217 protein-coding genes and 5 tRNA genes (2 of these 222 running past the window's edge) are annotated in these 230,152 nt (G+C 53.3%); 153 read left to right on the top strand and 69 right to left on the bottom strand.

The window, feature by feature from the left end; all coding sequences use genetic code 11:
- The 8 genes from ACTU44_RS14400 to ACTU44_RS14365 form a co-directional block, all read right to left on the bottom strand.
- Nucleotides 1-149: the start of an NAD(P)/FAD-dependent oxidoreductase gene (locus tag ACTU44_RS14400; RefSeq protein WP_462095737.1), read on the bottom strand. 997 nt of this gene lie to the left of the window's left edge; only the first 149 of its 1,146 coding nucleotides appear in the window; the start codon lies at nucleotides 147-149; its stop codon lies off the left edge, out of view.
- On the bottom strand, nucleotides 146-1,204 hold the full coding sequence (locus ACTU44_RS14395) for a histone deacetylase family protein (RefSeq protein ID WP_462095736.1): 1,059 nt from the start codon (nucleotides 1,202-1,204) through the stop codon (nucleotides 146-148). The genes ACTU44_RS14400 and ACTU44_RS14395 overlap by 4 nt, the downstream gene beginning before the upstream one ends.
- A 67-nt stretch (nucleotides 1,205-1,271) precedes the next feature.
- Nucleotides 1,272-2,201: a 3,5-dioxohexanoate:acetyl-CoA acetone transferase gene (gene kce / locus ACTU44_RS14390; RefSeq protein ID WP_462095735.1), complete on the bottom strand. Its 930-nt coding sequence runs from the start codon at nucleotides 2,199-2,201 to the stop codon at nucleotides 1,272-1,274.
- Nucleotides 2,198-3,574: an aminotransferase family protein gene (locus ACTU44_RS14385; protein WP_462095734.1), complete on the bottom strand. Its 1,377-nt coding sequence runs from the start codon at nucleotides 3,572-3,574 to the stop codon at nucleotides 2,198-2,200. Before ACTU44_RS14385 ends, kce begins: the two co-directional genes overlap by 4 nt.
- Before the next feature lie 35 nt (nucleotides 3,575-3,609).
- A complete protein-coding gene (locus ACTU44_RS14380) occupies nucleotides 3,610-4,707 on the bottom strand; it encodes an ABC transporter ATP-binding protein (protein WP_462095733.1) in 1,098 nt (365 codons plus the stop codon).
- Between the two features lie 110 nt (nucleotides 4,708-4,817).
- Nucleotides 4,818-5,972, bottom strand: coding sequence for an ABC transporter substrate-binding protein (locus tag ACTU44_RS14375; RefSeq protein WP_462095732.1), 1,155 nt, complete (start codon nucleotides 5,970-5,972; stop codon nucleotides 4,818-4,820).
- Between the two features lie 111 nt (nucleotides 5,973-6,083).
- On the bottom strand, nucleotides 6,084-6,899 hold the full coding sequence (locus ACTU44_RS14370; protein WP_114097518.1) for an ABC transporter permease: 816 nt from the start codon (nucleotides 6,897-6,899) through the stop codon (nucleotides 6,084-6,086).
- Nucleotides 6,900-6,914: 15 nt separating this feature from the next.
- Complete coding sequence (locus ACTU44_RS14365; protein WP_462095731.1) at nucleotides 6,915-7,787, bottom strand: ABC transporter permease; 873 nt, start codon at nucleotides 7,785-7,787, stop codon at nucleotides 6,915-6,917.
- 175 nt (nucleotides 7,788-7,962) lie between these two features.
- Here ACTU44_RS14365 and ACTU44_RS14360 point away from each other — a divergent pair, with 175 nt between their 5' ends.
- Together ACTU44_RS14360 and ACTU44_RS14355 are read left to right on the top strand one after the other, a co-directional pair.
- Nucleotides 7,963-8,907, top strand: a complete 945-nt coding sequence (locus tag ACTU44_RS14360; protein WP_462095730.1) for a LysR family transcriptional regulator — start codon at nucleotides 7,963-7,965, stop codon at nucleotides 8,905-8,907.
- 185 nt (nucleotides 8,908-9,092) lie between these two features.
- Entirely contained in the window at nucleotides 9,093-9,779 is a 687-nt protein-coding gene (locus tag ACTU44_RS14355; protein ID WP_114097305.1) for a GntR family transcriptional regulator, read from the top strand.
- Here the strand turns inward: ACTU44_RS14355 and ACTU44_RS14350 are convergent.
- From ACTU44_RS14350 to ACTU44_RS14335, 4 genes are all read right to left on the bottom strand, one after another.
- Nucleotides 9,776-10,228: a type II 3-dehydroquinate dehydratase gene (locus tag ACTU44_RS14350; protein WP_462095729.1), complete on the bottom strand. Its 453-nt coding sequence runs from the start codon at nucleotides 10,226-10,228 to the stop codon at nucleotides 9,776-9,778. The genes ACTU44_RS14355 and ACTU44_RS14350 overlap by 4 nt on opposite strands.
- A 10-nt stretch (nucleotides 10,229-10,238) precedes the next feature.
- A complete protein-coding gene (locus ACTU44_RS14345; RefSeq protein WP_114097307.1) occupies nucleotides 10,239-11,540 on the bottom strand; it encodes a TRAP transporter large permease in 1,302 nt (433 codons plus the stop codon).
- Nucleotides 11,537-12,061 carry a TRAP transporter small permease gene (locus tag ACTU44_RS14340; protein WP_114097308.1) on the bottom strand — a complete coding sequence of 175 codons (525 nt, stop codon included), beginning with the start codon at nucleotides 12,059-12,061 and terminating at the stop codon, nucleotides 11,537-11,539. Before ACTU44_RS14340 ends, ACTU44_RS14345 begins: the two co-directional genes overlap by 4 nt.
- 77 nt (nucleotides 12,062-12,138) lie before the next feature.
- Nucleotides 12,139-13,140, bottom strand: coding sequence for a sialic acid TRAP transporter substrate-binding protein SiaP (locus ACTU44_RS14335; RefSeq protein WP_114097309.1), 1,002 nt, complete (start codon nucleotides 13,138-13,140; stop codon nucleotides 12,139-12,141).
- Between the two features lie 237 nt (nucleotides 13,141-13,377).
- On the opposite strand from ACTU44_RS14335, the gene moaD reads away from it, so the two are divergent.
- The 3 genes from moaD (at nucleotide 13,378) to ACTU44_RS14320 (ending at nucleotide 16,968) form a co-directional block, all read left to right on the top strand.
- Complete coding sequence (moaD, locus tag ACTU44_RS14330) at nucleotides 13,378-13,629, top strand: molybdopterin converting factor subunit 1 (protein WP_114097310.1); 252 nt, start codon at nucleotides 13,378-13,380, stop codon at nucleotides 13,627-13,629.
- A gap of 220 nt (nucleotides 13,630-13,849) precedes the next feature.
- Nucleotides 13,850-15,442, top strand: coding sequence for an L-serine ammonia-lyase, iron-sulfur-dependent, subunit alpha (locus ACTU44_RS14325; RefSeq protein WP_462095728.1), 1,593 nt, complete (start codon nucleotides 13,850-13,852; stop codon nucleotides 15,440-15,442).
- A gap of 209 nt (nucleotides 15,443-15,651) precedes the next feature.
- Nucleotides 15,652-16,968 carry an NAD(P)/FAD-dependent oxidoreductase gene (locus tag ACTU44_RS14320; protein ID WP_462095727.1) on the top strand — a complete coding sequence of 439 codons (1,317 nt, stop codon included), beginning with the start codon at nucleotides 15,652-15,654 and terminating at the stop codon, nucleotides 16,966-16,968.
- A 5-nt stretch (nucleotides 16,969-16,973) separates the two neighbouring features.
- Here the strand turns inward: ACTU44_RS14320 and ACTU44_RS14315 are convergent, their stop codons facing one another.
- The 3 genes from ACTU44_RS14315 to ACTU44_RS14305 all read right to left on the bottom strand — a co-directional run bounded on the left by ACTU44_RS14315 (nucleotide 16,974) and on the right by ACTU44_RS14305 (nucleotide 20,405).
- Complete coding sequence (locus tag ACTU44_RS14315; protein WP_462095726.1) at nucleotides 16,974-17,468, bottom strand: group III truncated hemoglobin; 495 nt, start codon at nucleotides 17,466-17,468, stop codon at nucleotides 16,974-16,976.
- 90 nt (nucleotides 17,469-17,558) lie between these two features.
- Nucleotides 17,559-18,908, bottom strand: a complete 1,350-nt coding sequence (locus ACTU44_RS14310) for an NAD(P)/FAD-dependent oxidoreductase (RefSeq protein ID WP_462095725.1) — start codon at nucleotides 18,906-18,908, stop codon at nucleotides 17,559-17,561.
- A gap of 126 nt (nucleotides 18,909-19,034) precedes the next feature.
- Nucleotides 19,035-20,405, bottom strand: a complete 1,371-nt coding sequence (locus ACTU44_RS14305) for an aspartate aminotransferase family protein (RefSeq protein WP_462095724.1) — start codon at nucleotides 20,403-20,405, stop codon at nucleotides 19,035-19,037.
- Between the two features lie 316 nt (nucleotides 20,406-20,721).
- On the opposite strand from ACTU44_RS14305, the gene ACTU44_RS14300 reads away from it, so the two are divergent.
- The 7 genes from ACTU44_RS14300 to pgi all read left to right on the top strand — a co-directional run bounded on the left by ACTU44_RS14300 (nucleotide 20,722) and on the right by pgi (nucleotide 29,005).
- Nucleotides 20,722-22,104: a glutamine synthetase family protein gene (locus tag ACTU44_RS14300; RefSeq protein WP_114097318.1), complete on the top strand. Its 1,383-nt coding sequence runs from the start codon at nucleotides 20,722-20,724 to the stop codon at nucleotides 22,102-22,104.
- A 44-nt stretch (nucleotides 22,105-22,148) separates the two neighbouring features.
- Entirely contained in the window at nucleotides 22,149-22,697 is a 549-nt protein-coding gene (locus ACTU44_RS14295; protein WP_114097319.1) for a cupin domain-containing protein, read from the top strand.
- Nucleotides 22,698-22,798: 101 nt separating this feature from the next.
- A complete protein-coding gene (locus ACTU44_RS14290; protein ID WP_462095723.1) occupies nucleotides 22,799-24,304 on the top strand; it encodes an aldehyde dehydrogenase in 1,506 nt (501 codons plus the stop codon).
- Between the two features lie 70 nt (nucleotides 24,305-24,374).
- A complete protein-coding gene (gene speB / locus ACTU44_RS14285; protein ID WP_114097321.1) occupies nucleotides 24,375-25,346 on the top strand; it encodes an agmatinase in 972 nt (323 codons plus the stop codon).
- Nucleotides 25,347-25,500: 154 nt separating this feature from the next.
- Nucleotides 25,501-26,106: a tyrosine phosphatase family protein gene (locus ACTU44_RS14280; RefSeq protein ID WP_114097322.1), complete on the top strand. Its 606-nt coding sequence runs from the start codon at nucleotides 25,501-25,503 to the stop codon at nucleotides 26,104-26,106.
- Between the two features lie 140 nt (nucleotides 26,107-26,246).
- Entirely contained in the window at nucleotides 26,247-27,206 is a 960-nt protein-coding gene (locus tag ACTU44_RS14275; protein ID WP_114097323.1) for a PfkB family carbohydrate kinase, read from the top strand.
- A 152-nt stretch (nucleotides 27,207-27,358) separates the two neighbouring features.
- Nucleotides 27,359-29,005 (top strand): glucose-6-phosphate isomerase, encoded by a 1,647-nt coding sequence (gene pgi / locus ACTU44_RS14270; protein WP_462095722.1) that lies wholly within the window; start codon nucleotides 27,359-27,361, stop codon nucleotides 29,003-29,005.
- A gap of 3 nt (nucleotides 29,006-29,008) precedes the next feature.
- Here pgi and ACTU44_RS14265 read toward each other — a convergent pair whose 3' ends face one another.
- Genes ACTU44_RS14265 through ACTU44_RS14255 form a run of 3 tightly spaced genes read right to left on the bottom strand, consistent with a single transcriptional unit; the run spans nucleotide 29,009 to nucleotide 30,516 of the window.
- On the bottom strand, nucleotides 29,009-29,305 hold the full coding sequence (locus ACTU44_RS14265; RefSeq protein WP_462095721.1) for a DUF3253 domain-containing protein: 297 nt from the start codon (nucleotides 29,303-29,305) through the stop codon (nucleotides 29,009-29,011).
- Complete coding sequence (locus tag ACTU44_RS14260; protein WP_462095720.1) at nucleotides 29,290-29,484, bottom strand: DUF2256 domain-containing protein; 195 nt, start codon at nucleotides 29,482-29,484, stop codon at nucleotides 29,290-29,292. The genes ACTU44_RS14265 and ACTU44_RS14260 overlap by 16 nt, the downstream gene beginning before the upstream one ends.
- Nucleotides 29,485-29,508: 24 nt before the next feature.
- Nucleotides 29,509-30,516 carry an NAD(P)/FAD-dependent oxidoreductase gene (locus ACTU44_RS14255; RefSeq protein ID WP_462095719.1) on the bottom strand — a complete coding sequence of 336 codons (1,008 nt, stop codon included), beginning with the start codon at nucleotides 30,514-30,516 and terminating at the stop codon, nucleotides 29,509-29,511.
- A 185-nt stretch (nucleotides 30,517-30,701) separates the two neighbouring features.
- On the opposite strand from ACTU44_RS14255, the gene ACTU44_RS14250 reads away from it, so the two are divergent.
- The 3 genes from ACTU44_RS14250 to ACTU44_RS14240 all read left to right on the top strand — a co-directional run bounded on the left by ACTU44_RS14250 (nucleotide 30,702) and on the right by ACTU44_RS14240 (nucleotide 34,706).
- Nucleotides 30,702-32,297, top strand: coding sequence for a choice-of-anchor I family protein (locus ACTU44_RS14250; protein ID WP_336081300.1), 1,596 nt, complete (start codon nucleotides 30,702-30,704; stop codon nucleotides 32,295-32,297).
- Between the two features lie 165 nt (nucleotides 32,298-32,462).
- Nucleotides 32,463-33,197, top strand: a complete 735-nt coding sequence (locus ACTU44_RS14245) for a response regulator (RefSeq protein ID WP_114097329.1) — start codon at nucleotides 32,463-32,465, stop codon at nucleotides 33,195-33,197.
- 9 nt (nucleotides 33,198-33,206) lie between these two features.
- Nucleotides 33,207-34,706, top strand: a complete 1,500-nt coding sequence (locus ACTU44_RS14240) for a sensor histidine kinase (protein ID WP_462095718.1) — start codon at nucleotides 33,207-33,209, stop codon at nucleotides 34,704-34,706.
- Between the two features lie 56 nt (nucleotides 34,707-34,762).
- On the opposite strand, the gene ACTU44_RS14235 is transcribed toward ACTU44_RS14240, so the two are convergent.
- The 5 genes from ACTU44_RS14235 to ACTU44_RS14215 form a co-directional block, all read right to left on the bottom strand.
- Nucleotides 34,763-37,645, bottom strand: a complete 2,883-nt coding sequence (locus ACTU44_RS14235) for a methyl-accepting chemotaxis protein (protein ID WP_462095717.1) — start codon at nucleotides 37,643-37,645, stop codon at nucleotides 34,763-34,765.
- Nucleotides 37,646-37,848: 203 nt separating this feature from the next.
- The gene (locus tag ACTU44_RS14230) at nucleotides 37,849-38,961 is read right to left on the bottom strand and encodes an ABC transporter ATP-binding protein (RefSeq protein ID WP_114097332.1); all 1,113 of its coding nucleotides are present in this window, start codon (nucleotides 38,959-38,961) and stop codon (nucleotides 37,849-37,851) included.
- A 4-nt stretch (nucleotides 38,962-38,965) separates the two neighbouring features.
- Entirely contained in the window at nucleotides 38,966-39,853 is an 888-nt protein-coding gene (locus ACTU44_RS14225) for a carbohydrate ABC transporter permease (protein ID WP_114097333.1), read from the bottom strand.
- Nucleotides 39,846-40,754: a carbohydrate ABC transporter permease gene (locus ACTU44_RS14220; protein ID WP_114097334.1), complete on the bottom strand. Its 909-nt coding sequence runs from the start codon at nucleotides 40,752-40,754 to the stop codon at nucleotides 39,846-39,848. The genes ACTU44_RS14225 and ACTU44_RS14220 overlap by 8 nt, the downstream gene beginning before the upstream one ends.
- Nucleotides 40,755-40,851: 97 nt before the next feature.
- Nucleotides 40,852-42,114 carry an ABC transporter substrate-binding protein gene (locus ACTU44_RS14215; RefSeq protein WP_336081294.1) on the bottom strand — a complete coding sequence of 421 codons (1,263 nt, stop codon included), beginning with the start codon at nucleotides 42,112-42,114 and terminating at the stop codon, nucleotides 40,852-40,854.
- A gap of 671 nt (nucleotides 42,115-42,785) precedes the next feature.
- On the opposite strand from ACTU44_RS14215, the gene ACTU44_RS14210 reads away from it, so the two are divergent.
- Nucleotides 42,786-42,950, top strand: coding sequence for a DUF1127 domain-containing protein (locus ACTU44_RS14210; RefSeq protein WP_114097336.1), 165 nt, complete (start codon nucleotides 42,786-42,788; stop codon nucleotides 42,948-42,950).
- Between the two features lie 116 nt (nucleotides 42,951-43,066).
- On the opposite strand, the gene ACTU44_RS14205 is transcribed toward ACTU44_RS14210, so the two are convergent.
- Complete coding sequence (locus ACTU44_RS14205) at nucleotides 43,067-44,641, bottom strand: cryptochrome/photolyase family protein (RefSeq protein ID WP_462095716.1); 1,575 nt, start codon at nucleotides 44,639-44,641, stop codon at nucleotides 43,067-43,069.
- 267 nt (nucleotides 44,642-44,908) lie between these two features.
- On the opposite strand from ACTU44_RS14205, the gene bfr (ACTU44_RS14200) reads away from it, so the two are divergent.
- From bfr (ACTU44_RS14200) to ACTU44_RS14180, 5 genes are all read left to right on the top strand, one after another.
- Nucleotides 44,909-45,385 (top strand): bacterioferritin, encoded by a 477-nt coding sequence (gene bfr / locus ACTU44_RS14200; protein ID WP_114097520.1) that lies wholly within the window; start codon nucleotides 44,909-44,911, stop codon nucleotides 45,383-45,385.
- Between the two features lie 21 nt (nucleotides 45,386-45,406).
- Nucleotides 45,407-45,898, top strand: coding sequence for a bacterioferritin (gene bfr, locus ACTU44_RS14195; RefSeq protein ID WP_114097338.1), 492 nt, complete (start codon nucleotides 45,407-45,409; stop codon nucleotides 45,896-45,898).
- 201 nt (nucleotides 45,899-46,099) lie between these two features.
- Entirely contained in the window at nucleotides 46,100-48,595 is a 2,496-nt protein-coding gene (locus tag ACTU44_RS14190; protein WP_462095715.1) for a heavy metal translocating P-type ATPase, read from the top strand.
- Between the two features lies 1 nt (nucleotide 48,596).
- Nucleotides 48,597-48,980, top strand: coding sequence for a Cu(I)-responsive transcriptional regulator (cueR, locus tag ACTU44_RS14185; protein WP_114097340.1), 384 nt, complete (start codon nucleotides 48,597-48,599; stop codon nucleotides 48,978-48,980).
- A 38-nt stretch (nucleotides 48,981-49,018) separates the two neighbouring features.
- Entirely contained in the window at nucleotides 49,019-49,501 is a 483-nt protein-coding gene (locus tag ACTU44_RS14180; protein WP_462095714.1) for a c-type cytochrome, read from the top strand.
- 85 nt (nucleotides 49,502-49,586) lie between these two features.
- On the opposite strand, the gene ACTU44_RS14175 is transcribed toward ACTU44_RS14180, so the two are convergent.
- Nucleotides 49,587-50,699 carry a PAS domain-containing sensor histidine kinase gene (locus ACTU44_RS14175; RefSeq protein ID WP_462095713.1) on the bottom strand — a complete coding sequence of 371 codons (1,113 nt, stop codon included), beginning with the start codon at nucleotides 50,697-50,699 and terminating at the stop codon, nucleotides 49,587-49,589.
- A 22-nt stretch (nucleotides 50,700-50,721) separates the two neighbouring features.
- The gene (locus ACTU44_RS14170) at nucleotides 50,722-51,987 is read right to left on the bottom strand and encodes a D-amino acid dehydrogenase (RefSeq protein ID WP_462095712.1); all 1,266 of its coding nucleotides are present in this window, start codon (nucleotides 51,985-51,987) and stop codon (nucleotides 50,722-50,724) included.
- 200 nt (nucleotides 51,988-52,187) lie between these two features.
- Between ACTU44_RS14170 and ACTU44_RS14165 the strand changes: the two genes are divergently transcribed.
- The 11 genes from ACTU44_RS14165 to ACTU44_RS14115 all read left to right on the top strand — a co-directional run bounded on the left by ACTU44_RS14165 (nucleotide 52,188) and on the right by ACTU44_RS14115 (nucleotide 63,897).
- A complete protein-coding gene (locus ACTU44_RS14165; protein ID WP_462095711.1) occupies nucleotides 52,188-53,651 on the top strand; it encodes an NAD(P)H-hydrate dehydratase in 1,464 nt (487 codons plus the stop codon).
- Nucleotides 53,652-53,800: 149 nt separating this feature from the next.
- On the top strand, nucleotides 53,801-55,192 hold the full coding sequence (locus tag ACTU44_RS14160; protein WP_462095710.1) for a malonyl-CoA decarboxylase: 1,392 nt from the start codon (nucleotides 53,801-53,803) through the stop codon (nucleotides 55,190-55,192).
- A gap of 168 nt (nucleotides 55,193-55,360) precedes the next feature.
- A tRNA-Leu gene (locus tag ACTU44_RS14155) sits at nucleotides 55,361-55,445 on the top strand.
- Nucleotides 55,446-55,558: 113 nt separating this feature from the next.
- Nucleotides 55,559-57,004 carry a trigger factor gene (gene tig / locus ACTU44_RS14150; RefSeq protein WP_462095709.1) on the top strand — a complete coding sequence of 482 codons (1,446 nt, stop codon included), beginning with the start codon at nucleotides 55,559-55,561 and terminating at the stop codon, nucleotides 57,002-57,004.
- 58 nt (nucleotides 57,005-57,062) lie between these two features.
- Nucleotides 57,063-57,692 carry an ATP-dependent Clp endopeptidase proteolytic subunit ClpP gene (gene clpP, locus ACTU44_RS14145; RefSeq protein ID WP_114097345.1) on the top strand — a complete coding sequence of 210 codons (630 nt, stop codon included), beginning with the start codon at nucleotides 57,063-57,065 and terminating at the stop codon, nucleotides 57,690-57,692.
- Between the two features lie 300 nt (nucleotides 57,693-57,992).
- Nucleotides 57,993-59,258 (top strand): ATP-dependent Clp protease ATP-binding subunit ClpX, encoded by a 1,266-nt coding sequence (gene clpX / locus ACTU44_RS14140; protein WP_114097346.1) that lies wholly within the window; start codon nucleotides 57,993-57,995, stop codon nucleotides 59,256-59,258.
- Nucleotides 59,259-59,387: 129 nt separating this feature from the next.
- Nucleotides 59,388-61,799 carry an endopeptidase La gene (gene lon / locus ACTU44_RS14135; RefSeq protein WP_114097347.1) on the top strand — a complete coding sequence of 804 codons (2,412 nt, stop codon included), beginning with the start codon at nucleotides 59,388-59,390 and terminating at the stop codon, nucleotides 61,797-61,799.
- A 263-nt stretch (nucleotides 61,800-62,062) separates the two neighbouring features.
- Nucleotides 62,063-62,335, top strand: coding sequence for an HU family DNA-binding protein (locus tag ACTU44_RS14130; RefSeq protein WP_114097348.1), 273 nt, complete (start codon nucleotides 62,063-62,065; stop codon nucleotides 62,333-62,335).
- A 114-nt stretch (nucleotides 62,336-62,449) separates the two neighbouring features.
- A tRNA-Val gene (locus tag ACTU44_RS14125) sits at nucleotides 62,450-62,526 on the top strand.
- Between the two features lie 276 nt (nucleotides 62,527-62,802).
- Nucleotides 62,803-62,879: transfer RNA gene (locus ACTU44_RS14120), tRNA-Val, on the top strand.
- Between the two features lie 385 nt (nucleotides 62,880-63,264).
- Entirely contained in the window at nucleotides 63,265-63,897 is a 633-nt protein-coding gene (locus ACTU44_RS14115) for a hypothetical protein (protein WP_462095708.1), read from the top strand.
- 92 nt (nucleotides 63,898-63,989) lie between these two features.
- Here ACTU44_RS14115 and fliG read toward each other — a convergent pair whose 3' ends face one another.
- The gene (gene fliG / locus ACTU44_RS14110) at nucleotides 63,990-65,009 is read right to left on the bottom strand and encodes a flagellar motor switch protein FliG (RefSeq protein ID WP_114097349.1); all 1,020 of its coding nucleotides are present in this window, start codon (nucleotides 65,007-65,009) and stop codon (nucleotides 63,990-63,992) included.
- Nucleotides 65,010-65,321: 312 nt separating this feature from the next.
- Between fliG and ACTU44_RS14105 the strand changes: the two genes are divergently transcribed.
- From ACTU44_RS14105 to ACTU44_RS13905, 41 genes are all read left to right on the top strand, one after another.
- Nucleotides 65,322-65,398 (top strand) — tRNA-Asp (locus ACTU44_RS14105).
- Between the two features lie 284 nt (nucleotides 65,399-65,682).
- Complete coding sequence (locus ACTU44_RS14100; RefSeq protein ID WP_008891231.1) at nucleotides 65,683-66,048, top strand: NADH-quinone oxidoreductase subunit A; 366 nt, start codon at nucleotides 65,683-65,685, stop codon at nucleotides 66,046-66,048.
- Nucleotides 66,039-66,581: a NuoB/complex I 20 kDa subunit family protein gene (locus ACTU44_RS14095; protein WP_114097350.1), complete on the top strand. Its 543-nt coding sequence runs from the start codon at nucleotides 66,039-66,041 to the stop codon at nucleotides 66,579-66,581. The genes ACTU44_RS14100 and ACTU44_RS14095 overlap by 10 nt, the downstream gene beginning before the upstream one ends.
- A gap of 19 nt (nucleotides 66,582-66,600) precedes the next feature.
- Nucleotides 66,601-67,230: an NADH-quinone oxidoreductase subunit C gene (locus ACTU44_RS14090; protein WP_181850171.1), complete on the top strand. Its 630-nt coding sequence runs from the start codon at nucleotides 66,601-66,603 to the stop codon at nucleotides 67,228-67,230.
- Nucleotides 67,230-68,408, top strand: a complete 1,179-nt coding sequence (locus tag ACTU44_RS14085; RefSeq protein WP_114097351.1) for an NADH-quinone oxidoreductase subunit D — start codon at nucleotides 67,230-67,232, stop codon at nucleotides 68,406-68,408. The genes ACTU44_RS14090 and ACTU44_RS14085 overlap by 1 nt, the downstream gene beginning before the upstream one ends.
- Nucleotides 68,405-69,067, top strand: a complete 663-nt coding sequence (nuoE, locus tag ACTU44_RS14080) for an NADH-quinone oxidoreductase subunit NuoE (RefSeq protein WP_462095707.1) — start codon at nucleotides 68,405-68,407, stop codon at nucleotides 69,065-69,067. Before ACTU44_RS14085 ends, nuoE begins: the two co-directional genes overlap by 4 nt.
- Nucleotide 69,068: 1 nt before the next feature.
- Nucleotides 69,069-70,349 carry an NADH-quinone oxidoreductase subunit NuoF gene (gene nuoF, locus ACTU44_RS14075; protein WP_114097353.1) on the top strand — a complete coding sequence of 427 codons (1,281 nt, stop codon included), beginning with the start codon at nucleotides 69,069-69,071 and terminating at the stop codon, nucleotides 70,347-70,349.
- Between the two features lie 27 nt (nucleotides 70,350-70,376).
- Entirely contained in the window at nucleotides 70,377-72,437 is a 2,061-nt protein-coding gene (gene nuoG, locus ACTU44_RS14070; protein ID WP_462095706.1) for an NADH-quinone oxidoreductase subunit NuoG, read from the top strand.
- An 86-nt stretch (nucleotides 72,438-72,523) separates the two neighbouring features.
- Complete coding sequence (gene nuoH, locus ACTU44_RS14065) at nucleotides 72,524-73,537, top strand: NADH-quinone oxidoreductase subunit NuoH (protein ID WP_114097355.1); 1,014 nt, start codon at nucleotides 72,524-72,526, stop codon at nucleotides 73,535-73,537.
- A gap of 31 nt (nucleotides 73,538-73,568) precedes the next feature.
- Nucleotides 73,569-74,057, top strand: coding sequence for an NADH-quinone oxidoreductase subunit NuoI (nuoI, locus tag ACTU44_RS14060; protein ID WP_068518918.1), 489 nt, complete (start codon nucleotides 73,569-73,571; stop codon nucleotides 74,055-74,057).
- An 83-nt stretch (nucleotides 74,058-74,140) separates the two neighbouring features.
- Complete coding sequence (locus tag ACTU44_RS14055) at nucleotides 74,141-74,749, top strand: NADH-quinone oxidoreductase subunit J (RefSeq protein ID WP_114097356.1); 609 nt, start codon at nucleotides 74,141-74,143, stop codon at nucleotides 74,747-74,749.
- Nucleotides 74,749-75,057 carry an NADH-quinone oxidoreductase subunit NuoK gene (gene nuoK, locus ACTU44_RS14050; protein WP_007089416.1) on the top strand — a complete coding sequence of 103 codons (309 nt, stop codon included), beginning with the start codon at nucleotides 74,749-74,751 and terminating at the stop codon, nucleotides 75,055-75,057. The genes ACTU44_RS14055 and nuoK overlap by 1 nt, the downstream gene beginning before the upstream one ends.
- 7 nt (nucleotides 75,058-75,064) lie before the next feature.
- A complete protein-coding gene (gene nuoL / locus ACTU44_RS14045; RefSeq protein ID WP_114097357.1) occupies nucleotides 75,065-77,068 on the top strand; it encodes an NADH-quinone oxidoreductase subunit L in 2,004 nt (667 codons plus the stop codon).
- A 6-nt stretch (nucleotides 77,069-77,074) separates the two neighbouring features.
- The gene (locus tag ACTU44_RS14040) at nucleotides 77,075-78,592 is read left to right on the top strand and encodes an NADH-quinone oxidoreductase subunit M (protein ID WP_114097358.1); all 1,518 of its coding nucleotides are present in this window, start codon (nucleotides 77,075-77,077) and stop codon (nucleotides 78,590-78,592) included.
- Nucleotides 78,593-78,603: 11 nt separating this feature from the next.
- The gene (nuoN, locus tag ACTU44_RS14035) at nucleotides 78,604-80,043 is read left to right on the top strand and encodes an NADH-quinone oxidoreductase subunit NuoN (protein ID WP_258548643.1); all 1,440 of its coding nucleotides are present in this window, start codon (nucleotides 78,604-78,606) and stop codon (nucleotides 80,041-80,043) included.
- 2 nt (nucleotides 80,044-80,045) lie between these two features.
- Nucleotides 80,046-80,804: a biotin--[acetyl-CoA-carboxylase] ligase gene (locus tag ACTU44_RS14030; RefSeq protein WP_336081238.1), complete on the top strand. Its 759-nt coding sequence runs from the start codon at nucleotides 80,046-80,048 to the stop codon at nucleotides 80,802-80,804.
- Between the two features lie 42 nt (nucleotides 80,805-80,846).
- A complete protein-coding gene (locus ACTU44_RS14025; RefSeq protein WP_114097361.1) occupies nucleotides 80,847-81,638 on the top strand; it encodes a type III pantothenate kinase in 792 nt (263 codons plus the stop codon).
- Between the two features lie 73 nt (nucleotides 81,639-81,711).
- Complete coding sequence (locus tag ACTU44_RS14020; protein ID WP_181850172.1) at nucleotides 81,712-83,388, top strand: ribonuclease J; 1,677 nt, start codon at nucleotides 81,712-81,714, stop codon at nucleotides 83,386-83,388.
- A 145-nt stretch (nucleotides 83,389-83,533) separates the two neighbouring features.
- On the top strand, nucleotides 83,534-83,938 hold the full coding sequence (gene mce / locus ACTU44_RS14015) for a methylmalonyl-CoA epimerase (protein ID WP_044826779.1): 405 nt from the start codon (nucleotides 83,534-83,536) through the stop codon (nucleotides 83,936-83,938).
- A gap of 104 nt (nucleotides 83,939-84,042) precedes the next feature.
- A complete protein-coding gene (locus tag ACTU44_RS14010) occupies nucleotides 84,043-84,282 on the top strand; it encodes a DUF1467 family protein (protein WP_114097525.1) in 240 nt (79 codons plus the stop codon).
- Between the two features lie 416 nt (nucleotides 84,283-84,698).
- The gene (locus tag ACTU44_RS14005) at nucleotides 84,699-85,256 is read left to right on the top strand and encodes a hypothetical protein (RefSeq protein ID WP_336081230.1); all 558 of its coding nucleotides are present in this window, start codon (nucleotides 84,699-84,701) and stop codon (nucleotides 85,254-85,256) included.
- Between the two features lie 167 nt (nucleotides 85,257-85,423).
- A complete protein-coding gene (proS, locus tag ACTU44_RS14000; protein WP_114097363.1) occupies nucleotides 85,424-86,743 on the top strand; it encodes a proline--tRNA ligase in 1,320 nt (439 codons plus the stop codon).
- A 112-nt stretch (nucleotides 86,744-86,855) separates the two neighbouring features.
- Nucleotides 86,856-88,106 (top strand): lipoprotein-releasing ABC transporter permease subunit, encoded by a 1,251-nt coding sequence (locus tag ACTU44_RS13995; RefSeq protein ID WP_462095705.1) that lies wholly within the window; start codon nucleotides 86,856-86,858, stop codon nucleotides 88,104-88,106.
- Entirely contained in the window at nucleotides 88,099-88,833 is a 735-nt protein-coding gene (locus ACTU44_RS13990; RefSeq protein WP_462095704.1) for an ABC transporter ATP-binding protein, read from the top strand. The genes ACTU44_RS13995 and ACTU44_RS13990 overlap by 8 nt, the downstream gene beginning before the upstream one ends.
- 99 nt (nucleotides 88,834-88,932) lie before the next feature.
- Nucleotides 88,933-92,418, top strand: a complete 3,486-nt coding sequence (gene dnaE, locus ACTU44_RS13985; protein WP_114097366.1) for a DNA polymerase III subunit alpha — start codon at nucleotides 88,933-88,935, stop codon at nucleotides 92,416-92,418.
- A gap of 231 nt (nucleotides 92,419-92,649) precedes the next feature.
- A complete protein-coding gene (gene rpsB, locus ACTU44_RS13980) occupies nucleotides 92,650-93,429 on the top strand; it encodes a 30S ribosomal protein S2 (RefSeq protein ID WP_336081220.1) in 780 nt (259 codons plus the stop codon).
- Between the two features lie 86 nt (nucleotides 93,430-93,515).
- Nucleotides 93,516-94,439 (top strand): translation elongation factor Ts, encoded by a 924-nt coding sequence (gene tsf / locus ACTU44_RS13975; protein ID WP_114097368.1) that lies wholly within the window; start codon nucleotides 93,516-93,518, stop codon nucleotides 94,437-94,439.
- A gap of 165 nt (nucleotides 94,440-94,604) precedes the next feature.
- Nucleotides 94,605-95,336 carry a UMP kinase gene (gene pyrH, locus ACTU44_RS13970; protein WP_068518933.1) on the top strand — a complete coding sequence of 244 codons (732 nt, stop codon included), beginning with the start codon at nucleotides 94,605-94,607 and terminating at the stop codon, nucleotides 95,334-95,336.
- Between the two features lie 2 nt (nucleotides 95,337-95,338).
- On the top strand, nucleotides 95,339-95,902 hold the full coding sequence (gene frr, locus ACTU44_RS13965; RefSeq protein ID WP_114097369.1) for a ribosome recycling factor: 564 nt from the start codon (nucleotides 95,339-95,341) through the stop codon (nucleotides 95,900-95,902).
- A gap of 2 nt (nucleotides 95,903-95,904) precedes the next feature.
- Nucleotides 95,905-96,645 (top strand): isoprenyl transferase, encoded by a 741-nt coding sequence (locus tag ACTU44_RS13960; protein ID WP_114097370.1) that lies wholly within the window; start codon nucleotides 95,905-95,907, stop codon nucleotides 96,643-96,645.
- Entirely contained in the window at nucleotides 96,632-97,450 is an 819-nt protein-coding gene (locus tag ACTU44_RS13955; protein ID WP_258548644.1) for a phosphatidate cytidylyltransferase, read from the top strand. Before ACTU44_RS13960 ends, ACTU44_RS13955 begins: the two co-directional genes overlap by 14 nt.
- 38 nt (nucleotides 97,451-97,488) lie before the next feature.
- Nucleotides 97,489-98,649, top strand: a complete 1,161-nt coding sequence (locus ACTU44_RS13950; protein ID WP_114097372.1) for a 1-deoxy-D-xylulose-5-phosphate reductoisomerase — start codon at nucleotides 97,489-97,491, stop codon at nucleotides 98,647-98,649.
- A 38-nt stretch (nucleotides 98,650-98,687) separates the two neighbouring features.
- The gene (gene rseP, locus ACTU44_RS13945; RefSeq protein ID WP_114097373.1) at nucleotides 98,688-99,791 is read left to right on the top strand and encodes an RIP metalloprotease RseP; all 1,104 of its coding nucleotides are present in this window, start codon (nucleotides 98,688-98,690) and stop codon (nucleotides 99,789-99,791) included.
- Between the two features lie 26 nt (nucleotides 99,792-99,817).
- Nucleotides 99,818-102,118, top strand: a complete 2,301-nt coding sequence (bamA, locus tag ACTU44_RS13940; RefSeq protein ID WP_462095703.1) for an outer membrane protein assembly factor BamA — start codon at nucleotides 99,818-99,820, stop codon at nucleotides 102,116-102,118.
- Nucleotides 102,118-102,699: an OmpH/Skp family outer membrane protein gene (locus tag ACTU44_RS13935; RefSeq protein WP_114097375.1), complete on the top strand. Its 582-nt coding sequence runs from the start codon at nucleotides 102,118-102,120 to the stop codon at nucleotides 102,697-102,699. Before bamA ends, ACTU44_RS13935 begins: the two co-directional genes overlap by 1 nt.
- A complete protein-coding gene (lpxD, locus tag ACTU44_RS13930; RefSeq protein WP_462095702.1) occupies nucleotides 102,699-103,718 on the top strand; it encodes a UDP-3-O-(3-hydroxymyristoyl)glucosamine N-acyltransferase in 1,020 nt (339 codons plus the stop codon). The genes ACTU44_RS13935 and lpxD overlap by 1 nt, the downstream gene beginning before the upstream one ends.
- Nucleotides 103,719-103,729: 11 nt before the next feature.
- On the top strand, nucleotides 103,730-104,179 hold the full coding sequence (gene fabZ, locus ACTU44_RS13925; protein ID WP_114097377.1) for a 3-hydroxyacyl-ACP dehydratase FabZ: 450 nt from the start codon (nucleotides 103,730-103,732) through the stop codon (nucleotides 104,177-104,179).
- A gap of 2 nt (nucleotides 104,180-104,181) precedes the next feature.
- Nucleotides 104,182-104,985 carry an acyl-ACP--UDP-N-acetylglucosamine O-acyltransferase gene (lpxA, locus tag ACTU44_RS13920; protein ID WP_114097378.1) on the top strand — a complete coding sequence of 268 codons (804 nt, stop codon included), beginning with the start codon at nucleotides 104,182-104,184 and terminating at the stop codon, nucleotides 104,983-104,985.
- Nucleotides 104,966-105,829, top strand: coding sequence for an LpxI family protein (locus ACTU44_RS13915; RefSeq protein WP_462095701.1), 864 nt, complete (start codon nucleotides 104,966-104,968; stop codon nucleotides 105,827-105,829). The genes lpxA and ACTU44_RS13915 overlap by 20 nt, the downstream gene beginning before the upstream one ends.
- Nucleotides 105,819-106,985 carry a lipid-A-disaccharide synthase gene (gene lpxB / locus ACTU44_RS13910; RefSeq protein WP_462095700.1) on the top strand — a complete coding sequence of 389 codons (1,167 nt, stop codon included), beginning with the start codon at nucleotides 105,819-105,821 and terminating at the stop codon, nucleotides 106,983-106,985. The genes ACTU44_RS13915 and lpxB overlap by 11 nt, the downstream gene beginning before the upstream one ends.
- A 75-nt stretch (nucleotides 106,986-107,060) precedes the next feature.
- Complete coding sequence (locus tag ACTU44_RS13905; protein WP_114097381.1) at nucleotides 107,061-107,501, top strand: VOC family protein; 441 nt, start codon at nucleotides 107,061-107,063, stop codon at nucleotides 107,499-107,501.
- 107 nt (nucleotides 107,502-107,608) lie between these two features.
- Here the strand turns inward: ACTU44_RS13905 and ACTU44_RS13900 are convergent, their stop codons facing one another.
- Nucleotides 107,609-108,916 carry a citrate synthase gene (locus tag ACTU44_RS13900; RefSeq protein WP_114097382.1) on the bottom strand — a complete coding sequence of 436 codons (1,308 nt, stop codon included), beginning with the start codon at nucleotides 108,914-108,916 and terminating at the stop codon, nucleotides 107,609-107,611.
- Nucleotides 108,917-109,027: 111 nt separating this feature from the next.
- Nucleotides 109,028-110,434 (bottom strand): glutamate--tRNA ligase, encoded by a 1,407-nt coding sequence (gene gltX, locus ACTU44_RS13895; RefSeq protein WP_462095699.1) that lies wholly within the window; start codon nucleotides 110,432-110,434, stop codon nucleotides 109,028-109,030.
- 159 nt (nucleotides 110,435-110,593) lie between these two features.
- Between gltX and ACTU44_RS13890 the strand changes: the two genes are divergently transcribed.
- On the top strand, nucleotides 110,594-112,726 hold the full coding sequence (locus ACTU44_RS13890; protein WP_462095698.1) for a ComEC/Rec2 family competence protein: 2,133 nt from the start codon (nucleotides 110,594-110,596) through the stop codon (nucleotides 112,724-112,726).
- Nucleotides 112,727-112,811: 85 nt separating this feature from the next.
- Here the strand turns inward: ACTU44_RS13890 and lexA are convergent, their stop codons facing one another.
- The 5 genes from lexA to ACTU44_RS13865 form a co-directional block, all read right to left on the bottom strand.
- Nucleotides 112,812-113,519, bottom strand: coding sequence for a transcriptional repressor LexA (gene lexA, locus ACTU44_RS13885; protein ID WP_114097385.1), 708 nt, complete (start codon nucleotides 113,517-113,519; stop codon nucleotides 112,812-112,814).
- Between the two features lie 155 nt (nucleotides 113,520-113,674).
- Complete coding sequence (moaC, locus tag ACTU44_RS13880) at nucleotides 113,675-114,154, bottom strand: cyclic pyranopterin monophosphate synthase MoaC (protein WP_114097386.1); 480 nt, start codon at nucleotides 114,152-114,154, stop codon at nucleotides 113,675-113,677.
- A gap of 18 nt (nucleotides 114,155-114,172) precedes the next feature.
- A complete protein-coding gene (gene trpC, locus ACTU44_RS13875) occupies nucleotides 114,173-114,970 on the bottom strand; it encodes an indole-3-glycerol phosphate synthase TrpC (RefSeq protein ID WP_462095697.1) in 798 nt (265 codons plus the stop codon).
- Nucleotides 114,967-116,001, bottom strand: coding sequence for an anthranilate phosphoribosyltransferase (gene trpD, locus ACTU44_RS13870; RefSeq protein ID WP_462095696.1), 1,035 nt, complete (start codon nucleotides 115,999-116,001; stop codon nucleotides 114,967-114,969). The genes trpC and trpD overlap by 4 nt, the downstream gene beginning before the upstream one ends.
- A gap of 34 nt (nucleotides 116,002-116,035) precedes the next feature.
- Nucleotides 116,036-116,608, bottom strand: coding sequence for an anthranilate synthase component II (locus ACTU44_RS13865; RefSeq protein ID WP_462095695.1), 573 nt, complete (start codon nucleotides 116,606-116,608; stop codon nucleotides 116,036-116,038).
- A gap of 271 nt (nucleotides 116,609-116,879) precedes the next feature.
- Between ACTU44_RS13865 and ACTU44_RS13860 the strand changes: the two genes are divergently transcribed.
- On the top strand, nucleotides 116,880-118,091 hold the full coding sequence (locus ACTU44_RS13860; protein ID WP_462095694.1) for a divergent polysaccharide deacetylase family protein: 1,212 nt from the start codon (nucleotides 116,880-116,882) through the stop codon (nucleotides 118,089-118,091).
- Nucleotides 118,092-118,159: 68 nt separating this feature from the next.
- Here ACTU44_RS13860 and trpE read toward each other — a convergent pair whose 3' ends face one another.
- Both trpE and ACTU44_RS13850 read right to left on the bottom strand, forming a co-directional pair.
- Complete coding sequence (trpE, locus tag ACTU44_RS13855) at nucleotides 118,160-119,656, bottom strand: anthranilate synthase component I (protein ID WP_462095693.1); 1,497 nt, start codon at nucleotides 119,654-119,656, stop codon at nucleotides 118,160-118,162.
- An 86-nt stretch (nucleotides 119,657-119,742) separates the two neighbouring features.
- The gene (locus ACTU44_RS13850) at nucleotides 119,743-121,635 is read right to left on the bottom strand and encodes a peptidyl-prolyl cis-trans isomerase (protein WP_462095692.1); all 1,893 of its coding nucleotides are present in this window, start codon (nucleotides 121,633-121,635) and stop codon (nucleotides 119,743-119,745) included.
- 330 nt (nucleotides 121,636-121,965) lie between these two features.
- On the opposite strand from ACTU44_RS13850, the gene tpiA reads away from it, so the two are divergent.
- The 12 genes from tpiA (at nucleotide 121,966) to ACTU44_RS13790 (ending at nucleotide 135,454) form a co-directional block, all read left to right on the top strand.
- Entirely contained in the window at nucleotides 121,966-122,721 is a 756-nt protein-coding gene (gene tpiA, locus ACTU44_RS13845) for a triose-phosphate isomerase (RefSeq protein WP_336081179.1), read from the top strand.
- A 97-nt stretch (nucleotides 122,722-122,818) separates the two neighbouring features.
- A complete protein-coding gene (secG, locus tag ACTU44_RS13840; RefSeq protein WP_114097394.1) occupies nucleotides 122,819-123,154 on the top strand; it encodes a preprotein translocase subunit SecG in 336 nt (111 codons plus the stop codon).
- Nucleotides 123,155-123,279: 125 nt separating this feature from the next.
- Nucleotides 123,280-124,908: a CTP synthase gene (locus tag ACTU44_RS13835; RefSeq protein ID WP_114097395.1), complete on the top strand. Its 1,629-nt coding sequence runs from the start codon at nucleotides 123,280-123,282 to the stop codon at nucleotides 124,906-124,908.
- A gap of 78 nt (nucleotides 124,909-124,986) precedes the next feature.
- Nucleotides 124,987-125,844, top strand: a complete 858-nt coding sequence (kdsA, locus tag ACTU44_RS13830; protein WP_114097526.1) for a 3-deoxy-8-phosphooctulonate synthase — start codon at nucleotides 124,987-124,989, stop codon at nucleotides 125,842-125,844.
- A gap of 103 nt (nucleotides 125,845-125,947) precedes the next feature.
- Nucleotides 125,948-127,219 carry a phosphopyruvate hydratase gene (eno, locus tag ACTU44_RS13825; protein WP_462095691.1) on the top strand — a complete coding sequence of 424 codons (1,272 nt, stop codon included), beginning with the start codon at nucleotides 125,948-125,950 and terminating at the stop codon, nucleotides 127,217-127,219.
- Nucleotides 127,220-127,558: 339 nt separating this feature from the next.
- Nucleotides 127,559-127,915, top strand: coding sequence for an FtsB family cell division protein (locus ACTU44_RS13820; protein ID WP_114097397.1), 357 nt, complete (start codon nucleotides 127,559-127,561; stop codon nucleotides 127,913-127,915).
- Between the two features lie 551 nt (nucleotides 127,916-128,466).
- Nucleotides 128,467-129,477, top strand: a complete 1,011-nt coding sequence (gene pdhA, locus ACTU44_RS13815) for a pyruvate dehydrogenase (acetyl-transferring) E1 component subunit alpha (RefSeq protein WP_114097398.1) — start codon at nucleotides 128,467-128,469, stop codon at nucleotides 129,475-129,477.
- 54 nt (nucleotides 129,478-129,531) lie between these two features.
- Nucleotides 129,532-130,974, top strand: coding sequence for a pyruvate dehydrogenase complex E1 component subunit beta (locus tag ACTU44_RS13810; RefSeq protein ID WP_462095690.1), 1,443 nt, complete (start codon nucleotides 129,532-129,534; stop codon nucleotides 130,972-130,974).
- Nucleotides 130,975-131,038: 64 nt separating this feature from the next.
- Entirely contained in the window at nucleotides 131,039-132,349 is a 1,311-nt protein-coding gene (locus ACTU44_RS13805) for a pyruvate dehydrogenase complex dihydrolipoamide acetyltransferase (RefSeq protein ID WP_462095689.1), read from the top strand.
- Nucleotides 132,350-132,444: 95 nt separating this feature from the next.
- Nucleotides 132,445-133,842, top strand: coding sequence for a dihydrolipoyl dehydrogenase (lpdA, locus tag ACTU44_RS13800; protein ID WP_114097401.1), 1,398 nt, complete (start codon nucleotides 132,445-132,447; stop codon nucleotides 133,840-133,842).
- 118 nt (nucleotides 133,843-133,960) lie between these two features.
- Nucleotides 133,961-134,959 carry a lipoyl synthase gene (gene lipA / locus ACTU44_RS13795; protein ID WP_462095688.1) on the top strand — a complete coding sequence of 333 codons (999 nt, stop codon included), beginning with the start codon at nucleotides 133,961-133,963 and terminating at the stop codon, nucleotides 134,957-134,959.
- A 36-nt stretch (nucleotides 134,960-134,995) separates the two neighbouring features.
- Nucleotides 134,996-135,454, top strand: a complete 459-nt coding sequence (locus tag ACTU44_RS13790; RefSeq protein ID WP_114097403.1) for a type II toxin-antitoxin system RatA family toxin — start codon at nucleotides 134,996-134,998, stop codon at nucleotides 135,452-135,454.
- A gap of 74 nt (nucleotides 135,455-135,528) precedes the next feature.
- Here ACTU44_RS13790 and ACTU44_RS13785 read toward each other — a convergent pair whose 3' ends face one another.
- Both ACTU44_RS13785 and ACTU44_RS13780 read right to left on the bottom strand, forming a co-directional pair.
- Complete coding sequence (locus ACTU44_RS13785; protein WP_462095687.1) at nucleotides 135,529-136,026, bottom strand: CinA family protein; 498 nt, start codon at nucleotides 136,024-136,026, stop codon at nucleotides 135,529-135,531.
- Between the two features lie 4 nt (nucleotides 136,027-136,030).
- Nucleotides 136,031-136,513, bottom strand: a complete 483-nt coding sequence (locus ACTU44_RS13780; RefSeq protein WP_181850173.1) for a phosphatidylglycerophosphatase A family protein — start codon at nucleotides 136,511-136,513, stop codon at nucleotides 136,031-136,033.
- Between the two features lie 226 nt (nucleotides 136,514-136,739).
- Between ACTU44_RS13780 and ACTU44_RS13775 the strand changes: the two genes are divergently transcribed.
- Complete coding sequence (locus ACTU44_RS13775) at nucleotides 136,740-138,068, top strand: M23 family metallopeptidase (RefSeq protein ID WP_114097404.1); 1,329 nt, start codon at nucleotides 136,740-136,742, stop codon at nucleotides 138,066-138,068.
- The gene (locus tag ACTU44_RS13770) at nucleotides 138,025-138,483 is read left to right on the top strand and encodes a bactofilin family protein (RefSeq protein WP_114097405.1); all 459 of its coding nucleotides are present in this window, start codon (nucleotides 138,025-138,027) and stop codon (nucleotides 138,481-138,483) included. Before ACTU44_RS13775 ends, ACTU44_RS13770 begins: the two co-directional genes overlap by 44 nt.
- Nucleotides 138,484-138,625: 142 nt before the next feature.
- Here the strand turns inward: ACTU44_RS13770 and ACTU44_RS13765 are convergent, their stop codons facing one another.
- Both ACTU44_RS13765 and ACTU44_RS13760 read right to left on the bottom strand, forming a co-directional pair.
- Nucleotides 138,626-139,324, bottom strand: coding sequence for a haloacid dehalogenase type II (locus ACTU44_RS13765; RefSeq protein WP_114097529.1), 699 nt, complete (start codon nucleotides 139,322-139,324; stop codon nucleotides 138,626-138,628).
- A gap of 77 nt (nucleotides 139,325-139,401) precedes the next feature.
- Nucleotides 139,402-141,435: a lytic transglycosylase domain-containing protein gene (locus ACTU44_RS13760; protein ID WP_462095686.1), complete on the bottom strand. Its 2,034-nt coding sequence runs from the start codon at nucleotides 141,433-141,435 to the stop codon at nucleotides 139,402-139,404.
- Between the two features lie 207 nt (nucleotides 141,436-141,642).
- Between ACTU44_RS13760 and dapA the strand changes: the two genes are divergently transcribed.
- The 4 genes from dapA (at nucleotide 141,643) to ACTU44_RS13740 (ending at nucleotide 144,399) form a co-directional block, all read left to right on the top strand.
- Nucleotides 141,643-142,524 (top strand): 4-hydroxy-tetrahydrodipicolinate synthase, encoded by an 882-nt coding sequence (dapA, locus tag ACTU44_RS13755; RefSeq protein WP_114097531.1) that lies wholly within the window; start codon nucleotides 141,643-141,645, stop codon nucleotides 142,522-142,524.
- Between the two features lie 17 nt (nucleotides 142,525-142,541).
- Nucleotides 142,542-143,018: an SsrA-binding protein SmpB gene (gene smpB / locus ACTU44_RS13750; RefSeq protein WP_462095685.1), complete on the top strand. Its 477-nt coding sequence runs from the start codon at nucleotides 142,542-142,544 to the stop codon at nucleotides 143,016-143,018.
- Between the two features lie 132 nt (nucleotides 143,019-143,150).
- Complete coding sequence (locus ACTU44_RS13745) at nucleotides 143,151-143,810, top strand: sulfite oxidase-like oxidoreductase (RefSeq protein WP_462095684.1); 660 nt, start codon at nucleotides 143,151-143,153, stop codon at nucleotides 143,808-143,810.
- Between the two features lie 88 nt (nucleotides 143,811-143,898).
- Nucleotides 143,899-144,399: a glutathione peroxidase gene (locus tag ACTU44_RS13740; protein ID WP_462095683.1), complete on the top strand. Its 501-nt coding sequence runs from the start codon at nucleotides 143,899-143,901 to the stop codon at nucleotides 144,397-144,399.
- A 25-nt stretch (nucleotides 144,400-144,424) separates the two neighbouring features.
- On the opposite strand, the gene recQ is transcribed toward ACTU44_RS13740, so the two are convergent.
- The 3 genes from recQ to ACTU44_RS13725 form a co-directional block, all read right to left on the bottom strand.
- Nucleotides 144,425-146,257: a DNA helicase RecQ gene (gene recQ / locus ACTU44_RS13735; RefSeq protein WP_462095682.1), complete on the bottom strand. Its 1,833-nt coding sequence runs from the start codon at nucleotides 146,255-146,257 to the stop codon at nucleotides 144,425-144,427.
- Nucleotides 146,258-146,276: 19 nt separating this feature from the next.
- Nucleotides 146,277-146,918, bottom strand: coding sequence for a uracil-DNA glycosylase (locus ACTU44_RS13730; RefSeq protein ID WP_462095681.1), 642 nt, complete (start codon nucleotides 146,916-146,918; stop codon nucleotides 146,277-146,279).
- 77 nt (nucleotides 146,919-146,995) lie between these two features.
- Entirely contained in the window at nucleotides 146,996-147,604 is a 609-nt protein-coding gene (locus ACTU44_RS13725; protein ID WP_114097411.1) for a LabA-like NYN domain-containing protein, read from the bottom strand.
- Nucleotides 147,605-147,813: 209 nt separating this feature from the next.
- Here ACTU44_RS13725 and folK point away from each other — a divergent pair, with 209 nt between their 5' ends.
- The 15 genes from folK (at nucleotide 147,814) to ACTU44_RS13650 (ending at nucleotide 161,201) form a co-directional block, all read left to right on the top strand.
- The gene (folK, locus tag ACTU44_RS13720) at nucleotides 147,814-148,362 is read left to right on the top strand and encodes a 2-amino-4-hydroxy-6-hydroxymethyldihydropteridine diphosphokinase (protein ID WP_462095680.1); all 549 of its coding nucleotides are present in this window, start codon (nucleotides 147,814-147,816) and stop codon (nucleotides 148,360-148,362) included.
- Nucleotides 148,363-148,473: 111 nt separating this feature from the next.
- Nucleotides 148,474-148,806: a DNA-directed RNA polymerase subunit omega gene (gene rpoZ / locus ACTU44_RS13715; protein ID WP_114097412.1), complete on the top strand. Its 333-nt coding sequence runs from the start codon at nucleotides 148,474-148,476 to the stop codon at nucleotides 148,804-148,806.
- Nucleotides 148,807-148,950: 144 nt separating this feature from the next.
- Nucleotides 148,951-151,095 carry a RelA/SpoT family protein gene (locus ACTU44_RS13710; protein ID WP_114097413.1) on the top strand — a complete coding sequence of 715 codons (2,145 nt, stop codon included), beginning with the start codon at nucleotides 148,951-148,953 and terminating at the stop codon, nucleotides 151,093-151,095.
- 130 nt (nucleotides 151,096-151,225) lie between these two features.
- A complete protein-coding gene (locus ACTU44_RS13705; protein ID WP_114097414.1) occupies nucleotides 151,226-151,936 on the top strand; it encodes a DUF2062 domain-containing protein in 711 nt (236 codons plus the stop codon).
- Nucleotides 151,933-152,685, top strand: coding sequence for a pyridoxine 5'-phosphate synthase (locus ACTU44_RS13700; protein WP_462095679.1), 753 nt, complete (start codon nucleotides 151,933-151,935; stop codon nucleotides 152,683-152,685). The genes ACTU44_RS13705 and ACTU44_RS13700 overlap by 4 nt, the downstream gene beginning before the upstream one ends.
- Nucleotides 152,682-153,077, top strand: a complete 396-nt coding sequence (acpS, locus tag ACTU44_RS13695) for a holo-ACP synthase (protein WP_114097416.1) — start codon at nucleotides 152,682-152,684, stop codon at nucleotides 153,075-153,077. The genes ACTU44_RS13700 and acpS overlap by 4 nt, the downstream gene beginning before the upstream one ends.
- A 27-nt stretch (nucleotides 153,078-153,104) precedes the next feature.
- The gene (gene lepB, locus ACTU44_RS13690; RefSeq protein ID WP_336081135.1) at nucleotides 153,105-153,851 is read left to right on the top strand and encodes a signal peptidase I; all 747 of its coding nucleotides are present in this window, start codon (nucleotides 153,105-153,107) and stop codon (nucleotides 153,849-153,851) included.
- On the top strand, nucleotides 153,851-154,534 hold the full coding sequence (rnc, locus tag ACTU44_RS13685) for a ribonuclease III (protein WP_114097418.1): 684 nt from the start codon (nucleotides 153,851-153,853) through the stop codon (nucleotides 154,532-154,534). The genes lepB and rnc overlap by 1 nt, the downstream gene beginning before the upstream one ends.
- Complete coding sequence (gene era, locus ACTU44_RS13680) at nucleotides 154,527-155,465, top strand: GTPase Era (protein ID WP_114097419.1); 939 nt, start codon at nucleotides 154,527-154,529, stop codon at nucleotides 155,463-155,465. The genes rnc and era overlap by 8 nt, the downstream gene beginning before the upstream one ends.
- A 43-nt stretch (nucleotides 155,466-155,508) precedes the next feature.
- A complete protein-coding gene (locus tag ACTU44_RS13675) occupies nucleotides 155,509-155,739 on the top strand; it encodes a hypothetical protein (protein ID WP_114097420.1) in 231 nt (76 codons plus the stop codon).
- Nucleotides 155,739-155,906, top strand: a complete 168-nt coding sequence (locus ACTU44_RS13670; protein ID WP_462095678.1) for a hypothetical protein — start codon at nucleotides 155,739-155,741, stop codon at nucleotides 155,904-155,906. Before ACTU44_RS13675 ends, ACTU44_RS13670 begins: the two co-directional genes overlap by 1 nt.
- A gap of 9 nt (nucleotides 155,907-155,915) precedes the next feature.
- Complete coding sequence (recO, locus tag ACTU44_RS13665; RefSeq protein WP_462095677.1) at nucleotides 155,916-156,671, top strand: DNA repair protein RecO; 756 nt, start codon at nucleotides 155,916-155,918, stop codon at nucleotides 156,669-156,671.
- Between the two features lie 131 nt (nucleotides 156,672-156,802).
- Nucleotides 156,803-159,046, top strand: coding sequence for a DNA topoisomerase IV subunit A (gene parC / locus ACTU44_RS13660; protein ID WP_462095676.1), 2,244 nt, complete (start codon nucleotides 156,803-156,805; stop codon nucleotides 159,044-159,046).
- A gap of 236 nt (nucleotides 159,047-159,282) precedes the next feature.
- Nucleotides 159,283-159,828 carry a TRAP transporter small permease subunit gene (locus ACTU44_RS13655; RefSeq protein WP_336081124.1) on the top strand — a complete coding sequence of 182 codons (546 nt, stop codon included), beginning with the start codon at nucleotides 159,283-159,285 and terminating at the stop codon, nucleotides 159,826-159,828.
- Entirely contained in the window at nucleotides 159,828-161,201 is a 1,374-nt protein-coding gene (locus ACTU44_RS13650) for a TRAP transporter large permease (RefSeq protein WP_462095675.1), read from the top strand. Before ACTU44_RS13655 ends, ACTU44_RS13650 begins: the two co-directional genes overlap by 1 nt.
- Before the next feature lie 179 nt (nucleotides 161,202-161,380).
- On the opposite strand, the gene ACTU44_RS13645 is transcribed toward ACTU44_RS13650, so the two are convergent.
- The 4 genes from ACTU44_RS13645 to motA form a co-directional block, all read right to left on the bottom strand.
- The gene (locus ACTU44_RS13645; protein WP_114097424.1) at nucleotides 161,381-162,472 is read right to left on the bottom strand and encodes a TRAP transporter substrate-binding protein; all 1,092 of its coding nucleotides are present in this window, start codon (nucleotides 162,470-162,472) and stop codon (nucleotides 161,381-161,383) included.
- A 163-nt stretch (nucleotides 162,473-162,635) separates the two neighbouring features.
- Entirely contained in the window at nucleotides 162,636-163,379 is a 744-nt protein-coding gene (locus ACTU44_RS13640) for an arginyltransferase (RefSeq protein WP_114097425.1), read from the bottom strand.
- 123 nt (nucleotides 163,380-163,502) lie between these two features.
- Nucleotides 163,503-164,471 (bottom strand): flagellar motor protein MotB, encoded by a 969-nt coding sequence (locus ACTU44_RS13635; RefSeq protein WP_114097426.1) that lies wholly within the window; start codon nucleotides 164,469-164,471, stop codon nucleotides 163,503-163,505.
- Between the two features lie 54 nt (nucleotides 164,472-164,525).
- A complete protein-coding gene (motA, locus tag ACTU44_RS13630) occupies nucleotides 164,526-165,380 on the bottom strand; it encodes a flagellar motor stator protein MotA (protein ID WP_114097427.1) in 855 nt (284 codons plus the stop codon).
- A 254-nt stretch (nucleotides 165,381-165,634) separates the two neighbouring features.
- Here motA and ACTU44_RS13625 point away from each other — a divergent pair, with 254 nt between their 5' ends.
- Entirely contained in the window at nucleotides 165,635-166,120 is a 486-nt protein-coding gene (locus ACTU44_RS13625; protein WP_114097428.1) for a flavin reductase family protein, read from the top strand.
- Between the two features lie 77 nt (nucleotides 166,121-166,197).
- Here ACTU44_RS13625 and ACTU44_RS13620 read toward each other — a convergent pair whose 3' ends face one another.
- Nucleotides 166,198-167,418, bottom strand: coding sequence for a threonine ammonia-lyase (locus tag ACTU44_RS13620; protein ID WP_114097534.1), 1,221 nt, complete (start codon nucleotides 167,416-167,418; stop codon nucleotides 166,198-166,200).
- A 351-nt stretch (nucleotides 167,419-167,769) separates the two neighbouring features.
- A complete protein-coding gene (locus ACTU44_RS13615) occupies nucleotides 167,770-169,257 on the bottom strand; it encodes an aldehyde dehydrogenase family protein (protein ID WP_114097429.1) in 1,488 nt (495 codons plus the stop codon).
- 231 nt (nucleotides 169,258-169,488) lie between these two features.
- Here ACTU44_RS13615 and ACTU44_RS13610 point away from each other — a divergent pair, with 231 nt between their 5' ends.
- Together ACTU44_RS13610 and ACTU44_RS13605 are read left to right on the top strand one after the other, a co-directional pair.
- Complete coding sequence (locus tag ACTU44_RS13610) at nucleotides 169,489-170,655, top strand: type III PLP-dependent enzyme (protein WP_114097430.1); 1,167 nt, start codon at nucleotides 169,489-169,491, stop codon at nucleotides 170,653-170,655.
- A 194-nt stretch (nucleotides 170,656-170,849) separates the two neighbouring features.
- Nucleotides 170,850-172,367, top strand: a complete 1,518-nt coding sequence (locus ACTU44_RS13605; protein ID WP_462095674.1) for a malonate--CoA ligase — start codon at nucleotides 170,850-170,852, stop codon at nucleotides 172,365-172,367.
- 106 nt (nucleotides 172,368-172,473) lie between these two features.
- Here the strand turns inward: ACTU44_RS13605 and ACTU44_RS13600 are convergent, their stop codons facing one another.
- Entirely contained in the window at nucleotides 172,474-172,632 is a 159-nt protein-coding gene (locus ACTU44_RS13600; protein WP_114097432.1) for a DUF1127 domain-containing protein, read from the bottom strand.
- A 479-nt stretch (nucleotides 172,633-173,111) separates the two neighbouring features.
- Between ACTU44_RS13600 and ACTU44_RS13595 the strand changes: the two genes are divergently transcribed.
- On the top strand, nucleotides 173,112-174,080 hold the full coding sequence (locus tag ACTU44_RS13595; protein WP_462095673.1) for an HAD-IIA family hydrolase: 969 nt from the start codon (nucleotides 173,112-173,114) through the stop codon (nucleotides 174,078-174,080).
- Nucleotides 174,081-174,154: 74 nt separating this feature from the next.
- On the opposite strand, the gene hemB is transcribed toward ACTU44_RS13595, so the two are convergent.
- From hemB to ACTU44_RS13575, 4 genes are all read right to left on the bottom strand, one after another.
- Nucleotides 174,155-175,162: a porphobilinogen synthase gene (hemB, locus tag ACTU44_RS13590; protein ID WP_114097434.1), complete on the bottom strand. Its 1,008-nt coding sequence runs from the start codon at nucleotides 175,160-175,162 to the stop codon at nucleotides 174,155-174,157.
- Nucleotides 175,163-175,238: 76 nt separating this feature from the next.
- Complete coding sequence (locus ACTU44_RS13585; protein WP_462095672.1) at nucleotides 175,239-176,435, bottom strand: MFS transporter; 1,197 nt, start codon at nucleotides 176,433-176,435, stop codon at nucleotides 175,239-175,241.
- A gap of 41 nt (nucleotides 176,436-176,476) precedes the next feature.
- The gene (locus ACTU44_RS13580; protein ID WP_336081099.1) at nucleotides 176,477-177,238 is read right to left on the bottom strand and encodes a DeoR/GlpR family DNA-binding transcription regulator; all 762 of its coding nucleotides are present in this window, start codon (nucleotides 177,236-177,238) and stop codon (nucleotides 176,477-176,479) included.
- A gap of 131 nt (nucleotides 177,239-177,369) precedes the next feature.
- Nucleotides 177,370-178,656, bottom strand: a complete 1,287-nt coding sequence (locus ACTU44_RS13575) for an O-acetylhomoserine aminocarboxypropyltransferase/cysteine synthase family protein (protein ID WP_336081097.1) — start codon at nucleotides 178,654-178,656, stop codon at nucleotides 177,370-177,372.
- A 225-nt stretch (nucleotides 178,657-178,881) separates the two neighbouring features.
- Between ACTU44_RS13575 and ACTU44_RS13570 the strand changes: the two genes are divergently transcribed.
- The 10 genes from ACTU44_RS13570 (at nucleotide 178,882) to ACTU44_RS13525 (ending at nucleotide 188,453) form a co-directional block, all read left to right on the top strand.
- On the top strand, nucleotides 178,882-180,021 hold the full coding sequence (locus ACTU44_RS13570) for an acyl-CoA dehydrogenase family protein (protein WP_462095671.1): 1,140 nt from the start codon (nucleotides 178,882-178,884) through the stop codon (nucleotides 180,019-180,021).
- A 3-nt stretch (nucleotides 180,022-180,024) separates the two neighbouring features.
- Complete coding sequence (locus tag ACTU44_RS13565; protein WP_462095670.1) at nucleotides 180,025-181,110, top strand: enoyl-CoA hydratase/isomerase family protein; 1,086 nt, start codon at nucleotides 180,025-180,027, stop codon at nucleotides 181,108-181,110.
- Nucleotides 181,111-181,184: 74 nt separating this feature from the next.
- On the top strand, nucleotides 181,185-182,075 hold the full coding sequence (gene mmsB / locus ACTU44_RS13560) for a 3-hydroxyisobutyrate dehydrogenase (protein WP_462095669.1): 891 nt from the start codon (nucleotides 181,185-181,187) through the stop codon (nucleotides 182,073-182,075).
- Between the two features lie 126 nt (nucleotides 182,076-182,201).
- The gene (locus tag ACTU44_RS13555) at nucleotides 182,202-182,393 is read left to right on the top strand and encodes a DUF6898 family protein (RefSeq protein WP_114097535.1); all 192 of its coding nucleotides are present in this window, start codon (nucleotides 182,202-182,204) and stop codon (nucleotides 182,391-182,393) included.
- Between the two features lie 353 nt (nucleotides 182,394-182,746).
- The gene (locus ACTU44_RS13550; protein WP_068519011.1) at nucleotides 182,747-183,670 is read left to right on the top strand and encodes an ABC transporter permease subunit; all 924 of its coding nucleotides are present in this window, start codon (nucleotides 182,747-182,749) and stop codon (nucleotides 183,668-183,670) included.
- Nucleotides 183,670-185,190 (top strand): high-affinity branched-chain amino acid ABC transporter permease LivM, encoded by a 1,521-nt coding sequence (livM, locus tag ACTU44_RS13545; protein WP_336081088.1) that lies wholly within the window; start codon nucleotides 183,670-183,672, stop codon nucleotides 185,188-185,190. Before ACTU44_RS13550 ends, livM begins: the two co-directional genes overlap by 1 nt.
- Complete coding sequence (locus ACTU44_RS13540; protein ID WP_114097442.1) at nucleotides 185,187-186,041, top strand: ABC transporter ATP-binding protein; 855 nt, start codon at nucleotides 185,187-185,189, stop codon at nucleotides 186,039-186,041. The genes livM and ACTU44_RS13540 overlap by 4 nt, the downstream gene beginning before the upstream one ends.
- Before the next feature lie 20 nt (nucleotides 186,042-186,061).
- The gene (locus ACTU44_RS13535; RefSeq protein ID WP_114097536.1) at nucleotides 186,062-186,772 is read left to right on the top strand and encodes an ABC transporter ATP-binding protein; all 711 of its coding nucleotides are present in this window, start codon (nucleotides 186,062-186,064) and stop codon (nucleotides 186,770-186,772) included.
- A gap of 11 nt (nucleotides 186,773-186,783) precedes the next feature.
- Nucleotides 186,784-187,140, top strand: a complete 357-nt coding sequence (locus ACTU44_RS13530; RefSeq protein WP_114097443.1) for a DUF6867 family protein — start codon at nucleotides 186,784-186,786, stop codon at nucleotides 187,138-187,140.
- Between the two features lie 206 nt (nucleotides 187,141-187,346).
- Nucleotides 187,347-188,453 (top strand): branched-chain amino acid ABC transporter substrate-binding protein, encoded by a 1,107-nt coding sequence (locus ACTU44_RS13525; RefSeq protein ID WP_114097444.1) that lies wholly within the window; start codon nucleotides 187,347-187,349, stop codon nucleotides 188,451-188,453.
- Here ACTU44_RS13525 and ACTU44_RS13520 read toward each other — a convergent pair whose 3' ends face one another.
- A complete protein-coding gene (locus ACTU44_RS13520) occupies nucleotides 188,454-188,585 on the bottom strand; it encodes a hypothetical protein (RefSeq protein WP_462095668.1) in 132 nt (43 codons plus the stop codon).
- A gap of 8 nt (nucleotides 188,586-188,593) precedes the next feature.
- Nucleotides 188,594-189,013: a Ros/MucR family transcriptional regulator gene (locus ACTU44_RS13515; protein ID WP_114097445.1), complete on the bottom strand. Its 420-nt coding sequence runs from the start codon at nucleotides 189,011-189,013 to the stop codon at nucleotides 188,594-188,596.
- 466 nt (nucleotides 189,014-189,479) lie between these two features.
- On the opposite strand from ACTU44_RS13515, the gene rpiB reads away from it, so the two are divergent.
- The 9 genes from rpiB to thiL all read left to right on the top strand — a co-directional run bounded on the left by rpiB (nucleotide 189,480) and on the right by thiL (nucleotide 196,609).
- On the top strand, nucleotides 189,480-189,914 hold the full coding sequence (gene rpiB / locus ACTU44_RS13510) for a ribose 5-phosphate isomerase B (RefSeq protein WP_114097447.1): 435 nt from the start codon (nucleotides 189,480-189,482) through the stop codon (nucleotides 189,912-189,914).
- A gap of 108 nt (nucleotides 189,915-190,022) precedes the next feature.
- Nucleotides 190,023-191,297: a serine hydroxymethyltransferase gene (glyA, locus tag ACTU44_RS13505; protein ID WP_114097448.1), complete on the top strand. Its 1,275-nt coding sequence runs from the start codon at nucleotides 190,023-190,025 to the stop codon at nucleotides 191,295-191,297.
- Between the two features lie 22 nt (nucleotides 191,298-191,319).
- Nucleotides 191,320-191,793 (top strand): transcriptional regulator NrdR, encoded by a 474-nt coding sequence (gene nrdR / locus ACTU44_RS13500; RefSeq protein ID WP_114097449.1) that lies wholly within the window; start codon nucleotides 191,320-191,322, stop codon nucleotides 191,791-191,793.
- Nucleotides 191,793-192,914, top strand: coding sequence for a bifunctional diaminohydroxyphosphoribosylaminopyrimidine deaminase/5-amino-6-(5-phosphoribosylamino)uracil reductase RibD (gene ribD / locus ACTU44_RS13495; RefSeq protein WP_114097450.1), 1,122 nt, complete (start codon nucleotides 191,793-191,795; stop codon nucleotides 192,912-192,914). Before nrdR ends, ribD begins: the two co-directional genes overlap by 1 nt.
- A gap of 4 nt (nucleotides 192,915-192,918) precedes the next feature.
- Nucleotides 192,919-193,506, top strand: coding sequence for a riboflavin synthase (locus ACTU44_RS13490; protein ID WP_114097451.1), 588 nt, complete (start codon nucleotides 192,919-192,921; stop codon nucleotides 193,504-193,506).
- Between the two features lie 6 nt (nucleotides 193,507-193,512).
- Nucleotides 193,513-194,667, top strand: coding sequence for a 3,4-dihydroxy-2-butanone-4-phosphate synthase (gene ribB / locus ACTU44_RS13485; RefSeq protein ID WP_462095667.1), 1,155 nt, complete (start codon nucleotides 193,513-193,515; stop codon nucleotides 194,665-194,667).
- A gap of 4 nt (nucleotides 194,668-194,671) precedes the next feature.
- Nucleotides 194,672-195,136, top strand: a complete 465-nt coding sequence (gene ribH, locus ACTU44_RS13480) for a 6,7-dimethyl-8-ribityllumazine synthase (RefSeq protein ID WP_114097453.1) — start codon at nucleotides 194,672-194,674, stop codon at nucleotides 195,134-195,136.
- On the top strand, nucleotides 195,136-195,633 hold the full coding sequence (gene nusB, locus ACTU44_RS13475; protein WP_114097454.1) for a transcription antitermination factor NusB: 498 nt from the start codon (nucleotides 195,136-195,138) through the stop codon (nucleotides 195,631-195,633). Before ribH ends, nusB begins: the two co-directional genes overlap by 1 nt.
- 1 nt (nucleotide 195,634) lies before the next feature.
- Entirely contained in the window at nucleotides 195,635-196,609 is a 975-nt protein-coding gene (gene thiL / locus ACTU44_RS13470) for a thiamine-phosphate kinase (protein ID WP_462095666.1), read from the top strand.
- A 34-nt stretch (nucleotides 196,610-196,643) separates the two neighbouring features.
- On the opposite strand, the gene ACTU44_RS13465 is transcribed toward thiL, so the two are convergent.
- On the bottom strand, nucleotides 196,644-197,093 hold the full coding sequence (locus ACTU44_RS13465) for an outer membrane protein assembly factor BamE (protein WP_114097456.1): 450 nt from the start codon (nucleotides 197,091-197,093) through the stop codon (nucleotides 196,644-196,646).
- A 156-nt stretch (nucleotides 197,094-197,249) separates the two neighbouring features.
- Between ACTU44_RS13465 and ACTU44_RS13460 the strand changes: the two genes are divergently transcribed.
- From ACTU44_RS13460 to ACTU44_RS13430, 7 genes are all read left to right on the top strand, one after another.
- Entirely contained in the window at nucleotides 197,250-197,810 is a 561-nt protein-coding gene (locus tag ACTU44_RS13460) for a ubiquinol-cytochrome C chaperone family protein (protein WP_462095665.1), read from the top strand.
- A 13-nt stretch (nucleotides 197,811-197,823) separates the two neighbouring features.
- Nucleotides 197,824-198,405, top strand: a complete 582-nt coding sequence (locus tag ACTU44_RS13455; protein ID WP_462095664.1) for a YceD family protein — start codon at nucleotides 197,824-197,826, stop codon at nucleotides 198,403-198,405.
- Nucleotides 198,406-198,661: 256 nt separating this feature from the next.
- Nucleotides 198,662-199,738 carry a phosphate acyltransferase PlsX gene (gene plsX, locus ACTU44_RS13450; RefSeq protein WP_336081064.1) on the top strand — a complete coding sequence of 359 codons (1,077 nt, stop codon included), beginning with the start codon at nucleotides 198,662-198,664 and terminating at the stop codon, nucleotides 199,736-199,738.
- Nucleotides 199,739-199,780: 42 nt separating this feature from the next.
- Nucleotides 199,781-200,752 (top strand): beta-ketoacyl-ACP synthase III, encoded by a 972-nt coding sequence (locus ACTU44_RS13445; RefSeq protein WP_114097459.1) that lies wholly within the window; start codon nucleotides 199,781-199,783, stop codon nucleotides 200,750-200,752.
- Between the two features lie 159 nt (nucleotides 200,753-200,911).
- The gene (locus ACTU44_RS13440; protein ID WP_033069712.1) at nucleotides 200,912-201,202 is read left to right on the top strand and encodes an integration host factor subunit alpha; all 291 of its coding nucleotides are present in this window, start codon (nucleotides 200,912-200,914) and stop codon (nucleotides 201,200-201,202) included.
- An 11-nt stretch (nucleotides 201,203-201,213) separates the two neighbouring features.
- Entirely contained in the window at nucleotides 201,214-201,696 is a 483-nt protein-coding gene (locus tag ACTU44_RS13435; RefSeq protein WP_462095663.1) for a MerR family transcriptional regulator, read from the top strand.
- 68 nt (nucleotides 201,697-201,764) lie between these two features.
- Nucleotides 201,765-201,841, top strand: a tRNA-Pro gene (locus ACTU44_RS13430).
- Nucleotides 201,842-201,887: 46 nt separating this feature from the next.
- On the opposite strand, the gene ACTU44_RS13425 is transcribed toward ACTU44_RS13430, so the two are convergent.
- Together ACTU44_RS13425 and ACTU44_RS13420 are read right to left on the bottom strand one after the other, a co-directional pair.
- Nucleotides 201,888-202,460 carry a histidine phosphatase family protein gene (locus tag ACTU44_RS13425; protein ID WP_462095662.1) on the bottom strand — a complete coding sequence of 191 codons (573 nt, stop codon included), beginning with the start codon at nucleotides 202,458-202,460 and terminating at the stop codon, nucleotides 201,888-201,890.
- Nucleotides 202,461-202,574: 114 nt separating this feature from the next.
- A complete protein-coding gene (locus ACTU44_RS13420) occupies nucleotides 202,575-202,820 on the bottom strand; it encodes a hypothetical protein (protein WP_114097461.1) in 246 nt (81 codons plus the stop codon).
- Between the two features lie 89 nt (nucleotides 202,821-202,909).
- Between ACTU44_RS13420 and cutA the strand changes: the two genes are divergently transcribed.
- Both cutA and ACTU44_RS13410 read left to right on the top strand, forming a co-directional pair.
- Complete coding sequence (gene cutA, locus ACTU44_RS13415; RefSeq protein WP_114097462.1) at nucleotides 202,910-203,251, top strand: divalent-cation tolerance protein CutA; 342 nt, start codon at nucleotides 202,910-202,912, stop codon at nucleotides 203,249-203,251.
- A gap of 78 nt (nucleotides 203,252-203,329) precedes the next feature.
- Nucleotides 203,330-203,893 (top strand): septation protein A, encoded by a 564-nt coding sequence (locus tag ACTU44_RS13410; RefSeq protein ID WP_114097463.1) that lies wholly within the window; start codon nucleotides 203,330-203,332, stop codon nucleotides 203,891-203,893.
- A gap of 85 nt (nucleotides 203,894-203,978) precedes the next feature.
- On the opposite strand, the gene ACTU44_RS13405 is transcribed toward ACTU44_RS13410, so the two are convergent.
- Nucleotides 203,979-205,175 (bottom strand): bifunctional 2-C-methyl-D-erythritol 4-phosphate cytidylyltransferase/2-C-methyl-D-erythritol 2,4-cyclodiphosphate synthase, encoded by a 1,197-nt coding sequence (locus ACTU44_RS13405; protein ID WP_462095661.1) that lies wholly within the window; start codon nucleotides 205,173-205,175, stop codon nucleotides 203,979-203,981.
- A gap of 121 nt (nucleotides 205,176-205,296) precedes the next feature.
- Between ACTU44_RS13405 and ccsA the strand changes: the two genes are divergently transcribed.
- The 12 genes from ccsA (at nucleotide 205,297) to ACTU44_RS13345 (ending at nucleotide 219,426) form a co-directional block, all read left to right on the top strand.
- Nucleotides 205,297-206,103 carry a cytochrome c biogenesis protein CcsA gene (gene ccsA / locus ACTU44_RS13400; RefSeq protein ID WP_114097465.1) on the top strand — a complete coding sequence of 269 codons (807 nt, stop codon included), beginning with the start codon at nucleotides 205,297-205,299 and terminating at the stop codon, nucleotides 206,101-206,103.
- 257 nt (nucleotides 206,104-206,360) lie between these two features.
- Nucleotides 206,361-207,371, top strand: a complete 1,011-nt coding sequence (dusB, locus tag ACTU44_RS13395) for a tRNA dihydrouridine synthase DusB (RefSeq protein WP_462095660.1) — start codon at nucleotides 206,361-206,363, stop codon at nucleotides 207,369-207,371.
- 57 nt (nucleotides 207,372-207,428) lie between these two features.
- Nucleotides 207,429-208,577, top strand: coding sequence for a two-component system sensor histidine kinase NtrB (locus ACTU44_RS13390; protein ID WP_336081045.1), 1,149 nt, complete (start codon nucleotides 207,429-207,431; stop codon nucleotides 208,575-208,577).
- Entirely contained in the window at nucleotides 208,574-210,022 is a 1,449-nt protein-coding gene (ntrC, locus tag ACTU44_RS13385; RefSeq protein WP_114097468.1) for a nitrogen regulation protein NR(I), read from the top strand. Before ACTU44_RS13390 ends, ntrC begins: the two co-directional genes overlap by 4 nt.
- Complete coding sequence (locus tag ACTU44_RS13380; RefSeq protein WP_114097469.1) at nucleotides 210,019-212,295, top strand: sensor histidine kinase NtrY-like; 2,277 nt, start codon at nucleotides 210,019-210,021, stop codon at nucleotides 212,293-212,295. Before ntrC ends, ACTU44_RS13380 begins: the two co-directional genes overlap by 4 nt.
- 48 nt (nucleotides 212,296-212,343) lie before the next feature.
- The gene (gene ntrX / locus ACTU44_RS13375; RefSeq protein ID WP_114097470.1) at nucleotides 212,344-213,717 is read left to right on the top strand and encodes a nitrogen assimilation response regulator NtrX; all 1,374 of its coding nucleotides are present in this window, start codon (nucleotides 212,344-212,346) and stop codon (nucleotides 213,715-213,717) included.
- Nucleotides 213,718-213,762: 45 nt separating this feature from the next.
- The gene (gene trkA, locus ACTU44_RS13370) at nucleotides 213,763-215,142 is read left to right on the top strand and encodes a Trk system potassium transporter TrkA (RefSeq protein WP_114097471.1); all 1,380 of its coding nucleotides are present in this window, start codon (nucleotides 213,763-213,765) and stop codon (nucleotides 215,140-215,142) included.
- Between the two features lie 62 nt (nucleotides 215,143-215,204).
- Nucleotides 215,205-215,891, top strand: coding sequence for an HAD family hydrolase (locus ACTU44_RS13365; protein WP_462095659.1), 687 nt, complete (start codon nucleotides 215,205-215,207; stop codon nucleotides 215,889-215,891).
- 122 nt (nucleotides 215,892-216,013) lie between these two features.
- Nucleotides 216,014-216,271 (top strand): RNA chaperone Hfq, encoded by a 258-nt coding sequence (gene hfq, locus ACTU44_RS13360; RefSeq protein ID WP_007089557.1) that lies wholly within the window; start codon nucleotides 216,014-216,016, stop codon nucleotides 216,269-216,271.
- Between the two features lie 7 nt (nucleotides 216,272-216,278).
- On the top strand, nucleotides 216,279-217,610 hold the full coding sequence (hflX, locus tag ACTU44_RS13355; RefSeq protein WP_404969461.1) for a GTPase HflX: 1,332 nt from the start codon (nucleotides 216,279-216,281) through the stop codon (nucleotides 217,608-217,610).
- A gap of 34 nt (nucleotides 217,611-217,644) precedes the next feature.
- A complete protein-coding gene (locus ACTU44_RS13350; RefSeq protein WP_462095658.1) occupies nucleotides 217,645-218,469 on the top strand; it encodes an inositol monophosphatase family protein in 825 nt (274 codons plus the stop codon).
- Between the two features lie 84 nt (nucleotides 218,470-218,553).
- Nucleotides 218,554-219,426: an AraC family transcriptional regulator gene (locus ACTU44_RS13345; RefSeq protein ID WP_462095657.1), complete on the top strand. Its 873-nt coding sequence runs from the start codon at nucleotides 218,554-218,556 to the stop codon at nucleotides 219,424-219,426.
- A gap of 25 nt (nucleotides 219,427-219,451) precedes the next feature.
- Here the strand turns inward: ACTU44_RS13345 and mazG are convergent, their stop codons facing one another.
- From mazG to ectA, 5 genes are all read right to left on the bottom strand, one after another.
- Nucleotides 219,452-220,276, bottom strand: a complete 825-nt coding sequence (gene mazG, locus ACTU44_RS13340; protein WP_462095656.1) for a nucleoside triphosphate pyrophosphohydrolase — start codon at nucleotides 220,274-220,276, stop codon at nucleotides 219,452-219,454.
- A 152-nt stretch (nucleotides 220,277-220,428) separates the two neighbouring features.
- Nucleotides 220,429-221,934, bottom strand: coding sequence for an aspartate kinase (locus ACTU44_RS13335; protein WP_336081012.1), 1,506 nt, complete (start codon nucleotides 221,932-221,934; stop codon nucleotides 220,429-220,431).
- Between the two features lie 86 nt (nucleotides 221,935-222,020).
- Entirely contained in the window at nucleotides 222,021-222,422 is a 402-nt protein-coding gene (locus ACTU44_RS13330) for an ectoine synthase (RefSeq protein ID WP_068519046.1), read from the bottom strand.
- 66 nt (nucleotides 222,423-222,488) lie between these two features.
- Nucleotides 222,489-223,772, bottom strand: coding sequence for a diaminobutyrate--2-oxoglutarate transaminase (ectB, locus tag ACTU44_RS13325; protein ID WP_462095655.1), 1,284 nt, complete (start codon nucleotides 223,770-223,772; stop codon nucleotides 222,489-222,491).
- 124 nt (nucleotides 223,773-223,896) lie between these two features.
- Nucleotides 223,897-224,445, bottom strand: a complete 549-nt coding sequence (gene ectA, locus ACTU44_RS13320; protein WP_336081006.1) for a diaminobutyrate acetyltransferase — start codon at nucleotides 224,443-224,445, stop codon at nucleotides 223,897-223,899.
- Between the two features lie 324 nt (nucleotides 224,446-224,769).
- Between ectA and ACTU44_RS13315 the strand changes: the two genes are divergently transcribed.
- Nucleotides 224,770-225,249: a MarR family winged helix-turn-helix transcriptional regulator gene (locus ACTU44_RS13315; RefSeq protein ID WP_114097479.1), complete on the top strand. Its 480-nt coding sequence runs from the start codon at nucleotides 224,770-224,772 to the stop codon at nucleotides 225,247-225,249.
- Between the two features lie 100 nt (nucleotides 225,250-225,349).
- Here ACTU44_RS13315 and ACTU44_RS13310 read toward each other — a convergent pair whose 3' ends face one another.
- The 4 genes in view from ACTU44_RS13310 to ACTU44_RS13295 are tightly spaced (at most 35 nt apart) and all read right to left on the bottom strand, a layout consistent with a single transcriptional unit that may run on beyond the window.
- Complete coding sequence (locus tag ACTU44_RS13310) at nucleotides 225,350-226,471, bottom strand: AbrB family transcriptional regulator (protein WP_462095654.1); 1,122 nt, start codon at nucleotides 226,469-226,471, stop codon at nucleotides 225,350-225,352.
- The gene (locus ACTU44_RS13305) at nucleotides 226,471-228,153 is read right to left on the bottom strand and encodes a methyl-accepting chemotaxis protein (protein WP_462095653.1); all 1,683 of its coding nucleotides are present in this window, start codon (nucleotides 228,151-228,153) and stop codon (nucleotides 226,471-226,473) included. The genes ACTU44_RS13310 and ACTU44_RS13305 overlap by 1 nt, the downstream gene beginning before the upstream one ends.
- 35 nt (nucleotides 228,154-228,188) lie before the next feature.
- Complete coding sequence (locus ACTU44_RS13300) at nucleotides 228,189-229,724, bottom strand: tripartite tricarboxylate transporter permease (RefSeq protein WP_114097482.1); 1,536 nt, start codon at nucleotides 229,722-229,724, stop codon at nucleotides 228,189-228,191.
- Nucleotides 229,717-230,152, bottom strand: partial view of a tripartite tricarboxylate transporter TctB family protein gene (locus ACTU44_RS13295; protein ID WP_114097483.1) — the 3' portion only. The gene runs 53 nt beyond the window's last position; 436 of the gene's 489 nt are visible here — the last part of the coding sequence; the start codon falls outside the window, past its right edge; its stop codon occupies nucleotides 229,717-229,719. Before ACTU44_RS13295 ends, ACTU44_RS13300 begins: the two co-directional genes overlap by 8 nt.

Below are 230,152 nucleotides of genomic sequence, written 5' to 3'. Positions count from 1 at the left end.
TAAAGGGCGGCGGAACGACCGGTGCTGTGATAGCCCGGCTGATCTTCGCGTTCGAGAACCGTGACGGATTTTCCCGCCTTTGCCAGAAAATATGCAGCCGACATTCCGGCAATGCCGCCGCCAATAATCAGGATGTCTGAATGGGTCATTTGGGGCCTTCTGATAACGTGGTGTTCTTGTTGGTGACGCCAAAGGCGCTGAGGAATTGATACAGGTTTTCTGCCAGCGTGGAACTGACATAACCACCTTCCTGCACTATCACGGTTGGGCAGGTAAGGGTGCCAATTTTTTCGCCGATTTTCGAAAAACCATCGGGGCTGACAGCAAGCCCGCCGAACGGATCATCACGTGACGCATCAAGACCAAGCGCAACCACAACCGCGTCCGCCCCGAAATCGTCAATCGCTGCCATGGCGCGATCAAGTGCTTCGAGAAATACCGCATCGCCGCTGCCCAGTGGCAGGGGATAGTTTTTGTTAAATCCATGACCTTCCTGTGCACCGGTTTCCTCTGCGTGGCCCCAGAAAAACGGATAGAAATCCATGGGATCAGCATGGATCGAAAGGGTCATGACATCGGCGCGGTCATAGAAGATATGCTGCGTACCATTGCCGTGATGCAGATCGACATCAAGGATCGCCACCCGGTCATATTTCGCACGCAGCTCCTGTGCGGCAATTGCGCTGTTGTTCAGATAGCAAAATCCGCCGGCGATATTGCCACTCGCGTGATGGCCGGGTGGGCGACACAGGGCATAGGCCGCATGCGCGCCCTTGTCGCGGACGTGGCGGGCGGCTGAAATCGCGGTCTGGGCACTGGCATAGGCCGAATGCCAGGTGGTTTCCGAGACCGGACAGGACGTATCGCCCAGATGAAAACCGGCCTTGCCCGTATGGTGGCGCGGGTAGGGGCCATTGCGGTCAAACGGATGGATATTGGGGATCACCAGTTCCGATCCGCCCGCCTCACGCCATTCCCGATAGATGGTTTGCAGAAAGTCCAGATATTGCTCATCGTGAATGGCGGCAATCGGTGCCATACCGGCATCATCGGGCGCGCGAAGTTCAAGGCCCAGCCGCGATACCGCCGTGCGCAGAATATCGGCGCGTTCGGGGACTTCGGGGATCGGCTTTTTCTCACCTGCGACAATGAATGTCTTGCCGTGATGACGTAACTGATCGTCTGAGAAATAGGCATGCATCATCGCTGCCGCCTTTCACTTTGTGCGTGGTCAAACGGTTGTGGCTTTGTGTCTTCAGTTGTATGTCGAACTAAAAGGCGACCTTGTCGGCACCTTTCAGTCCCAAAATCGCGCGCGCCTCGTCGGGGGTTGCGATTTCAAGTGACAACCCGTCCAGAACTTCGCGAATTTTGCGAACCTGGGATGCGTTGTCGGGCGCAAGTTCGCCCTTGCGCAGATAAAGATTGTCTTCAAGGCCGACCCGGACATTGCCACCCATGGCGGCTGCCATGCTGGCAAGCGGCATCTGATGACGACCAGCCCCCAGAACCGAGAAATGGTACTGGTCGCCAAACAGCTTGTCGGCAGTGCGTTTCAGATGTGCAAGGTTGTCGGGATCAGCCCCGATGCCGCCCAGAACGCCCAGCACAAACTGGATAAAGATCGGCCCCTTGATCAGACCCCGGTCGACAAAATGGGCAAGGGTATAAAGATGGCCAACGTCATAGCATTCAAACTCGAACCGCGTTCCGTTGACTTCGCCCAGATCGGCCAGAATGGTCTCAATGTCCGAAAACGTGTTCTTGAAAACAAAGTCGCGGCTGTTTTCAAGAAACTCCGGTTCCCAGTCATGTTTCCATTCTGTACGGCTGGCAAGCGCCGGGAACAGGCCGAAATTCATCGTGCCCATATTCAGCGATGCCATTTCCGGCGCAGCATGACTGGCCGCACGAATGCGGTCCTTGACTGTCATGGTCATGCCGCCGCCGGTCGATATGTTGATTACTGCATCGGTTGCGGCCTTGATCCTGGGCAGGAATTCCATGAACAGATCCGGTTCGGGACTTGGAAATCCGGTCTGCGGGTCACGGGCATGCAGATGCAGGATCGAGGCCCCGGCATTGGCCGCATCAATGGCCTGCTGTGCGATCTCGTCCGGGGTGATGGGCAGATGCGGGCTCATGGATGGTGTATGCACCGATCCGGTCACCGCGCAGGTGATGATAACTTTGCGGCTCATGAAAACGCTCCGGCGGTGGCAAGTTCGTCCTGAAGTTCGACAAGGGCGGCACGCAGGGGCACCAGAATGTCGTCGAACTGTTCGGGCTTGATCGTCATGGGCGGGCAGACCATGACATGGTCGCCGCGATATCCGCCGCGTGTGCGACGCCAGTAAATGATCAGCCCCTTGTCATAGGCAATGTCGACCAGACGGGCAGCCGCCATATGTTTGGGGTCAATCGGCTCCATGGATGTGCGATCCTTGACCAGCTCGACCGCCAGCAACAACCCCTTGCCGCGCACATCACCGATCATGGTGAATTCGTCCGACAGCTTGGAAAGTTCGGCCTTCAATGCCGCACCGCTGGCGGCTGCATTTTCAAGCAGGCCGTCTTCGTCAATCACATCAAGAACCGCATTGCCCGCCGCACAGGCCAGCGGATTACCGGCATAGGTGTAACCATGGATAAACCCGCCATGATCCAGAACCGGGCCGACAATGCGATCAGGCGCAATCATCGCACCCAGCGGGGCATAACCTGCTGCCAGTCCCTTTGACACGGCAAGGATATCAGGCGTGATGCCCCAATGTTCGCAGGCAAAATATTTACCGGTACGACCGGCCCCGGTCATGACCTCGTCATAGATCAGAAGAATGCCGTATTGATCGCAAATCTCGCTAATGCGGCCATAGTAACTATCAGGGGCAACAAGTGCCCCGGTCGCAGCCCCGCCCACCGGTTCCATGATGAAACCAAGAACAGTTTCCGGGCCCTGTTTGATGATCTCGGCTTCGAGCATATTGGCATATTTGATGCCGCGATCATGATCGGACAGATCATCACGATCCAGATAACAGGTCGGTGCGGGGATTTTCGGTTGATCCACCATCATCGGGGCGAATGGCGCATGCATCGGCGTATAACCGGTCAGGGCCAGTGCGCCAAGGGTCGATCCATGGTAGCTCGGGAACCGCGAGATGATCTTGGTACGCTGTGCCTGACCTTTGGCCAGTGCATATTGGCGGGCAAGCTTGATGCAGCTTTCAACCGCCTCGGACCCACCCGAAACAAAGAATACCCGTTCAAGATCGCCCGGTGCCCGTTCTGCCAGCCGCCAGGCAAGGTTTTCGGCCGCATCATTTTCGAAATGCAGGCGATAGGCGAAGCTTGCCTTTTCAAGCTGGGCATTCATTGCGGTAATCACGCGCGGGTCGCTATGGCCGATATTGCTGACCATCGCCCCGCTGGATGCATCGATATAGCGTTTGCCATCGACGTCCCACATGTAAACGCCTTCGGCACGGTCGATCAGCGGACGACGCGACCGGCTTTGATAGAACAGACGGGACTCCCGGTTATGACCGACCGGGCTTTTGATATCATGCGTCATTTATGGTGGCTCTCCTGAACCGGTATCAGTGATCCTTAGTCCTGATGACCGGGCAACAACACACAATTACGTGCCGCGATATGCATATAGATATCGGCACCTTCCTGATGGGGCCGGGCATCAATCGGGTTGATGACCTGCCAGTCGCGGCCATTGGCCTCGACGAAATAACGGGCCTGCTGGCCAAGATAATCGACTGTTTTGATCTTGCCGGGAATAGTGATAACGCCTTCACCGGAGCCATTTTGATCAGACAGTTCAATTTTTTCCGCGCGCACGACGGCACGCACATCTTTGGACCCATTGGCCTTGGCGGTTTGCTCGGTCGTGGTCAGAAGTGTCTCGCCACTTTTAAGACTGACACGTGTGAAACCTGCATCCGGGCTGCCAAGGTTTGCCGGGATAATGTTGGAATGACCAAGGAAGTCGGCAACAAATGCTGATGCGGGATTGTTGTAAACATCCTGCGGTGCGCCTTCCTGCTCGACAATGCCGTTATTCATGACAACCAGCTTGTCAGACATCGCCAATGCTTCGGACTGATCATGGGTAACAAATACGGTGGCAATGCCCAGTTCACGCTGAATGCGTTTGAGCTCGACCCGCATTTCTTCGCGCAGGTTGGCATCAAGGGCCGAAAGGGGTTCATCAAGCAGCAAAACATCGGGTTCGATCACAATGGCACGCGCCAGCGCAATGCGCTGTTGCTGACCACCGGAAAGCTGATTGGGATAACGTTCCGCAACATGGGGAAGCTGCACCAGATCAAGCGCCTGATTGACCTTCTTTGCGATGTCGGCCTTGGCGACTTTGCGATATTTCAGGCCAAAGGCGATATTGTCAAAAATCGTCTTGTGCGGGAACAGGGCATAGTTCTGAAACACAAGACCAAGATTGCGCTTGTGGATCGGCAGGCTGTTGACCCGTTTGCCCCGGATCATCAAATCGCCTTCGGTAATATCGGTCAGACCCGCGATCATGCGCAATGTCGTGGTTTTGCCACAGCCCGACGGGCCGAGAAAGGTGACAAAGCTGTTATCTGGCACGGTTAGGTCCATGCGTTTGACCGCCGTGAATTCCCCGTACCGCTTGACGACATTTTGAAGTTCAACGGCGTTGGATGTGTCTGCCATTGTGTTTAATACCCTGTCAGAATAAAGGTGCCCGCCCAAAAAGGTTGGGCAAATGTGTCCTGGCCGGTTGTGCGAAGGCCAGGACACAGGATCAGGTGCGCAAGGCGGGATTAGTAACCGCGCTGCACACGTGAGAAGGTTTTCGACCAGTCGGCTTCGTTCTCGTTCCAGTAGGCCGGATCAAAGAAGCTGAGTGATGCGAGCGTGCCCTTTGGATCGAACGCCGGCAGCGTCGGGATGACTTTGCCAAGTTCAACCTTCTGCGGGTCAAGGGCCGGCGGATAGCTCTGGCCTTCGGCAACTGCAATCGCGACTTCCGGCTCCAGCATGAAGTTCAGAAGCTCTTCACAGGCTGCCATCGGGCTGCCACGCAGAACAAACAGACATTCCTGCCAGCCAAGACCACCAGCCGGATCAAGATAGCCAATGTCATGGCCCTGATCCTGAAGTGCCTTGATGCGCCCTGACCAGCCTTCGGTGACATAGATTTCTTCTTCGGCCAGAAGGCTCATCAGTTCCGCGCCTGAGCTCCAATATTTAAGCGCCAGATCACGGTGCGAACGGATCATGTCCCAAACCGCATCAATGTCCTTGATATTGTTCGGGTCCTGATCGGACTGAAGGGCGCCGTACCAGATACGGGTTTTCCATTCACCCCAACCGCCGATCTTGCCTTTATAGGCTTCATCGACCATCAGCTTGGCGCCCTTGGCCTTGGCTTCGTCGTCGCTGATATATTTGCGGTTATAGGCAATGCCGGTGGTGCCGTAATCATATGGCACGGCCGAAATCGTGCCGCCGGTGATTTTACGAAGCGGCTCGATCAGGCTTGGAATCACGTTTTGAAGGTTCGGAATATTGGCTTCGTTGAGTTCCGAAGTCAGTTCGAGACCATGATAACGGGCATAGTCAAACACGCCCGAAAGGTGGGCAAGGTTGAATTCGCCCGGCTGGCCTGCCTTGACGCGTGCGATATATTCGTCAGCCCCGCCAAAGGTGCCCGAAACAACCTTGATGCCGGTTTTCTGGGTATATGGTGCAAAGGCGTATTTTTCGAATGCCTCGGAAACAACACCACCCCAACCGTCAAAGCGAACCTGTTCCGGGGTGGCAGCATGCGCCTTGCGTGCGAGCATCCCCATCGGGCCGCCGGTGACACCGGCAACAACACCGGCAGCGCCAAGTGCGGTCAGAAAAGTACGGCGGCTGATATCACCATCGCGGTAGCGATTAAGCAGGCGTTCATAGCGTTTCGTCTCGTCCATTTAAGGCCTCCTGATAAAACAATTTATTCCGTGATCGGTTTTGTTCTTGGTCGTTGGTCTTTTGGTCTTGTTGTTGGTTTTGGCGGTTTCCCGCGATATTCAAAGCTTGGTCTAGGCAATCTGTGTCTTGCGGTTTGATGCGCGCAATTTGCGCATTGCCATCACGCGCGCAATTGATGCCGCGACAAGGGGCAGGGCGACGGTGAAGATCACCATCACAGCGCCAAGGGCATTGATTTCCGGGCTGATGGAATTGCGCAGCATGGCAAAAATCTGGGTTGGCACGGTTTCAACACCGCCCGGTTTCCAGAACAGGGTGCCGGTGATGTCATCAAAAGAAATCGTGAAGGAAAACAGCATCCCGGCCATCACCGCTGGCATCATCAGCGGCAGGGTGATTTCAAAGAATGTCTGAATTGGCGTTGCGCCAAGGCTCATGGCGGCTTCTTCGACATCGCGCCGGATGGACACCAGTCGCGCCTGTACCACAAGCACCACGAAGGGCAGGGTAAAGACAACATGCCCCATCAGAAGCAGGCCAAAGCTTTTGGGCATCGACAATGCCTGCAGGAAAAGCAGCAAGGCAACAGCCAGAACAACTTCGGGGATCAGGATCGGCGCAACCAGAAGGGTCGAAATCGTCCGTTTTCCCGGGAAGTCATAGCGGACCATCGCAAGGGCGGCCAGCGTGCCAAGCGTCGTTGACACTGCACTGGTGAGAAAACCCAGTAACAGGGACGTTTTAAACGCGCGCACAATGGCGTCATTGTTCCAAAGTGCTTCGAACCAGCGCAGAGAAAATCCTTCGATGGGAAATCCGCCAAACTGATTGGCGTTGAATGCCAGAAGGATCACTACGGCAACCGGCGCAAACAGGAACAGATAAACAAGGATGGTGGCAATTCGGATCATCGACCAGCCGGACATTGTCATATACCTCCCTTATTTGAAGCTCTTGGCGATCTGATCGATGCCGAGATAGCGGGTGTAAATGACGACCAGCGCCCCCAGAAGGGCCAGAAGGACGAGTGAAAGTGCCGATCCAAGCGGCCAGTTCAACTGGGTGACGATGGCCTCGAACACCAGATTGGCAAACATCGCATCACGCGGACCGCCCAGAACAATCGGGGTGATATAGGTGCCTGCCGCCAGCACGAAGCACAGAAGCGATCCCGCTGCCAGGCCGGGCAGCGACAGTGGCAAGGTCACTTCGCGGAAGGCCTGAAAACCTGTGCAGCCAAGACTTTGGGCCGCTTCCGTCAGGTTCTTGTCGATACCATCAAGGCTGACATAGACATTCAGGATCATGAAAGGCAGCAGATAATGCACAAGCCCCAGCACAACCGTGGTCTGGTTATAAAGCATCTGGATCGGCTCATCGATGATACCAAGCGACAGCATCACGGTATTAAGCGCGCCCGATGTGCCCAGAATGTTGATCCATGACATGGTGCGGATGATGTAGCTGATCCAGAAGGGCAGCATCAGCATCAAAAGCAGAAATGCCTTGGATTTCATTGGCGTATTGGCAACGAAATAGGCCGGGATATACCCCACCAGTGCACAGATCACTGTGGTGTAAAAGGCAATGGCAAAGGTCTGAAACAGGATATCGCGATAGAACCGGTCGCCGAGAACCTCGATCCAGTTATCAAGATAAAAGCCGACCTGATCCGCCCCGGTCGCTGTGCGTAACCAGAACGAATAGACGACAATAAACAGCATCGGGATGATCAAAAGCAGCCCGACTGTTGCCAGCGATGGCGATAACAGTATCCAGGGCGCGCGACGCGTCCCGGCGATATCTGCGGCCATTTATGCCTCCCGTTATTGTGCTCCGGCGATGCCGTGCGCGGTTATTTGGCCGTTGAAATATTTGCAGGCACCATTCCACCCCAGACTTGCACATAGCGCAAATAGATAAGTAGAATAGATCCCATAGCTAATAACTATGGGATAGGTTGAACATGGCAGCAGCCGGGGGATTGTGATGAATGAACTGATGCGTCGCCAGTTTGACTGGAACCTGTTGCATACCTTTACCGTGATTGTCGAAGAACGCTCGATCACAGGGGCTGCCAACCGGCTTTTGCTGCGACAGCCAAGTGTCAGCAATGCGCTTAAACGGCTTGAAGACCAGATTGGCGCGCGTTTGATTGACCGGGAACGTGGCCGGTTCGAAGTCACCGAACAGGGACTGGCACTCTATCACGAATGTCGTGAAATCTGCGGGGCGATTGGCCGTTTGTCTGATGTAATGTCTGATAGCGGCAGTCAGCTGACCGGTCACTTGCATCTCTGGCTGGCCAGTCACGTGGTGTTTCCGCCGCTTGACGATGCGCTGTTTGATTTCAACCGTGCGCACCCCGAGGTAACCTATGAAATCAATGTTGCAACCTCGATGCATGTTGTTGATCAGGTTCTCTCACAGCAGGCGAGCTTTGGCATCTGTCTGGTCAAGGAACAGCATCCGCGACTGGAATATCGCAAGCTTTACCGCGAACATTTTGGCTTCTTCTGTGGGCCCAGCCATCATTTGTTTGGCAAGGAGAACCTGACACTTGCCGATCTGCGCAGCGAGGCTTTTGTTTCATTTTCCACCGATCAGCTTACCGATGCATTGGCCCCTGTCGCCATCTTGCGCGCACAGGAGGGCATGCGCGGCAAGGTCGTTGCTGTCAGCCCGCACCTTGAAGAGGTCCGTCGTCTGATCAATGCTGGACTGGGCATCGGGCCGCTGCCGATCCATGTGGTGCAGAACGCGACCGAACGCGGACAGCTGTGGCGCTTGCCGCCCTATGATGCGCCACCGGCAATTGACATCTATCTGGTCACCAATCCGCGCATGTCGCTGAGCCGGGCAGAACGGTTCTTCATCGATAACCTGACCGCACGCCTGTCACAGGCCCCTTATGGATATTTTGTCTATCCATAAGGGGCCTGCCGTGGATTTTCCTCATACAATGGCATCTCGAGGGCATCTCGAGACATAAAATAATAATGTATAACAGAAGGTTATCGTCAAAAAATGCATTTTGATAAATTTATCTTATATTTTTATGATTGTCTGGTAAAAGATTAAAGAGCTAAGTTAATAAGCAGTCTGAGAAACTTGCATCTATGAAACAAAAATCATTTTTCGTCGCACGCGAAAACGAAACCGTTGGTGAAGTCGCTTTTCGTAACATCCGATCCGATATCATCCGGGGGAGATTGGCCCCGGGGCAAAAGCTTAAACTTGAAAAGCTCAAGGCGGAGTACGGAGTAGCGGTTCCAACCCTTCGCGAAATTTTGAACCGGCTCGCGGCCGAGGAATTTGTAATTGCCGAGGGCCAGCGCGGATTTGAGGTGACAGGCGTTTCCGAGGCGGGGCTTCGTGATATTGCGGGACTGCGTCTGTTGCTCGAAACCCATGCCTTGCGACAGTCTATTGCAACAGGAGACCTGCAATGGGAAGCGCGCGTTGTTTCTTCGCATCATATGCTTAAAGTGGTTGAAACCAAGCTGATCGAAGGTGATCTCAGTCAGGTGGAACAATGGGTTCAGCAGGATTGGGAGTTTCACCATGCGACCATTTCGGCATGCCAGTCACCTGCGATGATGGCGGCCCATTCAACGGCCTTTGACCGGTTTCTGCGCTATCATATGCTGGTTCTGGACTTCCGTGGCAAGCCAGCCGCTGATGAACATGCAAAGTTGCGTGATCTTGTCATCGAACGCGATGTCGAAGCTGCGGTAAAGCTTCTGACCAGCCATGTTGAAAGTGGTCTTAATCACGTTCTTGGCACAGGAAAAATCCCCGCCTAGGCGGGGATTGCTTCCTGTTCTGAGATCATTTCCTTGAGCGCGCCGATAGCAGTCGGATAGCCCTTGGCACCAAGTCCGGCGATCACTGCTGTGACAACGCCCGACATCAGCGAATGGTGATACATCTCTTCGCGACGGTGAATATTGGTAATGTGGAATTCAATTACCGGACCGGAAAACATCTTCAACGCATCCATGATCGCCATCGACGTGAACGTATAGGCGGCTGGGTTGAAAACCAGGCCCGATGCCGTGTCGGTTGCCTCATGTATCCACTCGATAAGCTGGGTTTCGGAGTTGCTTTGGCGAAACTCAAGCGGTGTATCGCCAGCCGCAGCGCGGCACATTTTTTCCACGTCGGCCAGGGTCGTGTAACCATAAACTTCCGGTTCACGACGACCAAGCCGGTTAAGATTGGGGCCGTTTAAAACAAAAATGGGCTTAGACATGGTGGTCCTCTTAACCTTTGTAGCCAAATGCTCTGGGAAGCCAGAGCGCAATCTCGGGCACCAGAGTAAACAACAGCAATGCGCCGAGCATTGCGATCAGGAACGGGAATATTTCGCGGGAAATTTCACGCAGCGGACGATTTGAAATTGCCGTCATCACGAACAGCAGCAATCCATACGGCGGGGTGATCAGGCCAATCATGATGTTGATCACGCAGATCACACCGAAATGAACCAGATCAACACCAAGCATGTTTGCAGTTGGAATGAAGACAGGGACAATCACAAGAAGAATGGTCGTCCCTTCCAGCAGACAGCCAAGGACAAGCAGGATGGCATTCACCATCAAAAGGAATGCCATTGGTGAAAGGTCAAAGCCGCCCAGCCATGTGCTGAGGCTTGATGGGATATTTTCAACAGTCACGACATAGTTAAACACCATCGCCCCGGCGATCAGCATGCCGATTGATGTCGTTGTGCGCGCACTTGAAAGAAGCGAATGATAAAGGGCGCTCAGGTTTACGCTGCGATAAAGGATTGTCGAAACCAGCAATGCGTAAAGAGCTGCAATCGCGGCGGCTTCTGTCGGGGTGGTAATGCCGCCGTAAATCCCGCCCAGCAGAACAACCGGCATCAACAAGGCCGGAAAGGCATTTAGCGTAACCTTGGGTAACTCTTTTAGCGGGACAGGAGATTCGATCGGGAACTTGCGCCGACGGGCGGATGTTACGATGTAACCGGCCTGAAAAAGCCCCATAATAACGCCGGGAATGACACCCGCCAGAAACAGATATCCAATCGATGCATCGGAAACGAGCGCATAGACAACCATCGGAATGGATGGCGGAATAATCGGACCGATGACAGCAGATGCGGCTGTCAGTGCGGCGGCAAATGCTGGCGGATACTTGTTATCCTCGGTCATCATGCGTTGCATCATTTTACCCGTGCCAGCAGCATCCGCGATGGCAGAGCCGGACATGCCGGCGAAAATGATGCTTTGAACGACGTTGACCAACGCCAGACCACCCGGGAAACGACCAACGACAGCGTTACAAAAAGCAAGCAGGCGAACAGTCATGCTGCCCGAATTCATCAGCTCGGCGGCAAGAATGAACAAAGGCACAGCTAGCAGAATATAGCTCGAAAACATGCCATTGAGCAGTTGCTCTGATGCTGTCCCCATATCCAGTCCGGAGACCATCAGATACAGAATAGAAGAGGCAATCATCGCATGCCCGATGGGCAGGCCCAGAAGACAAAGGCACACAATCGAAATGACGCAAAGCGCAAAGGGATCAACGAAACTCATGAATGGGTATCCGTATCGGAAAGGTGTGCCGGGTTTTCAGAGGTGTTTTGCCCGCGTAACGCAGTAATCAAAATCCACACATACCGAACCAGAATGGCAACGGCGAAAATCAGGTAGATCGAGAATAGCCAATCGAAACGGATATCAAGATATGACGTGTCCTGAATTTTCATGAAGGTCACGAAATCCCACGTCGCAGGGAAAGACACCCCATAAAGAAACAGCAAGGCCAGTGCCGACAAAACGGTCATCACACGGCGAACTTTTGCGGGCACTGCGCTATAGACTATGTCAAAGCGTATCTCGTCTCTTTCACGCAGAACAAAGGCAGCACCCCAGAGAACAATCCAGAGCCACATGATGATGGTGAGTTCGGATGCGCCACCAATCGGAAAGTTCAGCAAGTATCGAAAGGCGACCTGGACAATGAAGGCGCCAAACATGATGGCAAGCATCAAGGCGGCAATGTTCTCTGCTCGACGATGGAGCCAGGCGCCGATCATTCTGATCCTGTCAGACATGTCTTGACTTCCGGTTTGCGTGCACAGGGAAAGCTTCCCTGCGCACGGTTTTGGAGTGGATAAACGGTTAGTAAAACTTACATCGCGTTGATGCGATCAAGCATGCCTTCCGGCCAATCTTTGGAAAGATCGGAATCCAGATACATTTTCTGTGCGTGGGCACGGAATGCAGCAACGTCCGGAGTATAAATTTCGAGGCCCTGTTCCTTGAAGAAGTCCGCAAGTTTCTGCTCGCGGGCAAGGTGCTGTTCCTGACTCCAGTTGATGGCGTCATCCGCTGCTTTCTGGAAGGCCGCCTGTTCGTCGGCACTTAATCCATCCCAAACCTTGGATGACACGACGAGCAAGTCATAAGCAACCAGATGCGAAGTCAGGGCGATTTGCTTCATGACTTCATAGAACTTCATGTTTTCAACGTTTGGCAGCGGGTTGTCCTGACCGTCAATGGCACCGGTCTGAAGGCCGGTGTAAACCTCTGCATAGGCCATCGGGGTCGGGTTGGCGCCCAGTGCCTTGCCCAGAAACTGCCATGCATCACCGCCGGGCATGCGCAGTTTGATGTCGCCCATATCTGCCGGGGTGTTGATTTTCTGATCTGTCCGCAGGCCGACCTGACGTGTGCCAAAATAGGTCGGGCCAAGGATGTGAATACCCAGTTGATCTTCGGCCATCTTCTTCATTTCAGTGCCAGCATCGCTGGCAAAGAATTTCCGCATATGATCCGCATCACGGAACAGATATGCCGAGCTGAGGATGGAAAATGCCGGAACCTGCGTTGCGATGTCCTGCGGGGATACGTTCCCCATTTCAAGGTTCCCGCGCTGGATCGCAAGAATCTCGGTGGTCTGCTTGAACAGGTTACCGCCGTAATACAGTTCAACATTATACTTGTCACCAAGTGCTGACGAAAACTGCTTCATCATGTCAGCGCGAATGTCTTGTTCCGAGAAAACGGCAGAAAAACGCAGCTGTGTCTTGTCTTGGGCAACCGCCGGATTTCCAAATCCAAGCAGTGCCACAGTTCCGATTGCGGCCAGACCTGTTGCCAGCGCCCAACGACGGGTGATCTTACGTGTCATCTCTTGCCTCCCTAGATGCATTAATTATAAGACACTATCACTTTTGTAAGGTGATTCTTATTATATATGTGAAAAATTAGAACCTATCAAGATGCAAGCTGCCGCATGCCCCCCTAAGGGCTTTTGGCGATGTGGATAGATAGCGTTGCGGTGGATTGATCTGGGTTTTGGGGACTTGCGTCTTGGCAGTGATTGCGCAAGCATGGGCCAAACTCAAATCAGTCATCAGGATTGCAAATGAAACTGGTCTATTTTTCGTGGGTCAAGGACCGCATCGGTTTTGGCGAGGAAGACATTGATCTTCCCGATGATGTTAAAACCGTCGAAGACCTTCTTGTCTGGCTTCCGGGGCGGGGGGCGAACTTTGCGGATGCGCTTGCCGATCCCGCCATCATCCGCGTCGCGGTGGATCAGGAATATTCAACGCCTGATGCCGATGTCACCAAAGCCAGCGAGATTGCCCTGTTCCCGCCCGTGACCGGTGGCTGATTTTATTTGTCATACAAATAAAGATACCGCGCATCGCGATGCGGTTAATCGGCAGAAGATTTCACGATAATCGAATTTCGATCCCGGTCAGTGTTTGTTCACCGACCGGGATTTTGTTTTGGGTGATTGCATTCGCATCAAAGGCGGGTGATGATCATGGCATATTGTATGCAATTATCCCGCAAAATCCGACATACAGCGCCAATCAAGAAGTACCGCCATGCAAGAAATCAGCCTGCTTAATTCCGTCATCGGTCCCGTCATGCGCGGACCGTCCAGTTCGCACTGTGCAGCACCCTATATGATGGCAAAGCTTGTCCGCGAACTTTCGTGCTCGAACGGCGAGGTTCTTGAAAAGGCGGTGGTGCGGTTTGATCCGCGCGGGTCTTTTGCCCCGTGCTACAAGGCGCAAAGCTCGGATGAAAACTTTGCTGCCGGGCTTTACGGGGCCAAGCTGACCGATGCCGATTACCGCGAAATTCTGGGTCGGGTGGAGCGCGGCGAAGGATTTCATTTCGCGGTCGAGGTCACCGAACTTGATAACAATAACCATCCCAACCGGGTGGACCTTGAGCTGATCCTGCGTGGTCGGGACGGGGATGCACGGACAGATATCTATACCGGTGCCTCGGTTGGTGGCGGGATGTATTACATCGACAGGATGAATGGCGAAGCCCTGTTTATGACCGGTAAAACAGCGACTGTTTTTGTCTGGGGCGAGGGCGCGGTATCTGATGCCGACCAAATTGCAAGCCTTCTTGCAACTGGTGAGAACAGGCTTTTGGGGATGTCGGTCGATCAGAAGCACAACCGCGTCGAGATTTCCCTGCAATCCGTGCCGTCCGCCGACTGTCTGGCCGGGATTGCGGCACGTGATGACGTTCGTGATGTACGGTTCGCCGATGCGTCACAATACCCGGTCTGCGCAATGGATGATCTGTTTTCAACCAGTGACGCGGTGATTGCGGTTGCCGATCAGGACGAAGGCGGATCAATTGCTGATGCGGCCTTGGCCCTTGAGGCCAGGCGTCTTGGCCTTTCGCGTGAGGCAACACGCATTCTGTTCCGTGAACGCTGTGAATTGATGTTGCGTGTCGTGGCCGAGGGATTTGATGCCAAACCCGAAGACAACGTGATGCGGTTCCTCACCTTGCGGGCCCGCAAGGTGCGTGACGCCAATTTGCCCGGCGGTCTTGGCGGGCCAGTACTTCAGGATGCAATTGCCGGTGCGCTTTCGGCGATGGAACGTGATTCAAATCGCGGTCTGGTCTGTGCTGCCCCGACGGCGGGAAGTGCGGGTGTGGTGCCCGGAACGCTTTATGGCTTGATCCGTCACTGCATTGATATCGAAGGGGCGACGGATGCCCTTCAGGTCATGGCTCTGATCGGCGCGGTGTTTGCCGCACGCGGAACCTTTGCCGCAGAATGTGGCGGCTGTTCGGTGGAAACCGGGGCGTCGGCGGCAATGGCGGCTGCCGGTGTCGCGCAGGCCTATGGTGGGTCGGCAAGGCAATGCTTTGATGCGGCAAGCATGTGTCTGATGAATACGCTGGGCCTTGTCTGTGACCCGGTCGGCGGAGATGTTGAAATCCCGTGCCATGCCCGTAATGTTGCAGGTGTTTCGCACGCCTTTTCATCGGCAATGGCGGTTCTTGCCGGGTTTGATGCGGTGCTGGGATATGACGAACTGGTCGATCAGACCGTCAAGATCGGCGCGATGATGCATCCGGATTTGCGCTGTACGGCGCGCGGCGGCTGTGCGGCAACCAAAACCGCGTTGCGCATGGTCGAGGCGGTTACGCAAGGTGCCTAGGGATGTGGCATCTGACTTTGCTTAAAACCGACTGGCATTTATCGCGTTTTGGGTGCGGGTTGGCGCAATCCTTTTCCCTTTGGGTTGTCTGTTTTGGCATAATTGGCGAAATGCGCCAGACCATGCCGAAAACGGGCAGTTTTCCCTTGATAGATGGGCCTGTTCGGGCAGGATAGGGCGACGATAAACAACGAAAATGAGGATTCCTCGTGTTTACCCCCAATCTGCTGACGGCCAATGACAAGGACGGCATCTATCCGGCGTCCTATTATGCAGCCACCGCAAATCCTACCGAAAAATTTGCAAAGCTTGAGGGGGATCAAACCTGCGACATTGTCGTGATCGGCGGGGGCTTTACCGGTTTGTCTTCGGCCCTGCATCTTGCGGAACGCGGCTTTGACGTTGTCCTGCTTGAAGCGCACCGGGTTGGCTGGGGCGCTTCGGGCCGCAATGGTGGTCAGGTCGGATCGGGCCAGCGCCGCGAACAGGACGATCTGGAAAAGATGGTCGGGCGCGCGGATGCCAAGAAACTCTGGGACATTGCCGAACAGTCAAAGGACATCGTCAAGTCGCTGATCGCCAAGCACGACATCAAGTGTGACTGGAAACCGGGCATTCTACATGCCGATCATCGTGCGCGCTTTGTCCCTGAAACCCATGAATATGCCCACAAGCTTCAGACCGAATATGGTTATGACCAGATCCGGGCCGTTGATCGCGATGAGATGCGCGAGATGCTCGGATCCGAGTTCTATCACGGTGGGTCGCTTGATATGGGAGCGGGCCATATTCATCCGCTGAATTTCGCACTCGGGATTGCTGACGCGGCCCGTCGTGCCGGTGCCCGGATATTTGAGGGGGCCTTTGTCACGTCCTATGAAAATCAGGCAGGCAAGGTTACGGTCAAAACGCGGGATGGCGCGGTTGTTCGCGCAAACAAGCTGATCCTTGGTTGTAACGGATATCTGGATGCGCTCGATGACCGGGTGGCCAGGCGCGTCATGCCGATCAACAATTTCATCATCGCTACCGAACCGCTGGGCGATGATCTGGCGCGCGAGCTGATCCGTGATGATGTGGCGGTCGCCGATTCAAAGTTTGTTATCAACTATTACCGGCTAAGTGCCGATAAACGCATGTTGTTTGGCGGCGGGGAGACATATGGCTATACCTTCCCGCGCGATATCAAATCTTTTGTGTCGCCGCATATGCTGGAAGTCTATCCGCAGCTTAAAGACGTGAAGATTGATTATGGCTGGGGTGGGACATTGGCGATTACGATGAACCGCATGCCGTTCTTCCGCAAGATCGACGACAACACTTTCACCGCATCGGGTTATTCCGGACATGGTGTTGCCATGGCGACCCTGGCCGGACAGATCATGGCCGATGCGGTGGCGGGCACCATGGACCGGTTTGATGTGATGTCGAACATCAAAATCCCGGTCTTCCCGGGCGGAAAGTCATTGCGCTTTCCGCTGCTGGTCGCGGCGATGTTGTGGTACTCGATCCGCGACAAGCTTTGACGGGCTCAGGTGTTGCTGTCTTCCGGATCCCAGCTTGACACCGGATCATAGCGTTCGCCTTTGCCAAGGATCACGCCATTATGGGCGGCGATGCCGATCTCGAAACTTGATGCGATGCGCAGGGCGCGTTCCATGAAATGGCGGGCGGCGGGTTCTTCGCAATATTCCGACAGGGTCTGGGCAAAAAGTTCGAGCCAGCGGTCAAAATGATGACGGGTGATCTTAAGCGACAGGTGTTTTTGCATCGGACGGCCATCATAATTGCCCGTGGCAAGGGCCACCGATGACCAGAACATCACCATGCGATCCAGATGATGATCCCAGTTTTCGACCTTTTCATCAAAGACAGGGCCCAGCATCGCGTCATCGCGGACCTTGGCGTAAAAGCCATGAACGATATTTTTGATCATGTCCTGATCGATCCCGGTATCTTCCTTGATACGACGGGTGGCGATTTCGCGGCGCTCCTTGATTTCGGCAAGGGTCGGTTGGTCTGACATCTGAATGCGGGCTCGTTCCGGGTTGTGATGTGATCGCGGCAATAGCCCGAAAGCATATCGCCGCGACATGACATAGGTCAGTTTGGGCCATTACGCAAATCTGTCGCGTAATCCGTAATAGCGATAGGCAAGGCTGCGTCCAAGGCGGCGGAACCGCGAAAGCGGGAACCGGTCTGGCGGGGTGCCAAGAATGGTTCCGATATCGGACGGTTTTCCGGTGCCAAGGATTTGTTTGCCCAACATCTGCCCGGCAAGGCTGCCAAGGGCGACGCCATTGCCATGCCAGCCAAGCCCGGTCCAGACCTCGCGATGGCCCGGTACGCGACCAATATAGGGCCGGAAGGATTGTGACAGACAGGCAAGCCCGTTCCAGTGATGGGTGATGTCAACATCCCGCCATGCCGGGAACATGCGATCGAAATGATGCAAAAGATCCCTTTTGCCAGCATCAAAGGCCGATTGCGTCGCGGTAATGCCGCCCCGACCACCAAACATGAAGCGGTTATCAGGCAATTTGCGGAAATAATGCAAAAGGATGCGACTGTCATAGGCCATCAGATCGCTGGTCCAGCCCTGTTCGGCAAGTTCATCATCGGAAAGCGGTCGGGTTACCAGAATCCCGGAAAAGACCGGCATCAAACGCCCGCCAATCCAGTCGGGAAGGTTTTCCGCACTGTAACCGTTGGTCGCGATGACAACCTTTTGTGCCGAAATACGGGTATTTCCGGACCGAAGGTCATAGCCTGTGCCAGTATCTATCAGGTCTTCGATCATCGCCTGTTCGAATATCCGAACACCTTTGGCAAGGCATTGCTGATGCAGACCGGCAAGGTATTTAAGCGGATGCAGTCCGAACCCGGTTTTGACATGCAAACCGCCATAGGTGTCAGCCGCAACAAGGCCACGTTCATGCAATTGTTCGCGGGTCAGAAATTGACAATCGATATCGGAGAAATGCGCATGTTGCGCATCTTCTTCATGAAGCTCTGCGATACGGTTTGGTTTATGGGCCAGAACGACTTCACCATCGGAATGGCGATCCGCATCAATGCCCCAGTCATCAAGGCGGGATGCGACAAGTTCGATGGATTGACGTTGAAGCCGCGCGTAATGGCGTGTTTCGTCCTCGCCAAAGCGTAAGCCCAGTTCGGCATAGCTAAGCGGGCTGCCACCGATGCAGCAAAATCCGCCATTACGGCCCGAAGCGCCCCAGCCACTGCGCCCGGCATCGAAAACAGCAACCTCGACCCCGTTCTCGGCAAGCTCCAACGCGGTCGAAAGCCCGGTATAGCCACCGCCAATAATCGCAACACCGGTTTTAAACGTGCCTTCAGCGAGAAGCGTTTCACATCGGGGCAAAGGACCGGCACTTGCCGCCCAGTAACTGTCGGGCATGGTTTGGGTCTGATAGGCAAGCGGCTGATAAAGACGTTTGAGCATGTCGCACTCTGTCAGGTAATGGGGCTGGTATTTGGGCAAGGAACACGGGCGTAAACCGAAAACACCCGGCGATCATGATACCGCCGGGTGTTTGTGTCATTTACTCAATTCAGATCAAGCCGGTTTTTACATTTTACCGATTTTCCTTGCCGTCTCGTCAAAGGCAGCACGGGCGCGTTTGACCAGCTCGTCGACTTCATCACGTGTGATGCAAAGCGGCGGCGAAAGAACCATGCGATCCCCACAGGCGCGCATGATCACCCCGTTGGCCACACAGGCATCACGGCAAATGGTGCCAACCGTGCCCGGCTTGTCAAAAGCTTTGCGGGTTTTTTTGTCATCAACCAGCGGCATCCCGGCAATGAGGCCAACAGTTTCAACCGCACCGACCAGCGGGTGGTCTTCAAGGGTCTTGAGTGCGTTGGCGAAATACGGGCCGATATCATCCCTGACACGTTCGACCATTTTTTCGTCGCGCAGGATGCGGATGTTTTCCAGTGCGACTGCGGCACATGCAGGGTGACCGGAGTAGGTGAAGCCGTGGGTGAATTCACCACATTCATTGATCAGAACATCGGCAACGCGATCACCAACCATGACGGCCGAAATCGGAAGGTAACCTGACGACATGCCTTTTGCCATCGGCATCAGGTCGGGTTTGATGTCAAAGGTATCAGAACCAAACCAGTTCCCGGTACGGCCAAAGCCGCAAATGACTTCATCGGCAATCAGAAGAATGTCGTATTTCTTGCAGATACGCTGAATTTCCGGCCAGTAGGTCGACGGCGGAATGATCACGCCACCCGCACCCTGGATCGGTTCGCCGATAAAGGCACCAACGCGATCTGCGCCAAGTTCCTCGATTTTCTCTTCAAGCTTGCGGGCCGCAATCAGGCCGAATTCCTCGGGCGTGTAATCGCCACCTTCGCCATACCAGTAGGGCTGATCAATATGAACAACATCGGGAAGCATCGGGCCGCCTTGCGCATGCATGCCCGACATGCCGCCAAGCGACGCACCGGCCACGGTCGAACCGTGATAGGCGTTCTTGCGGCTGATGATATAGGTGCGTTCGGCCTTGCCTTTGAGTTTCCAGTACTGGCGCACCATACGAACGACCGTGTCATTGGCTTCCGACCCGGAATTGGCGTAAAATACGTGGTTGAGGCCTTCTGGCGTGATTTCGGCAAGAACTTTGGAAAGCTCGATCGCCGGGGTATTCGCGCACTGGAAGAAGTTGTTATAGTAGGGCAGTTCCTGCATCTGGGCATAGGCCGCATCCGCAAGTTCCTTGCGACCATAGCCGATATTGACGCACCACAGACCCGCCATGCCATCAAGATAGCGTTTGCCAGTGGAATCTTCGATAAATACGCCCTGGGCACGTGTGATAACCCGGGTGCCACGATTATTCAGGTCCGCCGTATCGGTGAACGGATGAAGGTGGTGTGCCTGGTCAATGTCCTGCCAATAGGCGGTTTTGTCGAAATTATTCATAACGTCTCCTGACAGCGATGCTGGTCTGCTTTTGTGCGATATGTTGAACATCTGCATTTAGTGTTCGTTTTTTTGAACACCTTTGCAAGAGGATTTTTCGACAAATTTTTTCAGTATTCTGTGTTGGTTTTGGCGCTATGTGGTCGATGTACCTCATGCCGGGGGCAAGAGATGTTTGAGGGTCTTGCGTCTTTTTGCACTGCATGATTTGCACGATATATCGAACGAAGGGGCTTGACCGGCGCATTCCGGCACGGCACGATGGCAGACAGGCGCAATTGCTTTAATAATAGGCCTTTTCTGGGAGTATAAGACGATGAACAAGTCGTTCGTCGAAGACAGTAGGGCAGAAGCCCAACGATTCTTTGAAGAAAATCCTGATGTCGAACTTGTTGAGTTGCTCATTCCCGACATTAACGGCGTGTTTCGCGGCAAGCGAATCAGCAAACAAAAGTTTCTTAAAAGTTTTACCGAAGGCGTGACTTTACCCGGTTCGATGTGTCTGGTGGATATCACCGGTGACAACCCGGAAGGTACGGGACTTCTTTGGTCGAGCGGTGACCAGGACAATCTGGCAAAACCGATCCCGGGAACCCTGTGTCTTGTCCCTTATGGTGAATTGCCGCTCGCCCAGGTGATGATGAGCCTGCACAATCTTGACGGCACCCGGTTCTTTGCCGATCCGCGCAACGTTCTTCAGGGCGTTGTTGACCGGATGGCCGCAGACGGTCTGTACCCGACTGTCGCACTTGAACTTGAATTCTATCTTGCCGACCAGAATGAAAAAACCGCCGAACCGCTGCCGCCACAACCGCTTGGCGGCGGGATTGCGTCGGACGGTGTTCAGGTTTACGGCCTGCAACAGATCGAGGATTTTGAAAAAGTCCTTCATGATGCGGTGGCCGAACTCAACCGTCAGGGCATCCCGGCCGATACCATCGTGGCCGAAGCCGGCCCCGGCCAGTTCGAGATCAATCTTGGTCATGTGACTGATCCGATGCTGGCAGCAGATCATGCCATGCAGCTCAAACGCGTGGTCAAGGGCATTGCCTGGGATCATGGGGTCACCGCGACCTTTATGGCCAAGCCATATTCCGATCAGGCCGGTAACGGTCTTCATGTTCACGTATCGTTGCGTGACAAGGACGACAACAATGTATTGTCGCCGGTCGGGGATGAAGAAGTTTCGGACAATCTGCGCTTTGCAATTGGTGGCCTGCAGGAAGCCATGTTTGAAAGCATGGCGATCTTTGCGCCGAACCCGAACTCTTTCCGCCGGTTCCAGAACAAGGCCTATGCGCCGATGTCGCCGAATTGGGGACTTAACAACCGTACTGTTGCACTTCGTATTCCCGCAGGCAGCCCGAAAGCCGCCCGTGTTGAACATCGTGTATCAGGGGCAGATGCCAACCCGTATCTGGTTTTGGCCTGTGTTCTTGCGGGCATGCATCACGGCATCAAAAACCAACTTGATCCGGGTGAACCGACCGTTGGCAATGGCTATGAACAGCATGGCGGGCGGATTGTTCCGCGCAGCATGATTTCAGCACTCGACCGGTTTGTTGAAGGCGATATCGTCAAGGACTATCTGGGTGAACGGTTTGTCGAAGTCTTCGATATCTGCCGTCGCGCGGAATATGACGAATTCTTTGCCGAAGTTACCCAGCTTGAATATCGCTGGTACCTTGACGCTGTCTGATCGCACATAAACATAAGAAAACGTTCGATAGGGAAACGACGGGAATGTCACAAAAGGTAGGAGATCGGTTGAAGGCCGTGCGCAGCATGTATGGGCTGTCGCAACGTGAGCTGGCACGACGTGCCGGTGTCACCAACAGCACGATTTCAACCATCGAACAAAACCGGGTCAGCCCGTCTGTTGACAGCCTTGCCAAGGTATTGGCAGGCATCCCGATGAGCCTGATTGATTTCTTCACCATTGATCTCGACAATGGTGAAGAAATTTTCTTTAAAAAAGAAGAGCTTGTCGAACTTTCCGACGGGACGATGTCAATGCGTCTTGTCGGCGCATCACGCAAGGATCGTAAATTGCGTGTGCTGCATGAAACCTATCCGGCAGGCGGGGATACCGGCGATAACCTGATCGTTCAGAAGGGCGAGGAAGCCGGTGTTGTCGTTCGCGGCAAACTTGAAGTCACGGTGGGTGAAAGGGTCAAGGTTCTTGGTCCCGGTGATGCTTATTACTTCAATGCCGAAATACCGCACCGTTTCCGCAATGTCGGGGACGGGGAATGCGAAATCGTCAGTGCTGCGACACCGCCGTCATATTGATCACATGATCACATGATCAAATGATTATCCGGGCAGAATGCCCGACCAGATTACCGAAATTGAACAAGGCCCCATAAGCGCCATCCGTCAGGAGACTTCCGATGACCAATCCGTTGAATTTTGAACAACTGACCGCACAGGCTGCCGCCCTTGATATCCGCAACAAGGCGTTCATCAACGGTGCCTATGTCGATGCGGCATCGGGCAAAACCTTTGACTGTATCAGCCCGCGTGACGGGTCGGTGCTGACCAAGGTTGCCGAATGCGATGTCGAGGACGTCAATCGTGCCGTGGCATCGGCCCGTGCCGTGTTTGAAAAAGGCAGCTGGTCCGAAGCCGCCCCGGCCAAGCGCAAGGCAATCCTGCTTCATTTTGCAGACCTTCTGGAAAAGAATGCGGCCGAACTGGCCTTGCTTGAAAGCCTTGATATGGGCAAGCCGATCACGCTTGCCGCGCGCGATGACATTCCGCTGTCTTACAAATGCATCCGCTGGTACGCCGAGGCGATTGACAAGATTTATGACGAAATCTCGCCGTCCGGCACCAACGAGATCGGCATGATCACCCGCGAACCGCTTGGTGTTATTGCCGCTGTGGTACCGTGGAACTTCCCGCTGATGATGGCCGTATGGAAACTGGGCCCGGCATTGGCGATGGGGAACTCGATCATCCTCAAGCCAGCCGAACAGTCGCCCCTGACAGCTCTTCGTGTTGCGGAAATCGCGGTCGAGGCAGGCATCCCCGAAGGTGTCCTGAACGTTGTTCCGGGCTTTGGCCCGACGGCGGGCAAGGCGCTTGGCCTTCATGAAGATGTGGATTGCGTGACCTTTACCGGTTCGGGCGAGGTCGGCAAGCTGTTCTTGCAGTATTCCGGTCAGTCCAACATGAAGCGTGTCTGGCTTGAATGCGGTGGCAAAAGCCCGAATATTGTCTTGGCTGATTGCCCGGATATGGATGCAGCTGCGGCGGCCGCTGCTGGTGGCATCTTCTATAATCAGGGTGAAGTCTGCACGGCCGGTTCGCGTTTGATCGTTGAAGAAACCATCAAGGACGAATTCATCGAAAAGGTCATCGCAGCGGGTGCAAAAATGCAGCCGGGTGACCCGCTTGACCCGAAAAGCCAGATGGGCGCAATTGTTGATGAAAGCCAGATGAACCGTGTTCTGGGTTACATCGAAAAGGGCTCTGCCGAAGGCGGCGTTCTGCGCACCGGTGGCAAGCGTGTCCGTACCGAATCTGGTGGCTATTATGTTGAGCCGACCGTGTTTGACGGTATCAAAAACGACATGACGATTGCCAAGGAAGAAATCTTTGGCCCGGTTCTGTCGGTTATTTCGGTCAAGGACTGGAAAGAGGCTGTTCAGACCGCAAATGATACGCCATATGGTCTGGCAGCAGCAGTCTGGACGCGCGACATCAACAAGGCACATATGACCGCAAAGAAACTGCGTTCCGGTCTTGTCTGGGTCAATTGCTGGGACGGTGGGTCAATCACCATGCCGTTTGGTGGTTACAAACAGTCTGGCACCGGTCGCGACCGTTCGCTGCATGCGCTTGATAAATATTGTGAAATCAAGTCGACCTGGATTGCACTGGGCGACGCGTAAGGTTCTCCGTCGACCCCTGAAGGGCAGGCGGTCCGGAGAACGATACCGGGAAGTGAGAAGGACAAGTTAAATGAGCAGCACCGGGGTCATTGACACCAAGGGCGGTGATAACGCCTTTACTGCAAAATCCGTGCATCAGAACACCAGCGAACCGATGTATTCCGGTGCGCTGTCATTCATGCGCCGCCGTTATTCGCGCGACCTGAATGGCATTGATGTTGCTGTAACAGGCATCCCCTATGATCTGGCGACCTCAAGCCGTCCGGGCACGCGTCTTGGCCCGCAAGGCGTGCGTCGTGCATCGACCAACCTTGCATGGGCACCGCATTTCCCGTCCGGTCGCGATATCTTTGCCGAACTCGCCGTCATTGATTACGGCGATATGGTGATTGATCCGGGCCATCCGGAGAAACTGCCCGACATGATCGAGGATCATGCGCGTGATATCGTGCAGTCGGGCGCCAAGATGCTGACGATTGGGGGCGATCACTTCATCACTTATCCGATCCTCAAGGCCCATGCCGAAAAATATGGTGATGGCATTTCCCTGATTCAGTTCGATGCCCATTCCGATACCTGGGAAGATGATGGCGACCGCATCGATCATGGCACCATGTTCTGGCATGCGGCGAAAAAGGGCATCGTCAATCCGTCGAAATCCATTCAGGTCGGTATCCGAACCCACAATGAATCGACGCACGGCTATAACATCATCTATGGACCGGAAGTTCAGTCGATGTCGATTGACGCCATTGTCGAGCAGATCAAAGCCACGGTTGGCAACAACCCGGCCTATATCACCTTTGACATTGATGGCCTTGATCCGTGCTATGCACCGGGGACTGGAACGCCTGTTCTGGGCGGCCTTACCAGCCATCAGGCGGTGTCGATCCTGCGCGGTCTTGCCGGTCATGTGAACCTGATCGGCAGTGACGTGGTTGAAGTTTCCCCGCCATTTGATGTCTCGGACATCACGTCTCTGGCCGGGGCAACCATGGCGTGGGAAATGCTGAACATTCATGCGGTAAATCGCGCGAAATAACGGTTCTGATCATAAGGACAAGGCGACGCAAATCGTGGTGTCGCTTTGGAAAAATTCAGGGGCTGGCACTTTTAACGGGTGTCGGCCCTTGTTTTTTCATTTTCTTGTGCTCTGATAGGGCCGAATAAGAAATGAAATATGACAGGAAACGAAAATGAAGCCGATTGCGATTACCCGTTTGACCATCTGTGGCATTGATGAATTACCAACCCACCGTAATCACGGGGTTTCCCACGTCCTGTCCGTGCTTGATCCCGACCGTGAAGACCCGACCATCTTTGGCGATTTCGACCCGCATGAACGCACCATTTTACGCTTCCATGACGTGATTGACGACAAGGAAGGCCGCCCGGCACCGACGCGTGCGGATGTCGAGGCCATTCTCGCCTTTGGCGAAGAACTGAAAGCCAGTCATCAGGACCGCCGGGATGGTCACTTGCTGGTGCATTGTCATATGGGTGTGTCGCGCTCAACCGCAGCCATGATTGCCCTGATGGCACAGGTCGAACCCGACCGGGATGAAGACAGCATATTCACCACCATTCGCGAGATGCGGCCGATCGCATGGCCAAATTCGGTGATGATTGCCTTTGCCGACGAAATGCTGGGTCGTGAAGGGCGCCTTACCGCGGCCCTTCAGCGTCACTATGCCATTCAGCTTGAACGGGATGACATGTTTGAACGTTGGATGACCGAGCTGGAACGTGTGCGCGAAATCGAATTCGGTCGGGCACTGTCCAAACAAAAGGCATCGGTTTAAGGACGCGATGCTGATCGGCCAGATTTTAATTTGCACGCCAAATTGAATCGATTTAAAAAGCCTTCGGTCCCACAGATCGCAACATTGAATTTGATAACGGGCCTGCGTGAATGCGCAGGCAATCCGAACGGAGAAACGTCATGACAGCCAAAGCTGTTTGTCTTGGGGAACTGCTGATTGATTTTGTTCCGACTGTGACCGGTACCGGCCTTGCCGATGCGCCTGCCTTTGCCAAGGCCGCAGGGGGCGCACCGGGAAATGCGGCTGTGGGATTGAAGCGTCTGGGGATTGATACCGGATTTATCGGCAAGCTTGGCGATGATGCCTTTGGGCATTTCCTTGTGGATACGCTTAAGGCCGATGATGTTGATACATCGGGCATTGTCCTGACAAAGGAAGCGCTTACCGGGCTTGCATTCGTATCATTGCGTGCTGACGGTGAACGGGAGTTTTCATTTTATCGCAGCCCGTCTGCCGACATGCTGCTGTGTCCGGCCGATCTTGATCAGGACATGCTGACATCCACCGATCTGTTCCATTACGGAACCCTTTGCATGATCGATGATGATCCGCGTGCCGCCACCCTTGAAGCCATCCGCATTGCGCGTGAAAACGGTGCGATCATTTCGTGTGATCCGAACCTTCGCCTGCCATTGTGGCCGAGCGAGCAAAAGGCGCGCGAAATCCTGCGTCTTGCCATCAGTCAGGCTGATGTCGTCAAGATGTCGGACGAGGAAATCATCTTTGTGTCGGGCAAGGAAGACCTTGAAGACGGCATCAAGGACCTTTGGTGTGATCAGTGGCGTGCCCTGATTGTGACCTATGGCCCTAAGGGATCGCGCTTTATTACCCCGAAATTTGATGGCTTTGTGCCGTCCTTTGAAGTGACGGCGGTTGATGCCACCGGGGCTGGCGACGGCTGCACGGCGGGTTTCCTGTCGCGGTTGCTTAAGGACCCGGAACTTCTGAACTCGGAAGAAAAACTGATCTCGGCATGCCGTTTTGCCAATGCGGTGGGGGCGATCACCGCAACCAAGCGCGGTGCGATTAATGCGCTTCCGACCGAAAAGGAAGTCGAAGACTTTCTTTCAGCGCGTTGAGACGCTAGGAATAGGGATGTCGTGGTGACAGCATAATCTTGCCACGACATTCTGCAAACTGTCCCACACATGGTTTGAACAAGATGCTAGTCTGCGTGATCGCGACGGCACTGTTTTGGTGTGTAACGAGTTGAACAAGCCCGAGGGTGGTGATGTCCGCTGATAAACTGACTGCAAGCTGGGAAGAACTGGATCAACTGGGTGCTGAGGTTTCCGGGAAACTGAACCTGCGCCGCGCATTTGCTGATGATCCGGCACGGTTTGAACGCTATGGCGCGGCCCTGAATGACCTGTTTGTCGACTATTCCAAAAACCTGATCACCGATGACGTGATGGCCGCCCTTGGCCGGTTGGCAAAGGCGGCCAATGTTGAAGAATGGCGCGACCGGATGTTTGCCGGTGACAAGATCAATGTCACCGAAAACCGCGCAGTCCTGCACACCGCCCTTCGTAATCTGGATGGCGGCGCGATTGAGGTTGACGGCGAAGACGTCATGCCAGCCGTCAAGGAAGTGCTGGCAAGGCTTAAGGCATTTGCGGCACGCGTGCATTCCGGCGCATGGAAAGGCCATACCGGCAAGAAAATCACCGATGTCGTCAATATCGGGATTGGTGGTTCCGATCTTGGCCCGGTGATGGTCAACGAGGCCCTGCGCCCGTTCCATATTGATGGCATTCGCTGCCACTTCGTTTCGAACGTTGATGGCGCGCACATTGTTGATACGCTCAAAGACCTGAACGCGGAAACCACACTTTTCATCATTGCGTCGAAGACCTTCACGACGGACGAGACGCTCACCAATGCCTATTCGGCCCGTGACTGGCTGATCAAGGCACTTGGTGATGAAAGTGCCGTTGCCAAGCATTTCGTCGCGGTTTCAACCGCCCTTGATAAGGTTGCGGCATTTGGCATTGATACCGACAATGCGTTTGGCTTCTGGGATTGGGTCGGCGGGCGCTACAGCCTGTGGTCGGCGATTGGTTTGCCGATCATTCTCGCGGTCGGCTATGACAAGTTCGAAGAACTGCTGCGCGGTGCGCAGTCGATGGATAACCATTTCAAAACCGCACCGGTTGAAACCAACATTCCGATGATCCTTGCCTTGATCGGGGTGTGGTATCGCAATGTTCTGGGCGCATCCAGCCAGGCAATCCTGCCCTATGATCAGCATCTTTCTCGCCTGCCAGCCTATTTGCAGCAGGCGGATATGGAAAGTAACGGCAAGTCGGTGACCCGTGATGGCAAGGCGATTGCCTATGAAACCGGGCCGATCATCTGGGGTGAACCAGGTACGAACGGGCAGCATGCATTCTATCAACTGATCCATCAGGGCACCGAACTGATCCCGGTTGATTTCATTGTTGCGGCCAATGCGCTGCATCCGCTGACCAACCATCACGACAAGCTGGTATCGAACTGCCTTGCGCAGGCCGAGGCGCTTATGCGTGGCAAGACCGAGGATGAAGTGCGTGCCGAGCTTGCCGGTAGCGATCTTTCACCCGCCGAGATTGATGTTCTAGCCCCGCAAAAGGTCTTTGCCGGGAACAAGCCGAGCACCATGATCCTCTATAAACAGCTTGATCCGTTCACCCTTGGACGACTGGTTGCGATGTATGAACATAAAATCTTTGTTCAGGGCATCATCTGGAACGTCAATTCCTATGACCAGTGGGGGGTTGAGCTTGGCAAACAGCTTGCCAAGGAACTGCTTCCGATGGTCGAGGGCAGGGAAGACGCCGGATCGCGGGATGCATCGACCGCAGGCCTGATTAAACGGCTGCATGGTCTGCGCGGCTAGGCTCTAGTCTTCATTGACGGGAATGAGACGCAAACGATAAGCACCAGAAGGGCGGTTTTGGCCATGGCTGACACCGCCCTTGTTATATTCAAGAAGGCCTTCGGCACAAAGCTGTTCGGCAACCTGATGAACACGTGGCATCAGATCACGCCAATAGCTTCCAAATGTCATGGCAACTTCAGACGGACAGAAGGTACTTTCCGCACCGCGTTCGGTTGCCAGACTGACAAGTCGCTGGCGCAAGATGGCATAGGTCGGAAGATCTTCGTCAGTTTGATCAAGCATCATGACAGGCTGCATTGTTTGTCCCGAGATGTGGGTATATTCCGGTTCTGTCGGCAGCGATCAGAGCAATAGCGCACCTCGTCCCAGCAATCCTTCCATTTGCGCCGCCATGAAAACGGACGGCTACAGGTGACACAGATTTTCTCGGGCAGATGTGATTTTCCGTGAAATTTGCCATTGGCGTTACGCGGCATGATTTTTCACCCGATATCGCAAGATCAGCCGATCAGGGTTTCGATCATGGCATGTGCGGCGGACTGGCCGCTGCGCCATGCTGCTTCGACCCGTGCGCCAAGGCACCAGTCGCCCGCTGCAATGACGCGCCCATTCATACCGTTCAGATGGCTTGATCCCAACGGTGTTTCGGTGCGTGCATAGCGCCAGCGATGGGCCTGAACACTGTGCAGATCAGGCAGTTTCACCCCGCTGACGTCACGAAGGGCGCCAAGAAGCTTTTCGATTACACGTTCCTGGTCATCTTCAAGGTGATCACGCGACCAATGTGGTGAGGCATGCAAAACCCAGGGATCAGGACAGCGACGATGGAACAGATGATCCGACTGTTTGCTGCGGGCGGCCCAGCTGATCGCGGGGGACGGATGAAGCATTGCGTCAAAAGCGGTGGGAAGTGGCGTTTCAAACGCCGCCATCACCGCCCAGCATGGTGCCATGACAACATCACCAATCGGATAATAGCGTTGTGACAATGGTTGCAACAATTGGGCGGTTTGCGGGGCAGGGGCGGTAACGATCACGCCGTCAAACGGACCGAATTTCCCATCCAGATCATCATGAAGGGCAAAGCTGCGTGTGTTGAGCTGTTCGATCCGGGTGATCTGGTGCTGTTTGAGAATTTCAAAGGGTTCGACCAGCGGGCCGATCAGCTTGTTCATCTGCGGTGCGCCCTGATACCAGTGATCAAGGGCAAGGTTGCCAAGCTGCTGCGGGCTGGTTTCCTGTCCATGATGAAGGTTCGGTTTCCAGTTTTGTGCAGCGTTGAATGATTTTGCCTGTTCAAGATAGGCCGCAAAACCGGGATGGCGGGCCGTGACATATTGTGCGCCATGATTGAAATGACCGAACTCGGTCCGGCGTGATGCCAGCCGTCCACCAAGGCCCCGGCTTTTTTCAAACACCGTCACGTTCATACCGGTTTTGTGCAGCGTGCTGGCAGCCTTGAGCCCGGCCATGCCTGCACCGATGATGGCGATCCTGATCGAAGTCATGTGGCGATCCCGAAAAGTTGGTTCTGCGACAATTCAAAGGCTTGTCTTCTGATACGGATCGAAAACGCGTTTGGAGCAGTCTGTGCCACAAGATATTTATGAAACTGTCACCGCCTGGTCATTAAACGGTTACAACAAATCAGCAGGTTGTCAGCTTTGACGAACCATTTACCAAGGGGGGAATTATGCGTTCATCACTGTTGGCAACTGCTGCCGTTTCCGTGCTTCTGAGTGCCTGTGCCGGTACCGCTGAAAACCATTCAATGATGGCAAATACGGTTGCCAATGCAGGTGCGCATCCATTGACAATCGTGCCGATGGGTGAATATCGCACCGGTATGCTTGATGAAAGCGCGGCTGAAATTCCGGCATTTGACCCGGTGTCAAAGCGCATCTTTGTGGTGAATGGTGCCGACAAAACCGTTGATATCCTTGATATGTCAAACCCCGACAAGCTTGTGAAGCTTGGAGCGTTGGAGCTTGCAACCTGGGGCAAGGCCGCCAACAGTGTGGCGGTTAAAAACGGTGTTGTGGCCGTTGCCGTTGAAAACACCGACAAGCAGGCCCCAGGGCAGGCCGTGTTTTTTGACTCTGATGGCAATTTCATCTCGGCTGTGACCGTCGGCGCGCTTCCCGACATGATCAAGTTTTCACCGGACGGGAAATATGTTCTTGTCGCCAACGAGGGTGAACCGAACGACGCTTTCACCAATGATCCGGAAGGCAGCGTTTCCATCATCCCGATCGCGGGTGGTGTCGAAGGTCTTTCGGATGCGGATGTTCGGACGGTTGATTTCAAATTCCTCAATGACGGCGAACTGCCCTATGGCATGCGCATGTCCAACCCGGGAACCTCAAGCGTCGCGCAGGATGTCGAGCCGGAATATATAGCCGTGACCAACGACAGCAAGACCGCCTATGTTTCGCTTCAGGAAAACAATGCGGTTGCGATCATCGATATCGAAACGGCAACGGTCACCCGTGTTGCCGGTCTTGGTTTCAAGGATCATTCGGTTCATGCCTTTGATGCCAGCGACAAGGACGGCAAGATCAATATTCGCACCTGGCCGGTAATGGGCATGTATATGCCTGATACCATTGATGCGATTGAAATCGGAGGCAAGGAATGGGTCCTGATCGCCAACGAGGGTGATTCACGTGACTATGACGGTTACAGCGAAGAAACCCGTGTCGGCAAACTAACCCTTGATCCGGTCAGGTTCCCGACGGCAAGCACCCTGCAGAAAGACGAAAATCTTGGTCGCCTGAAAACGACGACTGCACAGGGTGATATTGATGGCGACGGTGATGTCGATGTTATCTACAGCTATGGCGCACGGTCATTCTCGGTTCTGAATGCAGATGGCGAGATGGTCTTTGACAGCGGTGATGCGTTTGAACAGCTGCTGGCATCGAAATATGCCAATGTCTTTAACGCGTCGGACACCGAAAATTACAGCCGTGACAACCGTTCCGATGACAAGGGCCCCGAGCCCGAAGGCATCGCCGCAGGTTACGTCAACGGCACGCCATACGCGTTTATCGGTCTGGAACGTCAGGGCGGCTTCATGGTCTATGACCTGACCAATCCGGCCAACCCGCAATTTGTCACCTATCACAGTGATCGTCGTTTCTCGGGCAGCCCGGAGGCTGATACCGCAGGTGAACTTGCCCCTGAAGGCATGCAATTCATCGATGCCAAGGACAGCCCGACTGGCAATGCGATGCTGGTTGTTGCATCTGAAGTTTCGGGCAGTACCAAGGTCTATGATCTGAAATAAATGCCGATCGCAGCGACTGGATTGACATTGGAGAAGCCGGGTTTTGCCCGGCTTTTTCTTTTATGACCAAGTCATGGTAAAATGTTTCAATCCGAAGGCAATATGGACTAAACTCCGCGCACGGTCAGGAACATGATCGACTGATAAATAGGGGAGTTCGGGACTCTGACTACGCGACGTGAACCTCATATTCTGGTTGTCGATGATGATCAGGAAATCCAGAAGCTTTTGAAGAAATTCCTGCTGCAGCACGGTTTTCGCATCACGACCGTTTCGGACGGTAATGAAATGCATCGTGCCTTGCGCGACTGGAAGATCGATCTTGTCATTCTTGATATCATGCTTCCGGGCGAGGACGGATTTGCGCTATGCCGCGATGTAAGGCGGACATCCAAAGTCCCGATTGTCATGTTGACTGCAGTTGGCGAGGATACCGACCGTATCCTTGGGCTTGAACTGGGGGCGGATGATTATCTGACCAAACCGTTCAATCCGCGTGAATTGCTCGCACGTATTCGTGCGGTTTTCAGGCGGTTTGAAACCGGTGCAGTGGGGCCGACCGACAATGAAGTTGCCCCGACCAAGAAGATCATTTTTGGCGAATGGACGCTTGATATCGGATCACGTGAATTGCGTGATGCCGACAATGTCGCGGTACATCTTTCGACCGGTGAGTTTTCGCTGCTTCTGGCTTTGGTCAAAAACAACAAGCGCGCTTTGTCGCGTGAGCAACTGGTTGATATCGTCCGGGGTCAAAGTTCGCTTCCATTTGATCGCAGCATCGATATCCAGATCAGCCGCCTGCGCCGCAAGATCGAAAAGGATGCCAAGAACCCCAAGCTGATCAAAACCGTTCGGGGCATCGGTTATCAGTTCTGCGCTGACACCCAGATGCTTTAGGGCAGCGTAATGGCGGACATGTTCGCAGAGTTCAGCAATTATCTCAGGCGCTACAAGCCCCGCACATTGGGCGGCCGCATCTTTTTGCTGATGATGCTGGGCGGTGTGATCATCGCAGCCTTGAGTGCGCTGGCATCCTATTACGTTATTGAACGCGATGAACGGATCGGGCGGGCCTATACATTGGGCTTTACCATTCGCGAACTGGTCCGTATTGCCGATAATCCGGAATTCGAACCCAATATCGTCGATATCGCTGCGCGCGACGGGATGGCATTGCGTATTTTGCCTGCCGACGATATCGGAACGCTTTTGCTGTTTTCGCGACCAGCACAGCATATTGCCATGCCCGTGCGCCTTGCCAATACCGGATGGCCGACATCGGTAAAGGTCCATCTCATGCGTGGGCGGCTAAGCTCCGAGCAAAGGGCAACCATCGAGGCAACCGAAAACCCCAGCCTGTTCTTTGCCGAACTGTCGCGTGAAATTGCCCGTCTTGGCCTTGTCGCCCAGATCGAGATCATGATGCCAACAGGGAAGCGTATTCTGGTCAGTCATGATGAATTATGGGCCAACTATTCATCGCCATCGCTTGTGTTTTTGATGTTCCTGTTGGGGGTTGTTGCGGTTCTGGCGGTTTTTGCAGCCCTTGCCGATCTGTTGGCAGGACCGTTCAAAAACCTGACTGCCGCAATCATTGCCCATGGTGACGAGGTCGATGGTCCACCTGTCGAGGAACGCGGTCCGACCGAAGCCCGATCCATGGCAGCCGCCTATAATGATCTGCGCGAACGTATTTCGCGCATGCTGGGCGACCGGACCCGCATGCTGGCCGCCATTTCCCATGACTTGCGAACACCAAGCACGCGGTTGCGATTACGGGCCGAGTTCATCGAAAATGATGAATTGCGCGAGACCGTTTTGCGTGACCTTGACGAGATGGACGGGCTTTTGAACGATGCGCTCGATTTTCTGGGTGACTGGATTCAGAAAGAAGAAGAACGCACGGTCGACTTTGTCTCGGTTCTTGAGGCGATTTGTGATGATTATGCCGATCTTGGCCGTCCGGTTTCATTTGACGGGCCGCAACCCTTGCAATTCAGTTCGGTCCATACCGTGTTTGGCGGTGGGGATGAACCCCATTCGTTTGAGGGCAAACGCAGTATCCGGATCACCTGTCGTCCCGGTACATTAAAGCGCGCCTTTACCAACCTGATCGAAAATGCCCTGAAATATGGATATCGGGCAAAGGTCAGTCTGGAAGCCACAGCTGACAATGTTCTGGTGACCATTCGCGACGAGGGGCCGGGCATACCGGTAGAGCATCAGGACAAGGTGTTCCTGCCATTCTATCGGGTCGAAGGATCACGCGCGCGCAGTACCGGCGGCAGCGGTCTTGGCCTGTCGATTGTGAAGACCGTGATTGATGCCCATGATGGCAAGATCAGTTTGCGCAACATGCCGGGCAAGGGGCTTGAAGTAATTATTTCCTTGCCGCGTCGGGTGTGAGACCCAAACGAAAACAGCCCGCCAGAAGCGGGCCGTTTTGCATTCAGGGTGGTTAATCACCCTTTGCGAATGTCGCTCAGGAAATTGTCGACTTCGCGCTGGATGTTGGTGGCCTGATGGCTCAGATCCTTGGCAGAAATCAGGACATTGTTTGAAATCTCGCCAGTTTCGATTACCACGGACTTGGCAGCCATCACGTCATCGGCGGCCCGACGGGTGGTGTCATTGGCGGCCTGCGCGTTCTGGGTGATTTCATGCGTTGCAGATGCCTGCTGTTCAACCGCACTTGAAAGGGCCGTTGTGATGTCATCAAGCTCGTTGATCGAGGTGGTGATGGCACCAATTTCATCACTGGCACTTTGGGTGGCGTTCTGAACAGCCTTGATGCGCGCACCAATATCGGCCGTGGCCTTGGCCGTTTGATCGGCAAGGTGCTTGACCTCGTTGGCGACCACGGCAAAGCCCTTGCCGGCATCACCGGCACGGGCTGCTTCAATCGTTGCATTGAGGGCCAGCATGTTGGTTTGCTCGGCAATATCGGAAATCAGGGTCACCACATCACCAATTTCATCGGCAAGCTTGTTTAAGGCCTGAACGCTTTCGGCACTTTGAACAGCCCGTTCCGATGTTGTACGGGAGATACGGGTTGAATCTTCCATCTGACGACGGATTTCACTGATTGAGGCCGCAAGTTCCTCGGCGGCGGCGGCAACCGTTTCAACGCTGTGCGCAGTGGCCTGTGTGGCCTCCGCAGCACTTGCTGAGCGATCCGCACTGGTTGTGCTGCGCTCCGAAAGAGTTTGGGCAGATGCGTGCATGCCTTCGGACGCATGGGCGATGTCCTCGGCGAGTGATTTGATCCGGCTTTCGAAATCATCGGCAAGTGCATTCAGGGCCGCCTGTCTTTCCTGTGCTGCGGCTTCGCGTTGTTGCGTTTCACGCTGCTGGGCTTCGACCACTTCGGCGGCATTGGCCCGGAATACTTCGAGCGTCTTGCTCATTTCCGTTAATTCATCCCGACCATTGTCATTGATCGCGACATTGGTGTTGCCTGCGGCAATTTCGGCCATCGCAAACCGTATGCGTTCAAGGCGGTTAATCAGGCCGCGACCAACATAGATCCATGCCAGAAGCCCCGCCAGAACAAGTGATCCAATGCCAAGGGCGCTCAGAATGATGCGTCCCTGTGTTATTGCCTCAGCGGATTCAACCGTGACGGCGGCCGATTGTTTGCTTGCCGCTCCGGCAACGCCCTGCACCCCCATTTTTTCGACAGCAACCCGAACATGATCGAGGGCATCGGTTGCGGATTTCCATGCTTCGATGGCCTTGCGTTTGGGTTCGAGAACCGACAACCCGGTCAGGGTTTCAGCCGTTTTGGTGATGTCTGTGGCTTCGGGGGCGTTTGTGGCGATGGCTTTGCTTGCCTTGCCAACATCGGAAAGACGGTTTTCAAGCTGGCTCAGAGTATCAAGGTCGCTGGCGGAGGCTGCCTGATTTTGATAGCCGATGGCAAGGTTGCCCGCCGCTTCAAGGCGTACCATCGTAATCAGTGCAGCCAGTTCTTTTTCCATCAAACCGCTGATGGCCGAACGGCTTTGATCCTGAATGGCGACGGCCCGGTCACGAAGCCCCGTATCAGCAGCCTCAACTACCGGTGCAATTGCGTCCCGGAATGCCTGATGGGCGACAAAAAGCTGTTCCTTTCGTTCGGTGGCGAGCCGCGACCAGGTTTCGGTTGCACGCTGGATGGCTTCGAGTTCCTGCTTGCGCAGGTCAAACAATGCGCCGCGGGTAATGCCAAGGCGGAAAAAATCACCAGCGGGCTTTTTGAAGTCGGCGCTGATGGTTTCTGGAACCTTGCGGTTTTCCTTGTAGAATTCCTTGAACTGATCCTTGATCTTTTCGACGGTTTCGATGTCGTTTGCTGCGATCCCCGATACCATCATTGCATAAGCCTGCGAAATGATGGCTTTCATCTGAAAACCGTCAGAAGCGGGCAGGGCGGCGCCATCAATCTGTGCAATCAGTTCGCCAAAGGCCTCATGAAGGCGGCCTTCAAGTCCCAGGCGTGCCTTGCGAAAAACTTCGCTGGATTGCGTGGTGGCGGTAAGTTCGTTTTTGCGGATGGCAAAGATATTATTGTCACCCACACCAAATCCCAGAAGATTTTCCGTGATTTGTGCAAGATCATCAGAACCGGACGCAGAACCAAGTTCGGACAAGGTCGCGCTGGTGGCGTCAAAACGGGTTTTCAGGGCTTCGATAGTGTCGGCATCGTTGGCGTTGGCGGCTTCGATCAGGATGCTGACCAGAAGATTACCCTCAGCCTGCAAAGTCAGGGCTGAACGCAATGTGCCGACCTGATCGGTGATCAGGGTATTAAGGTTGTCAGCAGCCGAATTGATGACATCATTGCTGCCATCGACCAGTTCGCGGTTGGCGGCATTGACCTTGCCTGCGATGGTTTTCAGAAACCCGTCATGCTGGCTGCGAAGATCATTGATAGCTGCATCAACGCCGGTATCGAATTCCTTGCGGTTCGCCGATGCGGTGATCAGTGCATTCAGATCGGGATCAAGCGATTGGGCTATGTCGGAGAACGGCGAGTTCTGCGTTGCTTCACGCAGGTCCTTCATGCGGCTTTGCGCCGTTGCAGACAGGGTGTCCATATCGGCATTCGGATTTGTCGCCATTTCAGAGGCAAGAACAGCAATCGCACTGCTTTCTTCTGCGGCACGCAATGCCTGTGCAACAGATGAGGTCTTGGTGACTGTATCAAGTGCCGAGCTGATCCGTTCGATGGAGACGATACCGACGATGGCTGCGATGGCGGTCATTGCCGCGATCGCGCCAAAAGAAGCACCCAGTTTGAAACGGATTCCGAGCCCTTTGGTTTCATTGACCTGTTTTTCGGTCGCTTTTTTTCTGGTCGTCATAGACCTTTCTCCCTAACTACGTGAATTTATTGTTGTTTTCACGTGGATTTGTGATCGACCGACTTCTTTGGTCCGGTTCGATTAACTTGGCATCTGAACGTTTTGAAAAAGCGTGGGTATGTAAAATATCAGGGCAGTGGCAACGCAAGAGCTGCCCAAAAAGAAGAATGGCGGGTGGCCCCCAGAACCACCCGCCAATCAGATCAGATCCGCAACTCGGTATCCGGGTCAAACAGACTGATCTGAGACATGTCGGCCGAGAATGTCATGCTCTCGCCCGGTGTCGGTGCGCGGTCCGGGCGGACGCGTGCGACGATTTCTTTACCCGCAATTTCAATCACGGTCATGGTGTCGGCACCGGTTGGTTCGATCACTTCGACCTTGCTGTCAAAGTTCACATACTGGCTGCCCGGTTCATCCGAACCCGTACGTTTATGGGTCAGGGCTTCCGGACGGATGCCAAAGACAACCTTCTTGCCTGCATATGCCTTGTAGCTTTCCGGTGCTTCGAAAAGCGGAAGGGTGATCGGGTTGCCTTCGCGTTCGATGGAAACGGCAAGCTGACCGTTATTATCGATCAGGGTCGCATTCACGAAGTTCATGGACGGAGAGCCGATGAAGCCAGCAACAAACATGTTGTTCGGGCGCTCATAGATGTTCTGCGGCGTATCGAACTGCTGAAGGATACCGTCTTTCATGACTGCGATACGCGAAGCCAGGGTCATGGCTTCGATCTGATCGTGGGTCACGTAGACGATGGTCGATCCAAGACGCTGATGCAGCTTTTTGATCTCGGTGCGCATATCAACGCGCAGCTTGGCATCAAGGTTGGAAAGCGGTTCGTCGAACAGGAAGATGTCCGGATCACGAACAAGCGCACGGCCCATGGCAACACGCTGGCGCTGACCACCCGAAAGCTGGGAAGGTTTGCGATCAAGAAGCGCCTCGATCTGAAGCAGTTTGGCAACGTCGGCAACTGCCTTGTCGCGTTCCTGCGCAGATACACCGCGGATTTCCAGACCAAAGGTGATGTTCTTGCGAACAGTCATGTTCGGGTAAAGCGCATAGGACTGGAACACCATGGCGATGTTACGGTCTTTGGGATGCACGTCGTTGATAACGCGGTCCCCGATGCGGATTTCCCCGTCGGTTGAGCTTTCCAGACCTGCAATCAGGTTCAAAAGGGTCGATTTACCGCAACCTGACGGACCGACAAGGACGAGAAACTCGCCATCTTCAATCGCCAGATTGATTTCCTTGAGAACTTCAACAGGGCCAAAGGCCTTGCGAACTTTATCGAGGGTGAGTGATGCCATTTGCTTATCCCTTCACCGAACCGGCGGTCAGGCCGCGGACGAAGTATTTGCCTGCCAGGACATAAACCAGCAACGTCGGAAGACCGGTCAGCAGGGCTGCTGCCATGTCAACGTTGTACTGTTTCACGCCGGTAGTGGTGTTGACGATATTGTTGAGTGCGACTGTCATCGGTGCATTTTCGCCAGAGGCAAAAGACGCGCCGAACAGGAAGTCGTTCCAGATCTGGGTGAACTGCCAGATGACCGAAACCACGATGATCGGGGTCGAGATCGGCAGAATGATGCGCCAGAAAATGGTGAAGAAACCCGCCCCATCAATGGTGGCTGCCTTGACCAGTTCATCCGGGATCGAAACATAGTAGTTCCGGAAGAACAGGGTGGTGAAGCACAGGCCATACACGACGTGGACCATAACAAGCCCCGGGGTCGAGCTGGCAAGACCAAGCTTGCCAAGAACCTGTGACATCGGCAGCAGAACGACCTGGAACGGAATGAAGCAACCGAACAGCAGCAGGGCAAACACAATGTTCGCGCCCTTGAAACGCCATTTGGTCAGTGCATAACCGTTGATCGCACCAAGGAAGGTCGAAATCAGAACAGCGGGGATCGCCATTTTGACCGAGTTCCAGAAATAGATTTTGATACCTGTGCATTCAACACCGACGCAGGCTTCGTTCCATGCATAATTCCATGCATCGAACGTCACAACGCGCGGCAGCGAAATCAGCGACCCTTCGCGGATCTCGTCAAGCGACTTCAGGGAAGTCGAAACCATGACGATCAACGGGAACAGATAATAAGCTGCAAACAGGATCAGTACGAGATAGAGCAACCCGCGCAGCACTGTGTTTTTCCAGCCTGCGTCGTGGCTATAGGTCTGAAGATCAGCCATTTTTCTTGCCTCCGCGCAGTTCGGAATACAGATACGGCACGATGATTGCCATAACGGTTGCCAGCATCATCATGGCACTGGCCGCGCCAATACCAAGCTGGTTGCGCTGGAAGGCCATGGTGTACATGAAGGTTGCCGGAAGATCCGATGCGTAACCCGGACCACCGCCGGTAAGCGCAATGACAAGGTCAAAGCTTTTAACAGCAAGGTGGGCCAGAACGACGATCGCACTCAGGAAGACCGGGCGGATCGACGGAATGATAATACCGAAATAGATGCGGGGCAGGCTGGCACCGTCCATGTAGGCTGCGCGAATAATGTCCTGATCGACGCCGCGCAATGCTGCAAGGAACATTGCCATGACAAAACCCGATGCCTGCCAGACAGCAGCAATCACAACGGTGTAGATTGCCATGTCGGAATTGACCAGCCAGTCGAACTTGAAGCTCGTCCAGCCAAGATCATGCATCATGCTTTCCAGGCCAAGCCCCGGATTGAGAAGCCATTTCCAGACGGTACCGGTCACAATGAAGGACAGGGCCATCGGATAAAGGAAGATCGTGCGAAGTACGCCTTCGGCGCGAATGCGCTGATCAAGAAGAACTGCCAAAAGGCACCCGATGATCAGGCAGGTCACGATAAACAGACCACCAAAGACCAAAAGGTTTTCAATGGCAACATGCCAGCGTTCCATTTGCCACAGGCGTTCATACTGTCGCAGGCCTGCCCAATCCCAGACGGGAAGCATGCGCGACTTGGAAAACGCCATATAGCCGGTCCACAGGATGAACCCGTAGACGAAAAACAGGGACGCAGCAAAGGACGGTGCAACAACGATCTTTGAAAGATGACGCTGAATACTGGCCGTCAGGTTGCTTTCGGTGCTTTGAGAAGCCCCCATACCCTTTGCCTCAAAAGTTAGATGTAGCGGGAAGCAGGCCCCGGAAACCGGGGCCTGCACACTAATCAGTCGATCAGACTGTTCAGATCAGATGAGATTAGTCTTTTGCCAGTTCAACGGCTTCGACCAGACGCGAGACGGCTTCGTCAGACGACATGTCGGAGTTGAAGTGGGCAGTGACAACGTCAACGATCGCACCCGAAAGGTGACCACGAAGCGCCATACCATGTGCCATGGACGGCAGGAAGCCGCCAGCGTCCTGGGCTGCCAGAAGGTCAGCTTCGGATTTCTTCGCGCAATCGTCGAACTTGTCGAGCGGAACGCCAAGACGTGCCGGGATCGAACCTTTGAGAAGGTTGAAGGTTTCCTGGAACTTCTGACCAACGATCAGCTCGGCTAGAAGTTTCTGGCCAGCAACCTTGTCGTCGCCAGAAACGTTGAACATTGCAAAGCTGTCAACGTTGAACAGGTAACCGTTATCCGACGGAGCAGCCGAGCAGATGAAGTCTTTGCCCGGTACTTTGCCAGCAGCAAGGAATTCGCCCTTTGCCCAGTCACCCATGATCTGCATGGCGGCTTCACCATTCATGACCATTGCGGTTGCAAGGTTCCAGTCACGACCCGGGAAGTCGGCATCGACATAACCACGGATTTTGCGCATCTGGTCGAACACCGCTTTCATGGTGTCGGATTTCAGAGCGTCTTCGTCGAGGTCAACCATTGCTTTCTGGAAGAATTCCGGACCGCCAAGGCCAAGAACGACGGTTTCAAAGATTGTCGCATCCTGCCAGGGCTGACCACCATGGGCGATCGGCGTGATGCCGGCTGCTTTGAGTTTGTCAGCAAGAGCGTTGAACTCGTCCCAGCTTTTCGGAACGTCGGTTGCGCCAACTTTTGCCAGAAGGGTCGGGTTTGCCCAGATCCAGTCAATACGGTGAATGTTCACCGGAACAGCAACATAGTCGCCTTCATATTTCATGACGTTCTGAATTGCCGGCGGGATAACCTTGTCCCAGCCTTCTGCTTCGGCAACGTCATTGAGATCAGCAAGTGCGCCCTGTTCGGCCCAATCCTGAATCGCCGGACCTTTAAGCTGAACAGCTGCAGGTGCGTCGCCAGAAAGAACGCGCGAACGCAGAACGGTCATGGCTGCGTCACCGCCGCCACCAGCAACCGGGCTATCAACCCATTTGCCACCATTTGCTTCGAAATCTTCTTTGAGGGCTGCAACAGCTTTTGCTTCGCCGCCCGAAGTCCACCAGTGCAGAACTTCAGCGGTCGGCTCGGCATGAGCAAAGCTAGCAGTTGCGAGTGCAGAAATCGCCACACCGGTGGCGAGGATGGTTTTGCGCAGATACATTTAGGTTTCCTCCCTGGCTTTGAACCATTTGCAGCGACAACATGCTTTGAGAGGGCATTCAATGCATCCACAAAACTGTAACAGGGCGTTTCCAGAACGCGAACTGAAACAATCTGTTACAAAAATAATTTGGCGTATCGTAAATATATTGCAGGGCAGCAAAAACAATTAGGGCGTTTGTTTGCATGACAGATGTGATGTGTGTTCACAAATGATGTCAATTCGATCCGGAATTCAATCTTTTGAATGGCTACTGGGCACAAATAAAGGGGGTCGGAGTCTACCGGAGTTGCTCAAGGCTTGTGTGCCAACTTGTCAATAAACGGCCTCACCATCATGGTTGCTTTAACAGCGGGCCTGATTGATCGGTTTTCTGGTGAAAAACAGATCAATCGGGTGTGGGAATGTTGCGGTGCAACTTTTGGTGATGCGGAAGATGCGCTGGGTATCGGCATGACCAAACTGCATAGCTGTAAACTTTTGTGGCCTATGTCGGAGGTGTGAGGGGATATATGTGACAAAATGGAATAGATGATGTGCAAACTTTGGTAATTGAGGATTGAATGCTGTTTGGGCATATTGCATTGCGAAACTACTGAGGCGAATGCGCCAGACAGTTGGAGGTCTCCTCCAAGGCGGCATTCAAAATTTGTAACCCAAGGAGGTTCAACATGTTCCTGTCCAGTATTCTTGTTGCTGTTCGCCGTTGGGCCTATGCACGTTCGGTTGCGAATGAACTTTACGGCCTTGATAAGCGCGATCTTGATGATGTCGGGATTTCCCACTGGCAGATCAAAGACGTTGCTCGTAAAGCCGCTCGTGACGCGATTGCATAACGCCAGCGCAATTTAGGCTCCCGACCTTCGGGAAAGCCAATGCGGAAGCCGGACATCAGTCCGGCTTTTTGTGTATCCGGGCTGTGGTTTCCCGCAGCTTTGCTGAGGCCGTTTGGTTAAAGCAATTGTCTTTGACGGCTACGTAAACCCGTCTCGTTGCTGTCGAGCTTGTTCAGGAACGCATTTGCCTGGGCAATAAGGCTTTCTTTATCGGCATCCTTCATACGTGCCCAGTTCCGGTAAGCCATGCGCAAGCGAGCATTGTTGCCAAGTTTATCGACATTGCGATCAAGAAAGTGCCAGTAAAGCGCATTAAAGGGGCAGGCGTCTGAACCGATATTTTTGCGCGGATTGAACGGGCAGCCCTGACAGTAATCAGACATCCGGTCGATATATTTGCCACTCGCGGCATAGGGTTTGGAGGCCATGGTGCCACCATCGGCATAAAGCGCCATACCAAGTGTGTTGGGCAGTTCAACCCATTCAAGTGCGTCAATATAAACTGCGAGATACCATTCGCAGACCTCCTGAACAGAAAGGCCGGTCAGGAGCGAAAAATTACCAATCACCATCAGGCGCTGTATGTGATGGGCATAGGCATTTTCAAGCGTTTCGCCAATCGCTTGCTTCAAACAATTCAGCGATACATCCCCGTCCCAGAAAAACGCGGGCAGGGGGCGTTTTGCTTCAAAATGATTGCGGGTGACGTAATCCGGTCCCATGAACCAGTAAAGCCCGCGAACATATTCTCGCCAGCCAAGGATTTGGCGAATGAATCCCTCAACCGCATTAAGGGGGGCCTTGCCGTCGTGATAGGCACGTTCGGCCGCACGACAGACTTCATCAGGCAACAGCAAGCCGATATTGATATGGGGACTGATCAGTGAGTGATAGACCGTCGCACTTTTGACAGTCATGGCATCCTGATAATCACCAAAGCACGCCAGACGATGGTCAATGAAATGATCCAGTGCCATCAGGGCATCCTGTCGTGTCACTGCCCACCCAAAGGATTCAACCGAACCAAGCCCGTCGGGAAAGTCATCATAGGCCAGATCAAGCAGGTCACGGGTAACGGGATCGGGGGCAAAGGATTTCGGGGGAAGTGGTGTAAGGTCATCGGGCAGAGCTTTGCGATTATCGTGATCAAAGTTCCATTGCCCGCCAGCCGGTTTGCCATCGGGTTCCATCAGAATCCCGGTGTTCCGGCGCAAGCCGCGATAGAAATATTCCATGCGCAGTTCTTTGCGACCCTTTGCGAACTCTTCGAATTCCGAAAGCGGGGCAAAGAAACGATCATCGGACCGGATTTCAAGTTCCACATCAGGAAGAGACGACCAATTCTCTATTTCCTGACGAACCCGCCATTCGCCGGGTTCGGTGATGATAACCTTTGAAACGTCATGCTGATCAATCGTGGTCCGCAACGCGTCGGTAAAGCTTTTGGTCGGGCGGGTTTTGTAGTCATAATAATCAACAACAAACCCTTCCTCCCTGAGCGCTTTGGCGAAGTGACGCATGGCAGACAGAATCAGAACGATCTTTTGCCGGTGATGGGGAACATAGGTTGCTTCGGCCTGCGGTTCCGCCATGACAATCAGATCTGTGTCGGGATTGGCATCGGCAAGACTTGAGACGTCGCGGGTCAGTTGATCACCAAGCACAAAGCGGATGGTTTGATAAGTCGTCATCGGGATTGCATGCAGCCTGATTGGGGAACGGATACGAGTCGTACGAGGCCGTTGGGTCAAAAGATCGCAGGCAGGTGATTTTTTGCAGAACCGATTTTCATTCGCAGGCAAAAAACTGCGAATGATTTTTACTCAAGCAGCATAAATGACCTATTTCCAGAAAAAGGCCTAAATTATTGATAATGGTAATCAAAGGCGCGCTTTTCTCTTGAAACGGGTGGGGGCTGTTCCCAATATCATGGAAGCCCAACCATCAGGAGAGCCATGATGAAAGGTGATCCCAAGATCATCACATACCTTAATCGCATTCTGACAAATCAGTTGACTGCGATTAACCAGTATTTCCTGCATGCCCGGATGCTGCGCGACTGGGGTGTCGAAGAAATGGGCGAATATGAATACAAGCTTTCCATCAAGGAAATGAAACGTGCAGATGATACTATCGAGCGCATTCTGTTCCTTGAAGGTCTGCCCAATCTTCAGAACCTCAACAAACTCATGATCGGCGAAAATGTTCAGGAGATCGTCAGTTGCGACATGAAGTTCGAACTGGCATCCCTGCCGCTGCTGCGCGAAGCAATTACTGCCTGCGAAAAGGCCGAGGATTTTGTCACCCGCGATCTGCTGGTGAAATTCCTTGAAGAGCAGGAAGAGCATGTCGACTGGCTTGAGACCGAAGAATGGCAACTCGAACATGTCGGTATTGCAAATTACATTCAGAGCCGTTCAGGCGACGGCGACTAATCAGATCAGGAGCTTAACGCCATGAAGGGTAGCAAGAAGGTTATTGCCGCACTCAACAAACAGCTCACAGCCGAGCTGTCCGCGGCGGACCAGTACAATACGCACGCAGAAATGTATGCCGACTGGGGCCTGCATTCGCTTTATGAGCGCATGCACCATGAAAAGGACGAAGAGCTTGAACACGCAAAGCGTTTGATCGAGCGTATCCTGTTCCTTGAAGGTGTGCCCGATACCGCGTCACGTGAACCGATCAAGATCGGCAAAACCGTTCCCGAGATGATGAAAAATGATCTCGAGCACGAATATCACGTCATCAATCTTCTGAAAAAAGCGATCAAGATTGCCGAAGCAGAGGACGATTTCCAGACCCGCCAGATGCTGGTCGGACTGCTTGATGACAGCGAAGAGGATCACGCATACTGGATCGAACAGCAGATCCGTCTGATCGATATGATGGGGCTTCAGAATTATATTCAGTTCCGTGCAGCAGGCGAACCAAGCCCGCACGGATAAGAATTATCAAGCCTGACCCGATAAGAACCCCGGACATGATCCGGGGTTTTTTCTTGCTTTTTTCAATGCGCATCTCGACTTCGTCCATTCCGATTTTTTTGTCTTGACCTTCCAGTTGCTGGAAGGTCTATCTTCGCCCATATCAAGAATAGGGTCAGCTACGGCATAGCGACAAAATATGCGGAGACCCTCCAAACCAGATTGAGGTTACGTGATATGGATGGCCGGATCGAAACAGACGAACGCGATGCAGCGGCAAGTGCGCCAGCGTCGCCGTCCCATCAGGATGAAGTCACCTTGCCTGTCGACGGCATGACCTGTGCCAATTGCGCCGGACGGGTTGAAAAGGCGATTGCCGGACTGGATGGCGTTGCCGAGGTAGATGTCAATCTTGCGCTGAATTCAGCACATATCCGCTTTGATACAGACAAGCTCGATACCGCACGGATTGCGGCCACCATCAAGGATGCCGGTTACAGTGTGCCGCAGCAGCAGCTGTCCTTTGATGTTGATGGCATGACCTGTGCGAACTGTGCCCTTCGCGTTGAAAAGGCACTGGCAGCGATGCCCGGTGTTACATCGGCGAGTGTGAATTTTGCCCTTGAGCGCGCAGACATAGAAGTACTGCCGGGCAAGGCAAACGATGCCGCCGTGATCAAGGCGATCGAAGATGCAGGGTATCACGCAACATCGCGCAATAAATCTTCCGGTGCCGATCAGGATGTCGATGGCAAATCAGCATCAGGCAAGGTGGACAAATCCCTTGTGTTTCTTGCAGTGTCAGCGCTTCTGACCGCGCCGCTGGTGTTGCAGATGGTCTGGATGAACCTTGGTGTGACTTACCATTTGTCTGCCTGGGTCGAACTTGCCCTGGCAACGCCGGTTCAGTTCGTGATCGGTCACCGTTTCTACAAGGGGGCGTGGGCCGCGCTGCGTCATCGCAGCGCCAATATGGACGTTCTTGTCGCGCTCGGAACGTCAGCCGCCTATTTCCTGAGTGTCTATAACATGGCGGTCGGCCAACCCGGGGAAATGCATCTGTATTTCGAGGCATCGGCTGCCATTATCACCCTTATCCTTGCTGGCAAGATCATGGAAGAACGCGCCAAGCGTGGCGCATCCGCCGCCATTCGTGAATTGATGGCGTTGCGTCCGCGTCGTGCGCGCAAGCTGGTAGAGGGTGAAGGTGAACAGGATGTCGCCATCGAAAGCCTTACGGTCGGCGATATCGTTCGTGTACTGCCGGGCGAACGTTTGCCCGTCGATGGTACTGTGGTTGCAGGTGAAAGTGAACTGGATGAAAGCCTGATTACCGGCGAAACACGTCCGGTTGCCCGCGTCGCGGGAGACGGGGTTGTTGGTGGTGCTGTAAATGGCACCGGTCGCCTTGATATCGAAGTGCGTGCCGTTGGCGATGACACCACGCTATCGCGGATTATTCGTCTGGTTGAAAAGGCCCAGACGGGCAAGGCCCCGGTTCAGAAGCTGGTTGATCGTGTATCATCTGTTTTCGTGCCGATTGTTGTCGTCATTGCCCTTGCGACGCTTATTGTCTGGTTGCTGATGGGCTATGGGGCAGAGGCATCAATTGTGGCTGCTGTGTCGGTGCTTGTGATCGCATGTCCCTGTGCGCTTGGTCTTGCAACCCCGACGGCACTTGTCGCCGGAACAGGCAGTGCGGCACGGAACGGCATTCTGATCCGTAATTTTGAGGCGCTCGAACAGGCCCATAATGTTGATACGGTGATTTTTGACAAAACCGGCACCTTGACCGAGGGCACGCCGACGGTGCGTGACGTTTGCGCCGGGGATGGCATGGATCGCAATGAAATGTTGCGTCTCGTGGCCGGGGTTCAGGCTGCAAGCGAACATCCGTTGGCACGTGCGATTGTCTCACTTGCAAAGGACGAAAATATTGTCCTGCCCGAGATTGAGGACTTCAAGGGCAAAACCGGTGCAGGCGTCCTTGCCAAGGTTGATGGTCGCGCGGTTGCCATTGGAACCGAGGCGTTGCTGACCGATCAGGGCATCCAGTCGCTTTCTGATAAGGTTGCCACTGAAATCAAACAACATGAGAGCGAAGGGCGTACCGTCGTTCTGGTGGCGATTGACGGTGCCTTTGCCGGATATATCACCCTTGAGGACCGCATTCGTGAAAGCGCGAAACAGGCAATTGCCGATTTGAAGGCGCGCGGTATTTCGTCGATCATGCTTTCGGGCGACAGCCAGGACGTCGCCAGTCACGTTGCCCGCGAACTGGGGCTGGAGCGCGGCGAAGGTCGTATCCGCCCGCAAGACAAGGCGCTTGAGGTCGAGAAACTCCGCAAACAGGGACGTCGTGTCGCCATGGTTGGCGATGGCATCAATGATGCACCGGCATTGGCAGCAGCAGATGTTGGTATTGCGATGGGTGGTGGTACGGATGTTGCCATGGAAACGGCGGGTATCACCTTGATGCGTTCGGATCCGGCACTGGTGTCGGCTGCGATTGACATATCGATCGCAACCCGGCGCAAGATCGCCCAGAACCTGTTTTGGGCTTTTGCCTATAACGTGGTGGGTGTGCCACTGGCGGCACTTGGTGTTCTTAGCCCGGCAATTGCCGGTGCTGCAATGGCGCTGAGTTCGGTTTCGGTGGTTGGCAACTCCCTGACGTTGCGGCGCTGGAACGTGCGCCGCCAGAAGAATGGGGAATAAAATGAATATTTCCGATGCAGCAAAGAATTGCGGACTTCCTGCCAAGACCATTCGTTATTACGAGGATATCGGTCTGGTAAATCCGGGCCGGATGGAAAACGGCTATCGCGACTATGGCGAGGATGACCTTCATAAATTGCGGTTTCTGCAACGTGCGCGCGGGCTTGGATTTTCGGTCGAGGATTGCCGTGTGTTGCTGTCACTTTACGAAGACCGCAACCGGGCATCTTCGGACGTCAAGGAAATTGCCAAAACCCATCTGGGCGAGATCGAACGCAAGATTGCCGAATTGCAAAGCCTGCAAAAGACCTTGTCTGATCTGGTTCATGCCTGTCACGGTGATGACCGGCCCCATTGCCCCATCATCAATGATCTGGCGCGCTGATCGCGCGCAGAAAGACGTCTTCAGAGAGAGAACAAGCAGTGCAAAACAAAAGTGTTATGGTGTTGGGGGCGGCAGTCGGTGCGGCCATCATGTACGGGATCGTAAGTTTTTTTGGGCCGCAATCCGGACAGATGCAAAATGTGGAACTGCGCCCTGATGACCTGAAACTCGTGGCACTGGGCAAAAAGGTCTATGACGCCAATTGCGCTTCATGCCATGGGACAAAATTCGAAGGTCAGGCGAACTGGCGTGAACGTGGTGACGATGGTTTGCTGCCAGCACCCCCGCATGATGAAACCGGTCACACATGGCATCATCCCGATGCCATGTTGTTTGCCCTGACCAAATATGGTCCGGCGGCAATTGCCGGCAACGATTACAAATCGGCCATGCCTGCCTATGAGAACACCCTGACGGATGAGGAAATCCTTGCCAGTCTGTCCTATATCAAAAGCCGCTGGCCAGATGAGATCAGCCAACGTCACGACCAGATCAACCAGTCAGCCGCACAGCAACAGTAACTCTCGTCAGGCAGCTCCAGAAAATGACAAAGCCCGCATCAGGACCACCGGTGCGGGCTTTTGATTTGTCTGAATTCGGGAATGGTCAGGTACGTGGCAATGTGATGCGCACCGTGGTGCCCTTGCCAAGGTCGCTTTCGATGCTCAAGCGGCCGCCATGCAATTCAACAAGCAATTTGGCAAGTGGCAGGCCAAGACCGGTTCCGGCACTTTCCTTGACCCCGGATGGGTGGAGTTGCGAGAAACGGGCAAGCGCACGGGGAATGTCATTCGGGCTCATGCCGACACCGTTATCGGCAATCGAAATGGTGATGTCATCGGGCGTCATGGAGAGCCCGATGGAAATGTTACCTCCATCCGGGGTGAATTTCGCCGCATTGCTCAGGATATTGATCAGAATCTGTTTGAGTTTCAGCTTGTCACAGCGCAGCAAGACGCTTTCGCGTGGCAAGTCGATTTCAAGGTTATGCCGACGTCGCGAAATGTCATCGTGAACAAGCTTGGCTGCTTCGTTGATGATCGTGCCAAGATCGACGTTTTCGGATTGCAAAGTCATCGAGCCAGCAGAAAGCTTGGAAACATCAAGAACATTATTGACCAGTTCAAGCAGATGTTTACCGGCCTCGTAAACGTCGCGTCCGCATTCGCGGTATCCGTCGGGGATATCGCCCAGAACAGCCTCGGCAATCAGCTCGGAGTTGCCGATGATCGCATTTAGTGGCGTACGAAGCTCATGCCCCATATTGGCAATGAAGTCGGACTTGGATGCGTTGGCATCGGCCTGATGGCGGTTTTGCTCCATCAGGGAACGTTCAGCCTGTTGCTGACGGTCATTTTCCAGAAGCGTCATCAAAACCGCTGTACGCGTTTCGTTGTTCTGGAAATATTCAAGCGGCGCGATGGAAAGATCGCAGACATGGCTTTCATTCGAAGCGCCGACAAGAACAATGTCCCCGCGCCAGGTCCGGCCGGATGAAAACACATCTTCAATATCGTTGATAAGGCCCCTGGACAGGAAACCGGCCTTGCGACCCAGCATGCGATCACGCGACACGCCGATCAGCCTGGCGATGGCTTCGTTACATTGCAGGACCAGTCCGTTGCGATCACAAATGACCGCCGCATAGGGCAGGGCGTTCAGAACAACCTGATCTGCCAATGGCACATTGGTGGTGCCAATCGGTGTATTGCTGGTCATTTCAGCCCCTGGTCCCATTGTTTTACAGTAACGCTCGTTTAAAACGCTCGATACCCAGCCCCGTAAGCGGGATGTCAGGTGTGCGATTGCTTATTACGTCGGCGATTGCCTTTGCCGACCCACAACTCATCGTCCAGCCCAGCGTCCCGTGCCCCGTATTAAGGTATAGATTATCATATTTAGTACCCCCAAGAATAGGGGCAGAATCGGGCGTTACCGGGCGTAAACCCGACCAGAAACTGATGGTCGATCGATCTCCGCAATTCGGAAATAATTCTAATGCTTTATCGACGATAAGCTGATTTCTTTTTGGTGACATTCGCAGGTTGTAGCCATCCAGCTCTGCGGTCCCTGCTACCCTGAGTTGGTTGCCAAGTCGCGAATACACCATTTTGACGCTGTCATCGATCAGGGCGGTCTGAGGGGCACCGTGATAACCGGTGGTATCAATGCTGATCGAATATCCCTTGCACGGATAGATCGGCGCATTCAGGCCAAGTGACTTCAGCAATAACGGACTATAACTTCCAAGACAGACCAGAAAGGCGTCGGCTGTAATGTTGCCCTGATCGGTTTGTACCGAGGTGATCCTGCCCTGATCACGGATCAGGCGTCTGATCTGTGTGTTGAAGCGGAATGTGGCGCCCTTGGTGATGCAATGTTCGGTCAGGCGTTCGGTAAATTTGCGGGCATCGCCGCTTTCATCATCGGGTGTGAAGCTGCCACCAACAATCGGGGCGTTGCTTTGGCGAAGGGCAGGTTCGATTTCATAACATTCGTCGGGACTGACGGTTTTCCGGTTAAGTCCAAGGTCACGCATCTGCGCAGTTGCCCGATCAACCGCGTCCATTTCGTAGGCATCACGGCAGACATGCAAAATTCCGCGTTCGCTGTGATCATAATCCAGATCAAGTTCGCAGCGGAGGGCGCGCAGGCAGTCGCGACTATAGGTCGCAACGCGCAAGGCCTTTTCAAGATTGATCCGGGCACGTCCATCGGTGCAATTTCGCAAGAACCGCAAGCCCCAGGCAAAAAGCTGCGGGTCAAAGCGCATGCGGACCAGAAGCGGTGCTTCCTCGCGTCCAAGCCATTTCAGGATTTGTTTCGGGGTGCCGGCATTGGCCCATGGTGTTGCATGGCATGCCGAAATTTGACCACCATTGGCAAAGCTTGTTTCCTGTGCACTTGCATGTTGGCGATCAATGACGGTGACCTGATGACCATTTTGCAAAAGATACCAGGCCGCTGTCGTCCCGATGACGCCAGCACCCATTACGACAACATGCATGCGGGCAAAGCCTTGTTGCGGAAAGTGCGTTCGTGAAGCAGCCCAGATAGATAGGACAATGCGTTATCTGTCTGACTTGCGAATTTGTTTGCAATATACTGTCGTGTAAAACAAATGGCTACCGGCGACTTTTGATCTTTTTTGCACCTATGAAAATGCGTCTGAATGATCGGGCGCAGTGATAAAACAGACGGGGTAAAATGTTTGAAATCCTGACCACAGACCAGATGTACGAAGCAGACCGCCGAACGATTGAAGGCGGTCTTGCCGGTGATGTGTTGATGGACAATGCCGGACGTGTGGTGTTCGAGGAAATCATACGTCACTGGTCCCCTCGGTCGGTCTCTGTTTTGTGTGGTCCGGGCAATAATGGTGGTGACGGTTTTGTGATTGCCAGATTGCTGCGCGACGCCGGCTGGTCGGTCCGGCTGGGCCTGATGGGGGATGTTGTATCACTTAAGGGCGACGCGGCCCTTCATGCCGCACGCTGGGACGGCGCGGTGGAGCGTCTTTCACCAGCCCTTGTCGTCGGTGCGGATTTGCTGGTGGATTGTATCTTCGGGGCAGGACTGGCGCGCGAGATTACCGGCGAGATTGCCGAACTGATCACCACGATAAATTCAAGTATGGCGTCGGTTGTATCCGTCGATGTGCCATCGGGAGTGGATGGCAATAGTGGCGCGATTTGGGGCTGTGGTGTCAAGGCGGATCTGACGGTGACATTCTGTCGGGCAAAGCCCGGTCATTACCTTCTGCCCGGCCGGTTGATGTGCGGTGAGCTGGCCATCCGTGATATCGGCATTTCCGATCAGACCATTTCCGAAATGCGTCCGAATTGCTGGCGTAATGATCCGGTTCTGTGGCGTGCGGGTATCCACTGGCCCGGACTGGACGGGCACAAATATCATCGTGGTCATCTGCTGGCTTTTGGCGGGGCATCCATGACCGGTGCAACACGGCTTGTTGCGCGTGCCGCCCGCCGATCAGGTGTCGGGTTGTTGACCATTGTATCAGATCCGGTGGCACTTCCGGTTTATGCGTCAGATACCCCGGGCAATATGACAGCGCCAATCGGACAGATCGAAAGCCTTTTGAATGACTGTCGTCATAATGCCTTTGTAATCGGGCCGGGATATGGTCTGGGGGATGACACCAGAAGTCTTGTCCTTAAACTTTTGCATCTGTGTCGTTCGACCGTTCTGGATGCAGATGCGCTCACAAGCTTTGCCGATGATCCGTCTACATTATGTTTTGCGATTCAGGGGCCGACGGTTCTTACCCCGCATGAGGGCGAATTTTCCCGCCTGTTCCCCGATATCACTGGCGATAAATTGACCCGGGCGCGCGCAGCGGCGAAACGAAGTGGTGCGACAGTCCTGATCAAGGGGGCGGATACGGTGATTGCCGCACCTGATGGTCGGGCCGCAATCAGTGCCGCCGATGCCCCCTGGCTGGCAACAGCCGGATCGGGCGATGTTCTGGCCGGGATTATTGGTGGTCTGATGGCGCAAGGCATGGAAATGTTCGATGCAAGCTGTATGGCAGTCTGGCTTCATGCCCGCAGCGGAACAGATATCGGGCCGGGCCTGATTGCCGAGGATATCCCGGAACATTTGCCCGGTATTTTGCGCGAACTTTGGCTGGCATCGCGCAAAAAAGGCTAGGGGTGTTTCCGGTGATCAAGTGAAACGGTTAAATACCGACGGGCCAGAATTATGACATCTTTGCGGGCATGCTGGACGTTTGGTTGATGTCACCCGATATACTTACCTTAAAGTTACAAAAACAGAACTACCGGATGTGGGAGACAGGCATGTCTCAGACCTTCTTGGACAGAACAATTGATAACCTTCGGGTTGCCTGGCGCGAATTGCGTGACAGCCCGGTGGTGCGTGGCCTTGGTCTTGATGAAAGTCAGAGCCGTCAGGAACGCTGGCGGCGCCAGATCACCGATTGCCTTGCCAAGCGTGGCGGGGCGGTCTCGGCACGTTCGCGTGCGGCGGCACTTGGTCATGATTTTCTGCGTCTTGATGACGCGGGAAAGCGCGAATTTTTGCACCTGCTAATCAACGAGTTTGGCGTTGATCGAGACCGTGTCGGAGCGATCATGTCAGACTGGAACATGGTTGATGATCTGGCCGAACAGGCTTTGCTGGAGGCAGAACTGAGAGCTGCCCTTACGCCGCCATTTCGTATGATTCTTAAGGAATTCAATTCATTACCCCAGGGTGTGAAGTTTCTGGTTGATCTGCGGGCGGATCTTTTGCGGTGGCGAAAGGAAGCCCCAGGGCTTGTTATCCTTGAGCGTGACCTTAAGGAACTCCTCGCAGGCTGGTTTGATATCGGCTTTCTGGAACTGCAACGCATTACATGGAATTCTTCTGCTTCCCTTCTGGAAAAGCTGATCGCCTATGAAGCCGTTCACGCCATTCAAAGCTGGGATGACCTGAAACGTCGGTTGGCACCGGATCGCCGGTGTTTTGCCTTTTTCCATCCGGGAATGCCCGACGAGCCGCTTATTTTTGTCGAGGTGGCCTTGGTCAATGGCATCGCAGGCAGTGTCGATGCCCTGATCCAGAGCGATCAGGATGACGCAGACGAACAAGAGTCGAAGCTTGCCGATACCGCCATCTTCTATTCGATTTCAAATGCGCAGGCTGGCCTGGCGGGAATCAGTTTTGGTGATTTCCTGATCAAGCGGGTGGTTGGGGAATTGCAACGTGATCTTCCGGATCTCAAGCAGTTCTGTACCCTGTCTCCCATTCCGGCTATGCGCAGCTGGATGGACCGGCAACTTGATGCCATGTCGCAAAAGCAGGACACGGGACTGCCCAAGGCAATTGAGGCAGCCTTGCGCGATTGTGATGATCTGATGGGACCCAAACCGCCTGCAAAACACCCGGACGCGGTGAGCGAACGCACGCGCACCAATATAGAATACCTCGCGGCTTGGTATCTTTTGAATGCCAAGCGGGTTGAGACAGGATCGGCATTTGATCCGGTGGCGCATTTCCATCTGACCAATGGGGCACGGGTCGAACGGCTGAACTGGAATGGCAACGGAAATGAAAATGGCTGGATGCAGTCATTTGGCATGATGGTGAACTATCTTTACGACCTTTCGATGATCGAAAAAAATCATGAAAGCTATGTCGGGCAGGGCAAAATAGCCGCATCTGGTGCAGTAAAGCGTCATTTGCGCTAGTTTTGCAAAAGCCGGAAACCCTTGAAACCTGCTAGATATTCCGTGTGATGGCCTGTTAAATTCCACAAGATTGCATTTGTCGAAAAGGCGATGCTTGCATGAGGTGAGCGAAGTTTGTATTAAGGCGCACTCATTCCGGTCTTACCGGCGTGAATTGCGTGCTTGTGTGCGGGCGTGGCGGAACTGGTAGACGCGCTGGATTTAGGTTCCAGTGGAGCAATCCGTGGGGGTTCGAGTCCCTTCGCCCGTACCACTTGCAGGCTTTAAAATAGATCAGGTTATATATTCGTTTAGTCATATTGACTTTCTGACGTCCGGACTGCGTCGCGTAACGGACATTATTCGAACCAAGCAAAAGAGTTATCTATGCAGGTTACTGAAACCAAAAACGAAGGCCTGGCGCGCGAGTTCAAAGTCGTCGTGCCCGCCGCACATATCGAAGAAAAAGTCGTCGCCAAGCTTGACGAGATCAAAGACCAGGTTCGCCTGCCGGGCTTCCGTCCGGGCAAAATTCCGGCGAAACTGCTTCGTCAGCGTTATGGCCAGGCTGTCATGGGCGAAGTTCTTGAAGCCGCTGTGAACGAAAACACCGGCAAAGTTCTTTCCGACAACGACCTGCGTCCGGCCGTTCAGCCGAAAATCGAAGTAACCAAATTCGATGAAGGCGGGGATCTTGAGTTCGACATCGCTGTTGAAGTCATCCCGGCAATCGAAGCAATGGACTTCAAAAAGCTGAAACTGACCCGTGAAGTTGTTGAACTTGACGACAGCAAGGTTAACGAAACCCTTGATCGTATTGCCGCAGCGCAGGGCACCACTGCTCCGCTCGCACGCAAGCGCAAGTCGAAAGCCGGTGACGTTGTCGTTATCGACTTCCTCGGCAAAATCGACGGTGAAGCATTCGACGGCGGCAAAGCCGAAGATTACGAACTCGAACTCGGTTCGGGCTCCTTCATCGATGGTTTCGAAGATCAGCTGACCGGTGTTAACGCTGGTGACGAAGTTGTCGTCAAAGTGAAATTCCCGGAAGCTTACGGTGCTGCTGAACTCGCTGGCAAAGATGCCGAGTTCGACGTAACCGTCAAGGAAATCAAAGAAAAGAAACCGGCTGAGCTGGATGACGAACTTGCCAAGAAACTTGGTCAGGAATCGTTTGAAGCGCTTAAAGACGCAATCCGCAAGGATTACGGCCGCGAATACGAATCGGTTTCCCGTCAGAAACTGAAGCGTCAGCTGCTTGATGCGCTGGCTGAAAACCACAGCTTCGAACTTCCGACCTCGCTGGTCGAAAACGAACTGCAGGGCATCATCGGCCAGATCAAACAGGCCCGTGAAGCTGGTCAGGAAGATGACGAAACCAAAGGCAAGTCCGAAGAAGAGCTGACCGAAGAGTTCCGCGAAATCGCAGAACGTCGCGTTCTTCTTGGTCTTCTGCTTGCAGAAGTTGGCCGTGCAAACGAGATCCAGGTTACCCAGGAAGACGTGAACAAGGTCCTTGTTGCTGAAGCTCAGAAGTACCCGGGTCAGGAACAGCAGGTTATTGAATTCTATAAAAATAACCCGCAGGCCTTGCAGGCTCTTCAGGGCCCTGTATATGAAGACAAGGTCGTGGATTACATCGTCGAACTCGCAAAGGTTGAAGAAAAGACCGTAACGGTCGAAGAACTTCTGAAACCGGAAGAGGAAGACGAAGCTCCGAAGAAGAAATCGGCTGCTAAGAAAGCACCGGCGAAAAAGGACGCAGAGAAAAAGGCTCCGGCCAAGAAAGCTGCTGCCAAGAAGCCGGCTGCGAAGAAAAAAGCAGAAGACTGATCTGACGAGAAGTAATCCTGCCGGATACGGTTTTGGATAATGCAGGGAGTTGCAGTTGATGATTAGAGAACAGATGAATTCGCTTGTGCCGATGGTGGTTGAACAGACCAGCCGGGGCGAGCGTGCCTATGACATCTTTTCGCGTTTGCTCAAGGAGCGTATCGTCTTCATCAACGGTCAGGTTCATGACGGCATGTCGTCACTGATCTGCGCGCAGCTCCTGCATCTCGAATCGGAAAATCCGGACAAGGATATTTCGCTTTACATCAATTCTCCGGGCGGTGTTGTGACCTCGGGTCTCGCCATCTATGACACCATGCAGTACATCCGTTGTGATGTATCGACGGTGTGCATGGGGCAGGCGGCATCCATGGGCTCGCTTCTGTTGATGGCCGGTGCAAAGGGCAAGCGTTACTGCCTGCCGAATGCGCGTGTCATGATCCACCAGCCGTCCGGCGGTTTCCAGGGACAGGCATCGGATATCGAAATCCATGCCCGCGAAATCCTGGCGTTGCGTCAGCGTCTTAACGAGATCTATGTCGAACATACCGGCCGTGATCTCAAGACGATTGAAGATGCGATGGAGCGTGACAACTTCCTCACCCCGGATCAGGCCAAGGAATTCGGTCTGATCGACGAAGTGGTGACATCGCGTCCGAAGCCGGAAAGCGATGGAAAGAAAGACTGATCGTTCCATTACGATCGGCAAAAACGCCCCGGACGAACGCCGGGGCGTTTTTTTATGTCTTGCCTCATGGCAGTTTTAAGTCATAGACAGGTATAGGCGCAGGTATCGGCATGATGTCTGGAACTTGTATGGCACTCGAACGTTTGGGTGATTAATACAAGGGGTTTCGTAACCAATCTGGCGAACCCATATCAAACATGATGCCATAACGCCGAAAAGCGCAGATTAAACGTTGAGATCGGTATCGTTTACCGGCTAACATGGCGATAAAAGATAACGTCAAACGTAATTGGGGTTTGTATGAGCAAATCGAATAGCGGGGACTCCAAGAACACTCTGTACTGTTCTTTCTGTGGAAAGAGCCAGCACGAGGTTCGCAAGCTCATCGCCGGTCCAACCGTATTCATCTGTGATGAATGCGTAGAGCTTTGCATGGACATCATCCGCGAAGAGCATAAAACCCATCTCGTCAAATCGGCAGACGGGGTGCCTTCTCCGCAAGAGATTTGCAAGGTCCTTGATGACTATGTCATCGGTCAGGGCCATGCGAAAAAAGTTCTCTCGGTCGCGGTTCACAACCATTACAAGCGCCTGCATCACGCCAGCAAGAATGAAGACATCGAACTGGCGAAATCCAACATCATGCTGGTCGGTCCGACCGGTTGCGGTAAAACGCTTCTGGCTCAGACGCTGGCCCGTATTCTGGATGTTCCGTTCACCATGGCTGATGCCACCACGCTGACCGAAGCCGGTTACGTGGGGGAAGATGTCGAGAATATCATTCTCAAGCTGCTGCAGGCTGCTGACTACAATGTCGAGCGCGCCCAGCGCGGCATCGTCTATATCGACGAGGTCGACAAGATTTCGCGTAAATCCGACAACCCGTCGATCACGCGTGATGTCTCGGGCGAGGGCGTCCAGCAGGCATTGCTCAAGATCATGGAAGGCACTGTTGCTTCGGTTCCGCCGCAAGGTGGCCGTAAACATCCGCAGCAGGAATTCCTGCAGGTCGACACCACGAACATCCTGTTCATCGTTGGTGGCGCGTTTGCCGGTCTTGATCGTGTGATCTCCCAGCGTGGCAAGGGCAGCGCAATCGGCTTTGGTGCCGACGTTCGCAGCCAGGATGACCGCCGCACGGGTGAAGTGTTGCGCGAAGTTGAACCTGAAGACCTTCTGAAATTCGGTCTGATCCCGGAATTCATCGGTCGTCTGCCGGTTCTGGCAACGCTTGAAGACCTCGATAACGAAGCTTTGGTCAAGATCCTGACCGAGCCGAAAAACGCACTGATCAAGCAGTATCAGCGTCTGTTCGACATGGAAGATGTGAAACTCACCTTCCAGCCTGATGCGCTTAAGGGAATTGCCGACAAGGCAATTGAACGCAAGACCGGTGCGCGTGGTCTGCGCTCGATCATGGAAGGCATCCTGCTTGATACCATGTTCGATCTTCCGACCATGGATAGCGTCGAGGAAATCGTCATCAATAGTGACGTTGTCGAAGGAAAGGCAAAACCGTTGCTGATCCATGCGGAACGCCATGAAGGTGTCGAAAACACTGCCTGATATCAAATCCCGCACCGGCATCTATTGCGGTGCGGGAATTTCAGCTTATCTAAGAAATGTTCGCGTTACTGGCGGGGCCTATGGCAGGACCCCAGCAACGTTTTGGCTCAGAGTAGGGAATAGAACATAATGGTCGAATTGGCGCGTGGCGAAATTTACCCGGTGCTGCCGTTGCGCGACATTGTCGTGTTCCCGCACATGATTGTTCCTCTGTTCGTTGGACGTGAGAAATCGGTGCGTGCGCTCGAGGATGTGATGCGCGAAGACAAGCAGATCATGCTTGTCACCCAGAAAGACGCCGGTCTTGATGACCCAGCAGTCGAAGATCTCTATGAAGTTGGTACTGTCGCAACTGTCCTGCAGCTTCTCAAGCTTCCGGATGGAACCGTCAAGGTACTGGTAGAAGGCGGAAAACGTGCCGAAATCACCGGCTATGTTGATAACCCGGAATTCTTCCAGGCCTATGGTGCCGTGCGCGAGGATGCTGACGAAGATGACAGCGAACTCGAAGCGCTTGCTCGTTCTGTGGTGACGCAGTTCGAACAGTACATCAAGCTCAACAAAAAGATTCCGCCCGAAGTTCTGGTATCTGTAAATCAGATCGAAGAACCGGCGAAGCTTGCCGACACGGTGGCATCCCACCTGTCGCTCAAGATTTCTGAAAAGCAGGAATTGCTGGAAACCAGCCTTGTTGGTGACCGTCTGGAACGTATTTTCGGCTTCATGGAATCCGAAATCGGCGTCTTGCAGGTTGAAAAGAAAATCCGCAACCGCGTCAAACGCCAGATGGAGAAAACCCAGCGCGAGTACTATCTGAATGAGCAGCTCAAAGCCATTCAGAAGGAACTTGGCGAAGGCGAGGACGGCAAGGACGAAGCTTCTGAAATCGAAGAGAAGCTGAACAAGGCCAAGATGCCCAAAGAGGCAAAGGAAAAGGCCCAGGCAGAACTCAAGAAACTGCGCAATATGAGCCCGATGTCGGCGGAAGCCACCGTGGTGCGCAACTATCTTGACTGGATGGTGTCGATTCCGTGGAACAAGCGTTCGCGTGTATCCCATGATCTGAAAAAGGCCAAGAAGGTTCTTGATAAGGAACATTACGGTCTTGAGAAGGTCAAGGAACGCATCCTTGAATATTTAGCCGTTCAGGCCCGCACCAAAAAAGTCAAAGGTCCGATCCTTTGCCTTGTTGGTCCTCCCGGCGTTGGTAAAACCTCGCTTGGTAAATCGATGGCCAATGCAACAGGTCGCAGCTTTGTGCGTATGTCGCTTGGCGGGGTGCGTGATGAGTCCGAAATTCGCGGTCATCGCCGGACCTATATCGGTTCCATGCCGGGCAAGATTGTCCAGGGCATGAAAAAGGCGAAATATTCCAACCCGTTGTTCCTTCTCGACGAGATTGAAAAAATGGGTTCGGATTTCCGCGGTGATCCGGCATCGGCACTGCTTGAGGTGCTTGATCCGGAACAGAACTCGACCTTTAACGACCATTATCTTGAAGTCGATTACGATCTTTCGGATGTGATGTTTGTGACGACGGCAAACTCGCTTCGTATGCAGCAGCCGCTGCTTGACCGTATGGAGATCATCCGTATCTCCGGTTACACCGAAGACGAGAAAGTCGAGATCGCCAAACGTCACCTGATCCCGAAACAGATCAAGGATAACGGTTTGCGCAAAGGTGAATGGAGCATTTCTGACGAAGCGCTTCGTGATCTGATCCGGTTCTATACCCGCGAGGCAGGTGTCCGTAACCTTGAACGCGAGCTGGCCCGTCTGGCCCGTAAGGCGACCAAGCGTATCATGCTCGAGAATATCAAGGCTGTGCGTGTAACGCCGCGTACCCTTGGCAAATATGCAGGCATCCGCAAGTTCCGCTATGGCGAGACCGAGGGTGAAGATCAGGTTGGTGTCGTGACCGGTCTTGCCTATACCGAATTCGGTGGCGATCTGTTGCAGATTGAATCTGTGACGGTTCCGGGCAAGGGCAACATGAAAACCACCGGCAAGCTCGGTGAAGTCATGACGGAATCGATCCAGGCGGCGACCTCGTTCGTGCGTTCGCGTGCAGCAGAGTTCGGCATCAAGCCGACCCTGTTCCAGAAACGCGACATTCACGTGCACGTCCCGGAAGGTGCAACCCCGAAAGACGGTCCGTCTGCCGGCGTTGGCATGGTGACGTCGGTTGTGTCTGTTCTGACCGGCAATCCGGTGCGCAAGGATGTGGCCATGACCGGCGAAGTGACGCTGCGTGGCCGTGTGCTTGCGATTGGCGGTTTGAAAGAAAAGCTTCTGGCGGCGTTGCGGGGTGGGGTGAAAACCGTCCTGATCCCGCAGGAGAACGAAAAGGATCTCGAAGAGATTCCGGACAATGTCAAACGCGGTATGGAAATCATTCCTGTGTCGCATGTTGACGAAGTTCTCAGCCATGCTTTGGTCAATCCGCTGGTCCCGATTGAGTGGGAAGAACCCGAAGATGATGTCGCGGTCAAATCCAAGGACGGCGAAGAATCGGAAATTGGTGGTGTGACGACGCATTAAAGCGTGTCATAACCGGCAGAAATCAAGGGGAGCGACCATGTCGCTCCCCTTTTTCTGTGGATAACTTTGACCAAGAATCGGCGAAGGGACATGTCGAGATTGGTGTAAAGCGCAAAAAATCGAAAAAAACGTCAAAAACCGCAGAAAACTGCGTCTCTCGCATTGACGAGCTGTTTGCTACCTGCTTACACTGCCCATGCAACAGGTTTGGGGCAAACCAAATTTCCTCATAACTCCGAACGTCCAAACAAGGGGGCCAGGAAGTGAATAAAAACGATCTCGTTGGAAGTGTAGCTGCTAAAGCTGATCTGTCCAAAGCTGACGCTGCAAAAGCGGTTGACGCTGTTTTCGATTCCATCACCGAATCTCTTAAATCCGGCGACGAAGTTCGTCTGGTTGGTTTCGGTACCTTCGCTGTCGCTGCTCGCGCTGCTTCAAAAGGTCGCAACCCGCGCACCGGTGAAGAAATCGACATTCCGGCATCGAAACAGCCGAAGTTCAAGGCTGGTAAAGGCCTTAAGGACGCCGTCAACTAAGTTTGACGAAGTTCTTGGAAAAAATGCCGGTGACAAGCGTCACCGGCATTGCTTTTTGTAAAAACCATGTTATGTTCCGCCCCGCTTCCGCAAGAAACAGCGCGGACAAGCAACGGGTGATTAGCTCAGCTGGTTAGAGCATCTCGTTTACACCGAGAGGGTCGGGAGTTCGAATCTCTCATCACCCACCATAAAAAAGGCAGCCCTAAAGGCTGCCTTTTTTCGTGTTCGGGCATGATTCGAATCTTTTCCGAATCACATCACGCAGGCCTTGAAGCAAAATGCTGGTTCGCGGGTTCTGTTTTTCGGGTAATACGTCGCATTTTTGGCGGGTTCAGGTTGACCAGCCATCATGGATAAATACCCTTGAAATAGAAGTTACATTTTTATGCAAACAGGGCATTGCATTTTGTAAAAAGCATGGTAAGTTCCGCCCGCTTCCGCAGAAAACAGCGCGGACAAGCAACGGGTGATTAGCTCAGCTGGTTAGAGCATCTCGTTTACACCGAGAGGGTCGGGAGTTCGAATCTCTCATCACCCACCACGAAAAAGGCAGCCCTAAAGGCTGCCTTTTTTCTTTGCCTGATTTTCGGCTCTGGTGCCCTTTCCATTCAGACTTGGTCGATCACTACCGGTTTGCGCGCTGCATTGCGTCAAAGGCTGTTTTACGGCTACACGGCATGCATTGAGTGTTTCATGACAAATGGCGCCTGTTGCAGGTGCGTGCGCCCTCAGGGCTGTTATAAGCCGCTTTGTGGTCCTGGTGCTTTGGGGGAAGGCTGGGGTTTGTCGGTGACTGAATGGTTGCAGCGTTATCCACATCTCATTAAAGCCCGATAACTCTCTGTAAAAGTTGACGCTTGATCGCCTGACGGGCAGTGTTAAGGCAGAAATTTCGGCTATCGGTCACTAGAAACGGAACCTGCATCATGAACATTCCATCGACCGGGCATGTTTCGCGCGTCATCTGGCACCTTCGGCGATTGGTGCTTGTGCTTTGCGTTCCGCTTATTCTGACCAGCTGCTATTTGCCCGAGGCCTTCAATATCGATCTTTCGATGGAACGGAATGGCGATTATCGGCTGAGCTATCAGGGGATGCTGGTGCAGCCGACCATTACCCAGGGGCTGTTGGAGCAAAGTCTCGATCCTGCCGGGGAAAAGGAAAAGGTCGACAAGGTTCTTGCCGATCTCAGGCGCGATTCGGGCGTCAAGCAGTTGACCTATAGCGGGCGAGGTGTGTTCAACATCGTCTATGAACGCCGTGGTAATATTATCCGTGAGAAAAGCTTTGTCTTTGTGCGTCGCCAGTCACGCATTCTCGAGATGTTTTTCCACAAGGACCGCAACACAGTCGAAATCCGGGGCGGGTTTGTGCCGGATCAATATCAGGATCGCCTTAGTGCTCTTGGCTATCAGATGACCGGCAAGATCGAGTTTCGTACCACTGCGGGCATTCGCAGTCATAACGCAGCCGAGTTCAAGGAAGTCGGCGGCCAGAACCGGCTGCGCTGGGAAATCAAATCGATTACTGACCCGGTGCCCAACGTGATTGTCGGCTAGGGCAGGGGCATCCGATACCGCAAATGACAAAGGGACAGCACAAACGCTGTCCCTTTTCGGTTTTTCTGGTGTCTGAGGGTCTGGAAACCGGTCTAGTAGACCATTTCGTCTTCGCCGCTGCCTTCGGAGATAACGATCTGGCCCTGTGCTGCCAGTTCTTTGGCGAGCTGAACGATCATCATTTGCGACTCTTCGACATCCGAAAGACGAACCGGCCCCAGTGCATCCATGTCCTCTTTCATCATCTTGCCTGCGCGTTCGGACATGTTCTTGAAGAACAGATCGCGCATCTGGTCGGTCGAGCCTTTAAGCGCAAGGGCAAGCTTGTCTTTCTCGACCTGACGCAGAAGGGTCTGAACACCGTTATTGTCGAGACGGGCAAGGTCTTCAAAGGTGAACATGAGCGCCTTGATCTTCTCGGCCGAGTCACGGTTGCGTTCCTCAAGAGCGGTCAGGAAGCGATCCTGACTCTGGCGATCAAGGCTGTTGAAGATATCGGCCATCAATTCGTGGTTGTCGCCGCGCGAGCCACGCGCAAGGTTCGACATGAATTCGGTGCGCAGCGTCTTTTCGATGTTATCGAGAACTTCCTTCTGCACGGCTTCCATACGCAGCATGCGCATGATGACTTCCATCGAGAAGTTTTCCGGCAGAAGCGACAGAACCGAAGCCGAGTGACCGGGTTTCAGCTTTGACAGCACAACGCCAACGGTTTGCGGGTATTCGTTTTTCAGATAGTTGGCAAGAACGGCTTCGTTAACGTTATTCAGCTTGTCCCACATGGTGCGACCCGCCGGACCACGGATTTCTTCCATGATGCCGTTAACACGGTCTTCGGGCAGAACCTTGGACAGCAAGCGTTCGGTCGTATCAAAGGAACCGACAAGGGAACCGGTAGAGGACAGCTGATCGGCAAACTCGACAAACAGACGTTCAACGATGTTGGAGCTGATGGTGCCAAGGCCTGACATGGTCTGGGAAATCTCTTTGATTTCCTCGTCATCCATCATGCTGAACATCTTGGTCGCGTGCTCTTCCCCAAGAGCAAGCATGAGAATCGCTGCCTTCTCGGGCCCGGCCAGTGATCTGTATTCTTCTTTAACGCGCCCCACGGGTGGTCTTCTCCGTCGTAATGACTCTGGCCTCGTACTGAACCAGTCGTACAAGGCTTGCCCCTATCACACCGTAAGATAGGGGGAATTTGTCAACAATTCTATAAAAGCCGACGCGTCTTTGCAAAGCCCCACATGTATAAGTCCGCAAAATGTACTTAATTGCCAAAATCAGTACAAATCAGAGGTCGGAATGCGTTTCAAAGCGCGATGTTCGCAGGTGATATTGCCGAATGGGTTGAAAACGTTGCTAGCTGCTTGACTTGGTTTTGGGGGTGGTCTAACAAAGGCCCGCCGATTGATGGTCATTTTGCGGGCGTAGCTCAGTTGGTTAGAGCGCCGGCCTGTCACGCCGGAGGCCGCGGGTTCAAGTCCCGTCGCTCGCGCCATGATCCATCATCTGTTGTCTGTTATCGGGTGTTTCGTCTTTTCCGCGATCATCTTTTCATGTGTTGCTAATGCTGCTTCGCACGCTTGGGTCTTGATCATCTCGACATGCGGCCCGATATCGGACGGTAGTGAACGGTAAAAAGATTAGAAAGTTTCCGGTCTTAGAGCGGTTTAATGCTGCTTGAGGACTGGAACTTGTGCGGTGCATGCGTTATGGTGCGCCGTAATGGGCCAGGTGGGGACCTGGTCGGGTCACAAGGCCTGTTCTTGAGAGGTCAGAGAGATGCAAGAGCTTCTTTCGGAATATCTTCCGATCCTGGTATTTATCGGGATCGCCGTCGGTCTTTCGGCGGTAATCGTCATCGCGTCGCTGGTTCTTGCCAAGCAGGCACCGGATGTTGAGAAACTGTCCGCATACGAGTGCGGGTTCGCGCCGTTTGAAGATGCGCGTATCAAGTTCGACGTCCGGTTCTATCTGGTCGCAATCTTGTTCATTATTTTCGACCTCGAAGTCGCCTTCCTGTTCCCGTGGGCTGTTACCCTCGGTGATATCGGGACTTTCGGCTTTGTATCGATGGTGATCTTCCTGGCTGTTCTGACGGTCGGATTTATCTATGAATGGAAGAAGGGAGCTTTGGAATGGGAGTGAGCACCAATACAGGCGCACCCCTGGCACCCGGTACGGATCAGGATGCACTGCTTAAGGGCGTGTTTGACGAGATGAATGACAAGGGCTTTGTCCTTGCCAATCTCGACAAGCTGGCAAGCTGGGCAAGCACCGGTTCCCTTTGGCCGATGACTTTCGGTCTTGCCTGCTGTGCTGTTGAGATGATGCATTCGGCTGCGTCGCGTTATGACCTTGACCGTTATGGTCTGGTGTTCCGCCCAAGCCCGCGTCAGTCAGACGTGATGATCGTTGCTGGTACGCTGACCAACAAAATGGCCCCGGCACTGCGCAAGGTCTATGACCAGATGGCAGAGCCGCGCTGGGTTATTTCGATGGGGTCGTGCGCCAATGGCGGCGGTTACTATCACTATTCCTATTCGGTGGTTCGCGGTTGCGACCGTGTTGTCCCGGTTGACGTTTATGTTCCGGGTTGCCCGCCGACAGCCGAAGCGCTGATCTACGGCGTGATGCAGTTGCAAAAGAAAATCCGCCGTACTGGTGTCCTGACACGCTGATCCGTAATAGGGGGCTTGCATGAGCGAACTGCTCAGCGATAACAGCGCCGCATTGAATGATCTTAAAGATCTTGTGGTGTCCCAGCTGGCCAACGAAATCCTCGAAAGCGAGATTCGTTACGGCGAGCTGACCATCGTCGCAAAGCGCGATGATATTCTTAAAGTTCTGACCTTCCTTCGGGACGATACCGGCTGCTTGTTCAAGCAGCTTATCGACGTTTGTGGTGCAGATTACCCGGAACGTGCTGAACGTTTCGACGTGGTTTACCACCTGCTGTCGCTCAAACATAACCTGCGTATTCGCGTAAAGATCCGTACCGACGAAGAAACGCCGGTGCCGAGCTGTGTTCCGCTTTTCAGCGCCGCCGGCTGGTTCGAACGTGAAGCCTGGGATATGTACGGTATCTTCTTTGCAGGTCATCCGGATCCCCGCCGTATTCTTACCGACTACGGTTTTGAAGGTCATCCGCTGCGCAAGGATTTCCCGCTGACCGGTTATGTCGAAGTTCGCTATGACGACGAGCAGAAGCGCGTTGTCTACGAACCGGTGAAACTGGTTCAGGATTTCCGTAATTTCGATTTCGAAAGCCCGTGGGAAGGCATCCAGCATGTTCTTCCGGGTGATGAAAAGGCGGAGGGCAACGCCTGATGTCCGAACAAAAAATCAAAAATATGACCATGAACTTCGGCCCGCAGCACCCTGCGGCGCACGGCGTTCTGCGTTTGGTTCTGGAAATGGACGGCGAAGTTGTCGAACGTTCCGACCCGCATATTGGTCTTCTGCATCGTGGTACGGAAAAGCTGATCGAATATAAGAGCTATATTCAGGCGACCCCGTATTTCGACCGTCTCGACTATGTTGCTCCGATGAACCAGGAACATGCATATTGCCTGGCCATCGAGAAGCTGATGGGGATCGAGGTTCCCAAACGTGGTCAGTATATCCGTGTTCTTTATGCGGAAATCGGTCGTATTCTGAACCACATTCTGAACCTGACCGCGTTCGCACTGGACGTTGGTGCGATGACCCCGCTTCTTTGGGGCTTTGAAGAACGTGAAAAGCTCATGGAATTCTATGAGCGCGCCTGTGGTGCCCGTCTTCACGCCAACTATTTCCGTCCGGGTGGTGTTGCAGCTGATCTTCCGGCTGGTCTTCTTGAAGACATCGATGCCTGGGCAGATCAGTATGACATCTTCCTCAAGGACTTTGACCGCGTTCTGACCGGTAACCGTATCTTCAAACAGCGTACGGTTGATATCGGTATCGTGAGTGCGGAAGAGGCGCTTGACTGGGGCTTCACCGGTCCGAACATTCGTGCATCGGGTCTGGCATGGGATCTGCGTAAATCGCAGCCTTATGACTCCTACGAAGAATTCGACTTCGACATCCCGATCGGCAAGAACGGCGATTGCTATGACCGCTTCCTCGTTCGTTTCGAAGAGATGTGGCAGTCCCTGAAAATCATCAAACAGGCCATCAAGAATATGCCCGATGGTCCTGTTATTGTTGAGAATAACAAAGTGGCACCGCCGTCGCGCGCCGATATGAAGCGTTCGATGGAAGCCCTGATCCATCACTTCAAACTCTTCACCGAAGGTTTCCACGTTCCGGCTGGCGAATGCTATGCCGCAGTGGAAGCACCGAAGGGCGAGTTTGGTGTGTATCTTGTTTCGGATGGCTCGAACCGTCCGTATCGCTGCAAAATCCGCGCCCCGGGGTTCCCGCACCTCCAAGGCATCGACTTCATGTCCAAAGGTCACATGCTGGCCGACGTCGTTGCCAATATCGGGTCGCTAGATATCGTGTTCGGTGAGATTGACCGATGAGCCATTTGAGAAGACCAGCTCCGAAAGAGCTTCAACCGACCAGCTTTGCTTTCACTCCGGAAAATCTGGAAAAGGCAAATAAGATCATCGCCAAGTATCCGGAAGGCCGCCAGCAGAGTGCGGTCATGCCGCTGCTTGATCTCGCACAGCGTCAGACCGAAGGAAACTGGGTTCCGACCGTCGCAATGGATTACATTGCCGACATGCTCGAAATGCCCGCCATTCGCGTCTACGAGGTCGCAACCTTCTATACGATGTATAACCTTGCCCCGGTGGGTAAGAACTTCATCCAGGTTTGCACCACGACGCCGTGCTGGCTTCGCGGTTCTGCCGACATTGTCGATACCTGCAAAAAGGAACTCGGCATTGGCATCGGCGAAACCACTGAAGATGGTCAGTTCACCATGATTGAGGTTGAATGCCTTGGTGCGTGTGTTAACGCCCCGATGATGCAGATCAACGACGATTATTATGAAGACCTGACCCCGGAAACGACCAAGGCGATCCTTGATTCCCTTAAAAAGGGCGAGACGCCTAAAGCCGGTCCGCAGAGCGGCCGCAAAGGTTGTGAACCGATGGGGGGTCCGAAGGTTCTGAAGGCATTCTGTGGCTGCGGTGCAGCCCCGCAGGGCGCTGATGCAAGCGAAGGGGACGCCTGATATGCTGCAGGATAAGGATCGTATCTTTACCAACCTGTATGGTTTCCAGGATTTCGGCCTCAAGGGCGCGCAGTCCCGTGGTAACTGGGATGGTACCAAGGCCCTGATCGAAAAAGGCCGCGACTGGATCATCGACGAGATGAAAGCATCCGGTATGCGTGGTCGCGGGGGCGCGGGCTTCCCGACCGGCCTTAAATGGTCGTTCATGCCCAAGGAATCTGATGGTCGTCCGAGCTATCTCGTCGTTAATGCCGACGAAGGCGAGCCAGGCACCTGCAAAGACCGCGAAATCATGCGTAATGATCCGCATACACTGGTGGAAGGTTGCCTTCTTGCCAGCTTTGCGATGAATGCACATGCCGCTTACATCTATATTCGTGGTGAATTCTACCACGAGGCATCCAACCTTCAGCGTGCGATCGACGAAGCTTATGAAGCGGGTCTGATCGGTAAGAACGCCTGTGGTTCAGGCTGGGACTTTGACCTTTACCTGCATCTTGGTGCTGGTGCTTACATCTGCGGCGAAGAAACCGCCCTGATTGAAAGTATCGAAGGTAAAAAAGGTCAGCCGCGTCTCAAGCCGCCATTCCCGGCAAACGCCGGTCTGTATGGTTGCCCGACCACGGTGAACAACGTTGAAAGTATCGCAGCCGTTCCGACCATTCTGCGTCGTGGCGGTTCGTGGTTCTCAAGCTTTGGCCGTGAAAACAACCACGGTACCAAGCTGTTCGCCATTTCCGGTCACGTCGAAAAGCCGTGTACTGTCGAAGAAGCGATGAGCATTCCGCTGCGTGAACTGATCGAAAAGCATTGCGGCGGCGTCCGTGGTGGCTGGGACAACCTTCTTGCGGTTATCCCGGGTGGTTCGTCGGTTCCGTTGATGCCCAAAGATGTTTGCGACGACGTTCTGATGGACTTCGACGGCCTGCGTGAAGTGGGTTCGGGTCTTGGGACGGCGGCTGTGATCGTCATGGACAAGTCGACTGACATTGTCTACGCGATCGCGCGTCTGTCGGAATTCTACAAGCATGAAAGCTGTGGTCAGTGCACGCCGTGCCGTGAAGGCACTGGCTGGATGATGCGCATGATGGCGCGCATGGTCCGCGGCGAAGCCACGCTTGATGAAATTGATCTGTTGTGGGATGTGACCAAACAGGTCGAAGGCCACACCATTTGTGCGCTTGGCGATGCAGCTGCATGGCCTATTCAGGGCCTTATCCGTCATTTCCGTCCCGAAATGGAACGTCGGATCAAGGAATATCGCGCACGGATCGCGGCCTGAGAGGGGCCTGTTGAGAGGGATTGAGACATGCCGAAACTAACAGTTGACGGTATTGAAGTTGAAGTAGAAGCCGGGGCGACAGTCCTTCAGGCCTGTGAAGAGGCCGGAAAGGAAATCCCGCGTTTCTGCTATCACGAACGCCTGTCAATCGCCGGCAACTGCCGTATGTGCCTGGTTGAAATGGAACGTGCACCGAAACCGGTTGCTTCCTGTGCCATGCCTGCGGCAGACGGAATGGTGATCAAAACCGATTCCGACCTGGTCAAGAAAGCACGCAATGGCGTGATGGAATTCCTGCTGATCAACCATCCGCTGGATTGCCCGATCTGTGACCAGGGGGGTGAATGTGACCTTCAGGACCAGGCCATGGCCTATGGTTTTGATTCTTCACGTTACGCCGAGAAAAAACGCGCAGTGAAAGACAAGGAACTGGGCCCGATCGTCAAAACGATCATGACCCGTTGCATTCACTGCACCCGCTGTGTGCGTTTCTCCGAGGAAGTCGCCGGTGTCGGCACCATGGGTGCTGTATACCGTGGCGAGGATACCGAGGTCGGACCGTATATCGAAGCATCAATCAATTCCGAACTTTCGGGCAACCTGATTGATCTTTGTCCGGTTGGCGCTTTGACTTCCAAGCCGTATGCGTTTACCGCACGCCCGTGGGAACTGAAGAAAACCGATAGCATCGACGTGATGGATGCGGTTGGCTCGAACATTCGTATCGATGCCCGCACCGCCGAAGTTCTGCGTGTTCTGCCGCGCACGAACGAAGACATCAACGAAGAATGGATTTCGGACAAAACCCGTTACGCCATCGATGGTCTGAAGCGTCAGCGCCTTGACCGTCCGTATGTTCGTGTGAATGGCAAGCTCCAGCCTGCAAGCTGGGACGAGGCATTTGCCGCGATCAAGGCAAAGGTTTCCGGTCTGGACGGCAAAAAGATTGCCGCACTTGCCGGTGACACGGTCGATTGTGAAGCAATGACCGCGCTCAAGGATCTGATGGGTAAACTGGGTTCCCCGAACCTTGATTGCCGTCAGGACGGTTCGAAGATTGGCGGCCCGCGTGCTTCCTATATCTTCAACAGTACGATTGCCGGTATTGACGAGGCAGATGCCTGCCTGATCGTCGGTGCAAATATCCGTGCCGAAGCGCCGATCATCAATTCCCGCCTGCGCAAGCGCTGGCGTTCGACTGCCGGTGATTTCAAAGTCGGCATCATCGGCGAGAAATGGGATCCGACCTACAAGAACGATTATCTTGGCGCAGGCCCGGACACCCTTGCTGAAATTCTTGCAGGCAAGAACGACTTCGCCAAGATCCTTGAGGCAGCTGACAAACCGATGATCATCGTCGGTATGGGCGCTCTGAACCGTGAAGACGGCGATGCTGTTCTGGCAGCGACCCGCGCGATTGCCGAGAAATTCGGCATGGTTTCGGGTGAATGGAACGGCTTTAACGTTCTGCACACCGCCGCATCGCGTGTTGGCGGCCTTGATCTGGGCTTTGTCCCGGGCGAGGGCGGTCTTGCAACCAATGACATCCTTGATGCCGCAGCCAAAGGCGACGTCGAAGTCGTCTATCTTCTGGGTGCAGACGAAGTCGACATGAGAAAACTGGAAAAGGCATTTGTCATTTACCAGGGTGCAATGGGTGATGCCGGTGCCCAGGCGGCAGACGTTATTCTGCCGGGTGCTGCCTATACCGAAAAGAACGGCACGTATGTCAACACCGAAGGCCGCGCCCAGCAGGGCTGGCGTGCGATCTTCCCGGTTGGTGACGCGCGTGAGGACTGGGCAATTGTTCGCGCACTTTCGGGCGCGCTTGACCAGACCCTGCCGTACAACAATATCGATGCTGTTCGTGCCCGTATGGTGGAAATCAGCCCGACCTTCGCGTCGCTGAACGTTCCGTCCAAGGCAGAATGGACCGATTTCGGTAAAGCAGGTGACATGAAGCCGGAAGGTTTCGTTTCTCCGGTTCGCAATTTCTATATGACCGACCCGATCAGCCGCGCATCGGTAACGATGGCCAAATGTACTGAGGCCTTTGTTAAGGACGCGGCTGCCGAGAAGGTTGCCTGAGTAAGATGGGCGGCGCAATTTCGTCGCCCATCCCACAAGGGGGTGTCCCAATTCTGGGACGAAACGCAAAAGATACGGTTTGACCGATGGAACTTCTTTGGGACGGATATATTGAACCGCTAGTCTGGATCGTCGCCAAGATTTTGGCGATTGTTGTCCCGCTGCTGGTTGCTGTCGCTTATCTGACCTACGCAGAGCGTAAGGTTATCGGTGCTATTCAGCTCCGTAAGGGCCCGAACGTTGTGGGGCCGTTTGGCCTTCTGCAACCGCTCGCTGATGGTCTGAAGCTGTTTCTGAAAGAAACAATCATTCCGAGCAGCGCGAACAAGGGCGTGTTTATCATCGCCCCGATGCTGACTTTCATTCTGGCGATCATTGCCTGGGCGGTTATTCCGTTCGACGAGGGCATGGTACTGGCCGATCTGAATGTCGGTATCCTTTATATCTTCGCGATTTCTTCGCTGGGTGTTTACGGCATCGTGATGGCCGGTTGGGCATCGAACTCCAAATACGCATTCCTTGGTGCGCTGCGTTCCGGCGCCCAGATGGTTTCGTACGAGATTTCGATCGGCCTGATCATCATTTCGGTTCTGTTGACGACCGGCTCCTTGAACCTGAGCGACATCGTCCGCGGTCAGACCGGCGGGATCTGGGAGTGGAACTTTGTCTACCACTTCCCGATGTTCATCATCTTCATCGTGTCCATCCTCGCAGAAACCAACCGCGCACCGTTTGACCTTCCCGAAGCGGAAGCCGAACTGGTTTCGGGTTATAACGTCGATTATTCGGCAATGACCTTTGCGCTGTTCTTCCTGGGTGAATACGCCAACATGATCCTGATGAGTGGCCTGTGTGCCATTCTGTTCCTGGGTGGCTGGAGCGCGCCGTTGCCGTTCCTCGAATTCATCCCGGGGGCGATCTGGTTCATTCTGAAGATCTGCTTCGTTCTGTTCATCTTCCTGTGGGTCCGTGCAACCTTCCCGCGTTACCGTTATGACCAACTGATGCGTCTGGGCTGGAAAATCTTCCTGCCACTGTCTTTCGCATGGGTCATGCTGGTTGCCACGTTCCTCGTTGTTTTTGACAAGGTCCCGGCCTGATCGCCGCGCATCGGAAAGAGAGAGGTAAACGATGTCATTTATTGATCGGACGGCCCGGAGCTTCCTGCTCGCGGAACTCGTATCGGGTATGGCGCTCACCTTGAAATACATGTTCAAGCCGAAAGTGACGCTGAACTACCCGTATGAAAAAGGCCCGCTGAGCCCGCGTTTCCGTGGTGAACACGCACTGCGCCGCTACCCGAACGGGGAAGAGCGTTGCATTGCTTGTAAACTTTGCGAAGCAATCTGCCCGGCACAGGCCATTACCATCGAGGTAGAGCCGCGTGACGATGGTTCGCGTCGTACAACCCGCTACGACATTGATATGACGAAATGCATCTATTGTGGTTTCTGTGAAGAAGCCTGCCCGGTAGATGCCATCGTCGAAGGTCCGAACTTCGAGTTCGCAACCGAAAACCGCGAGGAGCTGTTCTATGACAAGGACAAGCTGCTGGCAAACGGCGAGCGTTGGGAAGCCGAGCTTGCTGCACGATTGGAGGCAGACGCACCTTACCGGTAAGTGTCGCGTCTGATCGTTAGAAAGAGAGTTCATGGGCCGTTGTCAGCCAGAAGGGCGGCAACGGTTCGCCAAGGGGGTACCTTATGGTCGTACAGGCTTTGGCTTTTTACCTGTTTGCTACCGTCGCGGTCCTGTCCGCGACTGCGGTTGTGACCGTTCGCAACCCGGTGCATTCGGTACTGTTGCTGATCTTGACATTCTTTAACGCAGCCGGACTTTTCGTCCTGCTGGGTGCCGAGTTTCTCGCCATGCTGCTCGTCGTCGTCTATGTCGGCGCGGTTGCAGTCCTGTTCCTGTTCGTCGTGATGATGCTGGACATCAACTTTGTTGAAATGCGCCAGGGTTTCCTGAACTACCTGCCGATCGGGGTTCTGATCGCAGTTGTTCTGTTCGTCGAACTTGCACTGGTTGGCGCTGGTTGGACCCTGACGGACGGGGCGGTCGCGGTTCTCGCACAGCCGACACCGGAAGGCGTTACTAACGTAGAGGCGCTTGGTCGTCTGATTTACACCGATTACGCATACATCTTCCAGGCGGCTGGTCTGGTTCTGCTTGTTGCGATGATTGGCGCAATTGTCCTGACGCTGCGTCACCGCGAAGGTGTCCGTCGTCAGAAAATCTCCGAGCAGGTCAAGCGTAACCGCGCTGATACGCTTGAAATCAAAAAAGTTCCGGTCGGAAGGGGGATCTGATGGAAATCGGTCTTGCACATTATCTGACCGTCGCGGCGATCCTTTTCACACTCGGGATCTTCGGCATCTTCATGAACCGCAAGAACGTCATCATCATCATGATGTCGATCGAGCTGATGCTGCTGGCGGTCAATATCAATCTGGTCGCGTTCTCGTCGTTCCTCGGCGACCTCGTTGGACAGGTTTTCACCATCTTCGTTCTGACGGTTGCTGCGGCTGAAGCAGCGATTGGTCTGGCGATCCTGGTCGTCTATTTCCGTAACCGCGGCACCATCGCGGTTGAAGACATCAACATGATGAAGGGGTAAGGCAGATATGTATCCGTTGATTGTATTCCTGCCCCTGATCGCGGCAGCCATTGCCGGGGCCATCACGCTGGTCGGCGCAATGTCGACCGCAAAAGATGCCCCGCATGACGCACATGGTCATCACCATCATGGTGTTTCTTCGGCTGATCGTGTGGCACAGCTTGTCACCGTTTGCGGTGTTGTTATTGCCTTTATCATTTCGATCTTTGCCTTTGTGGATGTCGCCCTTGGCGGGAACCCGCAGACGATCGAACTGTTCACCTGGATTTCTTCGGGCAGCTTCGATGCTTCCTGGGCCCTGCGTATTGATACGCTGACCTGTGTGATGCTGATCGTTGTGACCGGTGTTTCCTCGATGGTGCACATCTATTCGATCGGCTACATGTCGCATGATCCGGACAAGCCGCGCTTCATGGCGTATCTCAGCCTGTTCACCTTTGCGATGTTGATGCTGATTACTGCCGACAACCTGATCCAGCTGTTCTTCGGTTGGGAAGGCGTTGGTCTTGCATCCTACCTTCTGATCGGTTTCTGGTATTCCAAACCGTCGGCGTCGGCTGCTGCGATCAAGGCTTTCGTCGTTAACCGTGTCGGTGACTTCGGTTTTGCACTTGGTATCTTTGCGGTCTATGTGCTGTTTGACAGCGTCCAGTTCGACGTCATCTTTGGCAATGCCGAAGAAGTCGCCGGTACGACACTGATGTTCCTGGGGCACGAATTCTCCGCTCTGGAAATTACCTGCTTCCTGCTGTTCATCGGCGCGATGGGTAAATCGGCACAGCTTGGTCTGCACACATGGCTTCCCGATGCAATGGAAGGCCCGACCCCGGTTTCCGCACTTATCCACGCGGCAACCATGGTAACGGCTGGCGTATTCATGGTCGCGCGTCTGTCGCCGATCTTCGAATATGCTGAAACCACCCTGATGATCATCACCATTGTTGGTGCGACCACAGCATTCTTTGCCGCGACCGTCGGTTGCGTTCAGAACGACATCAAGCGCGTGATTGCATATTCGACCTGTTCGCAGCTCGGCTACATGTTCTTTGCTTGCGGCGTGTCGGCATATTCGGCTGGTGTATTCCACCTGATGACCCACGGCTTCTTCAAGGCGCTTCTGTTCCTTGGGGCCGGTTCGGTCATCCATGCGATGTCTGATGAACAGGACATGCGCAAGATGGGTGGTATCTGGAAAATGGTTCCGCTGACCTTTGCTGTCATGATGGTTGGTACGCTTGCGATTACCGGTTTCCCGGGCCTTGCAGGCTTCTATTCCAAGGACCTTGTGATCGAAAGTGCGTATGCTGCACATACCAATGTCGGTCTTTATGCCTTCTGGGCTGGTATCCTTGCTGCACTGATGACCTCGTTCTATAGCTGGCGTCTGGTGTTCATGACCTTCTTTGGTGCTCCGCGCGCCGATGAACGTACCATGGCACATGTTCATGAAAGCCCGGCTGTCATGACCGGTCCGCTGCTGTTCCTGACTGTTGGTGCGATCTTTGCCGGCTGGTTTGCAAAAGACTGGTTCGGCGGCGGCGACTATGAAGAAATGCTGTCCTTCTGGAACGGCGCGATCTTCATGGCCGAGGGTCATACTGCCCTTGAAAATGCCCACCATGTTCCGGGTTGGGTCAAACTGGCACCGTTTGTTGCCATGGTATCAGGCTTTGTCATTGCGCTTGTGATGTACAAACTGGTTCCGTCGCTTCCGCGGACTCTGGCGAACACCTTCAACGGTCTGTATCGCTTTGCGCTGAACAAATGGTACTTTGATGAACTCTATGACAAGATTTTCGTGAAGCCGGCCTTTGCTCTTGGCTATGGTTTCTGGAAATCGGGTGATGGTGCCATCATTGATGGTTGCGGCCCGGATGGTGTTGCTGCTGCTTGCCGTAACATCGCACGTCGCGTCAGCGCCATTCAGAGTGGTTTCGTCTATCACTATGCATTTGCAATGCTGATCGGTATTGCAGCGCTGGTCTCCTACACAATTTGGAAGATGGGTTAACGGGCGATGAGTGATTGGCCAATTCTTTCGATCGTCACCTTCTTGCCGCTGATCGGCGCAGCCTTGCTGCTGCTGATCAATGGTGAAGAGGCGACTGTTGCCCGCAATTCCCGTTGGGTTGCGCTTTGGACCTCGGGGTTCACCTTCCTCGTCTCCTTGATGCTGTGGGTGAACTTCGATGCAACGACCGCAGATTTCCAGTTCGTCGAACAGGCGGACTGGATGCCGGGTCTGAACATTTCCTATCACATGGGCGTTGACGGGATTTCCGTTCTGTTCGTCCTGCTTGCGACCTTCCTGACGCCGATCTGTATTCTTTCGGCCTGGGAAGCCATCCAGAAGCGCGTGAAGGAATACATGATCGCCTTCCTCGTTCTTGAAACGATGATGGTCGGCATGTTCAGCGCGCTTGACGGTCTGCTGTTCTATCTCTTCTTCGAAGGTGTCCTGATCCCGATGTTCATCATCATCGGTGTCTGGGGCGGTCAGCGTCGTGTCTATGCGGCATTCAAGCTGTTCCTTTATACGCTTCTTGGCTCGGTTCTGATGCTGGTTGCTCTGCTGGCGATGTATTTCGACGCAGGCACCACCGACATTCCGACCCTGATGGAGCACGGGTTCAGCTATAATATGCAGCTGTGGCTGTGGCTGGCATTCTTTGCATCCTTCGCGGTCAAGGTTCCGATGTGGCCGGTTCATACCTGGCTTCCGGATGCCCACGTTGAGGCGCCGACTGCCGGTTCGGTTATTCTGGCTGGCGTCCTTTTGAAGATGGGTGGTTACGGTTTCCTGCGTTTCTCGCTGCCGATGATGCCGCTGGCATCTGAAACCTTCGCGCCGCTCGTCTTCACGCTGTCGATTGTTGCAATCATCTATACCTCGCTGGTCGCTCTGGCCCAGCAGGACATGAAAAAGCTGATTGCATATTCGTCGGTTGCCCATATGGGTATCGTGACCATCGGTGCATTCACCTTTAACCAGCACGGTATCGAAGGTTCGATCTTCCAGATGCTGAGCCACGGTGTGGTTTCGGGCGCGCTATTCCTGTGTGTTGGCGTTGTCTATGACCGCATCCATACCCGTGAAATTGACGCCTATGGCGGTCTTGTTCACCGTATGCCGAGCTATGCGCTGATCTTTATGTTCTTCACCATGGCGTCTGTCGGCCTTCCGGGGACGGGTGGTTTCGTTGGCGAAATCCTGGCTCTGCTGGGCGCGTTCGAAGCAAACACCTGGGTTGCATTCTTTGCTGCAACCGGTCTGATCCTTGGTGCGGCTTATGCGCTGTATCTCTATCGCCGGATTATTTTCGGGGCACTCACCAAAGAGAACCTGAAATCAATCCTCGATCTGAGTCCGCGTGAATGGCTGATCTTCGCACCGCTGGTGGTCGTTGTATTGTGGATGGGGGTCTATCCGGTCTCCTTCCTCGACATCATGCATGTTTCGGTTGAAAACCTCGTCAACCAGGTCGAAACGGCCCAGGCTGCAGCGGCACATGCCGCCCAGCTGGCCGCGAATTGAGGGGAATGAACATGGGAGTTTCTATGCTCAACCTCGGGGCCGCACTGCCCGAAATGTTTATGGCAGTTTCTGCCTTGGCGCTGTTGATGCTTGGGGTTTTCGCAGGCAAGGACAAAGCCTTCCGTACTGTATCCTGGCTGGCCGTTGCTGTTCAGCTTGTTACCATCGTTCTGGTGGTGGCAGGCGAGGGCGGAACTGCTTTCTATGGTCAGTTCACGGCTGATGCCTTTGCCAAGTTCTGCAAGGTCATGATCCTGATCGGTTCTGCAACCGGTATCATCATGGCAATGAACTTTGCCGAACGCGAAAATATGTCACGTTTCGAGTTCCCGATCCTGATCACCCTTGCCACCCTTGGCATGATGGCGATGGTTTCGGCAACCGATATGCTGTCGTTGTATCTCGGTCTCGAACTGCAGTCGCTTGCACTTTATGTTGTTGCTGCTATTCGCCGTGACACGGTGCGTTCGACGGAATCGGGTCTGAAATACTTCATTCTTGGTTCGATCGCTTCGGGCATTCTGCTTTATGGCATGTCGATGGTTTACGGTTTCACCGGAACCACCAATTTTGACGTGCTTGCAGAAACCCTGGTTGCTGGCAACCTGCCGGTTGGCGCGATGGTCGGTATGGCGTTCATCTTTGCTGGTCTGTGCTTCAAGGTTTCCGCTGTTCCGTTCCACATGTGGACTCCGGACGTCTATGAAGGTGCGCCGACCCCGGTCACGTCCTTCTTTGCGGTTGCTCCGAAGATTGCAGGTCTTGCACTTTTTATCCGTGTCGCTATCGGCCCGTTTGGCGGTGTTGTTGAAGACTGGCAGCAGATCATCGTTCTGATTTCGATCCTGTCGATGGCTGTTGGTTCTTTTGCCGCACTTCGTCAGGAAAACATCAAACGTCTGATGGCCTATTCGTCCATTGGTCACGTTGGTTTTGCGCTGGTCGGTCTGGCAGCAGGCACCAAGGACGGTGTTACCGGTATTCTGGTTTATCTTGGCATTTACCTTGTCATGAACCTGGGCACCTTTGCGGTCATCCTGTGCATGCGTCGTAATGACCGTATGGCCGAAGAGATCACCGATCTTGCAGGCCTTGCCAAAACCAAGCCGCTGATGGCTGCGATTACCGCGATCCTGATGTTCTCGATGGCCGGTATTCCGCCGCTTGCTGGCTTCTTTGGCAAGTTCTATGTCTTCAAGGCAGCTGTTGATGCCGGTCTTGTGACGCTTGCTGTTATCGGTCTCGTGACTTCGGTTGTCAGTGCGTATTACTATCTGCGCATCATCAAGGTCATGTATTTCGATGAGCCGGTCGAAGGGTTCGATCGCAATGGCACCGAGATGAACGTGATCATGGCTGTTGCCACGATTATCATCCTTGCCTTTGTCTTCTTCCCGAACCTTCTGATGGACAGCGCAGCTGCCGCTGCGGCATCCCTGTTCGGAATGTAAGAATGACAGCGCGAACGATCCGTCTTCCCGAAGGGTTCTACCTTCATGAACTGGAAGCGATCGACAGCACAAATGATGAGGCCAAGCGCCTCGCAGACAAGGGCGCCCAAAGTGGCGCCCTTGTTCTAGCAAGAACACAAACATCCGGTCGCGGTCGTCGCGGTCGGGGCTGGTCATCACCGGTCGGCAATCTTTATTCTTCCTTGCTGTTGCGTCCGACCTGTTCGCTGGCAGACGCAGCACGCCTGACTTTTCTGATTGCGGTTGCTATGGCCGAGGCGGTTGAGACAGTGACTGGCAATCAGGTTCGGCCCGATTGCAAATGGCCCAATGATCTGATGGTCAATGGCCGCAAGATTTGCGGCATCCTGCTTGAAAGTGCATCCAATCAGGGATCGGCGACCGATTACCTTGTGATCGGGGCAGGGGTGAATGTCGCGTTTTTCCCCGAGGACTCCGAACGTCCGGCAACGTCGCTTGCCGCCCTTGGTGCGCCGGTTTCGGTCGATGATCTGGTTTCGACCTATGTCGGGCGCATTGCCCACTGGTTGCCGATCTGGGAGAACGAGGGGTTTGCACCCATTCGCGAAGCCTGGCTCGCACGCGGATACGGGATTGGCAAGCCGGTTGTTGCCCGTTTGACCGAACGCGAGTTGTCGGGAACTTTTGTCGGACTTGATGATGATGGTTCACTTGTCCTAAGAGAAGACAACGGAACAGAACACCGTATCGGGGCTGGCGAAGTCTTCTTTGCGTCCTGATATGAATGATACCCTTGCGATTAGCGGAGGCCTGTAAGCATCATGTTGCTTGCGATTGACGCCGGGAACACCAACATCGTTTTCGCCGTATTTGATGGGGATACCATCAAGGGACAGTGGCGTTGTTCAACCACCACAGAACGTACTGCCGATGAATTGGGCGTATGGTTACATCACCTGTTTACGCTGGCTGGTGTGCCGGTGGACGCGATCACGGGCGCGATTATCGCGACAGTGGTGCCCGCGGCCGAATTCAGCCTGAAGACCCTGTGTCGTCGTTATTTCGATGTTGAACCGATGGTCGTTGGGGACCCGGAGATTGATCTTGATATGAAGATCGTCATGGACCGCCCCAGCGAAGTAGGTGCTGACCGTCTTGTCAACGCGGTCGCAGCCCACGCCCTGTTTGGCGGACCGCTGGTGGTTCTTGATTTCGGGACGGCGACGACTTTTGATGTTGTCGACAGCAATGGTGATTATCTGGGCGGTGTGATTGCGCCCGGTGTTAACCTGTCAATCAAGGCCCTTCACATGGCGGCGGCCCAGTTGCCGATGGTCGCGATCGAAGCCCCGCGCAATGTTGTAGGTAAAAATACCGTCGAAGCGATGCAGTCCGGCGTTTACTGGGGCTATGTGTCCATGATCGAAGGCCTGCTTGCCCGTATCCGCAAACAGCAAAACCTTGAGCATATCAAGGTCGTTGCAACTGGCGGACTTGCGCCGCTATTTACAAAGGCTGTAGATGAAATTGAACATTTGCATGGCGATCTGACCATGCTGGGGCTGTTGATGATTTACCGTCGCAACAGCAACAAGACTGCCAATCAGGCCTGATGAAGGCTTGCGCCGGATACGGGGACTGATCCCCGTATCTGATCCGAGTGCCGAAAGTAAAGGAATACCGTCAGTGGATTTGTATTTGCCAAAAGACGAAGTGTTGTTTGTGCCGCTCGGCGGTTCCGGCGAGATTGGCATGAACCTTAACCTTTATGGCTACGACGATCAGTGGCTGATGGTTGATATGGGTGTTTCCTTTGGCGAGGAGGGACTTCCCGGTGTTGACGTGGTTATGCCCGACCCGGCCTTTATCGAGGAACGTAAGGACAAGCTGCTTGGTCTTGTTCTGACCCATGCGCATGAAGACCATCTGGGCGCTGTGCCCTATTTGTGGCCGCGACTGAAATGTCCGATCTATGCAACACCGTTTGCGGCGGAGTTCCTTAAGGCCAAACTGTCAGAAACCGATTTTGCCGATCAGGTGCCGATCCACGTGATCGAACTTGGCGGCCGGTTCAAACTGGGCTGCTTTGATATCGAATTTGTCACCATGACCCATTCGATTCTCGAACCCAATGCCCTTGCCATCCGCACGCCCAAGGGATTGATCGTCCATACAGGTGACTGGAAATTCGACCCTGACCCCCAGATTGGCGAAGCATCCGATGTCAAAAAGCTTGAAGCTTTGGGCGATGAGGGGGTGATGGCGCTGGTCTGTGATTCGACCAATGTCTTTTCCGAAGGTAAAACCGGATCAGAAGGCGACGTTGCCAAGAATTTGTCGACCCTGTTTAAGGAGCATCCACAGGGGCGCATTGCCGTTGCCTGCTTTGCCACCAACGTCGCGCGTGTTCAGTCAGTGATCGAAGCCGCTCATGAAAACGGGCGCTGTGTCGGTCTTGCCGGGCGGTCGCTTAATCGCGTTACCGAGGCTGCGCGTGAAGTCGGCTATCTGACCGGCTATCCGAACCTTCTGTCTGATGACGAAGCCATGGAAGTACCCAAGGATCAGGTTCTTTTGATTTGCACGGGATCACAGGGCGAACCGCGTGCTGCATTGTCGCGCATTGCCAAGGGCGATCATCCGACGGTCGAACTTGATCCCGGTGACACGGTTGTTTTCTCGGCCCGTGAGATTCCGGGGAACGAGAAATCCATCGGCTATATCCAGAATCTTCTGATCCGTCGTGGCATCAAGGTCATTACTGCACGTGACGAGCCGATCCATGTTTCAGGCCATCCCGGACGTGAAGACCTGACGCGGATGTATCAGCTGACCCGTCCGAAAATCCTTGTTCCGGTGCATGGGGAAACCCGTCATCTGTGTGAACAGGCGGCACTGGGCGCAGAATGCCAGATCCCCGAACAAGTCATTCCCCATGATGGCACGGTCATCCGTCTGTCACCGGGCGAAGCACATGTGATCGGTGTTGCCGAGGCAGGCATTCTTGCCCTTGATGGCGGGCGCCTGCTTAAGCGTGATGCCGATACCATCCGCAACCGTAACCGGATCGTCTGGAATGGTGTCATGTTTGTCACCCTGGTGCTCAACCAGTTCGGTGAAATGGTCAATGATCCGATGATCACGGCCCCCAGCCTGTTTGACGAGCCGGGAGACGAAACGCGTCTGGATCATTTCGCTGCTGAAATCGGCAATCGGGTAGATCAGCTTAATGACGACGAGGTTCTTGATGATGCGGCTGTTATCCTTGCCGTTCGTCAGGCCTTGCGTCGTCCGGTGCGCCAGCGTCTTGGCAAACGCCCGCTGATCGAAGTCCATCTGGTACGTGTCACGGAAAAGAGCTGATTGCCCGTAAAGCGACCCCGATCACAGTCCCCGGAAAGAACCCGACGATTAATTGCCTGTTCGACGAAATGGGGAATTGTCTTTTGGCGTTCGGCTATCCTAGATTGACGCTGATCGGGCAGATCACATTCGCAGGAGCAAGACCATGATTGGACGGCTAAATCACGTCGCCATCGCCGTACCGGACCTTGAAGCAGGCATTGCGCAGTATCGTGATGTCCTTGGGGCCAAAGTATCCGAGCCACAGGACGAACCCGATCACGGCGTGACGGTGGTTTTTGTCGAACTGCCCAATACCAAGATCGAATTGCTTTATCCACTGGGCGAGAATTCACCGATCAAGGGATTCCTTGAAAAGAATGCGTCTGGCGGCATTCACCATGTTTGCTATGAGGTTGATGACATTCTGGCAGCACGAGACAAGCTTCAGGCAAGCGGCGCGCGCGTGCTTGGTGATGGTGAACCAAAGATCGGGGCACATGGAAAGCCGGTTCTGTTCCTGCATCCCAAGGATTTCAACGGCACACTGGTCGAACTTGAGCAGGTTTGACAACACACCGTGCAATCAAGGCACCTGTCCCGTGATGATATCACCTGGCAGATGTGCTGTTTCCCACCGACAAGAATTTTGCCCACCACAAAGAAGAGAAACTCATGAACTGGTTTTCAGGACTGCTGGTCTATATCGTTATCTGGTGGCTTGTTCTGTTCATGGTTTTACCATTCGGCGTGAAGCGCGAGGAAAATGTTGAACCCGGAAATGACAGCGGCGCACCGCAAAAAGCCCATATGTGGAAAAAGGTCTTCGCCACCAGTGTCATTTCAGCAATTTTGTGGGCTGTTGCGGTCTTTGTGATTACCAGTGGCATGATCGAAGTCCGCCCGCCGCAATAAACCAGACAGTCATTGCAGATAACATAAAACCCCGCACAAAATTCTGCGGGGTTTTGTCGTTAAAGACTGCACAAAATCGGATTGGACGGGCAGGAGCAAAAAAAAAGCAAGATCGCGAGGATCTTGCTAAGATGCTATTTTTATAGCTATTTTCCCGTAATCTTTTTTATGCTTCCTCCTAAGACCTGGGCATGTAGCACAGGTTTTAATTCGACGTCGCGCCTGCTTCTTGTATGCTTATTGGCAACAAAGCCTCCCGCAATTTTATGAGCGGCTGCGATACGCCTCCCGCAACGATCTTGCGCCGAAAGCGGAGGATTAAAAAGCCACATGTTTCAGTTTTATGCAAGATGTTTTGACCAAACTTCACAAATGTTTCGATGCTGCACCGCACACAGATAGGGTGAAACTACAAGATGACTAATATTCCATTGGTCGAACCTATTTCCAGCCATGGCTTGGGCCTAAAAATCAGACTATTGGCGGTTGTTTCTGCAACCTTGATGATTGCGGTTCCGGTGTCCGGGGCGATGGGGCAGGCCGAATCCCCGTTCCCATCTTCGCAAGAAAATCCGCTGACCGGGGATGCCGACGCGACGTCTCCGGTTGTCGAGGATGTCAAACAGACGATCACTGTGTCAAAGTCGGCTTGTCGTGCTTTGGTGCAACACGTGCCGGATGCGGATGTTGCCTATCAGCCCGGTGTTGATGTTCGTGGCAACAAGGTTGTCGGAGCTGATCTGAATGGGGGCAGCAATATTTTGCAATCCTTGCCAAAGGAAATCGAATTTCCGGTGACGCTGGACTTCTTCGCATATAGCGGCATCGCAGTGCCGGACGGTGTTAGCGGCGAGCAGTCGATTGGCAAAATTACATATCGCAACGGCCGGGTGTACTTTAATGATCAGCCGCTGGGCGACGAGGCATATAGTGACGAACTGATCGCCGCTTGTCGCGAAGCGGGCTTTCGCTGATCGGAATACGCGCCTGATTTCGACCATCGCAGTTTTGCCATCATTTAAAACTATGCAGGCCGGGATCATATTACGAAGTTCCGGCTTGCGTTTCGGGCTGTGCTGTCGCATTTTCCGGGCAAGGTTTATACACCCACATATTCAGATTTGATCATCACGAGGCATTGATGCGTCTTTCCCAGTTCTTTCTGCCGACCCTGAAGGAAACCCCGTCAGAAGCACAGATCGTTTCTCATCGTCTGATGCTGCGCGCCGGCATGGTGCGTCAGCTCACGTCAGGGATCTATTCATGGTTGCCGCTTGGCTACCGTGTTCTTAAAAAGATCGAACAGATTGTTCGTGAAGAACAGGACGCTGTTGGTTGCAACGAATTGCTGATGCCGACGATCCAGCCGGCGGAGCTTTGGCAGGAAAGTGGTCGTTATGACGATTACGGTCTTGAGATGCTGCGCATTACGGACCGCCATGATCGTCAGATGCTGTTTGGTCCGACCAACGAAGAAGCCATCACCGATATCTTCCGTAAGGATGTGCGTTCCTACAAACAGCTGCCGCAGCTGCTGTATCACATTCAGTGGAAGTTCCGTGACGAGATCCGCCCGCGCTTTGGCGTGATGCGCGGGCGCGAATTCCTGATGAAGGATGCCTATTCGTTCGATATCGATTACGAAAGCTCGCGTCACGCCTATAACAAGATGTTCCTGGCATATTGCCGGACCTTCACCCGTCTGGGCGTCAAGGCCATTCCGATGGTTGCTGATACCGGACCGATTGGTGGTGATCTGAGCCATGAATTCATCATTCTCGCCGATACCGGCGAAAGCGAAGTCTTCTGCGACCAGAAGTGGCTCGCCAAGGACCTGAGCGGCAAGGGCGTTGATCTTAATGACCGTACTGCTCTGGAAAACTGGGTGCAGGGTACGCTGGTTGATTATGCCGCTACCGAAGAAAAGCACGATCCGGCCAACAGCCCGATTTCGGGTGATGACCTGATCGCGACCCGCGGGATCGAAGTCGGCCATATCTTCCACTTCGGAACCAAATATTCCGAACCGATGGGCGCGACTGTTCTTGGCCCGGATGGCAAGGAAGTTCCGGTCATGATGGGCTCCTACGGCATTGGCGTCTCGCGTCTTGTCGGTGCATTGATCGAAGCATCGCATGACGAAAACGGTATTATCTGGCCCGATGCGGTTGCACCTTACAAGGTTGGTCTGATCAACCTGCGTACAGGTGACGATGAATGCGATGCTGCCTGTGAAGATGCCTATGCAAAGCTGTCGAACGCTGGCATCGAGGTTCTTTATGATGACCGCGACATTCGTGCTGGTGGCAAATTCGCCGATATGGACCTGATCGGTCTGCCATGGCAGATCGTGATTGGCCCGAAAGGCTTGAAAAACGGTGTGGTTGAACTGAAAAACCGCAGAACCGGTGAAAAAACAGAAGTCACATTCGAAGCGGCTCTGAACCAGATCAGCGCCTGATAAAATATTGTTTGACGGGGCGGCTTAGGGCTGCCCCGTTATCATTTCGGCTTTGGGGGGCCCAGGCCACCCGGACCATTTCCTGACCATATTCCACAAGGATAGATTGCCCATGTTCAGTCCGTTCGAGCGTATGGTGGCCTTTCGCTACCTGCGTCCACGTCGGCAGGAAGGCTTTGTTTCCGTCATCGCCATCTTTTCGTTGCTTGGCATCATGCTTGGTGTTGCGACGCTGATTATCGTTATGTCGGTGATGAACGGTTTCCGTGCCGAACTGCTTGGCCGCATTTTGGGGCTGAACGGGCATATCTCTGTTTATGCGCAGGGCAATGGCGGCATTGGTGACTATGCCAAGATCGAAAAGCAGATCGCCGAGACCGGAAATGTCATGATGACGGTCCCCGTGGTCGAAGGGCAGGTGATGGCATCGAAAAACGGTCGTGCATCGGGTGCAATTGTACGTGGTATGCGTCCCGAAGACGTCAAAAAGCGCAAGACGATAGCTGATAACATCGTTTTCGGATCGCTTGATGACTTCAAGGGCGATGATACCGTGATCATGGGTGCGCGCCTTGCCATGAAACTTGGCGTCGGTGTCGGCGATACGGTCAACCTGATTTCGCCCAAGGGCAATGTAACAGCGTTTGGCGCGGTTCCACGCGTCCGGGCTTATACAGTTGCCGGTCTGTTTGATATTGGCATGTATGAATATGACAGCGGCTTTATCTTCATGCCGTTATCAGCAGCCCAGGTTTATTTCCGTCTGCCTGAACAGATCACGCATTTCGAAGTCATGCTTGATGATATCTCGGTCCTTGGAGATACCATGGATCAGTTGCTGACCACGTTGTCTGGTGAACGCTTGCGACTTGTGAACTGGCAGCAATCCAATGCTGGATTCTTCAATGCACTTCAGGTCGAACGCAATGTGATGTTCCTGATTCTGACCCTGATTATTCTGGTCGCCGCATTTAACATCATTTCGGGCATGGTCATGCTGGTGAAGGACAAGGGACGCGATATCGCGATCCTGCGAACAATGGGGGCGACGAGACAGTCCATCATGAAGGTGTTCTTCCTTGCAGGTGCCTCTATTGGTGTCCTGGGAACGCTCAGCGGTCTGATCATCGGGGTTCTGTTCTGTCTGAACATTGAAAATATCCGTCAGTTCATTCAAACCCTGACCGGGACCGATCTGTTTAACGCCGAGATCTATTTCCTGTCGCAGCTTCCTGCGGACATGGATGTCAGCGAAGTGGTGCTGGTTTGTGTGATGTCACTGAGCTTGTCTTTCCTTGCGACCGTCTATCCGGCATGGCGTGCGTCACGCCTCGATCCGGTGGAGGCCCTGCGTTATGAGTGATCTGATCAAAACCACAGCCAAACAGCGTTCGCGCAATGTTGTTCTGCGCCTTGAAAAGATTGATCGCATCTTCAATCAGGGGCCAGATCAGCTCGAAATTCTCAAATCGGTTGATCTTGAAATTCATCAGGGCGAAATCGTCGCCCTTGTCGGCCCGTCCGGTGCCGGTAAATCTACGCTGCTTCAGATTGCCGGACTTCTGGAAAAGCCCGATGGTGGTCTGGTGTCGATTGGTGGCAAACGCAGCACCGATCTTTCTGATCTTGCCCGTACAGAGATGCGTCGAAAGCATATCGGTTTTGTCTATCAGTACCATCATTTGCTGCCGGAGTTTTCCGCATTGGAAAATGTCGTTATGCCGCAAATGATCAACGGGCTTAAACGGGCAGAAGCCGAAGAACGCGGACTTGAACTGTTGCGCTGTCTTGGTCTTGAAAAGCGTGCAGATCACCGCCCGGCACGCCTTTCGGGCGGCGAACAACAGCGTGTTGCAATTGCCCGCGCACTCGCCAATGTGCCGGATGTCCTGTTTGCCGACGAACCGACCGGGAACCTTGATCCGCAGACGGCAGAAACTGTGTTTGGCATGTTGATGACACTGGTACGTGAAACCGGACTGGCGTCGCTGATCGCGACCCATAACCCGGAACTGGCGCGCCAGATGGACCGGGTCGTGACCCTGCGTGATGGTCATTTGATCGAACTTGATCCTGCCGAACTTTCCTAAGCGATCAAAATTCTTTAAGCTGGTCTGACACATCGTATTCCGGGTCCGGAATGCGATGTGTCACCTGCCTTTTTACTTTATCTCAGAGGTCTAGCTCCGATGGAAAACGGTTTCGTCCATCTTCGTGTTCACACCAACTATTCGCTTGCCGAAGGTGCCATCACGACCAAGGAGCTGGCGAAACTCTGTGCTGCTGACGGCCAGCCTGCCGTTGCAATGACCGATACCGACAACATGTTTGGCGCTCTTGATTTTGCTGGCGCACTTAGTGGTAGCGGTGTTCAGCCGATCCTTGGCGTTCAGATGGGGGTGGAACGCTTTGGCGATAAACCCGTTGTCGGGAAAATCGCCCGCGAACCGATGCCTGATCGTCTGGTGCTGATTGCACAAAACAAGGAAGGTTATTTCAATCTTCTGAAAATTGTGTCGCGCGCCCACATGACATCCGAAGCCGGTAGCGAACCCAAAGCCCTGTACGAGCATATCCGCACCTATTCCGATCACGTCATTTGCCTGACCGGTGGCCCGACCGGGCCACTGGCGCGACTTCTGGCCGAAGAACAGGTTGAAAAGGCCGAAGATTGCCTTGCCCAGCTCAAGGATATATTCGGTGATCGTCTGTATATTGAACTGCAGCGCCACGGTGAAGAGCTGGAAGATCTGGTCGAGCCCGGATTGATCAAACTTGCCTATGATCACAATGTGCCGCTTGTCGCCACCAATAACTGCTATTTCCCGTCGATTGATATGTATGAAGCGCACGACGTCTTCATCTGTATCGGACAGGGGGCTGTTGTTGGTCAGGAAGATCGCTGGAAACTCACGCCCGATCACCGCTTCAAGACCGCAGCCGAAATGCGCGACTTGTTTGCCGATATCCCCGAGGCCTGTGACAATACGCTTCTGATTGCGAAGCGTTGTTCCTGGCACGTTGAAAAGATCGACCCGATCTTGCCGCCATTCGACTGCGGCGAAGGCCGCACAGAGGTCGATGAATTGCGTCACATGTCCGAAGAAGGCCTTAAGGGGCGTCTGGAAAAATATGTCTATACCGAAGGCATGTCGGACACCGAAAAGGAAGAAATCGCCAAACCATATTGGGAACGCCTTGATTACGAACTGGGCATCATCAACCAGATGGGCTTCCCCGGTTACTTCCTGATCGTTGCGGACTTTATCCAATGGGCCAAGGATCACGGGATTCCGGTCGGGCCCGGCCGTGGTTCGGGGGCAGGGTCGCTGGTTGCCTATGCGCTTTTGATTACCGACCTTGATCCGTTGCGTTTCTCGTTGCTGTTCGAACGTTTCCTTAATCCGGAACGTGTCTCGATGCCTGACTTTGACGTCGATTTCTGTCAGGACCGGCGCGGTGAGGTAATCGAATATGTCCAGAAGAAATACGGACATGATCGTGTTGCCCAGATCATCACCTTCGGTAAGCTGCAGGCAAAGGCCGCCGTGCGTGACGTTGGTCGCGTTCTGAGCATCCCATATGGCTATGTCGACAAGATCTGTAAGATGATCCCGGGTGATCCAGCCAAGCCGATCCCGCTTAAGGAAGGGATCGACATGGAACCCGACCTTCGCCGGATTGCGCGTGAAGACCCCGATATTGACCGTTTGCTGTCAATTGCGATGCAGATCGAAGGGCTTTATCGCAACTCATCGACCCACGCGGCGGGCGTGGTGATCGGGGACCGCGACCTTGATGAACTGGTCCCGATCTATCGCGATCCGCGTTCGGACATGCCGGTCACCCAGTTCAACATGAAGTATGTTGAAAATGCCGGTCTTGTGAAGTTTGACTTCCTTGGTCTGAAGACGCTGACGGTGATCATCGAAGCTGTCAAGCTCATGCTTCAACGTAAAGACGTCCCGCAAAACTTTGATATCAGTGCGATTCCTCTTGATGATCGAGCGTCGTTCAAATTGCTGTCTGCTGCGGAAACGGTTGGCGTGTTCCAGCTTGAATCCCAGGGCATGCAGGATGTCTTGCGGGGGCTGAAGCCCGATACCCTTGAAGATATTATCGCTGTCGTGGCGCTCTATCGTCCGGGGCCGATGGATAACATTCCGCATTACATCGCGCGTAAGCACGGTCAGGAAGAACCTGATTATATGCACCCGATGTTGCAGCCGATCCTCGAAGAAACCTATGGCATCATGATCTATCAGGAGCAAGTCATGGAACTTGCCCAGATCATGGCGGGCTACTCGCTTGGCGGTGCTGACCTGTTGCGCCGTGCAATGGGTAAGAAAATCGCCGAGGAAATGGAAAAACAGCGCAGCCTGTTTGTCGATGGCGCGGAAAAGAACAGCGTTGATCGCGGGCAGGCGTCTGACATCTTCGATCAGGTGGCGAAGTTCGCATCCTATGGCTTTAACAAATCCCACGCCGCTGCTTATGCGCTGGTGGCCTATCAGACGGCTTATCTGAAGGCGAACTATCCGGTCGAGTTCATGGCCGCACTTATGACGCTCGATATGCATAACACCGAAAAACTTGCGGTGTTCAAGCAGGAGGTCGAACGTCTTGAGATCGAAATCCTGCCACCATGCGTCAATAATTCCCAAGTGGCATTTTCCGTCGAAAACCACGATGGCGTGCGCAAGATCCGCTATGCATTGGCCGCGGTCCGAAATGTTGGTGACGCGGCGATGGAAAGCCTTGTGGCGGAACGCGAGGCCAATGGGCCTTTCAAGGATATAACCGATTTTGCATCACGTATTGACAGCCGTGCTGTGAACAAGCGTTTGCTTGAAAACCTTGTACGGGCAGGGGCCCTTGACTGCCTGTCACCCAATCGCAAGGTCATGTTCGAGAATGTCGACAAGGTAATCGCCGTTGCCCAGCGTGAAATGCAGGCCCGCAACGATGATCAGATTTCAATGTTCGGTGACAGTAGCGGCTTTGGCAAAGACAAGATCCGTCTGCCGGATGAACGTGACTGGGTGCCGATGGAAAAGCTGACCGAGGAATTCTCGGCCATCGGTTTTTATTTGTCGGCTCATCCCCTTGATACATTTGGTAAAAGTATCCAGCGGATCGGGATTGCCCCGATCAAGGAACTGCCGGCCCGCATGCGTGCACAGAACAAGGGCGCCATTCGCCTTGCCGGGACATTGATCAACGCGCGCGAAATGATATCAAAAAAGAACGGGTCAAAGTTTGCCTTTGTAATGTTCTCGGATCCGACTGGAAGTTTCGAGGTCGCTTTTTGGGCCGAAGCCTGGGCAGCCTATAAGGAAATCATCAATGCGGGTCGTCCCGTACTGCTCGTGGTGGCCGCCGAGATGCGCGAGGGACAGTTGCGTATTCAGGGACAGCGCGTCGAGGATCTGGAGCAGGCCGTTGCCGGTGCCGCTGAGGGCATCCGTATTCGCCTGAACCGCCCCGATCCGGTTGCTGAAATTCGCCAGCTTCTCGAAGGTGCGGGAAAGGGGCGTGGTCTTGTGACGCTTTCGTCTGTCTGTGATGACGGCCGGATGGCCGAAATCGAGCTTGACGACAAATACAAGGTCGGTCCGTCCCTTATCGGGGCGATCGGTGCCATTCCCGGTGTCGAATTCGCCGAAGAAATCTGATCAATTCCATTGTGTGATCTGTTAAATTGGTTCGATCCTTCACAAAGCGCGCAGAAATGCGCACTTTAGGGCTTGCATTCTTGTCGGTACGGGATTAAAACCCGCCCCGAACATCGCACGCGGAAGAGCGGCGACTGCCGTCATATGGCAACTCGTCCATCCGGTGTTTCATGCATGAGGCGTGAAATTCCCTTTCGCGGAGGTATTAACCGGAAAAAGGTAGGAACTATTATGGCATTGCCAACCTTTACCATGCGCCAGCTCATGGAAGCTGGTGTCCACTTTGGTCACCACACCCGCCGTTGGAACCCGAAGATGAAAAAATTCATCTTTGGTGCACGTAACGACATCCACATCCTGAACCTGCAGGAAACCGTCCCGATGCTGCATCGTGCGATGCAGGCTGTTCGCGACGTAACTGCTTCGGGCGGTCGTGTTCTCTTCGTCGGTACCAAGCGTCAGGCTTCCCCGATCATCGCAGACGCTGCAAAGCGTTGCGGCCAGTACTATGTGAACCATCGCTGGCTCGGCGGCATGCTGACCAACTGGAATACTGTTTCCAATTCGATCAAACGCCTTAAAGAACAGGAAGAAATCCTGTCTGCAGGTGCAGAAGGTCTGACCAAAAAAGAAATCCTGAACCTGACCCGTTCGCGCGACAAGCTTGAGCGCGCACTTGGCGGTATCAAGGACATGGGTGGTCTTCCGGACATCATCGTCGTGGTTGACACCAACAAAGAAGCACTTGCTGTTCATGAAGCAAAGAACCTGAACATTCCGGTCGTTGCAATCCTCGATTCCAACTCTGATCCGGCAAACGTTCAGTACCCGATTCCGGGCAACGACGATGCGATCCGTGCGATCCAGCTGTATTGTGACCTGTTCGTTGGTTCTGTTCTGGACGGTATCCAGGAAGAAATGACTGCTTCTGGCGCAGATCTCGGCGAAGCGGAAGAAGTTCCGGCCGAAGCAGCTGCCGCAGTTGAAGCTGCAGAAGAAGCTTCCGCATAAGTTTCACTTTGTATCTGATGAAACGGCGGCTAGCATGCCGCCGTTTTGTTAGGTGTTCACCTGATCGCGTAATAGGGGCTTTAAAAATGGCTATTACCGCTGCTCTCGTAAAAGAGCTTCGCGAAACCACCGGCGCTGGCATGATGGATTGCAAGAAAGCGCTTTCCGAAACCGATGGTAACCTTGAAGCAGCTGTTGACTGGCTGCGCACCAAAGGTCTTGCAGCTGCCGCCAAGAAAGCTGGCCGTGTTGCTGCCGAAGGTCTGGTTTCTGTTGCTGTTGACGGCAACAAAGGTGCAGTTATCGAGCTGAACTCGGAAACCGATTTCGTTTCTCGTAACGAAGACTTCCAGAAGTTTGTCGGTGAAATCGCGACCCAGGCTGTTGCTGCAAATGGCGACATTGATGCCCTTAAAGCTACTGCTTTCCCGGGTACTTCACGTAACGTCGAAGAGCAGGTCACTCACATGATCGCTACCATCGGCGAAAACATGTCGTTGCGCCGTTCGGCTGGTCTGTCGGTTGAGAAGGGCGTCGTTGCGTCCTACATCCACTCGGCAGTTGCTGCTAACCTCGGTAAAATCGGTGTTCTGGTTGCTCTGGAATCGGAAGCTGATGCCGCTGTTCTTGACGGTTTGGGCAAACAGATCGCAATGCACATTGCGGCAACCAATCCGGCATCGGCAACCGTTGAAGATCTGGATCCTGAACTGGTCGAGCGCGAGAAAGCCGTTCTGACCGAGCAGGCCAAAGAATCCGGTCGCCCGGCAGAAATCATCGAGAAGATGATTGAAGGTCGTATCCGTAAATATTACGAGCAGGTCGTTCTGGTTGAGCAGACCTTCGTTATTGACGGTGAAAACAAAGTCAAAGACGTGATCGCAAATGCTGCTAAAGAAGCTGGCAAGCCGATCACCCTTAAGGGCTTTGTCCGCTTCGAACTCGGTGAAGGCATCGAGAAAGAAGAAAAAGACTTTGCTGCAGAAGTTGCTGAGCAGCTGAAGAAATAAACATATGATCGGAATGGTGCTTCGCGCATCATTTCGTGTATGATCCAGACCGGCGAGGTCGGCAGCGCATGTCCGCCCTGTTACTCGCCGGTCTTTTTATATCTGAATTTTGCATTTCCCGTGTTCGGGCAATGCGTTACATCGGCATTTAAGAGGCATTGAGATATGGCAGAAAACGGCCAACTGAAATTTCGCCGCGTTCTTCTTAAGCTCTCGGGTGAAGGGCTTTTAGGGAAACAGCAATACGGGATTGATCCTGAAACGGTTGACCGGATTGCCAGCGAAATCAAAGCCGTTCATGACATGGGTGCCGAAGTTTGCATGGTGATTGGCGGCGGAAACATCTTCCGCGGCGTCAAAGGGGCCTCGCAGGGTATGGAACGCGCAACCGCCGACTATATGGGCATGCTGGCGACCATCATGAATGCGCTGGCCGTTCAGAATGCGCTTGAGCGCCATGGCGTTCAGACCCGTGTTCAGTCTGCCATCCCGATGTCTTCTGTTTGTGAGCCCTATATCCGCCGTCGGGCTGTCCGTCACATGGAAAAGGGCCGGGTCGTCATCTTTGCTGCGGGTACCGGTAACCCGTTCTTCACAACGGATACGGCGGCTGCATTGCGTGCTGTTGAAATGGGTTGCGATGCGCTGCTTAAGGGGACTCAGGTTGATGGTGTTTACACCGCTGACCCGAAAACCGATCCCACAGCAGAACGTTACGACCAACTTACCTATATGGAAGTTTTGTCCAAAGATTTGCGTGTGATGGATGCATCGGCTATTTCTTTGGCTCGCGAAAATGATATTCCGGTTATCGTATTTTCTTTGCATAATCCGGGTGCCTTTGCAGACGTCGTTACTGCAAAGGGGACGTTTACGATTATTTCGAATGGAGACTGAACGTGTCTGACGTTGCTGGCCTAAAAAAGGACCTGTCCCGCCGTATGGAAGGGGCAGTCGAAGTATTGCACAAGGAATTCACCGGTCTGCGTACCGGGCGCGCCAGTGTGAGCCTTCTTGAGCCGGTCATGGTTGAAGCCTATGGCGTTCCGACCCCGCTTAACCAGGTGGCATCTGTCAGCGTTCCCGAAGCACGTATGCTTTCGGTTCAGGTCTGGGACAAGTCGATGGTGAAATCCGTCGAGAAAGCCATCCGTGATTCCGGGCTGGGTCTTAACCCGGCTGCTGATGGTACGCTTGTTCGCGTTCCGATCCCGGCACTGAACGAAGAACGCCGCGCTGAGCTGTCCAAGGTTGCAGGAAAATATGCCGAACAAGCCAAGGTGTCGGTCCGCAACGTGCGTCGTGACGGCATGGATCAGCTGAAAAAATGGGAAAAAGACAGCGAGATTTCCAAAGACGAGATGCACAGCGAAGAAAAAGAGATCCAGAAGCTGACCGATAAGGTCATTGCCGAGATCGACGAGACGCTGGCAAATAAAGAACAGGAAATCATGCAAGTCTGATTATGGCTGTGTTTTCTTCGCAAACCCAACCTTCAGATACCCGGACGGTTCCGCGTCATGTTGCTATCATTATGGATGGCAACGGGCGCTGGGCGCGTGGGCGTGGGCGCCCGCGTACCATGGGGCATCGTGCCGGTGTCGACGCTGTTCGTCGCACGATCGAAGCATCAGTCGCCCTTGGAATTGAGTATCTGACGCTTTACGGGTTTTCGACGGAAAACTGGAAGCGTCCGGAAAGTGAAGTCAGTGACCTGATGGGGCTGCTGCGTCTGTTTCTGAAGCGCGAGCTTGCGACATTGCATAAAAACGGTATCAAAATCCGTATCATCGGTGATAGGTCGCGCTTTGCTGATGATATTCGTGCATTGCTCGACAAGGCCGAAGAACAAACCAGCGGAAATACCCGTCTTAATCTGACGATTGCCTTGAGTTACGGGGCGCGTGCAGAGATTGCTCATGCCATGCGCGAGATCGCAAGAAAAGTGGCGGCAGGCGAAATCTCAGCCGATGCGATTACCGAAGATATCATCGAGCAGAATCTGTCAACAGTTGGCATTCCTGATCCGGATCTTTTGATCAGAACCAGTGGTGAACAACGCATCAGCAATTTCCTTTTGTGGCAGTCGGCTTACACTGAATTCATCTTTGAAGATGTTCTTTGGCCGGACTTTGACCGGGCCCATCTGGAAAAAGCGATAGATAACTTTGCCGGACGGGAGCGGCGTTTTGGTGCTGTCATCTGAAGCCGACCGTCTTAAAGATAATAATTCCGGATTGAAGCCGCGCATTCTTTCTGCGTTGGTTATGACGCCGGTGGCTATTGCTGCTGTGTGGTTCGGGGCGCCTTATTTCGACATTCTGTTGTTCGTATTTTCCGCGGGCATGATGTGGGAATGGTCGCGCATGTGTGCTCCGAAATTTTCTAACGGCATTTCTGTTGTAGCGGCTGTTGCGCTTGGCGTTGCCATTCTGATGCAAGTTGCGGGACAAGATGAATTCATCGTGCTGCCGATCGCGATCAGCACAATTATTGCTGCTGCACGTGCAGGGCGAAACTGGCTTTTGGCCGGATTTGGTGTTCTGTATGTCTCTGTGGCAGCACTTGCGGCACTCTGGCTGCGCAATCAGGACCCTGATGGTCTTTTAACGATCATGTGGCTGTTCTTCCTTGTCTGGGCGACAGATACCGGCGGATACGCATTTGGCAAGACGATTGGCGGTCCGAAGCTCGCTCCGCGCTTCAGTCCCAAAAAAACCTGGGCCGGGCTGATCGGGGGGATGGTTTGTGCTGGTCTCATTGGTGCAATTGTAACCTATTTCAGTGCCGATCAGATCAACTGGAATATTGTCGGGGTCAGCATGGTTCTGGCTGTTGTTGCCCAAATTGGCGATCTTGGTGAGTCTGCGCTCAAACGCCACTTCAAGGTCAAAGACAGCAGCAATCTGATCCCTGGACATGGTGGTCTTCTTGATCGTGCTGACGGAATGCTTTCGGTGTTTCCGGTTGCGTTTATTATTATCTGTTTCGCAGGGCTTGCCTTGCGATAGGGCGGTCGAACCATCGATCGTTTTTTCACAGGTGTTTGATGACTTTGAAGAAATCCGTCAGCGTTTTTGGTGTTACCGGATCTATCGGGACCAGTACTGTTGATATTCTCAGGAACCATTCGGACAAATACAGCGTCGATGCCGTAACCGCGCATCGCAATGTTCAATCGCTGGCTTCTATCGCCAAAGATTTGAATGCCAGATGTGCTGTCATTGGCGATCCCGATCTTTTTCATGAACTGCGTGAAGCGCTGGCAGGTACCGATATCGAGGTAGGTGCTGGCGAAACCGCACTGATCGAGGCTGCCGAGCGTCCATCAGATATCGTTATTGCTGCAATCGTTGGTGCAGCGGGGCTAAAGCCGACATTGGCAGCCATTCGGCGGGGCGCACGGGTTGGATTGGCCAACAAGGAAACCTTGGTCTGTGCCGGCGCTCTGATGACGGCTGAGGTGGCAAAACACAATGCGACACTGATCCCGGTCGATTCCGAACACAGCGCAATTTTCCAGGTTCTTGAAGACAAAGCCGACAAACAAGTCGACCGCATTTTGCTGACTGCTTCCGGTGGACCTTTCCGCGAGCGGTCCTTGGTTGACATGAAATCTGTCACACGCAAGCAGGCGCTGGCGCATCCGAACTGGGAGATGGGGGCAAAAATTTCCATCGACTCTGCGACCATGATGAACAAGGGGCTGGAGCTGATCGAAGCCTGGCACCTGTTTCCGGTTGCTGAGGAGCGAATTGAAATTGTTGTTCATCCTCAGTCAGTTGTTCATAGTATGGTTGAATATTGCGACGGTTCTGTGCTGGCGCAACTGGGCTCGCCGGACATGCGCACGCCGATTGCCTATGCTCTTGCATGGCCGGATCGGATCAAGGTGGATGTACCGCGTCTTGATTTTGCCATGATCGGAAGCTTGAACTTCCAGAAACCCGATACCAATCGGTTTCCGGCTCTTCGCCTGGCACGTCAGGCCTTGCAGGAAGGTGGTACACTGCCTACTGTCCTGAACGGAGCAAACGAAGTTGCGGTCGAGGCCTTCCTGCAAGACAAGATCGGTTTTCTTGAAATTGCAGAAATTGTTGAGACCGTGATGGAAAAGATTGGTCGCGAAGACCTGACCAGTCTGAATCAGGTATTTGAAACAGATGCACTTGTGCGTCGGCAGACCGCAGCACATATCGCCGCTGTTTAAGTTAATTTCTCCGGTTTGACCGGATAAGGAACGTCTTGATGGAAACCTTGCTTGCCTTTCTTTTTGTACTTTCGGTTCTCGTCTTCGTTCACGAATACGGTCATTATTGGGTTGCCATCAAGAATGGCGTCAAGGTCGAAGCATTTTCCATCGGGTTCGGACCCGAACTTTTCGGTTGGAAAGACAAAAAGGGGACACGCTGGAAAGTCAGCCTGATCCCGCTTGGCGGCTATGTGAAAATGTTTGGCGACATGAACCCGGCCAGTGCCGGTCAGCGTGACGACCTGAACGCAGAGGAAGAAAAATACGCTTTCCATCACAAAGGTGTCGGTGCGCGCGCTGCTATTGTGTTTGCCGGCCCGCTTGCAAATTTTGTGTTTGCCATCATCGTTTTTACCTTCCTGTTTGCAGCTGTTGGCCAGCAACGTGCTTTGCCGGTCGTCGGTGATGTTCTTGAAAACAGCCCTGCTGCAAGTGCCGGTTTGCTAAGTGATGATCAGGTCATTGCAATCAACGGTGCGACGGTCGAATGGTTCTCGGAACTTTCCGATATTGTACGCAACCATCCGGCGCAAACACTTGCGATAACGGTACTGCGTGATGGACAATCGCTCGAGCTCTCGGTAACTCCGGACTCTGTGACAGCGGATGAAAACGGTGTCACGCAGACATTTGGTCGTCTTGGTATTACTGCCGGTGCTTTTGATACCAGCCGTGACGGAGTGATAGAGGCGGTTGGGCGTGCTTTTGAAACAGCCTATTCTCTGACAACCCAGACCTTTTCTGCTCTTGGCGAGATGGTCAGTGGTGACCGGGACAGTTCCGAACTTGGTGGTCCGATCCGGATCGCGCAAATGTCAGGGCAGGTCGCAGAGGGTGGTTTGGGGCCTCTCCTGTTCTTTATGGGCTATCTGTCGATCAGTTTGGGGTTGATCAATCTGATGCCGGTTCCGGTTCTGGATGGCGGGCATCTTGTGTTTTATGCGATTGAGGCAATTCGCGGTAAGCCATTGGGAGCAAAAGCACAAGAATATGGTTTCCGTATCGGCGCGGGTTTGGTATTCAGCTTAATCATTTTCGCAACGTGGAACGATTTGACGCAATTGGGTGTCTTTAGTTTCCTCAAAGGACTTGCTGGCTAATGTGTGACAGCAACAGGGGGGTTAACTTGCTGCGTAAGGTAAAAGCGGCCGCGTTAGTTGCGGCCCTTCTTGGCGGAACCGCGCCAGTGATCATTCCGGTGGCAGCATATGCCCAACAGAATTCAGGCCTGATTCGCGAAATTCAGGTCGAGGGTAACAACCGAATTGAAAGTGCGACCGTTAACGCATATCTGACGGTTGCGCCCGGAGACGCATATGATGCGCGTCAAATCAACACGTCGCTAAAGGCGCTGTTTTCCACCGGTCTGTTTGCCGATGTATCCTTCTCGTTCAATCAGGGGGTTCTGAAGGTTAACGTCGTTGAAAATCCGATCATCAACCGAATCGCCTTTGAAGGGAACAATCGTCTCAAGGATGATGTGCTGAGCGCGGAACTCCAGCTTCGCCCGCGCGTTGTTTACACCCGTACCAAAGTCCAGTCGGACGTCCAGCGTATTCTTGAACTGTATCGTCGTAGCGGTCGTTTTGCAGCCACTGTCGAGCCGAAAGTCATTCAGCTCGAACAGAACCGCGTCGATCTGGTCTTTGAAGTTGACGAGGGTGAGGCGACAGGCGTTCGCAAGATCAATTTCGTCGGTAACAAGGCATTCGATGATGGCGAACTTTCTGAAGTCATCCGAACCACCGAAAGTGCCTGGTGGAAAATCCTGACCTCGGACGACAACTATGATCCTGATCGTGTGACGTTTGATCGCGAACTGCTGCGCCGTTTCTACCTTTCCGCAGGCTATGCCGATTTCCAGGTTCTTTCATCTGTTGCGGAACTGACCCCGGATCGTTCGGACTTCTTCATTACCTACACTGTCAGTGAGGGGCAACGTTACCAGTTTGGTGATATCAAGGTTGTCTCCCAGATCGATAAGATTGACGCTGATGCCTTGCTGCCTCTGATCGAGATCGAAAAGGGTGAGTGGTACAACGCGACCATGGTTGATGACGCGGTTGACGCCCTGACGACCAAAGTCGGCGACGAAGGCTATGCCTTCATTGATATTCGTCCGAGCGTTCAGCGTAACCGTGAAACAGGTACAATTGACCTGACATTTACGATTGCAGAGGGGCCGAAAGTATATGTCGAACGCATCAATGTAGTTGGTAACGTCCGTACGCTTGATGATGTTATTCGTCGCGAGTTCCGTCTGGTCGAAGGGGATGCTTTCAGTAGCTCCAAAATGAAACGCTCCAAGCAGCGTATTGAAAACCTTAACTTCTTTAAATCTGTTGATGTCAAAACCTTGCCAGGCAAGGCGCCGGACCAGACTGTTATTGAAGTTGATGTTGAAGAGAAATCGACCGGCGAATTCTCGATTGGTGCCGGATACGGAACGGATGATGGCGCGTTCGGTCAGCTGGGTATTCGTGAACGTAACCTTTTGGGTAAAGGTCAGGATCTGCGCTTGAACTTTACTTTGGGGTCATCAGATCAGCAGATCGATTTGTCGTTTACGGAGCCATATTTCCTGGATCGCGAAATTGCAGCCGGGTTTGACGTGTACCGTCGGGAAGAGGACAATCAGGACGAAAGCTCTTATGATGAAGAGCAGACTGGTGGACGACTGCGTGCAGGATTTAAGTACACAGAAGATCTATCGCACTCTTTCCGATATACGCTCGAGCAGAACAGCTACTCAAATATCAATCGGGCTGACGCATCACGTCTGTTGCTTGCCGAAGATTCTGAATTTATTGAGTCATCTGTCGGCCACACGCTGACCTACGATAAACGCGATAGCTCTGTTGCGCCAACAGAGGGCTACTTTGGGCGGTTGTCCAATGATTTTGCCGGATTGGGGGGCGATGAGACTTATCTGCGGACGCGTTTGGAAGGTGGGTATTATTATCCGCTGGACCGCGAGCATGAATGGGTTCTATCGACCCGTGCCGGGACCGGTTATATCTTTGGTATCGGCGATGATACGCGTATCTCGCAACGCTTTATGGTTGGTGGTTCTAACCTGCGTGGTTTTGAATCTTCTGGCGTTGGCCCGCGTGATATTGCGACAAACGATGCCTTGGGTGGCAAGATGTACTACACTGGATCTGTTCAGATGGACTTCCCGCTTGGGTTGCCATCTGAGTTTGCTCTGAAGGGGCGCATTTTTAGTGACTTTGGCTCATCCGAAGGTGTCGACGGTGCACGCGCAGGTGAAATCTATGACACCGGATCCGTTCGCGGGTCTGTTGGCGTTGGTGTTGGTTGGGAGTCGCCATTCGGTCCGATTGGCATCGACTTGTCACAGGCCGTCCTGAAAGAAGATCACGACAAAGAGGAAGTGTTCCGACTTAACTTCGGAACCAGATTCTAATGATTATGATGAAGTCGCTTCAGAAATTGCTTGTCGCATCCGCTCTTGCATGTGGTGTTTTCACGACATCTTATGTGTCTGCGCAGGAAACACCTAATCCTGAAACCATGGCATCTGTCATGGTTGTCGACTATGCAGGGATCATGCGTGAGGCATCAGCTATGCAGGATGTCAAAAAGCAAATCCGCGAACGGCAGGTAACCTATCAGCAGGATATAGAGACCCGTCAGCAGGCGCTGCGTGAAGAAGAAAAGCAGCTTGCCCAGCAACGAACCCTGCTCGCAGCAGACGTTTATCAGGAAAAGCAAAAGCAGTTTCAGCAAAAGGTAGCTGCATTCCAGAAATTTGCCCAAGGGCGCAGCCGCGTTCTCGATCAGGCTCTTGCCGAGAGTCAGGCAACCTTTCAGAAAGCTTTGAATGACGTTATTGCAGGTTTGGCCGAAGAACGACGTGCAACGCTGGTTTTGCATCAGGCGCAGGTGATCATCTTTGCCAATGCGATGAATGCCAGCAAGGAAGTGTTTGACCGGATTAACAAAAAAGTTCCGACGATCAAGGTTGAGTTCAAGGAAGGGTCCTGATGGCTGATACGCGTTTCTTTCGTCGCAAGGGACCTTTCAGCGTCGCTGAAATTGCGGAGCTGACTGGCGCAGAAGTTTTGAATGCACCTGACAAAGCGCGTGTCTTTGACGATGTGTCACCATTGCAAAATGCTGATGACTCAATTCTGAGTTTCCTTGATAACCGCAAATATATCGATGCCTTTGTCAACAGCAAGGCTGGGGCGTGTTTCATTCGACCAGAATTTGCAGATCGCGCCCCGGAAGGCATGGTTCTGTTCACGACCAACGATCCATATCGAGCCTATGCAAAGGCAGCGACCGCTTTTTATCCGTTCGAGACAGGCAATGGTTCGATTTCTGACCGTGCTTTCATTGATCCGACGGCAAAGCTTGGCAAAGGTGTGCAGGTCGATGCCGGTGCAGTGATCAGTGCCAATTGCGAAATCGGTGATGGAACCATCATCGCCTCGAATGCTGTGATTGGTGAGGGGGTTGTCATCGGGGCTGGATGTAAGGTCGGTGCCAACGCATCGATCAGCCACAGTCTGATAGGAAATCTTTGTCTGATTTATCCGGGTGCCCGGATCGGGCAGGACGGTTTTGGTTTTGCCATGGGGCTGCAAGGCCATGTGAAGGTGCCGCAGCTTGGGCGTGTCGTTATCGGTAATGACGTTGAAGTTGGCGCCAACAGCACGATTGACCGTGGTGCAGGGCCTGATACCGTCATCGGTAATGGGTGCCGTATCGACAATCTGGTACAAATCGGCCATAACGTCGAGCTCGGCATGGGCTGCGTTGTCGTCTCGCAAGTAGGTATTTCCGGCTCGACAAAGCTTGGGAATTTCGTTGTGCTGGCGGGGCAGGTCGGCGTGGCCGGGCATCTTGAAATTGGCGATGGTGTCAAAGTTGCCGCGCAATCAGGTGTCATGAGAAATATCGGACCGGGGGAAACAGTGGGCGGAAGTCCTGCCGTTCCGGTCATGGAATATCATAAACAGACAGTGGCCTTGTCCCGTCTGGTACGAAAAAAGAAATAAGGGCTACACACATGACCGAACTGGTAAGTGTTGATATTCAGCGCATTCTGGAAATGATCCCGCATCGTTATCCGTTTTTGTTGATTGATAAAGTTATCGATATTGCGGTTGATGAATCCGCAACCGGCATCAAAAACGTCACGATGAATGAACCGCAATTTACTGGTCATTTTCCGCAGCAGCCGATTATGCCGGGCGTTCTGATCATTGAAAGCATGGCCCAGACCGCGGCTATTCTGGTTGTTCAGACCCTTGGCGAGGACGCAGAGGGCAAACTGGTCTATTTCATGAGCATCGATAACGCACGTTTCCGCAAACCGGTAACGCCCGGTGATGTGATGCATATCCATGTGACGAAGAAACAAAGCCGTGGTCCGGTCTGGAAATTTGAAAGCCAGGTCAAGGTGGACGGGCAGGTCGTTGCCGAGGCAACCATTGCCGCGATGATCCGGGATAACTGATAATGTCAAAAGTACATCCAACCGCCGTTGTCGAAGATGGCGCGCAGATAGGTCAGGATGTCGAAATCGGACCTTACAGTGTTATTGGTCCGAACGTTGTCTTGGGTGATCGTGTCAAGCTGCATAGCCATGTTGCTGTCGCAGGTCACACGACCCTTGGCGAAGAATGCGAAGTTTACCCGTTTGCTTCTGTCGGGCATGCGCCCCAGGATCTGAAGTTCAAGGGTGAGCAAAGCCGTTTGATCGTTGGAAAGCGGACAAAAATCCGTGAGGGGGCCACCCTTAATCCCGGTACCGAAGGTGGCGGGATGGAAACAACGATCGGTGACGATTGCCTGTTGATGACGGGTGCCCATGTTGGCCATGACTGCCATGTCGGCAACCATTGCATTCTGGTCAATAACGGTACCTTGGCCGGTCATGTGGTTGTTGAAGATTTTGCAATTGTTGGCGGTCTTTCGGCGGTACATCAGTTCGTTCGCATCGGAAGACATGCGATGATCGGTGGCATGACCGGTGTCGAAAGCGACGTAATTCCCTATGGTTCGGTGATCGGGAACCGCGCATACCTTTCGGGCTTGAATATCGTTGGCCTGAAACGTCGTGGTTTTGACCGCGAAACCATTCATTCCCTGCGCAAGGCATATCGTTTGCTGTTTGCTCAGGAAGGTACGTTGGCTGAACGCGTTGAAGAGGTCGCAAAGGACTTCGAAGGTGTCGGTCCGGTCATGGAAATTATCAACTTCCTCAAAGCGGAAAGCATGCGTTCCGTGTGCACACCGAAATATGACAGCTCCGCAGGATAATCCGCAACCAAAGCTGGGGATTATTGCTGGGGGCGGTGCGCTTCCAGCCCGCTTGGCTTCTGCAGCGCAGACAGCCGGGCGGGCTGTTTTCGTTATTAAGCTTGATGGTCATGCCGATGACCCCGCGCTTGACGAGTACCCCAACGTGTCGACAAGGCTTGGTGCTGCGGCCAAAATCCTTGATGCCATGCGTGCAAATGAGTGCCGCGATGTCGTGCTAGCCGGAAAGGTCGCACGCCCGAGTTTCTCGGCAATCCGTCCCGATTGGCGTGCTGCCAAGCTTTTGATGAAGGTTGGCATGAAGGCACTTGGCGATGACGGGTTGCTTCGGCTCGTTGGAGAAGAGCTTGAACGTGAAGGCTTTCGTCTGGTCGGTGCGCATGACATCCTGACGGATCTTGCCGTGTCCGAGGGCGTTCTGGGGGCAATTGCACCTGATGATCAGGCCATCAGCGACGCAAGGCGTGGTCTTTCTGTGGCGCGCATTCTTGGTCAGGCCGATGTTGGACAGGGATGTGTGGTTCAACAGGGCCTTGTGCTTGCGCTTGAAGCCATTGAAGGCACTGACGAGATGGTTCGGCGTTCCGCAAAATATCGGCGTGAAGGCGTTGGAGGGGTTCTGGTGAAAGCCTCAAAACCACAGCAGGACAAACGCCTTGATCTTCCGGCTATCGGCCTGACAACCATCGAAGAAGCGCATCTGGCCGGCCTGCGTGGCATTGCACTCCTTGCCGGTGGTACAATGATTATTGATCGTGCTGCGGTTATTGCCCGTGCAGACGCGCTTGGCATATTTGTGCTTGGCCTCGGCGATGAGGACGGAGAAACAAACCATGGCGTCTGAAAATACGTCAGGTGGCCCGAAAATCATGCTTGTGGCTGGCGAAGCCTCCGGTGATCAGCTTGGCGGTCGTCTTATGGCTGCGATCAAGCGTCAGGAACCCGGTGCACGTTTTATCGGTGTTGGCGGTCCAAGGATGGAGGGCGAGGGGCTTCAAAGCCTGTTCCCGATGAATGAAATGTCGGTGATGGGCCTGACAGAGGTTATCCCGCATATTCCGCACCTGCTGAAACGTATCGCGCAAACGGCAGACTTCGCCAAAAGCGAGAAACCTGACGCTGTTGTGACGATTGATGCCCCGGATTTCAGTTTCCGGGTCGGGAAAAAGCTCAAGGGCAAAGGCATTCCGCTTATTCACTATGTTGCCCCGTCTGTTTGGGCCTGGCGTGAAGGGCGGGCAAAGAAAATTGCAGGGTTTCTCGACCATCTTTTGGCACTTTTGCCGTTTGAGCCGCCCTACTTTGAAAAAGAAGGCCTGCCAACGACCTTTATCGGCCACTCAGCTGTTGAAGAGCGCCATGATGGTAACGGGGATCGTTTTCGGGCCAATCACGGTCTGGACGCGAATAAACGCCTGCTGGCAGTGCTGCCCGGAAGTCGTAACTCCGAAGTAAAGAGACTGCTGCCGGTCTTTCGCCAGGTGATCGAGGCAATCGCCCGGAAATACCCTGATGCCCGCATTGTGGTTCCCACGGTCAGCAAGGTTGCTGATACCGTGACCGAAGAAATGAAAAGCTGGCCCTTGGCACCGATCGTTGTGGCCACGGATCAGGAACGTCATGACGCGTTTTCTGCAGCCGATTGCGCCTTGGCCGCATCAGGTACGGTGTCGCTGGAACTGGCAATCTCCGGTGTTCCGCATGTGATTGCCTATCAGGTTAATGCCATAACCGGCTGGATTGCCAAACGCCTGATCAAGATTGATACGGTGACAATCGTTAATCTTGTTCTGGGACGTAAACTGATCCCCGAATTCCTGCAGGAAAATTGCAAGGCGAAGAACATCATCCCGGTGCTTGATGCCCTTTTGGGGGATAACCCTACCCGGGAACAGCAAAAATCAGGCTTTGATGAAGCATGCAGGATGCTTGGCTTCGGGGATCGGGCACCCAGCGAAAAAGCTGCCGAGCAGATTCTCGACATTATCGCGAAAAAATAACGGCTAACGACTGGTATCAGGCGTGGAATGCAATTAGTTTCAGGTCATTGATCAATCCATAACGGAGACGTTGTTATGCGTTATTTGCACACGATGGTGCGCGTCGAGAATGTCGATGAGTCGCTGAAATTCTATTGCGATCTTCTGGGCATGAGCGAGACTCGCCGCATCGAAAGCGAAAAGGGGCGTTTCACCCTGATTTATCTGGCCCCGTCAGCTGATGTAGAGAATGCCAAGGCAAACAAGGCTCCTGAACTCGAACTGACCTATAACTGGGACCCCGAGAGCTATTCGGGCGGTCGCAATTTTGGTCATTTGGCCTATGAAGTTGATGACATCTATGCAACTTGCCAGAAACTGATGGATGCCGGGGTAACGATCAATCGTCCCCCGCGTGATGGTCATATGGCATTTGTACGTTCGCCAGACGGAATTTCAATCGAGTTCCTTCAGAAAGGTGAGAGCCTTGCACCGGCAGAGCCATGGGTAAGCATGGAAAACACCGGAAGCTGGTAAGTTTTGAGAGTTCGTTTTACCGGTAACACTGGTTGAGAAACACGAAAAGGCCCGGATTTCTCCGGGCCTTTTTGCTTTGATATGGCAAAGATCGCTGTCGGGACGACTTAGCGTTTGTCGACCGGAACGAACGGACGTTCTGCGACACCGGTGAACAGCTGACGCGGGCGGCCGATTTTCTGCGACGGATCTTCGATCATTTCTTTCCACTGGGCGATCCAGCCGACGGTACGTGCAACCGCGAACAGCACGGTGAACATGCTGACCGGAATGCCCATCGCCTTGAAGATGATGCCCGAATAGAAGTCGACGTTCGGATAGAGTTTCTTCTCGATGAAGTACTCGTCTTCACGTGCAATACGTTCGAGTTCCTGGGCAACATCAAGAAGCGGATCCTTGATGTTGAGTTCCTTGAGAACTTCGTGGCAGGTTTCCTGCATGACTTTGGCGCGCGGATCGTAGTTTTTGTAAACGCGGTGACCAAAGCCCATCAGACGGAACGGATCGTTCTTGTCTTTTGCTTTTGCAACGAATTCCGGGATGTTTTTCACATCGCCGATTTCGTTGAGCATAACCAGAACGGCTTCGTTCGCACCACCATGTGCCGGCCCCCAAAGGGACGCGATACCAGCAGCGATACATGCAAACGGGTTTGCACCAGACGAACCGGCAAGGCGTACGGTCGAGGTCGAAGCATTCTGTTCGTGGTCAGCATGAAGGATCAGAATACGATCCATTGCTTTGGCCAGAACCGGGTTAACTTCGTATTCTTCGCACGGGTTGCCAAACATCATCTGAAGGAAGTTTTCAGCAAAGCCCAGCTTGTTGTTCGGATAGCGGAACGGCTGACCGATCGAATATTTGTATGCCATCGCAGCAATGGTCGGCATTTTCGCGATCAGGCGATAAGCCGAGATCAGGCGCTGCTGCGGGTCATTGATGTCGGTGCTGTCATGATAGAATGCAGACATTGCGCCAACAACGCCACACATGATGGCCATCGGATGCGCATCACGGCGGAAGCCGTTATAGAAATTGCGCATCTGCTCATGCACCATGGTGTGCATGGTGATGTCGTTTTCGAACTGCGCTTTCTGGGTGGCATTCGGCAGCTCACCGTAAAGCAGCAAGTGGCAAACTTCGAGGAAGTCGGAGTTTTCTGCAAGGTCATCAATTGCATAACCACGGTGACGAAGGATACCAACGTCGCCATCAATGTAGGTCAGCTCGGACTGGCAGGAGCCGGTCGAAGTGAAGCCCGGATCATACGTAAAAAATCCAGTTTCAGCATACAGCTTCCGAATGTCGATAACAGACGGGCCTACGCTACCCTCAATCACCGGCATCTCGATCGACTTGCCAGTGGCATTGTCGGTCAGTGTTACGGTGTGGGAAGTCTTGGAATTCTGAGCCATGACTTATTTTTCCTTCCCTGTTTGAACGAACACGGTTTCAAGTTGGGTGCAGCATAATGCTGCGGCGCATTAAGCGCAAATAGACTATTAGTTTTTTATAATTCGCTGTTGTTATACATCGAAATGTCGAATGCGTTTCAGCGTTTGCTCTTTGCCAAGCACGATCATTACTTCGAAGATGCCTGGAGAAGAATTGGAGCCGGTAAGCACCGCCCGCAAGGGCTGTGCAACTTTTCCGAGTTTAAGATCAAGTTTTTCGGCAGTTGCACGAACACTTGCGTCAACGTTCTCTTCGGTCCAGCTTTCAAGCGCTTCAAGGCTGTTGGCCAGTTCTGCGAACAAACCTTCAGGTGCGCTATCAATCAGGGACTGGGCTTTCTCGTTAACGGACGTAATGCCATCTGTAACGTAGAAGGCCGAAGATTCGGCGAGCTCAATAAGTGTCTTGGCCCTTTCTTTAAGGCCTGCCATGCCATTGATCAAGATTTCTTTTTGCGCTGCATCAATTGCATCAATACCAGCAATGGCTGCAACCCGTTGGGAAATCTCGTCTACAAGCCGTTTGTCATCGGCCTGACGCAAGTAAATTCCGTTCAGGTTTGTTAGCTTTGCGAAGTCGAAACGCGACGCGCCCTTGCCAACATCCTTGACGTCAAACCACTCGATTGCCTGTTCCTGGCTGATGACCTCGTCGTCACCATGGCCCCAACCAAGGCGCAGCAGATAGTTGTTCAGCGCTTCGGGAAGGAAGCCCATCTCGTCGCGATAGGCATCAACACCCAGTGCACCGTGACGCTTGGACAGTTTTGCACCATCCGGGCCATGGATCAGCGGGATATGGGCAAAGGTCGGAACGTCCCAACCCATTGCGTCATAAAGCGCTTTCTGCCGGAAGGCATTGGTCAGGTGGTCGTCCCCGCGAATGACGTTGGTTACACCCATATCATGGTCATCAACAACAACCGAAAGCATATAGGTAGGGGTTCCGTCACCGCGCAGGATGACATAGTCGTCAAGCTGTTCGTTTGCGACGCGAACTTCGCCCTGAACCTGATCATCGATAACGACATCGCCTTCTTGCGGCGCCTTGAGACGAACCACCGGCTTGACGCCAGCAGGGGCCTCGGACGGATCGCGATCACGCCAGGTGCCGTCATATTTCATCGGGCGGCCTTCAGCACGGGCTTTCTCCCGCATGGCGGTCAGTTCTTCGGGCGAGCAATAGCAAAGATATGCCTTGCCGGCATCAAGTAATTGTTGGGCGACTTCTGCATGGCGGTCGCGACGGGCAAACTGGAAAGTCGGTTCTTCGTCAGCGGTCAGGCCAAGCCAGTTCAGGCCGTCAAAAATGGCCTCTACGGCCTCGGGCGTTGAACGTTCGCGGTCAGTGTCTTCGATGCGCAGCAAGAATTTGCCGCCGGTGTGTTTGGCATAAAGCCAGTTATACAGGGCGGTGCGTGCGCCGCCGATATGTAAAAACCCGGTCGGGGACGGGGCAAAACGGGTAACAACCGTCATTCAATCTATCCGTTATCTGGATGTTGTCGCTTGTCGTATGGACTTTTGGCGTGCAGGCTATAGCACAAATGACACGCTGTTGCACCACAGCCGATGTTAGATAGAAACAATGCTCAGGGCGGGCTATTGGACATTCGTCGTAATACTTTTATAAGAAGTATGAAAAAACAAAGGCTTGTGGGGGATTTCTCGCAAGTCATATTTGTTGTTACAAGCCAAAGAAATAAATGGTTTCTGTCATCGGTTCTCTTCTTTGGGTTGGGATGCGCGCTATATTTCTTGCTTCCTGCGCGCATTGCAGCATCAGAGATTGGCGTCGGAGTGATTCTTTCTGGCTGCGCATTCTGGATGACCCGGCGGATCGCGATTGTTGCTTTTACCCTGCAGTTGCAAACAAGCTTGATGGCGGGGTTCCTCACAAGTGCCATTCACACGGATATTGGTCCGCAAAATATTCTGACCAAGACGCTGTATGCGACCGAAATTACTGGGACTGTTATCAATATTGAACCGCGCGAAAATCGACTTCGGGTCACACTTGAACCATCTGCCATAACCGGACTGGCAGATGGGGAATTCGACTGGAAAGTCAGATTAAGTTTTCTGGGCGACAGCAAATTTTCCATCGGCGATCAGGTGCAGGTCAAGGCAAGGTTATTTCCGCTTCGCCCGCCAGCGGTTCCCGGTGATCCTGATTTCGCGCGCAACCTTTACTTTAGCGGGATCGGCGCAACCGGTTTTGCATTCGGACGACAGTTTCAGGTCTTGGATGAGGGTAAAAGTTATAAAAACAATGAATTATGGAACTTTATTGAGGAGGCACGTCAGTCTGTTTCTCAAACGATCAGCCACTATCTGAGTGCTCCCGAAGCCGGAATAGCCAAGGCACTTATCATTGGTGAACGGGGTGAAGTCACCCCCGATATAACCGAAGACTTACGGAAGTCGGGGCTTGCCCATCTTTTGGCGATTTCCGGACTGCATATGGGATTGTTGTGTGGAACGGTGTTTTTTCTGTTCCGGTTTTGCCTGGCTGCTATTCCGCGCATCGCATTGCGCTATCCGATAAAAAAATGGGCGGCGGTAGCTGCTGCCTTGTCAGGGCTGATTTATCTTGGATTGTCCGGGGCAACAGTGCCCACGCAACGCGCCTTTATCATGTTGCTGGTTGTCTGGATCGCCTTGTTGCTTGATCGCCGCGCCATTTCGTTACGCTTGGTCGGTGTTGCGGCTATTGTCGTTTTGATCTTGCGTCCCGATGCCGTTCTGGGAGCCAGCTTTCAGCTGTCCTTTGCTGCTGTTGGTGCGTTGGTGGCATTCTATGACGGGCCCGGCCGTCGATGGCTTGATCGTCAGGGTATGAGCCCCTGGTATGTCCGTATCGTGATCTATATCGCTGGATTGCTGGTCACCGGGATCATTGTTACAGCAGTGACGGCACCGATAATCGGGTTCCATTTCGGACGCATTTCGATGCTGGGGATTGTTGCCAACCTGATTGCCATCCCGGTGATGGCATTCTGGGTGATGCCGTTGATTGTTGCGACACTGATATTGATCCCGGTCGGGTTGGGCGGTGTAACGCTTGCCTTGATGAAACCCGGGCTCGCCGTCCTGATCAGGACGGCCTCCATCGTCGCCGATCAGGAATGGGGGCTTTGGTACGTTTCGGGGCTGAGCTTTATCGCAGTTTCCTGTTTGTTGCTGGCACTTTCCTGGGCGATGATCTGGCGTGACAGGGCCGCCATTATTCTGGGTGTCCCGCTTTTACTGATTGCTGTGTTTGCGCAATGGCAACATCAAAGCCCGAATATTCTGGTGTCAGGTGATCGTGAAAACTGGGCTGTCTTCGATCCGGATGACGGTGTCCTTCATATTCCCGACGGGCTTGGTGAGTTTCAAAAATCGGTCTGGATGAGCCGCTTCGGCATGCGACGTGAGGATGAAGACCGCTACGTCAAAACCTGTGAGACGGACCCGTGTCTGGTCGGGATTGGCGCGGACAGTGCCAAGACAAACATCATCATTGCAAGCAAGCTTCTCAACCCGTTTTATGCCTGTCGGAATGCCGAGATTGTCATCAGTCTGACAACAGACCTGCCAAGGCAAAGCTGTCAGGATGCCGGGGCGCAACACATGATCGATGACGATGTCTTGTGGTGGCAAGGTGGCGTGGCCTTAAGCGCAGGCAGCAAAGATAGCGATGAAATATCACTGCAAACAGTGCGCGCAACATCCGGACACTGGCCTTGGGTCATCGTCGCGCAAAAGGCGGGACGTGCAGCGCGATGAAACAGTTCTTCGAAGTTTAAAAAAAAACGCCCGGATGCATCGCACACCGGGCGGTTTTCAAAAGCTGTATGGCAATGGGCGGAGATCAGTATTGGCGCAGCAAGCCAACCAGACGTCCCTGAATGCGCACGCGGTCCGGTGACAGCGCACGGGTTTCATAGCGCGCATTGGCCGGTTCAAGCAGAACCTCACCGCGGCCACGTTTAAGACGCTTGAGCGTGGCTTCGCTGTCATCGACAAGGGCTACGACAATCGTGCCATCATGGGCCTGTTCACAACGCTGGATCAGCACCGTGTCGCCATCAAGAATACCGGCTTCGATCATGGAATCACCCGATACCTCAAGCGCATAGTGATCACCAGAACCCAGAAGGGCTGCCGGGACCTGCACCATGGTGCTTTGATCGCGCAGCGCCTCGATCGGGGTACCTGCGGCAATCCGACCATAAAGCGGTAGTGAAATGGCTTCTCCGGCCTCGGAAAATGCGGTTGGGACGGTTGCCGGACGGTGTGATGCCTTTCGCGCACTGGCAATGGATGTGACATTGTTTGGCGTTTCAGGTGCCTCGTCGTCACTGTTTTCCGGAAGCCGGATGACTTCCAGTGCACGGGCACGATGGGCGAGGCGACGGATAAAGCCGCGTTCCTCAAGCCCGGTGATCAGCCGATGAATGCCTGATTTGGATTTAAGGTTCAGGGCCTCTTTCATTTCATCGAAAGAGGGCGAGATACCGTGATCGCGAAGGTAATTGTCAATATAGACCAGCAACTCATATTGCTTGCGCGTCAGCATGATATTTCCCGAACCTGTAGCAAGAACAAAAAGGATACACAGATGTTCTACTTTAGTTCTTTTGCGCGGTCAAGCACCTGCGCATAAAAAGCACAGGACGGATGTCAGAAACGCGAAACAATGTCCTGAAACAGAAGGAAACCGGGGGAGCCCGATCAGTCGGCGATATAGGTGCCGGACTTTCCGCCTTCCTTGCGGGTGACACGAATATCGGTGATCTGCATCGCCTTATCGACCGCCTTGCACATATCAAAGACGGTCAGGGCCGCAACAGAGGCAGCTGTAAGCGCCTCCATCTCGACACCGGTCTTGCCGGTGGTCTTGCAGGTTGCCGTAATATCGACCCCGTCAACATCATCGGCCAGTTCAAGATCAACCGTGACCGAAGTCAGGGGCAGGGGATGGCACAGCGGGATCAGATCGGGAGTCTTTTTCGCCCCCATGATCCCGGCAAGCTGGGCAATGCCAAGAACATCGCCCTTTTTATGGCCGCGATCCGCAATCAGCTGTGCTGTTTGCGCAGACATCAGTACACGTGCCTTGGCAATGGCAATTCGGGTGGTATCGGCCTTGGCCGAGATATCGACCATGACGGCGTTACCACCTGCATCAATATGTGAAAGCTTGTCTGCCATTATTCTGTCTGTCGCCAATCAGGCCGCAAGGCCAAGAAGATTACGGGTTGCTGCGGTCACATCATCCTGACGCATCAGGCTTTCACCAATCAGGAAGCATTGCGCGCCGACCCTGGACATGCGTGCAAGGTCTTCCGGAGTAAACAAGCCGCTTTCAGCCACCAGCAAACGGTCGTTATCAACCATGCCAGCCAGTTCTTCGGTCGTGGTCAGCGAAATTTCCATGGTCTTGAGGTTGCGGTTATTAATCCCGACCAGTCGTGATTTCAGTTTCAGCGCGCGTTCAAGTTCCGGTGCATTGTGAACTTCGATCAGAACATCCATGCCAAGGCTGTGCGCGGCATCTTCAAGTTCAGCCGCCAAGCCATCGTCAAGGGCCGCCATGATCAAAAGGATACAATCAGCACCAAGTGCACGTGCTTCGGTGATCTGATAGGGATCAACCATGAAATCCTTGCGCAATGCCGGAAGGTCAACAGCCGCACGTGCCGCCACCAGATAGCTGTCATCGCCCTGGAAATAGGGAACGTCAGTCAGAACAGAAAGGCAGCTTGCCCCGCCAGCCTGATAGGCTCTTGCGAGTTCCGGCGGATTGAAATCCGGGCGGATCAGACCTTTGGACGGTGATGCTTTCTTGATTTCGGCGATCAGGCCGTAACGACCGTTCGCAACACTGGTTTCAAGGGCATTGATAAAGCCGCGCGGTGCTGACTGTGCCTTTGCTTCTGCTTCAAGCGTGCCAAGGGTTTTGCGCGCCTTGCAGGCTGCGACATGGTCACGTTTGTCGTCACAGATTTTTTGAAGAACGTCACTCACGCTGCGTTTCCTTCGTTGGTAATGGTAACAAGGCCCAGCAGCGTCTCTGCAGCCTTGCCACTGTCAATCGCATCGGACGCCTTTTTAATACCCTCGGCAAGATCGCTCGCAATCCCGGTAACCACAAGGGCCGCACCGGCATTCATCAGAACGATGTCGCGATAAGCGCCTTTTTTTGCCGCCAAAAGATCAGTAATAGCCTTGGCATTCACATCGGCATCCCCCCCCTTGAGATCCTCAAGAGTAGCCGTTTCAAAGCCGAAATCACCCGGTGAAATTTCAAAGGTCGTGACATTGCCGTTTTTGACTTCGGCAACAAAGGTCGGACCGGTGGTCGAGATTTCATCAAGTCCGCTATGGCCGTGAACGACCCAAGCATGTACCGATCCCAGACGGTTCAGCACATGGGCAACCGGTTCCACCCAGTCCTTGGCAAAAACGCCAAGGACCTGGCGTTTGGTCTTTGCCGGGTTGGCAAGCGGGCCAAGCAGGTTAAAGATCGTGCGGGTCCCCATTTCAACACGGGTCGGCATCACATGACGCATGGCCGAATGATGGCGGGTTGCCATCATAAAGCACAGGCCGATCTCGCGAAGCGCCTTTTCCAGAAGCTTCATATCCGCATCAAGATTAACGCCAAGCGCCATCAGGACATCGGCAGACCCCGATTTCGACGAAGCAGCACGGTTACCATGCTTGGCAACAACAGCACCAGCCGCCGCCGCAACAATGGCGGCACCAGTCGAAATATTGAAGGTGCCACTGCCATCTCCACCCGTCCCGCAGGTATCAACTGCATTGTCAGGCGCAACGATGCCGGTTGCCTTTTCACGCATGACGCGTGCTGCGCCGGTGATTTCGTCAACCGTTTCACCGCGAATACGCAAACCCATCAGGAAAGCCCCCATCTGGGACGGGGTTGCCTGACCCGACATCAGCACATTGAAAGCCTGTTCGGCCATGCTTTCGGTCAGTTTTTCACCATCTGCGACTTTGGCCAGAATTGGCTTCAGATCATTATCAGTCGACATTCGGGTTTCCTCGGTTTGCGGTCCGGTGCGTTTGTCAGGCGCCGGTATAGTCGATAAAATTCTTTAACAATGCGTGCCCATGTTCCGATGCAATGCTTTCGGGATGGAACTGAACGCCATGAATCTGATGGGTTTTATGACGGACACCCATGATCAGACCATCTTCGCTTTCGGCGGTGATTTCAAGACTGTCGGGCAAAGTTTCGCGTTCGATCACCAAAGAATGATAGCGCGTTGCCTCAAACGGGCTTGGAAGACCGGCAAAGACACTGGTACCGGAATGTTTCATCGCATCGGTCTTGCCATGCATGCAATGGGGCGCACGGACAACCTTGCCGCCAAATGCCTGACCAATTGATTGATGGCCAAGGCACACGCCAAGAAGCTTGACCTTGCCAGCCGCAGCCTTGATCAGATCAAGACAGATACCTGCACGTTCCGGGTCACAAGGACCGGGCGAAATCACGATGCCCTCGGGCTTCATGGCAAGGGCCGCATCCACGGTGATCTCATCGTTGCGGCGTACTTCAACCTCGGGGCCGAGTTCGCGCAAATAATGCCACAAATTGAATGTGAAGCTGTCGTAATTATCGATGAGTAGATACATCGGAAGAAGCGCCTGTGCACATTAAGGTCGGCAGAGAATAAACGCCCTTGCCGCTACGTCAAGCGGAAGCAGAGTAAGGGTTTTCTCCTATGGCAGGTTGTCCGGTGATGCGCAGGTCCGGTCTCTTAACGGGGCGCTAACCAGAACCGTTTTAAAAACATTAAAACAACTGCCGACGTGATCGGTCTATAATCACCATATGGGATGGAGCTGTATGCTATAATGTACAGCGCCTACGAGCGACCCACCAAACGATACTGGAGACCACAGCGTGGCACGCCGGGCAACGACCACCAAACGTAAAAAGGTGGCACCCAAGAAATCCAACCGCCAAAAGACTGCATCGAAAAAGAAATCGGGCGGTATCGGCCGTCTGATGCTGGGCGGTGCATTTGTTGCAGGTACTCTTTCTGCCATGATTGCCGTGGGCAGCATGCTTGAACTTGATCGCGCATCTGACGAATTCGGTCGGGCATCGGATCAACGCGCTCCTGATTACGCATTGGCCGAGCCGGAACAAAAACCGATGCTGCGCAAGGATTATCAGTTACCTGATAATCCGCCGCCCCCCATGCAGGGACGCACCGGTTATCTGATTGATGAAAATGGCCGCACCACCGCAAATCAGGGGCAGGGTGGACAGAACCTTTCGGATTTTGTCGGAACACCACAATCCAAACCCAAAGGCGACATTCTTCCGGGGGATAGTGGCAATGACGGACCCGCAATAACGGTCGGGCCGTCTGACAAGGATGCGCCCTGGCGTAAATTTGCGGCCCTGGCACCTGATGCCGGATCAAAGCCGGTCATTGCCATTGTCATCGATGATGCCGGGCTTGATCAGCCTCGCACGGCAAAAACCGTGGAACTTCCTGGGCCGATTACGATTTCCTATCTGCCCTATGCGCGCGATTTGCAGCCACAGGTCAATGCCGCACGCAAGGCCGGGCATGAGGTGATGTTACATATGCCAATGGAACCGTCATCGGCCACAGTTGATCCGGGACCACATGCGTTGTTGGCGACCTATGACCGACAGAAGATCGTCAACGAAATGAACTGGATGCTTGATCGCTTTGACGGATATGTCGGGGTGAACAACCATATGGGCAGCAAATTCACATCCGATCCGGAACGCATGCGGATTGTTATGGAAGTGATGAAGTCGCGTGGACTTCTGTTCCTTGATTCCCGCACCAGTGCTGCATCTGTCGGGTATTCGACGGCCAGCAAGTTCGGTGTTCCGGCAATTACGCGTGATGTCTTTATCGACGATGCCGACGATGCAGCCAAAATTGCCGATATGCTGGCCCGTACCGAACGTGTCGCCGCCAAACAGGGCTATGCCATTGCCATCGGTCATCCCCGTGATCTGACGATCAGTGCCTTGCGCAAGTGGATTCCGGAAATTGAAGCGCGCGGATTTGTTCTGGTGCCTGTGTCGGATATCTTGCGACGCTCGTCACGGAGTGTGACTGGATAAACCGATACCTGCTGTTCCAGGCTGATACAACAAGGGCCGCAGTGATACGCGGCCCTTTGTTTATTGTTTCAGGAGAAGCGATATGCTTCGCGGGCCGCGGCCATCAATGCACCTGCCTTGTTGCGGCATTCCTTGTCCTCCAGTTCCGGTTTGCTATCAACGACGATACCGGCACCGGCCTGAATGTGAATTTTCTCGTCCTTGATCACGGCTGTACGCAGGGCGATGCAGGTATCCATCGACCCATCAGCCGAGATATAGCCGATACACCCGGCATAGATCCCGCGACGCACCGATTCCAGTTCATCAATGATTTCCATCGCGCGTACTTTTGGTGCACCTGAAACCGTCCCGGCGGGGAAACCTGCCTTAAGGGCATCCATGGCATCGTATTTCTCGTCGATTTGCCCGACGACATTGGAAACGATATGCATGACATGGGAATAATATTCGATGGTCTCGCGGTCTGTGACACGAACCGTTCCAGGTTTTGAAACACGGCCAACATCATTACGACCGAGATCAAGCAACATCAGATGTTCGGAACGTTCCTTGGGATCATCCAGAAGGTCTTGCGCCATAACCTTGTCATCTTCGGGCGTTTTGCCACGACGGCGCGTTCCGGCGATCGGACGAATGGTGACCTCGCCATCGCGTAACCGGACCAGAATTTCCGGGCTGGCGCCAACAACCTGAAAACCGCCAATATCAAGATAGAACATGAAGGGCGACGGGTTGATCCGGCGAAGTGCGCGATAAAAGGCAAAGGGTGGCAATTGATAGGGCAGCGTATAGCGTTGCGACAGCACGACCTGGAAGATGTCACCGGCCTGGATATATTCCTTGGCCTTGTCGACCATTTCGTAAAAGCCAGCTTCATCTACGCTGACCTTCGGGTCGGGCAGGGTATCGGGCACGGATTTCGAGCGACGGTCGATAAACAGGTTGCGCTGGAACTGCATCACCACATCGTTAAGTCGCGCGCAGGCAAGATCATAGGCCGCATCGGCACTGATACCGTCTTGCGGGCGCACTGGTGTGACGACGGTTACCGTGTCCTCGATGGTATCGAAGCTTGCGGTTACGGTCGGGCGAATAAATATGCCGTCAGGCACGCCAAGTTCATCAATGTTGCTGTCAGGCAGCTTTTCCATCAGGCGGACGGTGTCATATCCCATATATCCAACAAGACCGGCACTCATCGGCGGCAGATTGTCGGGAAGCTCGATATAGCTTTCAGCAATCAGTTTCTTAAGGCTGTCGAGCGGGGCATCATCTTCATCGACAAAGGCATCCGCATCGGCCATGGCGCGACGGTTCAGATCCGCCTTGTTGCCAAAGCAACGCCAGATCAGATCGGGTTTCAAACCCAGAAATGAATATCGTCCGCGAACAGCTCCTCCTTCAACAGATTCAAGCAAGTAGGTGTTTGGCATACCTTCGGCAATCTTGAGGAACGCCGAAACCGGCGTATCAAGATCAGCCGTCAATGCGGTCCAGAGAACCTGCGAAACGCCCTTGTCATAGTTTTGCTTGAAGCTGTTGAAATCCGGTTTGATTTCCATGGTCTGTCCGATTGTTGGTCTTTATGTTGGCTCTTAATAAAAAGAAAAAGGGCGACCGGATCAATCGGTCGCCCTTTGTGCTTGTATCAGTTAGCTGCTGTCGGAGTAAAAAGCTCGTTGATGACGGTGTTATTCACCGTGACCGAGATTTCGTCTCGCAGATAGCCAAGATATTGCGAAAGAATATCTTCGTTGATTGCCGATTTTAGTTCGTTACTGACCATCGATGCATCTTCCGTCTGGGCATCTGCGACCTTGATATTATCAAGACGGACAATCAGGATGTCTTCCCCGGTCTGAATTGCTTTGGCCTTGCCATCTTCAAGAGTGAATAGGGCGGCAGCAACGGCAGGATTAACATTGTCGCCAAGACCCTGACCGGTACGTTTTGTCAGACCGCTTTCCATGACCTCTGCGCCATCTTCAGAGGCAACAGCGGCAAGATCCGCACCGTTTGAGTTGATGGTGTTGGCAAGCTCTTCTGCTTTGGCCAGCATCTGCTTCTGGCGTTCGTCAGCTTTCCATGCTGCAATGACATCGTCACGAACATCTTCGAACGGACGCAGGGCAGAGGGGGTGATGTTTTCGACGCGAACGACATAACGGGTACCGGTACCGGTTTCCTCAAGGAAGCTTTCTTCGCCGTTTTCAAGCTCGAAAATCTTCGCGTTGATTTCATCCGCACTGTCGATGTTTTCACCGGCAAGCCCCTCGCCGCGAACAACCCCGCTCAGCTTGTAGGTTTTTGCGCCAACGTCACGGGCTGCGTCCTCGATCGGGGTGCCTGCGCCAAGTTCCTCGTCAAACTTTGCCGCAAGGTCATAAATCGAGTCTTCTGCCTTGAACTGTTTGAGGCCGTCGACAATTGTGTCGCGTACTTCATCAAGGGACTGGGTGCTGCCCGGCGTAATTGACGTTACATGCAGGATATGCCAGCCAAGAGCCGTTTCAACCGGTTCGGAGTAACCGCCTTCGGGCAGGGCAAAGGTTGCAGCGCTCAGGTCTGGAAGAATGTCGTTGGCGGTGAATTCGCCAAGCTTGACCATCCCTTCATCCATGCCGGCTTCCTTGGCCGTCGCCATGAAGTCAGCCCCTTCCTGAAGCTTTTTATAGGCTTCGTGTGCAGACTGCTCGTCGCCCGGCGCAAACAGTATCTGTTCGACAACGCGTTTTTCCGGGGTCTGGAATTCTGCTTCACGCTGTTTATAGGAATCAGCGATTTCTTCTTCAGTCACCGAGATTGTCGGGATCAGGTCCGCGGCACTGAGTGTCGCCAGCGTCACATCACGGCTTTCCGGCGCAGTAAACTGTGCTGCATTATCTTCGTGGAATTTGCGAAGGGTCGGATCATCGGCAACCGCAATATCATCAAATTCCGCACCATTGAGGGCAAAGAATGAACCACTACGCTGTTCGTTGCGATAGGCAACAATCTGCTTTGCCATCATTTCCGGAACCGCCGCTGTGCCGGTCAGGCTGCCAACAACCTGCTGGCTCATCAGATCGCCACGAACACCTTCGATGAATTCCTGTTCGGTATAGCCTGCGGTGTAAAGCGCCTGCAGGAAACGATCACGGCTGAACTGGCCGGTGGTCGGGTCCTTGAAATTCTCAGACGCGAAGATGGTGTCGCGCACTTTATCGTCGCTGATACCGATTCCCATAACCTTGGCGTCTTCACGCAGCACTTTCTGAGATACGAGCGATTGCACCGTATTGTTCAGAAGACCCATCTGGATGGCCTGCTGCTGGTTGAAGTTCGGGCCGAATACATTCCGCATATTCTGCACGCTGCGCTGGAAGGCGCGGTCCAGTTCGACCGGGGTAACTTTCTGGCTGCCGATTTCGGCAACTTCACGCGACGTGCCAAGATTAAGCATCGATGCGTTCAGGCCCCAGATAACGAAGCTCAGTGCAATCACGCCAAAGATGATTTTGGCAAAGATTGATTTCGAAAATGTGCGAATGCCAGCAAGCATATGATAAGCCTAACAATTCGTGGTTTGGTGTCGATATAATGTATCGACAGGTTTTAATTATGATCGCCTTGGGACGCAAATCCCGACGAAATTGCCGGGCATCTTAATGGCGACAGGTAACAGCGGCAACAGGCGATTGCATAGAAGATCATAGCAATACCACACGAAATGCATGATCGCGTCATTTCCGGTACTTGGCCCGGTGCGGTGGACATGCTAAAAGCCGCTTCGAAATTGATCTTGTAACAGTTCGTAACCGGCGGGTTCGTCAATTATCGTTCTGTTATAAAACCAGAATGTCTGAAACTGACCAGCAAGAGGTATCCTCACATGACCCAACGCCGTCCCCTGATTGCCGGAAACTGGAAAATGAACTGTTTGCGTGCAGACGGTCTTGTGCTGGCGTCTGACCTGGCCGCAAAGGCGTCTGAAAAGGGTGCGCTTGGCTGTGATGTGCTTGTTTGCCCGCCTGCAACGCTTCTGTCCGAGGTGGTTGGTGTAACCAAGGATAGTGCAGTTGCCGTCGGTGGCCAGGATTGCCATGTGGCGACCTCAGGGGCGCATACCGGTGATATTGCTGCACCGATGCTTGCGGATATCGGTGCACGCTATGTTCTGGTTGGACATTCCGAACGCCGTGCGGATCATGGTGAAAGTTCGACCGATATTCGCTGCAAGGCAATTGCTGCGCATGATGCCGGTCTGGTTGCTGTAGTCTGTGTTGGTGAGACCGAACAGGAACGCGATCTTGGCGCGACGCTGTCGGTTGTGAACGGGCAGGTGGCTGTTTCTGTTCCGGATGGTGCGACCGCAAAGAATACTGTCATTGCCTATGAACCGGTCTGGGCGATCGGGACCGGCCGTACCGCCAGCGTTGAAGAAGTTGCCGAGGTCCACACCGCAATCCGCTCAGAACTTGTGAAGCGCTTTGAAGACGGTAACGAATTCCGGATTCTTTATGGTGGCTCAGTCAAGCCGTCCAATGCGGCGGAATTGCTGGCGCTCGAAGACGTCGACGGCGCGCTTGTCGGCGGGGCGAGCCTCAAGGTTGAAGATTTTTGGAAAATTATTGAAACTTGCGCCTAGCCAACAGCCATAAAACGCGTTAAATACGCATCAAATTTATGCCCGGTCCGGGCCAAACTGCGTTCGGATCGGAAGTTAGGACAAGAGTTTCGAGACCATGCAAACAGTCATTCTGGTAATCCACCTTCTTCTTGCGCTCGGCCTTATTGCCGTCATTCTCGTACAGCGCAGCGAGGGCGGTGGGCTTGGTATCGGCGGTAACAGCGGCGGCGGAGGCGGTGGCTTCGGCGTGATGAGTTCACGCGGCGCTGCGAACCTGCTGACCCGTACCACTGCGATTCTGGCAGGTGCATTCATGATCACCAGCATCATTCTTGCACTGCAGTCCAACAGCCATACCCGGCCAGCTTCCATTCTGGAACAGGCACCGGCTTCGGCCCCGGCGGTTACTGAACCCGCTGAGGATACCGGGCCCGCGGCTCCGACCCGCTAAACAAATTAACCGACGACACGAGGCGGCAAACTTGCCGCCTCAATTTTTGATTGTTGTATTCCCCGGTTCGTGATGCACTAAATGGCATTGAACCGAGGCTTTGTGCTTTGAGATGAGGCAAAGAAATGACTCGTTATATCTTTATTACCGGTGGCGTTGTTTCTTCGTTGGGCAAAGGCCTGGCTTCCGCTGCTTTGGGTGCTTCGTTACAGGCACGTGGCTTCACAGTTCGTCTGCGCAAGCTTGATCCGTATATCAACGTCGATCCGGGCACCATGAGCCCGTACCAGCATGGCGAGTGCTATGTGACCGAAGACGGTGCGGAAACCGACCTTGACCTTGGTCACTATGAACGTTTCACCGGTGTGTCTTCGCGCCGTTCAGACAACGTGACGACTGGCCGTATCTATTCCAACGTGATTGCACGTGAACGCCGTGGTGATTATCTGGGCGGGACCGTTCAGGTCATTCCGCACATCACCGATGCCATCAAGGAATTCGTTCAGTCTGATGCGACCGAGGACTTTGTCCTGGTCGAGATCGGCGGCACGGTTGGCGATATTGAAAGCTTGCCGTTCCTCGAGGCGATCCGTCAGATGGGCAACGAGCTTGGCGATGGCCGTACGCTCTTCATGCATCTGACCCTGGTGCCTTACATCTCGACCGCAGGTGAGCTGAAAACCAAACCGACCCAGCATTCCGTCAAGGAACTGCAGAGCGTCGGTATTCAGCCGGATATTCTGCTTTGCCGTTGTGATCGTGAAATTCCGATCAATGAACGCCGCAAGATCGCACGTTTCTGTAACGTGCGCGAAGCAGCCGTCATTCCGGCATATGATGTCGACAATATCTATCAGGTGCCGATCAGCTATCACCAGTATGGTCTTGATAGCGAAGTTCTGCACCATTTCGGTCTGCAGGCGCAGGACCCGGATCTTGCTCCGTGGGAAAACATCTGCAACACCATCCGCAACCCGGAAGGTGAGGTCACGATTGGTATCGTCGGTAAATATATCCAGCTTCCTGATGCCTACAAATCCCTGACCGAAGCCCTGACCCATGGCGGTATCGCCAACAAGGTACGCGTTAATATTGAATGGATTGCGTCAGACGCCCTTGAAAAAGATGGCAACGTCAACGAAATCCTGTCGAAACTTGATGCGATCATGGTGCCGGGCGGTTTCGGCGAACGTGGCGCAGAAGGCAAGATTGCTGCTGCACGCTATGCCCGTGAAAACAAGGTTCCGTATTTCGGCATTTGCTTTGGTATGCAGATGGCCGTTCTTGAAGCAGCCCGCAACCTTGCTGGCCTGAAAGACGCATCCTCGTCCGAATTCGGTCCGACCAAAACACCGCTTGTCGGTCTGATGACCGAATGGGCAAAGGATGGTGGTTCGGTTGAGCGCCGTACTGGCGAAGACGATATGGGCGGTACCATGCGTCTTGGAAATTACGAGTGCAAACTGGTCGAAGGCACCCATGCACGCGACATCTATGGCAGTGCTACTGTTCTTGAACGTCACCGCCATCGTTATGAAGTTAACGTAAACTTCATGTCGCAGCTTGAGGAAAAAGGTCTTAAATTCTCGGGTCTGTCACCGGACGGGCGTTTGCCGGAAATCGTTGAATACCCGGATCATCCGTGGTTCATCGGTGTTCAGTTCCACCCGGAACTTCGTTCGCGTCCGCTTGATCCGCATCCGCTGTTCGTGTCTTACATCAAGGCCGCCAAAGAGCGCAGCCGTCTGGTGTAATCGACACGCAGTCTGACTGCGAGAAGGGTCCCTTGCTGTAGGCTTGAATGGCCGAATGCTTGAATGAAAGTCATTGCAATGACCGAAATTAAAACTGTCAAAGTTGGCAATATCGAAATCGCCAATGACAAGCCCTTTGCCGTATTGGCAGGGCCATGTGCGATCGAAAGCCGTCAACATGCTCTGGAAATGTCGGCAGCCCTGAAGGAACTTTCCGAAGGGCTTGGTATCGGTCTGGTTTACAAAAGCTCGTTTGACAAGGCCAATCGGACCAGCACCACGTCAAAACGCGGTGTGGGTCTGTCCGAAGGTCTCGACATTCTGGCTGAAGTCAAATCGGTTACCGGTCTTCCGATTGTAACTGACGTGCATTTGCCAGATCAGTGTGCCGCTGTTGCCGAGGTTGCAGACATTCTTCAGATCCCGGCATTCCTGTGCCGTCAGGCTGATCTGTTGCAGGCAGCTGGCAAGACCGGTCGTGCGGTTAATGTCAAAAAGGGCCAGTTCCTGGCACCTTGGGACATGGTCAATGTGGCCAACAACCTTGCTGCGACCGGCAATGAAAATATTATGCTCTGTGATCGTGGAACCAGCTTTGGCTATAACACGCTCGTCACGGACTTCCGCGGACTTCCCACCATGGCCCGTCTGGGCTATCCGGTTGTCTTCGATGCAACCCATTCGGTCCAGCAGCCAGGCGGACAGGGCACCTCGTCAGGTGGCCAGCGCGAATTTGCGCCTGTTCTGGCCCGCGCAGCCGTATCGGTTGGCATCGCAGCACTGTTTATCGAAACCCACGATAATCCGGCAACGGCCATTTCCGATGGCCCGAACCAAATCCCGTTGAACAAATTACCCGAAGTTCTTTCGGTTTTGATGGAATTGGACAAAGTGGCAAAAGCCAATCCGGTTCGTCTGGATATGTTCGACGCATGATTTTCAAATGCCGCCAGTCATTCATTGGCGGCATTCTTTTTTGCTGTAACCTGCATGCCGAACAAACGGCATGGTTCCTACCAGTGAGGAGAACGTTTCTGTCATGACCGCTATTATCGATATTCGCGGCCGCGAAATCCTTGACAGCCGTGGTAACCCGACGGTCGAAGTTGATGTAACTCTGGAAAATGGCGCCTTTGGTCGTGCTGCCGTTCCGTCGGGTGCATCTACCGGTGCGCACGAAGCCGTTGAGCTTCGTGACAAAGAAGACCGTTATCTCGGCAAAGGTGTGACCAAGGCTGTTGCCGCGGTCAATGGTGAGATTTTCGAAGCACTTGTCGGCATGGATGCCGAAGATCAGGTTGCTGTCGACAATGTCATGATCGAACTCGACGGAACGGCCAACAAGTCCCGTCTGGGTGCCAACGCCATTCTTGGTGTTTCGCTTGCAACTGCCAAGGCTGCTGCCGAAGACGCAGGTCTTCCGCTTTACCGCTATGTTGGTGGTGCCTTTGCCCGTACGCTTCCGGTTCCGATGATGAACATCATCAATGGTGGCGAGCATGCAGACAACCCGATCGATGTTCAGGAATTCATGATCATGCCGGTGTCGGCTGAGACCGGTTCCGATGCGATCCGTATGGGGGCGGAAATCTTCCATAACCTGAAAAAGGCCCTGTCGGCTGATGGTTTGAACACCAACGTTGGTGACGAAGGCGGCTTTGCTCCGAATATTGCATCGACCGAAGCTGCTATCAGCTACGTCATGAAATCGATCGAGGCTGCCGGTTACCGTCCGGAAGAAGACGTCGTTCTGGCACTTGATGCGGCATCGACCGAATTCTACAAAGACGGAAAGTATGTTCTGGCAGGCGAGGGCAAGACCCTTGATTCCAGCGGTATGGTCAAATACTGGGCCGATCTTGTTGGCAAATACCCGATCTTCTCCATCGAAGACGGTATGGCTGAAGATGACTGGGATGGTTGGGCTGAACTGACTGCCGCGATTGGCACCAAGACCCAGCTTGTTGGTGATGACCTGTTCGTGACCAACCCGAAACGTCTTGCTGATGGTATCAAAAAGGGTGTGGCAAACTCGATCCTGGTCAAGGTTAACCAGATCGGTACGCTGTCCGAGACCCTTGAGGCTGTCGAAATGGCACATCGTGCCGGTTACACCGCAGTCATGTCGCACCGTTCGGGCGAAACCGAAGATTCGACCATTGCCGACCTTGCTGTTGCAACCAACTGTGGTCAGATCAAAACTGGTTCGCTGTCGCGTTCCGACCGTATGGCAAAATACAACCAGCTGATCCGCATCGAAGAGATGCTTGGTGCTGGCGCCTACTATCCGGGTCGTACGATCCTGAAGTAATCCGGTCTGACGGTTTGCTATCAAACGGGGTGCATTGCATAGACAGTGCACCCCTCTTTTTTTGGATTAATCGGGTCGGTTGTGAGGCGAAGACAGGCCGCGAAACCATGAATCAGGATTATCTGATTAACCGTAAATCAACGCCCTTGTGGTGTTGGTTTAATTCTATTTTTACCAATCTCTGCGCTACTGAATGGGTAATTTTGGCGGCCCTGCAGCTTTGTTGTTCTGTAAGTCACAGAAAACAAAAGGAAATAACGTATGTTATTTTTATGTTGTTGGGGCGGAATGATTCTGAACGTCGCCAAAGCCGCAATTTCGCGCAAAGGGCAAGGGTAAATGTCGTCAAGTTCGCCGGTTTTTCGCCGCCTGAAACAGGCCGTCGCACCGGTAATCGCATTTACAGTGATGGCATATTTCATCTTCCACAGTGTGGAAGGTGAGCGTGGTCTGCTGACCTATTGGTCAATGCAGGACCGTGTTACCGAAATTGCCAAAGTTCTCGACGAAACCACAGAACGTCGCAAGGATCTTGAGCGGCATGTCGTATCATTGCGGGCAAGCCATCTTGATCCGGACCTGCTTGATGAACGTGCACGTGCAATGCTTAACGCCGCCCATCCCGATGATGTGATTATTTTCCATCATGATGGCTATCAGGGGATGGCAACAATCACTGCTGCCCATACCGACTGAACGGACTCTGATTGCGTTTTATAACGTCTCAGGGAATCCGGATATCTGATTCCTCCCTTGAAATGCTCAGAATGGCGGCCTGATTTGTCGTCATTGATGATTTCTGGTGAAATTCTTGGTTGTGAATTTCGGTCAGTAATGTGCGTCTTGCGCTAAGGTGTTGTTTAAACTGACTTCTGGTTTATTGACGTGGATATGCCGGGTTTGGTTGATTGCGTTGATAATGAATGCCTTCTTTGGGTTGCATTCCGGCAAGAACGGCTATGCGGTATTATCGTCATAAAAGCATAGCATTTGTGACACAGGGGAATGAACGAAAATGAACGCATCCTTCCAAGTCGCTGAAAACGCTGCATCTCCACATATTTGCCAAATAGCGTGAATTAACTGATATTAGGTTTATTTGTGATTGTGCGTTGCAAAACAACAGTTTACTCGCAGTTTGATTACTTGCCCTTGGAGGTCGTTTTAGGTAGTCATTTCGGTGGTCCAGTACCGAATTAAGCGCTCATACATGATGCTTAAGCGATAGCCATCCACCGGGAGGAAACATGGCGACCACGAAACGCAAACGCGCCACTACGCGCGCCGACAATCAGGCGAGCAGTGACGATCTCCTCAAATATTACCGTGAAATGCTGCTGATCCGCCGCTTTGAAGAAAAAGCCGGTCAGCTGTACGGCATGGGTCTTATTGGTGGCTTTTGCCACCTGTATATCGGGCAGGAAGCAGTCGTTGTCGGCATGCAGTCTGCGATTACCGGCGACGACGGTGTGATCACCAGTTACCGTGACCATGGCCACATGCTGGCCTGTGGCATGGATGCCGGTGGTGTTATGGCCGAGCTGACGGGCCGCGAAGGCGGTTATTCCCGCGGCAAGGGCGGCTCCATGCACATGTTCTCCAAGGAAAAGAACTTCTATGGCGGCCACGGCATCGTTGGCGGTCAGGTTCCGCTTGGTACCGGTATCGCCTTCAATTACAAATATCGCGGTGAAAACCGTGTTTGTCTGACCTATCTTGGTGACGGTGCCGTTAACCAGGGGCAGGTCTATGAAGCATTCAACATGGCCGCTCTCTGGCAGCTTCCGGTGATCTATTGCATCGAGAACAACCAGTACGCCATGGGCACATCGACCCAGCGTCATTCGTCCAGTCCCGACCTTTATCAGCGCGGCGTTGCCTATGGCATTCCGGGTGAACAGGTTGATGGCATGGATGTTCTGGCCGTCAAGGAAGCTGGCGAACGTGCCGTTGCGCATTGCCGCGAAGGCAAAGGTCCTTACATTCTTGAGCTGAAAACGTACCGTTATCGTGGTCACTCGATGTCGGATCCTGCGAAATATCGCACCAAGGACGAACTCGACAAGATGCGCAAGGAACACGACCCGATCGATATGGTCAAAAAGCTTCTGATTGATGGCAACATCATCGATGAGGCAGGCCTGAAGGATATCGACAAGGAAGTGAAAGCCGAAGTCGCAAAAGCGGCCGAATTCGCGCAGAACAGCCCGGAACCGGATGTTTCTGAACTGTTCACCGATATTCTGATCGACGCGTGATCGCGACTTTTCGCGAACCGCTTTTGACCGATATTTCCCGGGAGAGAGGGAACAATGCCGATTGAAGTTTTGATGCCGGCCCTGTCGCCGACCATGACCGAAGGCACGCTTGCCAAATGGAACGTCAAGGAAGGCGACACGATCGCATCCGGTGACGTCATCGCAGAAATCGAAACCGACAAAGCAACGATGGAAGTCGAAGCTGTCGATGAAGGTACTGTGGGCAAGATCGTTATCGCCGAAGGTACCGAAAATGTCGCAGTGAATGCAGTCATCGCCTATATCCTCGAAGAGGGCGAAGACGCATCTGCACTTGATAACGTTTCAGCATCACCTGCCGCTGCTGCACCGGCTGCGGAAGAAGCACCTGCTGCCCCGGCTGCAGAATCCGCTCCTGCCGCAAGTACGGCAAGTGCCGCACCGGTTGCTGCAAGTGGTGCAATTGAACGTTCTGACGCTGAACCGCGTGCCATGAGCGTGATGAACGCGACCCAGGACGAAAAAACCTATACCAAGTTCAAAACCCAGACCGTGCGTGAAGCCCTGCGTGATGCAATGGCCGAAGAAATGCGCGGTGACGAAAACGTCTTCGTCATGGGCGAGGAAGTTGCGCAGTATCAGGGTGCCTACAAGGTTACCCAGGGCCTGCTTGATGAGTTCGGTGACAAGCGTGTCGTCGATACCCCGATCACCGAGATCGGTTTCACCGGTATGGCAACGGGTGCGGCCTTTATGGGCCTTAAGCCGATTGTTGAATTCATGACGTTCAACTTCGCCATGCAGGCAATCGACCATATCATCAACTCTGCGGCCAAGACGCTTTACATGTCCGGTGGCCAGCTGGGTTGCCCGATTGTCTTTCGTGGTCCGAACGGTGCAGCTGCCCGCGTTGGCGCACAGCATTCGCAGTGCTATGCATCCTGGTATGCACATTGCCCGGGCCTCAAGGTCATTGCACCGTGGTCGGCTGCAGACGCCAAAGGCCTTCTGAAGGCTGCGATCCGCGATCCGAACCCGATTGTCTTCCTTGAAAACGAAATCATGTACGGTCAGAGCTTCGAAGTTCCTGATGACGAAGATTTCGTCCTGCCGATCGGTCAGGCCAAGATCGAACGCGAAGGGACCGATGTCACCATCGTTGCTTTCTCGATCATGGTGGGCAAGGCGCTCAAGGCTGCTGAAAAGCTGGCAGAGCAGGGGATCTCGGCTGAGGTCATCAACCTGCGCACCATTCGTCCGCTCGATGTGAACACCATCATTCGCTCGGTAATGAAGACCAATCGTCTTGTTACCTGTGAAGAAGGCTGGCACTTCGCCGGTATCGGTGCGGAAATCGCATCTGTGGTCATGGAGCATGCCTTTGACTATCTCGATGCACCGGTTGCCCGCGTGACCGGCGAAGATGTTCCGATGCCGTATGCTGCAAATCTCGAAGTGCTTGCACTTCCGCAAGAGCAGCACATCGTCGATGCGGCCAAGGCCGTTTGCTATCGCTAAGTGATACGGACAGGGGCAGGCGCCGTTTAACAGCGCGCCGCCCCGTTACCGGGAGAATGTGTTCATGCCTGTAAAAGTATTGATGCCGGCCTTGTCGCCGACCATGACCGAAGGCACCTTGGCAAAGTGGCACGTCAAGGAAGGTGACACCGTTGAATCGGGCGATGTCATCGCAGAAATCGAAACCGACAAAGCCACGATGGAAGTCGAAGCCGTCGACGAAGGCAAGATCGGTAAAATCCTTGTTGCCGAAGGCAGCGAGGGCGTTGCTGTTAACGAAGTTATCGCGCTTCTTCTTGAAGAAGGCGAAGACGACAGTGCCCTTGAAGGCGCTGATACCTCTGCCGCAGGCACTGCGCCTGCAACTGCCGAAGCACCGGCAGAAGCCGCACCGGCACCGTCAGCAGCACCTGCTGCGGAAAGCTCGGCCCCGGCTGCACCTGTTTCGGGTGGTGAGCGCGTCAAGGCAAGCCCGCTGGCACGCCGTATCGCTGCAAACGAAGGTGTCGACCTTGCTGCGGTGACCGGTTCCGGTCCGCGTGGTCGTATCGTCAAGCGCGATGTCGAAGCTGCGAAATCTGCCAAACCGGCTGCTGCTGCTGCTGCCCCGGCAGCACAAGCGGCATCCTCTGCTCCGGCTGCTGCTGCACCGGCGGCTTCTGGCTGGAACCCGGATCTTACCGGTCTTCCGGAATATGAGGAAATCCCGAACAGCGGCATGCGCAAAACCATTGCGCGTCGCCTGACGGAATCCAAACAGCAGGTTCCGCATTTCTACCTGACCGTGGATTGCGAACTCGACAACCTTCTGGCAACCCGCAAGCAGCTGAATGACAAGGCTGGCGAAGGCGTCAAGATTTCGGTCAACGACTTCATTATTCGCGCGGTTTCGCTGGCGCTCAAGAAAGTTCCGGCTGCCAATTCCATCTGGACCGACAAGGCGACCCTTCAGTGCAAGAAACAGGACATCTCGGTGGCGGTTGCCATCGAAGGTGGTCTGATCACGCCGGTCGTTCGTGATGCCGGTTCCAAAGGCCTTGCTGAAATCTCGACCGAGATGAAGACGCTGGCTGGCAAAGCCCGCGATGGCAAATTGATGCCCGAAGATTATCAGGGCGGGACCTTCTCGGTTTCCAACCTTGGCATGTTTGGTATCAAGGAATTCTCCGCCATTATCAACCCGCCGCAGGGTTGCATTCTGGCTGTCGGTGCTGGTGAACAGCGTCCGGTGGTCAAGGATGGTGCGCTGGCCATTGCAACTGTCATGAGCTGCACTCTTTCTGTTGATCACCGTGCGGTCGATGGTGCAGTTGGCGCTCAGTTCATGGCCGAATTCAAAAAGCTGATTGAAGACCCGCTGAGCATGCTGCTCTAACGGTCCAAAGTTGCGCGGGGACTTTAATCAGTCCCCGCAAGCATTTGAATTTCAAGACCTGTAACCGGAAACGGACAGGCGAAGGAGATCCTACGATGGCGGATAACAATTTCGACGTAATCGTGATTGGTGCAGGTCCGGGTGGTTATGTAACCGCAATCCGTTCTGCCCAGCTTGGCCTCAAAACGGCAGTTGTAGAACGTGAACATCTTGGCGGTATCTGCCTGAACTGGGGCTGCATTCCGACCAAGGCGCTTCTGCGTTCGGCCGAGATTTACCGCAACATGAAACATGCCAAGGAATATGGCCTGTCATGTGAAAAGCCGTCCTTTGACATTGATGCCGTGATCCAGCGTTCGCGTGGCGTCTCCAAGCAGCTTGCTGGTGGTGTCGGTCATCTTCTCAAGAAGAACAAGGTCACCGTCATTAACGGTGAAGCCAAGTTCGATGGCCCGAAGAAGGTCGTTGTGACGGGTAAGGATGCGGGGACCTATACTGCGAAGAACTACATTATCGCGACCGGTGCCCGCGCACGTTCCCTGCCGGGTCTAGAAGCCGATGGCAAAGTGGTTTGGGATTACAAAAAGGCGATGACGCCTGACAAAATGCCCAAAAGCCTTGTCGTTGTCGGTTCCGGTGCCATCGGCATCGAATTCGCCAGCTTCTATCACACCCTTGGTGCGGACGTGACAGTGGTTGAAATCATGCCGCAGATCATGCCGGTCGAGGACAAGGAAATTGCCGCACTAGCACAGAAGATGATGACCAAGGACGGGATGAAAATTCTGACCGAAGCCAAGGTCGCAAATCTCAAGCGCAATGCCGACAATGTCGTTGTCACGGTTGAAACCAAAGACGGCAAGAAACAGGAACTTACTGTTGATCGTGTGATTTCAGCTGTCGGGGTTATCGGTAACACTGAAAATCTCGGTCTTGAAACGACCAAGGTCAAAGTTGATCGCAATGTCATTGGCACCGATGAATATTCCCGTACCGACGAGCCGGGCATTTTTGCCATTGGCGACGTTGCCGGTCCGCCGATGCTGGCCCACAAGGCTGAGCATGAAGGCGTGGTCTGTGTCGAGAAAATCGCAGGCGTTAAAAACGTCCATCCGATTGATCCGCTCAAGATCCCGGGTTGCACCTATTGCCATCCACAGGTCGCAAGTGTCGGCCTGACCGAAGCCAAGGCAAAAGATGCCGGTTACGACGTCAAGGTTGGCAAGTTCCCGTTCATTGGTAACGGCAAGGCTGTTGCCCTGGGCGAGGCCGAAGGTCTGGTCAAAACTGTGTTTGATGCCAAGACCGGTGAATTGCTTGGTGCCCACATGGTCGGCACCGAAGTCACCGAGCTGATTCAGGGCTTTGTGGTTGCGATGGGGCTTGAAACGACTGAAGAAGACCTGATGCATACGGTCTTCCCGCATCCGACCCTGTCGGAAATGATGCATGAGTCGGTCCTTGACGCCTATGGGCGTGCAATCCACTTCTAAAATATCGGGTTCTACCGGGCGCACATGCCCGGTATGACCATTTTTGACGAATGTCGGTTTGACAAATACGTGGCGTGGCGGCACATTGCCGCCCGTCCAATCCTTCGGAGGTAACTCTATGTCGACGGCGCGCAACGAAGCCAAAGCTCTTCGTCACCCGGAAAAGCAAAAACGGCCAGATCGTCCATCCGGACGCAAGCCTTCCTGGATTCGCGTCAAGGCGCCAACCTCCCAAGGTTATCAGGAAACCCGCGAACTTGCGCGTGGCCTGAACCTTCATACTGTTTGCGAAGAAGCCGCATGCCCGAATATCGGCGAATGCTGGCAGAAGAAACACGCATCCTTCATGATTATGGGCGATACCTGCACGCGCGCATGTTCGTTCTGTAACGTGAAGACCGGTATGCCCAACGCGCTTGATCCGTTCGAGCCGGAAAATCTTGCGATGGCGGTCGCTGACATGCAGCTCAAGCATGTTGTGATCACGTCGGTAGACCGTGATGACCTTGCCGATGGCGGTGCAACGCACTTTGCCCGCGTCATCGAAGCCATCCGTCACAAATCGCCGGAAACCACCATTGAAATTCTGACACCGGACTTCCGTGACAAGCCAGGTGCTGTTGAAATCGTCGCCAAGGCCCGTCCTGATGTGTTCAACCACAACCTTGAAACGGTTCCGCGTCTTTACACCAACATCCGCCCGGGCGCGCGCTATTACCAGTCGTTGCGCATCCTTGATCGGGTCAAGCAGATCGATCCGACCATCTTCACCAAATCCGGCCTGATGGTTGGTCTTGGCGAAGAACGCAAGGAACTCTCGCAGGTCATGGATGACCTGCGTGTCGCCGATGTCGATTTCCTTACGATCGGTCAGTATCTTCAGCCGACCCTGAAGCATGAACCGGTTCATCGCTTTGTGACGCCTGACGAATTTGATGAATATGCATCAATGGCACGTGGCAAGGGATTCCTAATGGTGTCGGCAACGCCGCTGACCCGTTCGAGCTACCATGCAGACCGTGACTTTGAACAGTTGCGAGAAGCCCGCGAGAAGAAACTTGCAGCTGCCGAAGTAGCCAAGGCAAAAGCAGCGCGCGCAGAAGCCGTTGCACAATAAATCTGAACGATAGCGCGACGATAAGGGGAGATACGAGTGCCGACGCATGCAGAGCGCAGGAAACTGCCCTATACGCCGGAACAGCTCTTCGAACTCGTCGCGGATATCGATTCCTATTCCGAGTTTCTGCCCTGGTGCGTTGCATCAAGGGTACGCAAGCGCGATGGTGATGTGCTTCAGGCCGATCTGGTGATCGGCTTCAAGATGTTTCGCGAAAAATACACATCCAAGGTCACGCTGCAGCGTCCACATCGCGTTGATGTGGAATATCTTCAGGGCCCGTTCAAATATCTCAATAACCATTGGGTATTCGAAGCCGATGAAGACGGGGGCACCTGGCTCGACTTCTTCGTGGATTTCGAATTCCGTTCGGCCTTGTTGCAGAAAATGATCGGCGTTGTGTTTAACGAGGCAGTCAAACTGATGGTCGGAGCCTTTGAAACCCGCGCACGTGAAGTTTACGGCGAACCGCAAATCCCGTCTTCAGAAAGCTAGGCTTCCAATGCTATCCTGAAAATTCCGAAACTTTGAGTTCCCGGTGGTATCTGATGCCGGGCAGGGGGTGGTTGTTACTGATCGAGCATGTCGCTGATCAATTCGAACGCCTTGAGAACCGCTGCCTTTCGCACCGCATGACGGTCTCCGGCAAAGACTTCGTGATATGTGATGGTCTGGCGTTCGTGGCCCGCACAGCCAAAATGAACAAGTCCGACGGGTTTTGTTGCGCTGCCACCACCCGGACCGGCAATGCCGGTAACGGAAACGGCTATTGACGCATTCGGTGCCCGTTCAAGCGCTCCTTCGCACATGGCGCGCGCAACCTGTTCGGACACTGCGCCGTAGTTTGCAAGAAGGTCGTTGCTTACACCGATCAGGTCGTGCTTGGCCTCGTTCGAATAGGTGACAAAGCCACAATCAACGACGGATGAGCTACCATCCACACCGGTCAAACTCCCGGTGATCAGGCCGCCCGTGCAGGACTCGGCTGTGGCAATCATTTCACCTTTTGCCGAGCATTTCGCAATCAGGTCGCTGGCTGCTTTGAGAATGTCATCATCTATCATCATTGGCTTATCCACCCATAAGGTAAACCGGCACCGCAAGGACTATCATCGCAAAAATGCCTGCCAGCACATCATCAAGCATAATGCCAAAACCGCCACCAACCCGGCGATCAACCCAGCGGATCGGCCATGGCTTTGCAATGTCAAAAACACGAAAGGCGACAAAGGCGGCTAAAAGCCAGCCAAGATCGCTCCAGCCGGCATGAAGCGGCACGACCAGAAGGCACATCCACTGACCAACCACTTCATCAATCACGATTTCACCTGCATCGTGAATGCCAAGAAGGTGACTATATTGATGTGCGGCCCAGACGCCGATGGCAAAAATAATGATGCTGGCAATGACCAGCGCCTCATTCCCGCCGTAAAACCAGATTAGCCACCCGAACGGCAGAGCAGCAAACGAGCCAGCCGTTCCCGGTGCTTTCGGGCTTTTGCCGCTAAAGAACCAGGTGGCAGTGCAGGAAATCAGAAAACGGGAAAAAGCCATGGATGGTTTACGTATGAGCTGTGGCAGATGGCCATAGGTAACACAGCATCGACCCCGGACGGTGAAATTTTTACCCTTAAGGGTGTGTTAACACTCTTGCCTGTGTGCGAAGTTACAGGTAGCGTAAAGAAAAAGGTTAATAAGTCGCAGGCGGGGTTAAAAAGAAACACTACGCAACCGGAAAGTCCGGGCGTAACTACGGGCAACTAGGGGTTAGACACTGAATATGTCGGCGTTTCAAGGCATGCGTCGCTTGGTGGATAAGTGGTTTCCGGACCGGCAAATTCTTATCCGGTCAAACGATTCCGTTTACCAGCTTCGTCTTGGAAAATATGGACAGCTTGCGCTGGCTTCGTTCGGGGCTGCGGCCATTGTATGGACCGTCGGCGTCAGTGGCTATAGCTGGTATCTTGATCAGCGTCTTGCGACGCGTGAAGAACAGCTTTTCCGCAGTGAGCTGTCCTACAATCGTCTGATCGCGCGTGTCACCGAAAGTCAGAGACGTTTCGGCGAGATTACCGCGCAGATGGAAGATACCCATCGCAACCTGTTGTCGATGGCTGAAAAAAACCTGCAGCTTCAGGCGCGGGTTCAGGATTACACATCCAAGCTCGCGAGCAGCGAGAAGGAAAAAGTCCGGATTTCAGCCCTTCGCACATCGATGGATAACCAGATGAATGCGCTTCAGGGCCAGATTGACGGGATCACCAACCGGAACCTTGCACTGCGCGACGAATTGGAAACTGTTGAAACTGTCATGTCTCGCGTGATGCGTGAACGCGATCAGGCATTGCAGCGTTCCAAAAAACTTCAGGGTGAGCTGAGCGACGCCCGCCAGCGTATTGCTGATCTGCACACCATTCAGCAGCAAGCAATGCAGCGTGTCGCGGAAACCGCTGACAGCACGATTCTTGAACTTGAAAATGTTCTCGAAATGACCGGTTTACAGCCGGATACGTTCATTCTTCCGCCGATGAAGCCGCAAGAGCCGGGCGTTGGTGGACCGTTCGTGGCCTTTGAGCCCGAACACCCGCAAGACGAAGAATTTGTAAATGTGGCTATGGCTCTGAGTGATCGAATGGATCAACTGGCCAGCCTGCATGACAGATTGAAAAAGACGCCGATTGGTGAACCTGCTGCGTCTTATTATCTATCGAGCTCGTTCGGTAAACGAAAAGACCCGATCAATGGTCGCTGGGCTTTTCATTCCGGTGTTGATCTAGCCGGGCCGATCAGAACACCGATTCTCGCAACTGCACCGGGTAAAGTGGTGCATGCAGGATGGAGTGGAAAATACGGGAAAATGGTCGAACTCGATCATGGGAACGGCGTTAGAACCCGTTATGGACACTTATTTAAGGTCCTCGTCAAGAAGGGCGACGAAGTGCGTTACCAGGACCAGATAGCGCTCATGGGAACCACCGGTCGAAGCACCGGTAGTCATGTGCACTATGAAGTTCTGGTTCAAGACAAGCCGGTCAATCCCCTAAAATTTATTGAGGCGGGACGATATGTTTTCAAAAACGAGCAAGAAGACACAAACAGGGACAACTAAAAACGGTAACGCGGCTGCTGAGAAAAAGGGTGGCCTTTCGGTCATCAATGCCGACCTTCGCGTAACCGGTGACCTTATTTCGGAATCTGACGTGCAGGTTGATGGTTCGGTGAACGGTGATATTCGTACCCGCACCCTTACAATCGGCCAGAACGGTGAAGTTCGTGGCGAGATTGTTGCTGACAAGGTCCGCGTCTGCGGTACCGTTATCGGTCAGGTTCGCGCACGGGACGTTTCATTGTCTGAAACTGCCCGCATGATTGGTGACATTCTGCATGAAAGCCTGTCGATCGAACCGGGCGCCCATATCGAAGGGCATTGCCGTCGTATCGAAGGTGTGGCTGAAGAGGGCGGCCTGACCGTCATACAGGCTGGGCAGATTGTTGCTGCGAACGTGAAGAAAGAACACAAGTAGTCATTGAAAAGTGATGACGGGGATGTCGGTGACGGGTCCGGTCATTTGATGATACCTTGACAGAAAATCAGAAAAGGCAGGTTCCGGAATGGACCTGCCTTTTTCATATGGGTGCTGTTCCCGAAACTGAGTTGTCTTTCCCCTACGCCTTTTGCGGCTCGGAGATCAGTGGCAATAGCTCGTCAAGGCCGCCAAGAATAACGTCTGCCTCATGTGACAGGCGCTCTTTGGGCTGCTGTGTGCGGTTGATCCATGCTGTACGGAACCCGAAATGTCCGGCACCGGCAATGTCCCATCCGTTTGAAGACTGGAACGAGATTTCTGCAGGCTGCAATTCAAGTTTGTCTGCCGCGAGCTGATAGACATCCGGATGCGGTTTATAGGTCTTGAGGTCGTCAACACAGATGATCTGATCAAACAGCGACAGAATGCCCGACGATTTCGCTGCCGAGATCAACATATGCTTCGCGCCATTCGACAGGATGGCAAGCTTGTGCCCCTTAGCTTTCAGGGTATTGAGCGTTTCGACCACTTCCGGGAATGTATCAAGCGACAGATAGGTTTCCATCAGTTTGGCACGCAAAACCGGGTCCTTTTTGCCTGTCTGATCCATGGCATAGTCAAGCGCATCACCCGTGACTGTCCAGAAATCTGCAAAATCCCCCATCAGGCTGCGAAGCCAAGTATATTCCAGCTGTTTCTGTCGCCACAATGTGGAAAGGCGATCAGCTTCATCGCCAACGCTGTCACGCAGCTTGGACACCGCTGAGCCAACATCAAATAGGGTTCCATAAGCATCGAAAACAAATGCGCGACAGGAAGACAGTACATTATCGGACATATTGCTGACCTTTTCTGACAAGCAGTATTGATCAAATATGGGCAGACAGGCCAAAAGCGCAAACCTGACGACCGGAATTAATCCTGATCAGGCGTTTCGTTCTGGCCCATCGCAATCTCATCGCGGGCAAAACGCCGACGATAGACATAGGTTCCCTCCATCACGCGCTGAACGTAATTTCGGGTTTCGCTATAGGGGATCATTTCGATCCAGTCGACCAGATCAACATCGGGATCACGCGGATCGCCATATTCGTTGATCCATTGGCGCACACGGGTCGGGCCCGCATTATAGCTTGCGATGGTCAAGGCTTCCTCGCCATCCCAGCGATCGAGCAACTTGGTCAGATATTCCCGACCGAGCGTGATGTTAAAGGACGGGTCTTCAGTGAGGCGATCGGTTTTGTAATCAAGATCCAGCAACTTTGCCATGCGCTTGGCAGTCGCCGGCATCAGCTGCATCAAGCCGCGTGCACCTGCTGACGATACCGCCTGCGGGTTAAACAGGCTTTCCTGGCGCATGATGGCATGGACCAAAGCCGGATCGGGCGCACGGCCAAGCGGAACCTGTTCATGGATCGGGTAGGCGGCATCAAGATAGCCGCTTCCTGTGCGAATGCTACGTTTGGCGGCAATGATGCCAAGGTCGGCGCGGCCATATTCGCGGGCCAGATCGGTCGCCATTGCAAGATATTCAGGCTCATCGTGCTCATATACCAGTGCCATGATGAAGGGCCGGATAATATTTCCCAGACCCATATCGCCAAGTTTGCGAACGACCTGAACCAGTTCCTGATTCTCGAAATCAGTGCGCTGTTGCTGTGTGGGGACCGGTTGTTCCACCGAATAGGTTGGTTTGGCACCCAGTGCATCAATTGCAAGCTGGCCATAGAAAGTGTGGGCATGCTGGGCGGCAAGCTCGTACCATTCCTTGGCGCGTTTTGTATCACCAAGCTTGGCATTGGCACGGCCCGCCCAATAGGCGCCGCGTGACAGGCTGATCGGATATTGCACAACGTCATACAGATTCTGGAAATGCGTCAGGGCAATATCGGCATCGCCCAGGAATTCCAGTGCGATCCATCCGGCATACCATTCGGCTTCGGCAATATCGGCAGGATCAGTCTGTCCATGATTGGCGACCAGACGATAGGCGTCGGTGATGTGGCCCTTTTGCAGGGCGCGCCGAGCCAGAATGGCTTTTTCAAGCCACCAGTATTGTGGCCGGATCGAGATATAAGCCATGTCATTGGCTTGTGATAACAGAAGATCACGGGCTTCCTGATCGCGGTCCTTGACCCGACGCCAACGAACGCGTTCGTAAACCAGACCGGGGTCATTCTTGTATTTCGCAGGGACGCGGTTAAGCGCTCCATCAACGCCACCCTTCATCGCACGCAGGGCTTCGCGGGCTTCTGCAAGCTTGCGATAATCGTCGCTGACATATTTCATTGTGCGCGAAGCCGTCGTCAGGCGACCTTCCCACAACAAGCGATCAAGGCGCTGCTGATGGGTTTCCTGATCGATATAATCGCCGTAACGGTCGATGAAGCGTTTTTCCTGGCCGCGGCCAAAATTCTCGTTAATCCAGCTGTTGCGGATCAAGGCAACAGCCGCCGATTCCTGACCCGCCCCCAGAAGGGCTTTGATCTGCCGGGTTGCGCCATCGGCAGTGACCGGTGCAGAACGCTTGAACCAAGCCAGAATTTCCTCGTCAGGAACGGCATCATTCATCGCTTCTTCGGCGCGTTGACGCAAAAGCGCCTGACTGGGCCATTTCGGATGGGTGTCGATGAAATTGGTAATTTCTTCAAAGCTGCGTCCGGAATTCGGGGATGTCAGCAACATCCATTCCGCAGCTTTCTGAAGCAGGGGATCATCAAAGTTTGGCAATAGCTTTTCAAAGCTTTCTGTCTGGCCCTTCTCGACAGCTTCGAGAAACGCATTCAAACGTGCGCGGCTGACAGCAGAATAGCTCGGCGAGGGCGGCTGCATCAGAAGAACATTGTCTTCGTTTGCTGCTGCCTTCACCTGATTGCCTGTTGGCATCAGTGTTGATAAGCCCAGTGCCAATGCGCAGACCGAAATCTTGCGGAAAGACGCTTGCGCCATGTGATTGTCCCCTTTGCCTGACGGCAGCGAATGCGCTTTAGACCCGCGCATTATGGCAGTGAAATCTCCAAAAGCCAAACAGTCCTGAACGGAAAATGCAACCCCGATTACAGATCGTTTCGATTATTGTATACAGTGCTTGCGGGAATGACGAACAGCCGCTATTTTCGCGACCGCTTTCAATCCATCCAATGTTTGGAGATCTCCATGTTTAAGGGTTCAATCACAGCTTTGATCACACCGTTTACCCAAGATGGTGCGATTGATGAAAAGGCGTTCCAGTCTTTTGTGGATTGGCAGCTTAAACAGGGCACGACAGGTGTTGTGCCTGTCGGAACCACCGGTGAATCTCCGACGCTTAGCCATGCCGAGCATCATCGCGTCGTTGAACTGGCGCTTGAAGTTGCCAAAGGCCGTGGTCCGGTGATTGCCGGTACGGGTTCCAACTCGACTGCAGAAGCCGTTTCGCTGACTCGTCACGCTCAGAATGCCGGTGCGGATGCTGCACTTGTTGTGACCCCGTATTACAACAAGCCGACCCAAAAAGGTCTTTATGCGCATTTCAAAGCCGTTCACGATGCGACCGATATTCCGATCCTGATCTATAACATTCCGGGTCGCTCGATCGTTGATATGAGTGTCGAGACCATGGCGGAACTGGCAAAATTGCCGCGTATTATCGGTGTGAAAGACGCAACCAGCGATCTTGAACGTCCGGCTCTGACCCGTCTTGCTGCGGGGGCGGATTTCTGCCAACTGTCGGGTGAAGATGGTACCATCGTTCCGTTCCTGGCACAGGGTGGTCATGGTTGCATTTCGGTGACCTCGAATATTGCCCCGAAACTCTGTGCTGAGTTGCATGCAGCTTGGGCAGCCGGGAACATTGCTAAGGTTCAGGAGTTGAACTACCGTCTGATGCCGGTTCACAAGGCAATGTTCTGTGAAGCAAGTCCGGGGCCGGTAAAGTATGCGGCAGAACTTCTTGGTCTGTGTGGCAGCCATATGCGCCTGCCAATGGTCGAGATTGCCGATGAATCCAAACGCAAGGTCGAAGCCGCGCTTAAAGGTGCCGGACTTCTCGGCCATTAAGCGATAACAAGCGACTTATGGCACCCAAGAAAGAAACAGATAATAACAAGGTCGTTGCGCAAAACCGGCGAGCCCGCTTTGACTATTTCCTGACGGAAACATTCGAAGCCGGGATCGTCTTGCGCGGCACCGAAGTTAAATCGCTGCGCGACGGCAAGGGAAACATTCAGGAATCCTATGCCGAAGCCAAGAATGACGAAGTGTGGCTGATCAACGCGTATATTCCTGAGTATCAAAGCAAAATGCCGTTCGGCCACGAAGAACGCCGTCCGCGCAAATTGCTGTTGCATAAATGTGAAATCGCCAAAATGCATGATGCCCTGAACAAAAAGGGTTTCACGCTTGTGCCGGTCAAACTTTATTTCAACGAACGCGGTATTGCGAAGCTTGAGCTTGCAATTGCCGAGGGCAAGAAAAAGGCTGACAAGCGCGAGGCCGTCAAGGAACGTGACTGGCAACGTGACAAGGCACGTATCATGCGCGATTTCAATTAGTTGCACTGAAATCCGAACGCCATCGCGCGTATGTGAGTTGCATGGTTCGGTAAAATTCATGAATAAATGGCGTTGGCATGGTGAACATGTCGACGCCATTTTTCGTATCAGCCTGACAGGAAGGAGAAACCTGTGACGCAAAGCTTTTCAGGGAAAATCAGGGACAAGCTGATCGAAGCCAAGCGCAAATGGGCCAGTGACGGCCGTTTGCTGACGGGCACCTCAGACGTGGCGCGTGAAAATCGCCTGCCACCCGGGCAACGACTGGTCAAGGATTGGCCTGTACTTGATCTTGGTATCACGCCACATGTCAGTGCCGATGAATATAAACTGTCAGTGACCGGACTGGTTGAAAACCCTTTGTCGCTCAGTTTTGAGAATCTTCTTGATTTGCCAACTGTTCGGGCAAGAAACGACATTCATTGCGTCACCAGCTGGTCGCGCTACGACAATGACTGGCAAGGTGTATTAGCACGAACATTGGCGGAAATGGTTCGTCCTCAGTCAGACGCCAGACATGTATTGTTCACCGCCCTTGACGGTTACACAACGAATGTGAGGATTAATCAGTTTCTCGATGAGGACGTCCTGATCGCCCATCACTGGAACGATGAACCATTGACCGAAGAGCATGGTGGACCGGTGCGCGTGGTAATTCCGAAGCTGTATTTCTGGAAAAGTACGAAATGGGTGCGAGAGATAAAGTTTGTCAAAGATGACGCGCAGGGATTCTGGGAAGAACGCGGTTATCATAACAATGCCGATCCGTGGACGGAGGAACGTTATGGCTAGATTGTATCCTCGATTTGAAAAAGGCAGCCATTTCATTCTATTATGTCTGCTTACGGTGATTGCAGTCATTTTTTCCTGGAGAGGGGCCATGGCATCGGGTGATACGCAAACGGCGTATGACTTTTCCTTCCCGTCCATCATTGGCGGTGAACTTGAACTTTCAGACTATCAGGACAAGGTCGTTTTGATGGTGAATACCGCGTCAATGTGCGGGTTCACGCCGCAATATGCAGGCCTGCAGAAATTGTGGGACGATTATCGCGATCAGGGGCTTGTGGTGCTTGGTGTTCCGTCCGGTGATTTTGGCGGACAGGAATATGCCGATGACGCGGCCATTCAGGAGTTCTGCGAAGTCAATTTCGATGTCGATTTCCCGCTGACATCAAAGACCGTGGTCAGTGGTTCTGATGCCCATCCGTTCTTCAAATGGGCGATTGATGTCCTTGGTGCCGAAAATGCGCCAAACTGGAACTTCCACAAATATCTGATTGATCGCAAGGGTAGTTTGATCGCCAGTTTTGACACACGGGTGAAGCCCGGTGACGATGCGGTCATCACTGCCATTGAAGCGGCACTGTCAGGTAGCTGATGGATGGAATGCGGGTGGAAAAGCCTTATCGCCGCCCGTCCATGACATCAAGAAATGCCAACCCGTACTGATCAAGTTTCTTGATCCCGACGCCGTTGATCGATGCCATGTCCTCAAGCGTGCGGGGCTTGAACCGGACCATTTCCCATAATGTGCGGTCACTAAAGATCACATAGGGCGGGACATTCTGGCTGGTTGCGAGTTCACGGCGCATGGTGCGCAGGCGTTCCCACAAATCCCGGTCTTCTTCATTTTCAAATTCGGTGTCGAAGTCTCTCAGGCGCTTGGTCATGGCGCGTTTGCTTTCGCCCGGGTCCTTGCGCATTTCGACGACTTTCTCACCGCGCAGCACAGGACGGGATTCTTCGGTCAGGTAAACACCGCCATGGCCTTCGACATCGACCTGCAGATATCCCATCGCAAGAAGTTGACGGAAAACCGAGCGCCATTGCGGCTGGGCGATATCCTTGCCAATGCCATAGACCGAAAGATCATCATGGCCGTTTTGCCGAATTTTCTCGGTTTTGCGCCCCATCAGAACTTCGATTACATGTGCCGGACCAAAGCGCTGACCGGTGCGATATACCGCCGATAATGCCTTGCGCGAAGCATCGGTCGCGTCCCATGTATCGACCGGTTCAAGGCAAGTGTCGCAATTGCCGCACGGTTTGTGCTGGTCTTCACCGAAATAGGACAGGATCACCTGACGCCGGCATTTGGTGGTTTCGGCCAGACCAACCAAGGCATCAAGTTTGCGCGATTCAATACGTTTTTGGGCTTCGGGGGCGTCGGAACTTGCCACCATGCTTCGGATCGAAACAATATCTGACAGGTCGTAATTCATCCAGGCATTCGCCGGAAGTCCGTCACGCCCGGCGCGCCCGGTTTCCTGATAATAGGCTTCCATGCTTTTGGGCAGGTTAAGATGGGCAACAAACCGGACATTGGGTTTGTCGATGCCCATGCCAAAGGCAACTGTTGCGCAAATGATCAGGCCGTCTTCGCGCAGGAACCTGTCCTGATGAAGTTGCCGGGTTTCTTGCGTCAGGCCCGCATGATAGGGCAAGGCAGGGCGCCCGTTATCGGTAAGCCATTGCGCAACATCTTCGGTTTTGCGACGCGACAGGCAATAGACGATCCCGGCATCTTCGGGGTGTTCACGATTAAGAAACGACAACAGTCGCTGCTTGGAATTACCCTTGGTTTCAATGCGATATGTGATGTTCGGACGATCAAAGCCGGTAATAAAGCATTCGGCATCGGTCAGATGCAGGTTTTCGGCGATGTCTTTGCGGGTCGGAGTATCTGCCGTTGCAGTCAGTGCAATGCGTGGCACATGGGCAAAACGCGTTGGCAACAAATCCAGACGCCGATATTCCGGTCTGAAGTCATGACCCCACTGCGAAACGCAGTGCGCTTCGTCAATTGCAAACAGCGAAATGCTGATTCGGTCGAGCAGATTAAGAAACCGGTCCGTCGCAAAGCGTTCGGGTGCGACATACAGAAGATCAATGTCCCCATCAACTGCGCGGGCCTCGATCTCGCGTGCGGCATCCGGCGCCAGTGTCGAGTTGATGAAGGCTGCTTTCACACCAAGCTGGCTAAGTGCATCGACCTGATCTTTCATCAAGGCAATCAGAGGCGACACCACAACGGCCGTTCCCGGGCGGCAAAGGGCTGGTACCTGATAACACAGCGATTTTCCGCCACCGGTCGGCATCAGGACGAGTGCATCATTGCCGGCAATCACATGATCAATGATTTCAGCCTGTTGACCACGAAAGCTGTCATAACCAAAGACCTCGCGCAGGACGTCTATCGGCAGACGTTGTACGGGTCGGTCGAGCAGGTCGTTCATAGGTGATGAATCAGGCAAATTAACCGTCCAGATGTGCGCGGATGTCGGCAAAGACGTTTTCAAACATCTCTGGCGTCAGGCGATAGGTCTGGGTGTTGTAGCGCGAACAGTGATAGCTATCAAACAATGTGATGCCATTTTCCATTTTATGTGACGCCCCATGGGCAAATTTAAGCGATGAAAGCTTAAGCCCGAAGGTGCGTAACATGGCTTGATGGGCAACCTGTCCAAGACACAGGATGGCTGAAAGGTTTTCCATCGCGGCAAATTCGCTGATCAGAAACGGTCGGCACGCATTGGCCTCAGGCCCGGTTGGTTTGTTTTCAGGCGGCACGCATTTCACCGCATTGGTAATCCGGCAATCAAGAAGTTCAAGCCCGTCATCAGGCCGCTTGTCATAGGTGCCCTTGGCAAATCCAAACTTCTTGAGCGTGTCATACAAAAGGTCCCCGGCATAGTCGCCCGTAAAGGGACGTCCGGTGGCATTCGCCCCCTTAAGACCCGGTGCCAGACCGACAATCAGCAACCGGGCATTGATCGGTCCGAACGGGCGAACCGGGCCGTTATAGAATTGCGGAAACTTTTCCTGATTGGCGCGTCTGAATTCGAAAAGACGCGGGCAAAGCTGGCAATCGATATCGGGCTGCTGGTAGGCGGTCATGGCATGTCTGACATTTTTGCCGGTTACGGTGAAGGCCGTAACCGGTCGTGATCACGATAGGTGGTGTCGGATCTCAATTACTCGAAATCGAAATCATCAAGTTCCGGATGATCGGGATGGTCATCAATGTCAGGATGATCGTCATCGCGGCGTGGCTGAACCTTACGGGCGATGGTGCCTTCAAGTTCGGTCAGTTCGATAAAGTTATCGGCCTGACGGCGCAATTCATCGGCCACCATCGGCGGGTTGGATTTCACCGTCGAGACAACAGTGACGCGAACACCTTTGCGCTGCACGGCATCAACAAGGCGGCGGAAGTCACCGTCGCCTGAGAAAATAACAACATGATCAAGGTGTTGTGCCATTTCCATGACGTCAATTGCCAACTCGATATCCATGTTGCCCTTGATCTTGCGGCGACCGGCGGCATCGGTGAATTCCTTGGTCGGTTTGGTGACCATGGTATAGCCGTTATAATCAAGCCAATCGACCAACGGGCGGATAGGGGAATATTCCTGATCTTCAATCAGGGCTGTGTAGTAGAAAGCGCGGATAAGTTGCCCTTTTTGGGCGAAAAGATCCAAAAGACGTTTGTAATCAATGTCAAAGCCAAGGGATCTTGCAGCGGCATAAAGATTCGAGCCGTCAATAAACAGCCCGATGCGTTCCTGCGGGTAAAAAATCATCCTGAAATTCCTCAAACATCAAATTTAATTATGCAGTTCCAAAAAATACGGAACACTCAATCTTTACCGTGGCTAGAGGGACAAAGAAAGGCGAAAATATCGTAGACAGAGTATGATGGCTCCCTTAGATATGCCGTCTTTCACGCGCGGCGGGAATGACCCTTTGCGCAAAGAGCTGCCTGCTATTCACTGAACTGAAAGTCTGCTTTGTGAGCACGCCGTCACCAGCCACCACCAGTGCATCGTCGCATGACGCCATACTGATTGCCTTTGGTGCCAATCTGCCTACTCAGGAATATGGTGCGCCTGCGCAAACATTGAAGGCCGCCTTGCAGCGTTTGGCCAGGGATGGCGATATTTCGATTGAGCAAGTGTCATCCTTTTATGAAACAGCACCGGTGCCGATCTCGGATCAGCCCTGGTATGTGAATGGTGTTGCACGGATTTCAACCGGACTTTCGGCCCATGATCTGCTTGAGCGCCTGCACGAGGTCGAAGCCGAATTCGGGCGTGTTCGCCGTGAACGCAACGCAGCCCGCGTTATTGATCTTGATCTGATTGCCTATGGTCGCGATCTTTTGCGTGAAGAGGGGGGGATTCAGGTGCCTCATCCGCGAATGGCCGAACGCGCTTTTGTGCTTTTGCCGTTGCGCGATGTGGCAAGTGGCTGGGTTCATCCGGTGCTTGATCGTACTGTCGAAGATCTGATTGCCGATCTCCCGGCTGATCAGCAGATCAGAAAGCAGACCGAAAGCTGAGGCAGTACTCGCGAAAACCTGCCCGAAAGAGTGGTTTCGCTGTTGCAACACATATGATCCGGCGCTATAAAGCTCGGTCTGGACACCCCAAAAGTATTTCTGGAGACATTTATGGCGCGCGTTACCGTCGAAGATTGCGTTGACAAGATTCCGAACCGCTTTGAGCTTGTAATGCTTGCAGCTCAGCGTGCACGCAACATCTCGGCCGGTGCAGAACTGACCATTGATCGTGACAACGACAAGAACCCGGTTGTTGCGCTGCGTGAAATCGCCGAAGTAACGGTTGATTTTGACGAACTGCGCAATGGCATGGTGCAGGGTCTGCAGCGGCATGTTGAAAGCGACGAGCCGGAAGAAGCCGAAGACGATTTCGGTCCGAAACTGGTTGCAGAAGCAGTTGAAGAAGCATCTGTCGGCGTGGTTATGCCGTCTGAAGAAGAATAAGGTCAGATTGATATTGATCTGAGCCCGTTCTAAAAGAAAAGCCACGGTATTCATCTTCCGTGGCTTTTTTTTGTCTAAATCGTACTATCTTATGAAGGGGTTCGGTTCCGAGCCCCTTGATGGACTATGCGGAGATGACCCTGAATGATGCGCCAGTATGAACTTGTTGAACGGGTTAAGGCCTATGATCCGGAAGCGTGCGAAACCACGCTGAACCGGGCATATGTTTATGCCACCCAGAAACATGGTTCACAGAAACGCGCGTCGGGTGACCCGTATTTTTCCCATCCGATCGAAGTTGCGGGCATTCTGACCAATTACAAGCTCGACTGCGATACGATCATCACGGCACTTCTGCACGACACCATCGAAGATACCGATGCCACCCCCGAAGAGATCACGAAGCTTTTCGGGACCAATATCATGAAGCTGGTCGATGGTGTGACCAAGCTGACGCAGATCGAACTGAAATCCGCAGATTCCAAACAGGCCGAGAATTTCCGCAAGCTGCTGCTTGCGATGTCCGAAGACATTCGGGTGTTGCTGGTCAAGCTGGCAGACCGTCTGCACAACATGCGGACCCTGCATTATATCACCAAGCCGGAAAAACGCGTTCGGATCGCGGCTGAAACGCTTGAGATTTATGCGCCGCTTGCCGAACGCATCGGTATGCATGACATCAAGGAAGAGCTTGAAGACCTTGCCTTCCAGCATATCAATCCTGAAGCCCGTGACTCGATTCTGGCGCGTTTGGAATTCCTGCGCGAGAAAGACGATAATGTCGTCAGCCGTATCGTTTCCGAACTCAAGGACGTCATTTCCCGTCAGGGGCTGAAGGTCGATATCTATGGCCGTGAAAAACGCCCATACTCGATCTGGCAGAAGATGCAGCGCAAGAATATCACCTTTGGTGAGCTGTCGGACATCATGGCATTTCGGGTGCTGGTCGATGATATGCCGCAGTGCTATGAAGTGCTTGGCTATATGCATGCCAATTACAAAGTCGTTCCGGGCCGGTTCAAGGATTACATCTCAACGCCAAAGCCCAACGGATACCGTTCCATTCATACGACTGTGCTGGGGCCGGAAAATCACAGGATCGAAGTTCAGATCCGTACGCGCCACATGCATGAAGTGAACGAAAACGGTGTTGCTGCGCACTGGGCCTACAAACAGGATACCCCGACCGGGCAGCAAAAAGAGGGCGTTCAATATCGCTGGCTGCGCGACCTTCTTGATATTCTTGAACATGCGTCGGAGCCTGAGGAGTTCCTTGAACATACCAAGCTTGCGATGTTCCAGGATCAGGTCTTCTGCTTTAGCCCGAAGGGCGATGTGATTGCGCTTCCTGCGCGTGCGACGCCCGTTGACTTCGCCTATATGATCCATACCCATATTGGCGATACCTGTGTGGGGGCGAAGGTCAATGGTGCGATGGTTCCATTGCGCACGGTCCTGAATAACGGTGATCAGGTCGAAATCGTTACCTCGAAGGCTCAGACGCCGAATCCGACATGGGAGCGGTTCGTTGTTACGGGTAAGGCACGTGCGCGAATTCGCCGTTTCATCCGTCAGCAGCAGGAAGACCAATACAAGGACCTTGGCAAGGCGATCTTGCAAAAGGCCTTCCGTCAGGAAGGATATGACTATTCCGACAAGGCAATTGACGGTGTTTTGAAAATCTTCAAACAGCCATCCGTCGATGCACTTTTGACCCTGGTCGGGGCTGGTCACCATACCGGTCGCGAAGTTGTTCATGCTGTCTTCCCGGGGACAAAAGACAAGGAAACGGCGCGCAAAGTCGTTCCGCTTGAAAAGGTTCGGGCGCGCAAACATGACCATGCGATCCCGATCAAAGGGCTTATTCCGGGCATGGCGGTGCACTATGCCGGCTGTTGCCATCCGTTGCCCGGCGATCGCATTGTCGGGATTGTTACAACCGGCAAGGGCGTGACGATCCATACGATTGATTGTGATACGCTTGAAACCTTTACCGAGCAGCCCGAACGCTGGCTTGATGTTGGATGGGACAATGACGGCGAGCCTGAACATTTCATCGGTCGTCTTGGCCTGACTGTCGGCCATGAGCAGGGGGCGCTCAGTTCGATCACAAGTGTGATTGCCAAAAACCATGGCAATATCACCAATTTGCGGTTCACCAACCGGACGACAGATTTCTTTGAAATGCTGATTGATATCGATGTGGTCGATGTCAAACATCTGACCAATATCATCGCGGCCCTGAGGGCAACGCCGGTGGTAAATGCTGTCGAGCGCGCGCGCGGGTAATGGCAAGCTGTGAACGCATTCATCTTTTGGGGGATAATCGCGTAAAAGCCTTGCCAAGTGTGCGGTCAGCACTTACGCATATGCCTCGACTTTTTATTGCGTTACCTGATTTGTTCCAGAACTGACCCGCATGTTTCGGCGCCGCGTAAAACCATCATCATTACAAAAAATACGGAACGTCGTCTGGCCGCGTGGCGGATGGCGACGTTCGTCTCAGTATTTTGCTCATCGTGTCGCGCGGCTTCCCGGCACGCCATACAGCATTGCGTCAGGATTTGCGATCGGGGCAGCGGTATCATTTACGCCGTTTATCGGGTTCCACTTCGTTATCTCAGCACTGATAAGCCTGATCACACGCAGTAACGTTGTTGCGTCGTTGCTGGGCACGATTGTCGGCAATCCATGGACATTCCCGTTCATCTGGCTTTGGCTCTATACCTGCGGGAACTGGATTCTTGGTGCGAATGAAACCTCGAATGCCGTACATTTCGACATGGCCGTTCTTTGGGACTTCGTCGTTCTGGGGGTCAGCTATATCGGTGGCGGACTTATTTTTGGTCGCTGGGATCCTGCAGACCACGAGACGCTTGGTCATCTCTGGATCAGCATCGTTGATATCATCTGGCCGATGCTGGTCGGATGTGTTCCGACGTCAATCATTGTCTGGGCGCTATTTTATTTTCCGGTACGCCGTGCGGTCATCATTTACCGTCACAACCGGATTTTGCGCAGAATGAAGAAAACGGAACGCCATGGGCTTGGGCCCATGCTTGAAACTGCCAAGGACAAGATCGGCAGTGCTGCGAAAAGTGCCACCAAAAAGCAGGATGAAACACTATGAGTTCGAAACTTCGGCTCGGCGTTAATATTGATCATGTTGCGACCATCCGGAATGCCCGTGGCGGCAACAGCCCGGACCCGGTGCGTGCCGCAGCACTTGCAAAGGCCGCGGGCGCAGACGGAATTACCGCGCATCTGCGCGAAGACCGTCGCCATATCCTTGATGCAGATATGAAAAGACTGCGCCAGGAGATTGATCTGCCACTTAACTTCGAAATGGCAGCCACCGACGAGATGCTGGCAATTGCGCTTGCAACAAAGCCACATGCAGTCTGCCTTGTTCCGGAAAAGCGTGAAGAACGCACGACCGAGGGTGGGCTTGATGTTGTGGGTGGCCATAATCATCTGAAACGTTTTGTTTCCGAACTTGGCGATGCGGGCATTCGTGTGTCGCTGTTCATCGAGGCGTCTAAAGAACAGCTTGATGCCGCCAAAAGTCTCGGCGCACCTGTTGTTGAAATTCATACCGGTTCCTATTGCGATGCTGAAAACAGCGATGATCGTGCACGTGAACTTGAACGTATTCGCGCAGCCGTCAAATACGGAGCAGGGATCGGGCTTGAAATTCATGCCGGTCATGGTTTGAATTTCGAAACGGTTCAGCCGATTGCGGCAATGCCGGAAGTGGCGGAGCTTAATATTGGTCACTTCCTGATTGGGGAAGCCGTCTTTGTCGGGCTGGAAGCCGCAATCAACGAGATGCGCCGCTTGATGGACGAGGCGCGTGATCAAACGGACGACGATAAATGATCATTGGGATTGGCACGGATTTATGTGATATCCGTCGGATAGAGACCGCACTTGAACGTCATGGCGAGCGTTTCATGAAGCGTGTCTTTACCGATGTCGAGATTGCACGTGCCACCCGCAAACCGCATAGAACAGCATCGTCGCTTGCCATGGCTTTTGCGGCAAAGGAAGCCTGTTCCAAGGCGCTGGGAACCGGATTTCGCAGGGGTGTTTATCACAACACAATGGGTGTGGTACATCAACCCAGTGGCAAGCCCGACATGGTATTGACCGAAGGTGCTTTGGCACGACTTGAAGAATTAACACCCGAAGGAAAGATTGCTTCGGTGTATGTGACCTTGACGGACGAATACCCGCTGGCGAATGCTGTCGTGGTAATTTCGGCTGATTGACAGATAAACTGATTGGTTAAACACGGAATGGAAAAACTTGTGCAGAAAAAGAAAACGGGTGGCCTTTTGGACACCTTGAAGACCGTTTTCTGGGCCATTGTCATTGCACTTTTGGTTCGGACTTTTGCCTTCGAACCGTTCAATATTCCGTCTGGCTCGATGATTCCGACCTTGCTGGTTGGTGACTATCTGTTTGTTTCAAAATTTTCCTATGGATATTCGAAACACAGCATGCCTTTCAGCCTGCCGGTTATTCCGGGACGCATTTTTGAGACCGAACCCGAGCGTGGCGATGTGGTTGTCTTCAAACTTCCGTCAGATACCTCACAGGATTATATCAAACGTGTGATCGGCCTGCCGGGTGACACTGTCCAGGTCACCAACGGTCGTTTGTACATCAATAACAAGCTGGTCGAACGTGAACGGATCGAGGATTACATCCTGACCGATGGTACTGGTCGGTCTGCCGCGGTTCCGCAATATCTCGAAACACTTCCGAACGGTAAGGTTCACCGTATCCTTGAGCTGTTTGGCGATCAGGGGCCGAGCGACAACACCGAAGCCTTTACCGTACCGGAAGGCCATTACTTCATGATGGGGGATAATCGCGATAATTCGGCAGACAGCCGTGCATTCCCGTCGCGGTTCCGCTTTGTGCCGATTGAAAATCTGGTCGGTCGTGCTGAATTCCTGTTCTATTCCAAGGACAGCTCGCAGCCGGTCTATGACCTTGGCAGCATCCGGTTTGATCGCCTGTTCCAGGGAGTTCATTAATGAGCGACGGCATGCCGGTGATCGCCGAGATCGATCACGGTTTTTCCAATCCTGACCTGCTTCGTGTGGCTTTGACCCATCGAAGTGCAGCGAAGGGTAAGGATGCAATAAGCGGTGGCAACGAGCGTCTTGAGTTTTTGGGCGATCGTGTGCTGGGGCTTGTCGTGGCCGAAATGCTCTATACCCGTTTTGGGCGTGAACGCGAAGGTGCGATGGCAAAACGCTTTGTCGCACTGGTGCGTCGCGAAACGCTGGCGCGTGTTGCCATCCAGATCAAACTGGGGGATCACATCCAGATGGCCAAGGGTGAACGTGCGGCCGGGGCTGACACCAATCCGGCCATTTTATCTGATTGCATGGAAGCCGTGATTGCCGCACTCTATCTGGATGGTGGTCTTGAACCGGCGCGTCGCTTTATCGAAAAGCTCTGGACGCCGCTTCTTGATGAAGCAAACAAGCCGCCGCAGGATGCGAAGACGCAATTGCAGGAATGGCTGCAAGGGCGGGGCAAGCCACTGCCGAAATATGACATGGTCGGCCGCGAAGGTCCGGCCCATGCACCGATATTCACCATCGAACTGACCACCAGTGATGGTGAAAGTGTTAGTGCCGAAGGAAAATCTAAACGCGAGGCGGAACAACTTGCCGCCCGCATGATGTTGGACAAACTAAACGATGAATGAGGTTCCCACACCGGTGGCCGAAGACAGATTACCTTATCAGCAGCGTTGCGGCTTCGTCGCACTTGTTGGTGCGCCTAATGCTGGCAAATCGACGCTCCTGAATCAGCTGGTCGGCACGAAAGTGTCGATCGTCTCGCCAAAGGTCCAGACAACCCGTACCCGTGTGCGTGGTATCGTCATGACCGAAGATGCGCAGATTGTTTTCATTGACACGCCGGGTATCTTTGCCCCGAAGCGCCGTCTTGATCGTGCAATGGTCAAGGCAGCATGGAATGGTGCGGATGATGCGGATCTGGTGGTTCTTGTCATTGATGCCGGAAATGGCATCACCGACGAAGACCTTGCCATCATCAACCAGCTCAAAGATCAGAACCGCAAGGCCATCCTGGCGCTGAACAAGGTCGACAAGGTCTCGGACAAGGAAAAACTCCTGCGTCTGTCACAGGACCTGTTTGCCCATGAAGTCTTTACCGATGTCTTCATGATTTCGGCGAAAAAAGGGGCGGGTACGCAGGATCTGGTGAATTTCCTTGCGGCTAAAATGCCCGACGGCCCGTGGATGTTCCCCGAAGACGATGTGTCGGACATGCCGCTTCGTCTGCTCGCAGCCGAGATCACCCGCGAGAAGCTTTATTATCAGCTTCAGCAGGAACTGCCCTATTCGGCAACAGTCGAAACCGAACTTTGGGAAGAACGCAAGGACGGCTCGGTCAAGCTTGAACAGACCATCTTTGTCGAACGTGAAGGCCAGAAGGCCATCATTCTTGGTAAAGGCGGCAAGCGTATCAAGTCACTGGGCAGCGAAGCGCGCAAGGAACTTGAAGCCATTTTCGAGCGTCGGGTTCATCTGTTCCTGTTCGTCAAGGTGCGCGAGAACTGGGGTGATGATCCCAATCGCTTTGCCATGTGGGGCCTCGATCCCAACGCATAATTCTTCACGTTGCACAGACAGACCATCAATTGCCGGGTAGATAATGGAAATCGGATCATTCTGGGGTGTTGTAATGATTGTTGTTGGCGCAGCCGCCGCAATGATTGTTGCGCGTGTCGCCCGGCGTCCGTTCCGAAACCGCACTGATCACAGCACTGTGCAACGTGAAAAATCCTTTCTGCATCGCCCGCTTAATCTGATCGCGCTTCTGGTTGCCCTTGCTGTCTTTATGCTGGGGCTTTTCTGGAAGGTGACGGGCGGAGGACCAAACTGATGACCCGGAATTCTGGCGATCCTATCGATCAGGCGATTGAAGACGTCGAAAACCGTTCATGGTTGCGCAAGGCGGTTTTTGGAGCAGCCCTGATCGCACTTGTCTCCTGCCTGATCGGGATGTTTTTCCTTGTTACCCGTCTGATTGTACCCAGCGGCTATTTCTAAGAGGCCCGGATGGACTGGCGTGATGACGGTATTGTTCTTTCGACACGCAAACTGGGCGAAAGTTCGGTCAGACTATCGGTTCTGACCCGTGATTACGGGCGCCATGCCGGAATGGTTCGCGGTGCAATGAGCAAATCCATGCGCGGTACGCTCGAACCCGGAAACGAAGTACGGGTAGGGTGGTCTGCACGCCTTTCCGAACATCTTGGTCAGTTTCGCTGTGAATTGACCGGTGCACATGCGGCAGACCTTCTGTTGCAGCCAGGGCCGCTTATGGCGATGAGTTCGGCCTGTGCGATGCTTGATGCGACCTTGCCCGAACGTGAAGCCCATCCGGACCTGTACCATGGCACCGCAGCCCTTCTGACGGCGCTGAAATCCGAACAATGGTTGCCGTCCTATATTCGCTGGGAAGTCGGGCTGCTTGAAGAACTCGGCTATGGTCTTGATCTTGGGCGATGTGCGGCAACCGATGTAACCGATGATCTGGCCTTTGTTTCCCCAAAAAGCGGGCGGGCGGTCAGCGAAGCAGCGGGGAATGCCTATCGCGACCGGCTTTTGTCTTTGCCGGCATTTCTTGCCATCGGGCGCGCATCTTTGTCGCGGCGCAATGACGAACTTTCAGACCAGATGCGTGATGGCCTGAAACTGACCGGATTTTTTATTCATCGCGATATTTTCGAAGCCAAGGGCATCAAACCTGTCGCGGCACGGGATCGTCTTGTCAGTCACGTTTGGCGTATCAAAACTGCTGACGAAAAATAAATTGATCAATTTGGTTTGCATATGTTGACCGCAACCATGCCCCGCGTAGTATGTTGCAGATAACGTAAGGTGTTCGGAGGTCGAACGCACTTGCGCCTGTCCATTCTGCCAAGCAACAAGAAAAATCGTTCATGAGCACCAAGACTTCCGATCCGGCCAATGCCGGCCAAATCAGGGAAACCCGCCTTGCCGATGCGCTTAGCGAGCGTTATCTCGCCTATGCGATGTCGACAATCATGTCGCGTTCTCTGCCTGATGTGCGTGATGGCCTCAAGCCAGTTCATCGTCGTCTTCTTTATGCCATGCGGCAGCTCAAACTGAATCCGGAACAAGGGTTCAAGAAATGTGCGCGTGTGGTTGGTGACGTGATTGGTAAATATCACCCGCATGGTGATCAGTCGGTCTATGACGCGCTGGTGCGTCTGGCACAGGACTTTGCGGTACGTTATCCGCTGGTCGATGGTCAGGGCAACTTTGGCAATATTGACGGCGATAACGCCGCTGCAATGCGTTACACCGAAGCCCGCATGACCGCAGTTGCCGCTGCCCTGATGGACGGTCTCGACGAAGATGCCGTTGATTTCCGCCCGACCTATGATGGTGAGGAACAGGAGCCGGTTGTGATGCCGGCGGCTTTCCCGAACCTTCTAGCAAACGGTGCGGCAGGTATCGCGGTTGGTATGGCGACCAATATTCCACCCCATAATGTCGGCGAACTCTGTGCCGGTCTGATCAAACTGATCGACAAGCCGGAGACGTCAATCGCGGAACTGGTACGTTGCGTGCCGGGTCCGGATTTCCCGACTGGTGGTGTTCTTGTCGAACCGCATGAAAATATTCTTGAGGCCTATGCAACCGGACGGGGATCATTCCGCCTGCGGGCCAAGTGGGAAGTCGAGAAACTCAGCCATGGCCTGTATCAGGTCGTTATCACAGAGATTCCCTATCAGGTTCAAAAAGCCAAGCTGGTTGAACGCATCGCCGATCTGATGGTGGCAAAGAAACTGCCGCTGCTCAATGATGTACGTGACGAATCAACCGATATCATTCGCCTGGTTCTTGAACCGCGTACCCGTGCGGTTGAGCCGGAACATCTGATGGAAATGCTGTTCAAAAACACCGAGCTGGAAATCCGGTTCGGTTTGAACATGAACGTTCTGGACGGGGACAACACGCCGCGCGTTATGAATTTGCGCGAAGTGTTGCGTGCCTTCCTTGCACACCGTCAGGAAGTTCTGATCCGTCGTTCCAATCATCGTCTGGCAAAGATCAATCATCGTCTTGAAGTGTTGGAAGGCTATCTTGTTGCCTATCTCAACCTTGACGAAGTTATCCGGATCATCCGTTTTGAGGATGAACCGAAAAATGCATTGATGAAGGCGTTCGATCTGACAGAAGTTCAGGCCGATGCGATCCTGAATATGCGTTTGCGGTCATTGCGCAAGCTCGAAGAGATGGAAATCAAGAACGAGCACGCCAAACTGACCGAGGAAAAAGAAGGTCTCGAAGCGCTTCTTGCCAGTGAAACGCTGCGTTGGGAGAAAATCCGCGACGAAATCGAAATCATGCGCGAGAATTTCGGCAAGAAAACCGCGATTGGCAAACGCCGTACCGAAATTGGCGATGCACCCGAAGAGATCGAAGTGCCGCTCGAAGCACTGATTGAACGTGAACCGATTACGGTGATTTGCTCAAAAATGGGCTGGATCCGTGCGTTGAAAGGTCACGTTGCCGACATCAGCGACCTTAAGTTCAAGGATGGCGACGAACATCGCTTTGCGATCAAGGGCTTTACGACCGACAAGCTTTTGATCCTTTCAACAGCCGGGCGCTGCTATACCATGTCATGTGACAAGCTTCCGGGCGGTCGCGGTCATGGGGAGCCGATACGTCTGTCGATTGATCTGCCACAGGAACATGACATTGTGTCGATGGTCGTGCACAAGGATGGCCGCAATCTTCTGGTCGCAAGTTCTGGTGGCCGTGGTTTCCAGGTTGCCGAAAAAGACGTCGTTGCCCAGACTAAAAACGGCAAGCAGGTTCTCAACCTTGGTGCCGGTGAAGTTGCCAAGATATTTGTTCCGGTCGAAAAGAACCATGTTGCTGTTCTTGGTGACAACCGCAAATTGCTGATCTATCCGGTTGATGAAGTGCCGGAAATGACGCGCGGTCGTGGCGTGATCTTGCAGAAATACCGGCAGGGCGGTCTTTCGGACCTGATCTTGTTCAATCTCGAAGAAGGTTTGAGCTGGACCATGGGCGGCAGCGAAGGTCGTGTCCGCACCGTGATCGAGCTTGCCGAATGGACCGGCAAGCGTGCAGGTGCCGGGCGTATGCCGCCAAACGGCTTCCCGCGGTCGAACAAATTCGAATAATTTCGACAAGGCATACATTAAACTCGAAAGCCGGATGGTTCATTATCATCCGGCTTTTGGCTTTAATGGGCCAATTTAGATGCAGACAATGTCATATGCTGCGGGTTCCCGCAGATATGGAAGAATTACGTACCAAAATTTATAGCGTTTTCGATGTTTAAAATGTAACTTCGCAACCTGATTAGCAGGAAGCCCGCAATTTTCCTGTGAGACTCATAAGGGCTTGGGAGTGAAAAGTGAGATTTCTTGGAAATTTCGTCCACGCGATTGACAGTCTGAATGACTGGATCGGTCGCGGGGTGGCCTGGCTGGTGATCCCGATGGTTGTGATCACATTTTTAGTTGCCACATTGCGTTACGGCTTTGCGGTTGGCTGGGTATCAATGCAGGAAAGCTACATGTGGCTTTACGGCATTATGTTCATGGTAGGGGCGGGTTACACGCTTTTGCACGGTGGTCATGTTCGTGTCGACGTTTTCTATCGTCCGGCATCTGCGCGTTACAAGGCATGGGTTGATCTGTTCGGGTCGCTGTTCCTGATGATGCCGGTGCTGATCATGATCTTGATCTATAGCTATCCGTATGTAGCGACCAGCTGGCATCGCCTTGAAGGGTCGCACGAGACGGGCGGTCTTCCGGGCCTGTTCCTTTATAAATCAGTGATTCTGATCTTTTGTGTATTGATGCTCCTTCAGGGGCTTTCGCTTGCTGCGCGCAGCGTTCTGGTGCTTGCCGGTCACAAAGAATTTGAAATCAAAGAAGAAGAGCACGAGGGCGTCTGATGGCTGGTGAAGTTCTTAGTCTGGTGATGTTCGCCGTAGCTTGCGGCGTGCTTCTTCTCGGTTTTCCGGTTGCCTTCTCGCTTGCGGGTACCGGTCTTGCTTTTGCGCTTATCGGTCATTCGATGGGCACCTTTGATATGCCGCTTCTGGGCTCACTGCCGTCACGCTATTTCGGTGTGATGACCAACGAGCTGTATGTTGCGATCCCGCTGTTCGTGTTCATGGGCGTCATGCTTGAACGCGCAAGGATTGCCGAAAAGCTTCTGACGACCATGGGGATGCTGTTTGGCACCATGCGTGGTGGTCTGGGGATTTCGGTTGTCATCGTCGGTATGTTGCTTGCCGCCTCAACCGGCATCGTCGGTGCGACCGTCGTGACCATGGGCTTGCTCAGTCTCCCTGCGATGCAGAAAGCCGGATATGATCCGAAACTTTCGACCGGTATTATCTGTGCGTCCGGTACGCTTGGTCAGATTATTCCGCCGTCGATCGTTCTTGTTCTGCTGGGCGATATTCTTCAGGGCGCCTATGCCGAAGCGCAGCGCGCAATCGGCAACTGGGCACCGGAACCGATTTCTGTGATGGACCTTTTTGCAGGTGCATTCATTCCGGGGCTTTTGCTCGTGGCACTTTATATCGGCTGGATCATCATCAAGTCCCTGATTGATCCGAAGTCGGCACCGGCACTGGTTGAAGGAAAGCGTCCGGAAGGTCTTTGGGGTGAAGTGCTGCGCGCATTGCTGCCTCCGGGGCTTCTGATTGTTGCCGTTCTTGGCTCGATCCTGACCGGTATTGCGACCCCGACGGAATCAGCTGCTTTTGGCTCGATCGGCGCAATCGTACTGGCTGCGTTCTACAAGCGACTTGATATGGCCGTTCTACGCCATGTCGTGCGCCAGACCGTTCAGGTCAGTGCTATGGTGTTCGTCATCCTGCTGGGTGCGTCGGTGTTCTCGCTGGTATTCCGTGGTCTTGGTGGCGATCACCTTGTCGAAGAACTGCTGCACAACCTTCCGGGTGGTGTCTTCAGTGCGATGCTGGTTGTGATGCTGTTGATGTTCTTCATGGGCTTCTTCCTGGACTTCATCGAGATCGTGTTCGTCGTGATTCCGATTGTTGGTCCGATCCTGCTCAAGATGGACATTGATCCGGTTTGGCTCGGTGTGATGATTGCCATCAACCTTCAGACCAGCTTCCTGACACCGCCATTCGGCTTTGCGCTGTTCTATTTGCGTGGTGTCGCACCGGCAGCAATCAAGACGTTTGATATTTATCGCGGTATCATTCCGTTCGTTATGATCCAGATGCTTGGCCTTTGCCTTGTCGCTGCATTCCCGTGGCTGGCGACCTGGCTTCCGGGCATTCTGTTCTAAGAACGCGAAGATCAAAGATCACCAAAGAAAAAGGCCCCGATGAGGGGTCTTTTTTGATTCTGTGGTTACGTCCCGGAATACATTGTCCCTATAGGAGGTGACATATTTCAGGATGACACAAAACAAAAAAAGGGGCAGGCAAAAGCCAGCCCCTTGTCGTTTTCCGACAGGCGGAGAACTTAGTATTTGAACGGAAGTACACGTGCCTGTGCAAATGCTGCTTCCGAGAATTTCGACCATGCGATCGACTGGGTGCGGAATGCTACGAGGCTTTCGAATACTTCTTTCGACAGCGGGTTGGATGCAACCAGATCACGCAGAACTTCGCCCGACAGTTTGCCAAGGTTGGTCAGAATGTCGTCAGAGAACGGACGAACATCTACACCGTGCTTGTTGCGCAGGGTGTCGAGTGCCTGAACGTTACGTGCGGTAAACTCGGACAGAACCATCTGGTTAACTGCACGGTTGGCCTGCTCGACGATGGCTTTCAGATCATCCGGAAGCGCATTCCATGCATCCAGGTTGATGAAGTTGTCGAGAACGGTCGCCGGTTCGTGCCAGCCCGGATAGTAGTAGTACTTCGCCGATTTATAGAGACCGAACGCCAGATCGTTGTACGGACCAACCCACTCGGTCGCGTCAATTGCGCCTGACTGAAGTGCCGGCGGAATTTCACCGCCCGGAAGGTTCACAACGTTTGCGCCAGCTGCTTTGACAACTTCGCCACCAAGGCCAGGAATACGCATTTTCAGACCCTGATAGTCTGCAATGGTGTTCATTTCCTTGTTGAACCAGCCGCCCATCTGGGTGCCAGTGTTGCCCGACGGGAAGAACTTACAATTCAGTTCAGCATAGACCTTGTCAGCAAGTTCCTGACCGCCACCCCACTGGAACCACGCATTCTGTTCCTGGGCGTTCAGGCCAAACGGCATTGCCGCAATATACTGGGTGGCATCAACTTTACCTTTCCAGTAGTAAGGCGCGCCGTGGCCCATTTCGACGGTGCCGTTGCCGACAGCATCAATTGCTTCGAATGCCGGAACGATTTCACCAGCACCAAATACGGTGACTTTCAGGCGACCGTCAGATGCTTTGGTGATGTATTCAGCAAGAAGGTTTGCGCCAGTACCAAGACCCGGGAAGTTTTTCGGCCAGGTCGTGACCATACGCCATTCACGGACGTCCTGCGCGAGTGCCGGTTTGGCAAAAGTCGATGCAGCAGCAGTCGCGCCTGCTACAGCAGCGCCAGAAAGAAATTGGCGACGTTTCATTAGTTACAGCCTCCCAAAGATGCAAGCTCATGATTTATATGTATCAAAGCCGGTTCACCGGCTTTGTACCGCAGCTTATATGCGTCTTCGGGTGCAGGCAACCGGGGATCGAGTTGTTCTCTTGGACTTTAGTCTAATCTAATGGGGCGGTTTGCTCAGATTGTCAGGAGCCACTACTAGGCCCGGTTTCCTCCATTGGCACCCACTGGCCATTTCGGAAACCTTCAAGTGGCTGGAACCGCATCTTGTAGGACATCTTGCGGCATTCACCGATCCAGTACCCAAGATAGATATGTGGTAAATCAAGAAGTTGGGCTTCTTCTATGAGGTCGAGGACGATGTAGGTGCCCAGCCCACGCTTGTGTTCGGACGGATCAAAGAAGCTGTAAACAGCCGAAAGCCCGTCAGCCAGATTATCGATCAGTGCAACAGCAATCAGACTGTTATCCGGACGACGATACTCATAGACAGACGTTTCAATCGTGCTGTCTTCGATCATCGCCCGATAGTCACGGGCATCCATGCGCGCCATGTCACCATTTCCGTGACGTGCATCCTGATAGGTACTGAACAGTTGATATTGTTCCTGGGTCGCGACTGCGGGCAATACGGTTCGGGTCAGATCACTGTTTTTGTTCTGGATACGACGGAAAGAACGGCTGCTTTCAAATTCGGCGCATCGGACACGAACCGGAATGCAGGCATTGCAGTCGCTGCATGCCGGAAGATAGGCTATTGAATGGCTGCGACGAAAGCCTGCCCGTGACAGTAAATCATGGATATTATTCGCTTCTGGTCCGCGCAGCTCTGTAACTAGTTTGCGCTCAAAGCGGCCGGGCAGGTAGGGGCACGGCATCGGGGCAGTCATGAAATAGTGCTGCGTAAGGCGGCGCTGATTAACTGTCATCTGGTGTTTCTCAATCCCGACCACATCTGATCATCTATCTTAAGAGATTAAGCGTTATTTATGACAGTTTAAAGGTCATCCCACCAAAAGAGCTGTCAAATTTGCAAAACCGGAATTGCCAGATCAGGGCTGTGATGGAACAGAGAAGGTTGGACGACGCGGTGTCGTACCTGGTGCCGCAGGTTCTGACGGCTGGGCAGTCGGCGCGCCATTGGAAGATGGTAATACAGAACCATTTCCGTTTTGCGTTCCGTTCTCAAGTTCTGATCGTTCGCCTGTGCCTCGGAGCAAGGTGATGCTGATACGGCGGTTGGTTTCATTTTTGGGGTCTTCAGGCACCAGCGGATCCGTGTCAGAAAGGCCCGCAACCTTTGCAAAGCGACCGGTGTCAAGTCCGAGGTCTTCAAGCGTGCGTCGTGTCGCCAAGGCACGATCAGCTGAGAGTTCCCAGTTTGAGTAACCATCCGTACGATTAAATGGCACTGCGTCGGTATGGCCCTCAATCGAGACGTCCTGAGGCATCTTTTCGATGACGGCCGCTACCTTATCAAGCAACAAGCGCGTGTGATCAGCCATTTCAGCACTGCCACTCGGGAACATGGATGTGCCGTCTTCATCAAGAATCTGGATACGAAGACCTTCGGGGGTTTCTTCGATCCGGATGTTTTTCTCAAGACCCTGAAGCTCGGGACTTTCTTCGATAGCCTTTAGAAGTTCTTCCTTGGCTTCATTGAATTCCTGTTCTTCCATCTGTGCTACCCGGATGGCTTCTCGCTCGTCCGGGGATTGCTGTGGCGGAATTTCCATGCTGACTGTCGGCATTCCGAATTCGGAGCGCTGAGCGCCTTCCTCGGCAAGACTGGTGCCACCCAGAACCCCGCCGGAGCCCGAATCATTTTGTGAAATCGTTTCAGGGGTGAAATACATTGAAACACCCTGAAGTTGTTCTTCCGTGGCGCTTGAAAGCAGCCAAAGCAACAGGAAGAACGCCATCATAGCCGTGACAAAGTCAGCATAGGCAACTTTCCACGAGCCACCATGATGGCCGCCATGTCCGCCTTTTTTGACCTTTTTGATTACGATATCAGGCATGTGCGATGCAAATTCCGTGAGTTACTGGTTCTGTTTCTGCAAGGCAAAGGAAAATCAGGCTGACGGCGCATCCTGCAAGGCATCTTCAAGTTCCTTGAAGCTCGGCCGAACGGTGGACGGCAGCGTTTTGCGGGCAAATTCAACGGAAACCTGCGGGGCATAGCCCTGCATGTGACCAATCAGGGCCGCTTTCATACAGCTGAAATATTTTCCGTCCTGATCCAGCGTCTTCTTGATGATTTCCGACGTCGGACCAACAAAGCCATAGGACGCGAGAATACCAAGAAACGTACCGACGAGAGCCGCTGCAATCAAACCACCAAGAATTTCCGGCGGTTCGGTAACTGAGCCCATGGTGACAATCACACCAAGCACGGCTGCAACAATGCCCAGACCGGGAAGGGCGTCGCCCACTGTCTGGATGGCGGCAGGGACCATGTGATCTTCTTCGTGATGGGCTTCAAGTTCCTGATCAATGACCGCTTCAAGTTCATAGGCATTGGTGGTGCCAAGGGTCAGAAGACGCAAATAGTCACACAGGAATTCAACGGCATGATGGTCTTTCATCAACTCGGGGAAGTTGCCAAAAAGACTGGAGCCTTCGGGATTCTCTACATGGCTTTCAAGTGCAAGATCACCCTTCGATTTCGCCAGTCGGAAAACAGCATAAAGGCAAACAAGAAGCTCGACATAGGCCGCTTTCTTTTTGGGCCCCTTAAGTGCACGGATCGTATAAGCAATCGACTTTTTAAGGATGCTCATAGGGTTGGCAATCAGGAATGTACCAAACGCAGCACCGAAAATGATAAGCACTTCAAGGGGTTGGATAAGGACACCAATGTCGCCGTGGGGCAAATAACCGCCAAGAACAGCGCCAATCACCACGACATACCCAATGATCAAAAACATTCTTATTATTCCCCGCTAGCCCAGGACGATTATCGGTTCAGTCCGCAACATGTTCCCAAGACCCAAACCCGATCATGGTTGCAGACAAAGTCCATCTGGCATCTATATGACACTATTAGCTTTTAATCTTATTAATATCCCGTTTAAATCTGCTGTGAGTTAGGTTTGACAGATCGAAGTTTAATCGCCATTTTCCCCAAGCCTTTTACGGGGTCGTACTTCAATAGGTTTAGTCAGCAAGAGCATTCTTCAATATGTCATTCTCTCCGCGCGATTTCCGCGACTGTCTTGGTCAGTTCACAACCGGCGTTGCCGTTGTGACCACGCGGGCCGAAGATGGTTCCAAAGCGGGCATCACGATTAACAGTTTTGCGTCTGTTTCGCTTGATCCGGCACTGGTTCTTTTTTCCGTAGATCAGCGTGCGGCGACACATGCCTTGTTCGCCGGTTCTTGCACGCGTTTTTGCATCAATATTCTTCGTCAGGACCAACAGGCGATCTCTGAACTGTTTTCCGCACCGGGGCAGAATGGCTGGGAAACGGTCGGGTTTGAAGATGATGGTCACGGTATGCCACGCCTGAGAGGCTCGTTGGCGGCGTTTTCGTGTAAACGCCACGCCATTCATGATGGTGGCGATCACAGCATCATTGTCGGCCATGTCGATAATCTTGTGATGGGCGAAACGGGGGAGCCGTTGCTTTATTACGGCGGCCGTTATCGTGGCCTTAAAAGCGAATAACTATTAATGAAAAACGGGCCGTGTGGATTGTTCCAGCGGCCCGTTTTTTTTATTTTCAGATATCCAGGGAATTTTGATCAGTCGAGCGACGTATTGCCAAGCAAGCGTCCGCCAAACCCTGCCTTGATCAGGCGTTCAATCACTTGCTGGGCATGGCCGGTATCACGCACTTCCAGCACCATATCGACATCGGTCTGCTTTGCCGGAACGTCGTAAAAATGACGCTGGTGATAAACTTCGATGATATTGGCTTCTTCTTCACCGATCAGTGTGCTGATGGTTGCCAGAGCACCCGGCACATCGGGAATTTCGATGCGAACACGTACAAGGCGACCCTGGCGGGCCATGCCACGCATCAGGACCTGTGCCAGAAGGCGGGTGTCAATATTGCCGCCACTGACGATCAGGCAGACTTTCTTGCCCTTGAATTTTTCAGGATGATCGAGAAGGGCGGCAAGCGGCGCAGCACCTGCACCTTCGACCACGCTTTTTTCAATCTCGATCAGCATCTGAATGGATCGTTCAATTGAGCTTTCCTCGACCAGAACCACTTCGTCGAGCTTTTCCTTGCAGATTTCAAGTGTCAGGCCGCCGGGTTGTTTGACGGCAATGCCCTCGGCAATTGTAACACCACCGCCGGTATATTCGTCACCACGAATGCCTTCATACATGCAGGGATAAAGCTTGGTTTCAACGCCAATGATTTCGATGTCTGGGCGGCGCGATTTGACCGCGGTTGCGATACCTGATGCAAGTCCGCCACCGCCAATCGGGACAACGATGGTATCGATATCAACGTTCTCATTCAGAATTTCGAGACCGACTGTGCCCTGACCGGCAATGATATGCGGGTCGTCAAACGGATGTACAAAGGTAAGTCCGCGTTCCTGCTGGATGCGACCGGCAGCTTCAAGGCTTTCGGCAAAGACATTGCCTGTCAAAACGACTTCAGCGCCGTGGGAACGGGTATGATGGACCTTGGTAAAGGGCGTGTTTTTCGGCATCACGATGGTTGCCGGGATGCCCAGACGCTTGGCGTTATAGGCAACGCCCTGTGCATGGTTTCCGGCGGATACGGCAATGACGCCTTTTTCGCGCTCTTCGGGTGTCAGGCTTGCCAGTTTGACATAGGCACCGCGTTCCTTGAAGGAAGCGGTATATTGCTGGTTCTCAAGCTTAAGATAAACTTCTGCCTGACAAATCGATGAAAGTGTTAGTGATTTTACCAGCGGTGTCTTGGCAACGATGCCTTCAAGCAAACCGGATGCGCGTACAACGTCGTGATAGGAAACAGTCATAATTTCCATGCTCCTGCGGCCACCATCTTTGTGGTGTGGTGGCAATAATATCATGTAATGGGTGAGAAACGGTATTTAACCGGACCTGTCATCCGCAGATGACAGGGATCACATTCGCAGGTCGGAAATCCCAATAATCATGGCCATCGCACCGGCACCAAGCGTCGGACGGGAATGCGATGAAAGGATGTCAGTATATGCAGACATAGCCATGTTCTTTCTGGATTAGGGATGTGTTTCGAAAGGCAGCTTTGCGGATTAGGGCGCCAAGGTCAAGTACAGCAATAGAAAAACCGGGTTGCATGAACTGCAACCCGGCCAAGTACAACGCCTGGCATGGGGAATCCGGCGTTATTCCATGTTGAGGATAACCGTTTTCTTGTAGGTGAAATGTTCAAGCATGCTTTCAAGCGACGCTTCCTTGCCAAGGCCCGAAAGCTTGATGCCGCCATAGGACAGGTTTGGCTGCACAACAAGGTTCTGGTTGACCTGAACAAAGCCGGCTTCAAGCCGCTTGGTGGCAACCAGTGCCGTTTTCAGATCCGTCGTCCAGACCGTGGCAGCAAGGCCAAAGTCGCTGTCATTGGCAAGTTCAAGGGCCTCTTCAAAGGTCTTGAACTTGAAGACACACGCCACCGGACCAAAGATTTCCTCACGTGCGACGCGAGCATCCGGATCGACATTGGTGAAGATCACGGGGCGCACAAAGAGGCCGTCGGAAAGCTCCGGATCGGTGGGCAGGGCGCTCAGTTGATGTTTGGTCGCACCCTCTTTTTCGCCGATATCGATGTAACCCGATACCTTGTCGAACTGTTTGCGATTGATGATGGTGCCGATGTCGGTCTCTTCATCAAGCGGGTTACCCATCTTGAGTGCATTAACCTTGTCAATCAGTCGCTTAACGAACTCATCATGAAGTTTTTCATGAACAAGCATACGCGAGGAGGCCGTACAGCTCTGGCCCTGACGGGTGAAGCGCATACCACCGATTGCGCCGGCCACGGCCTTGTCGAGGTCGGCATCATCCATAACGATCATGGGCGACTTGCCGCCAAGTTCGAGGGTGACCGGAATAAGCTTTTCGGCTGCGGCCTTGTAAACCGTACGACCGGTCTCGACAGAGCCGGTGAAGGAAACCTTTTTGACATCCTTGTGCGCGACAAGCGGGCCGCCACAGGTTGGGCCAAAACCCGAAAGGATGTTCAAAACACCGGCTGGCAGGATTTCCTGCATGATCTGACAGACGCGCAACACGGTAAGAGGGGTGTCTTCAGCCGATTTTACAACGACCGAGTTGCCAGCAACCAGTGCCGGGGCAACTTTGATCGCCATCAGAAGAAGCGGTACGTTCCAGGGAATGATCGCACCAACGACACCAACGGCTTCGCGGGTGGTCAGCGTCATCATATTTGGATTAAACGGAACAGTTTCGCCCTTGAGCTCTGATGCAAGACCGCCAAAAAAGACGAACATGTCGGCAAGAACCGATGCCTCGACGCGGCTTTCGGTGCGCAGTGCCTTACCCGATTCCAGTGCGACAAGACGACCGAGTTCTTCGGTATGTGCCATCAGGACACGGCCGCATTCCGCAACCAGCTTTCCACGTTCGCGTGCCGGGCGTTCCGCCCAGTCCTTTTGTGCTGCCTTTGCAACCGCAACTGCAATGCCCACATCATCAGAGTCACCGTCGGCTGCCTGTCCGATAACCTTGCCTGTGGCGGGATTGATAACGTCAAAGGTCTTGCCGTTCTTCGGGGCAACAAGCTTGCCGTTGATCAGATGATGGCCGGAAAGTTCAGTTGCCAGTGACATCGGATCAAGGTTCGGTTCGAAAGGCATTTCAGGCTCCCTGTGGGTTGGCGTGCAGTCACGGTTTTTGCGTGGGGCGCACGATATAGGTTATTTGGTATTGGTTTACCAAATTATCGACAGCAGAGAGCAATATCAAGATCAATTCGTCTTTCCGGACATGACAGTTCCCAAAAGGGCTGGTAACCTGAAACAGCAAAAAGGCCAGCCCGGCGGCGGTACGTGTCTGGGCGCCTGCATTCCGTAAACGATGGAGTATTTATGCCACGTCATTTCGATACGACGTTCGATGTTGTTAAGGAACTCAAACCTTCCTATCCGGTCTATTGTCTAAGACCGAATATCCTTCGAGAAACAGCGCAGCGCTTTGTCGAAATGTTCCCGGGCGACGTCCTTTATGCGGTGAAATGTAATCCGCATCCTGAAGTCATGCGTTATTTGCACGAAGGCGGCGTGCGTCATTTCGATACGGCCTCGCCAGAAGAAATTGCGCTTGTTCGTCGCCAGTTCCCGGGAATGAAGGCCTATTTCATGCATCCGGTCAAAAGCCGCGATGCCATTCGTAATGCCCACCGGGTTTTCGGTATTGATCACTATGTGATTGATACAGTCGAGGAACTTGAAAAAATCCGTGAAGAAACGGAAGGCGACAAGAAGCTTGTGATCCATGTCCGTCTGGCAACACCACCGGCCGGGGCGACCTATAATCTCTCAGCGAAATTTGGTGCGCGCCCGATGGTCGCTGCCGAGCTTCTAAAGAAGGTCGATGAATATGGCTATGAAGCGGGTTTGTGCTTCCATGTCGGGTCGCAATGTACAACGCCGAATGGCTATCGGATCGCGGTTGAGCTGATCCGTCAGGTCGTCGATTTTTCGGGTGTTCAGGTTCGGCATATCGATGTCGGCGGCGGTTTCCCCGGCCAATATATGAACCAGCGCGGCGCCAGCCTTGAAGAATTCATGGACGAGATCAAGGATTGCATCCGCTGGCTTGATATGCCCGACACCACATTCATGTGTGAGCCGGGCAGGGCGCTTGTTTCAAGCGGGGTTTCCCTGATTACGCAGGTGCATCTGCGTAAGGAAGACACCCTGTTTATCAATGATGGTGTCTATGGCAGCCTGTCTGAAACAGTGACCGGGCAATTGCGTTATCCTGTGCGACCCTTGCGAATCAATGGTGAATTCAATCAGGAAGAAACACTTGATTTCACCATCTATGGTCCGACCTGCGACAATATGGATGTTCTTCCGGCAGCCGTATCGCTTCCGGCGGATATCCGCGAAGGGGACTGGATCGAATTCGGGCATATCGGTGCCTATAGCAATGCGCTTGCAACCCATTTCAACGGGTTCTTCCCGGAAATGCAGGTGACTGTGGGCGAGGCATTCCCGTTTGTGGATGGTGAATTCCCTTACGTGGCCTGATGCAGCAATGGCTACAGTGACGGGCAAACAGGAGATCCCCTGTTTGCCCGTTTTCAGATACAGTGTTGCTCAGAAAATTAACGTTATCGGTAAAAAGGTACTTGTTTACCGATAAAGGTTGGTTGCACTATGCTACCCGAAATCAGGACCGGCAGGGAGCCGGTCGGGAAACAGACTTGATCGGGGAAACCACAGTGACCAACAGCCTTTTTATGCGCATCCGTGACCGGTTTCCGGCGGACCTTTCATCGGTGCTGATCGAGACCCCGACGGGCAAGACTTATAGCTATGGACAGGCAGATGTTGCATCGGCGCAAATTGCAGGTTTGCTGACCGGGCTTGGTGCGAAGAAAGGCGACCGTGTCGCAGTCCAGGTTGATAAATCCCCCGAAGCCCTTTTTCTTTATCTTGGCTGCATTCGTGCCGGTCTGGTCTATTTGCCGCTCAATACGGCCTATCAGGCTGGCGAGCTTGCCTATTTCATGGATAACGCGTCCCCCGTTATCTTCGTCTGTCAGCCTCATCGTAAGGATGAGGTAGCAGCAATTGCCAATGATCAGGGCGTGGAACATGTTCTGACATTGGGGATGAATGGTGAAGGCAGTCTGATGGGCGGTGCACAATCTCAATCGGGCGACTTCGTCCCGGTGCCCTGTGCGGATGAAGACCTGGCGGCGATCCTTTATACATCGGGCACCACCGGCAAGCCCAAAGGGGCGATGATGACCCAGATGAACCTGTGGTCCAATGCCGCAACCCTTGAAAAGTTGTGGGGGTTTGATGGCAACGACATCCTTTTACATGCCTTGCCGATCTTCCATACCCACGGACTATTCATCGCATGCCATTGTGTGATGCTTTCGGGGGCGAAGATGTTTTTCCTGCCGAAATTTGATCGTGATCAGGTGATGGCGCTTCTGCCGCGGAGCACGGTGATGATGGGGGTTCCGACATTTTATGTTCGCCTGTTGTCCGGGGATGATTTTACCGCCGAAACGACTGCCAATATGCGGCTGTTTATTTCTGGTTCGGCACCGCTTCTGCCGGAAACCTTTACGGCGTTTGAGCAGCGGACTGGCAAGGCATTGCTTGAACGCTATGGCATGACCGAGATGGGGATGGCGACATCGAACCCGCTGGATGGCGAACGGATCGTTCATACAGTTGGTCCGGCCTTGCCCGATGTCGATGTTCGGGTTTGTGACGCGGACGGCAATGTTCTTGGTGTTGATGAAGTCGGTGTTCTGGAGGCTCGCGGCCCCAACGTTTTCGCCGGGTACTGGCAAATGCCGGAAAAAACCGCAGAAGAATTTCGCAAAGACGGGTTCTTCATCACCGGTGATATCGCCAAGATTGATGCCAAGGGATATGTCCACATCGTTGGACGTGCAAAGGATCTGGTGATTTCAGGTGGATTTAATGTCTATCCGAAGGAAATCGAAACGCTGATCGACAAGATGGATGGTGTTGTCGAAAGTGCCGTGATTGGTGTTTTGCATCCCGATTTTGGGGAAGCGGTTGTTGCGGTTATTGTCCCTGAGAACAATGGAACATTGACCGAAGACGGTATTATCGGGGGAATCAAATCGCAACTTGCCAACTTCAAGGTTCCCAAACGGGTATTCTTTGTTGACGAGTTGCCGCGCAACGCAATGGGCAAGGTTCAAAAGAACATTCTGCGCGAGGAATATAAATCCCTGTTTGCGAACTAGATCACCGGGGCCAAAGATTGAGGCCGATATCCTGGATCCAGAATACAGATAAAGAAAACCCCCGGCAAAACTGCCGGGGGTTTTCTTAGGACGCTACGGTCGTGGCTTAGCGACCGAAAGCAACACGGTGTGCTACATCGTCGATCATGTCGCGGTTCAGACCGATGTCGGCCAGTTCGCGCGTATCAAGTTTACGCAGCGCTACCTGGGTCTGGTACTGAATGCGAAGAGCGCGAAGGAAAGCAAAGATTTTAGTTACGATCATTTCATCACCTATTTCAAACCGGCCGATTGTTCGGCGTCTGTTCAGATAACCGGCATGTTCTCACCGCTGTATTCCGTGTCGGAATAGTTGTCTGGTTTGACGTGTCGGTTTGTTTCCAATGTATCGAATGATCATCTGCCTGGTGGCGCATTTACCAGTCGATACGTCCTATTCATTTCGTGAAGGCAATCTATGCCTGTCGGGTGCGTTAATCCAATGCGTTTTTTGCATGGCAGCGGCTTGGAAAGCGCAGAAAGTCACTGAATTGCAATGAATTGGCTATATCTCCGTCACATTGTCACGGTTTCGAAACTTTTATTGCTATGCTAATGGTGCATGGCTAATGAAATTGCGTGGTGCCCTTTGGTTGATTTCATGAAAATCGCGTCGCGCATATGAATTCAGATGTATTTTGGGTCGCAATCTGGATGAATAGGCCGTAATTTGCGCTACCAAACGCCCAGACAGGAGAACCTATAATGAGCATCAATCGGCCGCGGCTGAATTTTGCCCAGGCTATCGACGCCTACTTGCACTATGCGCCGCGCTTGCCGCAGGTGCAGGACGATGCCGTTCCCGAAAAAACCGATTACATCGACAATCTGCTATCGGTCGCAGATCAGTTCGATCTGATCGTGTTTGATGCGTTTGGTGTGCTCAATAGTGGGCCGACGGCTATCCCCGGTGCTGTAAAAACCGTCGCAACCCTTCAGGATATGGGTAAGAAAATTGCCGTCGTGACCAATGACGCGTCAAGCTCGGCTGAAGCGATTCTTGCCCGTCACCGCAAACGTGGCTTTGATTTCGACAATAGTAACCTGATCAGTAGCCAGCAGTTTGTTGCGCCTCTTATGGCAGAACATCCCGAGATTGCGCGTTGGGGGGCGATGGCGCCGGTCCATTGGCCGTTCCATATCCTGCCGGGACAGGTGGAGCCGCTTGGCGCAGATCGCGACTTGTATGACCGGGTTGGCGGTTTCCTGTTGATTGATTCGGAAAACTGGTCGGATGAGCAGCAGAATATGTTGCAGGACAGTCTTGCTGCCAATCCGCGGCCGATCCTTGTGGGGAATCCTGATATCTGCGCGCCGATGGGGGATTTCCTGTCAGTGGAGTCCGGTTACTTTGCCCATCTTGCCGCTGATGCCTGTGGCGTAATGCCAAAATGTGTTGGCAAACCGTATCATCACGTTTTTGAAGAAGTCCTGCGCCGTCATCCGGGTGTTGACCGGCAGCGTGTTCTGATGGTTGGCGATACGGTTCATACCGATGTTCTCGGCGGTCTGGCATCAGGCATCAAAACCCTTCTTGTGCATCAGGGCGGTTTCCTTGACGGGCAGGATATCGAAGGCGTGTTTGCCAGATCGGGTCTGCGTCCGCACTTCTGCGCGCGCGCGATTGGTCATGGCATATCAGACGAAGTTACTGAGCCTGCCTGCTGCGCATAGGGCTTCGAACTTCATTCCATGCAAAAGGGCCTCAATCGAGGCCCTTTTTTGTGTCGCGTGTGTTGAAGTGACGCTTAACCTTCCAGCGCCTCTGCAACTTCAATGGCGCTATAGGTCAACACGCCAGACGCCCCCGCACGTTTGAAGCATGACAGTGTTTCAATCGCACAGCCGATGTAATCAAGCCAACCATTCTGGCCTGCCGCGCGCAACATCGCGTATTCGCCTGATACCTGATAGGCAAAGACCGGCACGCCGAATTCCTGACGAACGCGATAGAGCACATCCAGATAAGGCAGCCCCGGTTTGACGATGACCGAATCTGCGCCTTCATCAAGATCATAGGCGACTTCACGCATGGCTTCGTCACTATTGGCCGGGTCAAGTTGATAGGTTTTCTTGTCGGCCTTGCCAAGTGCGCTTGCCGAGCCGATTGCATCGCGGAACGGGCCATAGAAGGATGAGGCATACTTGGCTGAATAGGCCATGATCTGGACGTTCTTGAGGCTTTCGGTTTCAAGAACCTTGCGGATTGCCTTGATACGGCCATCCATCATATCGGATGGTGCGACCACATCGCAGCCTGCCTGTGCCTGAACCAGTGCCTGACGCACAAGCGCTTCGGTCGTTTCATCATTAAGGATCTGACCATCGACGACGATGCCGTCCTGACCATCGGAATTGAATGGATCAAGTGCGACGTCGGTAATCACCCCGATGTTGGGGCAGGCATCCTTGATCGCCTTGGTGGCGCGACAGACAACGTTATCAGGGTTATAGGCCTCTCGCGCATCCTTGGTCTTAAGGCTTGCATCGATATAGGGGAACAGTGCCAGTGCCGGGATGCCAAGTTTCTCGGCATGTTTTGCGGTTTCAACCAGTACATCGACCGACTGGCGTTCAACGCCGGGCATGGACGGGATCGGGGTGCGCTGATTGGTTCCGTCAATAACGAATACCGGCAGGATCAGATCATGGGCTGTCAGTCGGGTTTCCGCGACCATCCGGCGCGACCAGTCGGTCATGCGGTTGCGGCGCTGGCGGGTGCTTGGAAAGGTGCCATAGGCGAATTTGTTGACCATGATCTGTTCTCTGTTCTGTGGAGCTGGGCGAAGCCAGGGTGGACAGGCCAATTTATGGGACAGAATTCACGCGCAATCAACCATTGCTGGCAATTTGTAAGCGTGCGCGCATGGTCAGAAAATAAACCGGGATAATCAGGGCAAGGAAACTGGCGGTAATCGCAAAGGCCGTGACAAGGCCTGCTACCTGTCCGATGGCACCAATAATCGGCGGACCCGCCATGATCGCGGAATAGCCGGTTGCAGCAATGATTGATACGACTGCTCCGCCTCCTTTTCCGGTAGCTTGAGATGCCGCGGACAGTAGCAACGGCAAAATGACAGCAAGCCCCATTCCGGCAACACCACAACCAATCCATGCGACAATATAGTGCGGGGAAAGGGCGATGATGAAAGTGCCAACCGAGGCCAGAACCGAACTTGTAAGCAAAACCGGAGCCCGTCCAAACTTCATGACCAGTGCATCACCGGAAAGTCTGGTGACGGCCATGGCGCAGGAATAAACGGCAAAGCCGACAGCAGCCATTGTTGCTCCCGATGACAATTCTGAATTCATAAAGACGGTTGCCCAGTCGGTAATAACACCTTCGCCGAATTGACCGATAAAGGCGCAGACGCCGAATGGTAAAAGCATAAGGAACATGGGGCGTTCCTTTTTGGTGCGGGCGGTTTCCAAGGCTTGTTTGTCAGCTCTGTCTTTTCTGTTCTGTGAGGTCTGATGGTCCGGCAGAAGTTTGGCTTGGGCGAAAACATGAGCGATCAAAAACACGGTCAGAATCACAGGCAGGTGCAGGGCGTTGTCAAAGGGCAGGGCAAACCAGGCTGCCGCAATCCCGGCACCCGCAAAACCACCCAGACTCCAGAAGCCGTGAAGACCGGACATGATGCTCCGACCCTTGGCGCGTTCAACATTCAGGCCATTGGCATTCATGGCTATATCAAGAAATGCGCCGGAAAAGCCCAGGGCAAACATGGCAATCGAAATGCTGAGATAGGATTGCATCAGAACCGGGATGCCAACGGCAATGAAATAAACCAGTCCGGAATAACGCACTACCAGTTCGCTTCCGATACGGTCAGAAAGCCGTCCGGCAATCGGCATAACGGCAAGAACGCCAATTGCCGCAGCCAGCAAGATGCCGCCAAGTTCATCATGACCAAGGCCAAGGCGTTCCTGTACCAGCGGGATATGCGGAACCCAGCTTGAAAAGGCGGCGCCATGTAAAAAGAAAATGGCGCGTACCCGATTATGGGCCTGATTGTAATTTTGCATCTGTGGCGGCTCCGCATGATGGGGCGTAACGAGGGGGCAGGTTAGGCCTGAACAATATTGATCCCGCGTTTGGCATAGTTTTCGAGATAGCCGGACGACAATTTGCGGCCTGTCACGAGACGGGAAATGGCATCAATGTCACAGACCCGGTGCGGCAGGCTGGTTTCAAGTTTGTCCGCGGTGGCAATGGCGATGATTTCGGCTGATTGGGCAATCATCGCGGCCTTTGATGCCCGTTCCTGCTGATGACTGGTTGAAAGGCCAGCCTCAGGATGAAGAGCGCACGTGCCTAGCAACGCAACATCAGCATTGTACTTACGGATTTCGTCAATCGTTGTCGGGCCACATACCACCATGTCGTTCTTGAGCATTGTACCGCCCAGCATGATCACTTCGGCATTGGGGTGGCTTGAAAGTTCGACCGCGATCATCGGGTTTACCGTAATCACAGTGCCCCGAAATGATGGTTTGAGATGGCGGGCAACTTCGCAAATGGTGGTGCCACTGTCAAAGAAAGCGACAGCATCATCGGCAATCAGATCGCGTGCCGTTTTCTGTGCAATCGCGGTGCGTTCCGGCTGAAGGTCTCGAGCGCGTTCTTCATATGTTTCTGTCGGCTTGTTTGGCAGGACTGCGCCGCCATGGATGCGGCGCAAATGACCTTCATCCTCCATCTGGCGCAGATCGCGCCGGATGGTATCAAGGGAGGCATGAAACAGGGCGGCCAGATCATGAATGTGAACCGTCCCCATATTGCGCAAAAGTTTCAGGATTTCATCCTGACGGGTGATAACGCTCGACATGGTGCTTGCCTGTTTTGCATGTTGTGCATGTTTTGCCGATTTGTTATGCCGGTTTTACGGTCGGGTCAATGAAAAACCGGCCGAACATTCGTTCGACCGGCTTTGTAAGGCGACATGAAGTGACGTGATTATCAGGCTTTATCAAGGGCCTGCGTCAGGTCAGCCAATATATCGTCGATATGTTCGATCCCGATGGACAGGCGCACATATCCGTCCGTAACACCGGAAGACAGGCGGTCCTGTTCGGAAAGCTGACTGTGAGTCGTGGTTGCCGGATGAATGGCAAGAGAACGCGTATCACCGATATTGGCGACATGATAAAACAGCTCAAGCGCGTTGATGAATTTCTCGCCTGCGTCTTTGCCGCCAGCCAACTCAAAGCCCATAAGAGATCCGTAGCCACCTTTAAGATAGGTGTCAGCACGGCGGCGGCTTTCACCATCCTGTTTACTGGGGTGAATGACTTTGGTGACTTTCGGGTGGGATGCCAGGAAGTCGGCAACCTTGTTGGCGTTCTCGCAGTGACGTTCCATGCGCAGTGGCAACGTTTCCATGCCCTGAATGGTCTGGAATGAGTTGAACGGCGATGCCGCAGCCCCGATGTCACGTAGAACGGTGCAACGCAGCTTGATCGCATAGGCCACAGGACCAATCGGTTTGACGGCCTGTGTCCAGACCGCACCGTGATAGCTGGGATCGGGTTCGTTCAAAAGCGGGAAGCGTTTCGCATGTTTTTCCCAGTCAAACTTGCCGGAATCGACGACAACACCACCAACCGAGGTTCCATGACCGGCAATGAACTTGGTGGTCGAATACATCACGATGCTTGCACCATGTTCGATCGGTTTGCAGATCACGGGCGCGGCAGTGTTATCAACGATCAGCGGAATGCCAAGTTCGTCACCGATATTGGCAACTTCGCGGATCGGGAACACCTGCAATTTCGGGTTGGGAAGGGTTTCGGCATAAAAGGCGCGGGTTTTGTCGTCGCTCAACTTTCGGAAGCTTTCCGGATCTGACGGATCGGCAAAGCGAACTTCAATTCCCATTTGCTTGAAGGTATTCGCAAACAGGTTCCATGTGCCACCATATAGATCGGTAGAGCTGATAATATTGTCGCCAGCCTGTGCAATATTCAGAACCGAAAAGGTTGACGCAGCCTGCCCGGAGCCAAGTGCAACTGCAGCAACGCCACCTTCAAGGGCGGCAATGCGCTGTTCAAGCACATCGTTGGTCGGGTTCATCAGGCGGGTATAGATATTGCCAAGTTCCTTGAGTGCGAAAAGATCAGCAGCATGCTGGGTATCGCGGAACTGATAGCTGGTGGTCTGATAAAGCGGCACGGCAACGGATCCCGTGGTCGGGTCGGCGCGATAGCCTGCATGAAGGACGATGGTTTCCGGTTTCGTGGACGACATAATGGGTTTCCCTGAATTATCGTTATTTCTGACGCCGACAAGGTAAGCTGACAGTGACGTACTCAGCAAGAAACAATTGGTGAAATCAGCTACGTGAATGCACGTAAATCGTGTGATTTACCAATATTGTGATAATTCGGTACTGTTATACCGAATGAATTGACAAGAGGGTGTTTTCACGTTTACGTAAAGGGAAAACAGATAAACTTCAGAGGCGGCGATCCAATGGAATTCAACCTGTCTGACGATCAGCAGGCATTTGCCCAAGCTGCGCGTGATTTTGCTCAAAATGAAATGGCGCCATATGCAGGGGAATGGGATGCAAAACACATCTTTCCCGAGGAAACCCTGCGCAAGGCTGCCGAATTGGGCTTTGCTGCAATTTACACGCGCGAAGAGTTCGGCGGAACAGGCTTGGGTCGTCTTGATGCTGCGGTAATTTTCGAAGAATTGGCGGCAGCATGCCCGTCAACGGCGGCTTATATCTCGATCCATAATATGGCGTGCTGGATGATTGATACATTTGGGTCCGATGAACAGCGCGCCAAATTTCTGCCCAAACTCGTCACAATGGAACATTTCGCCAGCTACTGCCTGACTGAGCCCGGTGCCGGGTCCGATGCAGGATCGCTTCGCACACGTGCGGTCCGTGATGGCGACCATTATATTCTGAATGGTGAGAAGGCTTTTATTTCCGGTGGATCTCGTAGTGACATATATGTTGTCATGGCGCGTACGGGGGATGACCGCCCGAGCGGCATTTCGACATTCATCATTCCCAAGGATGCCGAAGGACTATCGTTCGGAAAGCTCGAGGAAAAGATGGGCTGGAACAGTCAGCCAACCTCGGCCGTTATCTTTAGCAATTGCAAGGTGCCGGTCGAAAACCGACTGGGCGAAGAAGGCGAAGGCTTCAAGTTCGCCATGAAGGGGCTTGATGGCGGTCGCCTGAATATAGCGGCCTGTTCGATTGGCGGTGCCCGTGCGGCGATGGAGCACGCGCGCGATCATATGAAAGTCCGCAAACAGTTCGGTAAAAGCCTTGATCAGTTTCAGGCGCTACAGTTCAAGTTTGCCGACATGGTGACCGAGCTCGAAGCTGCACGTTTGATGCTGCATAAAGGTGCCTGGAAGCTTGATCTCAAGAGCGATGATGCAACCCAGTTCTGTGCGATGGCCAAGCGTTTCGCCACAGATATCGGATTTGAAGTCTGTAACCAGGCGCTGCAACTCCATGGTGGCTATGGATATATTCGTGAATACCCGATCGAACGGCTGTTACGTGATCTGCGCGTGCATCAGATTCTTGAAGGCACCAATGAAATCATGCGCCTGATCATTTCCCGTGCCGCCCTGAAAGACTAAGTCATGAGCAATAGTTCAAATATGTCCGATACCGAAGCACCCGTTCTGTTTTCGCAACAAGGCGCAGTTGGTCAGATCGTTCTTAATCGTCCGCGTGCGCTGAATGCGCTTGATCTGACGATGGTCGATATGATGATGGGGCAGCTTAAATCCTGGGAAGCTGATCCGTCGATAAAGGTTGTTGTGATTGAGGGAGCCGGCGAGAAGGCCTTTTGTGCCGGTGGTGATATTCGTGGTCTTTATGAGGCCCACAAGATTGATGACGAAGAGATGCTTGATGCGTTCTATCGTCGTGAATATCACCTTAATCACTATATTGCCCGGTATTCGAAACCCTATATCGCGCTCATGGACGGGATCACCATGGGCGGTGGTGTCGGCGTGTCGATTCACGGTCAGTTCCGTGTGGTAACCGAGCGTACCCTGTTTGCGATGCCCGAAACGGGGATCGGATTTTTCCCCGATGTCGGTGGCGGGTATTTCCTGCCACGATGCCCGGGAAATATCGGCATGTATCTTGGCCTGACCGGTGCGCGCATCAAGGCAGCCGATTGCCTTTATGCCGGGCTTGCCACCCATGGTGTTACGGCAAGCAATCTTGACAGGCTCAAGGCGGATCTGGCGGTGGCATCCTATGACACAGGTGCCAGTGCTGTTGTTGTTGAAATTCTCGATCGTCACAGCACGCATTTTGACGCAGCGCCAATGGATTCACTCAGAACACAAATCGACCGCACGTTTGCCGGAAACAGCGTTGTTGCTATTTTCGAGGCGCTGGAACGAGAGGAAAGCGACTTTGGTGCCGAAACGCTCGCTATTCTGTCTGGAAAGTCACCAACAGCACTTTGTGCGAGCTTCGAGCAGATTCGTCAGGGCAAGGACATGTCGTTGGCCGAAGTCCTGAATATGGAGTTCCGGATGTCGCAGAGGATGGTCTGCAAGCCTGATCTGTTTGAAGGTGTTCGTGCTGTCATTGTCGATAAGGACCATACCCCGAAATGGCAACACGGTGATATCGGCCAGGTCGATCCGCGCGAGGTTGCAGAATATTTCGAGCCACTTCCAGAAGACAAAGAACTCAATCTTTAGAATGTATTGGGCTGAATTTCGGTCCCGAATGATCAAAACAATGATCCCGCAGGGGATGGCAGAGGAGACTTCTAATGGCGAATATCGGTTTTATCGGTCTGGGCAATATGGGTGGCCCGATGGCTGCCAATCTTGTTAAGGCCGGACATACGGTCAAGGTCTTTGACCTTTCGGCAGATGCGGTGGCAAAGGCAATTGATGCCGGTGCAGGCAAGGCGGCATCAATTGCCGCGGCTGCGACTGATGTTGATTTTGTCGTAACTGTTCTTCCGGCCGGGAAACATGTTCTGTCCGTTTATGAAGGGCCAGACGGCGTTATTGCAAATGCCAAGGCGGGGACCGTCCTGATTGACAGCTCAACCATTGAAGTTGATGCGGCGCGCAAGGCATCTGAAATTGCCCGTGCGGCGGGTCTTGGGGCGGTGGATGCGCCGATTTCCGGTGGCACTGCCGGTGCTGCGGCCGGAACGCTTACCTTTATGGTTGGTGGCTCTGATGCCGATTTTGCCAGTGCAAAGCCGATCCTTGAGGGTATGGGCAGCAATATCATTCATGCGGGCGATAGCGGTGCAGGGCAGGCGGCCAAAATTTGCAACAACATGGTTTTGGGTGTCAGTATGATTGCGGTGTCCGAGGCCTTCATGCTCGCCAAACGCCTCGGGCTGGATGCGCAAAAGCTGTTTGATATTTCGTCCAAGGCATCCGGTCAGTGCTGGTCTCTGACAAGTTACTGCCCTGTTCCGGGGCCGGTTCCGACATCGCCGGCCAATCGCGATTATCAGCCCGGTTTTGCGGTTGATATGATGCTGAAGGATCTCAAGCTTGCCCAGCAGGCAGCTGCGTCGTCTGGGGCGACCACGCCGATGGGGGCTTTGGCCGAAAGCCTTTATGCGCTTTATTCCAATGGCGGGAATGGCGGCATGGACTTTTCGGCCATTGTCAAAATGCTTGATGGCGAAAAGTGATATCGTTCATCCAATGATCACAAAAACGGGTCCGGATTTCCGGGCCCGTTTTTGTTTGGTGTTGCGTTGTTCGAGAATGGGCGCAAAATAGGGCTATACTTATTTCCAGGGATCATCTGTGCGATAATGACCACGCGGCATAACACATCAAACGAGATTTATTTTGAACTTCGACAGGTGGGTTCCTATCTGCGTTGTACGGCCATTGATGGCAAGACAGGTGTGGAAGTGACTGTTGCTGGGCCTGTGAGTCGGAATCCTGAGCAATTAAAGCGGGTCGCTGTACAAAAACTTGAATACGTCCTCAAAAAGGGATAATGTATACAATATAAAGAGCGGGTGGCTCGCCTTGTCAGTGTTTTATTCCAATATCAAAACCTGATTTGGTGATTTTCACTAAAATCTCAAAGCCGCTTGCAGCCTTTGAACACATGTGTCTAAGGTTCACGCTCTAATCGCGCTTTCGGTAGTAAGAACCACAAACAGAATGGTCGGCTCCGAAGGTTAAAACCGGGTCATACCCGATAACAATAAGACGGAGGCTTCGCGGGTTTGCAAGGGGGCAAAGGGGAGACTATGTCTCATCCAATCAATACATATATATGTGGCTTGATGCCTTCTGCCGAGCTGGCGAAGACCTTGTTTGTCTGTGCCAAATCTAAGGTTGTGCAATGGATTGGGCTTATTTCCTACAACAATTGATCAATGGTCTGACGCTGGGAGCCATTTATGGTTTGATCGCTATCGGTTATACGATGGTGTACGGCATTATCGGCATGATCAACTTTGCGCATGGCGAGATTTATATGCTCGGTGCGTTTCATTCCCTGATCACCTTCCTGATCTGTCAGGCAGCCGGGATCAGCGGGATCCTTCCGCTTACGCTTCTTTTGATGCTGTTCGTTTCAATGGTTCTGACCTCGATCTACGGTTGGGGCGTTGAACGGGTAGCATACCGGCCACTGCGCGGGTCATTCCGTCTGGCAGCTCTGATTTCTGCCATTGGTATGTCGATCTTCCTGCAGAACTTCGTTCAGATTTCGCAGGGTGCGCGCGTCAAGCCGATGCAGCCGCTTGTTGAGGGCGGTATCACTCTTATGGAAAGCGCGAATTTCGACGTTCAGCTTAGCTATATGCAGATCGTGATTATCGTTCTGACATTCGTGCTGATGGTCGTCTTCTCGCTGCTGATTGCCAAGACTTCTCTGGGGCGTGCACAGCGTGCTTGCGAACAGGACCGCACGATGGCGGGACTTCTGGGCGTGAACGTTGACCGTACGATTTCCACCACCTTCGTTATGGGTGCTGCTCTGGCATCTGTCGCAGGTATGATGGTGACCCTGTATTACGGTGTTATTGACTTCTATATCGGCTTCCTCGCCGGTGTTAAGGCTTTCACCGCCGCCGTTCTTGGCGGTATCGGGTCGCTTCCAGGTGCGATGCTTGGTGGATTGCTGATTGGTCTGATTGAAGCATTCTGGTCGGGGTATCTCACAATCGAATACAAGGATGTTGCGACGTTCGGTATTCTGGTTCTTGTGCTGATCTTCCGTCCGTGGGGTCTGCTCGGCAAGCCGGAGGTTGAGAAAGTCTGATGTCTTCTGCATTTGCTTCATCTCGTACCAACGGCTCGGAAATTGTTAAGGAGCTCGCGTTCTTTGCAGTTGTCGCGCTACTGATGTCCGTCATGATCCTCGGTGTCGAGACGGTTGACCGTCCGACCGGCCTCGAGCTTGCGGTTCGCTGGGATCTTGTCCTGCTGGCGATTGGCTCGACCGTTGTCGGGCGTCTGGCATTGATCATCCGTCGCGAAAGCATTTCGCGGCTCGTTCAGGCAGTCTTGATCACGATAACTGCGGTTGCCGTCTTTGAGATGTTTGTGCGATTCCGTGACATGGATGATCGCTGGGCATCGCCGGTGAGCTTCGATATGGCGTTCAGCAGTGCTGTCAGCACCGTTGTCGCCTTGGCCTTTATCGCAATCGTCTTTGCAATCGCCTATTTCTCGATGAAGGAAAAAGGTGTTGCCGAAGTTGAGGAAAGCGAAAAGCTGTCATCGAAAATTCAGCTGGCCTATCGCTCGAACACCAAAAAGATCGGTCTGGTGGGGATTATCTTCTTCATCATCTTCCCGTTCATTTTTGGTGAGAACCGTTCGGCAATCGACCTTGCCACCCTTGTGATGATCTACATCATGCTGGGGTGGGGCCTGAATATCGTGGTCGGTCTGGCGGGGCTTCTCGATCTTGGTTATGTGGCTTTCTATGCAGTCGGGGCTTATTCCTATGCATTGCTGTCGCAGAACTTCGATCTGAGCTTCTGGCTCTGCCTGCCGCTTGCCGGTATCTTTGCTGCAAGTTTCGGCATTATTCTCGGCTTCCCGGTTCTGCGCTTGCGTGGTGACTATCTGGCCATCGTGACACTGGGCTTTGGTGAAATCATTCGTGTTGTTCTTATCAACTGGTATGATTTGACTGGCGGTCCGGATGGGATTTCATCCATCGAACGTCCAAGCTTCTTTGGTTTGGCCGATTTCTCGCGCCGAGTGCCGGAAGGGACCATCGGCTTTAACGAGCTGTTTGGCATGGAATATTCGTCCATGCATCGCCTGATCTTCCTGTACTACCTGATCCTTGCTCTGGCTCTTGTGACGAACTTTGTCACCATGCGTCTGCGCAAGCTTCCGATCGGTCGTGCATGGGAAGCACTTCGTGAAGACGAGATTGCCTGCCGTTCGCTGGGCATCAACCCGACGAACACCAAGCTTTCTGCTTTTGCGATTGGTGCAATGTTCGGTGGTTTTGCCGGTGCGTTCTTTGCAACCCGTCAGGGCTTTATCAGCCCGGAAAGTTTCACCTTCCTTGAATCTGCTGTGATTCTCGCGATTGTGGTTCTGGGGGGCATGGGTAGTCAGATCGGTGTCGTTCTTGCGGCAATCGTGATGATCGGTTTCCCGGAAATGTTCCGTGAACTTGCCGAATACCGCATGCTGATCTTTGGTGCAGGTATTGTTGCCATCATGCTGTGGCGTCCGCGCGGTCTGTTGTCCTTCCGTGACCCGACCATTCTGCTCAATATGAGCCAGAAAGAAAAAGTTGCCGGAGAGTTGAAATGACCGACAACAAACTGCTTGAAGTCGAACACCTGACCATGCGTTTCGGTGGTCTGGTTGCAATTGATAACCTTAGTTTCACCGCAAACAAGCGTGAAATCACGGCCATCATCGGCCCGAACGGCGCAGGTAAAACCACGGTGTTTAACTGCCTGACCGGGTTCTACGTTCCAACCGAAGGACGTCTGACGCTACATGCCGACGACGGTCCCCGTTTGCTGGAGCGTACCGAAGGGTTCCGTATCCCGCGTAATAACGGTGTTGCACGTACTTTCCAGAATATTCGCCTGTTTACCGGGATGACTGTTCTGGAAAACCTGATCGTTGCGCAGCACAACCGTTTGATGGAGGCATCTGCTTTCTCCATCGCCGGTCTGTTCAACCTTGGCCGCTATTCAAGGGCGGAAAAGGCAGCGATCGAAAAGGCCGAGTTCTGGCTGAACAAGGTTGGTCTGTATGATCAGGCTGACTGGAATGCCGGGAACCTGCCATACGGTTCCCAGCGTCGTCTGGAAATCGCGCGTGCAATGTGCACTGACCCGTCACTTTTGTGCCTGGACGAGCCGGCTGCGGGTCTTAACCCGCGTGAGTCGGCGGAACTGAATGTCCTGCTGCAGAGCATCCGTGACGATCAGGGCGTTGGCTGTCTTCTGATCGAACATGACATGAGTGTCGTGATGCAGATTTCCGACCATGTGATCGTTCTTGATTACGGAAGAAAGATTGCCGATGGCAATCCCGAAGCCGTCAAGAATGATCCGGCTGTTATCCGTGCCTATCTTGGCGAAGATGAGGATGACGAGCTTCCGCCGGAAGTTGCCGCTGACCTTAATGTTGATCCGAATGCGCACTGAGGGAGTTTATCGATATGTCCATGCTTAAGATCGAAGGTGTTCATACCTTCTATGGCAATATCGAAGCCCTCAAGGGCATTGATATGGAAGTCAACGAAGGTGAAATCGTTACGCTTATCGGCGCCAATGGTGCCGGTAAGACCACGCTGCTGATGACTTGTTGCGGTTCGCCGCAGGCAAGCAAGGGGCGCATTCTGTTTGAAGGTAAGGATATCAGTCGCATGCCGATGCATGAGATTTGTAATCTTGGCATTCAGCAGTCGCCCGAAGGCCGTCGCATTTTCCCGCGTATGTCGGTTTATGAAAACCTCCAGATGGGGGCAATCACCCAGGATCCGAAGCATTTCAATTCGGATCTCGAAATGGTGTTTGATCTGTTCCCGCGCCTGAAGGAACGTATTAACCAGCGTGCAGGGACCATGTCCGGTGGTGAGCAGCAGATGCTGGCAATTGGCCGTTCCCTGATGGGGCGTCCGCGTCTTCTTTTGCTTGATGAGCCGTCGCTTGGTCTTGCGCCGCTTGTCGTTAAGCAGATTTTCGAGACCGTCCAGAAGATCAACCGTGAAAACAAGGTAACTGTTTTCCTTGTCGAGCAGAATGCATTCCATGCACTCAAGCTCGCACATCGCGGTTATGTGATGGTCAATGGCAACATTACGCTCTCGGGTACGGGTGCGGAACTTCTGGCAAACCCGGAAGTGCGCGCAGCTTATCTCGAAGGCGGCCACTAGGGAGATCTGATATGGAATCGATCACTGGTACCAGTATCGGCGTTACGATCGGTATCACCATCATTCTGATGGGGTTCTGTTCGTTTATGACCGGGCAGGCAATCGCCAACACCTGGCGACCGTCCTATCAGCTCGTGCCTTATGGCTTGCTGCTTGGCCTTGTTGACCGTTTCTTGGTCTATGCGTTGTTCGAAGGCGAGCTTCTTTCGCTTTCCGGCTACATTTTTGACACGGCGATCCTGTTTGTTATCACCTTCGCAGCCTTCCGTCTGACGCAGGTAAACAAGATGTTGTCGCAATATCCGTGGCTTTATGAACGCATTGGGCCGTTTGCATTCCGCGCGCGTGAAGGGGCGGATGTGCGTTGATTTTTGTGGTGACGTTTTGCGTCACCACACTATTGCTAAATAATTGGCAATAAACCGGTTTGTACTATTGCACACCAATTCTGGGGTGTTAAAGTACTTGGGAGCTGAAACCGGTAATCGGCGAATAATATGAGCCGGTTTCGGGTCCGAAAAGATGGTTCTGTCATGGTGATGGAACCAACCTTTGGAACAGGGAGACTTCTCTAATGTCGAAAACCAAGCTCGGCCTTCTTGCCACTGCTTCCGCGCTTGTTCTTTCAATGGGTGCTGCCAAGGCTGACATCGTGATCGCGACCGTTGGTCCGATGACCGGTCCTTACGCTGCGTTCGGCGAACAGATGACCAAGGGCGCAGAGAAAGCGGTTGCTGACCTCAACGCTGCTGGCGGTGTGAACGGCGAAAAAGTCGTTCTCGAGATCGGCGATGACGCTTGCGATCCGAAACAGGCTGTCGCAGTTGCCAACCAGCTGGTGAGCAAGAATGTTGCTCTCGTAGCTGGTCACTTCTGCTCGGGTTCCTCGATCCCGGCTTCTGAAGTTTACTTCGAAGAAGGCATCGTGCAGATTTCCCCGGCTTCGACCAACCCGCAGCTGACCGAGCGTGACATGGACAACGTGTTCCGTGTTTGCGGCCGTGACGACCAGCAGGGTGAAGTTGCTGGTAAATACCTTGCAGAAAACTATGGCGACAAGAAAATTGCCATCGTTCACGACAAACAGGCTTACTCCAAAGGTCTGGCTGACGAGACCAAGAAAAACCTGAACGCTGCTGGCGTCCAGGAAACGATGTACGAAGCAATCACCCCGGCTGAGAAAGATTACTCGGCACTGGTTACCAAGCTGAAATCAGAAGGCATCGACGTTCTGTATTATGGCGGTTACCACACCGAACTCGGTCTGATCGTTCGTCAGATGCGTGCTCAGGGCATGGACACCCTTGCAATCTCGGGTGACGCGCTGAACTCGCTTGAATACTGGTCGATCACTGGTGACGCTGGTAAAGGTACGCTGTTCACTGCTGGCCCGGCTCTTGAAAAAGACCCGCGCAACGCAGAACTCGTAAAATACTTCGAAGGTCAGGGTTACAAGCCTGAAGGCTACACCCTTTACACCTATGGTGCGATCCAGGCTTGGGCACAGGCTGTTACCAAAGCTGGTACCACTGACTCCGAAGCTGTTATCGAAGCTCTGCATAGCGGCGCTTCCTTCGACACCGTTCTTGGCTCGATCTCGTTTGATGCCAAAGGCGATGTTGCTGCTCCGGGTTACGTATTCTACGAGTGGGAAAACGGTTCCTACGACTACGCGAACTAATCAAATCATCGGATTTGGAAAAAGCCCGGCATCTGGCCGGGCTTTTTTTATGCCTGCTTGAAACAAAACGCCGTTCTGACCAACCAGAACGGCGTTTTGCTTTTCTGCGTTTCCACCAGTTTGGCGGATCATTGCATAGCTTACTTTGCCTTGCGGCCAAGGCCGATTTTCTTGGCAAACTGGGAACGCTGTTTTGCGTAGTTCGGTGCGACCATCGGATAATCTGACGGCAGCCCCCATTTCGCACGATATTCTTCCGGCGTCAGGTTGTAGGTGGTACGAAGGTGACGCTTGAGCATCTTGAGCTTTTTGCCATCCTCAAGGCAGATGATGTAGTCATCGCCAATGGATTTGCGGATGGGAACAGCGGGTTTGATCGGCTCTTGTTCCGGTTCCTTCTCGACTTCGCGAATTTCATCAAGCGAGGAGAAGACAGTAGAAATCAGTTCAGGGATCTGTGCAGCAGCAAGGGCATTATTGCTGACATAGGCTGATACAATATCAACGGTCATCTGCAAGAGTTCGTCGCGGTCAAGCACGCTGGTCTCAGTTTCGGCCATGATTGAAGTAACCCTTCATTTGAAAATTCACATTAAAACTAATGCACTATTCCAATCAGATAGTCAAACAACAGAAAATAACAAGTGTCACTTATCTGATATTGATATCAGATCAAGTATATAGGATTGCGTATAAGACTATCGTGATAATAACTGCTACAACTATAATGACTGGTTCGCGTGATATGTTTTGACCAAACGGTTAATATTGTCCCGATTGATGGTCCCGGAATTCTTGATCGCAACAGTAGAGAATGCCATTTTTGGGTGTTTTTCCGTTTATAATAATACTATTGCGTGTTGATTTCTCTAATGGCGATAAATGAAATATATCGGTGTCCTGATATATGCGTATCAGGGTTTCAGAAAACTTGCCGTTCGGGCCGAGCTCTGCGTTGGCAGGGGCATCGCTATATGCTACAAGGCGCTCAATTTTATTCTTTGAATTTCAAATGAAGGCGCGCATATGACCGTCAAAACCCTTGCCATCGCTTCCGACCATGGCGGTGTGGAACTGAAATCAGCCATCATTGATTTGCTTAAAGGCCGCGGTATCGAGGTTTCCGACCTTGGAACCAACGGTCCAGCATCCGTTGATTACCCGGATTTCGCTCAGGCAGTTGCGAAATCGATCATTGATGGCAAAGCCGAAGCAGGCATTCTGGTTTGTGGTTCCGGCATCGGGATGAGCATTGCAGCCAACCGTTTCCCCGAAGTGCGTGCTGCACTGGTTCATGATCGTCTTTCGGCAGAACTTTGCCGTCAGCACAATAATGCAAATGTCTTGTGCCTTGGCGCGCGCTTGTTGGGCGAAGCGACAGCACTCGATTGCGTTGATGCATTCATTTCGACCGAATTTGAAGGTGGTCGTCATGAAGGTCGCATCGCGAAGATGTCCTGATCTGATTTACTTCACCGCCATCTGGCATTAACCAGAGCGGGCAGGGTGTTTTATTGATTACCCGGCCTGTCAGCTTGCCCCGTCACATCGTATCGAAAGAGGCCCCGCATGTCGTTCAAAGGCTTTTTCTCTACCAGCTTGTCCGACGCCGATCCGGCATTGTTCAAATCCGTCACCGATGAACTTGCCCGTCAGCAGAACCAGATCGAAATGATTGCTTCGGAAAACATCGTTTCCAAAGCCGTTATCGAAGCCCAGGGTACTGTTCTGACCAACAAATACGCCGAAGGTTATCCTTCGCGTCGTTACTATGGCGGTTGCGAATATGTTGACGTCGCCGAGGAACTAGCAATCAATCGCGCCAAGGAAATCTTTGGCTGCGAGTTTGTCAACGTACAGCCGCATTCCGGTGCTCAGGCGAACGGTGCGGTCATGCTGGCACTTTGCAAGCCGGGTGATACCATTCTTGGTATGTCGCTGGATGCAGGTGGTCACCTGACCCATGGCGCACGTCCGGCTCTTTCGGGTAAATGGTTCAATGCCATTCAGTATGGTGTGCGTGAAGACGACCTGACCCTTGATTACGATCAGGTCGAAGCACTTGCGATCGAACACAAACCGACCTTGATCATTGCCGGCGGTTCGGCCATTCCGCGTCAGATTGATTTCAAGCGCTTCCGCGAAATCGCTGACAAGGTTGGTGCGCTTCTGATGGTTGATATGGCGCACTTTGCCGGTCTGGTTGCCGGTGGCGTTCATCCGAGCCCGCTGCCGTATGCCGACGTTGTAACGACCACCACCCACAAAACCCTTCGTGGTCCGCGTGGCGGCATGATCCTGTCGAACAACCTTGAAATCGGCAAAAAGATCAATTCTGCTGTCTTCCCGGGGCTTCAGGGCGGTCCGCTGATGCACGTGATCGCAGCCAAGGCAGTTGCCTTTGGCGAAGCGCTGCGTCCGGAATTCAAGGCATATGCACAGCAGGTCGTCGACAATGCCAAGGCGTTGGCTGAAGTTCTGGTCAAGCGCGGCTTTGACATCGTTACCGGCGGTACCGATACCCATCTGATGCTCGTTGACCTTCGCCCGAAAGGCTTGAAAGGCAACACTGCAGAAGTTGCTCTTGAGCGTGCAGGCATCACCTGCAACAAGAACGGCATTCCGTTTGATACCGAAAAGCCGACCATTACCTCGGGCATCCGTCTGGGGACGCCGGCTGGCACGACCCGTGGCTTTGGTGTTGAAGAATTCAAGCAGATCGGCGAGCTGATCGGTGATGTTCTTGATGCCATGGTTGACAGCCCGGAAGGCAATGCCGAGGTCGAAGCTGCCGTTCGTGCCAAGGTCGAAGACCTTTGCAAACGCTTCCCGATCTATTCCTGATCGCTAGAGCTGAGTACAGATAATGCGTTGCCCGTTTTGCGGACATACTGACACACAGGTTAAGGATTCCCGTCCGACCGAAGAGCATCATGCCATTCGTCGCCGCCGGTTCTGTCCTGCTTGTGGATCGCGCTTCACGACGTTTGAGCGTGTGCAGTTGCGTGAATTGATGGTGGTCAAAACGGACGGGCAACGCGAATTGTTCGACCGCGACAAGCTGGCGCGGTCGATCTTCCTTGCCTGCCGCAAGCGCCCGATTGAAGATGAACGTGTTGAAAAAGCCCTTAATGGCATTCAGCGGCGTCTCGAAAGCAGTGGGGAAAGCGACATTACAACCGATACCATTGGAGAAATGGTGATGGAGGCGCTGAATGCCCTCGATCAGGTTGCCTATGTACGCTACGCTTCGGTTTACAAGAACTTCCGCGAAGCACGCGACTTCGAGCAGTTCGTGGAAAAAATGCATGACGGGGAAGAAGAGGCGGACGCAGAGTAATGACACCCCCCGCGTTTAGCGAAGACGACCGGCATTTCATGCGGGTCGCATTGAGCCTGTCAAAACGCGGTTTGGGAAATGTCTGGCCAAACCCGTCGGTTGGTTGTGTCCTTGTTTCCCCAAATGGCGAGATTGTCGGACGCGGTCATACCCAGTCCGGTGGCCGCCCTCACGCAGAGCGTGTCGCACTGGATATGGCCGGTGCAAAAGCACGCGGTGCAACGGCCTATGTCACCCTTGAACCTTGCAGCCATTTCGGAAAATCGCCGCCCTGTGCTACAGGATTGATCGAGGCAGGCGTTGCGCGTGTCGTCAGCGCCCTGACCGACCCGGATGACCGGGTATCAGGTCGCGGTCACAAGATGCTTGAAGATGCAAGTATCAAGGTCGATGTCGGCCTTTTTGCCGAACAGGCACGCCGGATCAATGAAGGTTTTCTGTCACGCGTTGAGAAGGGGCGTCCTTTCGTTACCTTGAAACTTGCATCAACCATGGATGCAAGATCAGCAACAAACTCAGGCGAAAGCCAGTGGATTACCGGCCCATCTGCGCGCGAAGAGGGGCATCTTTTGCGTGCAACCCATGATGCCATTCTGGTGGGCGCGAAAACGGTACTGGCAGATGATCCTATGCTGACCTGCCGGTTGTCCGGCCGTGAACATCAATCCCCAGTGCGCATCGTACTTGATCGTCTGGGGGAAATGTCGACAGGCGCGAAGCTCGTTCAAAGCGCATCAGAAATTTCGACATGGGTTGTGACGTCGGACGCCAAATTTGACGAACTATCGGAAAAATTTGAAAAAACTTCGGTAAAAGTGATTGCTGCCAGATGCGACGGCGATCATTTGGACCTACATGACGTCATGCAAAAGCTTGGCGATGCAGGATTGACACGCGTGCTTATCGAAAGTGGTGGTGCACTGGCTTCCGGTCTGCTTAAGGCAGGGCTGGTTGGTCGGATCGTTCATTTTTCTGCGCCGTCGGTTATGGGCGGTGATGGCAAGGCAATGATCGCCGACCTCGGCATCGAGACGCTTTCTGATATGCCGAAATTTACCCGATACTCTGTTCGTTCTGTGGGTAAAGATATCGTGCTAACTTATGATTATAAAACGGAATAACTGCATGTTTACTGGCATCATTACCGATATTGCGACTGTCCGCTCCATCAAGAAAACCGGCGATACCCGGTTTGAGTTTACGACCGCCTTTGACACGTCAAAGATCGTTCTCGGGGCGTCCATTGCATGTAATGGTGCCTGCATGACAGTGATCGAAACCGGCCAAGACTGGTTTGCCATCGAAGCATCGGCTGAAAGTCTTGATCGTACAACGCTTGGCGATTTGACGGTTGGAGCCAAGGTCAATCTTGAACAGGCAACCCGTGTCGGTGATGAATTGGGCGGGCATATTGTTTCAGGGCATGTTGACGGGGTTGCGACCCTGACCAAACGCCTTCCTGAAGGTGACTCTTTGCGCCTGACCTTTGAAGTACCGGAAAGCTTTGCGAAATATATCGCGTCAAAAGGCTCTGTGACGCTTGAAGGTGTGTCGTTGACCGTCAACGAGGTTGACGGAAACACTTTCGGTATCAATCTGATACCTCATACACAGACACACACCACGTTGGGCTCGAAGCAGCCGGGTGACCGGATCAATTTCGAGATCGATATGCTTGCGCGCTATGTCGCGCGGATGCTGGGTAAGGATTGATCAAATATGCCGCATCAATATTTGTCACCGATAGAAGACGTCATCGAGGAAGCCCGCAATGGCCGAATGTTCATTCTGGTCGATGACGAAGATCGTGAAAACGAAGGTGATCTTGTCATTCCAGCCCAGATGGCAACGCCCGATGCCATCAATTTCATGGCAACGCATGGCCGTGGTCTGATTTGTCTTACCCTTGAATCAGCGCGCTGTGACGAGCTTGGCCTGACCATGATGAGTGCCCATAATGGCACCCGCCATGAAACTGCCTTTACCGTGTCGATCGAAGCCAAGACCGGTGTCACCACCGGCATCTCCGCACCAGACCGTGCACGGACAGTTGCAGTTGCGATTGACCCCAATGCCGGACGGCATGATATCGTGACGCCAGGTCATGTGTTCCCGCTGCGTGCGCGTCCGGGCGGGGTTCTGGTCCGTGCCGGTCATACCGAAGCGTCGGTTGACATTGCGCGTCTTGCCGGGTTGAACCCGTCGGGCGTCATTTGTGAGATCATGAGCGATTCGGGTGAGATGGCCCGACTGCCGGAACTGGTCGAGTTTGCCAAAAAGCATAATCTTAAAATTGCGCAGATTGCTGATTTGATCCGCTATCGTCGCAAACACGAAAAAGTCGTACAGCGCAAGGCAACCACCAAAATCCAGAGTGTTAATGGTGGTACGTTCGACATGCATCTTTATGTCAACAACATCACCTATGCCGAACATATCGCACTGGTAAAGGGCGACATCAGTGACGCCGCGCCGGTCTTGACGCGTGTTCATGCGCTAAATGTGCTTGAGGATGTGCTGGGGGATACCCAGACAGGTCATCAGGGGCAACTGGCTGCTGCCATGCGTCAGATCGGTGAAGAGGGCCGTGGTGTGGTGGTTCTGATCCGTGAACCGCGCCCCAATACCTTGTCATCGTCGATTGCCAAACTGATTGAACTGAATGGCGGGGATGGCGAATCCCTCCGTCAGGAAATTGCCCAGGCGGCCGGTGATGCGGATTTGCGCGACTATGGTGTTGGCGCACAAATCTTGCATGATCTTGGCATTCGCGACATGATTCTGCTTTCAAATACCAAACGCCACATTGTAGGACTTGACGGCTTCGGCCTAAATCTGGTTGATCAGCGTCCGCTTGTCGTCTCGGAGGAATAAAACCATGACCATTGCCCCCCACATTCTGATTGTGGATGCGCCGTATTACACGCATATCGTTGAAGACCTTGTCAAAGGTGCGGCTGCGACTCTGGAAGCCGGTGGCGCAACGTGGGACCGCATTTCGGTGGCTGGTGCCTTCGAGGTGCCGATTTCAATCCGCTATGCTGTTCAGTCGATGGAAGAACTGGCGACCGGTCCGCGCTATGATGGCTATCTGGCACTCGGTTGTGTTATCCGCGGCGAGACGACACACTATGATCACATCTGCGAAGAAGCCAACCGTGCGCTGATGCAGCTTTGCCTTGATTACAATCTTGCGATTGGCAACGGTATTCTGACCGTCGAGAACGAGGCACAGGCGCTTGCACGGGCCAAGGCTGACGAAAAGAACAAGGGCGGCGAAGCAGCCCGCGCCGTTCTGCGTCAGATCGAAGTTCAAAACCATTTTGGAATACATCACAAGTAATGACCGATAAACCGAAGGCATCAGCCGCCCAGCGGCGCAGCGCAGCGCGTTTTGCCGCAATTCAGGCACTTTATCAGGCCGAGCTGTCCCAGCTTTCTGCCAGTGACATCGTGCGCGAATATTCCGATTTCCGCCTTGATGGGGAAGGTGGCCGTGACCTTGATGTCAGCAACGAAGACCTGATCGATCCGGATCGCGGTTTCTTTGCTGATCTTGTTCAGGGTGTTGCCGCCCGCATGGTCGATATCGACGCCCTGATTAACGGTGCCCTTGAAAAAGGCTGGACAACCAAACGTCTTGAAACCGTTCTGCGCAGTATTCTGCGTGCAGGAACTTACGAGCTGATGGCGCGTGAAGACGTGCCAATGCGCGTTGTCATCACTGAATATGTTGATGCGGCGCATTCGTTCTTTGATGAAAACGAGCCCAAGCTGGTCAATGCCGTGCTTGATCGCATAGGCAAGAATCTGCGCGCCGGTGAAGCCGGGCAGAATTGATATGGTTGCGCGATCGGGAGAATTCGATCTGATCGCGCGCCACTTTGCGCCAATTGCGCAACGTGATCCGGCTGCATTGTCACTTAAGGACGATGCAGCCGTTTTTTCACCGCCACCGGGCTGCGAAGTTGTGGTGACCACCGACGCGCTGGTTGCGGATGTTCATTTCAGGAATATCGATACGCCGGAAACAATCGCGCAAAAGGTCTTGCGCGTGAATTTGTCCGATCTGGCGGCAATGGGAGCTGTGCCGGGCGGTGTTGTTCTGACCACCGGTTACAATCGCGATTTGCCCGAAGACTGGATTGCCCGCTTTGCCCGAAGTTTCGGCGAGGACTGTGCGACATTTTCCGTTTCGTTGCTGGGCGGCGATACGGTCGGCACGCCGGGCCCGACATTTTTCAGTCTGACGGCATTTGGATACGTTCCGGCGGGCAGGGCGCTTCGCCGAGATCAGGCGCGCCCCGGTGACGTTCTGGCGGTCACTGGCACGCTTGGTGATGCTGCACTGGGTCTTTCGGTGCTCACAGACGTGTTTCCCGGACTCGATGAACCGTCAAAGAAATTCCTGTCAGATCGCTATTGGGTTCCGCAGCCTCGCCTGACGACGAGTCAGGCCTGTATGGCAAGGAATGCCCGTCTGGCAGCAATGGACTTGTCTGATGGTCTGGCTGGTGATTGTCGCAAGATTTGCGATGCTTCCGGTGTCGGAATGACGTTCAACTTGGCCGATATCCCGGTGTCTGAAGCGGCCAAAGCGGTTCTTGCTGATGACCCGGCCCGTTGGAACCAGATTTTAGGAGGCGGCGACGATTACGAATTGCTGATCGCCGGTGAGCCGGACGATATTGCTGCTTTGGGTGATCAGGTGACGGTTATCGGGACCGTGACCAACCAGACAGGCGAAGTGCTTCTCAAGGATCTGGATGGCAAAATGGCCGAACTCGCACCGGGCGGGTTCGACCATTTCAAATAACGTGGCGGACGTTCTTTCTTGGCGTTGAACCGTATTATTTGGTTTCGCTGAAGCGTCCAAGGTTGCCAAACAGCTGCTGCAGGATGGTCATTTCGCGGCCTGCTGTCGGCGTGACGCGATCGGTCGGGATTACCGGCTTACCATCTTCCAGGTCATATTGGCTCAGAATTTCGACGCGGTTACCGGCATCAAAGCTGATCAGAACAACTTTTTGCTGAACCGTTTCCGGTTCGAAAAAGGCAACTGTTTCGGTGGTTTTGGAGATGTACAGCCAGACATTTTGGTCAAAGGCAGCAATCGTTGATGGGGAGCCTAGAATGTCGGTGACATCACCCTTCGTCGATTCTCCCACAGTGATCTGTTCGAGCTGTTCGGGCTCCGGTGCATTGCCCCGTGTCGCGATCCGCGGGCTGCATGCCGAGACATAGATAACAGCCAGTCCGGCCAGCATGATCAGGGGAAAGCGGGTAATTTTGTTATGCATGAAGCTCACCAGAGCGACCCTCTTGTTGAAACCAAACCGGAATTGCCTTGAGTTTCTGCGCTAGGCGCATGATATTGCCGGGCAATAACCGGGGCAGACGCGCCCCGATAAGATTTACGGCATTCTGCGTGCCATGACAGGAATGTCAACGAAGGAGTGTTACTGTTGTTTGGATGGCTGAAGAAAAAAGACCGCAAGCAAACTGCTGCCTTTGAACTTTACACCGCAATGGTAACCCAGGCACGGAAGCCTGAATTTTACGCAAAGCTTGGCGTCCCCGATACAATGGAGGGGCGTTTCGACCTGATTCTGGTGCATGCGTTTGTTCTTTTTCGCCGTTTGAAATCGGAAGATGGAGATCGTGATCTTGCACAGAACATCTTTGATGTGATGTTCTCTGATCTTGATCAGAATATGCGTGAAATGGGCATCGGTGATGTGGGAATCCTTAAGCGGATCCGCAAAATGTCTGAATCCTATCATGGCCGGATCGTTGCATATGAAGAAGGTGTTCAATCTGGCGCGGCTGAACTCGCCGCCGCATTGAACCGCAATCTTTATGCAGATACCGATGCCACAGATGAACAGCTTATGGCGATGGTCGGCTATGTGCATGATGCACTGGCAACCCTTGCCAAACAGCCTATTTTAGATTTGCAGGACGGCGCGGTGCATTTTCCCGATGCTCCCGAACTCGCCGTGACTGCCCCGCAATAGAAAGAAAGACCGGATGTCTGATAAATTCACTCCCGAATTTTCGCGCATCGTCAAAACAGACGAACAGGTAAGCGCGAAAGAAAAACTGCTGATCGAAGCCAACGAAAAGGAACGCGCTGCATTGGCCAAGCGTTTCGAGCTCGTTTCCATTGACAGCCTTACAGCCGAACTGACCATCAGCACTGCATCGAACGGTGAAGTCACCGTTCGTGGTCCGATGAATGCCGAGATTGTTCAGAACTGTGTCGCAACTCTTGAGCCGGTTCCCGAGGTGATTGAAGACACGGTTGAAGTTCTGTTCTCACCGCATGTTTCCGAAGAAGATCTGCCGTCGAACCCGGATGATCTTGAAGATTTGTCTGAAGAAGAATTGATGGCGCTGCTTGATCAGCCTGAACCGCTTGTCGATGGAAAAATCGATGTGGGTGAGGTTGTAGCGCAGTTTCTGGCAGTCGCGATGAACCCGTATCCACGCAAGGAAGATGCTGAATTGCCGACCTCGGTGAAAACCGAGGAAGAAGCCGCCGAAGAAAAACGACCCAACCCGTTTGCACAGTTGGCCGGTCTTAAAGAGCAGCTTGAAAAGAAAAATTAATTATCGAGAATGGCCAAAAGCCTGAGAATTAGGGTGCTTGAATATGCCGGTTTTTACCGGCATTTCACTTTTTGTCATCACAATGAGATGGTCACGGGACGGGGTGCTCTGTGTATCTGGCTCGGCTTTACCTTGTAACTGGTCGAGAATTCCGGTAATTACGGGCGTTCCGGCCACTAGATGACAGTCTTCAGCCAGTTGGCTGACCTGCCGGATATCCGGTTCAGAAATTTTAGAACAACCATAAGAGAATACGTTGCCTGAACAGGTTTGCATATCACTTGACGCGATGGGAGGAGACCACGCGCCAGAGATGGTCGTAGCAGGTGCAGAAATTGCGCTGAAACGGCTGCCCCATCTCAAGTTTCTGATGTTTGGGGATGAAGCCCGGCTCAAGCCGCTGCTTGCAAAATATCCCGCATTGGAAGCCGTAAGCGAGGTTCGCCACGCATCGCAGGAAGTTTCGATGGAAGACAAACCTTCTGTCGCTCTGCGTCAGCGTCGTGATTCCAGTATGCGCCTTGCCATTAACGCTGTGAAAGAAGGGGATGCGCAAGGTGTCGTGTCCGCGGGCAACACCGGCGCATTGATGGCAATGGCCAAATTCGTGCTGAAAACCGTACGCGGCATCGACCGTCCGGCAATCGCAACCTATATGCCGACCCAGCGTGGCGAAACTGTCATGCTTGATCTGGGCGCCAATATTGAATGCGACGAAAACAATCTTGTTCAGTTCGCACTGATGGGCGAAGTGTTTACCCGTATTCTGTTCGGCCTTGAAAAACCGTCTGTCGGTTTGCTCAATGTCGGCATCGAAGAACTAAAGGGTAACGAGTCTGTCAAAAAGGCTGCTGCCATTTTGCGTGACATTGATCTTCCGATCCGTTTCGAGGGTTTCGTTGAAGGCGATGACCTTGCCAAGGGCACGGTTGACGTGATTGTCACCGATGGTTTTACCGGCAACGTTGCGCTAAAGACGGCCGAGGGAACGGCACGTCTTCTGGTGCATTTCCTGCGCGAAACGTTCAAAAGTTCCTTCTTTGCGAAACTTGGCTATCTGCTCGCACGTCGTTCCCTTCAGCGTTTCCGTGATCGCATGGATCCGCGCCGCTACAATGGCGCGATGCTGCTTGGTCTGAACGGCATTGCTGTCAAAAGTCACGGTGGAACGGATGCGCTTGGCTTCTCCAATGCCATCGGGGTTTGCCATGACCTTATCGTGAACAAGCTCAATGACAGCATCAAAAATGAACTTGCAGCTTTTGAACAGGCGATGTCCGGAATGGAAAACGCCGAAGCCGAAGTCGCGGTTCCGGTTGGTCAAGCCGACTGATAAACTCACCAAAACATCAAGATAACTGGCGGTCCCCAAATCATGACAGTTCGTTCTCGCATTATTGGTTGCGGCTCATATCTTCCTGCAAATGTCGTAACCAATGATGATCTGGCAAAACGCGTCGATACGTCGGATGAATGGATCGTAGCACGCACTGGTATTCGTCAGCGTCACATTGCTGCCGAAGGTGAAACAACCAGCGATCTTGCCTATGAAGCCGCTATCAAGGCCATGGAACATGCCGGCGTGACAGCCGATGACATTGATCTGATCATTGTTGCGACGGCGACCCCGGATAATACATTCCCGGCGACCGCAACCAAGGTGCAGAACCGCCTGGGTGTGACCGGCTTTGCCTTCGATGTTCAGGCCGTTTGTTCCGGTTTCGTCTATGGCCTGACCACGGCCGATATGTATATCCGCAACGGACAGGCAAAAACAGCACTGGTCATCGGTGCCGAAACATTTTCGCGTATCCTTGACTGGGAAGACCGTCGGACATGTGTCCTGTTTGGTGACGGTGCTGGCGCGGTTGTTGTCCAGGCTGTTGAAGGGCAGGGAACCATTGAGGATCAGGGCATCCTTGCAAGCCGCCTGCATTCGGATGGCAGCAAGTATGAATTGCTTTATGTCGATGGGGGGCCTTCTGCAACCCAGACCGTTGGTCATCTTCGCATGGAAGGCAAGGAAGTTTTCCGCCATGCGGTGACCAATCTGGCCGGGGTGATTCGCGAAGTTCTGGCTGATACCGGTATTGATGCCTCGGAAATTGACTGGCTTGTGCCGCATCAGGCAAACCGTCGTATCCTTGACAGCACGGCCAAGAAATTCGGCATTTCACCGGACAAGGTTGTTGTGACCGTCGATCGTCACGCCAATACATCGGCAGCATCGATCCCGCTTGCGCTGGCAGAAGCCGTCCATGATGGCCGTATCCAGCGCGGAGATATCGTCATTCTCGAGGCGATGGGTGGCGGATTTACCTGGGGTGCGTCGCTGGTTCGCTGGTAAAATCTTTTACCGGAAGACTGCTTTGAGCCGGAAAAACACGGCAATTCCGTAAAAATCACAACATTCCGCCTTAAAGCAGTGTATCCTGTTGATATTGACTGATTTCGCCACCAGATATAGCCTTGTATATAAAGTCCCGTAATAAGGAGGCGGCCTGATATGTCGGAAACAACGATTACCCGTGCGGATCTCGCTGAAGCCGTTTACCAGGAAGTAGGTCTGTCGCGGAATGAGTCCGCCCAGCTGCTTGAAACTGTTCTTGATGAAATTTCGACTGCGCTGATCAAGGACGAAGTCGTGAAGATTTCCTCGTTTGGAAGCTTCTCCGTGCGTCAAAAAGGGCAGCGTATCGGTCGGAACCCGAAAACGGGCGAAGAAGTACCGATCCTTCCGCGTAAGGTACTTGTTTTCCGGCCGTCACAGGTTCTGAAAGCCAGAATTAACGCTTAAGAAAAGAACTCATGAAAACGAACTTGGGGGCTGAGGCGGGCACATCCCGCCGTTCAGCAAAGTCTGACTCTGCTTTTCGCACAATCAGCGAAGCAGCGAAGGAGCTTGGTCTTCAACAGCATGTGCTTCGGTTCTGGGAATCCAAGTTCCCGCAGATCCAGCCGTTGAAGCGTGCTGGCGGGCGGCGCTACTATCGCCCGGAAGATATTGATTTTTTGGCAAATATTCGTTCGCTGTTGCACGATCAGGGCTTTACCATCAAGGGTGTTCAAAAGCTTCTTGATCAGAACAAGGGCAAATTGCCCTCTGAAATCACGGTAAGTTCAGTCGAAGCCGAACAGGGTACTGCGATCCCCGCAGCTGCTGGCGTTCAGCAGTCCGCTATGCATCTCCCTTCGATTGATACCGCAGCGCTGAAAAGCGTTCTGGGTGAATTGCAGGAGCTGCAAGGCATCCTTCAGGCGAGCCTGCGGGAAGTCAAAAAAAATCCGTAAAAATCATTTGCGTCTTTGGCGTTGCGCCGCTATTTATCGAGCCGCGCCAAAGAGCGCATCTATACGGTCGGAGCGTGGCGCAGCCTGGTAGCGCACCTGCATGGGGTGCAGGGGGTCGGAGGTTCGAATCCTCTCGCTCCGACCAATATCTTCCCAAGTGAATTCATTGTTTGATTACGACCTGTCTGGCCTTATGGCATCAGACGGGCAAGTATTTCTATGTCCCCGGTTTTGGTGACCCTGATCAGGATGATTTCACCGGATTTGGGATAGATACCGGTAAGGGCCGTGATATTGACCTGATGGGTTACCAGCATTGCCTTGGTGCCTGACGGAAGTGTTGCAAGAAGGTCTGCTATTTGTCGGGTTTGTTGCTGTTCTGTGCTGCGATCGGCAAAGAACGAGTTTAACGATGGTTCCGGGCGAACAGGACCAAGTGCAAGCAGGCTGGCCGTATCGATGCAACGGCACCACTGACTACTCAGCACCAGATTGATCTCAATGCCCATTTCCCGAATACGATCACCGGTGCGGCGGGCCTGATTTCGCCCTAGATCGTCAAGATTTCGCTGGGTGCTGCAATCATCAAGTGTGAAATTTGCCGGATCCCCGGTGCCCGGTGCAATCGCGTGACGCATCAGGGCATGCGTATCTCCCTGTTTCCATATCTCCCATGCGTTGCCTGCTGACGCATGGGCCGGAAACGAAGTGATGCTGCAGATCAGGGTCGCTGCAATGATCGAAAAAGTTCTGAGAAGGGGCATGGTTTGGCAGCTGTTTTGTGTTCAGGGATATGTTCTTGATACCCTGAATTCTGCCGATCGGATCATAAGGCCAGCACCGATGAAGCAATTCAAATTATTGAGGTCGAACAAGCTCTAGGAGATTGAACTGGCCACGCGGCGTCCTTCATCCGTCAGTTTGCAAATCAGCCAGTCCGGCTTGACCGGGTTGTCAAACCATGGTGCGGCCCAGCCGTGATCAATGCAGCTCCGGACAGTTTTTTCACTGATTTGTTTGCCGTTGCCATCAAATAGAGGCAATTTACCACCAGGTTGGCTCAAGCCGCGACGCAGCCACTCAAGCTGAACATCAGTGGGTTTCGAATGTTTTTTCCCCGTCATCGGTACTCCCCGCACCGTTATGATATGATTGGTGTCACAAACATTGTCTGGTTTCAGTGTGACGGATTATCAACCATGGAGCAATCTCAATGACAGAAGACCGGTTTCAGAACAGTGAAATGTCATTTCTCTATGTCACTGTTCCGGACATGGAAATAGCACGCGTGATCGCTGGCGGTGCCATTCGTGAAAAACTTGCTGCCTGTGCGAATATTTTGCCACAGATGACAGCCATTTATGAATGGAATGACGACGTCGAAGAACAAACCGAACTGGTCGTCATCCTTAAGACCGCGCGTCATACGGCAATTGATCTGGCAAAATGGGTCGAGGATCATCATCCCTATGACGTGCCATGTATCCTTGAAATTCCGTTGGGCCGGGGGAGCAACGGTTATGTGTCATGGCTTCAGGGGCAGTTGGGATCGTGATCACGCTTGATATGATTGCATCACACGTTCTTGCCCCCTAGGATGGCGCAAATTTAATCTGTTGAGTGAAGTGATTTAATGAACCAGCTTACCAAAATGGCCCTGGAAATGGGGCCGTTGATCCTGTTTTTTGCTGTTAACGCAACGACAAACCTGATGACCGCAACGGCGGTGTTCGTGGCGGCGACTGTTATTGCCCTGGTTACGTCCTATATGGTTGCCCGCACCATTCCGGTCATGCCGCTGATTGGCGGCGCGTTCGTTATCGTATTTGGCGGTCTGACGCTTTATCTTGACGATGAACTGTTTATCAAGATCAAGCCGACCATTGTGAACCTGCTGTTTGCAGCGATCCTGTTTGGTGGCCTGATGGCACGTAAGCTGTTTCTCAAGCTTGTTCTGGAAAGTGCGTTCAAGGCCACCGACGAGGGGTGGCGTATCCTGACATGGCGCTGGGCGTTCTTCTTTGTCTTTCTTGCCCTGGTGAATGAAATTGTCTGGCGGAATTTTTCGACAGATACCTGGGTGGCCTTCAAAGTGTGGGGGATCATGCCGATTACCATGGTGTTTGGAATGGCACAGGTACCCGTCCTTATGAAGCATCAGCTTCCCGAGGAAGAGGGCGGTTCAGCGGCTTCTTAAGGCCGGGAAGAATTCGGATACTCAAAAGACAAAGGGCAGGATGAAAATCCTGCCCTTTGTCTTTGGTTCTTGGCTTTCAGGTTATTTACTTGATTGGTAGCGCGATGCTGACTGCTGCTTGCGCGGCAATGCCTTCTTCGCGGCCGGTAAAGCCAAGGCGTTCGGTCGTGGTGGCTTTGACATTCACGCGATCGACCTCGATTTCAAGAATTTCCGCAACTTTTTCTCGCATGGCCATGGTGTGCGGCCCGATCTTCGGACGTTCGCAAATAAGGGTCACATCGGCATTGACGATACGGCCGCCCCGCTTGCGCACCAGATCAGCAGCATGCTTCAGGAAAATATCAGACGCAGCACCCTTCCACTGCATGTCACTCGGCGGGAAGTGCTGACCGATATCACCGGCACCAATTGCCCCGAGAATGGCGTCGGTCAGCGTGTGTAGGCCAACATCAGCGTCGGAGTGACCTTCAAGGCGTGCGGTATGGGGAACCTTGACCCCGCAGAGAATGCAATGATCGCCCGGTGCGAAACGGTGAACGTCAAAGCCGGTTCCGGCACGGTATTCTTCCTGCTGCATCACGGGGGTGTCCTTGTTTGTGCAGTTAACCCAGTCCTGGGCGCGGTCAAAATCATCGCGCCGTGTAATTTTGTCGTTTGAGCTGGTTCCTTCAACACAGATGACATCAATGCCCATGGCTTCCAGCAGGGCGGCATCATCGGTGAATTCCTGACCTTCATATTTCTGATGTGCCATCAGAATTGTGTCAAAGGCGAACCCTTGCGGCGTTTGTGCCCGTTGCAGGCTTTCGCGCGGGATAGTTTGCGTAATGACACCATCGCTTGTTGTCTGTTTGATTGTATCCGTGACCGCAAGTGTCGGAATCGCACCAGCTTTTGTTTCAAGGGCTGCGACGACACGTTCAATGACCTCATCAGAGATACCCGGACGCGCCGCATCATGGATCAGAACAATATCGGGCTCCTGCGGGCACAGGGCGCGCAGGCCGTTTAGGACGGATTGTTGCCGGGTTATGCCGCCATTGACCGGTGCAGGCAGGGACGGGGCATCAATGTTGGCGATAGCGGTGTCATACCAGACTTGGTGTGACGGATTATAAACCACCTGTACAAGATCAAACGAGGTGTGGCGGGCAAAGCATTCAATACTGTGGCCAAGCACGGTTTTGCCGCCAAGCGTGTGATATTGTTTTGGTATTGGGTCGCCAAATCTGCTACCGCTGCCAGCAGCAACGATGACAACCCCGATTTTTTTGGTCATAAACATGATGCCATGGCTTGTCTGAATTGCGCCGCAGGCTATCTTTCTGCGAAGCCTTTGCCAAGTCGCCATTTGGTTTTTCAGGGTTAATCTGCGCCTTACGACAGAAACGGACCATCACATGCTTGCTGCATATATTCATATTCTGGCCTTGTTGCCGCTTACCGCGCAGATCATGCGCGCCGAGCCGAAGCGTGACATATGGCTGCATGGATCGATCTGTCTGGCGGCAATTGGTACGATGGTGGTTCTTGGTCTGACCGGTGAAGAGGTTCAGTCGCGCGGTTTTGCAGCGGCTTTGCACTGGTCAGAGCTTACCGTGATCATGATTTTTGGCGGACTGGTCATTTGCAAGGGACCGCATCAGGTCTGGCGTCTTGCCGGTTATATCGGTGGTTATCTTCTGCTGTTTGCCGGTTTGGCGGCTGTCTTTAGTCTGTTTGATCAGCATGTATCACCAACCGTTACCGGGCCTGCGCTCTATTCAGGCTGGCTTTGGGCTCACATCGGCAGTTCGCTTGTGACCTATGCGCTGGTCACGCTGGCTGCGATTGCTGCCATGGCCTATGTCGTTCAGGAACACGCTCTCAAGCACCGCAAACCAACCCGCTGGAGCCGGCGTTTGCCGCCGCTTCGCGATAGCGAGTTCATGCTGGTGGGTTTCCTGAAATGGTCAGCCTGGGTTCTGATCATCGGGATTGTCTCGGGTTTTGCCCTTCGATACGTAGAAGGTAGCAGTCTTTGGGCAATCGATCACAAGATGCTTTTGACCCTGCTTGGGTTTGTGACCATCTGTACCCTGATCTTCATTCATGAAAAATCGACCCTGCGTGGACGCATGGCTGTTCGGTTCGTTCTGGGGACCTGGTTGCTTTTGACCCTGGCATTTCCCGGTGTGCGACTGGTGAGTGGGTATCTCGTTGGCTAACGCTGTTCCTGGATTGCCGTTCAAATAATCACTGATTGACGATCTCCGGGGGCCAGGTGCGTAATTGCTAGTCACAGTGCGGCGCACAAGCATTCTGGATGCGGGCGTTTTCTTGCTGAATATCAGCGGGTGGCAGCATATTTACAGGGCCTCTCAGGCTTTACTGTCACGATATTTTCCATATTACGCTTAGAGTTGTTGCAACTCGAGGCCAGTTTTATTAATCTGCCCAAGTTTTAGGCAATCGGATTACCTTCATGTCATTGCAGATCGGTTCTGTACATGTGCCAGAGAATGTCATTCTGGCACCAATGTCAGGTGTGACTGACCTTCCATTTCGTCAGCAAGTCCGCCAGTTCGGCGGCCATCTTGTTGTGTCTGAAATGATAGCGTCAGATGCCATGACCCGTATCCAGCGTCATGAAAAAGAAGTGCGCAAGATGCATGGCGACTGCACTGCCGAAAGCCCGCTTTCTGTCCAGCTTGCCGGGACCGAACCCGATGAAATGGCCGAAGCCGCCAGGATGAATGAAGCCCGTGGCGCGATGATCATTGACATCAATATGGGCTGCCCGGCCAAAAAGGTGACCAAGGGGTATGCCGGTTCGGCCCTGATGCGAGATGAAAAACTTGCTGCCGATATTATCAAGGCGACCGTTGATGCTGTTTCGGTTCCGGTCACCCTGAAAATGCGTCTTGGCTGGGATGATGACAACCGCAATGCGCCGACCCTTGCAAAAATCGCCGAAGATCTTGGCATCAAGATGCTGACGATACATGGACGCACCCGTTGCCAGTTTTACAAGGGGCAGGCGGACTGGGATGCGATTTCTCTGGTCAAGGAAGCTGTCACGATTCCTGTAATTGGCAATGGTGATGTCACCAGCGAAGAGGATGCCGCAGAACTTTTGCGTCGTTCGGGGGCTGATGGTGTAATGGTCGGACGTGGGGCGTATGGCCGCCCCTGGTTCCTGGCACAGGTGTCAAATTATCTCAAAACCGGCGAAAAACTTGCTGCACCCAGCCTTGAAATCCAGTTGAAGACCATCCTGCGTCACTATGATGCGATGATTGATCATCATGGACGTCAGGGTGTCCGGATCGCTCGCAAACATCTGTCCTGGTATTGTAATAGTCTGCGCAATGCGACTGAATTTCGACGTATTGTCAACGTGTTGGATGATCCAGTCGAAGTAAAGGATCAGATCAAGGCGTTTTACGAGCCATTGGTTGAAAGCCAGATCAAATATGATCAGCAAGCTGCCTGATCGCTTCATAACAATAATATGGCGACATACAAACTTAGATCGTCGGGGAAGAATTGAATGAGACTGGGATTTGGAAAAGGCAACGGGGTTGACCCGACCGGGGTGCTTAACGCGATTGCCAGTGCAGTCGTCGTTGCAAACCGCGACGGGAAAATACGGTTCGTCAATCAGGCGACAGAACAATTGTTCAACACCAGTGCAAGTGTCCTGTGCCGCAGCGATCTGAGCGATTTCATCCCCTCGGACAGTCCTGTTTTTTCACTCATCAAACAGGCAATTGACGAGGCAACGCTGGTCGCGGACCACAATCTTCTGATTGAAAGCCCGAAGATTGGCAAACATACGGTCAACCTGACCGTTGGGTCGATGCCTGATGAAAGTGATTGCGCTGTCCTGACCTTTGAACCTCGTTCCATCGCGCAAAAAATCGACAATCAGCTTCTTAGCCGCAATTCCGCCCGTTCTGTTAGCGCGATGGCGGCCATTCTTGCCCATGAAATCAAGAATCCGCTTTCCGGGATCCGGGGGGCTGCGCAGTTGCTTGAACAGACCAGTAACGAAGATGACCGGGTTCTGACCCGTCTGATCTGTGACGAAGCAGACCGCATTGTCGAACTGGTCGACCGGATGGAGATTTTCTCTGACAAGCCGATGGAACGCGGTGCGGTCAATATTCATACCGTGCTTGAACATGTTCGTCGCCTTGCCGAGAACGGCTTTGGTAAAAATCTGGTGTTTGAAGAAATTTATGACCCGTCCTTGCCGCCGGTCTTTGGAAACCGCGACCAGCTGATCCAGGTATTTCTCAATCTGGTCAAGAATGCAGGCGAGGCTGTTGATCCGCAGGACGGCAAGATCGTTATTTCAACGCGCTATCAGCATGGTATTCGTCTGGCCGTTGCCGGTGGTGACGCGCGTGTTCATTTGCCGCTGGTGGTCTCGGTACGCGATAATGGTCCCGGTATCCCGCAGGATATGCGTGAAAGCCTGTTTGATCCGTTTGTAACGACCAAGCCGACCGGTTCTGGCCTTGGCCTTGCGCTGGTGGCGAAAATTATCAACGACCATGGTGGGGTGATCGAAGTGAAAGATGTGCCGGGGGGCGGTGCAGAATTTCAGATCATGCTGCCAATCTACAATCGTGCGCTGGCCGAGGGGGCCAGTGAACAACCGATAATAATCAATAACAGGGAACACACCGCATGAGCACGAGCCCTGCAAGAATTCTGGTCGCTGACGACGACCGCGCCATCCGTACCGTTTTGACGCAGGCATTGTCGCGTCAGGGTCACGAGGTTCGCAGTACCGGACACGGTCGTACGCTTTGGGACTGGATTGCCGATGGGGACGGCGATCTTGTGATTACTGATGTCATGATGCCTGACGAGAACGGTCTTGATATGGTGCCGCGCATTCGCAAATTGCGCCCGGACCTTCGCGTCATTGTCATGAGTGCGCAAAACACCCTGATGACCGCCGTAAAGGCAGCCCAGCGCGGTGCGTTCGAATATCTGCCAAAACCGTTTGATCTGAATGAGTTGATGGCGATTGTTGATCGTGCGCTTGAGACGCCGCAGGAAAGCCAGACGGGTAAATCCGGTGATGAAGAGGGCGATGATCGCCTGCCTTTGATCGGCCGTTCTGCCGCAATGCAGGAAATCTACCGTGCGCTCGCCCGTCTGATGAATACCGACCTGACGGTGATGGTGACCGGCGAAAGCGGTACGGGTAAGGAACTGGTGGCGCGCGCCCTTCATGAATATGGCGGACGCCGTCACGGGCCATTTGTTGCGATCAATATGGCGGCAATTCCGCGCGAACTGATCGAAAGCGAGCTTTTCGGTCACGAAAAAGGTGCCTTTACCGGTGCCAATGAACGCAAGGTCGGCCGGTTTGAACAGGCCGAAGGCGGTACGCTGTTCCTTGATGAAATCGGTGACATGCCACTAGAAGCGCAAACCCGCTTGCTGCGCGTTCTTCAGGAAGGTGAATATACTCGTGTCGGTGGTCGCACGCCGATCCGTGTCAATGTCCGTATTGTGGCCGCAACCCACCGTGATCTGCGCAAGCTGATCCGCGAAGGCACCTTCCGTGAAGATTTGTTCTATCGCCTCAATGTTGTGCCGATCCGGTTGCCGTCCTTGCGTGAACGTCTTGAAGACATTCCGGAACTGGTCAATCACTTCTTGATGCAGGCGAGTGAAGAGGGCCTCCCGCGCAAAACATTGTCGGCCGAAGCAATGGGCCGCCTGAAAGCGCATCGCTGGCCCGGGAACATTCGTGAGCTTGAGAACATGGTGCGCCGCCTGACGGCGCTGTATTCGCATGATGTGATCGGTGTCGATGTCATCGAGACCGAGTTTTCCGAAAACAATATCAGCGAAGCCGCACCAAGTGCGGAACCGCAATCTCTGTCGGAATCGATTGAACGTCATGTACGTGAATATTTCGATGCCCACGAAGAAGATTTGCCGTCAAACGGCCTTTACGATCGCATCCTGCGCGAAATGGAGCGCCCGCTTTTGAACGTGACGCTTGAAGCAACGCGTGGCAATCAGGTGAAGGCCGCCGAGGTGCTTGGCCTGAACCGGAATACGCTTCGTAAAAAGATCCGTGATCTAGGACTGGAAGTCGTCAGGGGCACGAAATGAACAATACGGACGGTTCGATCTCCAACCGCTTGTTGAGATCGGGCTTCGTAAGGTTTCTTGGGCGGTTAGGCCAGTCGCGACGCTTTGCGTTTAGTCTGGTCTCTGCCGCCCTGATTTCGGTAACTGCGACCTATCTGGCGATGACAGGGACGGCCCCGTTCCGGCCAGATCCGCGCCTGATCCTTTTGTTGCTGAACATTGATCTGGTTCTGGTGTTGCTTTTGGCCACACTGGTGGCCCGCAAGCTTGTTCAGATTTGGGTCGAGCGTCGTCGCGGTGTCGCCGGGGCGAAACTTCACACCCGCATGGTTTTGATGTTTTCGCTGGTCGCCGTTACACCGGCGATTGTTGTTGCGGTATTTTCCGCACTTTTCCTGCATTTCGGTATTCAGGGCTGGTTTAGCGACCGCATTCGTACTGCAGTCGAAGAAAGCATGGTCATTGCTGACGCCTACCTTAAGGAGCATCAGGAACTGATCCGTGCCGACGTTCTGGCAACGACTGCAGACTTGCAGCGGTTTGGGGTTAATTTTTCCACCAATCCGGAACGTATTTCAGACATGCTGACCGATCAGGCACTTGCCCGTGGCCTGCCGGAAGTCATGATGATCGATGGTTCCGGTCAGATCATTGCCCAGTCTGAATACAGCTTCTCCTACGATACAGCTCAGGCATCCATTCCAGCCGAAGTCTTTGACGAGGCGCGTGAAAAGGATGTGGTTCTGATGATCGGGAATAGCGACAACCGCATTCGCGCACTGGCAAAGATTCCGAGCTTTATTGATGCGTTTCTGCTGGTCGGGCGGTTTGTTGATCCGAATGTGCTTGATCGTATTGATAAGGCACGGCGCGCTGTCGACGCCTATGAAAGTCTTGAAGGTGAACGTTCGGGCATCGTTATCACCTTTGTCATGATCTTTGTGCTGATTTCTGTTGTTTTGCTTCTGGCGGCAGTCACACTTGGTTTGATGGTTGCAACGCGCCTTGTTCAGCCTGTATCCGAGCTGATTACCGGTGCTGAACGTGTTCGTGACGGTGATCTGTCGTTCCGGGTGCCGCTTGACGGGCAGGGCGACGAGCTTGAAGCTCTGAGCCGCGCCTTTAACCGCATGACGGCGCAGCTTGAAACCCAGCGCAACGAGCTGATTGCGGCAAACCGCCTGAACGATGAACGCCGCCGCTTTACCGAAGCCATTCTGGGCGGGGTGACTGCGGGTGTTATCGGGCTTGATCCGGATCGAAAGATTGATCTGCCGAACCGAAGCGCCTCCGATCTGCTGGCAGTTGATCTTGACGGGTATCTCGGGCTCGCACTGACCGAGGTTATTCCGGAATTCGCGCCACTGTTTGACGATTTCAACCGCGATGGTGACCGCAGTAAGCCACGCCAGATCGAAATTCGTCGGGATGGCGTTAATCTCACTTTGCTTGCACGGGTCACTGCCGAATGGGCAGATGACGGGACGGTGTTTGGCTATGTCGTAACCTTTGACGATGTGACCGAGCTTCAAACTGCACAGCGTATGGCCGCCTGGGCTGACGTTGCGCGCCGTATCGCGCACGAAATCAAGAACCCGCTGACACCGATCCAGCTTTCTGCAGAACGTCTTAAGCGACGCTATCTGAAACAGATCAAGGATGATCAGGAAGTTTTCCAGATCTGTACCGATACCATTATCCGGCAGGTTTCAGATATCGGACGAATGGTTGACGAGTTCTCAAGCTTTGCGCGGATGCCATCCCCCAAGATGAAGATGGAAAATCTGAGTGATCTTGTCAAAAGCGCTGTTTTTCTTCAAAAACAAGCGCATAGCGAGATTTCTTATGATTTTGATCGCACCGGGATCGAGGATCTGAAAATTTCCTGTGACGCCCATCAGGTCAATCAGTGCCTGATCAACACCCTTAAGAATGCCGCCGAGGCCATCGAAGGTCGTGAAAAGCCGCAAGAAGGTGAATTGCCGCGCGGGCGTATCGAGATTTCGATCTCGATGTCACCAAACAATCAACGTGTATTTGTAGCGGTTTCTGATAACGGTAAGGGACTTCCGGCGGAACATCGCGAACGGTTGACCGAGCCATATGTGACGACCCGTTCCAAGGGAACCGGTCTTGGTTTGGCGATCGTCAAGAAAATCATGGAAGACCATGGTGGAGAGCTTATACTCTCTGACGGCGTTGAAAGCGGGGCGACCATTACGCTATCTTTCCCGCAAGCGACTGATGCCGATATTGAAAAAGGGGCGCCGGGCGCTCATTCCTCAGACAACTGATTAAGTTGTCAAAATCGTAACAAGAATAAAGATTGATTTGGTTCCGACATGGCGCACGACATTCTGATTGTCGATGATGAACAAGACATTCGAGCGTTAATCTCCGGTATTCTGGAAGACGAAGGCTATACCACCCGTCAGGCCGGATCGAGCCAGGAAGCTCTGTCCGAAGTGGCCGCGAGGCGGCCAAGCCTTGTGGTGCTTGATATCTGGATGGATGAAAGTGACCACGACGGGATTGAAACCCTCAAGCTGATCAAACGCGAACATAGCGAAGTCCCGGTGGTGATGATTTCCGGCCACGGGAACATTGAAACTGCACTCGAAGCATCGCGCATCGGTGCCTATGACTTCATTGAAAAGCCGTTCAATACCGACCGTCTTTTGATGGTTGTCGAACGCGCGATTGATGATGCGCGTCTGCGCCGCGAAAACCGCGAACTGACCTTACGGGCTGGTGGTGATACAGAGCTTGTCGGCAAGTCATCGGTCATCAATAACCTTCGTCAGTCTGCCGAACGTGTTGCACGTACCGGTAGCCGTATCCTGATCCATGGCCCGGCAGGGTCAGGCAAGGAAGTTGTTGCACGCCTTATTCATCAGAAATCGGCAAGGGCGGAAGCCCCGTTTGTGGTTCTGAACTGTGCGAACATTTCCCCAGAAACCATGGAAGAGTCCCTGTTTGGCGCGGTCGCAAATGCAGATCGCGAAGCCCGCACGGGGGTGCTTGAGCTGGCGCATGGCGGGACATTGCTGCTTGATGAAGTTGCCGACATGCCCTTGGAAACACAGGGGAAAATTGTTCGTGTCCTGCAGGAGCAAACCTTTGAACGCGTCGGCGGTGCTTTGCCAGTCAGCGTTGATGTCCGCGTGATTGCGACCACCGCGCGTGATCTTGAACAACGTATTGCCGAACAAACCTTCCGTCAGGATCTGTATTATCGTCTGAATGTGGTGCCGCTTGAAGTGCCATCGTTGCAGCAGCGCCGGGATGATATTCCCGAACTTGCCGAACGGTTCCTTGAACGGTATGCCGATGCGACCGGCTTGCCAAAACGCAAACTCTCGCCAGAGGCAATGGCAACACTGCATGCCTATGACTGGCCGGGGAATGTGCGTCAGTTGCGCAATGTTATCGAACGATTGATGATCATGGCACCGGATGATGACAAGACGGATTTGATCAGTGGCAAGATGTTGCCATCCGAGTTGTTCTCAGATGTACCGACATCCCTAAGCTTTGACAAAACAAGTGAAATCATGGCATTGCCGCTGCGTGAAGCGCGCGAGATGTTTGAAAAAGAATACCTGCAAACCCAGATAGACCGGTTTGGGGGAAATATTTCCAAGACGGCAAGTTTTGTCGGCATGGAACGTTCAGCCTTGCATCGCAAGCTGAAAAGCCTTGGTGTGAACGGCTGACAAAGCCATTCTCATCTGGGACAGTTGTGAACGGGAGATAACAAGATGAAGGTCATCATTTGCGGCGCCGGGCAGGTGGGCTTCCACATTGCCAAATATCTGGCCGCGGAAAACAATGATGTTACCGTGATCGACCAGTCGGAAGAACTGGTTCGCAAGATTTCAGACACGCTCGAAGTTAAAGGCATCATCGGGTTTGGTTCGCACCCCGATGTGTTGCAGCAGGCTGGTGCCGACGAGGCCGACATGCTGATTGCTGTGACTTTTGCCGATGAAGTCAACATGACGGCCTGTCAGGTTGCGCATTCCCTGTTTAATGTGCCGACCAAGATTGCCCGTATTCGCAGCCAGACATATTTGCAGCCGGAATGGGCAAGCCTGTTTGGTCGTGAAAAACTTCCGATTGATGTGGTGATTTCGCCAGAAATGGAAGTCGCCCGTGCAGTTGCGCGTCGTCTTCAGGCACCCGGCGCGTTTGACATGATCCCGTTTGCCGATGACAAGGTCAAAATTCTTGGCCTGCGCTGCAACGAAGATTGCCCGGTGATCAACACGCCGCTGCGTCAGCTTCACCAGCTTTTCCCGGATCTGAATATTTCGATCCTTGGCATGATCCGCGATGACAAGCCGGTTTATCCCAAAGGGGAAGACCAGATGCTGGCAGGGGATCTTGTTTATCTTGCAGTGTCAAGCGATCAGGTGTCACGTGCAATGTCGGCCTTTGGTCACGAAGACCCCGAAGCACGCCGTATCGTGATCTTTGGTGGCGGCAACATTGCCTTGTTCCTGGCCGAAGAGATCAACAAGAATTTCCCGGGTGTGACCACACGTCTGGTCGAAGCTGATCCTGAACGTGCCCGTTATGTGGCACAGAAACTTCCCAAGAAAAGTGTTGTTCTGCGTGGCGACGTTCTTGATCCGGAACTGCTTGAGGAAGCCAATGTAGGCAATGCCGAAGCCGTTGTTGCACTGACCAATGATGATGAAACCAATATTCTGTCATCCTTGCTCGCCAAACGTTATGGCTGTCCGCGCGCACTGACACTGATCAATAAAAGCACCTATAACTCGCTGGTTTCTGAACTGGGTGTCGATGTTGTCATCAGTCCGCGTATGACAACGGTTTCGACCATCCTGCATCATGTGCGTCGTGGCCGTATTCGTGCTGTTCACAGCCTGTCAGAAGGTTTTGGCGAGGTTCTTGAGGCCGAAGCACTTGAAACAGCCCCAATCGTTGGCAAGGCGATCAAGGATATCGCGATGCCGGCCAGTGTGGTGTTTGGCGCGATCTTGCGTGATGGTGAGGTGGTCATGCCGCGCGCCAATACGGTGATTGAGGCGAATGACCGCATTGTCGTCTTTGCCGGATCCGAGCAGATCAAGAAGGTCGAAAAGATGTTCGCAGTCCGGTTGGAATATTTCTGATCGCTCAGCGGACTTTCAAATCCTCATACCAATAGATAGCGCCGTCATCACCGGAAGTTCAAATGTCTGACAAATTGCCCCATCCGCCAAAGGCCGTCATTTTTGACTGGGATAATACCCTTGTTGATAGTTGGGGTACCATTCAGGCGGCCCTGAATATGACCTTTGAAGACTTTGGCAGGGAAACCTGGACGCTTGAAGAAACCAAACAGCGTGTAGCCCGTTCCCTGCGTGACAGTTTTCCGGTTCTGTTCGGTCAGGATCGCTGGGAAGCCGCCAAGGACAGTTTCTATGGCCATTTCCGGTCCATTCATCTCGAAACACTGACGCCACTTGTCGGCGCATATGATCTTTTATGTGCGTTGCGTGATAATGGCACCTATATCGGTGTGGTCAGTAACAAGAATGGTGACTTTCTGCGCAAGGAAGCCGAGCACCTTGAATGGACGCCCTTTTTTGGAAAAATTGTTGGCGCAACAGATGCGGCAAATGACAAACCGGCTGCCGATCCGGTGCATATGGCGATGGGCGACTCTTCGGCATCGCAATATGAGAATCTCTGGTTTGTAGGGGATAGTGTTGTTGATATTCAATGTGCGCGCAATGTCGGAGCCACTGCAATCCTGATCGGCGATGAAATAACCGGTCACGGGGACACGCAGAATTCTGCGACTCTTAGCCCTGATTGGCATTTCGCTGATTGCGAGGCGCTTGTAAGGGTTGTAAAAAGCTTCTCGAAAGTCTTATAGTTCAGACTGGTCATTAAAAAATGGGGCAGGGGTCGTGACCGACCTGAAAGTCGACGGCTCCACATTTTCCTTGGCCGCCCGAAACCAAAAAAACGCTCATAAAAGAAGGCTAGGTCTAACCAATGGCGGAAAAATCACAAAATGTTCAGGACGTATTCCTGAATTATTGCCGTAAAAACAAAACGCCGGTTACCGTGTTTCTGGTCAACGGAGTCAAATTGCAGGGCATCATCACCTGGTTTGACAATTTCTCTGTTTTGCTGCGGCGCGATGCTCATACCCAGCTCGTTTACAAACACGCGATCTCGACGGTAATGCCGACGACCCCGATCAAACTGTTTGATCCGAGCCAGCCTGCGACGGACGAAGAAAATAGCTGACGAATCTCTGACTTCGGGGGGCGGCGATGCGCCCGATACCCCCCGGGTCCTAGTTTTCCATCCGGATCTAAAACGCGCGGACCAGAAAGCGTCCTGGCGCGACGCGTCTTCACGTCTGGATGAAGCGGTCAGTTTGACTGGCGCATTGGAATTTGACGTGGTGGGCGCGGATATCGTGCCCATTGCAAAAACACGCCCGGCAACCCTTTTCGGGACCGGTGTCGTTGAGCGGCTTGGTTTGCAAATCAAGGCCGAAGAGGCCGATATTGTCATGATCAATGGCCAGCTTTCCCCGATCCAACAGCGTAACCTGGAACGTGAATGGAAATGCAAGGTTATTGATCGAACCGGCTTGATCCTTGAAATCTTTGCCGATCGTGCGCGCACCCGTGAAGGACGCTTGCAAGTTCAACTGGCATTGCTCAGCTATCAGCGATCCCGCCTTGTGCGGACCTGGACGCACCTTGAACGTCAGCGTGGTGGTCGCGGGTTCCTTGCCGGTCCGGGTGAACGCCAGATCGAGATTGACCGTCGCCTGATCGGAGACAAGCTTGCGAAATTGCGTCGCGAGCTTGAAGAAGTCAAACGGACGCGCGAACTTCACCGCGAAGCTCGCCGCCGGGTGCCTTATCCGATTGTGGCCCTTGTCGGTTATACCAACGCCGGAAAATCGACTCTGTTTAACCACCTGACGGTGTCCGAGGTTTTTGCCGAGGATATGCTGTTCGCGACGCTTGATCCGACCATGCGTGGTTTGATCCTGCCAAGCGGTCGAAAGGTTATTCTGTCTGATACGGTGGGGTTCGTTTCGGATTTGCCGCACGATCTTGTCGCGGCGTTCCGTGCGACGCTTGAAGAAGTTCTTGAAGCAGACCTGATCGTTCATGTGCGTGATGCATCATCGCCCGAGACCGAGGCACAGAAGCTTGACGTGCTTGAAGTTCTCAAGGCGCTTGGTCTTCAAAAGGCAATTGATGGCGAAGAACTGGTCGAGGCGCTTAACAAGATCGATCTTCTTGAAGGTGAAGACTTTCAGGCCGTGCTGGAATATGCATCCCGTCATGACAACACCATTGCGATTTCGGCGGTAAAAGGCCGCAATTGTGATGCACTGCTTGAATTGATCGAGGATCGTCTGACCGAGGACATGCCGGTGTTTGAGCTGTGCGTGCCTTATTCGGACGGTAAGTCACTGGCCCGTCTTTATGAGCAGGGCGAAGTCTTGCAGCGGAGTGAAGGTGCGGACGGAATTTCAATCCAGCTACGCGTTGATACGACGCGTGTTGGTCGGTTCGAAGACTGGTGTGCCAAGGCCGGGCTTGAAGTGCATCTGATATAGTGCGTAATCAGGATTACCCAGTGGGAGAAGTAGCGTGGCGATAAAAGTCGATATGGATAAGGTTACCGAAATTATCCGGGAGGTATCGGCAACTGAAATCGCTCCGCGCTTCGGTCAGCTTGATGATGCCGATATCGATACCAAAACCCACGCGCTTGATCTTGTCACCATAGCAGATACCGAGGCCGAGCGGGTTCTAACCGCACGTTTAACCGATCTGTTGCCCGGCAGTCTGGCCCTGGGCGAAGAGGCAGCACATGCTGATCCGAAGTTACAGGACAAGGTTTTTGCCGGCACCGACCCGTTCTGGATCATTGATCCGGTCGACGGCACCAAAAACTTTGCCCATCATCGCCAGCCATTCCGCTGCATGGTCGGTTTGTATTACGGCGGCGAAACTGTCGCAGCCTGGATTGTCGATCCGATTGAAGGTGCTGCAACCGTCGCCGAAAAGGGGGCCGGTACCTGCTATCAGGATCAGCCGGTTTCTGTGCGTTCAGACATTACCAAAGCCCGTGATGCAAAGGGCTTTTTGATTTCCTATGCCCGTGATCGCATTCGCAAGCATTATGGTCATCTCGATTTCTTTGATGACGTTGCCCATTATTCCTGCTGTGGCGCGGAATATGAGGAAATGGCGCGCGGTGCATATGATTTTTGTGCCTATCGCACCTTAAAGCCCTGGGATCATGCGCCGGGTACGCTGCTTGTTCGTGAGGCTGGCGGTTTTGCGCGCTATATCATGTCTGACAAGGACAACGAATATAACGCCAATGCCACAGCCCCCGGACTTCTTTGCGCAAGTTCCGAGGATTTGTGGCACGAAATCAACGAAATCCTTTTGCCGCTATTTTCCTGACTCTATCAACGACAAGATCGCAAGATTTGTCAAATCGCACCGTGATAGCGTTTTCAAATTGCACAACAAATGCATGAGAGAACGATGAATAAATTACATGCCCAGCGTTCCTATCAGGACCGTCTTACCCGTGTTCAGGCCTATATTCATGATCATCTGGCAGATGATCTGGATTTGAACAGCCTTGCTGAAATTGCCTGTATGTCTCCGACGCACTGGCATCGCATTTATCACGGTGTGTTTGGTGAAACCGTGGCTGCGACAGTCAAGCGGGTGCGCCTTCATACGGCCGCCGGAATGCTGGCCAACAGCGAAATCCCAATTGATGATATTGCAAAGCGGTGCGGATATCCGAATTTGCAATCCTTTACCCGTATCTTTTCCGACAGCTATGGAATGCCGCCCGCCCGCTATCGCAAGGAAGGCAGTCATCGGAAGTTCCAGAATGCCGTTGATGAAGATCAGGGAGCACTCGTTAGTGGCCCATGGGACGTGGAAATCCGGAACGTGCCTGAGATGTCACTTTTGACCATTCATCATCACGGATCATTCATGCAAATCGGCGAGGCGTTTGATCGCCTGTTCGGCTGGCTTGCCGTTCGCGGGCTGGTTGGACCCGATATCAGGTTGATCGGTGTTTATCACACTGATCCTGATGCGTATCGTGAAGAAGACCTGTTTTCAAGGGCAGGAGTGCTTCTTGAAAACAGTCAGGCCGTTGATGTTGAGGTGCCGGTTACACGCGCAACTGTTGCGGCTGGTCGGTATGCCTGTCTTCGCTACAAGGGTCCATATGCCGATATGAGGGCGGCCTATTTGTGGTTATTTGGCAAATGGTTACCGCAATCTGGTGAGGAAGTGCGTGAGGGGCCTGTATTCGAGGAATACCTCAATAATCCACGAGAAGTGGCACCGACAGAATTGCTGACGGAAATCTATATGCCGCTTGAAGGCTGATACCTGGATGCAAGAACGGGGTTGGTTACGCCTGACCCCGTTCGACCTTCTTGGCCAAGTCCCAAAGATTGTCCATTTCTTCCAGATCAGATTGCGCTGCAGTTCGGCCATCGCGGGCGAGTTCATCTTCGATGAAATGGAAGCGTTTGGTGAATTTGTGATTGGCACCGCGCAAGGCAACTTCTGGATCGACCCCGATCTTGCGTGCCAGGTTTGCCATCACAAACAGCATGTCGCCCAATTCATCCTGCAATCGGCCCGGGTCAGGATTGTCGGTCATCTCGGCTTTAAGTTCGTCAATTTCCTCGTGAAGCTTGTCAAAGACTTCGTCGGTGCTTGGCCAGTCAAACCCGACACGTGCCGCGCGCTTGGTCAGTTTCTCGGCACGCATCAATGCGGGCAGGGCACTTGCGACGCCATCAAGCGCGCTATGACGGTCATGACCCTTTGTTTCGGCCTTTTGTGCGCGTTCGGCGGCCTTGATCTTTTCCCAGGTCTGATTAACGCCGTCGGTGGTTGTTGCATCGCCATCGCCAAAGACATGCGGATGACGGCTAATCATTTTCGAGACGATGCTGTTGGCAACATCTTCAAAATCGAAATGCCCGGCTTCCTTTGCCATCTGGGCATGGAAAACCACCTGAAGCAAAAGATCACCCAGCTCATTGCAGAGTTCAGGCATGTCGTTATCGGCAATTGCATCGGCTACTTCATAGGCTTCCTCGATGGTGTAGGGGGCAATTGTCGAGAAATCCTGTTCGAGGTCCCAGGGGCATCCGCCATCGGGATCACGCAAGCGCGCCATGACGTCAAGAAGGTCGTTGATGGCTTTGCTGTTTTGCGTGCTCATGCAGATAGTCCCCGTTTGAAGTTTGCTTGCGGTGTTCCTGTTAGTCCTATCGCGGTGCATCAATGCTGACAAGTCTCTGATCTGGGCAAAACAAAACCCGCAAGCCGTATGGTGCTTGCGGGTTTTGACGTGATGTCAGGATGCCTGTTGCCTTATGCGGCTTTGAGCTTTTCCTGTTTGTTAGCGCTCTCATCACCGGAATCTTCGGTGTTTGCGCTTTCTGATTTCTTGCCTTCGACAAGGCCGCGATGCAGGGCAATGACTGCCTTGTCGAAATCGCCTTCGGCGACGACAAACTGAAGATCAACCCGACGGCTCGGATAATGAGATGCCACAAGTTCGACACCTGCTTCATCAAGGATCGAGACTGAACGGGCAAACAGGCCCGGCTGGGCGATATTTGCGCCAATCACAGAAACAATCGCGACCTTGCGGGTCTGAACGGTTGCTTCGGGATGCTTGGCTTCGATTTCGTCAACGCAACGGCGGATCTGTTTCAGTGGTGCCGATACATAATGCGTAATCGTGTTGGCATTCAGGTTCTTGGTGACGGTTGGAACCTTATAGCGTTTCAGAACGCTGAGAATTGATTCCTCGCCCCCCGGAACACCAACCATGTCCTGATTGAAGACTTCAATTTCGAACGCAGTCGGAACGCCGGTTACAATTTCAACGCGGCTGTTTTCCGGGTTCCAGTGATCATCGATCACCGTGCCCGGATGTTCCGGTTCAAAGGTGTTCGCAATCCGAAGCGGAATATCATTCTGACGCAGGCCCTTGGCTGCGCGCGGGTGGATGGCTTCCATGCCCATGTTCGACAGCTGATCGGCCACGTCATAGCTGGTCCGGCCAATCGGGCGAACGGAATCCTCGCCAACGATGCGCGGATCAGCACTCGAAAGGTGGAATTCCTTATGAATGATTGCTTCGCGCGCCTTTGTCAGACAGGCAATCCGCGAGAACGTGACTTCACTGTAACCACGACCATAGATGCTCATCAAACCTTCACTGCACTGGGCATATCCGGTTGCAATGGCAAGCTGGCTTGGAAGGTCGATATCGGTGAATACTTTTTCGATACGACCATCAAGTGTTGATGCCTCGGGCTCGCGCCAGCCGGAAAGATCGGCAAAGACCGCATTCACGCCTTTGGCACGCAGCAACAACATGGTGTTATGCGCACTATGTGCCTCGCCAATGGCAGACAGCATTTCACGTACAGTCAGTAAATGCTTTTCAAGTTTGAAATGCCCGAAACTGCAAAGACGGTGAAGGTCCATCAGGCAACTGCGTGTGCCTTCTATGCGTTCCTGAACAAAGGCATTGGCCAGTTTCAGTTCCGGGGCGTCACCAAAGATCTTCTCGTTGATTTCGCACATCCTTTCGGAAACTTTGGTCAGGGCATCACCCCATGCCCAGTCGGTTTCCGATCCGGCATATAGCTGATAGACGCCTGCTTCGCCGGTTTTCTTGTTTTCCAGCAGAAGGTCGGTGAAACCGCCATATGCTGAAACGACAAAGACCCGGTTATAGAGCTCTTCCTCGCTACGATTGCCGACCAGAATATTGTCCATGACCGCATCAACCTGGGTCATAGACGTACCACCGATCTTGTGAACGCTATGCCCAGCGTCCGATTTTTTCTGGGCTGAAAGCATGTTGCCTCCTTTGGGGGCGTTTCCTTGAAAGATTATTGGCTCGGAAAGTTTAAGGCGGTCGTTACCGGCCGCCTCAAGCAAGTGTCCTAGCTTGCGAGCGCATCGCCATCGAGCGGATAAACACCGTTCTCGTCATGAACCTCGCGACCGTTAAGCGGCGGGTTGAACGCACAGGCGACAACCATGTCCTCGGTGCCGCCGCGCAGATAGTGGCGGTCATGCTTGTTCAGGATGTAAACCGTTCCCGGCTCGATCTTGTATTTCTTGCCATCTTCGATGGTTTCGACTTCACCGTTGCCCGAGATGCAATAGACAGTCTCGAAATGGTTGGCGTAGCAGATCTCGGTTTCCGTGCCGGCATAGATGGTGGTGATATGGAACGAAAAGCCCATGCCATCATCGGCAAGCGACAGACGGGTGCTTTCCCAGTTATCCGAGACCACACGGCGACCGGATGCTTCACATTCTTTCAGGGTGCGAACAATCATTTGTAACTCTTTGATCTAATGAAGTTGTGGGGCAGGGCGACGCGACGGTGCGTCGCCCCTGTCATATTATTCAGCAGCAGCTTTGGTCGGTGCAACATCCTTGCCCATGGCTTTGGCCGTTGCCAGCTCAAGGATGTCGAGACCATGTGCCAGATCCTGCTTGGAGATGATCAGCGGGACAAGGCATTTCACCACTTCGTCTTCCGGACCACTGGTTTCGATCACCAGATTATGCCTGAAACATTCCTTGGTGACTTTCGATGCCATTTCGCCACTTTCAAAGCAGATACCCTGCATCAGGCCACGCCCCTTGCGGTAAAGTTTGCCATCACCATAACGTTCGGCAATTTCTTCAAGGCGCTTGCCAAGGAACTCGGCCTTGTCGCGCACATCTGCTGCAAAGGCATCGTCAGACCAGAAGAGGTCAAGTGCCGCTGCCGCCGTGACAAACGCATGATTGTTGCCGCGGAAGGTGCCGTTATGTTCGCCGGGACGCCAGACGTCGAATTCCGGTTTGATCAGGACGACTGCAAGCGGCAGACCATAGGCCGACAGCGATTTTGACAGCGTGATCATGTCAGGCTTGATGCCCGCAGGTTCGAAGCTGAAGAATGTGCCGGTACGGCCACAGCCCGCCTGAATGTCATCGACGATCAGAAGGATGTCATGCTTGCGGCATACTGCTTCAAGATTTTTGAGCCAGCCAAAATCGGCCGCATTCAGACCGCCTTCACCTTGAAGGGTTTCAACGATCACGGCCGCCGGAAGGGCAACCCCGCTTGAGTTGTCTGACAGAACACGGTCAAGATACTCGGTGGTATCAGCGCCATCGCCCATATAGCCGTCAAACGGAACAGCAACCGCGTTATCAAGTGATACGCCAGCCGCGCCGCGATGATGTTCATTGCCAGTGATGGCAAGCGAACCCAGCGTACAGCCATGGAAACCGTTGGTGAAGGAAATGATGGTTTCACGACCTTTGACGCGACGGGCCAGCTTCAGGGCTGCTTCCACGGCATTGGTGCCGGTCGGGCCGGTAAACTGGACCTTGTATTCCATGTCACGCGGCTTGAAGATTTTGGTTTCAAGCGCATTAAGGAATGCTTCCTTGGCCTTGGTGTGCATGTCCAGACCATGGGTGATGCCGTTCGATTTGATGTAATCGATCAGTTTCTCCTGCAGGACCGGATGGTTATGGCCATAGTTCAGGCTGCCGGCACCGGCAAGGAAATCAAGATAACGATTTCCGTTCTCGTCGGTAAGCCAGGCGCCTTCGGCACTTTCAAAAGTAACGGGGAAGGAGCGTGCATAGCTCTGGACTTCCGATTCAAGGCGATCAAATACAGTCATGGTTCCCTCTTTCAGATTGGGAAAATCAAATCCACATGTCATGCCAAACGTTCCGGCGAGCCGGTTGTTCCAAAAACGGTATGGCCGTTTGCTGCATGCGCTGGGAGTGGTCAGGTTGGTCTAATCAGGCCGCGACGCGTTCAACATCTTCACGTTCGAACGGTCCGATCTGCCACAGAATTTCGCTGGCAGCGGCCCCCTCAAAGTGGGTTTCGCGTTCGAACTGGACCTTGCGTTTGACGTCGGCGCCAAGCTCACGTGCGACTGAACGGAAAACGCCTTGCGACGGTGCATTGGTCGAGGTGATTGTCGTGTTCAGTTCGGTCACGTTGTGGCATGCCGGACGGTCCAGAATGTCAAGGATCAGGCGTTTAGCCAGACGTAATCCGCGTGCCTTCGGTGATACGGCAACCTGCCAGATAAAGAGCTGGTTGTTCTTGTTCGGAACGATATAGCCCGAGACGAAGCCGACAGCTTCGCCGTCAAGTTCCGCAATCGCGCAGGTGTCTGCAAAGTGCGAACATTGCAGCAGATTGCAGTACATCGAGTTTTCATCCAGAGGCTTACACTCGGCGATGAGGTTGTTTACCGTAGCGCCGTCAGTGGCCTTGGGTTTTCGGATAATCAGGTTGGCTTTCTGGCCGGTATTGCCCTTTGTGGTGGCAATTTTCATCGGTCTGCCTGTTCTGTTATTTCGATATGCGATCATTCATGTCGCAGAAGATGTATAGAATATCGATATAAAATGATCAACCCTTCGACTGTGAAATTCCTGTGAAATGCACTAAGTTACTGATAAATATGACAAGTATAATTAATCGAACATCGATAATGATGCGCTGAGAATGAGGAAAAATTCTTTCCTTAAAATAACGATTGTCGATGTAATAACCAATAGAAAATCGATGGAAGTATGTCGTAAAACGTTGCGTAGCGCGGGGTGTGCGGCTAAAACAGGTTCTGCAGCAGAACAATAATTTTCGCCCGGATCGTCAAAATGGACAAATTGCACGAAGCTTTGATCTCAATTCGCAGAATCCTGCGTGCGAGTGATATTCACGCCAAGAAACTTGGTAAAATCACCGGGTTGAAAACATCACAGCTTCTTGTTTTGCAGTCACTGGAAGAGTTCGGCGAGATGACGGTCGGGCAGATTGCCGCCAAGGTCAATCTTGCACAGGCATCTACCACATCACTTGTCGACAAGTTGCAGGCGATGGGATTGGTGTCTCGCGAACGCGGTGATACGGACAAGCGTAAAGTCTTTGTGCGCCTGACCGAGGAGGGCGTGCTGACCCTTGATCGTGCGCCAATGGCCTTGCATGACCGTTTTTCCGACAAGTTCAACAATCTTGAGGAATGGGAACAGACATTCCTTATCGCGGCGTTGCAGCGTGTATCGGGCATGATGGATGCAAGCGACATCGACGTTGCGCCATTGCTAGATCACGATGTTATTGTCGATAAGCGCGACTAGGTCCGGTAGCGAGTGATCGAACCATTTTTAAAGTTACTTTAAATGTTGTCGACCTAAGGCGCTGGTATATAAAAATCTGGTCGAAAGTTCCGGTATTCAGTTAGCCCGGAAGGCCTTTCTTGCGATTGATATGGCGTTCGAACCATTTCGCCATGATCGGGGCGAGTAGCACAATCTCGAAAATGCGCACGATATGATGGAATGCGACAAAGCTTGGTTCGACATTCAGTGCAAGTGCGATCAATGACATCTCGGCGACACCGCCCGGGGCAAAAGCCAGAAGGACTGCAATAAAGTCAAGGTCCAGCCACTGCGCCACAAACCATGCAATGACACCGGTAAAGGCAAGGACGACGACAGTGGCAAGGACTGAATAGACTGCCAGTCGACCAAGGACAGCAAGCTTTACCCCTGAAAAGCGACTGCCGATGGCTGAGCCAAGGATCAGCAAACTCCCTGCCAGCAACCATCCGGGAAGATTGCCCTCAACCGTGCCAGTGACGTGCAGCACCATGCTGGCGGCCATGGCGCCGGTCATGTATGAGGCGGGTACCCTGATCTTTCGAAATACCAGAATGGTGAGAAGGGCGCAGATTGCAGTAAGCGCACCTTCGCCAAGAGACATCTGAACGGCTTCGCTATCACCATGACCACTTGCAACGACGCCGGTGATCATCAGGACGATAAGGGGGGCTGACATCACCAGCAACAGAACACGCAGCCCCTGTGTCAGGGCAATTTCCTGTTCGTTGCCACCTGCAGCAGCCCCAAGGACGACCATCGGGGTCAAGCCACCCGGGGTGGCCGAAAACAGTGCAGTTGCCGGATCAAGACGGGCAACCTTGGTATAAAACCAGGTGATGATCACCGTGATGACTGGTACGTAAAGGAGGACAGCGATCATGCTGATCGGCCAACGCGCCGCCTGATCAAATGTATCGGGCGTGAAAGACGCCCCAAGGAATATTCCGATCACGCCAAGAATGGCTGAACGGAACTGCATCGGGATGCCCATCGGGACACGCAGAAGGCTTGCGATAAAGGTCGCAAGCATTGGCCCCATCATCCAGGCCAGTGGCATGTTAATCGAATGGGCTATCAGCCCGCCGATCAGGCCTATGCCAAGTCCGATAGAAAGTTTTTTAAAGAATTTCGGCGTTAAAACACGGGAAGTGCAATTGATCCAACTGTCATTGGAAGGATCGTCCTGTGTTCTGCTCATTATGCTTCAGCCTTGTTCTTTTCAATCTGCTCTAGGAAACCATCAATGGCATCGCGCAGTCGGGATGCTTCGGTATTCAGGGTGTTGGTCGCCCGCGAGACATTTTCCGAACCGTTATGAACACGCTCGGTTTCATTATCAAGCGCGCCAACGGCCTCTGCCACTGTGCGCATACCGCCATTGGCATCCTGAATACTGTTTGAAATGCCTGCGGTTGATGCCTGTTGTTCTTCAACGGCGGCCGCAATCGCTGCTGCGGACTGGTCAACCTCTCCAATTACGTCGGCAACGCTATGAAGGGCAGCGATGACATTGTCGGTCAGTCCGCGGATCTCTTCGACCTGGCTTGCGATCTCGTCCGTTGCGCGGGCGGTTTGCGAGGCAAGGTTTTTAACTTCGCCTGCGACCACGGCAAATCCCTTGCCTGCGTCACCGGCGCGGGCGGCTTCGATCGTGGCATTCAGGGCAAGAAGGTTGGTCTGACTTGCAATGTCTTCAATCAGACTGACGATATCACCAATCCGTTGGGTGGCATTGGTCAACTGATCAAACAGGGCACGGGAATGCTCGCTTTCCTCGCGGGCGCGCCCGGCAACGGTGGCAGAATTTTGCGCTTGCTGTCCGATTTCCGCGATGGCTTCGGACAGGCTGGCTGTGGTGTGCGATACCGCTTCGATATGGTGAAGTACCTGTTCGGAATGCTGATTTGCGTCTGCAGAGCGGGCACTGGCATGGTTGGCAATCTGCTCCATGTCGCTTGCCGAACCGTTGAGCGAACCAAACTCGCGATCAAAGCCCGACAGGGCCTCCTGAACCGAACGCTGGAAATGTTCGGTTGCCTCGATCAGGTTTTGCTGACGCTGGCGTTCAACGCCACGGATACGTTCGCGCTCCTTGCGCAAGGTTTCAGCCTCGCGCGATTGATCGCGCAACACAGTGACCGAGCGCGCAACAGTGCCGATTTCGTCCCGCCGCTGCCCGCCGCGGATATCGATATCAAGATCACCATTGGAAATCTTTTCAATCAGTCGCGCCAAATCGGTCATCGGGCGTGAAATACGGCGCGACACAAAGACAGAAACGATCCCGGCAATAATCACCACCAGGACGGCAACAATGACAAAGACGCGTTGCAAAGCTTCGGCCTTTGACGAAGCTTCGGCAAAGGAGGTCGTTGCGATGTCGTGGGTCTTGGCAAGAATATCGTTCAGCGGAACCTGAAGTGCCTGAAACGTCTCGTCAGCCTGCGCGATAACTTCAAGCGCGCCATAGATATTCATTTCGCTTTCAACAAGGAACTGATCGACCTGTTCCATGTATTTTGCGTAATTGGCTGCAAATTCATCGCCGCCAACGGCGGCCAGTCGTTCTGCCATCGGGGCCAGTTCGGAGGACAGCTTGCTGACCTTTTCGCGCAGGTCCGGTACAACGGCGGCATTAATACCGTTTGAATCCCATGTCAGAATGCGAAACAGCGATCCGTGAGCCTCGTTAAGCGCATTGCTTAAGGTCAGCGCATCGGATCGCCGTTCATAGGCTTCGACGCGAAGGCTGGTGAGTGTGGCTTTCTCGCTTTCGAGGGTTGCGACAGTCGCAACGCCCATTGCGATAATGACGATCATAAGGAAGACCGGAACCAGCAGGGTTTTGGGGCCGATCGACAGATTATCAATAAAACGCATTCACCCGTTTCCTTCTTGTCGATTAACGTCGCTTCCTAGAGTTCGCCGTCATTGGGAACAGCCTTGCGGCCGCGCATCCATTCGCGGAAGTTTCCGATCAAAGGTGCAGAGAGGAAAAGAATACTGATCAGAAGAATGACAAGGGTGATCGGACGTTCCCAAAGGAAGGAAAGGGAACCGTCACTGATTGCCAATGCGCGACGCAGGTTTTCTTCCATCATCTTGCCGAGAATGAAGCCAAGAAGCATCGGTGCCATCGGATAATTCAGCAAACGCAGGCCGATTGCGATAGCGGCGGCAAATACCATCATCTGAATGTCCATGGTGTTAAAGGTTACCAGATAGACACCAACCAGCGAGAAGAACAGAACGAACGGCACCAGAAGCTGCTGGGGCAGGGCCAGAAGACGGGAGATGTAGGGGATAAGTGGCAAATTGAGGATCAGCAGAACCACGTTGCCGATATACATCGAGATGATGACAGACCAGAACACAGCGGGCTGCTCGACAAACAGGCGCGGGCCCGGCTGAACACCATAGGAAATCAGTGCCCCCATCATGACAGCAGTTGTACCGGAACCCGGAATACCCAGTGTCAGAAGTGGTACAAATGAACCCGAACAAGCAGCGTTATTAGCCGTTTCCGGTGCCGTAAGGCCGCGAATGGATCCCTTGCCAAACTGAAGCTTTTCCTTGGCCGATGCCAGATTGCGTTCCATGCCATAGGCAAGGAAGGATGCAATGGTTGCGCCCGCACCCGGTAAAACACCTGTAAAGAAGCCGAGAATGGAAGAACGGCCGATGACCGGTACCATGGTTTTGACTTCTGCCTTGGACAACTTCATTGATCCAAGGCTTTTAAGGGCCTTTTCTTCGTCCGAGCGGGTGTCTTTGGTCGGACGGAGGATCGAAAGAAGGGCTTCTGACAGTGCAAAGGTCGACATTGCAAGCAACAGGAAGCTGATACCATCGACAAGATCCATGCTGCCAAAGGTAAAGCGAGCAACACCCGCCGCCGGATCGGTCCCGATGGTCGACAGCATGATGCCAAACAGCGTCATCGTGATCGCCTTGAGAACCTGGCCTTTACCGGCAAACGCAGAAACTGCTGTCAGTCCCAGAACCATCAGGGCGAAATAATCGCCAGACTGGAAGGACAGTGAAACCGATGCCAGGGCAGGGGCTGCAACCAGCAGGAAGATTGCCGCAATCGTACCGCCCGAGAAGGAGGAATATGCCGCAATCGCCAATGCCTTGCCCGCCTGACCCTTCTGGGCCATAGGATAACCGTCAAAGGCAGTTGCGACTGTACCGGCAACGCCCGGCGCATTGATCAGAATAGAAGATGTCGAACCGCCAAAGATCGCCCCGTAATATACACCAGCCATGAGGATCAGGCCGGTTGACGGATCAAACCCGTAGGTAATCGGGATCATCAGTGCGATGGCGGTGATTGGGCCAAGACCGGGAAGCATCCCGATGAAGGTGCCTGCGAAACAGCCAACCGCAACCATCAGAAGGTTGATTGGCATTACAGCGGTCGACAGACCGGCAAAAATTCCATCAAGCATCGTTTGAGATCCAACCGAGATAATAGAAGAAATCGCCCGGGGTCAGGTAAATACCCATCAGGTACAGCAGCCCCCAGAATGCGAGTGTGACAAGAACGGCCGTCAACACCAGAACCAGTGGACGTCGTTCGCCAAGGGTATAGAAACCGCCCATCAGGAAGAGTGATGTCGAGATCGGGAAGCCAAGCTGGCGGATCGTCAGGCCATAGAACACCATCAGGGCCGCAAGAATGACGACACGTCGCCATTTCAGGCCACGAAAGGCATCCGAGAGACTGCCAGCGTCTTCATTGGCCGGCAGGATCAATTGGATGAAGGAAACCACGCCCAGAATCCAGGCAAGTGCATTAGGGAGGGTTCTGGCATTGAACGGAGCATCCTCATCGCCAAACAGCAGCGGAATGTCACCGACGTAAAAGCCATAAATC

The organism is Thalassospira sp. SM2505 (assembly GCF_054901115.1).
The sequence above is the reverse complement of the archived record's forward strand: the minus strand, read 5'-3'. Positions and strand labels throughout refer to the sequence as shown.

Bases quoted from the DNA above. Each gene is read 5' to 3' on its own strand.
- ACTU44_RS14395 (WP_462095736.1), bottom strand. From the start codon at position 1,204: ATGATGCATGCCTATTTCTCAGACGATCAGTTACGTCATCACGGCAAG.
- kce (WP_462095735.1), bottom strand. From the start codon at position 2,201: ATGAGCCGCAAAGTTATCATCACCTGCGCGGTGACCGGATCGGTGCAT.
- ACTU44_RS14385 (WP_462095734.1), bottom strand. From the start codon at position 3,574: ATGACGCATGATATCAAAAGCCCGGTCGGTCATAACCGGGAGTCCCGT.
- ACTU44_RS14380 (WP_462095733.1), bottom strand. From the start codon at position 4,707: ATGGCAGACACATCCAACGCCGTTGAACTTCAAAATGTCGTCAAGCGG.
- ACTU44_RS14375 (WP_462095732.1), bottom strand. From the start codon at position 5,972: ATGGACGAGACGAAACGCTATGAACGCCTGCTTAATCGCTACCGCGAT.
- ACTU44_RS14370 (WP_114097518.1), bottom strand. From the start codon at position 6,899: ATGTCCGGCTGGTCGATGATCCGAATTGCCACCATCCTTGTTTATCTG.
- ACTU44_RS14365 (WP_462095731.1), bottom strand. From the start codon at position 7,787: ATGGCCGCAGATATCGCCGGGACGCGTCGCGCGCCCTGGATACTGTTA.
- ACTU44_RS14360 (WP_462095730.1), top strand. From the start codon at position 7,963: ATGAATGAACTGATGCGTCGCCAGTTTGACTGGAACCTGTTGCATACC.
- ACTU44_RS14355 (WP_114097305.1), top strand. From the start codon at position 9,093: ATGAAACAAAAATCATTTTTCGTCGCACGCGAAAACGAAACCGTTGGT.
- ACTU44_RS14350 (WP_462095729.1), bottom strand. From the start codon at position 10,228: ATGTCTAAGCCCATTTTTGTTTTAAACGGCCCCAATCTTAACCGGCTT.
- ACTU44_RS14345 (WP_114097307.1), bottom strand. From the start codon at position 11,540: ATGAGTTTCGTTGATCCCTTTGCGCTTTGCGTCATTTCGATTGTGTGC.
- ACTU44_RS14340 (WP_114097308.1), bottom strand. From the start codon at position 12,061: ATGTCTGACAGGATCAGAATGATCGGCGCCTGGCTCCATCGTCGAGCA.
- ACTU44_RS14335 (WP_114097309.1), bottom strand. From the start codon at position 13,140: ATGACACGTAAGATCACCCGTCGTTGGGCGCTGGCAACAGGTCTGGCC.
- moaD (WP_114097310.1), top strand. From the start codon at position 13,378: ATGAAACTGGTCTATTTTTCGTGGGTCAAGGACCGCATCGGTTTTGGC.
- ACTU44_RS14325 (WP_462095728.1), top strand. From the start codon at position 13,850: ATGCAAGAAATCAGCCTGCTTAATTCCGTCATCGGTCCCGTCATGCGC.
- ACTU44_RS14315 (WP_462095726.1), bottom strand. From the start codon at position 17,468: ATGTCAGACCAACCGACCCTTGCCGAAATCAAGGAGCGCCGCGAAATC.
- ACTU44_RS14310 (WP_462095725.1), bottom strand. From the start codon at position 18,908: ATGCTCAAACGTCTTTATCAGCCGCTTGCCTATCAGACCCAAACCATG.
- ACTU44_RS14305 (WP_462095724.1), bottom strand. From the start codon at position 20,405: ATGAATAATTTCGACAAAACCGCCTATTGGCAGGACATTGACCAGGCA.
- ACTU44_RS14300 (WP_114097318.1), top strand. From the start codon at position 20,722: ATGAACAAGTCGTTCGTCGAAGACAGTAGGGCAGAAGCCCAACGATTC.
- ACTU44_RS14295 (WP_114097319.1), top strand. From the start codon at position 22,149: ATGTCACAAAAGGTAGGAGATCGGTTGAAGGCCGTGCGCAGCATGTAT.
- ACTU44_RS14290 (WP_462095723.1), top strand. From the start codon at position 22,799: ATGACCAATCCGTTGAATTTTGAACAACTGACCGCACAGGCTGCCGCC.
- speB (WP_114097321.1), top strand. From the start codon at position 24,375: ATGAGCAGCACCGGGGTCATTGACACCAAGGGCGGTGATAACGCCTTT.
- ACTU44_RS14280 (WP_114097322.1), top strand. From the start codon at position 25,501: ATGAAGCCGATTGCGATTACCCGTTTGACCATCTGTGGCATTGATGAA.
- ACTU44_RS14275 (WP_114097323.1), top strand. From the start codon at position 26,247: ATGACAGCCAAAGCTGTTTGTCTTGGGGAACTGCTGATTGATTTTGTT.
- pgi (WP_462095722.1), top strand. From the start codon at position 27,359: ATGTCCGCTGATAAACTGACTGCAAGCTGGGAAGAACTGGATCAACTG.
- ACTU44_RS14265 (WP_462095721.1), bottom strand. From the start codon at position 29,305: ATGCAGCCTGTCATGATGCTTGATCAAACTGACGAAGATCTTCCGACC.
- ACTU44_RS14260 (WP_462095720.1), bottom strand. From the start codon at position 29,484: ATGCCGCGTAACGCCAATGGCAAATTTCACGGAAAATCACATCTGCCC.
- ACTU44_RS14255 (WP_462095719.1), bottom strand. From the start codon at position 30,516: ATGACTTCGATCAGGATCGCCATCATCGGTGCAGGCATGGCCGGGCTC.
- ACTU44_RS14250 (WP_336081300.1), top strand. From the start codon at position 30,702: ATGCGTTCATCACTGTTGGCAACTGCTGCCGTTTCCGTGCTTCTGAGT.
- ACTU44_RS14240 (WP_462095718.1), top strand. From the start codon at position 33,207: ATGGCGGACATGTTCGCAGAGTTCAGCAATTATCTCAGGCGCTACAAG.
- ACTU44_RS14235 (WP_462095717.1), bottom strand. From the start codon at position 37,645: ATGACGACCAGAAAAAAAGCGACCGAAAAACAGGTCAATGAAACCAAA.
- ACTU44_RS14230 (WP_114097332.1), bottom strand. From the start codon at position 38,961: ATGGCATCACTCACCCTCGATAAAGTTCGCAAGGCCTTTGGCCCTGTT.
- ACTU44_RS14225 (WP_114097333.1), bottom strand. From the start codon at position 39,853: ATGGCTGATCTTCAGACCTATAGCCACGACGCAGGCTGGAAAAACACA.
- ACTU44_RS14220 (WP_114097334.1), bottom strand. From the start codon at position 40,754: ATGGGGGCTTCTCAAAGCACCGAAAGCAACCTGACGGCCAGTATTCAG.
- ACTU44_RS14215 (WP_336081294.1), bottom strand. From the start codon at position 42,114: ATGTATCTGCGCAAAACCATCCTCGCCACCGGTGTGGCGATTTCTGCA.
- ACTU44_RS14210 (WP_114097336.1), top strand. From the start codon at position 42,786: ATGTTCCTGTCCAGTATTCTTGTTGCTGTTCGCCGTTGGGCCTATGCA.
- ACTU44_RS14205 (WP_462095716.1), bottom strand. From the start codon at position 44,641: ATGACGACTTATCAAACCATCCGCTTTGTGCTTGGTGATCAACTGACC.
- bfr (WP_114097520.1), top strand. From the start codon at position 44,909: ATGAAAGGTGATCCCAAGATCATCACATACCTTAATCGCATTCTGACA.
- bfr (WP_114097338.1), top strand. From the start codon at position 45,407: ATGAAGGGTAGCAAGAAGGTTATTGCCGCACTCAACAAACAGCTCACA.
- cueR (WP_114097340.1), top strand. From the start codon at position 48,597: ATGAATATTTCCGATGCAGCAAAGAATTGCGGACTTCCTGCCAAGACC.
- ACTU44_RS14175 (WP_462095713.1), bottom strand. From the start codon at position 50,699: ATGACCAGCAATACACCGATTGGCACCACCAATGTGCCATTGGCAGAT.
- ACTU44_RS14170 (WP_462095712.1), bottom strand. From the start codon at position 51,987: ATGCATGTTGTCGTAATGGGTGCTGGCGTCATCGGGACGACAGCGGCC.
- ACTU44_RS14165 (WP_462095711.1), top strand. From the start codon at position 52,188: ATGTTTGAAATCCTGACCACAGACCAGATGTACGAAGCAGACCGCCGA.
- ACTU44_RS14160 (WP_462095710.1), top strand. From the start codon at position 53,801: ATGTCTCAGACCTTCTTGGACAGAACAATTGATAACCTTCGGGTTGCC.
- tig (WP_462095709.1), top strand. From the start codon at position 55,559: ATGCAGGTTACTGAAACCAAAAACGAAGGCCTGGCGCGCGAGTTCAAA.
- clpP (WP_114097345.1), top strand. From the start codon at position 57,063: ATGATTAGAGAACAGATGAATTCGCTTGTGCCGATGGTGGTTGAACAG.
- clpX (WP_114097346.1), top strand. From the start codon at position 57,993: ATGAGCAAATCGAATAGCGGGGACTCCAAGAACACTCTGTACTGTTCT.
- lon (WP_114097347.1), top strand. From the start codon at position 59,388: ATGGTCGAATTGGCGCGTGGCGAAATTTACCCGGTGCTGCCGTTGCGC.
- ACTU44_RS14115 (WP_462095708.1), top strand. From the start codon at position 63,265: ATGAACATTCCATCGACCGGGCATGTTTCGCGCGTCATCTGGCACCTT.
- ACTU44_RS14100 (WP_008891231.1), top strand. From the start codon at position 65,683: ATGCAAGAGCTTCTTTCGGAATATCTTCCGATCCTGGTATTTATCGGG.
- ACTU44_RS14095 (WP_114097350.1), top strand. From the start codon at position 66,039: ATGGGAGTGAGCACCAATACAGGCGCACCCCTGGCACCCGGTACGGAT.
- ACTU44_RS14090 (WP_181850171.1), top strand. From the start codon at position 66,601: ATGAGCGAACTGCTCAGCGATAACAGCGCCGCATTGAATGATCTTAAA.
- ACTU44_RS14085 (WP_114097351.1), top strand. From the start codon at position 67,230: ATGTCCGAACAAAAAATCAAAAATATGACCATGAACTTCGGCCCGCAG.
- nuoE (WP_462095707.1), top strand. From the start codon at position 68,405: ATGAGCCATTTGAGAAGACCAGCTCCGAAAGAGCTTCAACCGACCAGC.
- nuoF (WP_114097353.1), top strand. From the start codon at position 69,069: ATGCTGCAGGATAAGGATCGTATCTTTACCAACCTGTATGGTTTCCAG.
- nuoG (WP_462095706.1), top strand. From the start codon at position 70,377: ATGCCGAAACTAACAGTTGACGGTATTGAAGTTGAAGTAGAAGCCGGG.
- nuoH (WP_114097355.1), top strand. From the start codon at position 72,524: ATGGAACTTCTTTGGGACGGATATATTGAACCGCTAGTCTGGATCGTC.
- nuoI (WP_068518918.1), top strand. From the start codon at position 73,569: ATGTCATTTATTGATCGGACGGCCCGGAGCTTCCTGCTCGCGGAACTC.
- ACTU44_RS14055 (WP_114097356.1), top strand. From the start codon at position 74,141: ATGGTCGTACAGGCTTTGGCTTTTTACCTGTTTGCTACCGTCGCGGTC.
- nuoK (WP_007089416.1), top strand. From the start codon at position 74,749: ATGGAAATCGGTCTTGCACATTATCTGACCGTCGCGGCGATCCTTTTC.
- nuoL (WP_114097357.1), top strand. From the start codon at position 75,065: ATGTATCCGTTGATTGTATTCCTGCCCCTGATCGCGGCAGCCATTGCC.
- ACTU44_RS14040 (WP_114097358.1), top strand. From the start codon at position 77,075: ATGAGTGATTGGCCAATTCTTTCGATCGTCACCTTCTTGCCGCTGATC.
- nuoN (WP_258548643.1), top strand. From the start codon at position 78,604: ATGGGAGTTTCTATGCTCAACCTCGGGGCCGCACTGCCCGAAATGTTT.
- ACTU44_RS14030 (WP_336081238.1), top strand. From the start codon at position 80,046: ATGACAGCGCGAACGATCCGTCTTCCCGAAGGGTTCTACCTTCATGAA.
- ACTU44_RS14025 (WP_114097361.1), top strand. From the start codon at position 80,847: ATGTTGCTTGCGATTGACGCCGGGAACACCAACATCGTTTTCGCCGTA.
- mce (WP_044826779.1), top strand. From the start codon at position 83,534: ATGATTGGACGGCTAAATCACGTCGCCATCGCCGTACCGGACCTTGAA.
- ACTU44_RS14010 (WP_114097525.1), top strand. From the start codon at position 84,043: ATGAACTGGTTTTCAGGACTGCTGGTCTATATCGTTATCTGGTGGCTT.
- ACTU44_RS14005 (WP_336081230.1), top strand. From the start codon at position 84,699: ATGACTAATATTCCATTGGTCGAACCTATTTCCAGCCATGGCTTGGGC.
- proS (WP_114097363.1), top strand. From the start codon at position 85,424: ATGCGTCTTTCCCAGTTCTTTCTGCCGACCCTGAAGGAAACCCCGTCA.
- ACTU44_RS13995 (WP_462095705.1), top strand. From the start codon at position 86,856: ATGTTCAGTCCGTTCGAGCGTATGGTGGCCTTTCGCTACCTGCGTCCA.
- ACTU44_RS13990 (WP_462095704.1), top strand. From the start codon at position 88,099: ATGAGTGATCTGATCAAAACCACAGCCAAACAGCGTTCGCGCAATGTT.
- dnaE (WP_114097366.1), top strand. From the start codon at position 88,933: ATGGAAAACGGTTTCGTCCATCTTCGTGTTCACACCAACTATTCGCTT.
- rpsB (WP_336081220.1), top strand. From the start codon at position 92,650: ATGGCATTGCCAACCTTTACCATGCGCCAGCTCATGGAAGCTGGTGTC.
- tsf (WP_114097368.1), top strand. From the start codon at position 93,516: ATGGCTATTACCGCTGCTCTCGTAAAAGAGCTTCGCGAAACCACCGGC.
- pyrH (WP_068518933.1), top strand. From the start codon at position 94,605: ATGGCAGAAAACGGCCAACTGAAATTTCGCCGCGTTCTTCTTAAGCTC.
- ACTU44_RS13960 (WP_114097370.1), top strand. From the start codon at position 95,905: ATGGCTGTGTTTTCTTCGCAAACCCAACCTTCAGATACCCGGACGGTT.
- ACTU44_RS13950 (WP_114097372.1), top strand. From the start codon at position 97,489: ATGACTTTGAAGAAATCCGTCAGCGTTTTTGGTGTTACCGGATCTATC.
- rseP (WP_114097373.1), top strand. From the start codon at position 98,688: ATGGAAACCTTGCTTGCCTTTCTTTTTGTACTTTCGGTTCTCGTCTTC.
- ACTU44_RS13935 (WP_114097375.1), top strand. From the start codon at position 102,118: ATGATTATGATGAAGTCGCTTCAGAAATTGCTTGTCGCATCCGCTCTT.
- lpxD (WP_462095702.1), top strand. From the start codon at position 102,699: ATGGCTGATACGCGTTTCTTTCGTCGCAAGGGACCTTTCAGCGTCGCT.
- fabZ (WP_114097377.1), top strand. From the start codon at position 103,730: ATGACCGAACTGGTAAGTGTTGATATTCAGCGCATTCTGGAAATGATC.
- lpxA (WP_114097378.1), top strand. From the start codon at position 104,182: ATGTCAAAAGTACATCCAACCGCCGTTGTCGAAGATGGCGCGCAGATA.
- ACTU44_RS13915 (WP_462095701.1), top strand. From the start codon at position 104,966: ATGACAGCTCCGCAGGATAATCCGCAACCAAAGCTGGGGATTATTGCT.
- lpxB (WP_462095700.1), top strand. From the start codon at position 105,819: ATGGCGTCTGAAAATACGTCAGGTGGCCCGAAAATCATGCTTGTGGCT.
- ACTU44_RS13905 (WP_114097381.1), top strand. From the start codon at position 107,061: ATGCGTTATTTGCACACGATGGTGCGCGTCGAGAATGTCGATGAGTCG.
- ACTU44_RS13900 (WP_114097382.1), bottom strand. From the start codon at position 108,916: ATGGCTCAGAATTCCAAGACTTCCCACACCGTAACACTGACCGACAAT.
- gltX (WP_462095699.1), bottom strand. From the start codon at position 110,434: ATGACGGTTGTTACCCGTTTTGCCCCGTCCCCGACCGGGTTTTTACAT.
- ACTU44_RS13890 (WP_462095698.1), top strand. From the start codon at position 110,594: ATGAAAAAACAAAGGCTTGTGGGGGATTTCTCGCAAGTCATATTTGTT.
- lexA (WP_114097385.1), bottom strand. From the start codon at position 113,519: ATGCTGACGCGCAAGCAATATGAGTTGCTGGTCTATATTGACAATTAC.
- moaC (WP_114097386.1), bottom strand. From the start codon at position 114,154: ATGGCAGACAAGCTTTCACATATTGATGCAGGTGGTAACGCCGTCATG.
- trpD (WP_462095696.1), bottom strand. From the start codon at position 116,001: ATGTCGACTGATAATGATCTGAAGCCAATTCTGGCCAAAGTCGCAGAT.
- ACTU44_RS13865 (WP_462095695.1), bottom strand. From the start codon at position 116,608: ATGTATCTACTCATCGATAATTACGACAGCTTCACATTCAATTTGTGG.
- trpE (WP_462095693.1), bottom strand. From the start codon at position 119,656: ATGGAAATCAAACCGGATTTCAACAGCTTCAAGCAAAACTATGACAAG.
- ACTU44_RS13850 (WP_462095692.1), bottom strand. From the start codon at position 121,635: ATGCTTGCTGGCATTCGCACATTTTCGAAATCAATCTTTGCCAAAATC.
- tpiA (WP_336081179.1), top strand. From the start codon at position 121,966: ATGACCCAACGCCGTCCCCTGATTGCCGGAAACTGGAAAATGAACTGT.
- secG (WP_114097394.1), top strand. From the start codon at position 122,819: ATGCAAACAGTCATTCTGGTAATCCACCTTCTTCTTGCGCTCGGCCTT.
- ACTU44_RS13835 (WP_114097395.1), top strand. From the start codon at position 123,280: ATGACTCGTTATATCTTTATTACCGGTGGCGTTGTTTCTTCGTTGGGC.
- kdsA (WP_114097526.1), top strand. From the start codon at position 124,987: ATGACCGAAATTAAAACTGTCAAAGTTGGCAATATCGAAATCGCCAAT.
- eno (WP_462095691.1), top strand. From the start codon at position 125,948: ATGACCGCTATTATCGATATTCGCGGCCGCGAAATCCTTGACAGCCGT.
- ACTU44_RS13820 (WP_114097397.1), top strand. From the start codon at position 127,559: ATGTCGTCAAGTTCGCCGGTTTTTCGCCGCCTGAAACAGGCCGTCGCA.
- pdhA (WP_114097398.1), top strand. From the start codon at position 128,467: ATGGCGACCACGAAACGCAAACGCGCCACTACGCGCGCCGACAATCAG.
- ACTU44_RS13810 (WP_462095690.1), top strand. From the start codon at position 129,532: ATGCCGATTGAAGTTTTGATGCCGGCCCTGTCGCCGACCATGACCGAA.
- ACTU44_RS13805 (WP_462095689.1), top strand. From the start codon at position 131,039: ATGCCTGTAAAAGTATTGATGCCGGCCTTGTCGCCGACCATGACCGAA.
- lpdA (WP_114097401.1), top strand. From the start codon at position 132,445: ATGGCGGATAACAATTTCGACGTAATCGTGATTGGTGCAGGTCCGGGT.
- lipA (WP_462095688.1), top strand. From the start codon at position 133,961: ATGTCGACGGCGCGCAACGAAGCCAAAGCTCTTCGTCACCCGGAAAAG.
- ACTU44_RS13785 (WP_462095687.1), bottom strand. From the start codon at position 136,026: ATGATGATAGATGATGACATTCTCAAAGCAGCCAGCGACCTGATTGCG.
- ACTU44_RS13780 (WP_181850173.1), bottom strand. From the start codon at position 136,513: ATGGCTTTTTCCCGTTTTCTGATTTCCTGCACTGCCACCTGGTTCTTT.
- ACTU44_RS13775 (WP_114097404.1), top strand. From the start codon at position 136,740: ATGTCGGCGTTTCAAGGCATGCGTCGCTTGGTGGATAAGTGGTTTCCG.
- ACTU44_RS13770 (WP_114097405.1), top strand. From the start codon at position 138,025: ATGTTTTCAAAAACGAGCAAGAAGACACAAACAGGGACAACTAAAAAC.
- ACTU44_RS13765 (WP_114097529.1), bottom strand. From the start codon at position 139,324: ATGTCCGATAATGTACTGTCTTCCTGTCGCGCATTTGTTTTCGATGCT.
- ACTU44_RS13760 (WP_462095686.1), bottom strand. From the start codon at position 141,435: ATGGCGCAAGCGTCTTTCCGCAAGATTTCGGTCTGCGCATTGGCACTG.
- dapA (WP_114097531.1), top strand. From the start codon at position 141,643: ATGTTTAAGGGTTCAATCACAGCTTTGATCACACCGTTTACCCAAGAT.
- smpB (WP_462095685.1), top strand. From the start codon at position 142,542: ATGGCACCCAAGAAAGAAACAGATAATAACAAGGTCGTTGCGCAAAAC.
- ACTU44_RS13740 (WP_462095683.1), top strand. From the start codon at position 143,899: ATGGCATCGGGTGATACGCAAACGGCGTATGACTTTTCCTTCCCGTCC.
- recQ (WP_462095682.1), bottom strand. From the start codon at position 146,257: ATGAACGACCTGCTCGACCGACCCGTACAACGTCTGCCGATAGACGTC.
- ACTU44_RS13730 (WP_462095681.1), bottom strand. From the start codon at position 146,918: ATGACCGCCTACCAGCAGCCCGATATCGATTGCCAGCTTTGCCCGCGT.
- ACTU44_RS13725 (WP_114097411.1), bottom strand. From the start codon at position 147,604: ATGATTTTTTACCCGCAGGAACGCATCGGGCTGTTTATTGACGGCTCG.
- rpoZ (WP_114097412.1), top strand. From the start codon at position 148,474: ATGGCGCGCGTTACCGTCGAAGATTGCGTTGACAAGATTCCGAACCGC.
- ACTU44_RS13710 (WP_114097413.1), top strand. From the start codon at position 148,951: ATGATGCGCCAGTATGAACTTGTTGAACGGGTTAAGGCCTATGATCCG.
- ACTU44_RS13705 (WP_114097414.1), top strand. From the start codon at position 151,226: ATGTTTCGGCGCCGCGTAAAACCATCATCATTACAAAAAATACGGAAC.
- ACTU44_RS13700 (WP_462095679.1), top strand. From the start codon at position 151,933: ATGAGTTCGAAACTTCGGCTCGGCGTTAATATTGATCATGTTGCGACC.
- acpS (WP_114097416.1), top strand. From the start codon at position 152,682: ATGATCATTGGGATTGGCACGGATTTATGTGATATCCGTCGGATAGAG.
- lepB (WP_336081135.1), top strand. From the start codon at position 153,105: ATGGAAAAACTTGTGCAGAAAAAGAAAACGGGTGGCCTTTTGGACACC.
- rnc (WP_114097418.1), top strand. From the start codon at position 153,851: ATGAGCGACGGCATGCCGGTGATCGCCGAGATCGATCACGGTTTTTCC.
- era (WP_114097419.1), top strand. From the start codon at position 154,527: ATGAATGAGGTTCCCACACCGGTGGCCGAAGACAGATTACCTTATCAG.
- ACTU44_RS13675 (WP_114097420.1), top strand. From the start codon at position 155,509: ATGGAAATCGGATCATTCTGGGGTGTTGTAATGATTGTTGTTGGCGCA.
- ACTU44_RS13670 (WP_462095678.1), top strand. From the start codon at position 155,739: ATGACCCGGAATTCTGGCGATCCTATCGATCAGGCGATTGAAGACGTC.
- recO (WP_462095677.1), top strand. From the start codon at position 155,916: ATGGACTGGCGTGATGACGGTATTGTTCTTTCGACACGCAAACTGGGC.
- parC (WP_462095676.1), top strand. From the start codon at position 156,803: ATGAGCACCAAGACTTCCGATCCGGCCAATGCCGGCCAAATCAGGGAA.
- ACTU44_RS13650 (WP_462095675.1), top strand. From the start codon at position 159,828: ATGGCTGGTGAAGTTCTTAGTCTGGTGATGTTCGCCGTAGCTTGCGGC.
- ACTU44_RS13645 (WP_114097424.1), bottom strand. From the start codon at position 162,472: ATGAAACGTCGCCAATTTCTTTCTGGCGCTGCTGTAGCAGGCGCGACT.
- ACTU44_RS13640 (WP_114097425.1), bottom strand. From the start codon at position 163,379: ATGACAGTTAATCAGCGCCGCCTTACGCAGCACTATTTCATGACTGCC.
- ACTU44_RS13635 (WP_114097426.1), bottom strand. From the start codon at position 164,471: ATGCCTGATATCGTAATCAAAAAGGTCAAAAAAGGCGGACATGGCGGC.
- motA (WP_114097427.1), bottom strand. From the start codon at position 165,380: ATGTTTTTGATCATTGGGTATGTCGTGGTGATTGGCGCTGTTCTTGGC.
- ACTU44_RS13625 (WP_114097428.1), top strand. From the start codon at position 165,635: ATGTCATTCTCTCCGCGCGATTTCCGCGACTGTCTTGGTCAGTTCACA.
- ACTU44_RS13620 (WP_114097534.1), bottom strand. From the start codon at position 167,418: ATGACTGTTTCCTATCACGACGTTGTACGCGCATCCGGTTTGCTTGAA.
- ACTU44_RS13615 (WP_114097429.1), bottom strand. From the start codon at position 169,257: ATGCCTTTCGAACCGAACCTTGATCCGATGTCACTGGCAACTGAACTT.
- ACTU44_RS13610 (WP_114097430.1), top strand. From the start codon at position 169,489: ATGCCACGTCATTTCGATACGACGTTCGATGTTGTTAAGGAACTCAAA.
- ACTU44_RS13600 (WP_114097432.1), bottom strand. From the start codon at position 172,632: ATGATCGTAACTAAAATCTTTGCTTTCCTTCGCGCTCTTCGCATTCAG.
- ACTU44_RS13595 (WP_462095673.1), top strand. From the start codon at position 173,112: ATGAGCATCAATCGGCCGCGGCTGAATTTTGCCCAGGCTATCGACGCC.
- hemB (WP_114097434.1), bottom strand. From the start codon at position 175,162: ATGGTCAACAAATTCGCCTATGGCACCTTTCCAAGCACCCGCCAGCGC.
- ACTU44_RS13585 (WP_462095672.1), bottom strand. From the start codon at position 176,435: ATGCAAAATTACAATCAGGCCCATAATCGGGTACGCGCCATTTTCTTT.
- ACTU44_RS13580 (WP_336081099.1), bottom strand. From the start codon at position 177,238: ATGTCGAGCGTTATCACCCGTCAGGATGAAATCCTGAAACTTTTGCGC.
- ACTU44_RS13575 (WP_336081097.1), bottom strand. From the start codon at position 178,656: ATGTCGTCCACGAAACCGGAAACCATCGTCCTTCATGCAGGCTATCGC.
- ACTU44_RS13570 (WP_462095671.1), top strand. From the start codon at position 178,882: ATGGAATTCAACCTGTCTGACGATCAGCAGGCATTTGCCCAAGCTGCG.
- ACTU44_RS13565 (WP_462095670.1), top strand. From the start codon at position 180,025: ATGAGCAATAGTTCAAATATGTCCGATACCGAAGCACCCGTTCTGTTT.
- mmsB (WP_462095669.1), top strand. From the start codon at position 181,185: ATGGCGAATATCGGTTTTATCGGTCTGGGCAATATGGGTGGCCCGATG.
- ACTU44_RS13555 (WP_114097535.1), top strand. From the start codon at position 182,202: ATGACCACGCGGCATAACACATCAAACGAGATTTATTTTGAACTTCGA.
- ACTU44_RS13550 (WP_068519011.1), top strand. From the start codon at position 182,747: ATGGATTGGGCTTATTTCCTACAACAATTGATCAATGGTCTGACGCTG.
- livM (WP_336081088.1), top strand. From the start codon at position 183,670: ATGTCTTCTGCATTTGCTTCATCTCGTACCAACGGCTCGGAAATTGTT.
- ACTU44_RS13540 (WP_114097442.1), top strand. From the start codon at position 185,187: ATGACCGACAACAAACTGCTTGAAGTCGAACACCTGACCATGCGTTTC.
- ACTU44_RS13535 (WP_114097536.1), top strand. From the start codon at position 186,062: ATGCTTAAGATCGAAGGTGTTCATACCTTCTATGGCAATATCGAAGCC.
- ACTU44_RS13530 (WP_114097443.1), top strand. From the start codon at position 186,784: ATGGAATCGATCACTGGTACCAGTATCGGCGTTACGATCGGTATCACC.
- ACTU44_RS13525 (WP_114097444.1), top strand. From the start codon at position 187,347: ATGTCGAAAACCAAGCTCGGCCTTCTTGCCACTGCTTCCGCGCTTGTT.
- ACTU44_RS13520 (WP_462095668.1), bottom strand. From the start codon at position 188,585: ATGATCCGCCAAACTGGTGGAAACGCAGAAAAGCAAAACGCCGTTCTG.
- ACTU44_RS13515 (WP_114097445.1), bottom strand. From the start codon at position 189,013: ATGGCCGAAACTGAGACCAGCGTGCTTGACCGCGACGAACTCTTGCAG.
- rpiB (WP_114097447.1), top strand. From the start codon at position 189,480: ATGACCGTCAAAACCCTTGCCATCGCTTCCGACCATGGCGGTGTGGAA.
- glyA (WP_114097448.1), top strand. From the start codon at position 190,023: ATGTCGTTCAAAGGCTTTTTCTCTACCAGCTTGTCCGACGCCGATCCG.
- nrdR (WP_114097449.1), top strand. From the start codon at position 191,320: ATGCGTTGCCCGTTTTGCGGACATACTGACACACAGGTTAAGGATTCC.
- ribD (WP_114097450.1), top strand. From the start codon at position 191,793: ATGACACCCCCCGCGTTTAGCGAAGACGACCGGCATTTCATGCGGGTC.
- ACTU44_RS13490 (WP_114097451.1), top strand. From the start codon at position 192,919: ATGTTTACTGGCATCATTACCGATATTGCGACTGTCCGCTCCATCAAG.
- ribB (WP_462095667.1), top strand. From the start codon at position 193,513: ATGCCGCATCAATATTTGTCACCGATAGAAGACGTCATCGAGGAAGCC.
- ribH (WP_114097453.1), top strand. From the start codon at position 194,672: ATGACCATTGCCCCCCACATTCTGATTGTGGATGCGCCGTATTACACG.
- nusB (WP_114097454.1), top strand. From the start codon at position 195,136: ATGACCGATAAACCGAAGGCATCAGCCGCCCAGCGGCGCAGCGCAGCG.
- thiL (WP_462095666.1), top strand. From the start codon at position 195,635: ATGGTTGCGCGATCGGGAGAATTCGATCTGATCGCGCGCCACTTTGCG.
- ACTU44_RS13465 (WP_114097456.1), bottom strand. From the start codon at position 197,093: ATGCATAACAAAATTACCCGCTTTCCCCTGATCATGCTGGCCGGACTG.
- ACTU44_RS13455 (WP_462095664.1), top strand. From the start codon at position 197,824: ATGTCTGATAAATTCACTCCCGAATTTTCGCGCATCGTCAAAACAGAC.
- ACTU44_RS13445 (WP_114097459.1), top strand. From the start codon at position 199,781: ATGACAGTTCGTTCTCGCATTATTGGTTGCGGCTCATATCTTCCTGCA.
- ACTU44_RS13440 (WP_033069712.1), top strand. From the start codon at position 200,912: ATGTCGGAAACAACGATTACCCGTGCGGATCTCGCTGAAGCCGTTTAC.
- ACTU44_RS13435 (WP_462095663.1), top strand. From the start codon at position 201,214: ATGAAAACGAACTTGGGGGCTGAGGCGGGCACATCCCGCCGTTCAGCA.
- ACTU44_RS13425 (WP_462095662.1), bottom strand. From the start codon at position 202,460: ATGCCCCTTCTCAGAACTTTTTCGATCATTGCAGCGACCCTGATCTGC.
- ACTU44_RS13420 (WP_114097461.1), bottom strand. From the start codon at position 202,820: ATGACGGGGAAAAAACATTCGAAACCCACTGATGTTCAGCTTGAGTGG.
- cutA (WP_114097462.1), top strand. From the start codon at position 202,910: ATGACAGAAGACCGGTTTCAGAACAGTGAAATGTCATTTCTCTATGTC.
- ACTU44_RS13410 (WP_114097463.1), top strand. From the start codon at position 203,330: ATGAACCAGCTTACCAAAATGGCCCTGGAAATGGGGCCGTTGATCCTG.
- ACTU44_RS13405 (WP_462095661.1), bottom strand. From the start codon at position 205,175: ATGACCAAAAAAATCGGGGTTGTCATCGTTGCTGCTGGCAGCGGTAGC.
- ccsA (WP_114097465.1), top strand. From the start codon at position 205,297: ATGCTTGCTGCATATATTCATATTCTGGCCTTGTTGCCGCTTACCGCG.
- dusB (WP_462095660.1), top strand. From the start codon at position 206,361: ATGTCATTGCAGATCGGTTCTGTACATGTGCCAGAGAATGTCATTCTG.
- ACTU44_RS13390 (WP_336081045.1), top strand. From the start codon at position 207,429: ATGAGACTGGGATTTGGAAAAGGCAACGGGGTTGACCCGACCGGGGTG.
- ntrC (WP_114097468.1), top strand. From the start codon at position 208,574: ATGAGCACGAGCCCTGCAAGAATTCTGGTCGCTGACGACGACCGCGCC.
- ACTU44_RS13380 (WP_114097469.1), top strand. From the start codon at position 210,019: ATGAACAATACGGACGGTTCGATCTCCAACCGCTTGTTGAGATCGGGC.
- ntrX (WP_114097470.1), top strand. From the start codon at position 212,344: ATGGCGCACGACATTCTGATTGTCGATGATGAACAAGACATTCGAGCG.
- trkA (WP_114097471.1), top strand. From the start codon at position 213,763: ATGAAGGTCATCATTTGCGGCGCCGGGCAGGTGGGCTTCCACATTGCC.
- ACTU44_RS13365 (WP_462095659.1), top strand. From the start codon at position 215,205: ATGTCTGACAAATTGCCCCATCCGCCAAAGGCCGTCATTTTTGACTGG.
- hfq (WP_007089557.1), top strand. From the start codon at position 216,014: ATGGCGGAAAAATCACAAAATGTTCAGGACGTATTCCTGAATTATTGC.
- ACTU44_RS13345 (WP_462095657.1), top strand. From the start codon at position 218,554: ATGAATAAATTACATGCCCAGCGTTCCTATCAGGACCGTCTTACCCGT.
- mazG (WP_462095656.1), bottom strand. From the start codon at position 220,276: ATGAGCACGCAAAACAGCAAAGCCATCAACGACCTTCTTGACGTCATG.
- ACTU44_RS13335 (WP_336081012.1), bottom strand. From the start codon at position 221,934: ATGCTTTCAGCCCAGAAAAAATCGGACGCTGGGCATAGCGTTCACAAG.
- ACTU44_RS13330 (WP_068519046.1), bottom strand. From the start codon at position 222,422: ATGATTGTTCGCACCCTGAAAGAATGTGAAGCATCCGGTCGCCGTGTG.
- ectB (WP_462095655.1), bottom strand. From the start codon at position 223,772: ATGACTGTATTTGATCGCCTTGAATCGGAAGTCCAGAGCTATGCACGC.
- ectA (WP_336081006.1), bottom strand. From the start codon at position 224,445: ATGAAAATTGCCACCACAAAGGGCAATACCGGCCAGAAAGCCAACCTG.
- ACTU44_RS13315 (WP_114097479.1), top strand. From the start codon at position 224,770: ATGGACAAATTGCACGAAGCTTTGATCTCAATTCGCAGAATCCTGCGT.
- ACTU44_RS13310 (WP_462095654.1), bottom strand. From the start codon at position 226,471: ATGAGCAGAACACAGGACGATCCTTCCAATGACAGTTGGATCAATTGC.
- ACTU44_RS13305 (WP_462095653.1), bottom strand. From the start codon at position 228,153: ATGCGTTTTATTGATAATCTGTCGATCGGCCCCAAAACCCTGCTGGTT.
- ACTU44_RS13300 (WP_114097482.1), bottom strand. From the start codon at position 229,724: ATGCTTGATGGAATTTTTGCCGGTCTGTCGACCGCTGTAATGCCAATC.